The sequence below is a fragment of the Prevotella pectinovora genome (assembly GCF_041323955.1).
Classification (GTDB): Bacteria; Bacteroidota; Bacteroidia; order Bacteroidales; family Bacteroidaceae; genus Prevotella; species Prevotella pectinovora.
On the sequence record NZ_JBGLIV010000001.1, the window covers coordinates 692,058 to 922,743 of the forward strand.

Annotated in this window: 181 protein-coding genes, 10 tRNA genes, 3 rRNA genes and 3 pseudogenes (1 of these 197 running past the window's edge); 104 read left to right on the forward strand and 93 right to left on the reverse strand. The window is 47.0% G+C overall.

Annotation, left to right across the window (positions count from 1 at the left end; translation table 11 throughout):
- The 4 genes from ACDC99_RS02680 to ACDC99_RS02695 form a co-directional block, all read left to right on the forward strand.
- On the forward strand, positions 1-550 hold the 3' portion of the coding sequence (locus ACDC99_RS02680) for a dihydroorotate dehydrogenase electron transfer subunit (protein ID WP_044073665.1). Its footprint begins 227 nt before the window's first position; 550 of the gene's 777 nt are visible here — the last part of the coding sequence; the start codon falls outside the window, past its left edge; the stop codon is at positions 548-550.
- Positions 538-1,449, forward strand: coding sequence for a dihydroorotate dehydrogenase (locus tag ACDC99_RS02685; protein ID WP_022316940.1), 912 nt, complete (start codon positions 538-540; stop codon positions 1,447-1,449). Before ACDC99_RS02680 ends, ACDC99_RS02685 begins: the two co-directional genes overlap by 13 nt.
- Positions 1,450-1,946: 497 nt before the next feature.
- The gene (locus ACDC99_RS02690) at positions 1,947-3,227 is read left to right on the forward strand and encodes a FimB/Mfa2 family fimbrial subunit (protein WP_370755739.1); all 1,281 of its coding nucleotides are present in this window, start codon (positions 1,947-1,949) and stop codon (positions 3,225-3,227) included.
- A gap of 205 nt (positions 3,228-3,432) precedes the next feature.
- Positions 3,433-3,507, forward strand: a tRNA-Arg gene (locus tag ACDC99_RS02695).
- A gap of 84 nt (positions 3,508-3,591) precedes the next feature.
- Here ACDC99_RS02695 and ACDC99_RS02700 read toward each other — a convergent pair.
- The 8 genes from ACDC99_RS02700 to ACDC99_RS02735 all read right to left on the reverse strand — a co-directional run bounded on the left by ACDC99_RS02700 (position 3,592) and on the right by ACDC99_RS02735 (position 9,818).
- Positions 3,592-4,086 carry a hypothetical protein gene (locus tag ACDC99_RS02700; protein WP_302415294.1) on the reverse strand — a complete coding sequence of 165 codons (495 nt, stop codon included), beginning with the start codon at positions 4,084-4,086 and terminating at the stop codon, positions 3,592-3,594.
- Positions 4,083-4,829, reverse strand: coding sequence for a hypothetical protein (locus ACDC99_RS02705; protein ID WP_370755741.1), 747 nt, complete (start codon positions 4,827-4,829; stop codon positions 4,083-4,085). The genes ACDC99_RS02700 and ACDC99_RS02705 overlap by 4 nt, the downstream gene beginning before the upstream one ends.
- A 48-nt stretch (positions 4,830-4,877) precedes the next feature.
- Positions 4,878-5,504, reverse strand: coding sequence for a hypothetical protein (locus tag ACDC99_RS02710; RefSeq protein ID WP_289066723.1), 627 nt, complete (start codon positions 5,502-5,504; stop codon positions 4,878-4,880).
- A gap of 79 nt (positions 5,505-5,583) precedes the next feature.
- Positions 5,584-6,567 carry a DUF6712 family protein gene (locus ACDC99_RS02715; RefSeq protein WP_370755743.1) on the reverse strand — a complete coding sequence of 328 codons (984 nt, stop codon included), beginning with the start codon at positions 6,565-6,567 and terminating at the stop codon, positions 5,584-5,586.
- Positions 6,568-6,913: 346 nt separating this feature from the next.
- On the reverse strand, positions 6,914-7,687 hold the full coding sequence (locus ACDC99_RS02720) for a DUF4377 domain-containing protein (RefSeq protein ID WP_302960833.1): 774 nt from the start codon (positions 7,685-7,687) through the stop codon (positions 6,914-6,916).
- 33 nt (positions 7,688-7,720) lie between these two features.
- Positions 7,721-8,728 carry a nucleotidyl transferase AbiEii/AbiGii toxin family protein gene (locus ACDC99_RS02725; protein ID WP_288966634.1) on the reverse strand — a complete coding sequence of 336 codons (1,008 nt, stop codon included), beginning with the start codon at positions 8,726-8,728 and terminating at the stop codon, positions 7,721-7,723.
- On the reverse strand, positions 8,721-9,326 hold the full coding sequence (locus ACDC99_RS02730) for a DUF6088 family protein (RefSeq protein ID WP_302750770.1): 606 nt from the start codon (positions 9,324-9,326) through the stop codon (positions 8,721-8,723). The genes ACDC99_RS02725 and ACDC99_RS02730 overlap by 8 nt, the downstream gene beginning before the upstream one ends.
- A 342-nt stretch (positions 9,327-9,668) precedes the next feature.
- Positions 9,669-9,818, reverse strand: a complete 150-nt coding sequence (locus ACDC99_RS02735; RefSeq protein WP_370755746.1) for a hypothetical protein — start codon at positions 9,816-9,818, stop codon at positions 9,669-9,671.
- 953 nt (positions 9,819-10,771) lie between these two features.
- Between ACDC99_RS02735 and ACDC99_RS02740 the strand changes: the two genes are divergently transcribed.
- A complete protein-coding gene (locus ACDC99_RS02740; RefSeq protein ID WP_370755748.1) occupies positions 10,772-11,527 on the forward strand; it encodes a hypothetical protein in 756 nt (251 codons plus the stop codon).
- 24 nt (positions 11,528-11,551) lie between these two features.
- Positions 11,552-11,734: a hypothetical protein gene (locus tag ACDC99_RS02745; protein ID WP_370755750.1), complete on the forward strand. Its 183-nt coding sequence runs from the start codon at positions 11,552-11,554 to the stop codon at positions 11,732-11,734.
- A gap of 216 nt (positions 11,735-11,950) precedes the next feature.
- Here the strand turns inward: ACDC99_RS02745 and ACDC99_RS02750 are convergent, their stop codons facing one another.
- From ACDC99_RS02750 to ACDC99_RS02760, 3 genes are all read right to left on the reverse strand, one after another.
- Positions 11,951-12,262 carry a helix-turn-helix domain-containing protein gene (locus tag ACDC99_RS02750; RefSeq protein ID WP_044073648.1) on the reverse strand — a complete coding sequence of 104 codons (312 nt, stop codon included), beginning with the start codon at positions 12,260-12,262 and terminating at the stop codon, positions 11,951-11,953.
- Between the two features lie 2 nt (positions 12,263-12,264).
- Positions 12,265-12,618 (reverse strand): type II toxin-antitoxin system RelE/ParE family toxin, encoded by a 354-nt coding sequence (locus ACDC99_RS02755; protein WP_302750765.1) that lies wholly within the window; start codon positions 12,616-12,618, stop codon positions 12,265-12,267.
- A gap of 245 nt (positions 12,619-12,863) precedes the next feature.
- Positions 12,864-14,117, reverse strand: a complete 1,254-nt coding sequence (locus ACDC99_RS02760) for an ATP-binding protein (RefSeq protein WP_044075291.1) — start codon at positions 14,115-14,117, stop codon at positions 12,864-12,866.
- Positions 14,118-14,476: 359 nt separating this feature from the next.
- Between ACDC99_RS02760 and ACDC99_RS02765 the strand changes: the two genes are divergently transcribed.
- On the forward strand, positions 14,477-14,806 hold the full coding sequence (locus ACDC99_RS02765) for a hypothetical protein (protein ID WP_082026292.1): 330 nt from the start codon (positions 14,477-14,479) through the stop codon (positions 14,804-14,806).
- Here ACDC99_RS02765 and ACDC99_RS02770 read toward each other — a convergent pair.
- Entirely contained in the window at positions 14,764-15,024 is a 261-nt protein-coding gene (locus ACDC99_RS02770) for a hypothetical protein (protein WP_044075290.1), read from the reverse strand. The genes ACDC99_RS02765 and ACDC99_RS02770 overlap by 43 nt on opposite strands.
- A 642-nt stretch (positions 15,025-15,666) precedes the next feature.
- Positions 15,667-16,215 (reverse strand): hypothetical protein, encoded by a 549-nt coding sequence (locus ACDC99_RS02775; protein ID WP_370755754.1) that lies wholly within the window; start codon positions 16,213-16,215, stop codon positions 15,667-15,669.
- Positions 16,216-16,419: 204 nt separating this feature from the next.
- On the opposite strand from ACDC99_RS02775, the pseudogene ACDC99_RS02780 reads away from it, so the two are divergent.
- A pseudogene (locus ACDC99_RS02780) lies at positions 16,420-16,620 on the forward strand (prolyl oligopeptidase family serine peptidase); the annotation flags it as partial.
- A 452-nt stretch (positions 16,621-17,072) separates the two neighbouring features.
- A complete protein-coding gene (locus ACDC99_RS02785; RefSeq protein ID WP_288966676.1) occupies positions 17,073-18,512 on the forward strand; it encodes an amidophosphoribosyltransferase in 1,440 nt (479 codons plus the stop codon).
- Between the two features lie 223 nt (positions 18,513-18,735).
- Here ACDC99_RS02785 and ACDC99_RS02790 read toward each other — a convergent pair.
- The 5 genes from ACDC99_RS02790 to ACDC99_RS02810 form a co-directional block, all read right to left on the reverse strand.
- Positions 18,736-18,808 (reverse strand) — tRNA-Gly (locus tag ACDC99_RS02790).
- Positions 18,809-18,847: 39 nt separating this feature from the next.
- Positions 18,848-18,923, reverse strand: a tRNA-Thr gene (locus ACDC99_RS02795).
- 90 nt (positions 18,924-19,013) lie between these two features.
- On the reverse strand, positions 19,014-21,845 hold the full coding sequence (uvrA, locus tag ACDC99_RS02800; RefSeq protein ID WP_370755756.1) for an excinuclease ABC subunit UvrA: 2,832 nt from the start codon (positions 21,843-21,845) through the stop codon (positions 19,014-19,016).
- A gap of 344 nt (positions 21,846-22,189) precedes the next feature.
- Positions 22,190-23,266, reverse strand: coding sequence for a chorismate synthase (gene aroC, locus ACDC99_RS02805; protein WP_044073660.1), 1,077 nt, complete (start codon positions 23,264-23,266; stop codon positions 22,190-22,192).
- Between the two features lie 118 nt (positions 23,267-23,384).
- Positions 23,385-23,981 carry an FKBP-type peptidyl-prolyl cis-trans isomerase gene (locus ACDC99_RS02810; RefSeq protein ID WP_042518659.1) on the reverse strand — a complete coding sequence of 199 codons (597 nt, stop codon included), beginning with the start codon at positions 23,979-23,981 and terminating at the stop codon, positions 23,385-23,387.
- A gap of 458 nt (positions 23,982-24,439) precedes the next feature.
- On the opposite strand from ACDC99_RS02810, the gene ACDC99_RS02815 reads away from it, so the two are divergent.
- A complete protein-coding gene (locus tag ACDC99_RS02815; protein WP_370755758.1) occupies positions 24,440-26,920 on the forward strand; it encodes a M1 family metallopeptidase in 2,481 nt (826 codons plus the stop codon).
- Positions 26,921-27,232: 312 nt separating this feature from the next.
- Here the strand turns inward: ACDC99_RS02815 and ACDC99_RS02820 are convergent.
- A tRNA-Cys gene (locus ACDC99_RS02820) sits at positions 27,233-27,303 on the reverse strand.
- Between the two features lie 679 nt (positions 27,304-27,982).
- Here ACDC99_RS02820 and ACDC99_RS02825 point away from each other — a divergent pair.
- Genes ACDC99_RS02825 through ACDC99_RS02835 form a run of 3 tightly spaced genes read left to right on the forward strand, consistent with a single transcriptional unit; the run spans position 27,983 to position 30,262 of the window.
- Entirely contained in the window at positions 27,983-28,507 is a 525-nt protein-coding gene (locus ACDC99_RS02825; RefSeq protein ID WP_044065013.1) for a nitroreductase, read from the forward strand.
- A 26-nt stretch (positions 28,508-28,533) separates the two neighbouring features.
- The gene (locus tag ACDC99_RS02830; RefSeq protein ID WP_022316779.1) at positions 28,534-28,971 is read left to right on the forward strand and encodes a LexA family protein; all 438 of its coding nucleotides are present in this window, start codon (positions 28,534-28,536) and stop codon (positions 28,969-28,971) included.
- A gap of 4 nt (positions 28,972-28,975) precedes the next feature.
- Positions 28,976-30,262 carry a Y-family DNA polymerase gene (locus ACDC99_RS02835; RefSeq protein WP_022316778.1) on the forward strand — a complete coding sequence of 429 codons (1,287 nt, stop codon included), beginning with the start codon at positions 28,976-28,978 and terminating at the stop codon, positions 30,260-30,262.
- Between the two features lie 104 nt (positions 30,263-30,366).
- Here ACDC99_RS02835 and ACDC99_RS02840 read toward each other — a convergent pair whose 3' ends face one another.
- The 3 genes from ACDC99_RS02840 to ACDC99_RS02850 form a co-directional block, all read right to left on the reverse strand.
- Positions 30,367-31,119, reverse strand: a complete 753-nt coding sequence (locus ACDC99_RS02840) for a copper homeostasis protein CutC (RefSeq protein WP_370755761.1) — start codon at positions 31,117-31,119, stop codon at positions 30,367-30,369.
- 25 nt (positions 31,120-31,144) lie between these two features.
- A complete protein-coding gene (locus tag ACDC99_RS02845; protein WP_042518667.1) occupies positions 31,145-32,116 on the reverse strand; it encodes an ROK family protein in 972 nt (323 codons plus the stop codon).
- A gap of 87 nt (positions 32,117-32,203) precedes the next feature.
- Complete coding sequence (locus tag ACDC99_RS02850) at positions 32,204-33,487, reverse strand: MFS transporter (RefSeq protein ID WP_044065011.1); 1,284 nt, start codon at positions 33,485-33,487, stop codon at positions 32,204-32,206.
- Positions 33,488-33,929: 442 nt separating this feature from the next.
- Between ACDC99_RS02850 and ACDC99_RS02855 the strand changes: the two genes are divergently transcribed.
- Positions 33,930-34,292 carry a hypothetical protein gene (locus ACDC99_RS02855; RefSeq protein WP_022316773.1) on the forward strand — a complete coding sequence of 121 codons (363 nt, stop codon included), beginning with the start codon at positions 33,930-33,932 and terminating at the stop codon, positions 34,290-34,292.
- A 166-nt stretch (positions 34,293-34,458) separates the two neighbouring features.
- Here ACDC99_RS02855 and ACDC99_RS02860 read toward each other — a convergent pair whose 3' ends face one another.
- Positions 34,459-35,154 carry a hypothetical protein gene (locus ACDC99_RS02860; protein ID WP_370755763.1) on the reverse strand — a complete coding sequence of 232 codons (696 nt, stop codon included), beginning with the start codon at positions 35,152-35,154 and terminating at the stop codon, positions 34,459-34,461.
- A 196-nt stretch (positions 35,155-35,350) separates the two neighbouring features.
- On the opposite strand from ACDC99_RS02860, the gene ACDC99_RS02865 reads away from it, so the two are divergent.
- From ACDC99_RS02865 to ACDC99_RS02880, 4 genes are all read left to right on the forward strand, one after another.
- On the forward strand, positions 35,351-37,603 hold the full coding sequence (locus ACDC99_RS02865; protein WP_370755765.1) for a S8 family peptidase: 2,253 nt from the start codon (positions 35,351-35,353) through the stop codon (positions 37,601-37,603).
- A gap of 240 nt (positions 37,604-37,843) precedes the next feature.
- Positions 37,844-38,338: a flavodoxin FldA gene (gene fldA / locus ACDC99_RS02870; protein WP_022316063.1), complete on the forward strand. Its 495-nt coding sequence runs from the start codon at positions 37,844-37,846 to the stop codon at positions 38,336-38,338.
- 204 nt (positions 38,339-38,542) lie between these two features.
- Complete coding sequence (locus ACDC99_RS02875) at positions 38,543-38,920, forward strand: DUF2023 family protein (protein ID WP_370755767.1); 378 nt, start codon at positions 38,543-38,545, stop codon at positions 38,918-38,920.
- Positions 38,921-39,289: 369 nt separating this feature from the next.
- On the forward strand, positions 39,290-40,192 hold the full coding sequence (locus ACDC99_RS02880; protein ID WP_042519551.1) for a M48 family metallopeptidase: 903 nt from the start codon (positions 39,290-39,292) through the stop codon (positions 40,190-40,192).
- A 134-nt stretch (positions 40,193-40,326) separates the two neighbouring features.
- On the opposite strand, the gene ACDC99_RS02885 is transcribed toward ACDC99_RS02880, so the two are convergent.
- Positions 40,327-41,646: a uracil-xanthine permease family protein gene (locus ACDC99_RS02885; RefSeq protein ID WP_042519552.1), complete on the reverse strand. Its 1,320-nt coding sequence runs from the start codon at positions 41,644-41,646 to the stop codon at positions 40,327-40,329.
- A gap of 539 nt (positions 41,647-42,185) precedes the next feature.
- Here ACDC99_RS02885 and ACDC99_RS02890 point away from each other — a divergent pair.
- The 3 genes from ACDC99_RS02890 (at position 42,186) to ACDC99_RS02900 (ending at position 47,863) form a co-directional block, all read left to right on the forward strand.
- Positions 42,186-42,392 (forward strand): hypothetical protein, encoded by a 207-nt coding sequence (locus ACDC99_RS02890; RefSeq protein ID WP_370755769.1) that lies wholly within the window; start codon positions 42,186-42,188, stop codon positions 42,390-42,392.
- Positions 42,393-42,483: 91 nt separating this feature from the next.
- Positions 42,484-43,533 carry a hypothetical protein gene (locus ACDC99_RS02895; RefSeq protein WP_370755771.1) on the forward strand — a complete coding sequence of 350 codons (1,050 nt, stop codon included), beginning with the start codon at positions 42,484-42,486 and terminating at the stop codon, positions 43,531-43,533.
- Between the two features lie 13 nt (positions 43,534-43,546).
- Positions 43,547-47,863, forward strand: a complete 4,317-nt coding sequence (locus ACDC99_RS02900; RefSeq protein WP_370755772.1) for a glycoside hydrolase family 2 TIM barrel-domain containing protein — start codon at positions 43,547-43,549, stop codon at positions 47,861-47,863.
- 163 nt (positions 47,864-48,026) lie between these two features.
- On the opposite strand, the gene ilvC is transcribed toward ACDC99_RS02900, so the two are convergent.
- From ilvC to recJ, 7 genes are all read right to left on the reverse strand, one after another.
- Positions 48,027-49,070 carry a ketol-acid reductoisomerase gene (gene ilvC, locus ACDC99_RS02905; RefSeq protein ID WP_022316384.1) on the reverse strand — a complete coding sequence of 348 codons (1,044 nt, stop codon included), beginning with the start codon at positions 49,068-49,070 and terminating at the stop codon, positions 48,027-48,029.
- Between the two features lie 115 nt (positions 49,071-49,185).
- Positions 49,186-49,956 carry an acyl-[acyl-carrier-protein] thioesterase gene (locus tag ACDC99_RS02910; RefSeq protein ID WP_044074044.1) on the reverse strand — a complete coding sequence of 257 codons (771 nt, stop codon included), beginning with the start codon at positions 49,954-49,956 and terminating at the stop codon, positions 49,186-49,188.
- 12 nt (positions 49,957-49,968) lie between these two features.
- The gene (ilvN, locus tag ACDC99_RS02915) at positions 49,969-50,520 is read right to left on the reverse strand and encodes an acetolactate synthase small subunit (protein WP_022316386.1); all 552 of its coding nucleotides are present in this window, start codon (positions 50,518-50,520) and stop codon (positions 49,969-49,971) included.
- A gap of 12 nt (positions 50,521-50,532) precedes the next feature.
- Entirely contained in the window at positions 50,533-52,257 is a 1,725-nt protein-coding gene (gene ilvB, locus ACDC99_RS02920) for a biosynthetic-type acetolactate synthase large subunit (RefSeq protein ID WP_370755774.1), read from the reverse strand.
- 82 nt (positions 52,258-52,339) lie between these two features.
- Positions 52,340-54,142 (reverse strand): dihydroxy-acid dehydratase, encoded by a 1,803-nt coding sequence (gene ilvD / locus ACDC99_RS02925; protein WP_320875203.1) that lies wholly within the window; start codon positions 54,140-54,142, stop codon positions 52,340-52,342.
- 267 nt (positions 54,143-54,409) lie between these two features.
- Positions 54,410-56,314: a RecQ family ATP-dependent DNA helicase gene (locus ACDC99_RS02930; RefSeq protein ID WP_370755775.1), complete on the reverse strand. Its 1,905-nt coding sequence runs from the start codon at positions 56,312-56,314 to the stop codon at positions 54,410-54,412.
- A gap of 18 nt (positions 56,315-56,332) precedes the next feature.
- Positions 56,333-58,057, reverse strand: a complete 1,725-nt coding sequence (recJ, locus tag ACDC99_RS02935) for a single-stranded-DNA-specific exonuclease RecJ (protein WP_022316390.1) — start codon at positions 58,055-58,057, stop codon at positions 56,333-56,335.
- Between the two features lie 339 nt (positions 58,058-58,396).
- On the opposite strand from recJ, the gene ACDC99_RS02940 reads away from it, so the two are divergent.
- The 5 genes and pseudogenes from ACDC99_RS02940 to ACDC99_RS13110 form a co-directional block, all read left to right on the forward strand.
- Positions 58,397-58,903, forward strand: coding sequence for an RNA polymerase sigma factor (locus tag ACDC99_RS02940; RefSeq protein ID WP_370755777.1), 507 nt, complete (start codon positions 58,397-58,399; stop codon positions 58,901-58,903).
- Positions 58,893-59,375 carry a hypothetical protein gene (locus tag ACDC99_RS02945; protein ID WP_303222482.1) on the forward strand — a complete coding sequence of 161 codons (483 nt, stop codon included), beginning with the start codon at positions 58,893-58,895 and terminating at the stop codon, positions 59,373-59,375. The genes ACDC99_RS02940 and ACDC99_RS02945 overlap by 11 nt, the downstream gene beginning before the upstream one ends.
- Before the next feature lie 49 nt (positions 59,376-59,424).
- Positions 59,425-59,865 carry a hypothetical protein gene (locus tag ACDC99_RS02950; RefSeq protein ID WP_022316393.1) on the forward strand — a complete coding sequence of 147 codons (441 nt, stop codon included), beginning with the start codon at positions 59,425-59,427 and terminating at the stop codon, positions 59,863-59,865.
- A gap of 105 nt (positions 59,866-59,970) precedes the next feature.
- On the forward strand, positions 59,971-60,864 hold the full coding sequence (locus ACDC99_RS02955; RefSeq protein WP_022316394.1) for a hypothetical protein: 894 nt from the start codon (positions 59,971-59,973) through the stop codon (positions 60,862-60,864).
- 280 nt (positions 60,865-61,144) lie between these two features.
- A pseudogene (locus tag ACDC99_RS13110) lies at positions 61,145-61,246 on the forward strand (IS982 family transposase); the annotation flags it as partial.
- Between the two features lie 658 nt (positions 61,247-61,904).
- Here the strand turns inward: ACDC99_RS13110 and ACDC99_RS02960 are convergent.
- The 3 genes from ACDC99_RS02960 to ACDC99_RS02970 form a co-directional block, all read right to left on the reverse strand.
- Entirely contained in the window at positions 61,905-62,153 is a 249-nt protein-coding gene (locus ACDC99_RS02960) for a hypothetical protein (protein ID WP_022315858.1), read from the reverse strand.
- Positions 62,154-62,156: 3 nt separating this feature from the next.
- Complete coding sequence (locus ACDC99_RS02965; protein ID WP_022315859.1) at positions 62,157-62,507, reverse strand: hypothetical protein; 351 nt, start codon at positions 62,505-62,507, stop codon at positions 62,157-62,159.
- Positions 62,508-62,589: 82 nt separating this feature from the next.
- Entirely contained in the window at positions 62,590-62,811 is a 222-nt protein-coding gene (locus ACDC99_RS02970) for a YtxH domain-containing protein (protein ID WP_022315860.1), read from the reverse strand.
- A 222-nt stretch (positions 62,812-63,033) separates the two neighbouring features.
- Here ACDC99_RS02970 and ACDC99_RS02975 point away from each other — a divergent pair, with 222 nt between their 5' ends.
- The 7 genes from ACDC99_RS02975 (at position 63,034) to ACDC99_RS03005 (ending at position 71,174) form a co-directional block, all read left to right on the forward strand.
- Positions 63,034-63,525 carry an SPOR domain-containing protein gene (locus tag ACDC99_RS02975; RefSeq protein ID WP_303222479.1) on the forward strand — a complete coding sequence of 164 codons (492 nt, stop codon included), beginning with the start codon at positions 63,034-63,036 and terminating at the stop codon, positions 63,523-63,525.
- An 8-nt stretch (positions 63,526-63,533) separates the two neighbouring features.
- The gene (gene ruvX / locus ACDC99_RS02980) at positions 63,534-63,944 is read left to right on the forward strand and encodes a Holliday junction resolvase RuvX (protein WP_022315862.1); all 411 of its coding nucleotides are present in this window, start codon (positions 63,534-63,536) and stop codon (positions 63,942-63,944) included.
- Entirely contained in the window at positions 63,941-64,501 is a 561-nt protein-coding gene (gene def / locus ACDC99_RS02985; RefSeq protein ID WP_022315863.1) for a peptide deformylase, read from the forward strand. The genes ruvX and def overlap by 4 nt, the downstream gene beginning before the upstream one ends.
- Before the next feature lie 74 nt (positions 64,502-64,575).
- Positions 64,576-66,579 (forward strand): tetratricopeptide repeat protein, encoded by a 2,004-nt coding sequence (locus ACDC99_RS02990; RefSeq protein ID WP_320875199.1) that lies wholly within the window; start codon positions 64,576-64,578, stop codon positions 66,577-66,579.
- 119 nt (positions 66,580-66,698) lie between these two features.
- On the forward strand, positions 66,699-68,651 hold the full coding sequence (thrS, locus tag ACDC99_RS02995) for a threonine--tRNA ligase (protein ID WP_022315865.1): 1,953 nt from the start codon (positions 66,699-66,701) through the stop codon (positions 68,649-68,651).
- Between the two features lie 391 nt (positions 68,652-69,042).
- Complete coding sequence (locus tag ACDC99_RS03000) at positions 69,043-69,327, forward strand: HU family DNA-binding protein (RefSeq protein WP_022315866.1); 285 nt, start codon at positions 69,043-69,045, stop codon at positions 69,325-69,327.
- A gap of 272 nt (positions 69,328-69,599) precedes the next feature.
- A complete protein-coding gene (locus ACDC99_RS03005; RefSeq protein ID WP_022315867.1) occupies positions 69,600-71,174 on the forward strand; it encodes an Rne/Rng family ribonuclease in 1,575 nt (524 codons plus the stop codon).
- A 144-nt stretch (positions 71,175-71,318) separates the two neighbouring features.
- On the opposite strand, the gene ACDC99_RS03010 is transcribed toward ACDC99_RS03005, so the two are convergent.
- Positions 71,319-72,521 carry a C1 family peptidase gene (locus ACDC99_RS03010; RefSeq protein WP_288745241.1) on the reverse strand — a complete coding sequence of 401 codons (1,203 nt, stop codon included), beginning with the start codon at positions 72,519-72,521 and terminating at the stop codon, positions 71,319-71,321.
- Between the two features lie 67 nt (positions 72,522-72,588).
- The gene (locus ACDC99_RS03015; protein WP_022315870.1) at positions 72,589-73,989 is read right to left on the reverse strand and encodes an aminopeptidase P family protein; all 1,401 of its coding nucleotides are present in this window, start codon (positions 73,987-73,989) and stop codon (positions 72,589-72,591) included.
- 408 nt (positions 73,990-74,397) lie between these two features.
- Between ACDC99_RS03015 and ACDC99_RS03020 the strand changes: the two genes are divergently transcribed.
- The 3 genes from ACDC99_RS03020 (at position 74,398) to ACDC99_RS03030 (ending at position 78,266) form a co-directional block, all read left to right on the forward strand.
- On the forward strand, positions 74,398-75,243 hold the full coding sequence (locus tag ACDC99_RS03020) for a patatin-like phospholipase family protein (RefSeq protein WP_044080282.1): 846 nt from the start codon (positions 74,398-74,400) through the stop codon (positions 75,241-75,243).
- 177 nt (positions 75,244-75,420) lie between these two features.
- Positions 75,421-77,421, forward strand: coding sequence for an NAD-dependent DNA ligase LigA (gene ligA, locus ACDC99_RS03025; RefSeq protein WP_370755784.1), 2,001 nt, complete (start codon positions 75,421-75,423; stop codon positions 77,419-77,421).
- 44 nt (positions 77,422-77,465) lie between these two features.
- Positions 77,466-78,266: a TrmH family RNA methyltransferase gene (locus ACDC99_RS03030; RefSeq protein WP_022315873.1), complete on the forward strand. Its 801-nt coding sequence runs from the start codon at positions 77,466-77,468 to the stop codon at positions 78,264-78,266.
- Positions 78,267-78,420: 154 nt separating this feature from the next.
- On the opposite strand, the gene ACDC99_RS03035 is transcribed toward ACDC99_RS03030, so the two are convergent.
- From ACDC99_RS03035 to ACDC99_RS03050, 4 genes are all read right to left on the reverse strand, one after another.
- Positions 78,421-79,446 (reverse strand): IS110 family RNA-guided transposase, encoded by a 1,026-nt coding sequence (locus ACDC99_RS03035; RefSeq protein ID WP_042517114.1) that lies wholly within the window; start codon positions 79,444-79,446, stop codon positions 78,421-78,423.
- Between the two features lie 458 nt (positions 79,447-79,904).
- Positions 79,905-80,666 (reverse strand): MBL fold metallo-hydrolase, encoded by a 762-nt coding sequence (locus ACDC99_RS03040; RefSeq protein ID WP_044073623.1) that lies wholly within the window; start codon positions 80,664-80,666, stop codon positions 79,905-79,907.
- Positions 80,667-80,671: 5 nt separating this feature from the next.
- Positions 80,672-81,685, reverse strand: coding sequence for a UDP-N-acetylmuramate dehydrogenase (gene murB, locus ACDC99_RS03045; RefSeq protein ID WP_370755786.1), 1,014 nt, complete (start codon positions 81,683-81,685; stop codon positions 80,672-80,674).
- A 230-nt stretch (positions 81,686-81,915) separates the two neighbouring features.
- Positions 81,916-82,755, reverse strand: a complete 840-nt coding sequence (locus tag ACDC99_RS03050) for a DUF4348 domain-containing protein (protein ID WP_022315877.1) — start codon at positions 82,753-82,755, stop codon at positions 81,916-81,918.
- A gap of 394 nt (positions 82,756-83,149) precedes the next feature.
- Between ACDC99_RS03050 and pheS the strand changes: the two genes are divergently transcribed.
- The 3 genes from pheS (at position 83,150) to ACDC99_RS03065 (ending at position 85,955) form a co-directional block, all read left to right on the forward strand.
- Positions 83,150-84,187, forward strand: coding sequence for a phenylalanine--tRNA ligase subunit alpha (gene pheS, locus ACDC99_RS03055; RefSeq protein ID WP_288768751.1), 1,038 nt, complete (start codon positions 83,150-83,152; stop codon positions 84,185-84,187).
- A gap of 381 nt (positions 84,188-84,568) precedes the next feature.
- Positions 84,569-85,300, forward strand: a complete 732-nt coding sequence (locus ACDC99_RS03060) for an SDR family NAD(P)-dependent oxidoreductase (RefSeq protein ID WP_288762060.1) — start codon at positions 84,569-84,571, stop codon at positions 85,298-85,300.
- 16 nt (positions 85,301-85,316) lie between these two features.
- The gene (locus tag ACDC99_RS03065) at positions 85,317-85,955 is read left to right on the forward strand and encodes an HAD family hydrolase (protein WP_370755789.1); all 639 of its coding nucleotides are present in this window, start codon (positions 85,317-85,319) and stop codon (positions 85,953-85,955) included.
- A gap of 144 nt (positions 85,956-86,099) precedes the next feature.
- On the opposite strand, the pseudogene ACDC99_RS03070 reads toward ACDC99_RS03065, so the two are convergent.
- A pseudogene (locus ACDC99_RS03070) lies at positions 86,100-86,372 on the reverse strand (IS982 family transposase); the annotation flags it as partial.
- A 53-nt stretch (positions 86,373-86,425) separates the two neighbouring features.
- Here ACDC99_RS03070 and ACDC99_RS03075 point away from each other — a divergent pair.
- The 7 genes from ACDC99_RS03075 to ACDC99_RS03105 all read left to right on the forward strand — a co-directional run bounded on the left by ACDC99_RS03075 (position 86,426) and on the right by ACDC99_RS03105 (position 94,302).
- On the forward strand, positions 86,426-86,680 hold the full coding sequence (locus ACDC99_RS03075; RefSeq protein WP_370755791.1) for a hypothetical protein: 255 nt from the start codon (positions 86,426-86,428) through the stop codon (positions 86,678-86,680).
- Between the two features lie 15 nt (positions 86,681-86,695).
- Positions 86,696-87,676 carry an IS982 family transposase gene (locus tag ACDC99_RS03080; RefSeq protein ID WP_370755793.1) on the forward strand — a complete coding sequence of 327 codons (981 nt, stop codon included), beginning with the start codon at positions 86,696-86,698 and terminating at the stop codon, positions 87,674-87,676.
- Positions 87,677-87,778: 102 nt separating this feature from the next.
- Complete coding sequence (locus ACDC99_RS03085; protein ID WP_370755794.1) at positions 87,779-89,596, forward strand: radical SAM protein; 1,818 nt, start codon at positions 87,779-87,781, stop codon at positions 89,594-89,596.
- Entirely contained in the window at positions 89,586-91,706 is a 2,121-nt protein-coding gene (locus ACDC99_RS03090) for a DEAD/DEAH box helicase family protein (RefSeq protein WP_370755796.1), read from the forward strand. The genes ACDC99_RS03085 and ACDC99_RS03090 overlap by 11 nt, the downstream gene beginning before the upstream one ends.
- Before the next feature lie 25 nt (positions 91,707-91,731).
- A complete protein-coding gene (locus tag ACDC99_RS03095; RefSeq protein WP_370755798.1) occupies positions 91,732-91,857 on the forward strand; it encodes a hypothetical protein in 126 nt (41 codons plus the stop codon).
- A 4-nt stretch (positions 91,858-91,861) separates the two neighbouring features.
- The gene (locus ACDC99_RS03100) at positions 91,862-93,841 is read left to right on the forward strand and encodes an AAA family ATPase (RefSeq protein ID WP_370755800.1); all 1,980 of its coding nucleotides are present in this window, start codon (positions 91,862-91,864) and stop codon (positions 93,839-93,841) included.
- Positions 93,842-93,846: 5 nt separating this feature from the next.
- Positions 93,847-94,302, forward strand: coding sequence for a hypothetical protein (locus tag ACDC99_RS03105; protein ID WP_370755802.1), 456 nt, complete (start codon positions 93,847-93,849; stop codon positions 94,300-94,302).
- Positions 94,303-94,752: 450 nt separating this feature from the next.
- Here the strand turns inward: ACDC99_RS03105 and trmD are convergent, their stop codons facing one another.
- The 9 genes from trmD to cobU form a co-directional block, all read right to left on the reverse strand.
- Positions 94,753-95,427 carry a tRNA (guanosine(37)-N1)-methyltransferase TrmD gene (gene trmD / locus ACDC99_RS03110; RefSeq protein WP_022315883.1) on the reverse strand — a complete coding sequence of 225 codons (675 nt, stop codon included), beginning with the start codon at positions 95,425-95,427 and terminating at the stop codon, positions 94,753-94,755.
- An 8-nt stretch (positions 95,428-95,435) separates the two neighbouring features.
- Complete coding sequence (locus ACDC99_RS03115) at positions 95,436-95,894, reverse strand: HIT family protein (protein WP_330072000.1); 459 nt, start codon at positions 95,892-95,894, stop codon at positions 95,436-95,438.
- A 152-nt stretch (positions 95,895-96,046) separates the two neighbouring features.
- Positions 96,047-96,955 (reverse strand): AEC family transporter, encoded by a 909-nt coding sequence (locus ACDC99_RS03120; RefSeq protein ID WP_370755803.1) that lies wholly within the window; start codon positions 96,953-96,955, stop codon positions 96,047-96,049.
- 26 nt (positions 96,956-96,981) lie between these two features.
- The gene (locus ACDC99_RS03125) at positions 96,982-97,686 is read right to left on the reverse strand and encodes an LrgB family protein (protein WP_370755805.1); all 705 of its coding nucleotides are present in this window, start codon (positions 97,684-97,686) and stop codon (positions 96,982-96,984) included.
- A gap of 4 nt (positions 97,687-97,690) precedes the next feature.
- The gene (locus ACDC99_RS03130) at positions 97,691-98,053 is read right to left on the reverse strand and encodes a CidA/LrgA family protein (protein ID WP_044073624.1); all 363 of its coding nucleotides are present in this window, start codon (positions 98,051-98,053) and stop codon (positions 97,691-97,693) included.
- 82 nt (positions 98,054-98,135) lie between these two features.
- Positions 98,136-98,663, reverse strand: coding sequence for an alpha-ribazole phosphatase (cobC, locus tag ACDC99_RS03135; protein WP_370755806.1), 528 nt, complete (start codon positions 98,661-98,663; stop codon positions 98,136-98,138).
- Positions 98,664-98,768: 105 nt separating this feature from the next.
- The gene (locus ACDC99_RS03140; protein WP_022315889.1) at positions 98,769-99,614 is read right to left on the reverse strand and encodes an adenosylcobinamide-GDP ribazoletransferase; all 846 of its coding nucleotides are present in this window, start codon (positions 99,612-99,614) and stop codon (positions 98,769-98,771) included.
- Positions 99,589-100,635 carry a nicotinate-nucleotide--dimethylbenzimidazole phosphoribosyltransferase gene (cobT, locus tag ACDC99_RS03145; protein WP_022315890.1) on the reverse strand — a complete coding sequence of 349 codons (1,047 nt, stop codon included), beginning with the start codon at positions 100,633-100,635 and terminating at the stop codon, positions 99,589-99,591. The genes ACDC99_RS03140 and cobT overlap by 26 nt, the downstream gene beginning before the upstream one ends.
- Positions 100,636-100,653: 18 nt before the next feature.
- Positions 100,654-101,181, reverse strand: coding sequence for a bifunctional adenosylcobinamide kinase/adenosylcobinamide-phosphate guanylyltransferase (gene cobU, locus ACDC99_RS03150; protein WP_022315891.1), 528 nt, complete (start codon positions 101,179-101,181; stop codon positions 100,654-100,656).
- 402 nt (positions 101,182-101,583) lie between these two features.
- On the opposite strand from cobU, the gene ACDC99_RS03155 reads away from it, so the two are divergent.
- The 4 genes from ACDC99_RS03155 to rplT all read left to right on the forward strand — a co-directional run bounded on the left by ACDC99_RS03155 (position 101,584) and on the right by rplT (position 104,425).
- Positions 101,584-102,795 carry an OmpA family protein gene (locus ACDC99_RS03155; protein ID WP_044065343.1) on the forward strand — a complete coding sequence of 404 codons (1,212 nt, stop codon included), beginning with the start codon at positions 101,584-101,586 and terminating at the stop codon, positions 102,793-102,795.
- Positions 102,796-103,071: 276 nt separating this feature from the next.
- The gene (gene infC / locus ACDC99_RS03160; protein WP_044072759.1) at positions 103,072-103,761 is read left to right on the forward strand and encodes a translation initiation factor IF-3; all 690 of its coding nucleotides are present in this window, start codon (positions 103,072-103,074) and stop codon (positions 103,759-103,761) included.
- Between the two features lie 85 nt (positions 103,762-103,846).
- Positions 103,847-104,044 (forward strand): 50S ribosomal protein L35, encoded by a 198-nt coding sequence (gene rpmI / locus ACDC99_RS03165; RefSeq protein WP_022315894.1) that lies wholly within the window; start codon positions 103,847-103,849, stop codon positions 104,042-104,044.
- A 36-nt stretch (positions 104,045-104,080) separates the two neighbouring features.
- Positions 104,081-104,425, forward strand: a complete 345-nt coding sequence (rplT, locus tag ACDC99_RS03170; protein ID WP_022315895.1) for a 50S ribosomal protein L20 — start codon at positions 104,081-104,083, stop codon at positions 104,423-104,425.
- A 212-nt stretch (positions 104,426-104,637) separates the two neighbouring features.
- Here rplT and ACDC99_RS03175 read toward each other — a convergent pair whose 3' ends face one another.
- The 6 genes from ACDC99_RS03175 to ACDC99_RS03200 form a co-directional block, all read right to left on the reverse strand.
- Entirely contained in the window at positions 104,638-106,773 is a 2,136-nt protein-coding gene (locus tag ACDC99_RS03175; RefSeq protein ID WP_042520095.1) for a Tex family protein, read from the reverse strand.
- Between the two features lie 218 nt (positions 106,774-106,991).
- Positions 106,992-108,296: a histidine phosphatase family protein gene (locus ACDC99_RS03180; protein WP_044065026.1), complete on the reverse strand. Its 1,305-nt coding sequence runs from the start codon at positions 108,294-108,296 to the stop codon at positions 106,992-106,994.
- A gap of 119 nt (positions 108,297-108,415) precedes the next feature.
- Positions 108,416-110,107, reverse strand: coding sequence for a RagB/SusD family nutrient uptake outer membrane protein (locus ACDC99_RS03185; RefSeq protein WP_044065028.1), 1,692 nt, complete (start codon positions 110,105-110,107; stop codon positions 108,416-108,418).
- A gap of 79 nt (positions 110,108-110,186) precedes the next feature.
- Positions 110,187-113,414: a TonB-dependent receptor gene (locus tag ACDC99_RS03190; RefSeq protein ID WP_370755811.1), complete on the reverse strand. Its 3,228-nt coding sequence runs from the start codon at positions 113,412-113,414 to the stop codon at positions 110,187-110,189.
- Positions 113,415-113,682: 268 nt separating this feature from the next.
- Positions 113,683-114,696 (reverse strand): FecR family protein, encoded by a 1,014-nt coding sequence (locus ACDC99_RS03195; protein ID WP_044065277.1) that lies wholly within the window; start codon positions 114,694-114,696, stop codon positions 113,683-113,685.
- 271 nt (positions 114,697-114,967) lie between these two features.
- Positions 114,968-115,564: an RNA polymerase sigma-70 factor gene (locus ACDC99_RS03200; RefSeq protein ID WP_022315902.1), complete on the reverse strand. Its 597-nt coding sequence runs from the start codon at positions 115,562-115,564 to the stop codon at positions 114,968-114,970.
- Between the two features lie 425 nt (positions 115,565-115,989).
- Between ACDC99_RS03200 and rpsF the strand changes: the two genes are divergently transcribed.
- The 8 genes from rpsF to rrf all read left to right on the forward strand — a co-directional run bounded on the left by rpsF (position 115,990) and on the right by rrf (position 123,644).
- Entirely contained in the window at positions 115,990-116,334 is a 345-nt protein-coding gene (rpsF, locus tag ACDC99_RS03205) for a 30S ribosomal protein S6 (RefSeq protein ID WP_042520097.1), read from the forward strand.
- A gap of 2 nt (positions 116,335-116,336) precedes the next feature.
- Positions 116,337-116,603 carry a 30S ribosomal protein S18 gene (gene rpsR, locus ACDC99_RS03210; protein WP_042520093.1) on the forward strand — a complete coding sequence of 89 codons (267 nt, stop codon included), beginning with the start codon at positions 116,337-116,339 and terminating at the stop codon, positions 116,601-116,603.
- Between the two features lie 19 nt (positions 116,604-116,622).
- On the forward strand, positions 116,623-117,153 hold the full coding sequence (rplI, locus tag ACDC99_RS03215; protein ID WP_022315904.1) for a 50S ribosomal protein L9: 531 nt from the start codon (positions 116,623-116,625) through the stop codon (positions 117,151-117,153).
- Positions 117,154-118,519: 1,366 nt separating this feature from the next.
- Positions 118,520-120,051 (forward strand): 16S ribosomal RNA (locus tag ACDC99_RS03220).
- Positions 120,052-120,207: 156 nt separating this feature from the next.
- Positions 120,208-120,281: transfer RNA gene (locus ACDC99_RS03225), tRNA-Ile, on the forward strand.
- Between the two features lie 57 nt (positions 120,282-120,338).
- Positions 120,339-120,412 (forward strand) — tRNA-Ala (locus tag ACDC99_RS03230).
- A 142-nt stretch (positions 120,413-120,554) separates the two neighbouring features.
- Positions 120,555-123,450 (forward strand): 23S ribosomal RNA (locus ACDC99_RS03235).
- Between the two features lie 81 nt (positions 123,451-123,531).
- Positions 123,532-123,644, forward strand: a 5S ribosomal RNA gene (gene rrf / locus ACDC99_RS03240).
- The 16S, 23S and 5S rRNA genes sit together here with 2 tRNA genes alongside, the layout of an rRNA operon.
- A 425-nt stretch (positions 123,645-124,069) precedes the next feature.
- Here rrf and ACDC99_RS03245 read toward each other — a convergent pair.
- On the reverse strand, positions 124,070-125,008 hold the full coding sequence (locus ACDC99_RS03245) for a ribose-phosphate pyrophosphokinase (protein WP_022315555.1): 939 nt from the start codon (positions 125,006-125,008) through the stop codon (positions 124,070-124,072).
- Between the two features lie 51 nt (positions 125,009-125,059).
- Positions 125,060-125,668: a hypothetical protein gene (locus ACDC99_RS03250; protein WP_022315556.1), complete on the reverse strand. Its 609-nt coding sequence runs from the start codon at positions 125,666-125,668 to the stop codon at positions 125,060-125,062.
- Between the two features lie 117 nt (positions 125,669-125,785).
- On the opposite strand from ACDC99_RS03250, the gene nspC reads away from it, so the two are divergent.
- The 13 genes from nspC (at position 125,786) to ACDC99_RS03315 (ending at position 133,361) form a co-directional block, all read left to right on the forward strand.
- Positions 125,786-126,967, forward strand: coding sequence for a carboxynorspermidine decarboxylase (gene nspC, locus ACDC99_RS03255; protein ID WP_370755814.1), 1,182 nt, complete (start codon positions 125,786-125,788; stop codon positions 126,965-126,967).
- A gap of 140 nt (positions 126,968-127,107) precedes the next feature.
- Positions 127,108-127,180: transfer RNA gene (locus ACDC99_RS03260), tRNA-Gly, on the forward strand.
- 26 nt (positions 127,181-127,206) lie between these two features.
- Positions 127,207-127,288 (forward strand) — tRNA-Leu (locus ACDC99_RS03265).
- 25 nt (positions 127,289-127,313) lie between these two features.
- A tRNA-Leu gene (locus tag ACDC99_RS03270) sits at positions 127,314-127,397 on the forward strand.
- Between the two features lie 22 nt (positions 127,398-127,419).
- A tRNA-Gly gene (locus ACDC99_RS03275) sits at positions 127,420-127,492 on the forward strand.
- Between the two features lie 33 nt (positions 127,493-127,525).
- Entirely contained in the window at positions 127,526-128,080 is a 555-nt protein-coding gene (locus ACDC99_RS03280; RefSeq protein WP_044064652.1) for a hypothetical protein, read from the forward strand.
- 53 nt (positions 128,081-128,133) lie between these two features.
- On the forward strand, positions 128,134-128,556 hold the full coding sequence (locus ACDC99_RS03285) for a single-stranded DNA-binding protein (RefSeq protein WP_042519904.1): 423 nt from the start codon (positions 128,134-128,136) through the stop codon (positions 128,554-128,556).
- 68 nt (positions 128,557-128,624) lie between these two features.
- Complete coding sequence (gene gldE, locus ACDC99_RS03290) at positions 128,625-129,968, forward strand: gliding motility-associated protein GldE (RefSeq protein WP_044064637.1); 1,344 nt, start codon at positions 128,625-128,627, stop codon at positions 129,966-129,968.
- 15 nt (positions 129,969-129,983) lie between these two features.
- Positions 129,984-130,607, forward strand: a complete 624-nt coding sequence (locus tag ACDC99_RS03295) for a 4'-phosphopantetheinyl transferase family protein (RefSeq protein WP_022317094.1) — start codon at positions 129,984-129,986, stop codon at positions 130,605-130,607.
- An 80-nt stretch (positions 130,608-130,687) separates the two neighbouring features.
- Complete coding sequence (gene mce / locus ACDC99_RS03300; protein WP_022317093.1) at positions 130,688-131,092, forward strand: methylmalonyl-CoA epimerase; 405 nt, start codon at positions 130,688-130,690, stop codon at positions 131,090-131,092.
- Positions 131,093-131,131: 39 nt separating this feature from the next.
- The gene (locus ACDC99_RS03305) at positions 131,132-132,685 is read left to right on the forward strand and encodes an acyl-CoA carboxylase subunit beta (RefSeq protein WP_022317092.1); all 1,554 of its coding nucleotides are present in this window, start codon (positions 131,132-131,134) and stop codon (positions 132,683-132,685) included.
- Positions 132,686-132,754: 69 nt separating this feature from the next.
- The gene (locus tag ACDC99_RS03310) at positions 132,755-132,919 is read left to right on the forward strand and encodes a hypothetical protein (RefSeq protein ID WP_022317091.1); all 165 of its coding nucleotides are present in this window, start codon (positions 132,755-132,757) and stop codon (positions 132,917-132,919) included.
- Between the two features lie 10 nt (positions 132,920-132,929).
- Complete coding sequence (locus tag ACDC99_RS03315) at positions 132,930-133,361, forward strand: acyl-CoA carboxylase biotin carboxyl carrier protein subunit (RefSeq protein ID WP_022317090.1); 432 nt, start codon at positions 132,930-132,932, stop codon at positions 133,359-133,361.
- A 94-nt stretch (positions 133,362-133,455) separates the two neighbouring features.
- Here ACDC99_RS03315 and ACDC99_RS03320 read toward each other — a convergent pair whose 3' ends face one another.
- Entirely contained in the window at positions 133,456-135,981 is a 2,526-nt protein-coding gene (locus ACDC99_RS03320) for a DEAD/DEAH box helicase (RefSeq protein ID WP_370755818.1), read from the reverse strand.
- 607 nt (positions 135,982-136,588) lie between these two features.
- On the opposite strand from ACDC99_RS03320, the gene ACDC99_RS03325 reads away from it, so the two are divergent.
- Positions 136,589-136,939 carry a hypothetical protein gene (locus ACDC99_RS03325; protein WP_022317088.1) on the forward strand — a complete coding sequence of 117 codons (351 nt, stop codon included), beginning with the start codon at positions 136,589-136,591 and terminating at the stop codon, positions 136,937-136,939.
- Between the two features lie 246 nt (positions 136,940-137,185).
- On the opposite strand, the gene ACDC99_RS03330 is transcribed toward ACDC99_RS03325, so the two are convergent.
- Positions 137,186-137,950, reverse strand: coding sequence for a TIGR02757 family protein (locus tag ACDC99_RS03330; RefSeq protein WP_022317087.1), 765 nt, complete (start codon positions 137,948-137,950; stop codon positions 137,186-137,188).
- A 178-nt stretch (positions 137,951-138,128) separates the two neighbouring features.
- Here ACDC99_RS03330 and ACDC99_RS03335 point away from each other — a divergent pair, with 178 nt between their 5' ends.
- Complete coding sequence (locus tag ACDC99_RS03335; RefSeq protein ID WP_022317086.1) at positions 138,129-138,458, forward strand: T9SS type A sorting domain-containing protein; 330 nt, start codon at positions 138,129-138,131, stop codon at positions 138,456-138,458.
- A 257-nt stretch (positions 138,459-138,715) separates the two neighbouring features.
- Here ACDC99_RS03335 and ACDC99_RS03340 read toward each other — a convergent pair whose 3' ends face one another.
- Positions 138,716-140,407, reverse strand: coding sequence for a glycoside hydrolase family 10 protein (locus ACDC99_RS03340; RefSeq protein ID WP_022317084.1), 1,692 nt, complete (start codon positions 140,405-140,407; stop codon positions 138,716-138,718).
- Between the two features lie 226 nt (positions 140,408-140,633).
- On the reverse strand, positions 140,634-145,700 hold the full coding sequence (locus tag ACDC99_RS03345) for a RecQ family ATP-dependent DNA helicase (protein WP_044072205.1): 5,067 nt from the start codon (positions 145,698-145,700) through the stop codon (positions 140,634-140,636).
- Between the two features lie 250 nt (positions 145,701-145,950).
- Here ACDC99_RS03345 and ACDC99_RS03350 point away from each other — a divergent pair, with 250 nt between their 5' ends.
- From ACDC99_RS03350 to rsgA, 4 genes are all read left to right on the forward strand, one after another.
- Positions 145,951-146,316 (forward strand): MmcQ/YjbR family DNA-binding protein, encoded by a 366-nt coding sequence (locus tag ACDC99_RS03350; RefSeq protein ID WP_022317082.1) that lies wholly within the window; start codon positions 145,951-145,953, stop codon positions 146,314-146,316.
- Between the two features lie 36 nt (positions 146,317-146,352).
- The gene (gene tsaA / locus ACDC99_RS03355; protein ID WP_022317081.1) at positions 146,353-147,021 is read left to right on the forward strand and encodes a tRNA (N6-threonylcarbamoyladenosine(37)-N6)-methyltransferase TrmO; all 669 of its coding nucleotides are present in this window, start codon (positions 146,353-146,355) and stop codon (positions 147,019-147,021) included.
- A 407-nt stretch (positions 147,022-147,428) separates the two neighbouring features.
- Positions 147,429-147,989 (forward strand): ribosome recycling factor, encoded by a 561-nt coding sequence (frr, locus tag ACDC99_RS03360; RefSeq protein ID WP_022317080.1) that lies wholly within the window; start codon positions 147,429-147,431, stop codon positions 147,987-147,989.
- A 15-nt stretch (positions 147,990-148,004) separates the two neighbouring features.
- A complete protein-coding gene (rsgA, locus tag ACDC99_RS03365) occupies positions 148,005-148,946 on the forward strand; it encodes a ribosome small subunit-dependent GTPase A (RefSeq protein ID WP_022317079.1) in 942 nt (313 codons plus the stop codon).
- Positions 148,947-149,084: 138 nt separating this feature from the next.
- Here rsgA and ACDC99_RS03370 read toward each other — a convergent pair whose 3' ends face one another.
- The 8 genes from ACDC99_RS03370 to ACDC99_RS03405 form a co-directional block, all read right to left on the reverse strand.
- Positions 149,085-150,578, reverse strand: a complete 1,494-nt coding sequence (locus ACDC99_RS03370; RefSeq protein WP_370755822.1) for a xylulokinase — start codon at positions 150,576-150,578, stop codon at positions 149,085-149,087.
- 53 nt (positions 150,579-150,631) lie between these two features.
- Positions 150,632-150,979, reverse strand: a complete 348-nt coding sequence (locus ACDC99_RS03375) for a hypothetical protein (RefSeq protein WP_022317077.1) — start codon at positions 150,977-150,979, stop codon at positions 150,632-150,634.
- Between the two features lie 100 nt (positions 150,980-151,079).
- Positions 151,080-151,373, reverse strand: coding sequence for a winged helix-turn-helix domain-containing protein (locus tag ACDC99_RS03380; protein WP_022317076.1), 294 nt, complete (start codon positions 151,371-151,373; stop codon positions 151,080-151,082).
- A gap of 136 nt (positions 151,374-151,509) precedes the next feature.
- Positions 151,510-153,282 (reverse strand): aspartate--tRNA ligase, encoded by a 1,773-nt coding sequence (aspS, locus tag ACDC99_RS03385; RefSeq protein ID WP_370755825.1) that lies wholly within the window; start codon positions 153,280-153,282, stop codon positions 151,510-151,512.
- 78 nt (positions 153,283-153,360) lie between these two features.
- Positions 153,361-155,904, reverse strand: coding sequence for an ATP-dependent Clp protease ATP-binding subunit (locus ACDC99_RS03390; protein WP_288745505.1), 2,544 nt, complete (start codon positions 155,902-155,904; stop codon positions 153,361-153,363).
- 93 nt (positions 155,905-155,997) lie between these two features.
- Entirely contained in the window at positions 155,998-156,615 is a 618-nt protein-coding gene (locus ACDC99_RS03395) for an epoxyqueuosine reductase QueH (RefSeq protein WP_044072209.1), read from the reverse strand.
- A gap of 40 nt (positions 156,616-156,655) precedes the next feature.
- Positions 156,656-157,900, reverse strand: coding sequence for a phospholipase D-like domain-containing protein (locus tag ACDC99_RS03400; RefSeq protein WP_370756904.1), 1,245 nt, complete (start codon positions 157,898-157,900; stop codon positions 156,656-156,658).
- Between the two features lie 111 nt (positions 157,901-158,011).
- Complete coding sequence (locus tag ACDC99_RS03405; protein WP_370755827.1) at positions 158,012-158,419, reverse strand: hypothetical protein; 408 nt, start codon at positions 158,417-158,419, stop codon at positions 158,012-158,014.
- A 1,272-nt stretch (positions 158,420-159,691) separates the two neighbouring features.
- Here ACDC99_RS03405 and ACDC99_RS03410 point away from each other — a divergent pair.
- Entirely contained in the window at positions 159,692-160,717 is a 1,026-nt protein-coding gene (locus ACDC99_RS03410) for an IS110 family RNA-guided transposase (protein ID WP_042517114.1), read from the forward strand.
- Positions 160,718-161,113: 396 nt separating this feature from the next.
- Positions 161,114-162,139, forward strand: a complete 1,026-nt coding sequence (locus ACDC99_RS03415) for an IS110 family RNA-guided transposase (RefSeq protein WP_042517114.1) — start codon at positions 161,114-161,116, stop codon at positions 162,137-162,139.
- Positions 162,140-162,240: 101 nt separating this feature from the next.
- Here ACDC99_RS03415 and ACDC99_RS03420 read toward each other — a convergent pair whose 3' ends face one another.
- Positions 162,241-162,885, reverse strand: a complete 645-nt coding sequence (locus ACDC99_RS03420; RefSeq protein WP_370755829.1) for a TetR/AcrR family transcriptional regulator — start codon at positions 162,883-162,885, stop codon at positions 162,241-162,243.
- A 37-nt stretch (positions 162,886-162,922) separates the two neighbouring features.
- Entirely contained in the window at positions 162,923-163,903 is a 981-nt protein-coding gene (locus tag ACDC99_RS03425; protein ID WP_370755793.1) for an IS982 family transposase, read from the reverse strand.
- A gap of 208 nt (positions 163,904-164,111) precedes the next feature.
- On the opposite strand from ACDC99_RS03425, the gene ACDC99_RS03430 reads away from it, so the two are divergent.
- The 4 genes from ACDC99_RS03430 to ACDC99_RS03445 all read left to right on the forward strand — a co-directional run bounded on the left by ACDC99_RS03430 (position 164,112) and on the right by ACDC99_RS03445 (position 169,764).
- On the forward strand, positions 164,112-166,406 hold the full coding sequence (locus tag ACDC99_RS03430; RefSeq protein ID WP_370755831.1) for an NADP-dependent malic enzyme: 2,295 nt from the start codon (positions 164,112-164,114) through the stop codon (positions 166,404-166,406).
- A gap of 267 nt (positions 166,407-166,673) precedes the next feature.
- Entirely contained in the window at positions 166,674-167,153 is a 480-nt protein-coding gene (locus ACDC99_RS03435) for a hypothetical protein (protein WP_022317368.1), read from the forward strand.
- Positions 167,154-167,238: 85 nt separating this feature from the next.
- Positions 167,239-168,087: a carboxylating nicotinate-nucleotide diphosphorylase gene (nadC, locus tag ACDC99_RS03440; RefSeq protein ID WP_022317367.1), complete on the forward strand. Its 849-nt coding sequence runs from the start codon at positions 167,239-167,241 to the stop codon at positions 168,085-168,087.
- A gap of 42 nt (positions 168,088-168,129) precedes the next feature.
- On the forward strand, positions 168,130-169,764 hold the full coding sequence (locus ACDC99_RS03445; RefSeq protein WP_370755833.1) for a dipeptidase: 1,635 nt from the start codon (positions 168,130-168,132) through the stop codon (positions 169,762-169,764).
- A gap of 235 nt (positions 169,765-169,999) precedes the next feature.
- Here ACDC99_RS03445 and ACDC99_RS03450 read toward each other — a convergent pair whose 3' ends face one another.
- The 9 genes from ACDC99_RS03450 to ACDC99_RS03490 all read right to left on the reverse strand — a co-directional run bounded on the left by ACDC99_RS03450 (position 170,000) and on the right by ACDC99_RS03490 (position 180,844).
- Positions 170,000-171,064, reverse strand: a complete 1,065-nt coding sequence (locus ACDC99_RS03450; protein WP_022317365.1) for a bifunctional 3-deoxy-7-phosphoheptulonate synthase/chorismate mutase type II — start codon at positions 171,062-171,064, stop codon at positions 170,000-170,002.
- 172 nt (positions 171,065-171,236) lie between these two features.
- Complete coding sequence (gene wecB, locus ACDC99_RS03455) at positions 171,237-172,328, reverse strand: non-hydrolyzing UDP-N-acetylglucosamine 2-epimerase (RefSeq protein WP_370755834.1); 1,092 nt, start codon at positions 172,326-172,328, stop codon at positions 171,237-171,239.
- 140 nt (positions 172,329-172,468) lie between these two features.
- Positions 172,469-173,422, reverse strand: coding sequence for an SPFH domain-containing protein (locus ACDC99_RS03460; RefSeq protein ID WP_022317363.1), 954 nt, complete (start codon positions 173,420-173,422; stop codon positions 172,469-172,471).
- A 21-nt stretch (positions 173,423-173,443) separates the two neighbouring features.
- Positions 173,444-173,896: an NfeD family protein gene (locus tag ACDC99_RS03465; RefSeq protein ID WP_022317362.1), complete on the reverse strand. Its 453-nt coding sequence runs from the start codon at positions 173,894-173,896 to the stop codon at positions 173,444-173,446.
- Positions 173,897-174,227: 331 nt separating this feature from the next.
- Complete coding sequence (locus ACDC99_RS03470) at positions 174,228-175,580, reverse strand: serine hydrolase domain-containing protein (RefSeq protein ID WP_231560854.1); 1,353 nt, start codon at positions 175,578-175,580, stop codon at positions 174,228-174,230.
- A gap of 55 nt (positions 175,581-175,635) precedes the next feature.
- The gene (locus ACDC99_RS03475; RefSeq protein WP_370755837.1) at positions 175,636-178,056 is read right to left on the reverse strand and encodes an ATP-dependent helicase; all 2,421 of its coding nucleotides are present in this window, start codon (positions 178,054-178,056) and stop codon (positions 175,636-175,638) included.
- Positions 178,057-178,113: 57 nt separating this feature from the next.
- Positions 178,114-178,860, reverse strand: coding sequence for a monofunctional biosynthetic peptidoglycan transglycosylase (mtgA, locus tag ACDC99_RS03480; RefSeq protein WP_042519467.1), 747 nt, complete (start codon positions 178,858-178,860; stop codon positions 178,114-178,116).
- 66 nt (positions 178,861-178,926) lie between these two features.
- On the reverse strand, positions 178,927-179,628 hold the full coding sequence (locus tag ACDC99_RS03485; protein ID WP_022317358.1) for an OmpA family protein: 702 nt from the start codon (positions 179,626-179,628) through the stop codon (positions 178,927-178,929).
- A 424-nt stretch (positions 179,629-180,052) separates the two neighbouring features.
- Positions 180,053-180,844 (reverse strand): DUF5715 family protein, encoded by a 792-nt coding sequence (locus ACDC99_RS03490; RefSeq protein ID WP_042519515.1) that lies wholly within the window; start codon positions 180,842-180,844, stop codon positions 180,053-180,055.
- Between the two features lie 146 nt (positions 180,845-180,990).
- Here ACDC99_RS03490 and ACDC99_RS03495 point away from each other — a divergent pair, with 146 nt between their 5' ends.
- The 9 genes from ACDC99_RS03495 to ACDC99_RS03535 all read left to right on the forward strand — a co-directional run bounded on the left by ACDC99_RS03495 (position 180,991) and on the right by ACDC99_RS03535 (position 193,188).
- Positions 180,991-181,938, forward strand: coding sequence for a PhoH family protein (locus tag ACDC99_RS03495; protein ID WP_022317356.1), 948 nt, complete (start codon positions 180,991-180,993; stop codon positions 181,936-181,938).
- Positions 181,939-182,051: 113 nt separating this feature from the next.
- The gene (locus ACDC99_RS03500; RefSeq protein ID WP_022317355.1) at positions 182,052-183,005 is read left to right on the forward strand and encodes a phosphoribosylaminoimidazolesuccinocarboxamide synthase; all 954 of its coding nucleotides are present in this window, start codon (positions 182,052-182,054) and stop codon (positions 183,003-183,005) included.
- Between the two features lie 39 nt (positions 183,006-183,044).
- The gene (ubiE, locus tag ACDC99_RS03505; protein WP_022317354.1) at positions 183,045-183,782 is read left to right on the forward strand and encodes a bifunctional demethylmenaquinone methyltransferase/2-methoxy-6-polyprenyl-1,4-benzoquinol methylase UbiE; all 738 of its coding nucleotides are present in this window, start codon (positions 183,045-183,047) and stop codon (positions 183,780-183,782) included.
- Between the two features lie 9 nt (positions 183,783-183,791).
- A complete protein-coding gene (locus ACDC99_RS03510) occupies positions 183,792-184,544 on the forward strand; it encodes a shikimate dehydrogenase family protein (protein ID WP_042519464.1) in 753 nt (250 codons plus the stop codon).
- A gap of 47 nt (positions 184,545-184,591) precedes the next feature.
- Complete coding sequence (locus ACDC99_RS03515) at positions 184,592-185,761, forward strand: AIR synthase-related protein (RefSeq protein ID WP_231567412.1); 1,170 nt, start codon at positions 184,592-184,594, stop codon at positions 185,759-185,761.
- Between the two features lie 177 nt (positions 185,762-185,938).
- A complete protein-coding gene (locus ACDC99_RS03520; RefSeq protein ID WP_022317351.1) occupies positions 185,939-186,652 on the forward strand; it encodes an HAD family hydrolase in 714 nt (237 codons plus the stop codon).
- A 195-nt stretch (positions 186,653-186,847) separates the two neighbouring features.
- Positions 186,848-189,535 carry a valine--tRNA ligase gene (locus ACDC99_RS03525; RefSeq protein ID WP_022317350.1) on the forward strand — a complete coding sequence of 896 codons (2,688 nt, stop codon included), beginning with the start codon at positions 186,848-186,850 and terminating at the stop codon, positions 189,533-189,535.
- Between the two features lie 164 nt (positions 189,536-189,699).
- Positions 189,700-192,078 (forward strand): TonB-dependent receptor, encoded by a 2,379-nt coding sequence (locus tag ACDC99_RS03530; protein ID WP_287073427.1) that lies wholly within the window; start codon positions 189,700-189,702, stop codon positions 192,076-192,078.
- 153 nt (positions 192,079-192,231) lie between these two features.
- The gene (locus ACDC99_RS03535) at positions 192,232-193,188 is read left to right on the forward strand and encodes a helix-turn-helix transcriptional regulator (RefSeq protein ID WP_022317348.1); all 957 of its coding nucleotides are present in this window, start codon (positions 192,232-192,234) and stop codon (positions 193,186-193,188) included.
- Here the strand turns inward: ACDC99_RS03535 and radA are convergent, their stop codons facing one another.
- Positions 193,189-194,568: a DNA repair protein RadA gene (gene radA / locus ACDC99_RS03540; protein WP_042519459.1), complete on the reverse strand. Its 1,380-nt coding sequence runs from the start codon at positions 194,566-194,568 to the stop codon at positions 193,189-193,191.
- A 170-nt stretch (positions 194,569-194,738) separates the two neighbouring features.
- Here radA and ACDC99_RS03545 point away from each other — a divergent pair, with 170 nt between their 5' ends.
- The 7 genes from ACDC99_RS03545 (at position 194,739) to ACDC99_RS03575 (ending at position 203,351) form a co-directional block, all read left to right on the forward strand.
- Positions 194,739-195,575: an ABC transporter substrate-binding protein gene (locus ACDC99_RS03545; protein WP_197065823.1), complete on the forward strand. Its 837-nt coding sequence runs from the start codon at positions 194,739-194,741 to the stop codon at positions 195,573-195,575.
- 8 nt (positions 195,576-195,583) lie between these two features.
- A complete protein-coding gene (locus tag ACDC99_RS03550; protein WP_370755842.1) occupies positions 195,584-197,809 on the forward strand; it encodes a tetratricopeptide repeat protein in 2,226 nt (741 codons plus the stop codon).
- A gap of 140 nt (positions 197,810-197,949) precedes the next feature.
- Entirely contained in the window at positions 197,950-198,798 is an 849-nt protein-coding gene (gene mazG / locus ACDC99_RS03555; RefSeq protein ID WP_022317344.1) for a nucleoside triphosphate pyrophosphohydrolase, read from the forward strand.
- Positions 198,799-198,852: 54 nt separating this feature from the next.
- Positions 198,853-199,419: a lipocalin-like domain-containing protein gene (locus ACDC99_RS03560; RefSeq protein WP_042519457.1), complete on the forward strand. Its 567-nt coding sequence runs from the start codon at positions 198,853-198,855 to the stop codon at positions 199,417-199,419.
- Positions 199,420-199,422: 3 nt separating this feature from the next.
- Entirely contained in the window at positions 199,423-200,361 is a 939-nt protein-coding gene (locus ACDC99_RS03565) for a ribonuclease Z (protein WP_370755845.1), read from the forward strand.
- Between the two features lie 530 nt (positions 200,362-200,891).
- Positions 200,892-202,673 carry a translation elongation factor 4 gene (gene lepA / locus ACDC99_RS03570; RefSeq protein WP_022317340.1) on the forward strand — a complete coding sequence of 594 codons (1,782 nt, stop codon included), beginning with the start codon at positions 200,892-200,894 and terminating at the stop codon, positions 202,671-202,673.
- A gap of 81 nt (positions 202,674-202,754) precedes the next feature.
- A complete protein-coding gene (locus tag ACDC99_RS03575) occupies positions 202,755-203,351 on the forward strand; it encodes a Crp/Fnr family transcriptional regulator (protein ID WP_022317339.1) in 597 nt (198 codons plus the stop codon).
- 151 nt (positions 203,352-203,502) lie between these two features.
- On the opposite strand, the gene aroB is transcribed toward ACDC99_RS03575, so the two are convergent.
- Entirely contained in the window at positions 203,503-204,555 is a 1,053-nt protein-coding gene (gene aroB / locus ACDC99_RS03580; protein ID WP_370756905.1) for a 3-dehydroquinate synthase, read from the reverse strand.
- A gap of 295 nt (positions 204,556-204,850) precedes the next feature.
- On the opposite strand from aroB, the gene ACDC99_RS03585 reads away from it, so the two are divergent.
- Both ACDC99_RS03585 and greA read left to right on the forward strand, forming a co-directional pair.
- Positions 204,851-207,805: an outer membrane beta-barrel protein gene (locus ACDC99_RS03585; RefSeq protein ID WP_044075122.1), complete on the forward strand. Its 2,955-nt coding sequence runs from the start codon at positions 204,851-204,853 to the stop codon at positions 207,803-207,805.
- A gap of 70 nt (positions 207,806-207,875) precedes the next feature.
- Positions 207,876-208,340 carry a transcription elongation factor GreA gene (greA, locus tag ACDC99_RS03590; RefSeq protein WP_042519452.1) on the forward strand — a complete coding sequence of 155 codons (465 nt, stop codon included), beginning with the start codon at positions 207,876-207,878 and terminating at the stop codon, positions 208,338-208,340.
- A 154-nt stretch (positions 208,341-208,494) separates the two neighbouring features.
- On the opposite strand, the gene ACDC99_RS03595 is transcribed toward greA, so the two are convergent.
- The 6 genes from ACDC99_RS03595 to ACDC99_RS03620 form a co-directional block, all read right to left on the reverse strand.
- Complete coding sequence (locus ACDC99_RS03595; RefSeq protein ID WP_370755847.1) at positions 208,495-210,711, reverse strand: cytochrome c biogenesis protein CcsA; 2,217 nt, start codon at positions 210,709-210,711, stop codon at positions 208,495-208,497.
- A gap of 74 nt (positions 210,712-210,785) precedes the next feature.
- Positions 210,786-211,286 carry a hypothetical protein gene (locus ACDC99_RS03600; RefSeq protein WP_082026185.1) on the reverse strand — a complete coding sequence of 167 codons (501 nt, stop codon included), beginning with the start codon at positions 211,284-211,286 and terminating at the stop codon, positions 210,786-210,788.
- A 5-nt stretch (positions 211,287-211,291) separates the two neighbouring features.
- On the reverse strand, positions 211,292-212,542 hold the full coding sequence (locus ACDC99_RS03605; protein ID WP_370755849.1) for a di-heme oxidoredictase family protein: 1,251 nt from the start codon (positions 212,540-212,542) through the stop codon (positions 211,292-211,294).
- Between the two features lie 53 nt (positions 212,543-212,595).
- Entirely contained in the window at positions 212,596-214,269 is a 1,674-nt protein-coding gene (locus ACDC99_RS03610; protein WP_370755851.1) for a di-heme oxidoredictase family protein, read from the reverse strand.
- 106 nt (positions 214,270-214,375) lie between these two features.
- Positions 214,376-215,536 (reverse strand): imelysin family protein, encoded by a 1,161-nt coding sequence (locus ACDC99_RS03615; RefSeq protein ID WP_308006871.1) that lies wholly within the window; start codon positions 215,534-215,536, stop codon positions 214,376-214,378.
- 110 nt (positions 215,537-215,646) lie between these two features.
- On the reverse strand, positions 215,647-216,993 hold the full coding sequence (locus tag ACDC99_RS03620) for a hypothetical protein (RefSeq protein WP_370755854.1): 1,347 nt from the start codon (positions 216,991-216,993) through the stop codon (positions 215,647-215,649).
- 357 nt (positions 216,994-217,350) lie between these two features.
- Between ACDC99_RS03620 and ACDC99_RS03625 the strand changes: the two genes are divergently transcribed.
- Positions 217,351-218,730 carry a tryptophanase gene (locus ACDC99_RS03625; protein ID WP_022317330.1) on the forward strand — a complete coding sequence of 460 codons (1,380 nt, stop codon included), beginning with the start codon at positions 217,351-217,353 and terminating at the stop codon, positions 218,728-218,730.
- Positions 218,731-219,418: 688 nt separating this feature from the next.
- On the opposite strand, the gene rpsA is transcribed toward ACDC99_RS03625, so the two are convergent.
- From rpsA to ACDC99_RS03640, 3 genes are all read right to left on the reverse strand, one after another.
- Positions 219,419-221,191 carry a 30S ribosomal protein S1 gene (gene rpsA / locus ACDC99_RS03630; protein ID WP_022317329.1) on the reverse strand — a complete coding sequence of 591 codons (1,773 nt, stop codon included), beginning with the start codon at positions 221,189-221,191 and terminating at the stop codon, positions 219,419-219,421.
- Positions 221,192-221,357: 166 nt separating this feature from the next.
- Positions 221,358-221,558: a hypothetical protein gene (locus tag ACDC99_RS03635; RefSeq protein ID WP_156137018.1), complete on the reverse strand. Its 201-nt coding sequence runs from the start codon at positions 221,556-221,558 to the stop codon at positions 221,358-221,360.
- Between the two features lie 112 nt (positions 221,559-221,670).
- Entirely contained in the window at positions 221,671-223,509 is a 1,839-nt protein-coding gene (locus ACDC99_RS03640; protein ID WP_044065908.1) for an SLC13 family permease, read from the reverse strand.
- A gap of 182 nt (positions 223,510-223,691) precedes the next feature.
- On the opposite strand from ACDC99_RS03640, the gene ACDC99_RS03645 reads away from it, so the two are divergent.
- The gene (locus tag ACDC99_RS03645; RefSeq protein WP_370755857.1) at positions 223,692-225,425 is read left to right on the forward strand and encodes an ArnT family glycosyltransferase; all 1,734 of its coding nucleotides are present in this window, start codon (positions 223,692-223,694) and stop codon (positions 225,423-225,425) included.
- 42 nt (positions 225,426-225,467) lie between these two features.
- On the forward strand, positions 225,468-226,406 hold the full coding sequence (locus ACDC99_RS03650) for a glycosyltransferase family 2 protein (RefSeq protein WP_370755859.1): 939 nt from the start codon (positions 225,468-225,470) through the stop codon (positions 226,404-226,406).
- Here the strand turns inward: ACDC99_RS03650 and ACDC99_RS03655 are convergent.
- Positions 226,396-230,232: a translocation/assembly module TamB domain-containing protein gene (locus ACDC99_RS03655; RefSeq protein ID WP_370755861.1), complete on the reverse strand. Its 3,837-nt coding sequence runs from the start codon at positions 230,230-230,232 to the stop codon at positions 226,396-226,398. The two genes, ACDC99_RS03650 and ACDC99_RS03655, sit on opposite strands and share 11 nt — an antisense overlap.
- Positions 230,233-230,686: the final 454 nt, after the last annotated feature.

The following is a 230,686-nucleotide window of genomic DNA, read 5'->3' on the forward strand; positions in this document are numbered from 1 at the left end:
CGACGGCACACGTGCCTTGGCACAGCTGAAGGCTGGTGACAAGCTGAACTGCATGTTTCCTCTGGGAAACACGTTCACCATCCCTGAGAACAAGGATGCCAAGGTGTTGCTCGTCGGCGGCGGCGTGGGCGTTGCACCGCTTCTCTATTTCGGTAAAGTGCTGAAAGACAATGGTATGACACCGGTGTTCCTGCTCGGAGCGCGGTCGGCAAAAGACCTGCTGCTCCTTGATGAATACAGGAAATACGGTGAGGTGTGTATCACTACCGAAGACGGATCGGAGGGAGAGAAGGGTTTCGTGACAAACCATTCCGTGTTGCAGCGAGTGAGGTTTGACCAGATTTCCACCTGCGGACCGAAACCGATGATGGTGGCAGTGGCGAAATATGCACATTCTGAGGGTATATGCTGTGAGGCGTCGCTCGAAAACAAGATGGCATGTGGCGTGGGAGCCTGTCTGTGTTGCGTGGAAGGCACGAAGAGCGGCAACCTGTGTGTTTGTAAGGATGGTCCAGTGTTTAACGTAAATGATTTGTCATGGCAGATTTAAGGGTAAAAATAGGAAATCTGGAGCTGAAGAATCCAGTGATGACAGCTTCAGGCACATTCGGATACGGTCCGGAATATGCTGATTTCGTGGAACTTAGTGAGATAGGCGGCATTATCGTGAAGGGCACCACCCTGCATCCGAGACAGGGCAACGACTATCCGCGAATGGCAGAGACGGCATCGGGAATGCTCAACTGTGTGGGATTGCAGAACAAGGGCGTTGACTATTTCTGTGAGCACATATATCCGGAGATAAAGGATATCGACACCAATATGATAGTGAACGTAAGCGGTTCTTCGCCAGAGGATTATGCAGAATGTGCGGCAAGGATAGACGCTCTCGACAAGATTCCGGCGATAGAACTGAACATCTCCTGCCCTAACGTGAAAGACGGCGGAATGGCGTTTGGAGTGACTTGCGAGGGAGCTGCCAGTGTGGTGAGAGCCGTGCGCAAGAGTTATCATAAGACGCTGATAGTCAAGCTGTCGCCGAACGTCACGGACATTACGGAGATTGCACGTGCCGTTGAGGCAGAGGGTGCCGACAGCGTGTCGCTCATCAACACCCTGATGGGAATGGCGATAGACATAGAGAAGCGCAAGCCGATGCTGAGCATCAATACCGGTGGACTGAGCGGACCGGCGGTGAAGCCTGTTGCTCTGCGCATGGTGTGGCAGGTGGCAAAGGCTGTCGGAATTCCCGTTGTGGGACTCGGAGGCATCTGCAATGCCAACGATGCCATTGAGTTTATGCTTGCCGGAGCTTCCGCAATAGAAATCGGTACGGCGAACTTCCTGGATCCTCAGGTGACGGTGAAGGTGAAGAACGGCATCAATGAATGGCTTGACAAGCATGGATGCAAATCGGTGACTGAAATCATCGGTCAGTTGGAGGCCTGATGATTGCACCGGATGCATTATTCGGTTTGACAAAAAATCTTAGTTGATATTTTCAGCCCATCCTTTTCGAGAGATCTGGATGGGTTTATTATATCTTTTTTCTTATTTGACGTTTGCATATTTAAACATTTATTGCATTATGAAAACAAATCGAAATTGTTTGTAAGTGTTAATTGATTTTCTTTTATTGTTAACTAATGTTGCAAAATTGGCAAGGGTTTTTGTACAGAAAAATTGGGAAAAATAGGGACTTTAAGAAATTCGATGGATAATTTGAAATAAATGGAGGTGTTTCTTGTAGAAATAAATTGAAGTGTTTTTTGTCGCTTTTGTAGAAAAATATTACTTTTGTTGGAACTTAACCCCAAAACGGCATTATACCGATTCGGGATGAATTTAGCGCAAACCCATAAAATATTAATTCTATGAAGGATAAAATGCTTTTTTCTTTTGCCTTTCTGCTTGTATTGGCAATGTTTGTATCGTGTTCAAAAGATTTGGCTGATGGCGATGATGCTTTGGGTGGTGTGACACTCAGGATAAAGGCCCGTGGACAGAGCGGGGCTGCGTCGGAAATGACCGTAGCGACACCGATAAACCTGTATGTATTTGATACGGCAGGCCAATGTGTGGCATATAAATCGGTAGCTTCGGAAAAGGATGTGGCAAACTTCAAGCTTGCCGCCGGAGCGTATCGGGTGTATTCCGTGGCGGGAGCTGATGCGGCAAACTATTCGTTGCCGACAAAGGAGGAGGCTACTCCGCAGTCTGTGGTGGCGCTGAAAGAAGGAATGGCACATGGCGACATAATGGCGGCAAATAGTGTGGTGGTGCTGACGGACGGCGAGGAAACGGACGTCACGCTGACGATGAGCCGCAAGGTGTTTATGCTCCGCAACGTGACGATAAGCGATGTGCCGGAGAATGTGGCTGCGATAACGGCGGATGTCAGTCCTCTGTATGAGGGAATCAACGTGGCTGGAGAGTATTGCGGAGAGAATGGCGCCTATAGCGTGGTACTGGAGAAGGGGACTGATGGCAAATGGACGAAGCAGTGTGACGCATTCCTGATGGAGAGCGTGGGGAATCCTGTTGTGTCTTTCAATTTCACGACGACCGACGGCAAGGTGAAGACCTTCAGATATGTCAGCGACAAACCGCTGGCGGCAAACTACAAGGTGGATATGACCGTGAATTATCAGAGAGTGGCAGAACCGTTGCTGAAGTGCTTGATCAATGGTGTGTCGTGGGCCGGAGAGCAGACCTGGACAATCGATGTGAAGGAGAATGAGATGGGCGACAATACGGGCGGCGATGTGAAAGTGGACGAGACGGCTCCAGAGCAGGGCACGGTATATAAAGGTTGCTATGTGCTGAAGTCGGAGCAATCTGCGGTTTCAAGCAATATCACCATTGTGACCCTTTTGGCGCCGAAATCGAAATGTTCACTTATATTCAATGCAGATGATCAGGCCGATGTTAAGAAGGCCGTTGATGCCGGCATTGCAGAGCTGGCTGTGAAAGGAGTGGATGGCTGGAGATTGCCTACGAAGGGAGAGATGGAATATATAATGGACAATAAAGCTGATATAAACAATAATCTCAAAACATTGGGCTTGGAGCAGATATATCGTAGTCCGAATGATATTTATTATATTCTGGATACAGACAATAAGATAATGTGTATGAATGAGGTAAAGAGCTCGTTTCCTCCCAGTTCTGGTAAAGCAGGACGTAATCTCCGTCCTGTTGCCACCGTCACTTTCTTGAAAAAATGACAGATTAATCTGAGTTCTTTTCTCGCTTTGGGTTGAAGAAGCATACGTTGTTTTTCGGCTGAAAGTGAGAAAAGAGCGAAAAAATATGCAAAAGGAGTGGGGGAAAATCTGATAATCAAAGGAAAAATCAATTTTCTTGCAACTTTTCTCTATGAAATTTTGCAGTTTACAATAAAAGTACTACCTTTGCACTCCGAAAACGGTCGGTTCCGTAGCTCAGTTGGATTAGAGCAACGCCCTTCTAAGGCGTGGGTCTTGGGTTCGAATCCCAACGGAATCACTTGGGGAGGTTTAGAAGCCTCCCTTTTTTTGTGTCTGATAGTCAAGTAGTTGCGTTGTAAAGCGTTTAATATTAAAGGATGGGTCATTGCCATTCAGTGGGGTCATAACGTAAATCGGTATAAGTGTCAACGGCTATTTGGAAGAAAGCACAGGCGCAGCCTGAGAAAAAGTATTGGTCGATTTCCTGAAAGGAAATGCGAGAGTCGAGATAGATATTATGCTGCTCCTGCTTCGTCTTTTCGAGGATTAGCTTGCTCATAAACTGCCGGAACAGCTCGCGCATGGTGTCCATGCACTGCTGGCGTGCTGCCATGTCATCGATGGCGTGGCGCATGGCGAGGAAGACCGTCTTCACTCTTCGAGTGCGCGGACTGTTGTTCACCTCGATATAGCCTTGGCTTATGTCGCTGACGGCAATGATAGCCGTGGCGGACTGCAGCTGCTGCAAGGCTTCCTCGAAGCCGTCGAGTCCGCTGACCTTGGCGAAGACAAAGTCATGGGCCTTGGCGAACTTGTTTGTTTCTGTAAGGGATGCGAAGAAGGCGGTAGCATCCCAATTGATATTCTTGTCTGTCATTTCATTTGTCGTTTGATGTCTTCTACTTCTTTAGCCTTAGCGTCGAGTTCTGTGAGTGCTCGCCATGTGTCCATAGAGAGCACCGCTTCTTCTTTGGTGATGTCGCCTCCAGTGAGGGCACGGATCTGTGCATTCATGGCAGTCCGTAGCACCTCGCCGATGGGCGGTGCGTAGCCAAGGAGGTCTTCAGAAGAACTGGACATCGGTTGCAGGAAATGCGGAAACAGTCGGGAGAAGTATTGCTTCAGCGACGAGAACCAATAGAAGGCGTTGAGCAAAAGCGGTGTTGTCAGGTGGCGCGACTTAACCTTTGGATACAGAAGCGTGGCGAGGTGGTTAAGCAAAGCCTCGTTCTTGGTGTTGAGAAAGCCTTGATAATAGTTGTCGGCAGAGATGAACGTAGAGAACGGCACGCCCTGGAAGTCGGCTTCGATGGCTCGTGCTTTGCCGATTGTCCTTATTCTTATTGGGTATGGTGGGAATGATTTGAGAAAGTCAAGGGCGGTGATAGCGCAGACGAACTGATGCAAAGTCAGCGTGGCTTGCTGCTTGTCGTGTTGGACAAGGTAAACGCTGCCGTACAAACGGCAACGCACGAGGACGTTTGCCCATTGGCACAGGCACAGCGTTTGGATTTCCGCCATTGGCTTGTCGGTGGCAAGTTGGCGGAAGAAAAAGAGGAGTTGTGGGTCGGACAAGTCCGCCCACGACTTTGGGAGGGATAAATCGAAAAATGCTTCCATACTACGAAAGTACGGAAGCATTTGGGTTGGGGAAAAGACAATATAGAGTTATTCGTCAGACTCTCTTGCCTCTTGAATCTCTTTTATAGCTTGATTGTATTGCTCATATTCATTGTTATCGCACATATAAACAATATTCTCAATATTCTTATCAAAGATGGCAAACACATTATCCATTAAAACATCGCCTTTATTGTTTTTGGCTCGGTATGACACAACAGCTTTAAAACCTATGAATTCAGGTTTTTTATCCATCATGTTTTTCATCTTGTTCCCTAACTTTTGGGCTTGCTCCATTGCTTTCTTTTCTTTAGCTTGTGCTTCAGCAAGTTCAGCCTTTGCCTCGTTTAATTGGTTTCGTGAAAAGCTATCATAAGGAGATGTCCAAATTGAAATAGAAGACTTTTTTCTCTTGATTTCTTCTTGGGCTTCTGAAACTTCATTGCTTAGTTTAATCAAATCAGATGTAAGCTCCATAAATTCGGGACTATCGTATGGTGCAAAAGCACTATCGATTTTTACATCTGCAGGGTCATAACTCTCTGGAAAATAAAGATGTTTCTTTATTTCCTCTCCGGCTAAATCTTTAGCTTTCTGTTCTGGACTTTTAGAACATGAGGCAAGCATTAAGGTTATACTTGCAAATACTCCAAGTAATAAAAATAGCTTTTTCATACTTTATTATGTTTAAGATTCTTCAAAAATACGAAAATCATCGTAGATGACAAACTTTTTTAGACATTTTTTGTATTTTTCAGAAGAAATACCCACTTGAATCCTTTTTATTTTTATATCCATGGTATTCAAAGAGTTTGGCGGTGTCGGATTGCTTCCATTCAGCGAACACGTTGCCCTTGGCTAAACGTATGCTGTTCACTATGTCGATGATGCTTGGTATCGGGTATTCACGGTCAGTTATGCCCTCGACTTTGAAGATGTTGTTCCAGAAGGAGTTGGCAATTTCGATGTTGTATTTGATGGGAGCCGAGTTCTTCAGTTTTGCTTCCTTGGCGATGCCGATGAGTTGCTTGATGTTGAACCATTTACCTTTGAAAAGAGCTGCATAGTACGGTATTGGATAATACGTGCTGTCGGGAGTGGGAACACGGGAAATTATGGCAAACTTCTTGATTTTCTTTGAACGAGTCTGGAAGTCGGTCAATGGGGCTTGCGGATTGAGGAGTTCGATGCGCTCGATGTTTTCGGGGCTGACGGTATTGCGCCAGTTTGCATATAGGATATAAGGAATGATGCCGTTTTTGTCAGCCGGTGCAAAGCGGACGTAACACGCCTGTTTGCGCACGATGCGGACAATGCGACTGGCATCCTCATTGAGGATGATCACGCTGACGCAAAAGCCGAAGTGCTTGAAGTCCTGGCACACGCCGAGGAAGTAACTTGCGAGGTCGTTGTCCAGCATAAAGTCATCCACTTGCGCCTGCACTTGTGCGGTGGCAAGTTCTGTGTCATAGACAAGTCCGCTGCCATAGCAGACTTCAGCGTTGAACATCTGGCAAGTGCTCATTGTCTCGTCAGACTCGATGAGGTCGATGATATTGTATGGCATCTGATTGTCACCTCCCCACGGGATGTACTTCATCTTGTCGTTGATGATTATTGGCGCGATGTTGTGCTCCTCCTTGAAGACTTCAGATGTCTTGGCAGTGAAGGCTGCGGAGGCGTGGGCACCAGGGATGGTGACAACGGATGTTGGTGGAATATATGAAAAATCGCTCATATCTTGCTTTTTTAGGGCAAAGATATGAGCGAATGGGAGGTGGGGAAAAGACAAGGCTAATTCTTAATTCCTTAGGAATTATATGCTTTTATATTAAAAGGCTAATCTTTAATGCGTGAAAATCAATCGTGGTTTATACGAAAAGTTCTAAAATAACGTTATTCCATTAAACCATCAGAAAAGCGATTGGTAAGAGGAAACGCTTTTTCATAATCACTTATTTGTTATGGCACATTATTCGTACAAACAGCGTTTCATTGTTTCGTAATTGTAAATTTCAATTTCTGGAGTCCTTTTTTGTATACATTGGCCAAGATGAGAAAATACTGTAGTTTCTCGCCTGAGTTCATTTTTTTGTAATATACTCAAATTCGCTTTCCGGTATTACATCCTTAAACAACGGGCCGCCGTCCTCATTATACACCATTCTTATATCGTCTGTCAGCGGAGAAATGACGTATGAGCAATACGTCTGATATGGGATGCTATTGAATTTGACCCAGTTGTCATCGCCTTTATCCAAAACATTTTCTACGTATATCCTGCTATGTTCATAAGAAGGCTTTGTCCACCCATTGCCTTTATAGATATTTCCTTCGCCATCTATGATATAGTTGTCTTCTGTCTCGTATTTGTTGTACGGGCACAGCTCCTGATACTCAATGTCGCTTTCTGACTTTACACTATTGTCGGTTGGAGTTTCCGTCTCTTTGACGAGTTTGTCTTGAACAATTTTGACGAGCAAATATTTGTGGCTATAGCCGTCAGCTGGCGGACTGGCAAGTGTAGTCATCTTTATCCGCAATTCATACTCATGCCCTTTTACATAAGTGAAACCCTCGATACGATATAGACTAAGATGTTCCCATTCACCATTTGGATTATCAAACTTTACAAGCATACATTCCTCTGGGGTAGAGTTAAATCCGTAACTTTCACCCGTTTCAGAAGAAACATATATTGTTATCTCCTTGACGGAATCTTTTTTCTCGTCATCATCGCTGCTGCAACTTGAAACAGCAAAAACTGCAAGTAGCAGGAATAAAAGGTTTAAAGTCTTTTTTATTTTACGTTTAATTGTACTACTTAGAATAAACGGTAGATTTTGAATATATTTCATGAATTATTGCATTTTTTCATTTCTTGTCACATTTCAAAATCTGTGGAATCTATCTTCAAGCACTTTCATATCCTCAATGAGTTCAATGAAAGAAGGTTTCTCTCCGAAAATCATGGAAGAGCACATACTTTTATAGTCAGCCTCCCATGCGCTGCGTATATCCTCACGAGGAACGAGAACGATGCGACGACGGATGTCTGGGGTGTAGTCCATACCACTAATGCTTGTGAATATCTCGCGATGATGACGAATGGACTCCCACAGTTCATCATCCTTTATGGCAGCCAAAGCAAAGTCTTTGTCCATCATACGAGAGAGGTCATAAAGATGTCTTGACTTGCGGTCGGCAATGACACCACGTCCCTCTACGGAAAACAACTCGTGCAAGAGGAATACCTTTTCAAGGAAAGTCTTGCTTGCAAGAGCTGTTGCCACCTTGCTATCGACAATTGTTGTCTGTATGGTAGGAAACACGCCCTCGACCATACTGTTGATATGTGTTTGCTCGTTTGGCTCCAGCAAAGACCTTGCTCCAATCTCCAACATCACTATTGGCGAAAGGTATTCAGACGGCTCAGCCCAAGCACTCTTATACCTCACGAAAATCTTTCTCGGTTCTGGATATGTGCTATCGCCCTCACCGTCTGGCTCAGACTCGATTTTGCAAAAGTCCTGCAAACCATATTTCTCGACAGCCTCCTGCAATGCCTGGCAAAACGTGTCTTTGACAAATAGCGAAGAAGCCTTGCGCAGTTTCTTTATCTGCTTCTTCGTCAAGTCGCCCTCGAACCCAAACAAAGAGCGGTCGACAGCCAAATCAATGTCTTCAGAGAAACGCTCAATAAGATGCCAGACCTTGCTCAAAGATGTGCCACCTTTGAAGATGAGTTTATCAGCAAAAGGCAAGTCGAAAACGATTTGCAGAATATTAGAAACCCACAAGTCCTTCTCTATAGCCTGTGGAGGCAACCCGCATCGTGCAGATGCTTGTTGAAGCACACGTCGTTGGTCGTCAAACGAAAGTTCAAAGAATTTATTCATAAGCGTTTTGTACAATTTTTCTAATCCATACAGGCATCAGTTTCAAGTCGACAAGCACATCTTCTTTCTTCTCCTGTCTCAATAAGTGGTAAATATGATCCGTCTGTTTAGTAGTAACATTGACGTTCTTTATCGACTTTAGAGCAGAATTAACCAACATGGCAAGTCGGTTCGTAAAAGCCAAGTTGCGTGGAGCCGTATTCTTAAATGTGATAGATCTATTCCCTGACACTGATATTCTGCGCGACTTTCCATTTGTGAGGAAAACACTATTCAACGGAACCTGTGTAGAAAGTCCAAGAACATTCAGCGCATAGTCGCCAGTGGGGACAATTTTGGAATGAGAGCGTTCAGCCAAGGCTTCAGCAATTTGGATGTCAGTAGGATAAATCACCCCTAATCCCAAAGTTTCGTCAATTTCGGGATAACAGTAAATTCCCTGTGCCACACGAATAATTACCCCGCTTTTTGTAAGCCTAAGCAAAGTCTGTCGGATAGCATCAGAAGAGCCAAAATCAAGGAAGTCATCGGCAAAGAAAATCTTTCCCCTACCAAATCCCTTTATCCTGTTTTCAATTTTATGAGCTATACTTTCCATGTCTAACCTTAATTTTGTCACAAAAATAGCAACTTTTTGTGACAAAACAAAGAAAAGGCTTAGAAAAGTAGCAATGTTTAACTAAAAAATGCCCGATACATATTCTATAAAACCACAAATATACAATATCAGCCATGCAAACACAAATGTTGATTTTGTTACAAAAAAAGATACTTCTTGTGACACACTACATATACACCTCCATCCCATTCACCCCAAATATACACACATCACGAAGCTGCCGGATTTCGTTGGAGTCAAGCAGCTTCATTCGTCTTGTGCCTTTTGATAAGGCGGGCTACGTCTCAGCATAACATTCAAGCGTTGCTTGATGTCCTGCCTTCAACTTGCACCGTCTTTATAGAAGTCATATTTGAGGGAGATGCAGCGGTGCCAGGACTGGATCTCACCGTTGCGCGTCCATAGACGGATATCGATGGGGTCGGGACTGGATAGGATTTTGCGGAGGGTGGTGATGTGGATTGATTGCATAACGATGGGCGTTGTTCTTTGTGTCCACCTTATCATCCTCGATGCGCACCATGTGCGGAATGGGTTCACCCTCGTAGAGAGCTAGGCACTCGGTGTAGCCCTGCAGCGAGGTGTTTGGCAAGTAGAACGACCAAAGCACCTGAAACGCGTTTTATCAATGTGTAGTTGTAAGCTATAGGGACATTACTCACTGTTGCAAAAAATGCTGAATATAGCCCCAAAACTGTGTTCTTTGATGAGTAATAGTGGGAATATTGAGGGCAAAATAAATACTTTTTTCTTAAAATGGGCGTTTATCTTGAAGGAAAATGCTACCTTTGCATTGCAAAAGCTTCATGTTCATCAAACAACAGGAATGTTGGCTCTTGAATCAGAGTTCACTATTTGTGATAGCTATAAAAGAACTCTTTGGTCGGCAGCGTGAAGCAGTAAGGCATTTATCTTGAATTTCAACAAACTATTGATACAAAGGAAAAATGAAAAAACACGGCGTTATGTTATTCACATTCGTTGTTCTATTTTTGACCCTTGGCTTTGATTTGGCTTATGGCCAGGAACAGAAAGAGAATGAGGAAGTTACGGTGACATTGGACTTTACTGGATTAAATTATGGTCTTAAAGGGAATGATCCTATTAAACCGCCAATACTCAATAAAGGTGTCATTGTACAAAACGTTAACTTTTTTTTATCTGGTCGTATTTATGTAAACTCAAAGTATATAAGATTATCTTATTGGGATGATTTAGGACAAATTGGTATTTCTGTCCCTAAGGATAATACTATAAAAAGTATAAGTATAGCGACTAAAAAAGATAATGAATCAGAATTTTTACTATCATACATAAAAGGCAATGTAAAACAAGAAATTACTTGGAGTCATAAAAAAAACGCAGATAAAGATTTAATAAAAAAATTAACTATTGACAGTGACCACATCACATTGGCTCCCACATTGAAAGCAGATTCATATATCACCTCCATCACCCTCACCTACACCCGTCCCAAGCTTGACGCTACGCTTGACGAGAAAGGCGAGAATGTAGAGAGCACAATTAGTGGAATCGCTGGTGCGAACAAGACGTTGGCTCTGAATCGCACATTCAACCCCTCTCAGTTGTATACAATGTGTCTGCCCTTCGACCTGAGCAAGGATATGATAACGGAGATTTTCGGCAATGAAACGAAGGTGTATTCGTATGACGGATACCAGAAAGGAGAACTGTCGTTCTCTACTGTGAAAGAGGGCGTGTTGAATGCCGGCATGCCGTTTCTGATGCGGCCCGAGTATTATGTGGAGCAGCCAACGTTTGCGGACGTCACAGTGAAGAGCACCACCGCACAGACTGTAGGTGGCGGCGAATGGGAATTCTGCGGTACTTTTGGATCGTACGAGTTGGCGGCCGACGGCACGCAACTGTTTCTGACGGCAGGCGGTACGCTGGCGAAACCGCTGGCTGAATCCCGGAAGATGAGAGGCTTCAGATGTTATCTGAAAAAGGCTGCCGGAACGGCGAATGCGAGCGCTCAGCTGCCCTCTGTGACCATCGACGGGGAGACGAACGCCATAAAGACCGCTGAGTATGCGGCGCCAACAAGTGGTACAACCGCCTACTCGCTGTCGGGAATGAAGCTGAATGCGGGCTGCAAGACTGCAAACGGTGGGATAATGATAATAGACGGAAAGAAATTCATCACAACGAACAGATAAAATAACGCAGAAGGAGAAAGAAATATGAGTCGCAGAATTTACGTAAAACCAGATATGAAGGTAATACCATTGGAGGGAGAAGGCTTGACACCGCTCTCGGCGAACGGTATAAAAATAAAGGTGCCTGATGTGATACCGGAACCGGGGGTGGATGCCGACGAAGCCTGTGCAAAAGACTTCGGCAGCAACATCTGGGAGACGGAATAAGAAACCTGCCCCCGATCAGAACATTTTTGGCGTCAAGCCTCCATGTCGCAAGAGTCCTGCCGCCAATTCAGTCAGTATATGGTTTAATCCCCAAACGCCTATCAGGCAGTTTGGGGATTAAGTCATTTATATAGGTGATTAACTGATATTCCCAAAATATCTTGGGATGGGCAAAAGAAATAAATGAGGAAGACTATGCATCCCTTTATAGTAATATCATCCCAACACAAGCGAGAAGCGAAGCCCTAAGGCATCGGCAATACGCAAGAACGTAGAGAGTTGCATATCTGTCTGACCCTTTTCGAGTGAAGATATGTACTCGCGTTTCTTACCGATTTTTTCAGCCAACACTTTTTGTGTTATATTTTGGCGCTTGCGTTCATCCTTAAGAAGTTCAGCATAGTACCAAGCTTTAGCCTTAGCTTCAAACTCCTTACGCTCGGGACTATTTTCGTCACCATATCTTTCTTGCAGATGGTCGTCAAATGTTTTGAGACCAGCAAGTTTGTTTTTGTCAAGTTTCAACATATTCAATCCTCCAAATAACGTTTAACAATGTTTTGGGCTTTTTTTATTTCAGCCTTGTACTGTTTTGTATCTTTCTTCAAGAACGAGTTCAGAAGAAGTACATTTTTGCTTTGTATGAAATTGTCGTGGTCAACAGCGAGCAGGATAGTTCTGTATTCGTTGGAACTGATGGAAATTCGGAGTTCGTAGAAGTCCGTATTCTCTAAGCTCTTTACTATTTTTGAACTGACGACATATTGTGATTTTACAATCTGTAAAGCATAGTCATATTTCTTCTTTAATTGTTCGTTCATACTTGCGTAGTATTCTTCGAACTCGTCCGAGTAGATAATGTGCCTTATCAATTTCTCTTCCATGCTGCAAAGTTAATCAATTTGTTACATACTACCAAATAAAAGTAATACATTTATTACATATACACCTCAATCCCATTCACCTCAAATATACACATATCACTAAGCTGCCGTTCGTTAGAGTCCAGCAGCTACATTCGTCTTATGTATTTTTAAATAAGGTAGGCTGAATAGTTACAGCATCAAAAGCCTCTACAAATTTTTCATAATCTCCCATAAGCCTAAAGTTTGTATTGTGAAAGTCAATATTAATCTGTCGAAGACAAATCAAGCAAGAAATCATAGATGCTGATAATCTGAATTCCATCATCATCGCTCCACGATTTTGTATGCTCACCAACGATAAGGAGTTTACGGAAAGAATCACCCACTAAGCGCAAGGAACGTTTCTCCTGCTCCATTTTGTCGGCATCAGGCATTCTCCAAGCCGATTGTATATAAATGCGTTGGCTACCTTTATTGCAGACGAAATCAACTTCAAGTGTGACACGGATATTTTGTCCCTTATCGTTTCTAACCCTTTGAGCAACGTTGCCAACATCAACAAGCCAACCACGCATACGCATTTCATTATAGATGACATTCTCCATGATGTGGGTTGGCTCTGTTTGTCTGAAAGAAATGATAGAGTTGCGCAAACCGATATCTTGATAATAGTATTTTGATAGCGAGCCGATGTACTTGCGTCCTTTAATGTCATATCGCTCAGACTTCTCAATAAGGAAAGCATCTTGCATATATCCAAGATATACGGAAACCGTCTTGTCCGTGATATTCTGAACGTTGCTTACAGACTTGAAAGTGTTGGCAATATTAAGAGCATTGACAGGTGCGCCTATGCTTGAAGCCACAGTCTTTGAAAGCTCTTCAAATTCAGGTTTTAAGGTAATGTCATTACGCTCATATATGTCACGGAGATACACGGTACGATATAGCCTACGCAAGAAATCGGATTTCTTGTCATCGCCAATTTGAGTTAAGAGTTGTGGAAGTCCACCAAACATAATGTATTCAGACCACGCATCTTCCTTTGAACCAGGAAAAACAGACATAAATTCCTTGAATGACAAAGGCCAAACATGGATTTCATCACCACGCCCACGGAACTCTGTCACCACATCAGATGAAAGGAAGCGTGAATTAGAGCCTGTAACATAAACATCAGTGCCTTCAGTTACCGAGAGAGTGGAAAGAACCTCAACAAAATCATTCACTTCCTGTACCTCGTCAATAATGATGTAGTATGTTTCATCGTCTTTCATTTCCTTTTCTACCCAATCAAGTAAATAGTCAGGGTCTTTGAATGGCTTGTTCTTTCGACTCTCCATATCAATAATTATGATATGGTCTTCCTTAACACCATCATTCAACAGGTGCTGTCGGAAAAGCTTCTTTAGCAAGAAAGACTTTCCAGAACGTCTTAATCCTGTTATAATTTTAATCAATCCGTTGCCTTTAGAACGAATCAATTGGTCGATATAAGTGCTTCTGTTAACTATCATGCATTCCGAAAAAGTGGTACATGTTCCACTTTTTCGGAACAAAGGTAATACTTTTCTTTTAAAAGGAAGACTGTTTTTTTAGGAATTTGACAATTTTAGCCAAATTCGCTACTCTACATATACACCTACATTCCATTCACCTCAAATATACACACATCGCGAAGCTGCCGGATTTCGTTGGAGTCCAGCAGTTTCATTTCCAAATGGTATTGATTGCCTATGTAAGCGAAGTCACGTCCGAAAGTCATAAATGGCGCAGGAAAAGGAAAAGAGGGGGTTAGGTGGAGGTTACATAATCACTTCCAATTTGGAAGGAATCAGAAAATTGTTTACCTTTGTAAGAAATAAAATCAGATAAGATGGGAACAGAATTAATACCACAGGACGGCGACACAATAATTTGCCTAAAAGTAGGCAAAATAGATAGGGAAGATTTGTATGAGATGACACGCAAGTATTGGAAAATGAGTTTGCAAAGGGCATCAAAAGCAAATCATGTCCTTGCCGTTGTGGATGGTATAGTAAAAGAAGACTACATCCCTCAAGATTGGAAATATACAGACAATCCAAAGTATGAGGGACGTATTGAATTTGTAGGGAATAAATGTTTGAATTCTCCTTACGTATGGAAAAGCGTGGTTTCTTTCTATGGGAAGAGCCAGAATCCGGTAAAGTATATTAATATGTAACCGCTCCATGCCATACTCTGCATTTCGGGGAAAGCCTGTAACAGTTTATCAGGAATTTTATCAGGAACTTTCTTTATCGGTTCTCGCTTGTGCGCTTCGAGAGCTTTCTGTATTTCCCCAAGCATAAAGTCTATAAATGGTCCGGAGTCGGCAGCATTGCTGTTGGCGGTAATTGCATCGTAGTATTGCAGCTGGTTGGCATACACCATGTTTTCCATCGACCTGCTTCACTGCTTCACCCTAATGACCGATTCGGGTTAAATGGGCACGCTGCTTGCCCAACCGGGGCACGCTGCTTGCCCATCATGGGCAACGTGCTTGCCCCAGTTGGGCAGAATCTGTGTCAGACGTCTGCCCAATAAGTTAACCCAAAACGGTTATTAGGACGTTTACTTTATTTTTCATGACTGCTTGCTGCCTTTTGCCTTTTATAAGGCGTCTTTTGCTTGTTTTTAATTTGCAATAGCTCGCTATTACTCATTAAAAGACAAACAAAATACACTCTTCTAAAAGAGCAAAATACAAGCAAGCCCTAATGGCCGATTTGCGTTAATGTTGTAATACCATATTCCTGTTTCCAAGATTCTGCCGACACATGTAATTCCTCTCATCAGATAATTCCTGACAGTTTCAAACCATCCAGACAGTTTCAAACCATCCTGACGATTGAAAATCATCCTGACAGTTTCAAACCATCCAGACAATTGAAAACAACTGTCAGGCCGCTAACTGCCTGTATGCCAATGCGCTATGAAGAAAACCTGATGATCTGACAGTTTTCGCGTGATTTCAGATGATATGGCAAAATCTTTACATTTGCCGAGGTTCTGCCTGAAACGATGCCCTGTGCCCCGTGTTTGTCAGTTCAGCTTCGTCATGTGATAGCCGAGGCGTTTCAGTTCAATCGACATGCCCATGAGATACATCTGGTGGAGGGCAGACACATAACCCTGGAAAGCCTCGGGAGTGCCGGGTTCGAGGTGCTGGTGGTAGAGCAGGTTGTATGTGCGTGAGGCACATTCGCCCACGGTCTTTGTCATTATGGCGTGGTCCTCCTCGGCGAGCAGCAGCACTTTCTCGCAGATGTAGTCGTCCATGTGGTCGAAGTCGCGCTGGTCTCTCAGATATTTATACAGGTTGCCAACTTTGCTGTAGAGTTCCCAGTCGGTGTCCCAATATTTTGCTATCGCCATTCCGATGAACATCATCCATCCGAGCGACACGGTGGGGTAGGCGTTGAACTCCCTCATCCCGTCGGGCAGATAGCTCTCGCCGATTTTCTGCCACAGTTCCTCGATGTCGGGAGCCTCAGGCAGACGCTCGTCCACTTTTCCGATGGAGAGCAGGTATTGGTGGAGGTCGGTGTGGAACAGCTGTTCCAGATTCTTGATGTCTTTATTCAATTCCATATATATATGTGTTTCTTTTTTATGCTTGTGAGTAAGTGTTATACATTTGCTGAGCCAGTTGTCATGGTTAATGCAAAGGTAAGATTATATTTTCAAATATCGGCATTTATTCCGCCGATGTACTATATTTCGGGAATTTTTGAGTAAGTTTGCATTATAAATTTATATGCGAATGAAAACACTATTTATTGCTTCTGCCCTGGCTACGACGACCGTGTGGTTCCTGCCCATTCGTTCAAGTTCGCTGCCCGTCTGCAGGAGTGTCAGGCAGGCAAGGCCCCAGTCCTGATCCGTATCGACAGCAAGGCAGGCCATGGCGGCGGCAAACCATTGTCTAAGGTGATGGAAGAGACAGCCGACATCTACGGCTTCATAATGTATAACATGGGAATGAAGATGAAATAATGGCAGATTTCGGTTTATGCCCTAATGACCGATTGGGGTTGAATGAAAGTCCTGCTGACCGATTGTAAAAAAAGCAACAAGAGAGGAAACAGATTCCAGTCCTTGCTGCCAGTGTATTGTTTGGGGTTATCCCTCGATTCGGGATAAATACGGTTATTGTTCTTCAGTTTCCTTCGGCAGCCGACGAGGCGTTCGCACTCATGGGTGCAGACACGGCGATGATGATGACAGATAATACACGTAGTAAAAGATTTTTAATTTTGTTTCCGATTATAGTCTCAGAAGTCTAAGGTCATGATTGTATTCGCTTCTTCGACATTTTTAGTGTTTCCTTTTGCAAAGATACAAATTTATATCATGTCTTCAAATAAAAAATGACATTCGGATGAATGAATAATGAAGATTTCATTACCTTTGCAGACGGAAACAAAATAACAAACAAATATATTTTTATGGGAGGTATCTTCGGAACAATTTCAAAGAAAAGCTGTGTGGCAGACCTGTTTTATGGCACCGACTACAACTCTCACCTCGGTACACGCCGTGGTGGTATGGCAACATTTTGCAAGGAAAAGGGCTTCGTGCGCTCTATCCATAATCTCGAAAGCTCTTATTTCCGCACCAAGTTTGAGCCTACTCTCGACCGCTTCGAGGGGGCTACATCGGGAATCGGCGTAATCAGCGACACCGACGCACAGCCGCTGATAATGAATTCTCACTTGGGAAAATTTGCCATCTGCACGGTGGCGAAGATACTCAACAAGGATGAGCTGACAAGCGAGATGCTGGAGAAGAACATGCATTTCGCCGAGATGTCGTCGGGCAGCACAAACCCTACGGAGCTCGTGGCGCTGCTCATCATCCAGGGCAAGACCTTCAAGGAGGGTATAGAGAACGTGTATCGGCACATCAAGGGATCGTGCACGATGCTCCTGCTCACCGACCACGGCATCATCTGCGCCCGCGACAGCTGGGGACGCACTCCGATAATCATCGGAAAGAAGGATGGGGCATATGCGGCGTCGAGCGAATCAACCTCGTTCCCTAACCTTGATTTCGATACAGTATATAATGTAGGACCGGGAGAGATAGTGAAGCTCACCGCCGACGGAATGGAGCAGATAAGGAAACCGAACAAGAAGATGCAGGTGTGCTCGTTTCTGTGGGTGTATTACGGATTCCCCACATCTACATACGAGGGAAAGAACGTGGAGCAGGCGCGTTTCGACAATGGCTTCAACATGGCGAAGACAGACCCCGTGGAGGTGGACTGCTGCAGCGGTATTCCAGACTCTGGAACGGGAATGGCGATGGGATATGCGGCTGGCAAGAACGTGCCTTATCAGCGCTGCATAGCAAAATACACTCCTACATGGCCACGCTCCTTCACTCCATCAAACCAGAGCATGCGTTCTCTCGTGGCAAAGATGAAGCTTATCCCAAACAAGGCGATGCTGCAGGGCAAGAAGGTGCTCTTCTGCGATGACTCCATCGTGCGCGGCACCCAGCTTCGCGACAACGTGAAGGTGCTCTTCGATCAGGCTGGTCTGAAGGAATGCCACATGCGCATTGCCTGTCCGCCGCTCGTATACGGATGTCCGTTCATCAACTTCACGTCATCGAAGAGTGATATGGAGCTTATCACCCGTCGTATGATCCAGAAGTTTGAGGGCGACCCGAACAAGAATCTCGACAAGTATGCCACCACCGACTCTCCGGAGTATAAGCGCATGGTGGACGAGATAGCAAAGGAACTGGGACTCACCACTCTGAAGTTCAATACCATCGAACAGCTCATCGAGGCTATCGGTCTGCCGAAGTGTCAGGTATGTACCCACTGCTTCGATGGCAGCAGCCAGTTCTCGCTCGAGACATTTGCCGACGAGGATTGATTGCAGCCTCCTTCATGAATTTGAATAGACAAGCGATTGTATATAACAGCAGAAAAGCGACTCTCTTTGGAAAGTCGCTTTTTTGCTGATTATATATTATTCCCAAACGGTAATCCATAGGGATTTCAGGATTGTAGAAGTACAGCTGTTATAGATACTGTAATACAATACGTTGGAGAAAGAATTAGAAGAATGGAAGTGTGGGGAATGCTATGGTGACAAGAGCGATAAACGGGGCTCGAACCCGCGACCCCCAGCTTGGGAAGCTAGTGCTCTACCAACTGAGCTATTATCGCAAACCTTTTCCCATTAGTTTATCTTCTGTTTAATCGCTATGGAGCCGATACCGGGACTCGAACCCGGGACCTACGCATTACGAATGCGTTGCTCTACCAACTGAGCCATATCGGCTGATTAAACACCCGGAACAGGGCACTGTTCCGAACAAGTGGTGCAAAGGTAACAATTATTTTCTGACGAGCAAAATCTTTTGTCGCTTTTCTATTCTTTTTTTGAGTTGTCAAGAACTTTTTTCAGATATTTTCCCGTTATGCTGTTTTCGCATGCAGCCACCTCTTCGGGAGTGCCGCAGCATACAAGCTGTCCGCCCTTGTTTCCGCCGTCGGGACCGAGGTCTATCACGTGGTCGGCATATTTTATCACATCCATGTTGTGTTCTATCACAATGATGCTGTGTCCACGCTTTATCAGCTGGTCAAACGAATTGAGCAGTTTCTTGATGTCGTGGAAGTGCAGACCTGTCGTCGGCTCGTCGAAGATGAACAGTGTGGGGTCAGCCTTTTCCTGTCCGATGAAATAAGCCAGTTTCACTCTCTGGTTCTCTCCGCCGGATAGGGTAGAGGAGTTCTGTCCGAGTTTGATATATCCCAGTCCGACGCTCTCCAGCGGCTTCAGTCTCTTCACGATGTCCTTCTGGTTGTTTTCCGTGAAGAATTCTATTGCTTCATTGACTGTCATGTTGAGGATGTCGTCGATGTTTTTCCCGGCAAATCTCACTTCCAGAATTTCCTTTTTGAAGCGTTTTCCGTGGCAGGCCTCACATTCCAGTTCCAGGTCGGCCATAAACTGCATCTCCACCGTGAGCACTCCCGTTCCCTTGCATTCCTCGCATCTGCCGCCCTCGGCGTTGAACGAGAAGTATTTTGAAGAGAATCCCATCTGCTCAGCCAGCGGCTGTTCGGCGAAGAGCTGGCGGATGGCGTCGTAAGCCTTGGTGTATGTCACGGGGTTCGACCTCGTGCTCTTGCCGATAGGGTTCTGGTCCACCATCTCCACGTGTTTTATCGTCTTTATGTCGCCGAATATCGATGAGTATTCACCCGGCATGTCAGCCACTTCGTCGAGCTGTCGTTTCAGGGCAGGGAAGAGTATGCCCTTGACGAGCGAGGATTTTCCCGATCCGCTCACTCCCGTCACCACCGTCATCACGTTGAGCGGGAATTTCACTTCTATGCCCTGCAGGTTGTTCATTCTCGCTCCCTTTATGCCTATGAAGAGGTTCCAGCTGCGTCGGTTGGCAGGCACTGGTATGCGCTCCTCGCCGAGCAGATATCTGATGGTGTGGCTTTCGGGATATTTCTTTATCGTGTCGCTTGTTATCTTCTGCGGGTCGCCTTCGAACACCACTCTGCCTCCGAGTCGTCCGGCGTCAGGACCGATGTCGATTAGATGGTCGGCAGAACGTATGATGTCTTCGTCGTGTTCCACCACCACCACCGTGTTTCCCAGAGCCTGCAGGTCTTTCAGCACGCTTATCAGTCTGAAGGTGTCGCGGCTGTGCAGTCCGATGCTTGGTTCGTCGAGGATATAGAGCGATCCCACCAGACTGCTTCCGAGCGATGTGGTGAGGTTGATGCGCTGGCTCTCTCCGCCGCTCAGCGTGTTAGACTGTCTGTTCAGCGTGAGGTATCCCAATCCCACTTCCACAAGGAATCCCAGTCTGTTTTTTATCTCTGTGAGCAGTCGTTTGCCCACGGCGGCATCGTGGTCGTTGAGGCTCAGTTCGTCAAACCATTTCTTCAGGTTCTCCACAGGCATGTCCACGAGGTCAGAGATGCTCATTCCCTGTATCTTCACGTAGTTTGCCTCCTTTTTCAGTCTTCTGCCGTGGCATTCCGAACATACCGTTCTGCCGCGGTATCTGCTGAGCATCACGCGGTATTGTATCTTGTATTGGTTTTCTTTCAGCATCTGGAAGAAGTCGTCGATGCTCACCCTGTCGTATTTGTCTCTGCTTTTGTCGGATGGCAGACCGTGCCACAGCCAGTCTTTGTGCTTCTGCGACAGTTTGTAGTATGGTTCGAAGATCGGGAACTTGTCTGTTGCCGCTCTTCTGATGAATTCCTTTTTCCATTCGCCCATTTTCTCTCCGTGCCAGCATTGCACGCATCCGTCGTATACGCTGAGCGATGAGTCTGGAATCACGAGTTTTTCGTCGATGCCGATCACCATTCCGAATCCCTCACACATAGGGCAAGCTCCGATGGGGGAGTGGAAAGAGAACATGCCGTCGCTCGGCTCTTCGAATGTCATGCCGTCGGCTTCGAAGCGAGTTGAGAAATCATATACTATGTTTGCCGGCATGATGGCGATTCGGCATGCCCCGTCGCCCTCGTAGAAAGCCGTCTCCACTGAGTCGGTGAGTCTCGACAGCGTGTCGTTGTCGCTTTCCCACGCTATGCGGTCTACCACTGTCCAGATGTTCTCGTCCTTTATGTTCTCGTCCAGTTTGTCGTCGTTGAGCAGGTCATCGATACGCTGGAAGTCGCCTTTCACGAACACTCGTGTGTATCCCTGCTGCATAATCATCGTGAGCTGCTGCGAGAGAGTGCGGTCGGCGATTCTCACCACCGGTGAGAGCACCACGAAGCGCGTGCCTTCAGAGAAGGTCTTCACCTTGTTTATCACGTCCTCCACGGTGTGTCGTTTCACCTCGTTGCCGCTTATTGGCGAGAAGGTGTGTCCGATGCGTGCGAAGAGCAGCCGCAGGTATTCATAAATCTCCGTGCTTGTGCCCACTGTGGAACGAGAGTTTTTGGAAATCACTTTCTGTTCTATGGCTATTGCCGGTGGCAGTCCCTTTATGTAGTCGCATTTCGGTTTGCTCATCCTTCCGAGAAACTGTCTGGCATATGCCGAGAGGCTCTCCACATATCGTCTGTGGCCTTCGGCATACAGTGTGTCGAAAGCCAGTGATGACTTGCCGGAGCCGGAGACACCGGAAATCACGATAAACTTGTTTCTTGGGATTTCCAATGATACATTCTTCAGGTTGTTCACCTGTGCGTTCTTTATATAGATGTTGCCACTCATTATCCTTGTTGTGTATAGTAAGATTGTGATTTCCTGCAAAAATAACTCTATTTCTTGATATGACAAAGTGTTTGCGTGTTTTAACTCCAATTTTCGGCAAGAGGGAGTGCAGGCTGCCGTTTGGTAGGATTGATGGTTTTGCGGATGATGGATGTTGTTTGGAATGGACAAAAGCATAAAAAGAGGGCGATCAATTGACCGCCCTCAACCAACACAAAAACTAAACTAGACTTAATTAGACAATCGGTACTTTCACAAGCACCCGCTTGTCGATTGCAAATATACTGCAAATATTTGAATGCCAAAACAATAATGGCTGTTTTTTTTATCAGAATAGTTAAAAATTATAATTTTGTTGTTTTATTATACAAAAATTGGTCTAAAATCACCATTGCCGCCATTGATTCCACTATCGGAACCGCTCTTGGCAACACGCAAGCGTCGTGTCTGCCGCTTGCCTTGAAGGTGGTAGGATTGCCGTCTTTGTCGATGGTTTCCTGTTTCTGAAGCAGTGTGGCTACAGGTTTGAACGCCACCCGGAAGAATATGTCGTTGCCGTTGGAAATTCCGCCCTGTATACCTCCGCTGTTGTTAGACCGCGTCTTTATCTTTTCGTCTTCGGGATAGAAGATGTCGTTCATCTCGCTGCCGCGATGCGTCACTCCCTCGAATCCCGATCCGAACTCAATTCCCTTCACGGCGTTGATGCCGAGCATGGCATATCCGAGCATGGCGTTGAGCTTGTCGAACTCCGGTTCGCCGATGCCTATCGGACAATTCCTTATCACACACGTCACTGTGCCTCCGATGGTGTCGCCACAGCTCTTCACTTCGGCGATGAGGCTCTCCATGAGTTTCGCCTTCTCTGCGTCGGGACATCTCACGATGTTGCTCTCCACCTGTGTCAGGTCATACCTGGTGTAGTCGTTGTCGAGGGCAATGCTGCCCACCTGCGATGTGTATGCCACAACTTCCACTCCTATCTTCTTCAGGGCCAGTTTTGCCAATGCTCCTCCCACACATCTGCTTATGGTGATGCGTGCCGATGATCTGCCGCCGCCGCGATAGTCTCTTATGCCATACTTGTTATAATATGTGAAGTCGGCATGTGATGGTCTGAACAGGTCGCGCATGTTGTCGTAGTCGGCGGAATGCTGGTTGGTGTTTCTCACGATGAAACCAATAGGGCATCCCGTAGACTTTCCCTCGAACGTGCCGCTCAGAATTTCCACTCTGTCGGCTTCGTTCCTGCTTGTTGTCACGCTGCTCTGTCCGGGCCGGCGCCTGTCGAGCTCGCTTTGGATGAAGTCGATGTCGATGTCGATGCCGGCAGGCAGACCGTCTACCACTCCTCCCACGGCTTCTCCATGGCTCTCCCCGAAAGTCGTAAGTGTGAATATGTTGCCGAAAGTGTTACGCATGTGTCTGGTGATTTGTTTCCAAACGGTCATCAAGGTGTCATCCCAAAACGATGTGATATTCTACAACTGCTTATAGTATTCCTGATGACCGTCTGGGGGTATTGTCAAATCCTTCTGATTAGTGGCAGCCGCCGCAACCGCCGTTATTGCTGCCACAGTCGCCGCTGCAGTTGCAGTCGCCTCCACATTCACCACCGCAGCCGCTGCATCCGCCACCGCTCAGATGGTTGATGATGGTCTGTATCTCCTCGTTTGTAGCCTCTCTTGCCTCAACGATAGAGCCTACGAAGTGCAGATCCTTGCCGGCCAGAGGGTGGTTGAGGTCTACTGTCACCTTGTCGTCGCCGATTTCCAGCACCTTGCCGAGGAAACGCTGTCCGTTCTCGTTCTGCAGCGGAATGATGGCATCCTTGTATATATTATCGGTGTCGAGCTTGCCGTCGATGCAGAACATCTCCTTGTCGAGGTTCAACACGCGTTCTGCCTCATGCTCTCCGTATGCCTGCTGCTTGGTGAGCGTGAAGTCGAAGTCGTTCTTCTGCTCGTCGTTGAGAGCCACGATGGTGTTTTCGAAGTCGTCGAGAGCCAGTCCGAATCCGCTCAAGAACTGGAATGGCTTTTCTGCTGTTGCCTCTTCTACCATTGTCTCTGTGCCGTTCTCATTTGTATAAAGCTTGTAAGCCACGGCGAAATACATGTTTTTCTTATTTTCCATTGTCGTATATATAATTGTTTTTTTTGTCTGTATGAGATGTCTTTTATCTGCTTCTATTTTACAATAGCCGCTATTGTTCATTGAAAAAATCCACTATTCTGAAAAATCAGAATCCATGCCAGCCCTGATGACCGTCTGGGGCTGATCAGGGCAATGCAGTATGCAAAGGTAATGTAAAAAAACGATTTTGCGAGGGAAATGTGTATTTATTTACATTTCCAGGCATCAGACCATAGTCGTGACACCTTGTCTTTCGTCGTTTCCTCAACTTTTCTTGTAGACAGGGTAACCTGCGAAACATTGATAATTCTTATTTAAATCGTTTTCTTATAGCATTGTTTTTTGAAATGTATTATCTTTGCATTAGGTAATGTCAACCGATGCAGAATATCGTCTGGATGTCATGCAGAGGTGAAGCTTGCCTTTGCAAAACTTGTTTGTATACAAAATAGAATTCTATGAAAAAACTTATCATTGCATGTATGGCGCTGCTCTGTTCGATGGTGGCAGGTGCCGTGGAGATAGAACCGGGAGTGAGCCAAAAGCTCGCCGAGCAGCGGCGGGCGGCAGTTGGCAATCTGTGTTACGACCTGAAGTTCAGGATTCCCGCTTCGCGGAAAGAAAAGGTGACAGGCTCTGCCGTCATCAAGTTTACGTATAAGAAATGCGGCGACGACCTGCAACTCGATTTCCAGGGAGCCGACGGACAGTATGGCGGTGTGGTGACAGTTAACGGCAAGAAGAGGCGTGCCGAATGGCGCAGCGAGCATATCATACTGAAAGAGAGCTGGCTGAAAAACGGTGAGAATGCCGTAGACGTGGCGTTCACCAGCGGCGACAAGTCGCTCAACCGCAACGACGACTATCTCTACACGCTTTTCGTTCCCGACCATGCCCGTTCGGTATTCCCATGTTTCGACCAGCCTGACCTCAAGGCTGTGTTCAAGCTGAAACTCGATGTGCCGGAAGGGTGGGAGACAGTGTCATCAGTCACCGACCAGCTTATCCCCACATATCTCTTCTCCTTCGTGGCAGGAAAGTTCAGCGTCAAGAAGGCAGAACGCAGCGGCCGTACCATCAAGGCACTCTACCGGGAGACTGACCCCGACAAGGTGGCGCAGCTCGACAAGGTGTTCGACATTGCCGACCACTCCATAAGGTGGTTTGAAAGATATACCGGCATACCCCTCCCTTTCAGCCAATATAATATGGTGGTGCTCCCCGGATTCCAGTTCGGCGGAATGGAACATCCCGGAGCGATACAGTTCACCGACCACGAGATATTCCTCGGCAAACACCCCACACCAGAGGAGGAGCAGACACGTCTGGAGCTGATAGCCCACGAAACGGCACACATGTGGTTTGGCGACATGGTGACCATGCGCTGGTTCAATGACGTTTGGACAAAAGAGGTGTTCGCCAATTTCTTTGCGGCAAAGGTAGCCAGGGAGCAATACCCCGATGTGAACCACGACCTGAACTTCCTGCGTATGTATCAGGCGAGGGCTCTGTCAACAGACCGTACTCCCGGCACGCATCCCATACAGCAGTCTCTCGACAACCTCAACCAGGCTGGATTGCTCTATGGCAACATCATATACTGCAAGGCACCAGTCATGATGCGCAAGCTGGAGCAGCAGATGGGAGAGGAGACGCTGAGAGACGGGATCCGCCAATATCTGCATCAGTATGCCTATGGCAATGCTACATGGGATGAGCTTATCGACATCCTCGACAGCAAAGCGCCGCAGTGTGGCATCAGGCAGTTTAGCGAGACATGGGTGAAATGTGGCGGTATGCCAACTGTGTCGGCAGAGTGGAAAGACGGCAGGCTCATTGTGAAACAAGAAGATCCGCAGCATCGCGGACTCGTATGGCAGCAGCAGTTCAATGTGCGTCTTGATTTCGCCGATGGCAATGGGGGAGTGAGGAGCGAGTTCGTTCCCGTAGACATGCAGAGCGGCACCGTGGAGATTGAGACAGGCGGGAAACCGCAGAACGTATTGCTGAATGCTGATGGCAGAGGATACGGACTGTTCGTGCTAAACGACCGTTCCGGCAAACCGCTCATGGCAGCGGATGCCGCCGACACCACGGCGCTGGAAGCACCGGCTGACGAACTGCAGCGTTTCGCCCTCGCCATGACTCTCAACGAGAACTTCCTCGCCCATAGGATAGGGGGCCGTCAGTATGCCAATACCATGAGGCAATGGATAGTGAAAGAAAATAACGCCATGATAGCCTCTCAGCTTGCCGGCTACTGGAATAATGCCATCGACAGGATGGATAGCGAAGACCGCAGCATAAACGAGAGGATGATGTGGGCAGAATACAGGCGTAACGCCATACCTTCGGTGAGACAGCGTCTCGTCCGTCTGCTTTATGCTTCATGTCAGGGTGGCGAGATAGCCGACTCCTTATATGCTGTGTGGAAAGGCAGCACCGACAAGCTGCTCAACAAGAACGACTACAATGGCATGGCTTATCGCCTGGCGATAATGATGCCCCAGAAGTGTGACGAGATATTGGCGGAGCAGCGCAAGAGACTCTCAAATGTGGATGAGTTGAGGCAGTTCGACTTTGTCAGCCGTGCCTGCACACCAGACACAGATAAGCAGCAGGCACTGTTCCAGTCTGTCCTCAAGGCAGAGAATCGTCAGCCGGAACCATGGACAGCATCGCTCCTCGCCTTGCTCAACGACCGCACGAGGGAACCTTTCAACAACAGGTACATCACTCCCGGACTTGATGCTCTGATCGACGTGCAGCGCACGAGCGACATATTCTTCCCCGGTTATTGGCTCGGTTCGCTGCTCGGCGGCCATCGCAGCAGTGAGGCGGCAGAGATGGTGAAAGATTTCGTGCGTCAGCATCCAGGCTATCCTCAGAAGCTGATGAACAAGCTGAACGAGAATGCCTTCTGGCTTCTGAACAGATAATAATAAGTCCATCCATATATTCCCCCCTGGCGTGGGGAACATAACCCCCTAATGTGGGGTTTCGTTCCCCACGCCAGGGGGAATTTTCGGCTTATGCGGTTTACCCCAAAGCGAATATGCTGAATTGCGAGTACTTGGTGTTCCGAAAATGTGATGAATTGTAGCGTTTTTCAGACTGTTTGTCGGCAATTTATTCCTAACATACGGTGTTACCAACCGGAAAAATCCGCTGACCCGCAATGCCGGGGATGTTGGAGGTGTGTGGGGGGGATAAAAAAAGTTCTGAAACAAAAATTGTTTCAGAACTCCTTGAGGTACCTAGCAGAGTCGAACTGCTCTACACGGTTTTGCAGACCGTTACCTAACCGATCGGCCAAGGTACCATTGCTTGATTGCGAGTGCAAAGGTATGAATTTTATTTCGTTCCACCAAATTTTTCTTTCACTTTTATTTGAAAACTTACCGAAAAGGCTGTTTTTTCCTTCAAAATTTATTGTATGTCGGTTTGAGACGCAGTTTCTTTATTGCATTTCGACAGTTTTGACCTGTTGCAGCAGGAGTCAGAAGCTTTGCCTTTCATTCCCTGCCGTTGCGCTTTCCGCCGAAGTTCATCAGCCAAAGGGCAGTTGGCACAATAACCAGTGCAACCGCTCTTTGGCTTGTGTGACACCGCCTGCCATATCTTATAACCTATATATATAAGCGAGGCGGCAATAATGATATATACAAAAACATATTGAGTCATATATATCGGGATTATCAAAAAATGTGCCAAATGGCAGCTATGCCAATGGCAAAGCAGCAAGTAGATAATTGTGGAGTGGCTAATGGCAGATTGGGCTTATGTGCAGGTTGTTGCGTGGCATTAACCAACATTAACTGTTTCGATTTCTGATTGCGGGTGTCAAAAGCTAATTTTGTAGTCCGTTAGATGAGAGAATGTCGGAAATCTGTTGATAGAACTTGTTGCTGATGTCTTTTCGTGGAAAGTTGTCAAATCGAGGATTACGCTTGACAATATTTCTGACATCTTGTCCGACAGAAACAAAAACAAATGGTATTATGAACGAAACGATAAGAACGCTTGAGACTCGTCGCAGCGTGAGAGGATTTGATCCGGAGCGCATGCCGTCAGACGAAGTGATAAAAGAGATTGTGGAAGCTGGAGAATACGCTCCCACGGGTAGAGGAATGCAGTCGCCACGCATCGTTGTGGTGACCAACAAGGCAGTGCGCGACCGCCTGTCTGAACTCAATGCCGAGGTGATGGGCACTACGTCAGACCCATTCTATGGAGCTCCGGTGGTGTTGATAGTGCTTGCCGACAGACAGCGCCCTACGTATATGTATGACGGTTCGCTTGTGATGGGCAACCTCATGAACGCCGCCCATTCGCTTGGTGTGGGAAGCTGCTGGATACACAGGGCCAAAGAGGTGTTCGACATGGACGAGGGCAAGGAGATGCTCCGCAAGTGGGGCATAGAAGGCGACTATGAAGGCATAGGCCATGTGGCGCTCGGATATGCCGCCGCACAACCGGCACCTGCCAAGCCGCGCAAGGACGACTATGCCGTGTGGGTGAGATAAGGATTGGAAGACACAATGCGACGTATATGTCTAAGATAAAACTTCTGAGAGGTGAGTTCGACAGCAGATTGAAGTTGCAGCTTGCTCCCGGCATAAAAGCCGGTTTTCCGAGTCCTGCCGAGGATTATCTGCACGACAGTCTCGACTTCAACCGCGACCTGATAAAGAATCCCGAGGCAACATTCTATGCCCGCATATCCGGCGACTCGATGGTGGAAGCCGGCATCTGCGATGGAGACATTGCCGTGATAGACCGTTCGCTGCAGGCGAACGACGGGGATGTGATAGTGGCATACGTCAACGAGGAGTTCACGATGAAATATCTCGACACTACGCATCTTGCCGAGGGGTATATCGAGCTGCGGCCTGCCAATGCCGCCTATTCGCCGATACGCATCGACAACCTTGACGATTTCCGTATCTGGGGAGTCGTGGTGTGGACCATCAAACAATGGAAACGATAGAGGAATGACAAAATATTACGCCATCTGCGATTGTGACAACTGCTATGTGAGTTGTGAACGAGTGTTCCGTCCCGATCTGGAGCGGAAACCCGTCGTCGTGCTCTCAAACAACGACGGATGTGTGGTGGCGCGAAGCAAGGAGGCAAAGCTCATGGGGGTGAAGGCTGGTACGCCGTACTATCAGCTCAAACAGCTTTTCCCCGATACACATATCGAGGTGTTCTCGTCGAACTATGAACTGTATGGCGAGCTTACCGGGCGTGTCATGGCAATCATCCGTGACATGGCTCCGCAGTGTTTCAGGTATTCCATTGACGAGGCTTTTGCCATTCTTGAGGGGATAGACGGAGAGCAGCTGCAGCAGTGGGGGCGTGACCTGCACGACAGGGTGTGGCGGTCGGTTGGCATTCCTGTAAGTATCGGAATCTCCACCACCAAGACTCTTGCCAAGGTGGCATCCCATTTCGCCAAGAAATATCCAGGCTATGACCACTGCTGCTTGATAGACAATGATGAGAAACGCATTAAGGCGCTGGGGCTTTACGACGTTGGCGAAGTGTGGGGAATAGGCCGCAGGTATGCCGAAAAGCTTGAAAGGATAGGGGTATCTACGGCGCTCGACTTTGCCGGACATAAGGTGGAGTGGGTTAGGATGATGTTCAAGAACATCGTCATCGAGCGTACGTGGAATGAGCTGAACGGCATAGACTGTGTGCCCGACGACTTGCCTGCCAGAAAGAAAAGCATCTGCACGAGCAGAAGCTTCGACGGGATGGTGGGCGACTTTGATACGCTACGCACTCATATCGCCAATTTTGCCGTCAGATCGGCTGAGAAACTGCGCAAGCAGCAGTCTGTGGCACAGGTAGTGGGAGTGTTCATCGACTCTAACCATTTCAGGGAAGACCTGATGCAGTATGGCAATATGGCAGACAAGACACTTCTTACGCCGACCAGCTCCACTATAGATATCGTGATGGCTGCTACCGACTGTCTGAGAAGCATCTACAGAGAGGGGATAATGTTCAAACGGGCAGGTGTGCTCTTGATGGGTGTCGTTCCGCAGGGGGCAGTGCAGCCCGATATGTTCTCTTATGATGCCAACCGGCATGGCAGGATGACGAGGATGGATTCTGCCGTAGACCATCTCAATAGAGTGGGCGGCACGGAAACCGTGATACTCAGTTCGCAGCAATATCCCGGCGGAAAGAAGTTCGCCGATGCTATACGGCATGACCATAAGAGTCCGTGTCCTACGACGCGCTGGAGCGATATAATGGTGCTGAAGTAGACGAGCAGACAAGCAGACGAGCAGACAAGGAAATAGCTCTTGACAATTGTCGGACTATAATCCAGGTCTGCTCGTCTGCTTGTTTTCGTTGACTTGTCAACTCGTTACTTCGTCAACATGTCTATAGTATTTCTGACTCTGTCTTTGTCGGTCACGAGAATGTTCTGTTCATCGGCATCTTTTGCTCCCATGTATACGTTCTGACATATATTTTTCATCTTGCTCTTAATGCCGACCCTTGCAGAGAAATGATATTCGGATATCCCAGTGGCGTCGTATATGTCGTGGATGTTGTCCTCGTTGACTCCGCTTCCCGCAAGCAGCGTTATCCGTCCGGCAGCCTTCTCCTGCAGTTTGGCAAGCAGCGGCGTTCCGTCAATGGCTTTCGGCTGTTGTCCGGAGGTCAGTATGCGGTTGCAGCCCAATGATATGATGTCTTCAAGGGCGGAGAATGGGTCGGCTGTGCGGTCGAAGGCGCGGTGGAAAGTCACCGACATCCCTTTGGCACACTCCATCAGCCGGCGGTTCTGCTCTATGTCCACATCACCGTTTTCTGTCAGGCATCCGAATACCACACCGTCAACTCCCAGTTCGCCACACATCCTGATGTCTTCCTCCATGCGCTCCATTTCGAGCGGTGAATACAGGAAGTCGCCACCTCGCGGACGGATTATGACATGGAGCCGTGTGGATGACAGCAAGCGCCTCGCCACCTTTATCTCTCCATAGGATGGTGTGGTGCCGCCTTCCGGTATTCCGGCACACAGTTCCACGCGGTCTGCGCCACCCTCTTGTGCGGCGATACAACTCTCCACACTGTTGGCGCAAATCTCAAATCTGAAATCTTCTCTGTTCATTGTCATTTCCTTCCTTTCATTTCCGTTATTTGGCAGTCTCTTGCCATGCAAGCGCTGCAGTGCCGAGTATTGCCGCAGTGCCGTTTTCCAGGGTGCTTGTCAGGAATTTCGCCTTGCCGCGATACAGGCTGAGCACATATTTGTCGTATGTTTCCTTTGCCGGTTTCAGAAGCCAGTCGCCGGCTTTTGCCACACCGCCGAAGAAGATGAAAGCCTCTGGGCTCAGGAATGTGGCGAAGTTTGCGCATGCCTTTCCCAGAATCTCTCCTGTGCGGCGGAACACCATTTGTGCCAGTTTGTCGCCAGCCTCGGCAGCATTGAAAATGTCGAGTGTCGTCATCTTGTCGGCAGGGATGTTGGCAAGGCTTGACTGCGCTCCCTCTTCGGCAAGCATTTCCTTGGCAGTCATCACCACTCCCCTCGACGAGCAATACATGTCGAGGCATCCGCTTCTGCCGCATCCGCATTTCCTGCCATTGTCGAAGAACATTATCGAGTGGCCCAGTTCTCCGGCGAATCCGTCGCTGCCGTATATCAGGTTGCCGTTTGCCACGATGCCCGAACCGACACCCGTACCGAGAGTTATCTCTATGAAATCCTTCATCCCCATGGCTGCTCCATGGCTCATTTCTCCCAGAGCGGCAGCTTTGGCGTCGTTGGTTATTGCCACAGGGATTCCCGTTTTCTCGTTCAGCATCTGGCAGATGGGCACCACACCCTTTCCCCATGAGATGTTGGCGGCGTGTTCGATTGTTCCCGCATTGTAGTTGCCGCAAGGAGCTCCGATACCTATGGCTTTGATGTTTTCGATGCCTCCCGCCACTGAAGACAGTTCGGATATCACTTCCGCAGCATCCTCTACGAAAGCCGTTGCCAGAGTATACTCCTGTGTGAGGAGCGATCCTGTTGCCTTTATCTCATAGTTCTCGTCCACTAGGCCGAACACGGCATTGGTGCCTCCGAGATCCAGTCCGATGACATATTTGTTCTCTTCCATGATTATTCCTTCGTTATGTTATTGTTTGGCGTGTTCTTCGATGCTGTCGAGACAATCTGCCAGTATCGGAGAAAGCGCCATCCTGTATTATCGTTTTGAACCCTTTATTGCATAGAATGAGATGTATGCCATAGAGAGCAGCGGCACGATGTATGACACCATATATGAATAATGGTCAGCGATATAGTTCTGTATCAGCGGCATTATGCCACCGCCGACTACCATCATCATGAATATTCCGGAACCGAGGGCGGTGTATTTTCCAAGTCCCTCAACTGAGAGGTTGAAGATGCACGACCACATCACCGATGTGCACAGTCCGCAAGCCACGAGAAGCAGTGCAGCTACAGGCAGATGGTATATTGCCACGCTTGAGCCGGTGAATACAGGCATCTCCACATGGCAGCTCTTTCCGAGAATTATCGCTCCGAGCATCAATGCTATTGCCAGTACGGATGTTGCGGTGAGCATGGCCTTGCTCGACACCTTGTCGGCTATGAGTCCTGCGGAGAATCTTCCTACGAGCATCAGGAACCAGTATGTGGCAGCCACAAAGCCAGCCACGGCTGTAGCCTTGGCAAGTCCGGTGCCGCCGCCGGCAGCTGTAGTGTCAGAGATATAGAAGAACAGGGTTCCGGGAATTCCAACTTCCAGTCCGACATACAGGAAAATGGCAATCGCTCCAAGCTTGAAGTTTGAGAAATCCCAAGGTGAGTGTGCCAGTTTCTCTTCCGGTTTGTGTTCCGGATTGTTGATCTTTATAAAATACAATATGCAGAATGCTGCTGCGAATACCGCCATTGCGATGAAGAGCACCACATTCACGTTGGCAATCTTGGTATCCTTTGTCACTTCTCCAATCAAGCTACCCACGAGCATCGGCGTGAGCGTTCCGGAGAGAGAGTTCAGTGTTCCTCCGATGAGGTTCAGCTGGTTGCCTCTGTTGCCGCCGCCGCCGAGCAGATTGATCATCGGGTTTACCACGGTGTTGAGCATGCAGACCGAAAAGCCGCATACGAAAGCACCGAGCAGATATATCGAGAATCCGAGTTCTGCCGATGAGCATGTGCCGGAGAGGAACTGCAGTACCAGACCGGCGATACCTGTTGCCACACCTGTCATGGCTGTGTTCTTGTAGCCGATTTTGGCAAGCATCTTTCCTGATGGAATTCCCATGAAGAGGTATGCCAGGAAGTTCATGGCGTTGCCGAGCATACCGATGGTGTTGGCATTTTCGCCTCCGGCAAATGTGTTCTTCCAGATCACACCCACAGGTGCTGCAAGGTTTGTTACGAACGAAATCATTGCAAACAGGAACATCATCGTTATTATTGCCACGATGTTCCCCTTTGAACTTGTAGTAGTTTTCATATCTTTCAACTCTTTAATTATTTAGGGTGTTATGTTATTAGTCAATAATGTGGCAAAATTACTAAAATCAAATCAAATAAAGGTGGAAGAGGGGATAAATCTACAAGATATATGAGAAATAAAGGAGTGTGAGTAGTTGATTGTTGGTATTTACAAAATGATATTTCAAATATGTTAAGAAAAGATATGTGTAAGTAAAGGCGTTTTGATATATGTCAAAATATTCTCTGTTAGCGCAAACAGAAACTCAAATAGTTTGTTTGTTGTTGCAGGTTTGTCTATCTTTGCAGCGTGAAAAAGACAAAGTTGCATGCTTTGGTCTCGACACATGATAAAATATACCAAACATATATTAAGGTAAAAAGATAAGGATAACCGGTGTCGGTGATTCGTGAGAATAGTACCGTAGCCATTTTAGTAATTAATTTAAAATTTAGGAATTATGAAAAGATTGTTTTTAACTGTTATGGCAGTGCTCAGCATGACCATGACATTTGCGGAGAACGAGGAGTTGAACACGACAAACACAGCCAATGCTTACAAGATGACTGTAAACTACAGCAGATTGGCTGATGCGCTTTGCTTGTCGATCGATCAGTTGGAAGCCGTGCAAGACATCCACTCAGAATTCTGTGCCGATATGATGAATGCCGGCAATGCTAACGCAGATGAGCGTAAGCCGATGGTTGAGAAGGCGTTGCAGAAGGATCTGAAGCACATGCGCTATGTGCTCACCGAGAATCAGTATCGCAAGTATCTGATGCTCCTGAACGTGACGATCAGCAATCGTGGACTTGAAAAGTAGTTTTGATAAATATTTGACTCGAGGGTACTGTCAATACAATATTGGCAGTACCCTTTGCGTTTCATTATGGTGGAACGCAAAAGGTATATTCAAGTTCGCATTGATAGGATAGCCCCCAATCGGCCATTATTCCGTTTAATGCCTTTTTTGTTAGTATTTCTATCTGTTATTTGGTCAGTGTCGTTTGATTCGTATTTTCCGAAACTTTTCTTTTCTTAAGAATCCACTTGCCTGTTCTGATAAAACATTCAATGTCATATTCTGTATATCCTTCATATTCGCTCCATATGTTTGAATATGTGTCATATTCCTTTTCTTTTCCAACCGTAATCGAAACCTTATAGACAAGATATTGCAGGAATTTGATGAAATCGTCAGTGTATTTGAAGTAATATATGCCGTCTGTATCTCTACTATTCCAATATAAGGAGAAATCACGGTAATTCATTATTCTTCCGTTTTTTTCGTTTTTTATCCGAAAAGTAATTTCACAATTTGAATCGATTTCCACTATCTGCGGCCTACGGTAACGATACTTGTATATTTTCTTTTTCCTTGCCAAAATTTGACTTAGTTCTGTTTTTATATACTTCATTTCAATATCGTTAAATGCACATTTTATAGTATCATCACCAATCTCTATATTTTTTTTTTGTGTTGCATCATAAATGTAATGAGGTATCACACAATATATATCTATACCTTTATTTGAATGATTCATTTCCATAACGGCACAGTTCCAGTAAGGTGGAAAGAAAATAATTTTAATGTTTTTTTCTGCCTTGCATGGCAAAAATATACTTATTAAAGTAATGATTAATAAATATATCTTAACTGAGTCATTACTTATATTTTTTTTCATTGTTGTAATTCCTTGATGTATGTTCCATTTCCTGTTATAAGCTGTTTGTCAATTATTTGAATGTTATGCCAAGATGCTGCTTATTTTGCAAAGATACGTAATTTCCTATATGGATGCAAGTCAAAGATATACTTTGTTTGCCATATATTGAAGTAGATTGTTGGTGGTGATGATTTTTTTTCTTTAATTTGCATCCATGAAAAAGACATTATTATATATATTGCTGCTCTTGTCGGTGGCAACCAGGGTCAGTGCGCAACATACGGGAGCGAGCCTTTACAAAATGTCGAGGCTTGTCAGACTTGCATCCATCGAGGCAAGGAAGGGACAAGGACAATATGCCAAGACATTGACCGGAGGAAGAGAGAGAGGCGACAGCCGTGCATTTGATGTTCCCGGTCAGCGCAGCCTATGTGCTTTTGTTCAGATGAAAGGAGATGGCAGGCGTGTGTTGGAAGAAAACCATTGTACGCCTCTTGCTCAGTTCGGGGATATATATATCGCCGATATTCCGTTGCGGCATCTCGACGGCTTGTCGTTATCAGAGAGTGTGCTGAGGATTGAAGCCGGCAGGAGTCACACGCTGACGATGGACACCACGGCAGTGATAGTGGATGCTCCCGCGGTGTGGAACGGCAGCTCTTTGCCTCAGGCTTATACCGGACAGGGAGTGGTGGTCGGCGTCATGGACGTAGGCTTTGATGTGACGAATCCCAATTTCTATGACACCACACTCACTGCCACACGCATACGGCGCTTCTGGGACCAGCTTTCGCCAGACAGTATCGGCAGCGGAATGTATGTCGGCGCTGACTATCGCACGCCGGAGGAGATTCTTGCCTATGCCCACTCCCACGACGGACTGATAGAGACCCACGGCACCCACACCTTGGGAATAGCTGCAGGCACGGGGTTCGACACACCTTATCGCGGTATGGCATACGATGCCGATATCTGCATCGTGAGCAATGCCGTGAATACAGACCTGCCGCTGATTCCCGAAGAACTGTTATACAAATACACATCAGCAACCGACGTCCTCGGATTCAAATACATCTTCGACTATGCCCAGGAGGTGGGCAAACCTTGTGTCATATCATTCAGTGAGGGCAGTTCGCAGTCGTTCGACGATGATGAACGGCTTTTCGAGGAAGTGCTCGGACAGATACAGGGGCCGGGCCGCATCCTTGTGGCGAGTGCCGGAAACGACGGGTCGCGCAGGACATATCAGCATAAGCCACGTGGGGTGGAACGCGACGGAGTGTTCTTCCTTTCGCAGTCAGACCATACTTATTTCTGCATGGCTTCAGAAAACCAGTTTCAGATATGCCTCTCGGCATACACCTCAGCCTCGGACAGAGAACAACTATATATTCCTACCGCCGATATCCTTAATGCCGAAGATTCCACGGTGGTAGACTCCGTAGACTTTTTCGGTCACCGGTTGAAATACACCATACAGGCATGCCGCGCATATTTCAATCCAGACCTCATAGCCTACTACCTGTTGGCAGAGATGCAAGGCGGGGTGGGGTGGTCGCTGTTCCTCTCAGCCGAGGCCGTTGGCGAGGAAGCCGCAGTGGATTTTTACAGTAGCGCCACACAGTTTTATCCCAGTGAGATAAACCCTTCGATAAGTGGCGGCGAACCGGCATACAGTGTCGGCAGTCCGGGCTGTGCCCCATCGGTGATATGCGTTGGAGCCACGGCATACCGCGACCATATCGTCAATGCCGACGGTGTGGCTCAGACCTATGATTGCGGTCACGACGGCGAAGTGGCAGACTATTCCTCTGTCGGTCCGACCCGCGACGGGCGCATCAAGCCCGATGTCGTTGCCAACGGCACTCATGTGGTGTCATCGGCAAGCAGTTATTTCATAGAGGCGAATCCGGAGGGCAGCGTGAAAGATTATACCGTAGCCACTTCCCGATTCCATGACCGCACCTACCCGTGGGCGGCATTCCTCGGCACCTCGATGTCAACACCCGTCGTTGCCGGTACGATAGCCTTGTGGCTGCAAGCCAATCCTGATCTCACCACCCGGCAGGTGATGGATGTGCTGGCGGCAACGAGCCATCGTAGGGACGGCGCCCGGCAGGGAGAAAAGGATAACCGTTGGGGGTATGGAGAGATAGATGCCTATGCCGGTCTGCTCCGTGTGCTTGGTCTCGATGGCATAAGCGAGATTTCCAATCACCATCCTTCCCGTCTCGATATCAAATATGCTGACGACACGGTGTGGCTCTCTGCCGAGGGTGAAGTTTCGGCAGAGAGGGTAAGCGTGGCGATATATTCTGTGGCGGGAAAGAGGATGCTCCAGAAGGCAGTACGCCTGTCATCCGATCTTTCCGGCATCAGTCTGTCGTCACTTCCATCAGGTGTGTATGTCGTGCAGACCACGTCGGTAACGCCTGGTTTCACAGGGTCTTGCGTATTCAGGAAATAGCGCAAAAGGTATTCTGTTCCTCCTTTAGTTCCCGTATAATCACTTTTAGGTATTTCGCACAAAACCCTAATTTTAGGTATTGCAGCATTGTGGCGGATGCTGTATCTTTGCAACCGTGAAAAGGATAATTCTTACGTCTTACGAGTTGACGAGTTGACAAGGAGACGAGTTGACAAGGAGTTTTCTTTTTTCATATAGATTCTTTGGATTTTTAAACTTAGTAATATAGAGAGATAGAATATGAAAAAGACATTGGTTGTTTATGGTTCCTCAACAGGAACTTGCCAGAGCATCGCTGAGACAATCGCGGAAAAGCTCGGAGCAGAAGTGGTAGACGTGGCAAACCTCGATGACGCCCAGGTGAACGAGGCGGAGAATCTCATTCTCGGCACTTCAACATGGGGCGCCGGAGAAGTTCAGGACGATTGGTATGACGGACTGAACAAACTGAAGAAACTCGACCTAAATGGAAAAACCGTGGCGCTCTTCGGCTGTGGCGACTGCGAGTCGTATGGCGACACCTTCTGCGGAGGCATGGACGAGATTTATTCTGCCCTTCAGGACAAGGGCGTGAAATTCGTTGGTCAGGTATCAACCGATGATTATACATTCGACGATTCTGCAGCTGTGGTTGATGGCAAGTTCGTGGGTCTCGCTCTTGATGATATAAACGAAGACGACAAGACCCCAGGCCGCATTGACGCATGGCTGGATGACATCAAGGGTGAGCTGTAAGTCACGATGTCTAAGCCATAGACTTTACATAAAATTGACGGTCCGCAACGCATTGGTTGCGGAACACCGTTGACAGGACAGTACACCTGCGGGCTGACGTTTCCCGTGGTGACTCCCGAACCGGATAGAGTGTAGGGGAGTGTTTCCCGTGGGTGACTGACTTGTTGACATATAAAAATATACGATACTAACAATTAAAGCAAAATGATGATGCAAGACACTGCGAGCGTAATGCCGATAGACATGAAGGTCCTGATGAATCATATCTATGAGTTCAAGAAGGGCGTCAGACAAATGGTACTGTTCACTTTCAACAAGAAATATGAGTGTTACGCTCTGGAGCGTCTCAAGCGTCAGAACATAGACTATATCATACAGCCCGTTGGCAACGACCGCATGAACCTCTTCTTCGGCAAGAAGGAGTGTATGGATGCCATACGGCTGATGGTTACGCGTCCCCTCAGCAAGCTCACTCCAGAGGAGGACTTCATGCTCGGAGCACTGCTCGGGTATGACATCTGCGCTCAGTGCGAGCGCTATTGTGAGCGCAAGTGCCGTAAATGCAATGCGGCGCTACAGTAGCAAGGATTTTCTTTTTAGTCAAGTAATTTACATATTATCATCTTGATGATTGCCCATTAAGATAAAATTCATAATGTTTTTGTATTATATACCCATGTCGGACTGGCTGTGAAGCTGGTCCGACATGCTGTTGGTATGTAAAGTGTTTCTCATTCAATATTTTCTTCCATAAAATTATCATCGTAAGCTAGATTTTTCTAACTTTGCATAAGATAAGCTTCACCTCAGCATAGCTTTCAAGCAAGCTTGGCGCTCTGCCTTCGGTTTGCATTATCTTTGCATAAGATAAGCTTCACCTCAGCATAGCTTTCAAGCAAGCTTGGCGCTCTGCCCTTGAAGTGATAAATCAAAAAACAACATCAGACGAATATGAAAAAAATCAGCAAATTACTGTTGGCGGTCATGACGCTGACAGTAGTGTCTTGTGGAACCACAAGCACGGTGCCTGTTACAGGCAGAAAACAGCATATCCTCGTTTCCGACGAAGAGGTGCTCGGTCTCAGCAACAAGGAGTATACCAACTACATGAAGACTGCTAAGGTGTCTACCAACGCCACAAACACGGCGATGGTGAAACGTGTGGGCCAGCGCCTTGCCACAGCCGTGGAACAGTATCTAAAAGCCAACAACCAGTCGGCAGAACTGAAAAACTACAATTGGGAGTTCAATCTCGTGCAGGACAATTCAGCAAATGCCTTCTGTATGCCTGGCGGCAAGATTGTGGTATACGAAGGGTTGCTCCCCATAACACAGAACGAGAGTGCTCTCGCCATCGTTCTCGGTCATGAGATTGCTCATGCCGTGGCAAAGCATTCGGCAGAGCAGATAAGCAAGCAGATGAAGCAGCAGTATGGTTCGCAGATTCTGGGAGCCGTGCTCAGCGGTGCCGGAGTCAGCTCAAATACCACCAGCATAGCACAGGGTGTGTTCGGACTCGGAAGTAAATTCAGCAATCTCCACTATTCTCGTCAGAATGAGAGCGAGGCCGACTATATGGGACTCGTTTTTGCCGCGATGGCGGGCTACGACCCTAACGTGGCAGTAAGCTTTTGGCAGCGCATGGCGGCAAGTTCCACCAGCACTACACCGGCTTTCCTCAGCGACCACCCATCCGACGCCAAGCGTATCGCCGACATACAGAAATGGTTGCCAGAGGCTCTGAAATACTATAAGCCAGTGGCTACCACCACTACCAAGACAACAACGACCACTAAGACCACTTCTAAAAAGAAGACTACAAAAAAGAAGTCTACAACAAAGAGAAGAAAGTGATTCTGTAGACGAGTAAACAAGCAGACGGGTAGATAAGCAGACGAGTAGACAAGGAAGTTGCCATTTGTTACAAAATGGAGAACAGATATCCTTGTCTACTCGTCTGCTTGTTTACTTGTCAACTTGTCAGCACCTTATTCCTTTATCCTTATCAGCAGGTTTGAGAATATGGCGAGCAGTCCGCCGGTAGTTATTCCCGATGAGAAAATGCTGCGCAGCGTCTCGGGGAAGCCCGATAGAATCTCAGGCATGAACTCCACGCTCAGTCCGCCGGCAAGACTTATCGCCAGCACCAGAATCTCCTTTCGACCCAGTTTCTGCGAGGCGATGACCTTTATTCCCGATGCCGCCACCGTGCCGAACATCAGCAGTGTGGCACCTCCCAACACAGGTTCCGGCATCAGCGAGAATACCAGACTCACGGCAGGAAACACGCTAAGGATGATGAGAAAGGCAGAGATGAAATATCCCACGTAGCGCGATGCCACTCCCGTGAGCTGTATCATACCGTTGTTCTGTGCGAAAATGGAGTTGGGGAAGGAGTTCAGGGCTGCAGAGATAAACGATGAAACGCCGTTTGCCACCACACCTCCCGATGCACGCTTCATGAAGAGGTCACCCTCCACAGGTTCGCCGGAAATCATTGAATTCGCCGTGATGTCGCCATAAGCCTCTATCGCCGTTATTATGAAGATTATGCTCAGCGAGATGAAGGCAGAGAGGTCGAAGTCAAGTCCATATTTGAACGGCACCGGCACATACACGCCGCCGAAACTCTTCACCGAGTCAAAGTCGATATATCCCAATGCCCACGACAATACATACCCAACGGCAAGTCCGATTACGATGGAACTCATCCTGAGGTAGCGGTTCTTGCAACTATTGAAAAACACTATTGTGGCAAGTACCAGAGCCGCGAGTCCGAGATTGTGCAGAGCGCCGAACGTACCGTTTGCCATCGCCGCATTGCCGCCGCCACACGACGATATCCCCACCTTTATAAGACAGAGACCAATCAGCGTGACCACAATTCCAGACACCAATGGGGTGATGATCTTGCGTGCATATCTCAGTATGCTGCCCACGAACACCTCCACTACCGATGCCGCCATACACGAACCGAACACCACAGCCAGTCCGCCGCCCATTCCAGCCGCTATTATCGGTCCTATGAACGAATAGCTCGTTCCCTGTATGCAGAGCAGTCCGGTGCCCACAGCCCCGAATTTCCTGCATTGGATGAATGTGGATACACCCGATGCGAAGAGCGCCATCGATACGAGGAAGCTCGTCGTCTCTATGTCGAGCTGCATCTGCGATGCTATTATCAAAGGTGGCGTCATTATCGCCACGAAGATTGCAAACAGATGCTGCAATGCCGCAAACACCGATTCCACGAATGGCGGACGGTCGTTGAGTCCATAGATTATTCCATTTTTCTGTTCTGTTGCCATATCTGATATCCGATTTTGTATTATTCTGCAAAGATAGTGCAAACCGAGAGAAGAACGAAATGAATTCATTCATTTCTTTTTCCGAGGTGCCGCCTGTCTTATATATATCCCAAAAACACGTATTCGTAGAATAGCATAGGTGCGAAATAGGTAAAAATGGTTAAAATATTTCGCAAATGTAAAAATAAATGCGGATAATTGATTAGATTTGCAAATTGAAATTAAATGTGTAAGAGAAAGTATAACAAATATTAAACCTGTGAAGATGTTTTCATGGCGGGAAAGTCAAACTCTCGCTGTGGAAAAGATTATTAATTGACAACAGATTATCAACACGTATAGTGTGTCTGTATTAAACCGACGGGTGGGGAGTGTTCTCACCTTATGGTCATGATGCAATAGTCTGCCATTAATATAGTTGAAACTTATTTACCTCTGTTGCATTAGATTAAATCTGAAGCTGCAGAACTTATGCTCCTATGGAGTTTATCTTAATTCAATAAATTGATATTCAAAACTTATAAGCTATTTTTATATTTATGAAGAAGAAGTACTTAAAACCGGATCTCGAGGTCATTGCGCTTGAAACATGCGTAACTCTGGGGGGATTCAGTAAAGATAAAGATAAAATATTGGAAGACAATCCTCCAGAGATAGATGCTAAAGAACATAATGCAGTTAGCGGTTTCCTCTGGGATGACATCCAGGAGGACGATGATACGGATGAGGATTTGCACCTGTTCTGACAAAACAACATAACCATATTCCCACTTTTCTTATTGGTGAACAGACATTGGCGTTCGCCAAAAACAGATTTTACGAATTAAACATTTTATCATGAATACATTTTATACATTGGCACTGACTTCTGTGTATATATTCAATTCGCAGGGGCAGTATCTCACCGTAGGTGACGATGGCAAGCCGGCAATATCAAACCGGCCGGTGAAGCTGAAAGTCTCCATGGTGGATGAGAAAGCTGATGCCGGGCGTATGAATTTCAACGGCAAAGACGTAAAGTGGATATTGAAGTCGTCTGCCGGCCAGTCATACACCTTGGGCTATCAGGACAGTGATGCCTACTCCACGGCATTTGTCTACGCACAGTCTGGAGCTATAGCAACCTCGTATGAGGAACCAGACCCCACATTCGCTGCCGGACAATGGACGGTAGCTGCCGAAGTTCCGTATCAGGAAGTGATTCTCGATGAGGCTCAGAATTATGTGCGCCCCACATTTTCAGCAGAGTATGTGGACGTGACGCTGAAGCGTAAATTCAAGACAGGACAGTGGAACTCCCTGTGTCTGCCTTTCCCTTTGTCGGCTGCACAGATAGCTGAGACTTGGGGTGTAGGAACCAAGGTGGCGTATCTTACCAGTGATAGCGATACCAAACTGTTTTTCACCTATCGCACAGACATTGAGGCAGGAAAGCCTTGCCTGCTACAGCCTGAGAGAGTGAACAAAGACCAAACATATAAGTTTGCTGGCATCACCGCATCCTCTTGGTATGAGGACGAAGGTAATCCGAAGGATACTGTAGGACAGACAAGGGTGACAGGATTCTTCTCTCCGACCATCGTCAAGTCGGGGTCTTACGTTTTCAGTGCTGACGAAATTTATCATCTCACGTCAGATATGGAAGCCAAAGGATTCCGTATCTATTTTGAAGATGTGGCTGGTACGCAGTCAGCTCGCGAACTGACATGGAGCGTTGATGAGAATCCATCAGAGACCAACGACATCTCTTCCGTTCCCAATTCCTCAAGCGCCACCATCGGCGATGTGTATAGCATCAATGGTCAGCGTGTTCGCCATCGTTGCAGTTCAACGAAACTCGCACCGGGAGTATATATAGTGAACGGAATAAAACTCATCGTGAAATAAAAACCAAGACCTTATGAAAACATACATAAAGCAACATCTCGTCGCAGTAGCGGCACTGCTCGTTCTCATGGTGACGCAGGCGTTCGCAGCGGAGACAAACCTTCTGAGCAATTACACGCCTAACGGCTCGTCGTTCTCGAAGCAAACAACAATTGACTTCCAGAAACAGACATTCAAGGCTGTGCTCGACCTCAGCTCTTGCAAAAGCAGCACAACTTACGAGAATGTGCTCTCTATCGGCAATGATTTGCAGAACGCAAGTGGATGGGGAGGATCTGGCGTCTACGTAATCCACATCTTCTACACTAAGAGCAGCAATACCTTGCAGGTGAACTGCTTCAATGGTGGCGCAAGCAACACTTACCGTCAAGACCACACCAACATCTCGGGCGAAACTACTATAGAGTTGAACTCGAACGGTCTGTATCTTAACGATACGAAGATTTGCGATGCATCAAATATCAGCAATATCCTAAGCCTTACGTCTATTAAGTATGGTAGCACTCAGGGCAGTACACGCTCATGGGCTACATACAAGTCAGTTAGCCTCATCACAAAGGAGACTACTGGTGGCACAACTACTCCAACGACAACTTTCTCTGTTCCGGCATACGGTTCCACATATTATATTTGTCCTGCCGGTTATCCTACAAGATGCTTCACTGTTTCTACATCTAACGATGATGAGGAGATTACAGTAACCGCCAAGTCAGACGGCAATACCGGACAGCAGTGGATAACAAAGCAGGGCAAGTATTCTACAACATATCCTTGGCATATTGTCAATGTGATGTCTTCCAAGGCTCTTGACATGGCAGGCAACAACACTACTGTAATGCCACTCCAGTGGACATCCGAAAACGATTACAATGGTGGTAAGGCTAACGTAAACCAAGAATGGAAATTTGATGAGGTAGATGCGACACAGCACACATATAAGATTTACGCTTATACACAAAACCAAACATACTACCTCACATACGATGGAACCTACGGCGGCAAGCTTGGTCGTACAACAGATTCAAATAGTGCAACAGCCTTCGGCTTCATCAAAGTAGAGGGTTCAACCGGCGGCGGAACAACCGGCGGCGGAACATCTTCCAACCACGGTTCGTTCAGCGTTAGCTGGATAAGCAATCAGAACAAGGTGGGCGACTATAAGGAGGACGCTCACGCTACATTCATCCCTTACGTTTCTGTAGAGCAGATGAAGGCAGACGCTAAGCACTACGCAGAGCCTTGGCAGCAGCCCGACGAGACAAAGGCTGAATATATCAACCTCAACGGAACATGGAAGTTCAAGTATGTTGCAGGAACATCATCATGGTATAGTTCAACCCCCGGTGCAAGTGAGTTCCAGGCAAAGGACTATAACGACAGCGGTTGGGACGACATCCGTGTGCCGCTCTCTTGGGAAATGGCCAACTATGGCAAACCAGTATACACCAACGTTGGTTATCCGTTCAGCAACAACCCACCTAATGCGAACTCTGGAATGTCAGAGTATGGCGTAACAGACCACAACGCAACGGGCTTCTATCGCCGTACCATCAACATTCCTGCGACATGGAAGGACAAGCGTGTGTTTATCCATTTCGACGGTGTATACAGCGCTGCTGTAGTATGGGTTAATGGCAAATACGTAGGCTACTCGCAGAGCTCTAACACTGACGCTGAGTTCGACATCACCGGCTTCGTAACTACCGGCGACAACCAACTCTCGGTACGTGTATATCGTTGGTGCGACGGTTCGTATCTCGAAGGTCAGGATATGTGGCACCTCTCTGGTATTCACCGCGACGTATATCTCGTGGCTACTCCGAAGGTGTTCGTGTCTGACCACTACATCACATCTTCGCTCAACAGCGAGGCTACAAGCGGCAGCATGTCGGTGAAGCTGACTGTAGACAACCGCAATAACGTCTCTGCTAACAAGACTCTGCAGGTGTCGTTGCTCGACCGCGACGGCAAGCAGATTGCTACCGGCACACAGACTTACAGCGGAACAGCAAAAGCTGAAAAGACCGTTACACTCAACAGCCTCAGCAACCTGCATCCGTGGAGCGCAGAAGATCCGTATCTCTACACGGTTGTAGTAAGCCAGAAGGACGAGAACGGAGCTGAGGAGATGGCGTTCTCTACAAAGTATGGTTTCCGCAACATCACAAAGAGTGGCAACCTCATCTACATCAACAACAAGCGTGTCTACTTCAAGGGCGTGAACACTCAGGATACTCACCCTGAGTATGGTCGTGCCATCGACATGGAGACCATGATGAAGGACCTCACAATGATGAAGAAGGCTAACGTGAACACCGTGCGCACATCGCACTATCCGCGTCAGCCGAAGATGTACGCTATGATGGACGCTCTCGGCTTCTACGTGATGGACGAGGCTGACGTGGAGTGCCACTACAACCAGAACTTGTCAAGCAACAGCAGTTGGATAACAGCTATGGACGATCGCACAAAGCGCATGGTGCTGCGCGACCGCAACCACCCGAGTGTAATCTTCTGGTCGTTGGGCAACGAGTGCGGCGGCGGTAGCAACTTCTCTACTACATACAATACGTGTAAGAACCTCGACTCACGCTTCGTTCACTATGAGGGAGCAGGAAGCGGAACAAATTACTCCGACCTCGGTTCTAACATGTATCCAACCGTTTCGTCAGTACAAGGAAACAGAAGCGGACTGAACGGCAAGCCTTACTTTATCTGCGAGTATGCTCACGCAATGGGTCAGGCTGTCGGTAACTTGAAGGAATACTGGGATGTGATTGAGAACAGCACCGGCATCATCGGCGCTTGTATCTGGGACTGGGTAGACCAATCGGTTTACGACCCTGCAAGGCTTGTTAACCGTCAGAAGAAGAGCGAAAACGGCTTTAACTACTGGGTGTCTGGCTATGACTACAACTCACCAGGCGGTGTTGACTATGGTTTCCAGGGCAACTTCCTCAACAACGGTATCATCACACCAGACCGCACATGGACTGGTAAACTCTCTGAGGTGAAGAAGGTGTACCAGAATGTGAAGTTCAGCGACTTCAGCGCTTCTGCTAAGTCTGTAAACATCGCGAACAAGTATGCGTTTATGCCTATCTCGTCTGACAACTTCGAAATCGGCTATCGCGTGATGAAGGATGGATACTTGGTGGAGAACGGCAAGCTCGAAAGCTTCAACTCTATCGCTGCAGGTTCTTCTGCTACCGTAACTCTGCCTATCCAGACATCTGTTGAGGGCAGTGCAGAGTATCTCGTAAACATAGAACTGCGCATAAAGAAGCCAACAAATGGCGCTGCCGACTGGACTACATGGGCAGAGGAAGGCTACAGCATCGCTGACGCACAGTTCTCGCTCTCTGAGCAAAATACCTCTAACGGCACAGCCCAGGGTACAGACGGCACAATGGGATTCCCAGTGCTGCCAAGCTACACTTCAGCAGGTGGCTCATTGAAAGTTGAAAATAATACCGTTTCCGGTACAGACAACAACGGCAAGGCATATTCTATTGTGTTCAGTTCATCAGGCAAGATGACCTCATGGACATATGATGGCAAGAACCTTATTGCAGCAGGTCCAGACTTCAATAGCTACCGTAAGGTGGACAATGACCGTAACTTCAGTCCTTCGTTCAGCAATTCATCAAGCCTCAGCATCACAAGAGCACTCGCAAAGAGCGGTAACAATGCCAAGATGTCTGTCAATGGTTCGGCAACAGGCTGCAGCTACACCATCGATTACACATTCTACCCTGACGGCACTGTAGACATGAAGGTGACATTCTCGCCAAGCGGAACACTCGCTCGCATCGGTTTGGGCATGCAGTTTGCTTCCGGCTTCGAGAACGTGGAGTTCTATGCCCGCGGTCCTCGTTCCAACTACAGCGACCGCAAGACAGGTTCTTATCTCGGACGCTTCACCACTACGGTAGACGACATGGTGGACGAGATGATACATCCTCAGACATTCGGTGACCATGAGGATATGCGTGAGCTTATTCTCACCAACAAGGCTTCTAACGTGCAGATCGGAATCAAGGCAGGCGGAAGAGCATCATTCTCTCTTTCACACTACGACGAGACAGAGTGGTGCACATCAGGTGACTCTATGTGGAATACAAAGCTCCACTGGTATGACCTGACACGCTATCAGCAGGTTTATGCCCACTTCGACTATATGCAGCGCGGACTCGGCAACAACTCATGTGGTGGCGACAGTTGTCTGTCTGATTATGTGTGTCCATCTTATTCTTCGTGGAATAGCAGCTATGGTTACACATTGCGATTCACCCCACAATCAGGTGGAAATGCGCAGATAACAGAATAATATTTGCAGAAATATTCTCTGATTTGAGAATAAACGTCAATCCCAATCGGTCTTTATATTCAGACCGGTTGGGGCTAAAATAAAGAAACTCTCCCGATAGGCTACAGGCAAAGACTTGATGCTTATCGGGAGAGTTCTTTTTTTGTGGATTAATCCAAGCTTATCAGTTGTTTTCAGGACGGAGCTGACGCACGGTCACTCCAGTGCGCCACATTTCGCTTTCGCGCATAGCCTTCAGTTCGGCGTTAAGCTTCTCGCGGTAGTCAGGCTTTGAGTTGCTGTCGATAGAAATCTGAGCCTCCTTTCCGGTCTTTACAGAGAGGTAGAGCCACTCCATGACAGGCTTGATGGCCTCGCGGAAACGCGGAGCCCAGTCGAGAGCGCCACGCTGGGCTGTAGTAGAACAGTTGGCATACATCCAGTCCATTCCCTTCTCGCCGAAGAGAGGCATGAGGCTCTGTGTAAGTTCCTCTATGGTCTCGTTGAAAGCCTCTGATGGAGAGTGTCCATGCTCACGGAGCACCTCATACTGAGCCTCGAACAATCCCTCGATGGCACCCATCAGCGAACCGCGCTCACCGGTGAGGTCGCTTGTAGCCTCACGCTGGAAAGTGGTCTTGAAGAGATAGCCCGAACCGATGCCGATGCCCAATGCCAAAGTCTTCTCCTCAGCCTTGCCCGATGCATCCTGATATACGGCGTAAGAGCAGTTCACGCCACGTCCCTCGCGGAACATGGTGCGCAGAGAGGTGCCCGATCCCTTTGGTGCCACCATGATGACATCCACATCCTCTGGAGGCACCACACCGGTGCGGTCGTTCCAGTTGATGGCAAAGCCGTGAGAATAATACAGAGTCTTGCCCTTGGTGAGATATTTCTTTATCTTAGGCCATACCTGTATCTGACCGGCGTCTGAGAGCAGCATGCAGATCACGGTACCCTTCTCTGCAGCCTCCTCGATAGAGAAGAGACTCTCGCCCGGCACCCATCCGTCAGCTACTGCCTTGTCGTAGGTCTTGCCCTGACGCTGACCAACAATCACGTTGAAACCGTTGTCGCGCAGGTTGCAAGCCTGGCCAGGTCCCTGAATACCATAGCCAAGCACAGCTATTGTCTCGTTCTTCAATACTTCATGTGCCTTCTCCAAGGAAAATTCCTTGTTGGTGACTACCGTTTCGATAACGCCACCGAAATTCATTTCTGCCATATTTGTTTTGTTTTAGTTATGTGCCCTCAGGCACTTATGTTCTTTTTACCTTATAACCATTAACGATCCAATGACCGTTAATGGTGTATTTTATATATACTGCTATCAGCCTTTATTATATCTTCTCGAACTTCAACATACATCTGACCACTTCAGCATCCACGGTCTCGGCGTTTGTCTTCGTTACCCTTACGCAGACCGTATCGTCGTCGCGCTCTTCGGTATAGAAATTCAGTTTGTCGCCGCAGTAGCTTTCTGCCACATACGCTATGTCGAAGCGTCTGATGCGGAATTTGCGGTAGTGGTCAATGTCGAAGAGGTCGAGGATATGCTCGATGTATTTGATGCTGTTGATATGACCGTTCACGTCAACGTCGCAGTAATACGTGTCGATTGTCCTTGCGAGCTTCGCCTCCTTGCCCATCTTCACTCTCGACAGGCCTTCGATAGGGCATTCCTTGTCTTTCTCTATATACCGTTCTATCTCACCGTCTCTGATGGCGAGGATATTCTGCGGCTGTCTCGTTTCCGTGTCTATCATCGCCCACACGCTCTTGCCGTAGCCGTATGTGCGGCTGTCATCAGTGCTGCAGATGCGGAAGTTTCTGTTGGTGAAGAATCTCAAGGCGCTTTCCACCCATGTCTCCACACTGAACTTCTCGTATGCCGCCGGCATGTCGTCCATCTCTATCGCCAGTCGCGACAGCACCCAGGTCTTGTGGATAGGGTTGAGATAGTTCATACCGAAGTCGCGGTCGTTGGAATGGAAATCCGCCGCATTGAGCAAGTGGTTGCCCAGATGTCCCATGAAGAGCTTCTTTGAGAAGTCGCAATGGAACGGTTCCGACAGGAAGTCATATCTTCCGATTTTTCCTAATGTTGCCATTTTCTTCTATCTTTATTGGTTTTTCATGTTGTTCTCGCGCATTGATATCAAGTCGTTCACTTCTTCCACTGGATTCCTCGTTATGGCTATTCTTCCGCTTCGAGTATACTGCAGCACGCAGTTTCTTTCCTGCAGATTGGTGTAAAGGGCGATGATGTCTTTTGTCACGCCGCTCAGCATGGCTGTGCAGAACGTAGGGTTCACCTCGATGATCTGTGCGTCGGCACGGCGTATTATCTTTGAAATCTCCGGATTCTCCATCACGACAGGCGTTGACAGCTTGAACAAAGCATCTTCGCGGATGAATATCTGGTCGTCGGTATAGTAGTCGGCCTTTATCACGTCCACCTTTTTCTCTATCTGCTTCGTTATCGTCTTCACCTGTTCCTCGTCGCTCCATGTGGTGATGGTGTATTTGTGTACACCCTCTATGCTTGAAGCCGAAGCGTTGATGCTCTCGATGTTCACCTGTCTGCGGGTGAATACGGCGGTCACCTGACTCAGCATGCCCACCATGTTTTCTGTATAAATGAGCAGAGTATATAATTTCTTGTCGTTGTCCATTTCTGTAGTCCTTTATTCTTTGAAATCCTCTTTTCCGAGAATCATCTCGTTGATAGGTTTGCCGGGAGGCACCATCGGCATCACGTTGTCCTCCTCCAAGACAGCACATTCAAGGACATACGGTCCGTCGGTGCTGAGCATCTTCTCTATTTCCCCCTTCAGTTCCTCGTGGGTCACGGCGAGTCCATACGGTATGTTGTAACCCTTGCAGATAAGCTCGTATTGCGGGTTCATCATCCTTGTGAACGACCTCCTGCCTCCGAAGAACATGTCCTGCCACTGGCGCACATTGCCGAGATAGTTGTTGTTGAGCAGGATAACCTTCACCGGTGTCTGCTGTTCCATAATGGTGCCGAGCTCCTGTATGTTCATCTGGAATCCACCGTCGCCGGTAAACATGCACACCGTGCGGCCAGGTGCTCCGAATGTGGCACCGATGGCAGCAGGCAGTCCGAAGCCCATTGTGCCGAGTCCGCCGCTTGTCACTAACGAGAGCGGTTTGGCGAATTTGAAATATCTGCAAGAGAACATCTGGTTCTGTCCCACATCATTCACCATCACCGTATTGTCGTCGGTAGCTTCTGCCACGGCGTTCACCACTTCTGCCATGAGCAGGAATTTGCTTTTCGGATGGATGGCAGGCTCTATCACACGCTCACGTTCCGTTTCGTACAGAGGCTTGAAACTGTCTATCCATTCTTTATGGCTGTTCTTGTGGACGAGAGCCGTAATCTTGGGCAGCGACTCCTTGCAGTCAGCAACGATGGCAATGTCGGTCTTCACATTCTTGTCAATCTCCGAAGCGTCGATGTCGAGATGGATTATCTTTGCCTGTTTGGCATAAGTAGCCACATTGCTCGTCACCCTGTCGCTGAATCTCATTCCTATGGCAATCAGCAAGTCGCATTCCTGTTCCTTTATGTTCGGTGCATAGTTGCCGTGCATGCCGAGCATTCCCATATTCAGCGGATGGTCGGATGGCAGGGCAGATAATCCCATGAGAGTCCTTGCTGCCGGTATGTCGGCCTTCTCCAGAAACTCCTTCAGTTCCTCCTGGGCATTTCCAATCTCCACACCATGACCGACGAGGGCAATCGGCTTCTTCGATTTGTTGATGAGCTCCGCCGCAAGCCTCGTCTTCTCTTCGTCCGGCTGCGGATAGGCATTATAGCTTCTGATGAAGTCGATGTGTTGAGGCTCATATTCAGTAAGAGCCTGCTGTATGTTCTTTGGGAAGTCGATGACCACAGGTCCCGGTCTTCCTGATTTAGCTATATAGAATGCCCGGCTGATAGCCCAGGCTATATCCTCCGGTCTTCTTATCTGGTAGCTCCATTTGCATATCGGCTGTGCGAGACAGGCGAGGTCTACCTCCTGAAAGGCATCTGTGCCCAGAGCGCTGATGCCCACCTGTCCGGCAATGACCACAATAGGAGTGGAGTCTGTGAGCGCATCGGCAACACCCGTCACGGTGTTGGTGGCTCCAGGACCGCTTGTCACGATACATACTCCAACCTTTCCGCTCACCCTTGAATATCCTTCAGCAGCATGTGCCGCCGCCTGTTCATGGCGCACAAGGATATGGTTGAACACCTTGTTGTCGCTGCGGGTATAGTGGTATAACGCGTCGAACACCGGCATTATCGCTCCTCCGGGATAACCGAAGATGGTATCCACCCCTTCGTTTGCCAATGATCGCATCAGCGCCTCCGCACCGGTTATCTTCTCTCTTGCCATTCTTCTCTTACAATTTGTTGATTTGTGTTTCGTGCTTCAATTCCAATCCGCTTTACGGGTTGGGGCTCACTGTGGCGTCAGCCTATTCTATTATTCTGACGCCACCCTTGTCGGCAGAGCTTACACTCTGTGCGTATGCCCTGAGAGCCTTGCTCACCGTGCGCTGGCGGGTCATCGGGCGTTGTTCCCTTGCCGCCAGTTCTTCGTCGGTCAGCTTCACGTTTATCGTTCTGTCAGGTATGTCAATCTCTATGATGTCGCCATCTGTTATCTTTCCGATGTTTCCACCGGCTGCCGCTTCCGGCGATATATGTCCGATGCTGAGTCCCGATGTGCCTCCGCTGAATCGTCCGTCTGTTATCAGCGCACATTCCTTACCCATGTGCATGCTCTTGATATACGAAGTGGGGTAGAGCATCTCCTGCATTCCAGGACCGCCCTTCGGTCCTTCGTGGGTTATCACCACGCAGTCGCCTTTCTTCACCTTTCCGCCAAGGATTCCCTCGCAGGCATCCTCCTGGGAATCGAATACCTTTGCCGGTCCTTCGAAGTGCCACAATGCAGGGTCCACTCCGGCAGTTTTCACCACGCATCCGTCCTGTGCGATGTTTCCGAACAGCACGGCAAGTCCACCGTCTTTCGTATAAGCGTGGCCGAGGTCGCGTATGCAGCCCTCGCTGCGGTCGGTGTCGAGCGTCTCCCATTTTTCGTCTTGTGATCCCATCTTGGTAGAGAACTTTCTTCCGGGAGCGCTGCGGTATATCCTGTCAGCCTCTTCGTCGACTGCAGATTTCGTGATATCGTATTTTTCGAGCTGTTCGCCGAGAGTCTTTCCGTCAGCACGTTTCACGCCTTTGTGTATCAAACCGCCCTTTGCCAGTTCGTTCAGAATTCCAAAGATTCCACCGGCACGGTTGCATTCCTGAATGCTGTATTTCTGTGTGTTCGGCGAGAGCTTGCACAGACAAGGCACCTTACGGCTCAACCTGTCGATATCGCTCATCGTGAACTCCACGCCGCCCTCCTGTGCCACGGCGAGCAGATGTAGCACGGTGTTTGTGCTTCCTCCCATCGCTATATCGAGAGTCATGGCGTTGAGAAAAGCTTCCCTTGTGGCAATGTTTCTCGGGAGCACGCTGTCGTCGCCATCCTCATAATATTTCATGGCGTTTTCCACTATCAGGTGTGCGGCGTCTTTGAAAAGCTTTATTCTGTTTTTGTGGGTGGCGAGAATCGTTCCGTTACCCGGCAGACTCATGCCGATTGCCTCTGTAAGCGAGTTCATGGAGTTTGCCGTGAACATACCTGAACAGCTACCGCAGCCAGGACAGGCACAACTTTCAATCTCCTTCAGTTCTTCGTCGCTTACGCTCTTGTCGGCACCGTTTACCATGGCGGTGATGAGGTCGGCGTTTGCGCCTTTCCAGCGTCCCGCTTCCATCGGTCCGCCACTGCAGAAAACGGTAGGTATGTTAAGTCTCATTGCCGCCATAAGCATTCCCGGCGTCACTTTGTCGCAGTTTGATATGCATATCATGGCGTCAGCCTTGTGGGCGTTAACCATATATTCCACTGAGTCGGCAATGATATCTCGTGAAGGCAGGGAATACAACATTCCGTCGTGTCCCATCGCTATTCCGTCGTCGATGGCAATAGTGTTGAACTCGGCGGCATAGCATCCCATTTTCTCTATTTCTTCTTTTACGATTTGTCCGATGTCGTGCAGATGAGTATGTCCGGGCACGAATTGAGTGAAAGAGTTGACGATGGCAATGATTGGCTTGCCGAACTGTTCGTGTTTCATTCCTGCCGCCACCCAGAGGGCTCTGGCTCCTGCCATTCTCCTTCCTTCGGTGCATACCGCACTTCTCAACTCGTTCTTCATCTTATTCCTTTTTTAGTGTTAAGCTAATACCTCGTATTGCAAATTTGTGTTTGAGCGTTTATGATTGTACGCCAAAAATAATGCTATTGTTGTATATCGGGCAAATGCCCTTGCATTTGCCTACAAAGGTACTTGTTTTTCCGAATAATAGAACAAAATGACACACGTATTTTCTTTTTTAAGATACATTTAGAACAAAAAAACTTAAAAAAATAAAGAAATGTCAGAATAATGACACATTATGATATGAAGTGTGCAATGCGGATGTCAGCGTGTTATCTTGCCCTCAATATTATACACCTCCTCTTCGTCCGCCATATGTCGCAGCACACGTTCTATCGACGGCATGTCGAAATCGAGGGTGTAAAGTTCCTTTATGTGATGAGGCTTCTTGTCTTCGAGCAGTTTCAGAATGGCGAGTCTTATATCCTTGTCTCTCTGTTTGTCCTCTCTTGTTCTCTTTTTCTGTTCTATGCACACGTCACATTGTCCGCATCTCTCAGACCGTGTCTCTCCGAAGTAGTTGAGCAACTGCTGGCTGCGGCAAACCTTTTCGCTCTCGGCGTATGTCACCACAGCCTCAAGGCGCTTCTCAGCCAGTTTCTTTCGCCAGTCATACACTTTCATCGGGATGACAATCTCCTCGAAGTCAACGCGGCTTTGCGTATATTTGATGTGTGGTATGCTCTTGCGGGGTATGAAATGTATGATATGCTTTCTGCTCAGGGTCTTCAGTATTTCATGAGTCTGCTGGTCCTCCACACCGCTCTGCTGTGCGATGAGCGCCTCTTCGATATAGGCATAATCGGAGAACATGCCGCTGTAGTTTCTGAGTGCTGCCACAACGACGGCGTTCTCTTCATCGGTCATGTCTTTCAGGCGATAAAGGTCGTTGCGTCCGATGAGGAAACGCATCCTTGCCTTGTTGTCGCTTGCCTCGCTGTATTCTATGTATCCGGATTTTTCAAGAATCTTGAGTGCCGATTCCACTCTTGCCGGATAGTGTTTGAAGTTTCTGCAGAATTTGTCGAGGTTGAATTCGAAAGTCCTTTCGAAGCCGCAGCCCACGGCGAGTTGGAAGAAATACGCAAGATGTTCATACACGGTCTTGATATATTCCTTGTCAGGATACTGGTCGGCGATGCGGCGCTGCAGTATCGACTTGTCTCTGCCGTTGAAAAGCAATACGGCATAAGCCTTGTTTCCGTCTCTGCCTGCGCGCCCGGCTTCCTGGAAATAAGCCTCTATGGAGTCAGGACTGTCGATATGTATCACGACCCTCACGTCCGGCTTGTCTATACCCATGCCGAAGGCATTGGTGGCTACCATCACCTTCACCTTGTCCTCCTGCCACATTGACTGCCGCAAGTCTCTCACAGCATGGTCGAGGCCGGCATGATAGAAGGTGGCGCTGATATTGTTGTCGTTGAGATATTCAGCCACTTCTTTGGTCTTCTTCCTGCTGTAGACATACACGATTGCCGAACCGCTGAGCGATCGTATGATATGTGCAGCCTGTTCGAGCTTGTCGTCGGCTGTCCTGACGATATACGCTATGTTTTTCCTCATGAAGCTCATTCGGAACACGTTCTTTTCCTTGAAGTTGAGCTGCTTCTGTATATCGTCGATGGCGGGTAGGGTGGCGGTGGCTGTAAGTGCGAGGACAGGTGCGTCCGGCTTTATCTTTCTGATTTCGGATATTGCCAGATATGATGGTCTGAAGTCATATCCCCATTGGCAGATACAGTGGGCTTCGTCAACGGTTATGAAGCTCACGGTCATGTGGCTCAGTTTGCTGAGAAACAATTCAGACGACAGTCTTTCGGGGGATATATATAATAAGGTGACGCCACCGAGCACGGCATTGTCGAGAATCTTCAGTATCTCAGTATGTTTCATGCTGCCATAGATGGCGTATGCCTTCACCCCCTTCTTCCTCAGAGCGTCCACCTGGTCTTTCATCAGCGCTATGAGTGGGGTGATGACGAGGCATACCCCCTCCATGGCGATGGCAGGCACCTGGAAGGTGATAGACTTTCCACCGCCGGTAGGCATCAGTCCGAGAGTGTCTTTCCCGGCACAGATGCTTTCAATGATGTCTCTTTGTATTCCTCTGAAGTCAGGGTAGCCCCAATACTCCTTAAGAATCCTGAGGTATTTGTCGTCTGCCATCTGCCAGTGTTATAATGTTCAAGCCTGTCCCTCTGTCGGCTGTATGTCTTCTATCTGCAGCTGCACGTCGTTGTGTTTGAAGATATTGTCCTCTATGGTGTATGCGATGTTGAAGCTGCGTTTCGACTTGATGTATCGTGCTGCGGCACTTTGTCCGAAGGCGATGCCGCTCATCACGTTGTTAGACTTTGAGTCTACGAGTTCCAGTTTGATGTGTTCCTGCTCTCTGCCCACCACCTTGCTCGTGCCGAAGTCGTATACGTTCATTGTGGCAAACATCGGTTTTGTGTTGCCCGGTCCGAAGGGGCCGAACTTCTTGAGTTCGCTGTGCATCTTCTTCGTGATGTCCTTCAGGTCTATCACGGCGTCGATGTTGAGTGCCGCTTCGGTGTGTTCCGGCAGTATATGTTCCTCCACGTATGCCTGGAACCTGTCTCTGAATTCCTTCACGTCGTCCCATCTCAGCGTCAGTCCGGCTGCATAGGTATGGCCGCCGAAGTTCAGCAGCAGGTCACGGCAGCTCTTTATGGCGGCATATATGTCGAATCCCGCCACGCTTCGTGCCGAACCGGTGGCGAGCTCGCCGTCGCGTGTCAGCACTACGGTAGGCCGCACGTAGATTTCCGTCAGTCTGGAAGCCACGATTCCTATCACGCCCTTTTTCCAGTTCTCGTCGTAGAGCACGATGCTCGAGTGCTTCTGCTGGCTTTCCAGTCTGCCCACAATCAAGTTTGCCTCTTCGGTCATCTGCTTGTCTATGTCCTTGCGCTGCTCGTTGTATTCGTTGATGTGTTTCGCCTTGTCGAAAGCCACGGCGAAATCCTTTTCCACGAGCAGGTTCACGCTCTCCCTTCCGTTCTCCATACGTCCGGAAGCGTTGATCCTCGGTCCGATTTTGAACACGATGTCGCTCATCGACAGCGTGCGTCCGTTCAGTCCGCAGATGTCGATGATGGCTTTCAGTCCGATGTTAGGGTTCTGGTTCAGCTGTTTCAGTCCGTGGTAGGCAAGAATCCTGTTCTCTCCCGTCACCGGCACGATGTCGGCAGCGATGCTCACGGCACAGAAGTCGAGCAGCGGTATCAGTCTTGAGAAAGAAATGCCGTTGCTCTTTGCAAACGCCTGCATGAATTTGAATCCTACACCGCATCCGCACAGATGTTTGAAAGGATAGGTGTCGTCTTCTCTTTTGGGGTTCAGAATAGCGGCAGCTTGTGGCATTTCCTCATCCGGCACGTGATGGTCGCAGATGATGAAGTCTATGCCCAGCTCTTTGGCGTATTCAATTTCTTTTATCGCCTTTATTCCACAGTCGAGTATTATTATCAGTCCCACACCCGTTTCGTGGGCGAAGTCGATACCCTTACGGCTCACTCCATATCCCTCGTCGTAGCGGTCGGGAATGTAGTAGTCGATGTTGGAGTAATACTGCTGTAAGAACTTGTAAACCAATGCGACGGCAGTACATCCGTCCACATCGTAGTCACCATACACCATGATGCGTTCCTTGCGCCCCATGGCTTCGTTGAGTCTTTCCACCGCGGCGTCCATGTCCTTCATAAGGAAAGGGTCGATGAGGTCGTTGAGCTGCGGATGGAAGAATTTCTTTGCGTCCTCTTCCTTTATTCCGCGCTTCGCCATTATCGTCGCTATCACGGGGCTGACTTTCAGGTTGTCAATCAGTTTTTCTGCATCTTTCTTTTGTTCTGGTGTAGGTGGATCGTATTTCCATTTAAAATGCATTTATATATTCTTTTTATTTCCTTCGCGAATGTCTTTGTAGGGCATTTCAAGGCACGTAGCCTAAGCCTTCAGGCCAAAGAGCGTGTAAAGTTACGAAAATTTGCTCAAATACTTATGTTACCCGCAGGTTTTTTATATAATTTTTAGGCAAGTAGACAAGTATGCAAGTAGACGAGTAGGCAAGGGTATATGTCTCGACTTGTACGTTTCAGCAATAATCCTGTCTGTCAACAAATGGAAGCAATATCCTTGTTTGTTCGTCTGTCCGTCATTTTTTTGAAAATATCCCTGCCAAATGTCCGAAATCCTTTTCTTTGGCGTTATATATATAAACGAGAGATGAAACCAGAAGAGTTCAACCATATTATCCTGCCTCTTAGACAAGAGTTGCTGTCGCGGGCCTTTGGTATGACCGGAAACGGAGAAGATGCCGAGGACCTCGTGCAGGAAGCGATGCTGAGGCTATGGAAAAGGCGCGACTCGCTGGATGCTTCAGACAATATAAAAGCACTTCTCTATACGATATTGCGCAATGCCTTCTATGACGACAGGCGCCGGCAGCAACGGCATCCTTCAGTCGAATTGTCAGAGGGTGTCGCCGGTTTTGAGGAGCGAGGCGTGGATACTCTCGACGAGATGGCACTGATACGGAATATAGTGGAACACCTTCCGCCGTTGCAGCGCCAGCTGTTCAGAATGAAAGAGATAGAGGGCTATGATGCCGGAGAGATAATGCAGATAACGGGCTGTACAGCCGACAATCTGAGAAAGAACCTCTCAAGGGCGCGTCTGAAGATAAGAGATACTTATATGAAACTGATGAAAGGAGCAAGAGATGAAAAATGATATTAATGACAACAGAACGGCTCATATTGCGGAACTGCTGGAGAAATATATCGGCGGTGAGACCACTATGGCGGAGGAAGATTTTCTGAGAACGTATTTCAGAGAACATTCGGGTGATATTCCGGCGGAATGGAAACCATACAGGGTCATGTTCTGCTTCGTGGATGCAGAGAGGAAAACGGTTCGTGACGAAACTGATGACATTGCTGCTGAAGCGAAGCCTGAAACCGCCGGCAAGACCGTCGGTCTGCACCGCAAAGTAGCCCTCTGCCTGTCGGCTGCTGCAGCTGTGGCGTTATTGTTGGTATTTTTCCTTCCGTCGCACCAGAGTGATGCGGTGTGCTATATGGTTGAAGACGGAAAAGTGTACACCGACAAGCGCTTGGTGCATGCAGAAGCTGCTGAGGCATTGCGCAACGTCGGTGAAATGGCAGACGATGATCCGTTTGAGGCTATGCGGATGATGAGGTGACTTGTTGTTGGAGAATGGTGATGTATGTAGAATTTTAATGTCAATGACTATGAAACGATATTTGTTTAGACGCATGATGTTCATGGCTGTGTTTCTGATGCTTGCCGTTGCAGCGATGGGACAAAAGGGACTCAACGTTGACAATGTGTTCCAGCGATATGGCAGAGCCAAGGGATGCAAGATGGTGGTGATGGAAAACACCACGCTGCATGGCTATAAACTCAGAGTGTATAAGAGTCTGGTATACAAGAAGCTACACCATGCGGTGAAGCCATATCTCGATGCCGACAGGAAGAATGCCAAGAAGGTGCGCGAGGTAATCGACGGTGGTGAACTTGTGAGTGGATATTACATGATGAAACCTTTGCCGGGCGGTTACAACAGATACATCCTCTTCAGCTATGTGGACAGCCGTAAGGGTACGGTGATATATATAGAGGGGAAACTGTCACCCGACGACATACTGAAACTCTGTTATTCCAAGTATTGAGGGCTGCCCTCCGGAAATCCACTGAAAAAACAACCCGTCCTGACCTTTATGAAAGGCAAAAACATTTTCACAGGATGTCAATTTGATAATAAAAAAACTTGAAATATGAAGAAATTACTATTGTTGGCTGCGTTCTTGCCGCTTTTGGGAGAGGCAGCAGAGAAAGAAGACACGACGTTTGTGGTGAAAGACAAAAAAATCGTAGTAGACGTGGATGGCAGCAAGACCAACGTCAAGGTGTTCGGCAACGACGGAGTGGAGCAGACGAAGGTCAGCGAAATGAACTTCGTGGATGGCCAGGAAGTGGAACAGGTATATGTGGGTTCGCCATTCCTGCCAACAAGCAATCTGCAGCACATCGATTTCGCCCCACGTTATCCTACGGTATGGTTCGGTATGGCAAACATCACCGGCAAGGTGTTCGGCACGAGCCAGCTCCACCACGCAAGGTTTTCAAAATCGTTTGAATTTGGCGTCACCCCTTATTACATGTCGGTGCCGTTCAACAAGCAGAACAGTATGGGATTCAGTATCGCAGCCCAGCTTGTGTGGAGCCACCTCTGCTTTCAGAAAGACTATGTCGTGACGGAAACCGGCGGCAAATGGGATTTCGTGAAGATGGACCAGCGAGCCGACGGCAACAATATCAACTATATGTCGTTCCGTCTGCCCATGATGTTCACCGTGGATGGCAGCTATGACTTCTATTTGGGGCTGGGACTGTCGCCCGAGATCCGTACCAATGCCTGGTATAAGATGAAAGGAAACATATCGGCAGACGAGACCTACAAGCTCAACCGTCTGGGACTTAACATGTCGGTAGTCTGGGGAATCGGTCCGCTTGTCTTCAGCGGTTCGCTGGGTCTAACGCCACTTTTCAAGACAGTCAACGGCAAGAAGGCATATCAGAACTCCTGTTCTGTAGGAGTGGATGTCCTGTCGCTCGTGAAACTCATCAACTCAGGCAAAAAGAAGAACAAGAATAAAATAGATTTCTAAATATTGCTGTCCGGTAAATCTTTTGCAAGCAGTTGTAAAATACTACCATTGAACGGCCTAATGACCGATTTGGGTTTAAGATAATCGATATGGGAGAAAGTTGCCCATATCGTTGATTCTTAGTAAAAAGAAGAATTGCTCACAAACTGTCAGATTGTCTGGTTTTTAGTCGTAACATTTTGACAGACAGGCAGTTGACTACCTTACGATTGTCAGCCAATTGTCTGGATGGTTTGCTGATGAAAGAAATTGTCAGATGAGAGGAATTCAGGCGACAGGCATTGTCAATACTCTTGGAGCTTTGGCTGCATATTGTTTCTTTCCTAAGAAACCAATAATTGCAGTCCAAAGGACTATAGATAGACAATTAACCTTATTCTAATTCGTCGAACTCATGCTAACTTATTGGGCAGACGTCTGACTGCAATTGTGCCCATCCGGGGCAAGCAGCGTGCCCATGATGGGCAAGCACCGTGCCCCACTTGGGCAAGCAGCTTACCCCACTTGGGCAACATCAATGCCCCGAATGTGCCCGTTGATGCCCAAAACAGAAATCAAAGTGTTCTTTGGATGAAACAGGATATGGAAATACCCGGTTTGGCAGCTCTTGGCGTGAAAGAAACTGTTGACGTTGTGTGTGGATAGTTTGGAAGTGATGATACTTCGGTATTCAGAATGATACTTTTATGATACTTTTCTGTAAATACTTCAGAAAAGTATCATTTAGCTAAGTCTTTATAAGTCAGAGGTTTGACTATAGAATAATGGCGAAAATGATACAATGACACTTCTTTTCACGAAAACTCGTTTATCACCATCAGTCATTATGGCTTGAGTGGACATATAGTGAGTTGGAGATTGCGGACGATTTGACCATGCGACCGATAACGACCGACTTGCATTGACATGAGGTAAGTCGGAGAGAGGCGCGTGGATATTGAAGAGTGGTGGGCGTTTCTGTGGAAAACAATGAAAATCCCCGGTACAAGAGCGTTTGTTGCATCTTGTGCCGGGGATTGTGTATTCCGTTTTCCCGTTTGTCATCGTTTGAACTTCCGGTAAATCTTCCATGCGAACAAGGCACCGTCGATGATGCCGACGCTCGAGCTGAGGACGCTCGACAGAGTGAAACCTTTCTGTCTGGTCTTCTTCTCCGGCTTGAACATCGCGTTCCATAGCAGACCAATTTCTTTCTGGTCTTTGTTCATTCCTTTGAGCAACACTTCACGGCGAGCCGCGATGTCGTCCAATGAATGGAAATGCTGTTGATGGTTCTGAGTCTTGTCCATAAGCTATCGGTCCATTAAAACATCGGTGAGAAATTTCACCAACGGACGCTCAACGAGCGGTTTTCTGAATAGGAGGAACAGTAGGAAGGCAACCAGATAGAATGCCCCCACCACGCAGAAGGCTCCAGCATACCCGATGCAGTCGGACAGCCATACCGTGGCGGCGAGCGAGAAGAATATCAGTGTCATGATGATTATCAGAGCCAATACCGCCACTATCACGAGTGCCGTTATCAGTCTGACAGACTTCTCTATCGCTCCGAGCTTTATGTATTCGCACTGAAGGCCGAAGTAATGACGGGCTAACTCCACGAGTCTGCCTATTATGCCGATGTTCCTATCACTTGAAAACATCAATGTCCTTGGATTTAGTTATAGTTCGTTTACCTTGTTCTTTGTCCATCCGCCAAGCGTGGCAGATGGCTGGAGGCAGGTGTTATACCTCCTCAGATTCAGCTGCCGCATCCTGGATGTCGTCAGCCAAGTCACCCATTTCCTTGCGTGTCAGCTTGATGCTGTGGCGCTTGCAGAAGTCGTCGATGGCGTCAGTGATTTTCTCTCTTGTATCGGTACCCTTTTCTGGGGCGAGTAATAGACCGAGTGCTGTTCCTGCCAGAGCTCCGCCGAGGAATGCTCCGATGTAACCTAATGCTTTCATAATCTTCAGATGTTAAAAATTAGACTAAATGTTATTGTGAAAGCAAATATAGTGCTTTTTTTTGTATCGGCAATGCCTTTTTACTATTTTTTTGCCTGCTGAAGAGATAAAGAAGGTATTTAACAAACTTTGTGTGCCGCAATCTCTTTATTTACACCTAATTTATTTAACTTTGCAGAGATTTTGAAAAATAAGAATGTATAACCAAACAATATAACTGAAATGAAGAAATATTCTATAATCTGCGCAAGCCTTTTCCTGGCTGTTGCATTCACAAGCTGTGGTTCGTCTGAGAAAGCATACAGAAAGATGTATGAAAAGGCACAGGCTGCCGAAAACAAGACCGCTACAGAACAGCCAACAGAAGAAGTTGCAGTAGTGACTCCAGTTGTGGAGAAGCCAGCCAACGAGACAGTTGTCGTTGACAATACCGACAATGTGCCGGTGCGTCAGGGCAAATACTCTGTGATAAGCGGTGCCGGACTGAAGTCGTTCAGCGTTGTGGTAGGCTCTTTCTCTGTGCAGGCAAATGCAGAGGGAATGCAGGGACAGCTCAACAACAAGGGCTATGCCGCACAGGTGGCTTACGACTCGGCTACAAGGATGTATCGTGTGGTGGCAACTACATTCGATACCAAGAACGAGGCTGTGCAGAGCCGTAACCAGTTGAGAAGCCAGTATCCGGACGCATGGCTGCTCTATAACCAGCAGTAATCAGAACCGTGGCACGCATACTGTCGATAGACTACGGAAAGAAACGCACCGGACTTGCCGTGACCGACCCCCTGCAGATCATTGCAGGAGGGCTTGCCACAGTGCCTACGGCGCAGCTCTACGACTATCTCGTGAAATACATCAGCGAGGAGAGCGTGGAGCTGATTGTCATCGGCGAACCGCGGCAGCCGAATGGCGAGCCGAGCGAGAATCTGGCGAGGGTGAGACAGTTTGTGGCGCGCTGGAAAAACCATCAGCAGGTGCCTATCATATACTATGACGAGCGTTTCACATCGGTGCTTGCACACAAGGCGATGATAGACGGCGGACTGAAAAAGAAGGCGCGTCAGAACAAAGCGCTCGTAGATGAAATAAGCGCAACAATAATATTACAAAGCTTTTTGGAGTCAAAGAGATGATTTTACCTATATATATATACGGACAGCCGGTATTGAGAAAAGAATCGGCTGATATTGAGAAAGACTATCCCAATCTGAAGGAACTGTTGGCAAACATGTTCGAGACGATGGAGGAGGCTAACGGCGTGGGACTTGCCGCACCGCAGATAGGACTGAACATCAGGGTTGTGGTAATCGACCTCGATGTGCTGTCGGAAGATTTTCCCGAATACAAGGGATTCAAGAAGGGATTCATCAATCCACATATCATAGAATACGACGAAACGAATACGGAGAGCCTGGAGGAAGGATGTCTCTCGCTGCCTGGCATCCAGGAGAAGGTGACACGTCCTACACGCATCCATGTGCAGTATCTCGACGAAGACCTCAACGAGCACGATGAGTGGGTGGAGGGGTATCTGGCCCGTGTCATGCAGCACGAGTTCGACCATCTCGACGCCAAGATGTTCATCGACCGTATCTCTCCGCTGAGAAAGCAGCTCATCAAGAGCAAACTGAAGGCTCTCTTGCAGGGACGCTACCGCTGCAGCTACCGCACAAAGGCGGCAAGACGCTGACGCGGGGCTCGATGAGCCGTCGTTTTGACGAAGATATTCTTTTAGAACAACAGACACGTAATCCTCATGCTACTATGCGCAAGATACTCTTATTGGTATTATGTTTCGCCTCGTTGGCCTTTGCCAGGGCGCAATACAACATCGACAGATTGATAAGGGTAGGGCAGAGCGCATTGTATTATGAGGATTATGTCTTGTCTATACAGTATTTCAGCCGTGCCATAGCCTCAAAGCCATATCTCTACGAGCCGTGGCTGGGAAGAGGCGAGGCAAAGTTCAGACTCGACGACTATGTGGGGGCCGAGGCCGACTGCACCGAGGCGATAAGACTGAACCCCTATGTGCCGGTGATTTACGAGCTGAGAGGACTCTGCCGCATCAAGCAGAACAATTTCTCTGGAGCCATAGCCGACTACGACAAGACGATAGAATACGAGCCGGACAACAAGAACCTGTGGTATAACAGGGTGTTGTGTAAGCTGGAGGACAAGGATTATGACAAGGCATCGGCAGATCTCGACGTGATGATGAGGCGCTGGCCTAAATATTCACAGGCGTTCAGACTCAAGGCAGAACTGTGTCTGCAACAGAAAGACACTCTGCAAGGAAGCCAGTATCTGGACAAGAGCCTGGAACTCAACCCATACGACGGTGAGGCATGGGCGACACGCTCGATGATAAGTCTGGCTAAGTCGGAATGGAAAGACGCTGAGCAGCAGCTCTCCAAGGCAATACATCTGAAACCAAGCATGGCGGGATATTATGTGAACCGTGCGTTGGCAAGATACAATATCAACAACCTGCGTGGAGCTCTGGCGGATTACGACAAGGCAATTGAACTGGAGCCGAACAATTTCCTGGCACACTACAACCGAGGACAGCTGCGTGTGCAGGTGGGCGACGACAACAGGGCGGTGGAGGACTTCGACTTCATAATCCGTCTTGAACCAGGCAACGTGATGGCTATCTACAACCGTGCGCTGCTGCGTGAGCGCATTGGAAACCTGAGAGGTGCGATTGCCGACTATTCTGCATTGATATCACAATTCCCCAACTTCTGGGTAGGACTCAGCAACCGTGCCCGCTGCTACCGCCGTCTCGGCATGACGGCGAAAGCAGAGCTTGATGAGTTCCGCATCTTCAAGGCGCAGAACGACAAGTCGAATGGCTATCAGCCACGTTGGAGCAAGAAGAAGATACGTGATGTGAGAAAGAGAAGCGAGATAAACTTCGACAAATACAACCAGCTCGTGGTTGACGACAAGGCAGAGGTGGACCATGAGTATGAAAACTCCTACAGGGGAAAGGTGCAGAACCGCCACCTCGATGTGGAGTATATGCCGATGTACCAGCTCTCGTTCATCCAGTACAACAACGGCGTGAAGTCGTATGTCGCTTCAGATGAAATCGTTGACCGTTTCAACAAGGAAATGGCAGAGAAGTCAGACGCCACGATACACAATGCCAGCTTGCCACTACAGATAACCTGTAATCCGAAGAGCCTCGACGAGGAAACATCGAAGCGCTATCTCGTGATGATAGACTCGCTGAGCGATATGATACAGAAGTCGAAGGATCTGCGTGGCGACAAGGGGTATCTGCTCAAGAGGGCTGTGGCGTATTGCGTGACCCAGAATTATTACGATGCAGAGAACGACCTTTCGGCATATCTGCAGATAGACAGCACCTCGGTACTCGCATATTGGCAGAGGGCGGTATGTCTGACGATGTTGAGGACATTCGATGCGTCGATGGGAGGCAAACCGATGTTCAGTGAGCAGAAGGCTATCGACGACCTTGCCAAAGCGATAAGTCTCGACGGCAACAACGCATATCTTTATTACGACAGGGCAAACCTGTATGCCGCATCCAAAAACTATGGCAAGGCGCTGGCAGACTACGACAAGGCCATATCCATTGACGGCAGACTGGCAGAGGCTTACTATAACAGAGGGATGGTGAGGGTGTTTGCCGGAAATGTGGAACAGGGAGTGGCAGACCTCAGCAAAGCTGGCGAACTGGGACTCGTTGATGCCTATGTGGCAATAAAGAAATATGGAAACAAGAAGGGAAAATGATAGATGAAGACATATTTAACGTATGTTCTTTCTTCGTTTCACAGGAAAATAGTAATTTTGCACTTGTTAAAACAATCGCGGGTATTCGTATCACTCGCTAAAAACAAATAAATACAATTATGATTAAAATCACATTTCCAGACGGAACTGTTCGTGAGTATGAACAGGGCGTGACTGGTCTGCAGATTGCAGAGAGCATTTCGCCGGCTTTGGCCCGCAACGTATTGGCTTGCGGCGTGAATGGCGAAACGGTAGAGTTGAACCGTCCTATCAACGAGGATGCAAAGGTAACATTGTACAAGTGGGAAGACGAAGAAGGCAAACACGCCTTCTGGCACACATCAGCCCACCTGTTGGCTGAAGCGCTCCAGGAGTTGTACCCTGGAATCCAGTTCGGTTTCGGACCTGCTGTAGATAATGGATTCTTCTATGATGTTATGCCGAAAGACGGTGTAGTGATCAAGGAGGGAGACTTCGACAAGATTGAGAAGAAGATGAAGGAGCTCGCGGCTAAAGACGAGCTGCTCGTGCGCAAGGAGGTTTCAAAGGCAGACGCCCTGAAGGAATTCAAGGCAGACGGTCAGGAATACAAATACGAGCACATCGACCAAGACCTTGAGGACGGTACCATCACCACATACACACAGGGCCATTTCACAGACCTCTGTAAGGGTCCCCACCTTGTGAGCACTGGTGCCATCAAGGCAATCAAGATAACAAGCGTTGCCGGAGCCTTCTGGCGTGGCGATGCCAAGCGTGAGCAGATGACACGAATCTACGGTATCTCCTTCCCAAAGAAGAAGATGCTCGACGAATATCTCGTAATGCTCGAAGAGGCAAAGAAGCGCGACCACAGAAAGATAGGCAAGGAGATGGAACTCTTCATGTTCTCAGAGCGTGTGGGCAAGGGACTTCCTATTTGGCTGCCGAAGGGAACACAGCTGCGTCTGCGTCTGCAGGAGCTGCTTCGCACTCTCCTGAAACCATATAACTATCAGGAGGTAATTACTCCGGGAATCGGTGGAAAGAGCCTTTATGTGACTTCTGGCCACTATGCACACTATGGCAAGGACGCCTTCCAGCCAATCCACACTCCAGAGGAGGATGAGGAGTATATGCTGAAGCCGATGAACTGTCCGCACCATTGTGAGGTATATGCCCGCAAACCACGTTCATACAAGGATCTGCCATTGCGTATCGCAGAGTTCGGTACGGTGTTCCGCTATGAGAAGAGCGGTGAGCTGCATGGATTGACACGTGTGCGTACGTTTACACAGGACGATGCCCACATATTCGTGCGTCCGGACCAGGTGAAGAAAGAGTTCGAAAACGTGATCGACGTAATCCTCAAGGTGTTTAACATCTTTGGATTCAAGGACTACGAGGCTCAGATTTCACTTCGTGACCCAAAGGACACAGAGAAATATATCGGCGACGATCAGAATTGGGAAGACAGCCAGAATGCCATCCGCGAGGCTTGTCGCGAGAAGGGTCTTCAGTGCCGTGAGGAAGAAGGCGAGGCAGCGTTCTATGGACCAAAGCTCGACTTCATGGTGAAGGATGCCATCGGACGCAGATGGCAGCTCGGAACAATCCAGGTGGACTACAACCTGCCGGAGCGTTTCAAACTGGAATATACAGCAGAGGACAACTCTAAGAAGACTCCGGTAATGATACACCGTGCACCATTCGGCTCGCTGGAGCGTTTCACCGCCGTGCTCATCGAGCATACCGCAGGTCATTTCCCACTCTGGCTCACACCAGACCAGGTGGCTATCCTGCCAATCTCAGAGAAGTATAACGAATACGCAAATAATCTTGCCAAGTATCTTGACGGCAAGGGCGTGCGTGCAAAGGTTGACGACCGCAACGAGAAGATTGGACGCAAGATTCGCGACAACGAGATGAAGCGCATCCCATACATGCTCGTAGTGGGAGAGAAGGAGCAGGCCGAGGGTACTGTTGCCGTGCGTAAGCAGGGCGGTGGCGACCAGGGCGTGATGAGCAAGGAAGACTTCGCCAAGAAGATAAACGACGAAGTGGCTGAGATGCTTAAAGGCTTGACATTGTAATGAGTTCGTTGCGGCGCTGCCGCACAAGGATATGGAGAATGGGCGTTTGCGATTATTCGTGAGCGCCCATTTGAATTGAAGGAGTGCAGATTGTCTTCAGACGTATGTTGCTGATACCAGTCTTGCCAAATCTGTAGTTTTGGCTTCTTGAATCGGGCTTCTAAGTAAGCTGTGTGGTAATTATGTTCAGAATGCCGCCATTCGAGTCGGACTTATGTCTGCAATCCTGCGATTTGGTATAAAGTGATGAAAATTAAACACTTCTGAAAGAGGTATTTACCGTAAAATGCAAAAAAACCGAAATATATTTCCGTATGCCGCCAAAAACTCGTATATTTGCAAGCCCAAAAGTAAGGACAAAGATATATAAAACAATAACGTATAAAATAAAATGACAAAAGCAGACATTATAGAAGAAATTGTTGCTTCTACAGGTGTGGCAAGAAAAGATGCAGCCACTACTGTCGAGGCATTTATGGAAGCTATCAAAAACAGTTTGTTGGAGAGAAAGGAAAATGTTTACTTGAGAGGTTTCGGTAGCTTTATCGTGAAGCACCGTGCAGAGAAGACAGCAAGAAACATCTCTAAGAACACAACAATTGTGATTGCAGCCCACGACTTCCCAAGTTTCAAGCCTGCCAAAAGCTTCGTCAGCAAAATGAAGGGCGAAGAGTAAGAAAGATATTATTAACAACATTATATTAAACAATTAAAAAACAATAAGATTATGCCAAACGGTAAGAAGAAAAAGGGCCACAAGATGGCTACTCACAAGCGTAAGAAAAGATTAAGAAAGAACAGACATAAGAGCAAGTAAGACTAACTGCAGAGTTAGTGCTCAATGGAAGGTCTATTCGGACTGGGCATGTCAATCAATGCAGCAATCATCAAGAACGCGTATTTATTGACATGCCCTTATTTTATCAATCAAGTTTTTGTATTTAGGACATGACAAGCGAATTAGTAATCGACGTTCAACAGAAAGAAATCTCCATCGCCCTTCTTGAAGACAAGAATCTCGTGGAGTATCAGAACGAGCCGAGGTCGGCGTCGTTTTCTGTTGGAAACATCTACGTGGCAAAAGTCAAGAAGCTGATGCCTGGCTTGAATGCAAGCTTTGTAGATGTGGGCTATGAGCGTGATGCCTTTCTACACTATCTTGACCTCGGGAGTCAGTTCAACTCCTATGAAAAGTATATCAAACAGGTACAGAGCGACAGAAAGAAACTTTATCCCTTTGCCAAGGCGATGAGACTGCCCGACTTGAAGAAGGACGGCTCAGTGCAGAGCGAATTGCAGCAGGGACAGGAGGTACTGGTGCAAATCGTAAAAGAACCCATTTCAACGAAGGGACCGCGACTGACATGCGAATTGAGTTTCGCCGGACGTTACCTGGTCCTTATTCCATTTGATGATAAAGTTTCTGTTTCATCCAAAATTAAAAGCGGCGAGGAAAGGGCAAGACTCAAACAGCTCATCCACAGCATCAAGCCAAAGAACGTGGGCGTTATTGTGCGCACCGTGGCTGAGGGAAAGCGTGTGGCTGAACTGGACACAGAGCTGAAGGTACTGATGAAGCGGTGGGAGGACGCTATCAAGAAAGTACAGGAAACCCAAAAACGCCCGCAGTTGGTTTACGAAGAGACAAGCCGCGTCGTAGCAATGCTCCGCGACCTCTTCAACCCCTCGTACGAAAACATCTACGTGAATGACGAGGAGGTGTATAAGGAGGTGAAGCATTATGTAACGCTCATCGCTCCTGAGAAAGCAAACATCGTGAAGCTTTACAAGGGAACGGTGCCTATCTTTGACAACTTCAACGTAACAAAGCAGATCAAGTCGAGCTTCGGAAAGATTGTAAACTATAAGCATGGTGCTTATCTTATCATAGAACACACCGAAGCCCTTCATGTCGTTGATGTGAACAGCGGAAACCGCACACGTTCAAACAACGGACAGGAGGCTAATGCACTTGACGTGAACCTCGGAGCTGCTGATGAGCTGGCCCGCCAGTTGCGTCTTCGCGATATGGGCGGCATCATCGTGGTGGACTTCATCGACATGAGCCTTGCCGAGGACCGTCAGATTCTTTATGAACGCATGTGCAAGAACATGCAGAAAGACCGTGCACGCCACAATATCCTGCCGCTGAGCAAGTTCGGACTGATGCAGATAACGCGTCAGCGTGTGCGTCCAGCCATGGATGTCAATGTGGAAGAGACCTGCCCTACATGCTTTGGAAAGGGAAAGATAAAGTCGAGCATACTTTTCACAGACCAGTTGGAGAACAAAATTGACAAGTTGGTCAACAAGATAGGAATAAAGAATTTCTATCTTCACGTACATCCGTATGTGGCTGCTTATATCAATCAGGGTATTTTCAGCCTTAAGCGTAAGTGGCAGATGAAATACGGATTTGGCGTACATGTCGTTTCTTCTCAGAAGATGGCTTTCTTGCAGTATGAATTCTATGACAGCAAGAAAGAGTTCATCGACATGAAGGAAGAGAGCGAGACGATGTAACAAGCGTAAAAGTAGTACAATCATGGTGCGGCATCATACAGCCGTAGCTGATAGGAAAGGCAAAAAACTTACAACAAAAAAATCGGGAAGCGGACCAATTGTCCTGCTTCCCGAATTTTTTGTTATTGTAGTTATCCTGTTGAATCAGATACCGAGTTTCTTTCTAATATCCTTAGGAATGGCGTTCTTGTTAACCATGAAGTCCATAACCTTGTAAGCGCTGAAAGTCTTTGTCATATACCAGATTCCCTTGTAGTCGCCATACTCACCCCAAGAGTTTTTGATCATATAGTATTCCTTGCCGTTCTGGTCTTTTGCCAGACCGAAGAGGTGCATACCGTGGTCGTCTGTTGTCTCCCAATTGTCGAAAGCCTCCTGGCGCATCTCCTGTGTGAGCTTAACCTCAGGAGTGTTTACACCGAGAGAGTCGAGGAGATTTGTCTTCTGAGACTGAGTGAGCTTGAGCCATTTTGCAGCATCGCTTCCAGAAAGGCTCTGAACAGCCTTTGTGTCGATGGCAACAGCGAGACCCTGACGTGTGAAGCCCTGCTCTGAAACGTCGCCACCCCACATTACGCTGTAACCATTGTTGATAGCGTTGTCGATGATGCGGTTGATGTCCTCAACAGGAACGTTGTAGCTCATACCCCAGCGCCAGTTGTCCTGTACCTCTACAGCGAATGGCTTGTAGAATGGGTGGTGAGTGTAGCTTGTGATGCTTACATAGTCGTTCCAATCCAGACCGAAGCTGTCAGCGAATGTTCTTGGAGTGTAGGTCTTTCCCTCATACTTGAAAGACTCTGGGCACTTGCCGAGATAAGTGTCGAGGATAGCCTGCAGACCCTTCTTCCATGCTGGAGACAATTTCTTCATGTTGCTCTTTGCTACAGCCTCTACGTATGGAGTCATTACAGCGAAGAACTCGTTGAAGTTGTTCAGAGAGTCACCATAGAGTGAGCCAGGTGCCGGCATAGCGTCCTCTGGGCAGATACCATAGTTTTTCAGGCAGTACAATGGATCCTCAGCAGAACCACCCTGAGAGAATGAAACGTCACCATGCATGCGAACTGCAGTGATAGCGCGGTCCATGTAAGTCTTGTTTGCAACAAAAGCCTCGCAGAGGTCTACGCTCTTGCCAGTCTTTCTCAAGATTTCGCTCTCGAAGAAAGAGAGAGTAGAGTAGTCCCAGCAGGTACCGCTTCTGCTCTGGTCCTTGATGCTTGTGATCTTACATTCTTTGATTGTGGTGAATACCGGCTTGTTCTTGTTTGCCGATTCCTTCTTCTCCTGAGCATTGGCTCCCATAGCGAGGCAAGCCAAGAGGGCTAACGTTAGAATTTTTTTCATTTTGTATTGTTTATAAATAAATTAATGTTTTATGATTTTCTGCGTTTTATATCATGTAATCATGAACTTAGTTCTTGCTCATGAAATCCTCAACGTCTTTTGGATGATATGGGATACGCTCCTCGCCGAGGAAGCGGCAGCCGTCGCTTGTGATGAGAATGTCGTCCTCGATACGGATTCCACCGAAATCCTTGTATGTCTCCAGCTTTTCATAGTTGATGAAGTCCTTGTGGAGACCCTTAGCGCGCCATTCGTCGATGAGGGCTGGGATGAAGTAGATTCCCGGTTCGTCTGTAACAACGAAGCCTTCTTCAAGTCGGCGGCCCATGCGCAGGCAGTTTGTTCCGAACTGCTCCAGATTAGGTCTTGTTTCATCGTCAAAGCCCACGTAGGTTTGTCCGAGTCCCTCCATGTCGTGTACGTCCATACCCATCATGTGGCCCAGTCCGTGAGGCAGGAACATGGCGTGAGCGCCAGCCCTTACAGCCTCCTCCGTATCGCCCATCATGAGTCCGAGCTCCTTCAGTCTGTCTGTCATAAGGCGGCAAACGTCCATGTGCACGTCGAAATACTTGACGCCAGGCTTTGAAATTTTCAAGGCGAGGTCGTGGCAATCCTCCACGATAGAATAAATCTCAAGCTGTCTTTGAGTGAATTTTCCGTTTACAGGGAATGTTCTGGTATTGTCAGAGCAATAGTGTTCCATTGTCTCGCCGCCACAGTCGCAGAGAGCCAGTCGTCCGCTTTCGAGCACTGCCATAGAAGGATTTCCGTGCATAATCTCACCATGCTGTGAGAAGATTGTAGGGAAGCTTACCATCGCACCATACGAGTTGGCAATACCGTTTACCTGTCCGCCTACGTATTTCTCTGTCACTCCAGGCTTTGTCACACGCATCGCTGTGGTGTGCATCTTGTAACCGATAGCGCAAGCACGCTCGATTTCCTCGATTTCCTGCTGTTCCTTGGTAGAACGCATCTTCACCACTGCCTTTATCAGTTCAACAGATGCAGCCTCGCGCTGTTTGCTTGGATGAATGCCGAGCAGGTCGAAAATCTGTATCATGGTGTCATGACGGTAAGGCGGCAGGAAATGTATCGTGCGTTTCTCTTTCATGGCGTTGTCGCAGATAACCTGAAGCTGCTTCATCGGTGCGCTTTCTTTCACTCCTGCGTGTTCTGCCATATCATGAACGCTGTCAACGCTTCCATACCATACGATGTCGTCGATATCGATGTCGTTGCCGATAAGCAACTCCTTGTCGTTGTCAACGTCGATTACTCCAACGAGTCCGTCTCTCTTCGGTCCGAAATAATAAAGGAAAGTAGAGTCCTGACGGAATGGATAATATCCGTTAGCCGGGAAATTCGCCGGAGACTCATTGTTGCCGAAAAGGATTATGATACCGCTCTTTACGAGCTTCTTGAGCTCGGCGCGTCGGTTGACGTAGGTTTCTTTGCTGAACATATCGTGTGTTTTATCTTTATATTATAAATATGTGAAATCGAGTCGCTTTGTACAATTTCATTGTCGTGACTCCTTGTATCTAAATCAGCGTTGTGACAGATTTGAGAAGTCTTTGCAAATTTGAATTTACATGCTATGAAACATTGATCAAGTTGATTCTTCTGTTTTTCTTTTGTTACATTGAAGGTTCACATCGGAGCCAAATGAGCAAAACGAGACATGCCCAATCTTTGCCATGGCAAGAAAAAGCTGCACGGTTGTGCAAGTTTTCTCTTTGCAAAGATAGATATAATTGCTTGAAAAGCATTATCTTTGCATAGAATTTTATAGATTTTTCGTTATAATTCCTTTAATACGTGTAGCTTTTACAAGCTATATAGGCTCTTTTTAGGGAAAAAACAGATACTTATGAAAGTAAATTGGAACACGGGATTAGTACTTGAGGGAGGCGGTATGCGTGGCGTCTTCACCAGCGGAGTGCTTGACGGATTCATGAAACACGACGTGTATTTCCACTATGTCGTGGCTGTTTCGGCAGGTGCCTGCAACGGCTTGTCATACATGAGTCATCAGATAAGGAGAGCGCGCATCTCAAACATCGATTTTCTCCTCAAGTATAAATACATCGGTCTGCGCTACCTCTTCTCGCAGGGATGCATCATCGACCGCAAGCTTCTTTACGAAGATTTTCCCGAAAAGCTGTTGCCTTATGATTACGATGCATACTTCAACAATCCCGATGAGTTTGAGATGGTCACAACGAATTGTCTTACCGGCAGACCGTGTTATCTCTCGGAGCGAAAGGACAAGCAGCGTCTTATCGATATCGTGATGGCATCGAGCAGTCTGCCATACGTGAGCAAGATTGTGAACGTAGACGGTGTGCCTATGCTCGACGGGGGTATAGTAGACAGCATCCCGCTGATGCGCTCTATAGAGAGGGGACACAAGACCAATGTGCTTGTGCTCACCCGCAACAAAGGCTACCGTTTGACAGAACACGACCATAAGATTCCCCATTTCATATACAAGGGCTATCCTCGTCTGCGTGTGGCGCTGAGCCATCGCTGCGAGGCTTACAACCGTCAGCTCGATATGATTGACGAGATGGAAGAGAAGGGTGAGATAATATGTATACGTCCTGAGAGACCGATGGAGGTGGGGCGCTTGGAGAGAGACCTTGACAAACTCGAACGTCTATACGAGGAAGGCTTCATGCTCGGAGAGAAGTTTTGCATGGAGTATATGCAGTAGGCATTCTCTCTTCTCCGGACATTGCATATAAAACTATCCGTGAATCATGACAATGACCGGAAGGTTCAATTCGGTTTATGGATTTGAGGGGAAACTTCACAGAATATCATTTTGTTTGATGATAACTCGTATATCATGCAGATTTTGTAACTTTGAATTTTAATAGCAATCATTATAATGGACGAAAGACAGAGAATACTGCAGCTCAGGAAAGAGTTGCATGATTATAACTATAAATACTACGTGCTCAACCAACCGGAAATCACTGACCAGCAGTTTGATTTCATGATGCACGAACTGCAAGACCTTGAGGCGAGACATCCCGAACTTGCCGACCCGAACTCACCAACGCAGCGAGTGGGTAGCGACCTCGGACATGATTTCCAGCAGGTGGCACACAAGTATCCGATGCTCTCACTTGCCAATACATACAATGAACAGGATGTGGCAGAGTGGTACGACAGTGTGAAGCGTGGACTCGGAGGAGAGGATTTCGAGGTGTGCTGCGAGATGAAATACGACGGTCTTTCAATCAGTCTGACATACGTAGACGGTAAACTCATGAGAGGCGTTACCCGAGGCGATGGAGTGCATGGCGACGATGTGACCGACAATGTGAAGACCATCCGTTGCATCCCTCTCGTGCTGCCTGGCACTGGCTATCCTCATGAGTTTGAGATAAGAGGCGAGATTCTGATGCCGTGGAAAGTGTTTGAGCGTCTCAATGAGGAACGGGAGAAGGCAGAAGAACCACTTTTCGCCAATCCGCGCAATGCGGCGAGCGGAACGCTGAAGAGCCAGAGTTCGGCTCTCGTGGCAAGTCGTCAGCTCGATGCCTATCTGTATTATCTACTTGGCGAAGAACTGCCTGCTGACGGTCATTATGAGAACCTTATGGAAGCGAGCCGTTGGGGATTCAAGATCAGTCAGGGCATGAAGAAAGTGAAGACACTCGAAGAAATTTATGAATATATACGTTATTGGGACGCGGAGCGTAAGAACCTTCCCGTTGCCACCGACGGTATTGTGCTCAAGGTGAACTCCCTGCGGCAGCAGCGCATCCTCGGTTATACTGCCAAGAGTCCACGTTGGGCTATAGCCTATAAATACAAGGCGGAGAGAGCCTGCACGAAGCTCAACGAAGTGACATTCCAGGTGGGCAGGACGGGTGCTGTCACTCCTGTGGCTAATATGGACCCTGTGCAGTTGGCTGGAACCACTGTCAAGCGGGCTACACTCAACAACGAGGACTTCATACGTAGTCTTGACCTGCATATCGGTGATTATGTTTATGTGGAGAAAGGCGGAGAGATAATTCCAAAGATTGTAGGCGTTGACATCGACCAGCGTCCGATCATAGCCCAGCCCGTCCGTTTCATCACCCATTGTCCGGAGTGTGGCACACGCCTCGTGCGCTACGAGGGTGAGGCCGCATGGTATTGTCCGAACGATGCCGGTTGTCCTCCTCAGATAAAGGGGCGCATAGAGCATTTCATCTCCCGCAAGGCGATGAATATCGACAGTATCGGGCCGGAGACCGTTGACGACTTCTACCGTCAGGGACTTGTGCATAATGTTGCCGACCTCTACACCATCAACGTGCAACAGATCAATGGCGACGGCAGCCGTCAGAAGTCAGCCATGAAGATTATCAATGGCATTGAGGCATCCAAGCAAGTGCCTTTTGAACGGGTGGTATTCGCCCTCGGAATCCGTTTCGTGGGAGAGACATCAGGAAAACTCATTGCACGCCATTTCAAGAATATCGATGCACTGAAAGATGCCACTCTGGAGCAGCTTCTCGAGATCGACGGCATTGGCGAAGTGATGGCAAAAAGCATAATGACGTATTTCCACAACGAGCAGAATCTCGAGATTGTCGAAAGGTTGCGAAGCTACGGTCTGCAGATGGCTCTGAGCGAGGAGCAGACAGCACAAGCCTCCGACAGACTCAAGGGAAAGAGCATCGTCATAAGCGGAGTGTTCCAGCATCATAGCCGTGACGAATACAAACTGATGATTGAGCAGCATGGCGGAAAGAATGTGGGGAGCATCAGCGGCAAGACGTCCTTTATCCTTGCAGGCGACAACATGGGACCGTCGAAATTGCAGAAGGCTGAAAAGCTCAGTATACAGATCGTCAGCGAAGATGATTTCCTGAATATGATAGAAGAATGATGGGCAACTTGTCAACTCGTCAACTTGTCAACAAATAAAACACTATGCCAATAATAAGAGTAACATCGCTCTCAGAGCCGGGACTTGAAGTATACGGTTCGCTGACAGAGCGTCAGTTGAAATCCTTCTATGACGATTTGGGAGGATTGTTCATCGCCGAGAGCCCTAAGGTGATAAAGGTAGCATTGGATGCAGGCTACGAGCCAGTGTCTGTCTTGTGTGAGGAAAAGCATATCGAGGGTGATGCCAAGGATATTATCCGCCGCTCCGGAGACATCCCCGTGTATATAGGCGAACGTGACCTTCTCGCTTCGCTCACGGGATATACGCTAACGAGAGGTGTGCTGTGTGCTATGCGTCGAAAACCAACTGTCAGCATAGCTGATGTGTGCCGGGATGCACATCGTGTGGCTGTGATAAACGGGGTGGTTGACAATACCAACATCGGTGCGATATTCCGTTCTGCGGCGGCTTTGGGCATTGATGCCGTTGTGGTGACGAGCAATTCCTGCGACCCGCTCAACCGCCGTTCTGTCAGAGTGTCGATGGGAACGGTGTTCCTTGTGCCATGGACGTGGTCTGACGATTATCAGCAGGAGCTCAACGCTCTGGGTTTCAAGACAGTAGCTATGGCACTTACCGACAAGTCTGTTGCCATTGACGACGAACGGTTGAAGGCTGAAAACAAACTTGCAATAATTATGGGCACAGAGGGCGACGGACTGCCCCAGTATGCCATCGACGCAGCCGACTATGTGGCACGTATACCGATGTCGTATAATGTGGATTCGCTGAATGTTGCGGCAGCTTCGGCTGTGGCGTTCTGGGAACTGAGAAACAGATGACGCTGTTTCTCTTCATACAATGAAAATCGGTCGTTAGAGCTTAGTATCAAAACAAATTCGTGATACTTTTATATTGCTCTAATGACCGATTTTTGGGATTATCCCAAATCGCTTTCTATGTTAATATCCAAATGTTTTGACCATTATTTTCAATTTATGCTGAGATTTTATATTCAGGGGTGAATGTTTGGCGATTTCTGACCATGGCTGTGACCAAATGTACAAGTTTGTTCTTGACATTGTTCAGTGCAACCTGCTTCTTCTTTCCTCGTTCTACGAGGCGCATGTAGTACCTCGCCATAATGGGATTGAAGTTGACGGCAGCTAGTGCCGCTTGCGTCAGCATGGCCTTTATCTGGCGGTTAGCCATATAATGTACATGCGGATCGGAATGCACACTGGTTCCCGAATCTTTGCCAAATGGAGCTAGGCCGTAATAGCAGGCAATCTTGCGTGAGTCGTAGTTGAAACGCCGGAAGTTGTCGGTGTACACCATCAGGCACACAGCGTTCTGCGTTCCTATGCCAGGCACCGAGGTCACGATGGTGAACACCTCGGTGAGTTCCTCGTCCGACTTGATGAGATCGGCAATGCGCTTATCTATCTTCTCTATCTCCTTATTGAGTTCAGAGACGATGTGCCGTCCGCTCTGCGAAATCATTGTCTTGACTGGCGACTTCTCCATAGTGAGTCGCTTTTCGCCTCTACGCACCTGGAAACTGCATCTGTGTCTTACGATCATCTGACGGTATAGGAACAGCTCACGCAGTTGTGTAAGCGACTCGCTAAGAGGCTCGTACATAACGGCTTTATCGTAATTCCTCATGGCGTATTCTGCAATCATCGAGGCGTCAGCACGGTCAGACTTCAATCGTCTAAGACCAGATGCGTCTTTGATGCTCTTTGCGTTCTCAAGCCACATGTCGTAGCCTTTACCGTAGAGGAAGTTGCACAGTCCCTTGCTGTAGTCGCCCGTGTTCTCGCCACAGAAGAGCCACAAGGACGAGTCGATACCGCAGGAATTCTGCTCAACCCACTTGACCAACTGCCTATAGCCAGACACGGTTGTCTTGAACTCGTTGAACACTCTAGCAGCGGTTTCTGCCAGTCCGTCTGCAAAAAGGATAGCCACATCAACTTTTTCTTTCGAAAAATCAACTCCGATAAATAAATTCTTCATAACTTTGTACGAGTTATATTGTGTAGAATTGGTCAATAGTTGTATGGACTAACACTCTAACAAGGCTCAGAGCCGATAACTTTCTATCTGGTCTTTGCAACTATGTCGATGAGGACCTAAACGATTTATAGCTTTACGGCTGGGTCATTAGCTGGTTTACCTCTTCGACAGACCGATTCTACCTTTTTACAACAAAGGTACGAAACTGTCTTTAGCAATCATAGTTTTACCTTGATTATTTTGGAGTTTATGCGACTTCGTCGCAATCTTCTGCAAACTTAGAGGTCATTAGGGCTTGCTTGGATTTTGTTTTTTAGAAGAGTGGATTTTGTTTGGCTTTTAATGAGTAATAGCGAGCTATTGCGAATTAAAAAACGGACAAAAGACGCCTTATAAAAAGCAAAACACTGCAAGCAGTTATAAAAAATACATGGAACGGTCTAATGATCGTTTTGGGATTATATCTCTACCACCTCTCCGTCGTAAGACAAATGTATCCCTTCTGGAAGTTTCTGCTCAGCCTCGTCAAACAGTCCGATGTCGTGGCACATGTGGGTGAGGAACACTTGCTTGGCGCTTGTCTTGCGTGCAAACTCGAGGGCCTCGTCCACGAGCATGTGGGAATGGTGAGGCTTGGTGAAGCGAAGGGCATTTACCACCAGATAGTCAATGTCTTGCAGATAGTCGATTTCTCCCTCCGGTATGGTCTTCATATCTGTTATGTAGGCGAGCCTGCCTATCTTATAGCCCAGTATAGGCAGCTTGTCGTGCATCACCTGTAGGGGTATGACCGTCAGCTCGTTGATCTTCAGTTCCTGGTGAGGATGAATATCATGCAGACTGATTTTGGGCACACCGGGGTAGGGATGTTCCACGAAGCAGTATGGCATCATGGACCGGAGACTTTTTTCAGAAATGGAATCGCTGTAGACATTGATGTCGCCGAATTGACAGAAAGGCCGCAAATCATCCATTCCTCCTACGTGGTCGTAGTGGGAGTGTGTCACGAGCACGGCGTCTATCTTGCGGAATTCCTGTCTGAGCATCTGTTCCCTGAAGTCCGGTCCGCAGTCTATCACAATCCTTGTCTGTTCCGTTTCCACCATTGCCGAGCATCTGGTGCGCCTGTCGCGAGGATCATGGCTCTTGCAAACTTTGCAAGAGCAGCCTATCGTGGGCACACCAACCGATGTTCCTGTTCCGAGAAATGTAAGTTTCATATATATCAGATGATATTTACTTCGGGATGGATGTCGATGCCGAACTTCTTTTCCACGTCGTTGCGGATGCGGTCGCATAGCGCCACGATGTCATTGCCGGTGGCACCGCCCTTGTTCACGAGCACGAGGGCCTGTTTGGAGTGTACTCCGGCTCTGCCCAGCGTCTTGCCTTTCCATCCGCATTGGTCTATCATCCATCCAGCCGGAATCTTCTCGTGTGTGTCGTCCACATCGTAGTGAGGCATCTGTGGATATTTCTTGAGCAGTTCGTTGAACTTGTCCTTGCTTACCAAGGGGTTCATGAAGAAGCTGCCGGCGTTGCCTTCCACCTTAGGGTCAGGCAGCTTGGCGTCGCGGATCTTAATTATGGCGTTGCGCAGCTCGGCAGCCGTCGGGTCGCTGATACCCTCCTTGTCGAGTTCCGCACGGATGTTGCCGTAGTCGAGATGCGGGTTGAATACCAGCGACAGCTTGTAGGTCACGTGGGTAATCAGATATTTGTTCTTCCAGTCCTCCTTGAAACGGCTCTTGCGGTAGGCATACTCACACTGTTCGTTGGTGAAGTAGCAAGATTTGCCTGTGGCAATCTCCACAGCCTCCACTTTGTATATTATGTCCTTCACTTCAGCACCATACGCGCCGATGTTCTGTACAGCCGAGGCACCCACCTCACCAGGGATGAGCGACAGGTTTTCCGTGCCATACCATCCGTGTGCCACGCAGTGTGCCACGACATCGTCCCATGTTTCTCCGCTGCCGCATCTCACGAGCACTCCGCCATCGATGAATGTGGAGCTGATGCCCTTGATGGCAGAATGGAGCACGGTGCCGTTGAAGTCTTTTGTCAGCAACAGATTACTTCCGCCACCGAGAAGCAACAACGGCATGTCCTCGTCGCTTATGTTCTTCACTGTCTCCTTGGCTTCCGCCACGCTGGAGAACTCTATGAAGCGGCTGCATTTGGCATCGATGCCAAATGTGTTGTGCTGTGCCAGACTGTAGTTTCGTAAATCTTTCACTTTCTTTCTTTTTTTAAGTTTAAATTTAATTATCCTGAATTCTTGAATCTTTCAAAATCGCAGTGTAATTTCCTTGATGTTGCCTGCCTATACCTTTTTTATCCTTCAGACCGGTCTTGTCGGCTGATAGGGTTTTGAAAAGTGCGGTCGGAATTGAAAAACTCCCGTCGGCAGTTCTATTTGAACACTGCCGATAGGAGTCTTTCATGTATTATTGATTTTTTTCTTTTTTATTCTGAGAGTCGTGTCAGGAGCCATTTCTTGCCCCTTCTTACGAATGTCAGTTCCATCTCCATACCGTTGGCAATGCCTCGCATCACGAGAATCTTCTGGTTGCTCTGCGTGTATTTCTGTCCATACATTATGTTGTATATGAATCCAGAAGGCAACTCAGGAGCGAAAGCAGGCCATGTTTCTGGCAGGATGTCTCCGCTCATCGTGCTGAAGTCATCATCAGGGTCAGGACCATTGAAATGTATCGGGGAATTCAGATGGTGTGCCTGATAAGTCGAGTCGGTAGCGAATTTCTGATAGAAGTTGAGGAATGAGGCATTGTTGTTCTGATACATCGCCCCCGTGTTCACCTCCACGAGCATCCACTGTCCGTTTATGCGGTTGAAGATGTATTGTTTCACCTTCTTTTTCTTCAGATAGATTTTCTCCACCACTACATTGTTTATCGACGTGTCTTTCACGAGCTTCATCTGCTTGCGGTTGTCGAAGATAAGCGTGTAGTAACCCTGGTTCATAAAGAAATGTTCCATCTTCCATTGCCCCTTTTCGAGCAACTTCTCCGTTTTGCCGTTTACCACCTTCAGCGGAAACTTGATTCTCTTCATCTGCAGCTTTTTGTTTGCGGCGAAATTGAAGATGAAATCGTCAAACAACTCATCGGCTGCCTTTGGCATCGGCTGTTCCGTGATGAGCTGTTCCAGTGTGTCGGCAGCTGTTGTGTCGGTGGAGTCGGTCATCGTGGAGTCGGCTCCGGATGCTTTCTTGTCAGCGCATCCCGTTGTCGTCAGCATCATCGTGACGATTGTGATGACAACAAATAGAAATCCTTTTCTCATTGTCTTATTATACCGAGAAATAATCTTTTAGAATAATGTTTACTCTCAAATTTTCGCAAAAGTACATATTTTATCATATACTGTGCAAACATTTTCTTTAAAATTTTCGTTATAGCCTAAAACTCTTGACATAAGAGCGATATTTCCGCGTCGTCAGAAAATCGTCTTAACCCCAATCCTCCTTTATGGCTTGACGGATAAATGGATGCAATAAGGCTCTTTCGTCTCTTTTTATGCGTGATGCCAGCAGCCTGAAGTCAAATATATCGTGTCATTTGCACGTTTCTCGAAAAAATGCAGTAAATTTGCTCCCGAAATGGGTTCTGCCATCTTTTTGATGATAATGGTGTGAGCTTCTCCATATTTGAAATTACAAGAAAAATAGTATTTGGATATGATACTTGACAAGATTGAAAGCCTCCTTGCAGAGGTAAAAGAAATGAAAGCCTCGAATGCTGAGGAGATAGAGGCGTTGCGCCTGAAATATCTCAGCAAGAAAGGTGAGATCAATGCCGTAATGGCAGATTTTAGGAATGTACCTGCCGACCAGAAAAAAGAGGTGGGAATGAAAATCAACGAGCTCAAGCAGACTGCTTTCGAAAGGCTCAATGCCCTGCGTGATGCCATCGAAACAAGCGAAGACGGCGACCAGGGACTCGACCTGACAAGGACTGCCTATCCGATAAAGCTCGGAACACGCCATCCGCTGACCATCGTCAAGAACGAGATCATCGACATTTTCTCCCGTATGGGATTTGTGCTTGCTGATGGACCAGAGGCAGAAGACGACCTGCATGTGTTCACGAAGATGAATTTTGCCGCCGACCACCCAGCCCGCGACATGCAGGACACATTCTTCATAGAGCAGAATCCAAACGATGTTACGAAGAACATCCTTCTTCGTAGCCACACAAGTTCGGTGCAGGCACGTGTGATGGAGACATCGCAGCCTCCTATCCGTATCATCTGTCCGGGACGAGTATATCGCAATGAGGCAATCACAGCACGTGCACACTGCTTCTTCCATCAGATAGAGGGACTCTACATCGACAAGAACGTATCGTTCACCGACCTCAAGCAGGTGCTCCTGACCTTTGCCCGCGAGATGTTCGGAGCAGACACAAAGATTCGTCTGCGTCCAAGCTATTTCCCATTCACGGAGCCAAGTGCCGAGATGGATATCTCATGCCACATCTGCGGCGGTAAGGGCTGCGGATTCTGCAAGCATACAGGATGGGTGGAAATCCTGGGCTGCGGAATGGTTGACCCCAACGTGTTGGAGCTTTGCGGCATAGACAGCAAGGTATATACCGGTTATGCCTTCGGCCTCGGTGTGGAGCGTATCACCAACCTGAAGTATCAGGTTTCAGACCTGCGTCTGTTCTCTGAGAACGATGTGCGCTTCCTTGAGGAGTTTGAGGGCGCTAAATAAAAAATCAATCTTCTCTCTTCCTGCAGACAACAGACGGCTTGCAGCCAGTCTTTGATGCGTATTTGTGAAGGTGGAAGAGATAAATATCATTAACGATCCCTGTTGACAATTATTTGATTGACAGGGATCGTTTCGTATCAAGACTTACGTATGTCTGATAGACAATGTGATGAAAAGCTTTTTTAACCCCCAATCGGTCATTAGGGCTTGCCTGGAGTTCTTTTAGAAGAGTGGATTTTGTTTGACTTTTAATGAGTAATAGCGAGCTATTACGAATTAAAAACAAGCAAAAGACGCCTTATAAAAAACAAAAGACTGCAAGCAGTAAATATAAAATACTATAAACGGCCTAATGACCGTTTTGGGTTAAAGGAAATGAATATGAAGAAAAAGGCCATCGTTGTGGGAGCCACGTCGGGCATAGGACTTGAGGTGGCACGTCTTCTGGCATCCGGCGGATATGAAGTCGGCATAGCAGGGCGTCGTGAGGAGAGACTCAGAGATATCATGCGTGAAACCGAAGGCATAGTTGCATACAGAAGAATCGACGTGAGAAGCGCTGAGGCACCGCAGCAGCTGCTCGACATGATACGGGAACTTGGCGGAATAGACCTCTATTTCCATAGTTCCGGCATCGGTTGGCAGAACGGTTCGCTTGAAGCAGACAAAGAGATTGCTACTGTGGAGACAAACGGAGTGGGATTTACGCGTATGGTGACGGCTGCATACAATTGGTTTGCCGATAGTGGGAAGGCTGGACGCATAGCCTGCATAACGTCGATTGCCGGCACAAAAGGACTGGGAGCTGCTCCTGCCTATTCTGCCACGAAACGCTTTCAGACGCATTATCTTGAATGCTTGTCGCAACAGGCACGGATGCGTCAGTTGCCTGTCCGCATCACCGATATACGGCCTGGTTTCGTGGCCACCGATCTGATAGCCGGCAGCAATTTCCCATTGCAACTGTCGGCAGACAGTGTGGCTGCCGACATAGTGAAGGCAGTGGAGAAGGGTAGAGAGGTGGTGACGATAGACTGTCGCTATCGTCTGCTCGTGGCTTTCTGGCGTTTGCTGCCGAGAAGTCTATGGGTAAGGCTGAGGTTCGTGAAATAGTGAAAAGAAAATGTATATGAATATAAGAACCATAATACTTGATTTCGACGGAACGATGGGCGATTCGCACAGTCTTATCGTCAGGACTCTTCAACAGACAATATGCGAATGCCGCCTGCCACGGCGCACCGATGAGGAGTGTGCCGCCACTATTGGACTGCCTCTGTATCAGGCTTTTGTCTCGATGTTTGGCATTAGTGATGCTGATGGGCAACGCTGTGCTGATACTTACCGTCGCATCTTTATGGAGAACAAACAAAAGATGACTGTTAAGCCTTTCCCTAATGTCATTGATACCATTCGCAAACTGAAAGCCTCAGGCAAGACTTTGGCGATAGCCAGCAGCAGGAGTCGGCAGTCGCTTGTGGAATACGTGAAGCAGTACGACATTATGGATTGCATCTCTTGTATTGTGGCTTCTGATGATATAGAGAAGGCGAAGCCGGCACCAGACATGGTTCTGAGAGTTCTTGAATTAACCGGAGGTACCCCTGATACCACCCTTACCGTAGGTGATATGACATACGACATTGATATGGGTCGTGCTGCCGGAACACTGACCTGTGGCGTGACTTACGGCAACGGTACTCGCGAAGATCTCTCTGATGCCGATTTTCTGATAGATGACTTCTCTGAATTGATGTCGCTTCTTTGAGACATTCCTGAAGACCTATTTGTGACAACGCTTTTATCGTCTTTAATTTCCCCCACAGCGTGGGGAACAGAACCCCCTAATGTGGGGTTTCATTCCCCACGCTAAGGGGGGAATTTCCGACTATATGGTTACTCTTGCAATTCAAAAGCCGAACAACCGCTTCTCACTATCAATGTTCTCTGTCTCTGCCGTCAGGAATAGTGCCACTACTTCCAAGTCAGGAAACTTGGGAACAGGACCACGATGTGGAACATTCCCCGATTCGTTGACGAGATTTTCAGAGAAAAGTTTGTGTAACTCAAGTATTTTGACGAATTTTGTATGAAGGATGTACTTGCGATGGCTTGAACTTGATGTTTTGAGCTCTACCAAGTCGCTAAAAGTCAGCGGTATGTGCAACTTTTTACATGTGTTTATAAACTTAAATTAATTACGCCTACGGGTAAAGCATATGAGAAAAACGAATGAATATGGCAAAGGCTTCTAGAAAAATAATGCATATAGGTTTAGTTGATGCGGATCTGCTTTGTAATGGTACGCGTCACCCGAATCTTGCGTTGTTGAAAATTGCCGGATATTTAAAAGATAATGGCTATATTCGTAAAACTCAAGAAACGTCGAAGACAAATGTAAATACCTACGAGTTGTTAACAAACGAGAGTAATTTTGAGGAATTGCAGAAACTTGACCATATTTATGTATCATGTACCCGTTGGCGGAATTAATTTAAGTTGATAAATATGAGTAAAAAGTTGTACATATCGCTGATTTTTAGTAACTTAGTGGTGCTCAAAACATTAAGTTCAAACCATCGTATGTACAACCTTTATACAAAATTCGTCAAAATACTTGAGATATGCAAGCAATTCTCTGAAAATCTCGTCAATGAATCGGGTAATGTTCCACGTCGTGGTCCTGTTCCCAAGTTTTCGGATTTGGAAGTGGTGGCGCTATCCTTGACGGCAGAGACCGAGAGCATTGATAGTGAGAAGTGGTTGTTCGACTATAAATTGCAAGAATACAAGGACAACATTCCCAATCTCATATCAAGGAGACAGTTCAATGACCGCAGGAAGAAAACGGCAGGCCTGTGTGAGGAACTGCGCAAGAGGATTGCCATGGAAATGGATGGCGGAGAGGAACAATTCTTTGTTGACTCCAAGCCGATAAAGGTTTGTAGGGTTGCAAGAGGAAAACGTTGCAAGATGGGACGTACCGGAAATTTCTCGCAAGCTCCCGACTTCGGCTTCTGTGCTTCGCAGAATACGTATTATTTTGGTTATAAGTTACACGCTCTCTGTGGGTTAAGTGGAGTTATCCATTCCTATGATCTGTCAAAGGCAAGTGTGGCTGACCTCCATTATATGAAGGATGTAAAACATACTTATCACGACTGTAGCATCTATGGTGACAAAGGGTATATTGGAGCTGACGTACAGCTTGACTTGTTCGAAACCGCACACATAAGACTGGAGTGTCCGTATCGGCTCAACCAAAAGGACTGGAAACCGACATTCATCCCGTTTGCAAAGGCAAGAAAGAGGATTGAGACAATATTCTCACAACTTACAGACCAGTTTCTGGTCATCAGGAACTACGCGAAAATAACGAATGGTTTGTTTGCCAGAATCATTGGCAAAATTAGTGCACTTACCATTCTGCAATACGTAAACTTCATTAACGACAAGCCCATTGGCAGAATTAAGTATGCACTAAATTAATTCCGCCAACAGGTATCATGTGTATTCTCGTTTACACTTGACAAACCTCCTCTTCTATTGACTTTTTTGATAAATAACAAATCAATAGCAAATAAAGTTCATATGGGAGGAACTGGAAGCTATGCAAATCTTTCTGTTGATGAGGGTTTTGCTGAAAAACGAGAAGAAGATATGCATCTGCTTGAAAGTGATGTGTTCCTGAACACATTGACGAATAAATCTGGAGCGCATGGTATAGATATGAGAACTCAGACGCCTGATTATCATCTCTATGATGATTTCATAAATGTGATGGAAACAGTCAAGAAATCTCCTGCATACTATAAAGATTACAAAGAATATTCAATAGGCTTTCTAACAAGAGGTTGTTTTCGTCGGTGTCCTTTCTGTGTGAATAAACTGGAAAGGAAAGCTATGCCGTACTCGAATCTGAACGATTTCTTGGACGACGAAATAGATAAGACTACAGGAAAACTAGTTCGCCCCTATATTTATTTGTGGGATGACAATTTTCTTGCTTCTCCATATTGGGAGCGAATGTTAGACGAACTAATCGCTACAGGAAGACCATTTCAGTTTAGGCAAGGTCTTGATGAACGTCTTATTGCTCAAAATCGTCGCGGTGAAGATATGGCCAAGAAACTGGCAAAATCCAACTATCATGGAGACTTTATCTTTGCTTTTGACAATTGGTTTGATAGAAAAATAATTGTAAAAGCTCTAAAAATATGGAAGTTCTATTGTCCTAAGCGAGAGACAAAGTTTTATTTGTTCTGCGGATTTAAGCAATCTTCTACAGAATATAAAAAATTTCAATTGGATATTGCAGAAATATTCATGCGTATCTGTGTGCTTATGCGGTATGGTTGCTTACCTTATATTATGAGACATGAGGATTATAAAAAAGCTCCATTGTCAAATATTTATGTTCAAATAGCAAGATGGTGTAACCAACCAGGATTCTTTAGAAATCTATCGTTTTGGCAATTTTGCTATAAAAACCAGACATATTGGGAAGAACATACATTAGGCCGAGATGTTAAGAAACTTAAAACATATGAAGAGTTTATAGAAGACTACAAGAATGGCTATTATGATGAAATAGGAATGTCAACACCTTTGAAAACCGTGTTTAACTTTCTTGAACAATTCAATGAGCATAAGAGTCTTTTCCTTTCTTTCTTCAATATGTCTTTCAAACAAATGATAGACCCAATGTTATGGTATCGTGATACAGAAATACAAATGGATGGAATAAAATTTTTAATGGATTCTGAGTTTTGGGACAACGTTCTTGGAAACTCAGTAAATGAGCGCGTCTTATTAAAGGCTTTCTATACGCATGCGGATGAAAACTTGTTAGAAGATGAGAAAAAAAGCGCAATACTCCTAGAAGTTCTTAAAAAATATAAGTGCAGTGAGATACTTGACATTATCAAAGATGGTTTTGTTCCAGCAAAAGTGGAAAAGAAAGACATCTCGCAGTTTAGCGACTTCAAAGATGTTTATTACACCATACCATACCTTTTGCATAATTGCGGCATCAAGGATGTTGACTACTCAAAAATGGGGTTTCTTATGCGCGATGAAAAGCGCAAGGAGGTGGCAGATAAGAAGTACGGTGAAAACCATATGAAGACAGCTGCTCAAATGGGGCTATGCAGATTTGGGAAGTGCCGAGCCAACGAGAATGCTTTAGGGGCAAACTTCATAAAGTTAAAGGAAAGTGAGAGAAATAACATTGTTCCGAAACTATGCTTGTACATTCCGTACATTCAGAACTATTTCATGGCTGGCGCTACCGATGAAGTTCGCGACGAAATGCTTGGTATATTGTCAAAGACAACGCAAGTGAGGCGACGTTCAAACGTCAACACTATAATACAAAGTGTAAAAGATTCTATCGAATATGAGCTTTAAAGACTTGACTATTAAATCCTGCTACGAATCTGGTGTTGATGACATCATCGAAGATTACTATGTGCCAGTCCTTGGCACATCGGTTCGCTATGACCGAATAGCAGGATTCTTTTCATCTTCTTCATTGGCTGTTGCAGCAAGAGGTGTTGCTGACTTTATCGCAAATGGCGGTAAGATGAGATTGATTACAAGTCCTAGACTCAATTCGGAAGATATAGATATCATAAAGAGAATCGCTGATGATTCAAACTCTCTGACATTGGAAGATTTCGGGATTAACATTAACAATCTTGAAAATGAATTTGAAATAAATCACGTTAAAGCATTGGGCTGGATGTTGGCTAATGGCCTGTTAAGAATGAAGTTTGCTATTGTCTATAACGAAGATGGAAGTATATGCAATAATGAGTTAATCTCTGAAAAAGGATTGTTTCACCAAAAAGTTGGTATCTTGCAAGATGCTGAAGGTAATGAGTTGTCTTTCAGTGGGTCAATAAATGAAACTGCCGCTGCATGGGTCAATAATGATGAAGAATTCAAAGTCTTTAAAGAATGGACCGATGCTTACGATTACTATGTACGTGATAAAAAGAGATTTGAAGAGATTTGGAATGGAGTTCGTAAAAATGTAAAAGTCTTTGATTTGCCAAACGCTGTTAAATCTGACATCATACGTTACTCTTCTGATTTTGACTTAGAAAGTGTCTCTATAAAAAAGTATCGCTCTATCAAATTTAAAAATTTTGATTTCAAACATGACAAAAAATTGTTTTTCTATCAAGCTGAAGCCTTAAACAAATGGAAAGACAATAATTACCAGTTACTGTTTGAAATGGCTACGGGCACAGGTAAGACTAGAACGGCTATCGCTGGCATAAAATACTTGAACCAAAGCAGAAAACGTTTAGTTACGATAATATCCACACCCCAAAATACGCTGTCAAAACAATGGAAAGATGAGGTTGAAGGGCAACATTTGTCTTTTGATGAGAGCGTTGTTATTGATGGTTCTGTAAGTAAATGGGACAAAGTCTTACTTAAACTCCTTCTCAAAAATGGTGCAGGAATGGCAGACCATATCTGCTTGTATACCACTCATAATACAGCATCATCTGTTAAATTTACCGAAACCATTGAACACAATCTACCATCAGGGACAGATGTACTTTTTGTTGGGGATGAAACTCATTGGTTAGGGGCTCGTAAATTGCAGAAAGCATTAATGCCTTCCTATAAATATCGAATTGGCTTAAGTGCTACGCCAAGCCGTTGGTTTGATGACCTTGGTACATCTAAATTGCTTGAATACTACGGAAATGATAATTTCGAATTTACCATCAAGGATGCACTTACAGAGTTTAATCCTATTACTGGGAAGCATTTCCTTGTAAACTATCATTATCTTATTTCAAAGGTGTCGTTGAACGAAATGGAATCCAAAGAATATCAAGATGTTTCTAAGAAGATCAGCAAGCTTTGGAATATGAAGAATAGTGATTCTGATGCAGCTGCTAGTTTGGACAGATTGTTGGAAAAGCGCGCAAACATCATCAAGAATGCAGAAGGAAAATATGTTCAACTCGAATGTATTCTGAACGAATTGGAGCAGAAAGGGCGAATTGAGAATTTGATTGTATTTGTATCTCCCCAGCAGATAGATTCCGTTCTTGAAATTCTTGCAGGCCATAACCTTATGTTTCATAAACTAACGGAAAAAGAAGGAACAAAGGCAGAAAAAAGGTTCGGCAACAAATCTGAGAGAGAACATATTATTACAAAGTTCAAGTTAGGAGATTATCAAGTTATTGTTGCCATAAAATGTATGGACGAAGGTATTGATATTCCTACCGCAGATATTGGTATATTAATGGCTTCAAGTACAAATCCTCGTGAATACATTCAACGTGTTGGACGTATTATACGACAAAGCCCAGGGAAAAAATTTGCTCAACTTTATGACATATGTGTAGACACCATTCATCTTGGAGATGATGAATCTTCCAGTCTTGAACGTAAAATAAGAAACAAGGAACAGATTCGATTGAAAGAAATTGCAGAAAATGCGATTAATTCAATAGATGCATTAAAAATCATAAATTCATTAGATTAGTATGGCTATAAACAAGAAAATCCTTATGAAGATTGCAGATAAGACAAAGTCTGATATAGCAATGCAGAAGAATATTGAAACAGTACTTTCCGGTATTGAAGAAGGTCGACAAGGAAAGCGTATGATTGACAAAATTATGAAATCAGTATAAGACAATGAGAATAGAAAGTATTGACATTCAAAATTTTCGGCAGTATCGGAACCTTATCTTCAAGTTTCCGTGTAGTTCTGGACAAAATGATTTACACATAATTTATGCCAAAAATGGTGTAGGTAAAACAAATGTGCTTAATGCTATCACTTGGTGTCTGTATGATACGGAAATGCACTTGGGTGATAAATATACGGCAAGTGCAATACTCAACAATCAGCAAGTGCAAGAACTACGTGACCATTTGCAAGAAGGTGATAATGCAATTGGTGATGCAACTGTACGCATTCTGTTTTCATCAGATGATGCAAAAGAGAAAATTCGATTCCAACGAGTTGGTAAATTTAATGTCACAAACGATGCAGTAATTCCAGTAAGTACTGAGTTCTCTATTATGCATTTTATTGATGGGGAATGGAATTCTATTGATTCTGAAGAAGAAACTTTATCTCTTGTAAAGAAGAATGTACCAGAAGAAATTCATGAGTATATATTCTTTGACGGTGAGCATTTGGAAAATTATTTCAAGGCTGGGCAATTCGAAAATATCAAGAATGGTATCGAGGAACTGACTCAGGCAAAGATTATTGAGAAAGCAGAAAACGCATTCAATAAGTATTTGACGGATGTGTTGAATCCACAAATTTCAAAATCACCTCAGAAAGAAGTTGCATTGGCTCAGCAAGAACTTGACAAAATTCAGGCAGCTATAGATTCTTCTGTTGATGCAATCAATACATACACGACTCAAATACACCATTGTGATGATGAAATTGCTGACCTTGATAATGTTATAAATGGGCACGTTCATGTCTCAGAGAAGACAAAGCACCTCAAGGAAGTAGAAGGGGCTATAGATAAGTTGAGAAATTCTATCAGTCAGAAAAAAGCTGAAATGATGGTGTTTGCAAGAGAGTATCTTCAGTATTTTGCTCTTTATCCATCCATCAAAAGTCTTTATCTTTATATTCAGGAACAGGACCAGCATGGCAAACTTCCTCCGCGTATAGACAAATTTCTTCTCGAGACTATAGAGAAGCATAAACATTGCCTTATCTGCGACCAAGATTTAGATGACCACTCATATAGCTTTATTGAAGAATTAAAAAAGGAATTGGAAGTTTCGTCTGAAACATCTGCATTGCTAAATAAGACAGTTGTTGTGTTGCGCCAATATATTTCAAAATTAGCGCAATATAAGACAAAACGCGATTCTTTAATGGATGACATAAAGAATTTGCGTCAACAATACAATGACTATATTGATGAAGAGAAACAACTTAACACGTACCTAATGAATATCCCTAATGCTGAAGCTATAACAAAGGCTATTGGGCAAAAGAAGGAATTTCGCAGAGAGCGTGATACTATAGTTGCCAAGAAGGGAGTTGAGGAAGACCACAAGAAAACTCTTGATGCGCAATATATTGCACAGGACAAGAAGTTGAAGTCTTTGATAGAAAAGAACCAACAATTGGAAAAGATAAATGTACAAGCTGAATATTGCAAGAAGTGCCGAAACATCTTAAAGGAGACCCGTCTAGATTTACTAGAAGAAAGTCGACGTGAGATGGAACGAGAAACTCTTGATACTTTCACAAAGTTGCTTTGGAAGAAGGATGTGTTTTCTAAAGTAGAAATTTTAGAAGACTATACATTCCGTTTGCTTGACAACTATGGCTCGCAGACTTTAGGTTCGTGTAGTGCTGCAGAACGAGCATTACTTGCATTGTCATTCACATTGGCATTGCAAAAGGTGTCAATGCATGATTCATTACTATTCATTGACACTCCGATAGGTCGAGTAGACGAAGATAATCGTCAAAACTTTGTTAAAACACTTTGTGAGTTGGCAAAAACGAAACAAGTCATTCTGACATTCACGCCAACGGAATATGATGAGAAAGTTGCTGCAGCATTGCAGGATCAATATGCATCATTCTGTCAGCTTTCAATGTTGGATGGTATAACCGTAATCAAATAAAATCTATGGCAAAAGTAACATTGAATATAGCTAAGGCCTACGATGACGGCTTTATAGAAAACATAGAGAAGACAAAGTTCTTTCAATTGAACAAAAATGCAACAACTCGTACAGACTTGTATTGTTTTGCGATGGCATTATGTGAGATGGAAAGTAAGGCACCATCCTCTATTAGTGAGGTTGGCTCGGTAAAGTCATTTGTCAGAACGGAATTTCTGACAAATTGCGAGCCCTTATTGTCAAGTCTCTATTACGACAAATGTCTTAAAAACAATCCAGAAAAGATAGATGATCTTTGCAATCGTGATGAGGTATACAGTCTAGCCGAAAAAAGTGCCAACACGGGTTTTGGCATTTTAAAGGAATGGATTGAAACTATGGATGAAGAAACTATGTTTTACAAGCTAATTGGGTATATGGATAAACAATTTGAAGAAATTAAAGACGAATTGTCTCAATAAGCAATGATATTCTTCCTCAGTTTGGGATTTTAAAGTCCCCTCTAACACCCACGACAACATTCTCAATTTGGGCATTGACCATTTAGCTATCCACACGAAGGCGGATGACTAAAGGTTAAGGTTCCCACAACAGATCAAGAGGGGATGAACAGAACAGGCTCAACTGCTTCGTGTCCTCAATGGTATATCCTGAGAGCGCAGATGGCTTGTTGTCAAAGAAGCAGTAGCCCACTAGGGCGGAGCATGCCCACCCAATTCAGACGGTTCAATCCACCCACTTTTGAGGTAAAAACGGCTTAGAAAACGGAGCATTCCGTTCATTTTTGAAAAAAACGCTTTTAAAAGCAACAGGCTGCAAGCTGTTGATGAATAAGACAGAATAACCCCCGAAAATATTTATTGATTTTCGGGGGGTATCTCAATTACCGATTGAAGGTAATCCGGTTATTGTTATTTCAGCAGGTCTGGTCGCAGGCGCTTCGTTCTTTCGTAGCTCTGCTCCATCTCCCAATCCTTTATCTTTGCCTCGTTGCCGCTGAGCAGTATGTCGGGCACTTTCCAGCCTTTGTATTCTGCCGGTCTGGTGTAGATAGGTGCTGAGAGCATGTCGTCTTGGAAACAGTCGGACAGGGCGCTCTGCTCGTCGCTTATCACTCCCGGCACTATACGTACGATGGCGTCTGCCATAACGGCAGCAGCAAGCTCGCCGCCGGTGAGCACATAGTCGCCGATGCTTATCTCGCGAGTGATGAGATGTTCGCGGATGCGGTGGTCGATGCCTTTGTAGTGGCCACACAGGATGATGAGGTTCTGCTTCATCGACAGGTCGTTTGCCACGTGCTGGTTGAACTGTTCTCCGTCGGGCGAGGTGAAAATCACTTCGTCGTAGTCGCGCTCAGCTTTCAGAGCCGAGATGCAGCGGTCTATAGGTTCACACTGCATCACCATGCCGGCAAATCCGCCGTATGGATAATCGTCCACTCTTTTCCACTTGTCGGCAGAGTAGTCACGCAGATTGTGCAGATGGATTTCTGCCAGTCCTTTCTTCTGTGCCCTTGCCAGGATAGACTCATTGCAGAAGCCTTCGATCATGGCTGGGAGCACGGTGATAATGTCAATTCTCATATTTTTCGTTAGAGTTCCTTCTTCAGCGCCTCTGCCATTTCGGTATACTCAGCGTCGGTGAGATATACTTTCTTTGGGTTCATCTGGAACACGCCGCCGAAGTCTGGTCCGCCCTTGTATTTCGGTATCAGGTGGAAGTGGAGGTGAGACAGCGTGTCAGAATAGGCGCCATAGTTAATTTTGTCTGGGTTGAATACTTTCTGCATGGCACGTGTCACCTTTGCCACATCGGCCATGAATGCGTTGCGCTCCTCGTCGCTCAGAAGGTTCAGGTCGTCCACATGGTCTTTGTATGCCACGAGGCAACGGCCATGATAGGTCTGCTCCTTGAATATGAACACTCGTGAAACGCTGAGTTTCGCTACTTCGATCATCAGATCGTGCAATGTCTCATTGTTCTGGCAATAGAGACAGTCTTTTGGGTCGCTATTCATTTTTTTCTTTGTTTTTAGTTGATAGTTTCTTATTCAGTCAATTTTGTCGCAAAGGTAGCAAAAAAACCGCAAGCATCAGCTATAATCATCTGAAATGTGAATAAGTGACGATAAAATAATACCTTGGTACGATTTGAGTGAGAAATGTAACCTCTCCTTAGAAGGTCTGACAACACAGCGGACTCTTATTTGAACAGCAGCGTTATCATCGGTATTGTGAATATCGACGCCACTGTGGTGATGAACGTGATCTCTGTCATGAGAGCAGGGTTGCGCCCGTATTTCAGACAGAACATAGTGCCGTAGGATGCTGCCGGCATGGCAATGACTACGGTGTTTATGGCATTCACCACTTCGCTCACTCCCAGAGCCTTGAATAGGAAAAACAGCGATAGAGGAATGATGCAGAGTCTCAATAGCGATGCCACGTAGACCTTCGGGGTGCCGATGATGTCGTGTAGCGGCAGACGTGCCATCGACGAACCTATTATCATCAGCGCTGCCGGAACCGTTATGTTGCCCACCATCGTTACCGGCTTGGCTATCAGTTCGGGAGTGCGGATATTGAATGCCACAAGTAGGGCAGCGGCAAAGGCGGCTATCATTGCCGGCGAGAACAATATCTTGGGGTTGAGTTGCTTGATGCTGTATTCTCCCTTGATGAGCATCACGCCGGCTGTGAATATGAAGAAGGTGTTGGGCATGTTCAGCAGGGCGGCATAGAATATGGCGTGAGGTCCGAATATCGATGCCACTATGGGATAGCCGATGAAACCAACGTTAGCAAACATCAGTGTGAATCCGATCATTCCCTGGGTGTCGTGGTCTTTGGCTATGAATCTCGGTACGAAGAATCCGAATGCCAGAAGTATGATGTATGTCAGTATGCTTACTCCCAGCAGCGGTAGAATCAGCGTGCGGTCGGGCAGCGTGTCGCCCATTACCGACGAGAGGATAAGCGACGGACAGGTGATGTCGATAACTATAGTAGACAGTTTCTGGTCGAACTTGTCGCCCATATATCCGAGTTTGCATAGCACGTAGCCCAATATGACGATGATGAACAGAGTCACCATCACTTCCAGATTTTCCATTATCCTGATTTGTTTCGTCTTACTTGTTATATGATGCCCATCATCTGCAGGATGTATGGAGTCAGTATGGCGGTGAATATGCCGTTGAGCGTAAGTCCAAGCGACGCATAGGCCCCATGTTCCATTCCATGTTCCATAGCTGCCGATGTTCCCACGGCATGTGATGCTGTGCCGAGCGAGATTCCCTGGGATGAGGGCATTCCGATGTGGCCGTATTTGAGGATTCTGAATCCTGTTATGGCTCCGAAGATGCCGACGAACACCACTATCGTGGCGGTGAGAGATGGTATGCCGCCGATGCTCTGTGTCACTTCCATTGCAATTGGTGTGGTGACAGATTTTGCTGCCAGCGAGAGCACCACGATGCGGGATGCACCGAAATACTGTACCAGGGCAACGACCGACACTATGCCGACAAGGCATCCCACGAGCTGCGACATGAATATCGGCACCATTTCATGCTTTATGGAGTGGAGCTGCTTGTATAGCGGAACACCGAGCGACACCACGGCGGGCTTGAGCCAGAAGTCTATCTTCGAACCGCTTAACTTGTAGGTTTCATAATCAATGTCGGCTATCGTGAGAAAGCATATCATGAAGGCTATGCTCACCAGGATGGGATTGAAAACCGGCAGCTGCAGCATTTTTCTTACGAGCTTGGCGAGGAAATATACTCCGAACGTCAGCGTAAGCAGGAAATAATCGTTGTTGAGGTATTCGTGGATATCCATTTGCTTATAGTTTTTTTCCTTTTATGCGTTTTATTATCTTCCTTGTCATGATGTGTGTCCAGCCTGTGACCACAAGCACGAGCATGGTGCTCAAGGTCGTGGCGAGCACTATGGACACTATCTCTTTTCCGATAATGTCGAAATAGAGCATCAGAGCCACACCTGGCGGCACGAAGAAGAAGCCCATGTTTTTCACAAGGAAATTGGATATCGTCTCTACCCATTCCAGTTTTATCACTTTCACCTTCAGCAAAAAGGTGAGCAGAAGCATTCCAATGATGCTTGATGGCACGCTGATGCCGGTGAGCCATGTTATGAACTCACCAACGGCAAGGCAGCCAATAATGATTGCTAATTGTCTAAACATTTTTATTATCCTGAATTGAATATTTTTTCTTTTGCATGGTCGGGAGAAAATTGTTGAGTCCGTTCTGAATGATTCCGAACTCCTAAATCTCGATTTCTTCTATCCCTCCGTATTCCACTGTGTGTTCGAAGCATCCTTCCTCCTTGAACAGGCCTCCGTAGATGCCCGCACAGAGCAACACTCCGCAGTGGGCGAAGATGGCCACCTGGCGGTATGGCTTCTGCTTCAGTTCGTCGAGAAATCCTGCCACCCTTTCATATACCATCGGAAAACTTTCACCGTTTGTAGTTGCAACGTGCATATAGTCATCATACCATTTCTGCAGGTTGTCGTCCTTGATGTCGTCGTAGCGTTTCATTTCCCAGTCGCCCATGTTCATCTCCATGAGTCGGTTGTCTGTGACGGGGGTGGGATAACCGCAATAGTCTGCCAGCAGGCGCGCTCTGGTGAGAGGTGATGAGAACACGGCATCGAACGTTCTGTCGCCGAGTGCTTTCTTTGTCATTTCTGCCTCTTCTGTAAACGTTGCCGCCACGGGAACGTCCGTCTGTCCGTAGCACACGCCCTTCGTCACGTCTACGCTTGTGTGTCTGATTAATATTACTTTCATGTTTTTTTCAGTTAACGAGTTGACAATTTAACGAGTTGACAAGCAAACGAGCAAACAAGCTGATATGAAGGTCACTTTTTCCCGTCCGTCTTTGATAATTTGGGCTTAATGCCACATGAACTCCAGCATCTTTCCTTCCATGGCGGCGCTCTTCATTGCATTTGACCATAGTATGGCGATGGTGAGATATGTAGTGAGTTCAATCAGGAGGAACAGTGCTCCGCAGCAGTCTCCCGTATATCCCTTGAGTCTCTTCCATATCAGTCTATAGAGGAAATACATCACCACGCATGGAACGAATACTATCAGATCCCATTCCAGTGTAAGCCGTGTGAGATAGAAGAACAGTCCCAGAGGCAGAAGTCCCTGCAAGGCGAGACATATGCTTGCCCCGATATTCATGCGTCGGTATACGTTCTTTGCCTTGGATTGTTCCTCAGTCCTGGCATACGGCATCATCTGTATAATCTGGCCGGCGAGCATCTTGGCATAAGGGTCGGCAGCGAATACAGACAATGCTGCAAGAATCGGAGGCATACACGAAAGGCTGAAAAAGAGCAGCAGTTCATAGAATATTATACCCAGCACACCATACGTGCCGATGCGTGAGTCTTTCATTATGTCGAGAATCCTCTGCCTGTCGGAGCCTCCTCCGCCGAACCCGTCAACGAAGTCTGTCAGTCCGTCCTCGTGCAGCGCTCCAGTGATGAATATCCTCAAGAGGATCGCTGCTACGATGGCTATGTTCTGCGGCATATACATAGAACCGAAATATATCGTTGCCGCCATAGCCCCTCCTGTCAGCCAGCCCACTATGGGCCAGTATTCTACCACTGCTTTATACGATTCTTTAGGCGGCTGATAGATACGCCAGAAAGGCAGTCGGGTGAAGAATATGAGCGCTGCCCATACGTTCTGCCACCACTTAGAAGTATTTAGTGATATTTGCATTTTCAAAGTTGTTCATCTCGTTTATCATCCTCACGCTGCTCTCAATGATAGGGTAGGCGCACAACGCTCCCGTTCCTTCGCCCAATCTCATTCCGATGTTCAGAATCGGTTTCGCTCCCATTATCTGCAGCATCTTGGCATGGGCGTGCTCGTCTCCGCAGTGTCCGAAGATGGCGTAGTTGAGCACTTCGGGATGTAGGCGGCTTGCCGCAAGCATACATGCCGACATTATGAAACCGTCCACCATCACTATCATCCTGCGTTCGGCGGCTCTCAGCATAGCTCCTATTGCTCCTACCATCTCGAAACCTCCGAAATAACGTATCATATCGGTAGCGCTGGCATAGGGGAAGTCCCTGTTGAATTTATCCACAGCCTCTTTCAATACCTTATGCTTGTGGCTCAACTGACTGCCTGCCACTCCAGATCCGGCTCCCACACAGTCGTCAAGTGGTACGCCTCCCATGAGATGCAGCCAGATGCTCGAAGGAGATGTGTTGGCTATTCCCATCTCGCCTATGCATACGATGTTGCAACCTTCGTCGGCACATTCGTCGATGATCTTTGCTCCCGTAGAGAGAGCCTTGTCCATCTCCTCTTCCGACATTGCCGCTTCGTGGAGGAAATCTTTTGTTCCCCATGCAATCTTCTCGTTCCTTATTTCAGGGAAAGAACTAAGGTCGTAGTCCACTCCCATATCTATTATTCTGAGCTTGAAGTTGTGCTGGCGACAGAACATGTTTACACCTCCTCCGCCTTTCGTGAAGTTTATCATCTGCTGCCATGTCACATCTCTTGGCGACAGGCTGACTCCTTCTCGCTCTATGCCGTGGTCACCTCCAAAAAGCAAGTGGCAGGGGTGGAAGAGAGTTGGGAGGAGAGAATGCTGCACGAGGCATATCCTCAGTGCCAGTTCTTCGAGCATTCCCAGCGAACCTTTCGGCTTGTTCAGATTGTCAATCTTGTCTTGTATTTCGTCCTTGATGCTATGGTCTGGCGAAACTATATTGAATTTTATCATGATAGAATAATATTTTGCTTACTTTATCTTCACCGGAATTCCGCTTACAGTTAGGTATACGTCGTCAGCCTTGGCCGCAACGTATTGGTTGAACCATCCGAGCAGATCAGTGAATCTGCGTTGTACGGCATTGCCGCTCACCCCTCCGCTGCCAATCTCGTTGGTCACGAAGATGAATGTGGCATCCTGGTCGGTAAACTTGTCGAACTCTTCCTCAATCTCTTTCAGCGTCTCGTTGATGTCAGGCTGATGGCTTTCATCGTTGGCTGCAGAAAAGAAGAAATTCGTACACCATAGAGTCAGGCAGTCTATCACAGCCACCTTATTATATATATACAGCTTGCTGAGATGTTTTTCCTCTTCGATGTTGGTCCACTGTTCTCCTCGGCGCTCCTTGTGCTTGTCCACGCGCTGCTGGAATTCTTCATCCCAAATGTGAGCCGTGGCGATGTACACAGGATTGCGGGAAAGCTCCAATGCCATGCGCTCGGCGAGGACGCTCTTTCCCGAGCGTTGTCCGCCAGTTATTAGTATGATACGTTTCATCAGTGCAAAAGTAGTAAAACTATCTGAATTATTCAGCGGTAGCAATGGATTATTTGATAAGTGGGCGAGTTTGACAAGTAAACGGCTAATGGGGAGAATGGTTGACAAGTGTGTTGGTCTGCATATGGATTTCATAAAAATAACTATTTGAGCTTGTTGCGAGGGGTTTTTGTCAAATCATCTCTTGACAATTCGTTGGCTATATGCAATCTCGGGATGACATATTAATATATATAGGTATAAGGTGGATATTCTTGCACTATTTTGCGTAAAAAGTTAGCTTGTGCAATAAATTTGTTAAGAAAAGTTTGGCTGCTATCAGAAAAATGTTTTACTTTGCACTTCAAGAATGTAGAAAGATTTAAAAAACTGTATTTATAATTAATTTTAAAGATTAAGAACATGAAAAAATTCTTTACTTTGTGCGCTGCTGCTGCTTTGGCAGTTTCCGCATCTGCTCAGACAGTTACTGAGAGTAAGACTTTTGACAATTGGTACATCGGTGTAAACGGTGGTCTTGCAACAGGTATTCATCCTTCACAGCTCGGCTGTGGCGGTACATGGCTCAAGGATATCACTCCTAACGCAGGTATCCGCGTAGGTCGCTATTTCACTCCTGTATTCGGTCTCGCTGCTGAGAGCAATGTTTATTTCAGCGATCTTCATCATACAGGGCGTACAATGAACAACCTCTTCGGTAACTACACAAATACTTTGGTTAACTCAATCAACACCTCTCTTATCGCTACAATCAACTTCAGCAACTGGTTCGGCGGTTACAAAGGTGAGCCACGTCTCTTCGAGGTAAGCGGCGTTTATGGTCTTGGTTGGGGTCACGTATTCGGTGGCGAGGATCACGATCGTTACTATGCAAACTCTTGGGATTCTGCTGACAAGGTAGACTTCCTGACATCTAAGGCTGGTCTTGACTTCGCTTTCAACCTCGGCAAGGACAAGGCATGGCAGGTATATGTTGAGCCAGCAGTAGTTTGGAACCTCGAGGGCGCTAAGAAGGGCGTTCGCTACGATGCTAACTACGCTGACTTCCAGCTCAACGCAGGTGTTGTTTACAAGTTCAAGAACTCTAACGGTACACACAACTTCACTATCGCACAGGTTCGCGACCAGGCTGAGATCGACGGTTTGAACGCTAAGATCAACGATCTGCGCAACGACTTGAACGGTAAGGATTCTGAGCTCGCTGCTAAGAACCGTCAGATTGCTGACCTCCAGAAAGCTCTCGACGAGTGCAACAGCAAGCCTAAGTATGAGAAGCCAGCTACAGCGACTAACCTCCAGCCTACAGTTATCTTCCGTCAGGGCAAGTCTGTAGTTGATCCTGCTCAGTACGCTAACATCGAGCTCATCGCTCAGTACATGAAGAATCATCCAGAGGCTACTGTAGAGATCAAGGGTTATGCATCTCCAGAGGGTTCTAAGGAGCTGAACCAGAGACTTTCTGAGAAGCGTGCAGACGCTGTTAAGAACATCCTCGTCAAGAAGTACAAGATTGCTGCAAGCCGCCTTACAACTAAGGGAATGGGTGCAACAGACAAGCTCTTCGAGCAGGTTGAGTTCAACCGTGTTGCTACTTTCAACGACAACACAAAATAATAAGTTGGCTGAATAGCGATTTATTACATACTATGTCCCCGTCACTTCATTGTGACGGGGACTTTTGTAGTATGCTATTCCTTATTTTGGTTTTGTGTTTTTTTTTTGACTGTCATTAGGTAAAGTCTCTTTTGTTATATCGTGTAACGACATTTTCATGCGAATTACACTTAACAGAGTGATATTTCGCTATTTATATGTAAAAAAAGAAATGATAATTTTGCAATTTACATTAAAAAGTCGTAACTTTGCAGCCGCTTAACGTAAAATAGTCGAATGAAGAATGACAAAATGAAAAACCAGTACCGCGTGAACGAACAGATTCGCGTCAGGGAAGTGCGAGTTGTTGGAGATGATGGTTCAACCGTAATGCCTACACGTCAGGCTCTTGATATAGCAAGAGACAAGGGCGTGGATTTGGTAGAGATTTCTCCAAATGCCCAACCGCCAGTATGTCGTATCATCGACTATAGCAAATTCCTTTATCAGCAGAAGAAACGTGCAAAGGAACTGAAGGCAAAGCAAGTTAGACAAGAAGTCAAGGAAATTCGTTTCGGACCACAGACCGATGATCATGACTACAACTTCAAACTCAAGCATGCCAAGGAATTTCTCGAGGAAGGCAACAAGGTTCGTGCTTTCGTGTTCTTCCGTGGCCGTTCTATCCTTTTCAAGGAGCAGGGAGAAGTTCTGTTGTTGCGTTTCGCCAACGATCTTGAGGAATATGGCAAGGTGGAGCAGATGCCTGCATTGGAAGGCAAGAAGATGTTCCTCTATCTCTCTCCAAAGAAAGCCGGTGTAGCCAAGAAGAGTCAGCAGAAGATGGATAGAGAGCGCCGTGAAGCTGAGGCCAAGGGTCAGACAAAAGAAGAGGGGGCTACAGAAACTGCTGAGACTCCTGCTAACGGAGGACTCTTCGCTAACGCCAAAAATGGTGCCGATGCTCTGAAGAAGCTCCAGAAGTAATATATAAGAGAAAATAACAGGTGCGTAACGTCTTGGTATATACGTTGCCACCGCATAATAAATAACCATTTAAACATTTAAAAAAATGCCAAAAGTAAAGACAAACTCCGGTGCAAAGAAGAGATTTCGTTTCACTGGTACAGGTAAGATTAAGAGACGTCACGCTTACCACAGTCACATCCTGACTAAGAAAACAAAGAAGCAGAAGCGTAATTTGGTTCACACTGCAATCGTTGATCCTAGCAACGTTAAGCAGGTACGTGATTTGCTGCGTCTCCGTTAATCCTATTGTCTAACATTTTTAAAGTAAGAAGAAACTATGCCAAGATCAGTAAATCATGTTGCTTCAAGAGCAAAAAGAAAAAGAATTTTAAAGCTTACACGTGGTTACTATGGAGCGCGTAAGAACGTATGGACCGTAGCCAAGAACACTTGGGAGAAGGGTCTTACCTATGCTTACCGCGATCGCCGCAACAAGAAGCGTACTTTCCGTGCGTTGTGGATTCAGCGTATCAACGCTGCTGCCCGCCTCGAGAATATGACTTATTCTACTCTGATGGGTGCTCTGCATAAGGCTGGTATCGAGATCAACCGTAAGGTTCTCGCTGACCTCGCTGTAAACAACCCAGAGGCTTTCAAGGCTATCGTTGCTAAGGTGAAGTAAATCATAAGCAATCATAAATCCCAAAAAAAGCTGCATTGCAATTTTCGCGATGCGGCTTTTTTATTGCTCGTTATTCCTGTCTCTACTGGTCAAAGTTGTGGTATATCTTATTTGTTTGCTGGTCTATGTTCTTGCTGAAGAGCACCAATGCCTTGTCTTGACAAAGCATTGATGCTGATTCACGTTAAACTTCCATTATTTGCATAAGGCTATTATATTCCTTTCATTGATAGTGATATGCGATGTCGCTTCTCGTCAACCTCAGCTACTCTTACCATGACATGCTGGTGTAGCTTCACTACTTGTGTAGGGTCGCTGACGTAGCGGTCGGCAAGTTGGGAGATGTGTACCAAACCGTCCTGATGCACGCCGATATCTACGAAGGCACCGAAGTTGGTGATGTTGGTGATAATACCGGGCACTACCATACCCACCTTAAGGTCGGCAATAGATTGTATGCTGCTGTCAAATTCAAATTCTTCAATTTGTTCTCTTGGGTCGCGTCCCGGTTTTTCCAGTTCGCTGATGATGTCAGTGAGTGTAGGTATACCTACTGTGTCTGTCACATAGCGTTTTATGTCTATGCCATCACGCTTCTTCTTGTCGAGAATCAGGTCGCCAACAGAGCAGTGGCAGTCTTTAGCCATCTGTTCTACTATTTTATAGCTTTCAGGATGTACAGCACTGTTGTCAAGAGGATTACGGGCTCCTGGTATGCGAAGGAATCCGGCACATTGTTCAAATGCTGCCGGACCGAGGCGTGGTACGCGTTTCAATTGTGCTCTGCTCTGGAACGGCCCGTTTTTGCGACGATATTCCACTATGTTCTTAGCCAATGCCGGTCCCAGTCCGCTGACGTATGTCAGCAGATGGCGACTTGCCGTATTAAGGTCTACGCCCACCGAGTTTACGCAACTCTCCACCGTCAAGTCAAGGCTCTTACGGAGCTTCGTCTGGTCAACGTCGTGCTGATATTGTCCCACACCGATACTTTTCGGATCTATTTTCACTAATTCAGCAAGAGGGTCCATAAGTCGTCTGCCTATCGACACAGCGCCTCGTACTGTGACGTCCTCCATAGGGAATTCCTCTCGTGCTGTTTCAGAAGCAGAATACACAGAAGCACCGTCCTCACTTACCACAAACTGCTTTATTTCATCAGCGAGATGCAGTGAGCGGACGAATGCGGAGGTTTCGCGACTTGCCGTACCGTTGCCAATGGCTATAGCTTCGATACGGTAATCTTTTATCATCTTAAGCATCTGTTGTGTGGCTTGCTGAACCTTGTTTACAGGAGGGTGGGGGAATATGGCCTCGTGGTGTAGCAGATTGCCTTGTGCGTCGAGACATACTATCTTGCATCCCGTTCGGAATCCTGGGTCCACTCCCATAACTCGTTTCTGACCAAGTGGGGCAGAGAGCAACAGCTGTCGCAGGTTTTCTGCAAACACGCCGATAGCCTCCTCATCGGCTTTTTCCTTGCTCAGATTTGCAAATTCCGTTTCTATGGCAGGTTTGAGAAGTCTTTTGTATGAGTCGTCAACAGCTTCGCCCACAAGTGAGGAGCAGCGCCCGTAGCCACGGACGAAGAATCTTTTAAGCCTCTCGGTACATTCATCATCGTCGGCAGATATTGAAATTCGGAGTATACCTTCGCTTTCGCCACGGCGCATGGCAAGCAGACGATGGGATGAGCATCTGCGTAGCGGTTCGGAGAAGTCGAAATAGTCTGAGAATTTCGCAGCCTCTTCACTCTCTGCCTTTGCCTTGACAACTTTCGACGATATTATGGCACCACAGCGGAAAGCCTGTCTCACGGTCTGTCTGCTGCGTTCGTCTTCGCTCACTGTCTCGGCAATGATGTCTTGTGCTCCGCGAATGGCAGCCGCTATATCTTTCACGCCATCTTTAACGAAACGTTGTGCGGCAGCTTCCGGATTGTTTTCTTTTTGCATCATGAGGATTACAGAAAGCGGTTCCAATCCTTGTTCGCGAGCCATCTGTGCTCTGGTACGACGTTTTGGTTTGAATGGCATGTAAATGTCTTCCAGTTCGTCAGCATCCCAGCAGAGGTCAATGCGCTGTAGCAACGCGTCTGTCATCTTTCCTTGGTCTGTGATGGTCTTCACCACAGTTTCTTTGCGTTTGCTTATTTCTTTTAGCTTGTCGAAGGCGTCGCTGATGGCTGCAATCTTCACTTCGTCGAGACCTCCTGTGCGTTCCTTGCGGTAGCGGCTGATGAAGGGGATGGTGCATCCCTCTTCGAGCAACTGGAGAGTGTTTTCTGTACTTCGGCGACTGATAGATAGCCGGGCGGCTATGATTTCTGAGAATTTTTCAATGTTCATTGTTGTATTTCTTAATCAACTATTCTTTTTGCTTACATGTTAACGGAAAAATATAATAAAGATTGTGCAACGTATGGAAATTAGTTGTGAATTAAGAAGGTAGTTAGTTGTGAATTAAGAAGGTAGTTTCTCCTTAACCAAAGAAGGCCCGGAGATGATATATTCTCCGAGCCTTTGCGAACATAAAAAACTATTGGTAAGGTGTGTGGTGTGTTGTCTTATTTTCTGTTGGCTACACGTTGTTTGATTTGCTTAAGCCTGTTTTGATAGTAGTTCTTCACGTCAGACCATTTGTAATATGGCCATGAATCGGTGGCTACCGGGATATGGCATTCCTTCTCGTTGTGGAGGAATTTTACGATGATATTGCCTGCCTTGTTGCGGAAGAATACAATCTGAATGTTGCTTGCCATCGGGGTGGCCTTGAAGTCAGCCCAGTGTTTGTAGACCTCTTCTGGTTTCCTTACTTCCACATCAAAACCATCGATCTGTAGGAATGCAAGTAGCGGAATGACGTTTCCGTCGTGGCCGAATCTTAGGTCAGCAGCCATATCGCCATTGCTGATAGCCTTGTCTGCACATTCAAGGATATTCTCAACGAGCGTTGATGCGTTTGCCATTACCAGTCCGTCGCTCATCTGAGGATTGGCATTGCCGATATAGAAGCGGTAGTTCACGCACTGCCACATGTCGAAGAGTTCTTGTGGCGTGAAAATGTCGTAGAACGTCACGTCTTTGGTCTCTATGTCCTGCATGTCAGAAGCAATCCAGTAGAATGCCCATGCGAGTTTCTCCGGATTTACCTGGCAGCGGATAAAGTCGGCATCTGAAAACAGTGAGTTTACGAGGCGAGCAGGTTTCACGTGTTCTGCCTCAAACTTGCGATATTCCTCCACCCAAGGACCAGTCTCACCATGAGTGAATTTGTTTGACTCATCGGTATGGTAATTCAGATATGACATGTTGCGCTCCGTCATTTCGTAGTCGATAGAGAGCTGCGGATATATACCTTTTAGTCCATCGCAGAATGCCGCCATACTCATGGCACAACGGTATACAACAGTGGAACGGGCGAATACACGGCGTTTGCCTCTGAACGCCTCAGGATAGTTGCGGGCCATTCTCTCTGCAATACCTTTGTGCTGTCTGGCTCCCAGTGGAGTGAGGTCTCCGCCCCGTCCGCGTGTTTCTGTGAACACCTTGCGAAGGCGCTGCAGCACGTCCTTTCCGAGCGGTGTTATGCATCCTTCATTTTCAGCTTTCTCAAGCAGTGAGATGGTCATGGTGAAGTCGCCGTCGCCCAAGAGATAGCGAGAACCGTGGCGTCCGTAATGGCTTACGTAGAATGGTGTGTAGCCTTTTGGAGCAGGAGTCTGGCGTGTTGTCACTTCTGGGTATGCGAGATATACGCCTCCCGACTTGTTGAGATCGGCACTGATCTCTTCGAATGATGTCTGTGCCATCGCACCGTTGGCTGCCAAGGCGATGGTCAGTGTGAGTAGTGTGTGTCTGATTGAAATCATGATGTTTGTTTTTAGTTGACGAGTTGACAAGGAGGTTTCCTTTGATTGTCAGAAGAAAAACAATTTCCTTGTCTACTCGTCTACTTGTCTACTTGTTAACTCGTCTGCTTGTTAACTCGTTAATTGGCATAACCGTCGTTCTGCTTCAGCAAAGGCATGTTGGAGAACTCTGTCTGAGGGATAGGGAATACCTTCAGGTAATCCTCTACGTCGGCACCTTCGCGCACGCCGTTCTTCCAATCCCAGTTGCGTCCGCTTGTGAATTTGCCGAAGCGTACGAGGTCGGTACGGCGCACAAGTTCTGTGGCAAGTTCGCGCTGGCGCTCAGCGAGGATGAAATCGAGATTGAGATCGCTCATCTGTATATCTCCCGATACGTCGGAACGAACACCGTCCTTTGCGTATTTGCCAGACATATAGGCGCGTTCGCGTATTTCATTTACATAGCCTAATGCTTCATCCATAGTGCCGTTAGCACCTCTCAGAATAGCCTCGGCGGCTATGAGATAAGCTTCGGCAGAGCGGAACAGAGGGAAGTCGATGGATGAATATGCGTCACCCTGCTCTGGCAGAGAATTGTCACGGTTTACGTTGCGCCATTTGATGTAGCCGTAGCCACAGGTGAAGGTGCTCGTCATGTTGCCTTTCTCGTCCCATGTGTTCTTTGTCTGGTTGGGCAGAGCCGTCATGAACTGTGCTCGCTTGTCCATCTTCTTGTCGCCCCATGTGTCGTTTGGGTCGAATATCACATCCTGGGCGTCGAAAGCGTCAACGAGAGTGGTCTTCGCCCTTACGTTGCCCCATCCGCGAGATCCAACGCCTGTTTTATACAGCTCGTTCATCGGTCCGTTGACGAAAGCCTTTGTGTAGAAGTTCGTTCCGGCTGAGCTTTGTGCTCTGAGTCCGTCCTGAACGAGAGGCCAGATTATTTCGCTACATTTGTCGTTGTCGGCGAGGAAGATCGTACGATAGTCAGGGGCCAAAGGATAAGTACCGTCGTTGATCACCATCTTGGCATATTTGAGAGCATCGTTGTAGCGGTTCTCGCCAGTCCATGATTCTGCGTTTATATACATTCTGGAGAGCAGGAACCATGCTGCCACACGGTCGATACGTCCATACACGTTCTCGCCTGGAGCCTTGAGGTCTGTGTCTATGGCGAGAAGTTCGCTCTCGGCAAAGTCGAATATCTGCTTGCGGGTCCACTGTTGCGGTATGTCCTTCACGCCAGTGTTCTCGTCGATGTATGGCACGCCGCCGAAGAGGTCGCACAAGGTAGCATAGCAGTAGGCGCGGATGAATCGTGCCTCTGCACGGTAGCTGGCACATTCGCCGCCAAGTTCATTCCATAGTCCGCGGCTCTTGAGCTTGCTCTCGGTACATTCGCGCAGCAACTCGTTGCAGTATGCTATCGACATGTAGAGACGCTGATATGTCCAGCGGATGACAGAAGCGTTGGATGCGTCCCACTGCAAGTTTAGACATTTGCGCAGTCCGTTAGACGATGATGGCATGATAAAGTTGTCTGTTGGCAACTCCTGCAGGTAGAACATGAGGCGCACATATCCAGAGTATCCTTCGTTGGCACCCTCAAGGTCACCGTCGCCACCGTCGCCACCTTTCTGACCTGTGAGGATAAGTGAGCTGTAGCATTTTGCAAGTACTCCTGTATAGCCGTCGGCTGTCTGATAGACCTTTTCGCTCACCAGCTCATTGTCGTCGAGAGGCATGGTGTCGAGGTCGCTGAAACATGATGTGAAGAGGCATCCCAGGATGCCCAGCAACATTGTTTTCAATATATTCTTTTTCATAAGTTGTGTTCATTTTGTTGATTGACTGGGAAATTGTTTCATTCATTGACCAGTTCTCCCGTCAATTCATTTACTTTATTTAAAAATTCAGATTAGCAGATATTGAGAAGGTGCGTGGACGAGGATATACGTCACGGTCGATACCGTTGTATATCTCTGGATCCAGACCCGAATAACCGGTTATTACACATACATTCTGAACTGCTGCCGAGAGACGCAGGCTGCTCGATGAGTTCCATAGTTTGTGGAATGTGTAGCCCAGCGTGATGTTGTCGATACGGAAGAAGTCACCCTTCTCAAGGAAGTAATCAGAATAGAGCTGCTGCTGCTGGAATCCGCTCTGTGCCGTGGTCTTCAGGATATTTGAGAAGTTGCCCTGATCGCTATATACCTGCTGCTGGTATTGGTTGGCTGCCACATAATTATATATGTAGTTTCCGAATGAACCATGGCCAGTGATGCCCAACTCCCAGTTCTTGTATGTGAATTGAGTGTTGAAACCGAGATATGACTTTGGCAGGGCGCAGCGGCTGGCATGGCGTGTCTCCTTAGAAGAAACGCTACCGTCCGGTTGTACGAACTGACCTTCCATAGGCTTGCCATTCTCGTCGTATGCCTGCTTTGCCAGATAGAAGGTGTAAGGGCGTTTGCCCACCATGAAGCATTCAACGAACTTGCCAGTGTCAGAGATGGCGCCGGTTTCAACGTAAGAGCCTTCTGTATCTACGGTGTTGAGTTTCGTTATCTTTGAGTCGTTCCAAGTGTAATTCAGTCCTACGCTCCACGAGAAGTCCTTGGTCTGAACAGGCACTGCATTGATTGAGAACTCCACACCCTTGTTGTCCATCTCACCGATGTTTGTGGTGAGCACGGCGGAATAGTTCACACCGGAAATTACAGGAATGGTGTTGAGAAGGTCCTTGGTGTGGCGTTTGTATACGTCGATAGAACCATATATGCGGTTGTTGAGGAAACCATAGTCAAGTCCGGCATTCCATGTCTCCGTTGTCTCCCATTTGATGTCGCGGTCGTAGCCGTTAGGACGATAAGTGTTATACCACTTGTCACCGAACAGATAGCTGGATTCTGGATAAGAGGCAGAGAAGGTTGTCATGTATGGATAGTCGTTGAGAATGTCCTGCTGACCAGTCTGGCCATAGCTAAGGCGCAGTTTCAGGTTTGTCAGAACCTTGTTCTCTTTCAGGAACGACTCCTCGGAAATCTTCCATCCCAGGGCTACAGAAGGGAAATAACCATAGCGGTTGCCCTTGGCAAATCTCGACGATCCGTCGGAACGCAGAGTTGCCGTAACCATGTATTTGTTGTCGTAGCTATAGTTCAGTCTTCCATATAATGAAAGGAGATAATATTCAGACTTAGAGTGTTTTGCGGAGAACAGTTCCACTCCCTCTGGCGACAGTGTGGTATCGCTGAACTTCTTCCAGAAATGCTGCCATCCGTAACCGGCCATGGCTCCGATGTCGTGTTTGCCGAATGAGTGCTGATAATTGGCATAGAGGTCGAGCAGGGTGTTCGTCTTGTTGTGCTTGGAGTTGTAGTCGAGACCCGTACCGTCCTTTTTGTTAGCCGTATACATCATTCCCGCCAGCTCAGGCACAAATTTGCTGTATTTGCTTTCAAGCACATCGTAGCCCAGGTTGAGGTTCAACTGCAGGTCTTCGAAACCGTGCACCTTATAGTTGAGGGCAACGTTGCCGATAGAACGATAGAGCTTGTTGTGCAGATTCTGTAGTTCCAATTGTGCCACAGGGTTGTCGGTCTGTATGGCCATCGGAGAGTTGCCGTTCATCCAGATGAAGTAGCCACGGCCTGGGTCAGTGGCAGATGTCTCGCTGCCGGTATGCACAGGGCGTGTTGGGTCATAAGCCAAGGCATTGCCTACAACTGATTCGTCCACGCGGGTGTTGTCCTCCATTGAAGCTTTCAGATTAACGTTTACAGAAAGGTGGTCCTTGAAGAACTTCGGTGCGAGACCGCCGTCGAAGGTATAGCGCTTGTAATTGTTCGTGCGGATGATACCGTTCTGGTTTGTGTAGCCTAAAGACACCCTAACTGGAGCTTTCCTGTTGATGCTTCCCGACATGGAGATGTTGTGGTCGGTGCCGAATGCTGTTCGGTATATCTCGTCCTGCCAGTCGGTGTTGTTTGTTCCGAAAGCTGCGTCAGCTGGTACACCTGTCACTGTTGGGGCGAAGGCACGGAACTCATCGGCGCTGAGCACTTTCAGACGTTTCGCTGTAGTGCTTATAGCAAAGTTTGCTGAATAGTTGAACTTCGGTGCGCCCGAACTTCCTTTCTTTGTTGTTATCACGATAACGCCGTTGCTGGCACGTGAACCATAGATGGCAGTGGCAGAGGCATCCTTCAATACAGTGAAAGTCTCGATGTCGTTAGGGTTGATGCCGCCGATAAGGTTGCTGCCGCCCTCGATGGAAGAGTTGTCCACTGGCACACCGTCGATAACTATCAGCGGGTCGTTAGAAGCCGACAGAGATGCACCGGAGCGGATACGTATCGTAGAGCCAGAGCCTGGAGCACCAGAGCTTGAAACAACGTTTACACCGGCAACTTTGCCCACGAGAGCGTCTTGTGCACTCGCTCTTGAACCTTTGTTGAATTCATCTGGCTTGATGGCAGAAACAGACCCCGTAAGGTCATTCTTCTTCACGGTGCCGTAACCCACTACGACCACGTCGTCAAGCTGTTTCGTATCTGGATTCATCTTGATTCGCATCATGCCGTCGGCAACGGCAACGGTTTTGTCCTCATAGCCGATGTAGCTCACGTGGAGGCTTTTCGCTGAAGAGGGAACGTTGGCAAGAACGAAATTACCGTCGATATCGGTAATTGTACCGCCTGGCATGCCGTCCACAGTTACAGTGACACCGATCATGGGGTCACCGTTTTCGTCCAGGATACTTCCTGTAAGACGTTTGGTGGCATTGTTGCCGGCTTGTTGTGTGGCATGTTTCACACCGTTGTGGCGAGCTTTGGTTATAATGATGTTCTTGCCTTCAATCTTGTAGTCGATGCCCTTCTGACCCTTCAAAATCTGCTCGATTACGGCAGAGAGGTCGGCATTGGTTGCCGACACCGTTACCTGTCGCTGGGTGTTGACATCGGTAGATGAGAAAACAAAAGTGTAGCCGGTCTTTTCCCGCAATTGGTTCATGGCCTGCTTCACAGTTACATTGTTTGCTCTGAGCGTCACCTGCTGAGCACTGGCAGTGGCGCTGAGGCATAATAGTGCTGAGGCTATGCATACAGCCTTTTGATAGTTGTACATAGGATTAATAGATTTATTTTTTATTATTGTTTATGATAGAGATTATGTCCTGCCTGCTCCATATTGGGGCGAGGCGGATTCGGTTATTCAGTTTTTATATTCTGACTGCTTATTTACAGTTCTTATAAGTTCCTTTTTTCAGTATTTCGTGTCATTTCCTTTTCTTTTGTTTATCCATAGGCTTTGTCTTTTGTTTTTATATTTCAGGTTTCATAATAGATTCGGTTTATGTAAGATTGGTAAATCTGTTTCTTGTAAATTTACCCATTCAATATATGTAATACTCCCCACTTTTCAGTCGTTTGTATCTCATCTGTTGAGTTTTGGCCATTGTAGACAGAATATCCTCAATGGTTGTTGTCTGGCGGAATGTTCCGTAGAAGGCCCTCTGACGTAACTGTTGTGCCACTTTTATCTTCACTTTGTAGGTGCGCTCCAGTGTTTGGGCTATTTGTATGAGTGGTATCTCGTCGAAGAACAGTTCACCATGTATCCATGAGTCAGAACGGTTGCCATCTTCCATCTTCATCTTGGTCATCTGGCCAGTGCCCTTGTTCAGTGTCAGTCGCTCGTTGCCTACCATTTCCATGTGTTTGCCGGTCTTGGTGCTCGCAATGTCTACATGTCCACGCATTAGCTTCACAGTGACGCATTGGTCTTCTGGATAGTCGCGAAAAGTGAATCTTGTGCCAAGGACCTTCAGATTTGCCGATTTCGTACTTACCACAAAGGGCAGCTCCTTGTTTTTGCTAACGTCGAAACATGCTTCACCTGTAAGCTTCACATTTCGGTCGCTGATGCCGAATCCTTGAGAATACTCGATGTGTGAACGGGCGTTCAGCCATACACGGCTTCCGTCGGGTAGACGCACTTCGGAGATGGAACCGTCTGAAGACGATACTCTGATCTGGGCAAGCTGACGCGTCATGCTGCTTGTGGCATATTCGTATCCTGCCCACGGTAGAGCTACGGCCAAGGCAATGGCAGCCGCTGCCACGGCACTACGCCAATGAAGGCGAAAAAATGATGTGCCGCCGGTATTCCCTTTTGAAGAAGCGCGATCGCAGAAACGGTGGTAGGCCTGTTCCTTGTCGTAACCGTCGGCAGATGATGCAACGGCAGATGAGAAGTCAATCTCGATGATATGCCGTATGCGACGGCGATAGTCGTCAGACTCCAATGCGGCATCGCGCAGGAAAACTATCGCCTCCCTGTCGCTTCTGTCAGCAAGATAACGCTCCGCCATCTTGTCGATCTGTTCGTATTTTTCTTCTCTTTGCATATCAGGATTTTTGAGTCTCTATACTGTTATGACAAACATGACAGATGAGAGGGTAGTGAAAAACTGAAAAAAATAACTCCATCATAAAAATATTTATTCAATGGTGATTGAAAGTGTGTGTCTCTCCTAGCGTACATTATTTATATAGTCTTTTCCCATTGTTCTTCAAGTGTAGGCTCATTCACATGCTATTTGTTCAGAAAACTGCCTGTAAGGATACTGGCTGTGATTGAGTGAATGACTATAATGTGGATTTGCATACTTTGAAATGCTATCTTATGAGCATGGCGATGACAATCCACTTCAGATAACCGTCAAGATTGGAATGGAGAAATGACAATGCTTGCTTGATGTGATATTTCACTGTGTTGGTTGAAATATTCAGTTCACTAGCGATTTCCTTATATGAAAGTCCTTCGAAACGGCTTTTCTCGAACACCTCGCGGCATTCTTTAGAAAGCAGCGATATGCACTGACTTATTTGTTCTTCGAGTTCCTGTTCGAGCAGTGTTCCTAGGGGTTGGCTGCCATCTGTGAAAATAACGTCGAGCATTTCCATTTCTTCTCTTATGTTGAGAGAAGCATTGGTGGCAGAAAGGCGCTTTATGCGCGATTTCAGTTCGTTTATACACCTGTTCCTTACAGCTCCCAATAGGTAGGAACGCAGACTGCTGGTTATGTTGAGTCTCTCGTGGCTCTTCCAAAGATTGAAGATCACGTCGTCAGCAATGCTTTCAGCCATGGCCCTGTCGTGGAGCATCCTGTTGGCAAAACTGCACATCAGTCCATACTCATTATCAAAAATGTAGCGAAAAGCATCCTCGTCGCCTTTGTATAACCGTGATATTATAAAAGTGTCGTCAGCCATATCTTTTATAATTGATTCGTATTATAGTTGATTCGAAGTGAACGTGTGATATTAACTCGTTTTAATTGGATTTTGATAAAGATGTCGCGTGGCAGTATGTTTTTATATTGTCTCTTGCCATCTCATAGGCAAAGGTACACGTTTTTCTTGAAAATTATGTCTTTGCAAGCATCTTTTTGGCATTGGAAACTGCCTTGATGGCTGATCGGTGGGAGAAATAATGCCTGAATAATTACTTTATGTATGAAGGAAAGTTAGAATTAACCCTATTCTTAATGGTTATTACATGATAAATTCCCTTAAATAGTATTAGACAATAGTTAACAAGTGTTTAAATGATAGTCGGGTTGTGTATAGTATAAAAATAAAAGTCGTACCTTTGCACCGCATTTTGCAAATTTAATAAATAAACAATTAAAACAATGTTGAATCATTACGAAACCGTTTTCATTTTGACTCCCGTTTTGTCTGATGAACAGATGAAGGAAACGGTCGCTAAATTCAAGACTCTGCTTACCGACAAGGGAGCTGAGATCCTGAACGAGGAGACCTGGGGACTGAAGAAGATGGCTTATGCAATTCAGAAGAAGTCAACAGGTTTCTATTGCCTGCTTGAGTTCAAGGCTGAGCCATCAGTTGTTGAGAAGCTTGAGATTGAATACCGCCGCGATGAGAAGGTAATCCGTTTCATGACAGTTAAGCTTGACAAGTATGCTTCTGAGTATGCTGTCAAGAGAAGAAACAAACTTGGTAAAAAAGAGGAGGCTTAAAAATGGCACAAGAATCAGAAATCAGATACTTGACTCCACCTTCAGTGGACACTAAGAAAAAGAAGTATTGCCGTTTCAAGAAAAGCGGTATCAAGTACATCGACTATAAGGATCCTGAGTTCCTCAAGAAATTCTTGAACGAGCAGGGAAAAATCCTTCCACGTCGTATCACTGGAACATCTCTGAAGTATCAGCGTCGTGTGGCACAGGCTGTAAAGCGTGCACGCCAGATCGCACTGCTTCCATACGTAACTGACTTGATGAAATAATTTAAAGGAGGATTACAGAATGGAAATTATACTCAAAGAAGATATTATCGGCTTGGGATTCAAGAACGATATCGTGAATGTAAAGTCTGGTTACGGACGTAACTTCCTTATCCCAACAGGAAAGGCTGTCATCGCTTCTCCTGCAGCAAAGAAGGTTCTCGCTGAGAATCTTAAACAGCAGGCTCGCAAGCTCGAGGCTATCAAGGCTGAGGCTCAGAAGAAGGGTGAGGCTATCAAGGATGTTGAGATTGTTGTTGAGATGAAGGTCAGCGCCAATGGTGTGACTTACGGATCTGTTAATGCAGCTACAGTTGCTGAGGAGCTCAAGAAGAAGGGCTTCGATGTAGACCGTAAGATCATCACAATGCGCGACGCTAAGAAACTTGGCGACTACGTTGCTACAGTACACTTCCACAAGGATGTGCTCGTTGAAATCCCTGTAAAGGTGATTGCTGAGAACCAGCCTGTAGAAGCACCTGTAGAGGAAACTCCAGCAGTAGAAGAGACTCCAGCAGCTCCAGTTGCAGAGGAGGCTCCAGCAGCAGAGTAATCTGTCAAGACAATTTGCTTATAAGCAATTTTATTATATTCCCGATGATGTGGCAACATATTCATCGGGATTTTTTTTGCTTCATATCAAGATATATGAATTTCCCCAAAAAATGAAAATAAACTATCAGGTCATATGGCTTTTTGTTATAACATGCTGATATGCCGATAGACTGCTGTCTGATGGTAGCTGTCAAATGCAGGATGGTTCATCGCCATGCTTATACTTCGTTTTCATCCTCTTATATATGTCGGTATATGTCAGACATGATAGTACTTTAGTATATAGGAACAGTGTGATAGGGGAAGAAGTCTGGAATAGTGCCCAACATGGGCAAGGGTCGTGCCCATCATGGGCAATGGTGTTTTTTTAATAATCCAATGTCAATACTTATGGCGAGCAGCATATAGTATGCAACATTTTTGGCATTATTATGTGTAAATTTTTCTTCGTTATGTTTGAAGGAAATATGAAATATTACATTTAACAACCCGTTGGCGGAATTAGATTAGTGCATACTTAATCCTAATGACAGTTTGTGTTAAAATGGGCACGCTGCTTGCCCAAGTGGGGTAACGTGCTTGCCCATCATGGGCAACGTGCTTGCCCCTGTTGGGCAGATTTGCAGTCTAATGTCTGCCCAATAAGCTAATGTTGTAACACCTATATCCCTGATTTCAGGATTCTGCCAACGCATACATTTCCTGTCGTCTGAATTCCTTTCATCTGATAATTCTTTTCATCTGACAATTCTCTTTTCATCTGCAAACCATCCAGACAATAGGCTGACAATTGCCTAGCAGTCAACTGTATGATTGTCAGAATATTACAACAAAAAACCAGACAATCTGACAGTTTTTCGGAAATTCTCGTTTTTACTGAGAATCAGCGATATGGACAATTTATGCTCATATCGACCAACTTAAATTAATTCCGCCAACGGGTATTTAACAAGCTAATTATATTATAAATAAGGTGAAAATTTTTCAAACATCGAGATATTGTCAATTAAAAGAAAAATATGGAGTTTTTCTACACTTTTTTATCAAAACATTTGGAGGGAAACAGAAAAACATATACCTTTGCATTTGCTTTTGAGAACGAACGCTGTTACAAAACAGTCACTAAGTCAGAAAGAGCGACAAGAGAAAGAGTTCTTTGAAAAGATTACAATAAACAGAGAAGTAGTAGTACAAGAAGCAGGCTTCTTTTCCACCTTATATTATATAGGGGTCATGGATAAAGGAGTTCTGGGTAGAACGAAACCTATCAATTTCTGAAGGTGATACCGAATGATTTTTCGGAGGCATTCTGAACAGAGACAAAACGAACTTTCCTTCGGGAAAGGTCATTATAAAGATATTATACAATGGAGAGTTTGATCCTGGCTCAGGATGAACGCTAGCTACAGGCTTAACACATGCAAGTCGCGGGGTAACATCTGGTAGAGCTTGCTCTTCCAGGATGACGACCGGCGCACGGGTGAGTAACGCGTATCCAACCTGGCCCATACCACGGGATAGCCCGTCGAAAGGCGGATTAATACCGTATGCTGTCATTAAGATGCATATATTGATGACGAAAGGACTGGCGGTATGGGATGGGGATGCGTCTGATTAGCTTGTTGGCGGGGTAACGGCCCACCAAGGCGACGATCAGTAGGGGTTCTGAGAGGAAGGTCCCCCACATTGGAACTGAGACACGGTCCAAACTCCTACGGGAGGCAGCAGTGAGGAATATTGGTCAATGGGCGCAAGCCTGAACCAGCCAAGTAGCGTGAGGGAAGACTGCCCTACGGGTTGTAAACCTCTTTTGTTTGGGAATAAAGTGCGGGACGCGTCCCGCATTGCATGTACCATTTGAATAAGGACCGGCTAATTCCGTGCCAGCAGCCGCGGTAATACGGAAGGTCCGGGCGTTATCCGGATTTATTGGGTTTAAAGGGAGCGCAGGCCGTGGGTTAAGCGTGTCGTGAAATTCCGTCGCTCAACGGCGGACGTGCGGCGCGAACTGGTCCACTTGAGTACGCGGGACGTTGGCGGAATTCGTGGTGTAGCGGTGAAATGCTTAGATATCACGAAGAACTCCGATTGCGAAGGCAGCTGACGGTAGCGCAACTGACGCTGAGGCTCGAAAGTGCGGGTATCGAACAGGATTAGATACCCTGGTAGTCCGCACGGTAAACGATGGATGCCCGCTATTCGCCCACCTGGGCGAGTGGCCAAGCGAAAGCGTTAAGCATCCCACCTGGGGAGTACGCCGGCAACGGTGAAACTCAAAGGAATTGACGGGGGCCCGCACAAGCGGAGGAACATGTGGTTTAATTCGATGATACGCGAGGAACCTTACCCGGGCTTGAATTGCAGAGGAAGGATTTAGAGATAATGACGCCCTTCGGGGTCTCTGTGAAGGTGCTGCATGGTTGTCGTCAGCTCGTGCCGTGAGGTGTCGGCTTAAGTGCCATAACGAGCGCAACCCCTCTCCGTAGTTGCCATCGGGTGATGCCGGGCACTCTGCGGACACTGCCACCGTAAGGTGTGAGGAAGGTGGGGATGACGTCAAATCAGCACGGCCCTTACGTCCGGGGCTACACACGTGTTACAATGGGGCATACAGAGCGCCGGCGGCCGGCAACGTCCGTCCAATCGCTAAAGTGTCCCCCAGTTCGGACTGGGGTCTGCAACCCGACCCCACGAAGCTGGATTCGCTAGTAATCGCGCATCAGCCATGGCGCGGTGAATACGTTCCCGGGCCTTGTACACACCGCCCGTCAAGCCATGAAAGCCGGGGGCGCCTGAAGTCCGTGACCGCAAGGGTCGGCCTAGGGCGAAACCGGTGATTGGGGCTAAGTCGTAACAAGGTAGCCGTACCGGAAGGTGCGGCTGGAACACCTCCTTTCTGGAGATGCCTTTCGAAAAGGTGCACCTGTAAGACAGAAGATACGGAATCAGGTCTTTCCAAAAATCTTCTTGTACTCACGAACTCCTGTTTTCCAAGAATAAAGAGAGACAAAGGAAACTGGGCGGAGAAGTCCATACACCTGACCAACCTGACAGTCCTATAGCTCAGTTGGTTAGAGCGCCACACTGATAATGTGGAGGTCGGCAGTTCAAGTCTGCCTGGGACTACGTAAGAGGCGAAACGAAATGAGCCTCACTCTCCTATATTGTTCTTCAATGTAATTTGGGGGATTAGCTCAGCTGGCTAGAGCACCTGCTTTGCAAGCAGGGGGTCAACGGTTCGAATCCGTTATTCTCCACGATTCGTGAGAATTCTGAATATTCTCAACGAAAACGATCTTTGACATGTTGTTACAGACAAAACTGTAGAAAAGAAAATTTCAATACAGCTGAAAGTATGGGCTAGGTCCCTTGTGAATTACGGTTCACTTGTGGACACAGGCGAAAGTAAGAAAGGGCGTATGGCGGATGCCTAGGCTCACGGAGGCGATGAAGGACGTGATAAGCTGCGACAAGCCCTGGGGAGGTGCAAATGACCTTTGATCCAGGGATTTCCGAATGGGACAACCCGGCAGTCTGAAGGACTGTCATCCGGACAAAAGTCCGGAGGCGAACGGAGGGAACTGAAACATCTTAGTACCTCCAGGAAGAGAAAATAAACAATGATTCCCCCAGTAGTGGCGAGCGACCGGGGAAGAGCCCAAACCGGTGTTGTCAAGGCAACGCCGGGGTTGTAGGACCGCGCTGTGGTACTTTTATCGTGAACAGAATGGACTGGAAAGTCCGGCCGTAGAGGGTGAAAGCCCCGTACGTGAAGCGAGCGAAGGCCTAGCGGTATCCTGAGTAAGGCGGGACACGAGGAATCCTGCCCGAATCCGCCGGGACCATCCGGCAAGGCTAAATACTCCCGTGAGACCGATAGTGTACCAGTACCGTGAGGGAAAGGTGAAAAGCACTTCGACGAGAAGAGTGAAAGAGATCCTGAAACCATGCGCCTACAAGCGGTCGGAGCATCCATGTGATGTGACGGCGTGCCTTTTGCATAATGAACCTACGAGTTGCCGTCGCCAGCGAGGTTAAGTCCCATGAGGGACGAAGCCGTAGTGGAAGCGAGCCTGAAGAGGGCGTCAAGTTGGCGGAGGCAGACGCGAAACCAAGTGATCTACACTTGTCCAGGTTGAAGTCCCGGTAACACGGGATGGAGGACCGCACCAATAAGCGTTGAAAAGCTTCTGGATGAGGTGAGTGTAGGAGTGAAAGGCCAATCAAACTTGGAGATAGCTCGTACTCCCCGAAAGGCATTTAGGTGCCGCGTGGGAAGGTCAGCGTGAGAGGTAGAGCGACCGATAGGTCAAGAGGGCTTCACCGCCTATCGAGACCTGACGAACTCCGAATGCTCACGCTTAGTATTCCTGCAGTAAGGGGGCGGGTGCTAAGGTCCGTCCCCGAGAGGAGAAGAATCCGGACCGCCGTCTAAGGTCCCGAAGTTCTGTCTGAGTTAGTCTAACGAAGTGTGGTCCCTGAGACAGCCAGGATGTTGGCTTGGAAGCAGCCATTCATTCAAAGAGTGCGTAACAGCTCACTGGTCGAGGGTCCGTGCATGGATAATAATCGGGTATAAGACAGGCACCGAAGGCGCGGGATAGCAAATAATAAAAGTATCGGTAGGGGAGCATTCCATCGGCGTAGAATGCAGTAGGTGACTACTGCTGGAGCCTATGGAAAAGCAAATGTAGGTATAAGTAACGATTAGGAGGGCGAGAACCCCTCCCGCCGAACGACTAAGGTTTCCCAGGCAATGCCATTCATCCTGGGGTCAGTCGGGTCCTAAGGCTAAGCCGAGCGGCGAGGCCGATGGCAGACACGGTCAACATTCCGTGACTACCGCCATCAGTGATGTCCAGACGGAGCAGTGACACCTCCGCGCCCTGACGGAATAGGGCGTTGAAGGGCGTAGGCTATGAGAATGCCAGGCAAATCCGGCGTTTGAGCTGAAACCCGAAAGTACGGGGTCCCCTTCGGGGGAACCTGACAGCGAGGGTAATCATACTCCCGAGAAAATGGGCTAAACTCATGTTGGCGGTACCCGTACCGCAAACCGACACAGGTAGTTGGGTAGAACATACTAAGGCGTTGAGAGATTCATGGCTAAGGAACTAGGCAAACTGACCCCGTAACTTCGGGATAAGGGGTCCTCACCTCCGGGTGAGGCGCAGAGAATAGGTCCAGGCAACTGTTTAACAAAAACACAGGGCTGTGCGAACTCGAAAGATGAAGTATACAGCCTGACACCTGCCCGGTGCCGGAAGGTTAAGAGGAGATGTCACCGCAAGGGAAGCATTGAATTGAAGCCCCGGTAAACGGCGGCCGTAACTATAACGGTCCTAAGGTAGCGAAATTCCTTGTCGGGTAAGTTCCGACCTGCACGAATGGTGTAATGATCCGGACGCTGTCTCGGCCATGAGCTCAGTGAAATTGTAGTATCGGTGAAGATGCCGATTACCCGCGATGGGACGAAAAGACCCCGTGAACCTTTACTACAGCTTAGCATTGACCTTGGTCATCCGATGTGTAGGATAGGCCGGAGGCTTCGAAGCGGCGTCGCCAGGCGTTGTGGAGCCATCCTTGAAATACGGCCCTTTGGCTGTCTGAGGTCTAACGCGGATAGTCGCGGACACTGCTTGGTGGGTAGTTTGACTGGGGTGGTCGCCTCCAAAAGCGTAACGGAGGCTTCCAAAGGTGCCCTCGGGCCGTTTGGTAAGCGGCCTTCAAGAGTGCAATGGCAAAAGGGCGCTTGACTGGGAGGGAGACATCCCGAGCAGGCAGGAAACTGGGGCATAGTGATCCGGCGGATGTGTATGGAAACTCCGTCGCTCAAAGGATAAAAGGTACTCCGGGGATAACAGGCTGATCCCCCCCAAGAGCTCATATCGACGGGGTGGTTTGGCACCTCGATGTCGGCTCGTCACATCCTGGGGCTGGAGAAGGTCCCAAGGGTTGGGCTGTTCGCCCATTAAAGTGGCACGCGAGCTGGGTTCAGAACGTCGTGAGACAGTTCGGTCTCTATCTATCGTGGGCGCAGGAGTTTTGAGTGGTGCTGTCACTAGTACGAGAGGACCGTGACGGACAGACCTCCGGTGTACCGGTTGTGCCGCCAGGCGCACCGCCGGGTATCCGCGTCTGGATCGGATAAGCGCTGAAAGCATCTAAGTGCGAAGCTTTCCACGAGATTAGAACTCCATTGAGGGTCGTCGCAGACGACGACGTTGATAGGGCGCAGGTGTAAAGACGGCGACGTCAAAGCCGAGCGCTACTAATTGCCCGAGAGCTTTCGCTTTCAGGCACACACTTTCAGTTGTATTGCAACTGTCAATTCTACCAAGTGATATGTCTGTAACTATAACGCATGTCCCCCATATCAGGTGGCGACAGCGGCGGGGTTCCACCTCTTCCCATTCCGAACAGAGAAGTTAAGCCCGCTTGCGCCGATGGTACTGCAATGCAATGTGGGAGAGTAGGTAACCGCCTTTTTTCACTTTAAAGCTTGAATCCTCCGGAAGAGCAATCCTCCGGAGGATTTTTTTTGCGTCTGTACGCATCAGAGGTTTTCTTGGTCCTCATGCAGCTTTATGTCTGTTTTCATCAGGCGATAATTGAATTGTCCAGACAATTACCAGATGGTTTTTGCATGCAGAAACAGACGGAAGTGACTGAATTATAGACACTTCCGAATATGGGACCAGATGGTTGACGGTTTTATTGAATTTTGATTACAAGCTGATGTGTTTTTCGTATATTTAGTATGCAGCCTTCAGTTTTAAAATTATTTGTAATAATTCAACCGTATTTTTTGTTTTTCTGATATGCTTTATCAGGCTTTATTAATTATTTGTACTAATAATAATCCCCTATAGCAATATACTATAGGGGATAAGAAGTTATATTGTTTTTATACTTTATACCAAATATTGATCACTGATACTTTCGTTGTTGATAACTCTAGTGATTGTTTCAGCAAACATGTCAGCAACTGAGAGCTGCTTTACTTTAGCACAACGCTGTGAGTATGGTATTGAGTCGGTGAATACAATTTCCTCAAGTGCAGAATCCTGAACGCGCTCACTTGCAGGTCCACTCATTACACAGTGTGATGCACAAGCTCTGACGCTCTTGGCACCTGCTTGCTTCATGATATCTGCAGCTTTTGTAATAGTTCCTGCTGTGTCCACCATGTCGTCGATTATAATTACGTTCTTGTCTTTAACTTCACCGATAATCTGCATGCTTTCTACAACGTTTGCTCTTGCACGTGTCTTGTTGCACAGAACCAGAGGGCAGCCGAGATATTTAGCATAAGTGTTAGCTCTTTTACTTCCACCTACATCAGGAGAGGCAATTACCATATCCTTAAGGTGTAGGCTCTGGAGATATGGGAGAATTACACCTGAAGCATAGAGGTGGTCTACTGGTACATCAAAGAATCCCTGAATCTGGTCAGCATGGAGATCCATTGTTATCAGCCTGTCAATTCCTGCAACGCTGAGCAAGTCTGCAACAAGTTTGGCACCGATGCTTACACGTGGCTTGTCTTTTCTGTCTTGTCTTGCCCATCCGAAATAAGGAATTACAGCATTGATGGTCTTTGCTGAAGCACGCTTGGCAGCATCAATCATCAATAACAGCTCCATCAAGTTGTCAGAGTTTGGAAAAGTGCTTTGAACGAGAAATACGTCGCGACCGCGGATTGACTCCTCATATGACACTGCAAATTCTCCGTCAGAGAATTTCGTGATGAGAAGATTTCCAAGTGGACATTTTAAGCTTTGGCAGATTTTCTCTGCCAGGTACCTTGAATTTGTACCTGAGAACACCATGAAAGAGTTTTTATCACTCATTTTATTATTTATTTTGTTAGTTATGTTATTTTTCTTTTTTTAGATTTATGATTAAGATGTGGCTTTATGCAATTTTTCGAAATGCGCCATAAGCCTTTTATAGTCGATCTCTTTGTGGATGTCGAAACGGTTCCACAAATCATTGCAAATAACTACGCCTCCGAATCCTAATTCTTTTGCAATCTTAATATTATCTAAGTTCGTTTCACCGTAGGCATATATCCTTTTGTCTATGAATCCATTGCTTGATGCTGATTCTAGTTCTTTCAGCGACAATCCATCGCAGGTTCTGATGTCTGGATTGTCTTGGAAGTTGCATTTCAGAAACAGATATTCTGATTTTTTCTTGAAATCCTTTATTTGTGACAATTCCGTACATGTCCTGCTATATTTACCTTTATAGTCGTAGGGTAATTGTTCCGAAGGGGAATCAATATGTATCTTGCCAAGGCCGTACTCATTCTTAAGGTAGTAATGGTCATGAACGGTTATCTTACGGTAATAATTTTCAGGCAAGAGTGACAGCAAGCGCTCCGAGTACATAGGGGTGGATTGTGGCTTGTATAAATGTAAGTCGTCCATCCCCTCCTCAAAGAGAGTGGTCAATATCTTGTCCTCTTCCACAAAAAAAGTGGGCTTTGTCATTATAACAAGCTTCATTGCGTTTTTACTTTAGTGTTGCAAAAGTATGAATTTTATCCTAATAATACAATTTTGCAACTATAAAACTTTATCTTTGCACTATATTTTTGATTTTTAATTGATGTGTAAGATAAAATGGATAAGAAAATCGACGTTTTAGAAGGTTTGAACAAACCGATGTTTGTTGTTGAGGAAAGACTTTTGCGCAGGAATCTGTCTTTGATAAAGTCTGTTGCTGACAGGGCTGGAGTAGAGATCATTTTGGCTTTCAAAGCATTCGCACTTTGGAAAACATTCCCGATTTTCAGGGAATACATTAATTCTACGACTGCCAGTTCTTATGCCGAGGCGAGGTTGGCTTATGAGGAGTTTGGCGCTCCTGCCCACACTTATTCTCCTGCTTATACAGATTATGAAATTGAAGATATTGCCAGAATGTCAAGTCATCTTACTTTCAACAGCTTGTCGCAATTTGGGCGCTTTGCAAAACTTGCAAAGGATACTAATCCAGGGCTGAGCATTGGATTGAGGGTTAATCCGGAATATTCGGAAATAGAAACGGAGCTTTATAATCCTTGTGCCAAAGGTTCCAGATTTGGTGTGCTGGCTTCAGATCTTCCAGATGTACTTCCTGAATTTATCGAGGGCTTCCACTGTCATTGTCATTGTGAGAGTGGCGCTGATGTGTTTGTACGCACATTGGAGCATATTGAGGGGAAATTCTCAAAATGGTTCGGTCAGATCAAATGGATAAATTTTGGTGGAGGTCATTTGATGACGAGAAAAGATTATGACGTAGAATTGTTGATTGATACATTGAAAAGTTTCAGAAAGCGTTATCCGCATCTGAAAGTTGTGATGGAACCTGGTAGTGCTTTTGCGTGGCAGACCGGACCGTTGGTTGCCCAAATTGTGGATGTCGTGGAGAATTTTGGCATAAAGACGGCAATTCTTAATGTTAGTTTTACTTGCCATATGCCAGATTGCTTGGAGATGCCATACATGCCGGTAGTACGAGGTGCTGAAATTTTGGATGATCAGACTGCTTCAAAAAATGAGAAAATCACTTCACCTTATATATATAGGCTCGGAGGCAACAGTTGTCTTTCAGGGGATTTCATGGGAAAATGGTTGTTTGACCATGAATTGAAAATAGGCGAGAGTCTGATTTTTGAAGATATGATACATTATACTACCGTTAAAACAAACATGTTTAATGGTGTTTCTCATCCTTCGATCGCAATTCTGAAAGAAAATGGTGAATTTCAAATTTTGCGCGAATTTGGCTATGAAGACTATAAAAATAGGATGAATTAGCCTAAATATGTAAAAATATCAGCAAAAATCCACTTTTTTTAGAAAAAAACATGGAAATATTTGGAGGTTATTCAAAAACTCCTTACCTTTGCAACCGCATTTAGAGAAATGCACATTACAACAATAAAGTAATGGAAAAAGCGGAAATAGCTCAGTTGGTAGAGCACAACCTTGCCAAGGTTGGGGTCGCGGGTCCGAGTCCCGTTTTCCGCTCGACATTTTGAATAGCGCATTTTAAAGCCCAGGTGGCGGAATTGGTAGACGCGCACGTTTCAGGTGCGTGTGTTTCACAACGTGCAGGTTCGAGTCCTGTTCTGGGCACTGTTATTTGAAATGGTTAAATGTTGGAGAGGTGGCGGAATTGGTAGACGCGCTACTTTGAGGGGGTAGTGTCAATTGTGACGTGGGAGTTCGAGTCTCCTCCTCTTCACATTTATTATTATATTTTTATTGCGGAAATAGCTCAGTTGGTAGAGCACAACCTTGCCAAGGTTGGGGTCGCGGGTCCGAGTCCCGTTTTCCGCTCTTTTTTTCTCTTTTGAAAAATACAGAAAGCACATGAATTTATATTTACGATACTTTGATAGAGAAACATTAGTTCATAATGTTGATGATGCGATAGACTTTTTGGCATCTATTCAGGAAATTGGTATGAATGCGGATTTGGAAGCTGACATTAGGGACTATGTTGAAAGTGATGTATTTTATCCTAAACGTTACAAGATTCGTCCAAGGGTTTATTTCATTATTATAAAAACTGAAGCTGCAACGATGCTTGACTTCAAACAGAAGAAGGCTCTGCGTTCAAATGCTGGTGCCGCGACGAGTGGTGACCAGAGGGAATTTGTTCCTACTGCTGCAACCCGCCTTTCTGAACAGAAGCAGGGGTGGTATCAGGGAACTCTTGATTTCAAGCGTGTCGTAATGATACCTGGAACGGGAAAACATGAATATCGTGATACTCATTTTGTGGCAGCTTGTAAGGCTAATTCCGGTTTGGATTGTTACAATCGTATTGTTGAGTATCTGAGAGGCCGAGTTGATAGCAGGAGCCAGTTCCCGTCTTCTAAAGGAAAGAACTTCAAGTTTACATTCCTTGGACTTTGGAAATGATCGGGTCTTTGTGTTTTGATTTATTTTATTGAATAAGTTTTAAATTTCTGTCTATGAATAAAGTGATGTTGATTGGTAATGTGGGCAAGGAACCTGATGTCAGGTATTATGACCGTGATCAGGCTGTGGCAACATTGTCTCTTGCTACTACAGAGCGTGGTTACACGTTGCAGAATGGAACTCAGGTTCCAGATAGAACTGAGTGGCATAATCTCGTCTTTTATCGGAATTTGGCAAAGGTTGTTGAAAAATATGTCCACAAGGGTGACAAGCTTTTTGTAGAAGGAAAAATACGAACTCGTTCGTATGCAGGGCAAAAGGGAGAAAAAAAATATGTGACGGAAATCTATGTTGACAATATGGAAATGTTGACGGCAAAGTCTTCTGTCCGTCCTTTGGAGGATGCAGGTGGCGCCAAAACGTCAACTGAAGATGCTGTGAAGGATGATAATGCTGAAACTGACGCGCCATTCTGATGTGCTGGCGTTGGTTGATAGAGCGTTGTTCCTTTGGGCTTTATGAAACTGATTAAATTTTAGTAAAATTGGATATATCATTTTTACAGCAGGCTTTTGAGGAGGTTTCCTTTAATACCCCTACGTTAGGGGTGGTAATTGCTTCTTTACTTGCTGTTGTCTTATTAGGCGCTTCTGCCTTTGCAAGCGGTTCTGAGATAGCGTTTTTTAGTCTTACTCCTTCGGATCTCAATGAAATGGATACGGAGAAGAATCCGAAAGATTTGGGGATAGACAAGCTCCGTAAGGACAGTGAGCGTACGCTTGCCACGATATTGGTGACAAACAATTTCGTGAATGTAACCATCATTATGCTTTGCAACTATGTTTTTGGGTCGTTGATTGATTTTGGCAACGCCTATTGGTTGCAGTTCGTTTGCATAACAGTACTTTTGACTTTTCTGTTGCTTCTTTTCGGTGAGATAATGCCTAAGGTCTTTGCTCGTCAGAATGCATTGCAGTTCTGCCGTCATGCCGTGGGTGGTGTCTTGGTGGCAAGAAAGATGTTCTGGCCGATAGAAAACATATTGTTGAGAAGTCGTGTGCTTGCCGACAGTCTTTTGCAGAAGGAAAATCATGTTCTGAGCGTTGATGAACTCGGGCAGGCTCTGGAACTCACTGACAAAGATGACATTAAGGATGAGAAGAGTATGCTTCAGGGTATCATACGTTTTGGAGACGAGACGGTGAAGGAGATCATGACAAGTCGTAAGGATGTAGTTGACATTGATATAAAGTCACCGTTCTCCAAGGTCATTAGTAGCATCGTGGATAATAACTACAGTAGGATACCGGTATATCAGGATAATACAGATAATATTCGTGGTGTTTTGTATATCAAGGATCTTCTGTTGCATATCGGAAAACCGGACAGCTTCAGGTGGCAGAGTCTCATCCGTCCACCTTATTTCGTTCCGGAGACCAAGAAAATTGATGATTTGTTGAGGGAGTTCCAGAATAACCGAATACACATTGCTATAGTGGTTGATGAATTTGGTGGAACCAGTGGCATTGTGACTCTAGAAGACGTGCTGGAGGAAATCGTAGGTGAGATTCGCGATGAATATGATGAAGATGAGAAAACCTACAGACGGATAAACAACAATACATTCATATTTGATGGCAAGACCCCCTTGAGTGATTTCTGCAGGATATTGAATGTCCCTGATGATGAATTCTCAGACGTTGAAGGTGAGGCTGATACCCTTGCTGGTCTAGTGTTGGAGATGAAGGGGGATTTCCCTAAGGTGCATGAAAAATTTGAACATTCAAACTTCGTCTTCGAGGTGTTGGATGTCAAGGAGCGCCGCATCGCCACTCTGAAGGTCATTTTGCGTGACGCTAAAGAAGTGAAAGGTGATGAAAAACAGTAATCCATAATACTGATTATGCCAAGAATTCCACTTAGTATAACAACGCCCAGTGATGTGCAAGTTGGCTTGTGGCGTATGGATGAGAGCGAGGACGAAATCCTGCATGCCAATCCTTCGCTTTATAGTCTGCTGCCAGACATCTCATCTATGAAGTCGCAGACTCGACGCCTTGAGCGCTTGGCTGTAGCAGCTTTGCTTGAGAGTATGTTTGGTCAGGCTGTACCTGTGGAACATAACGATGCCGGACGCCCGTTTCTTGACAACGGTTATGAAATCGGCATCAGTCATACCAGGGGGTATGCCGTTGTCATTGTTTCGAAAAAACATAACGTTGCTGTTGATATGGAATACATGAACGACAGGGTGATGCGGATAGCCAGACGTTTCTTGCGCGAGGATGAATCGCTGACAACAGTGAAAGAACTTCTTTTGTGCTGGTGTGCAAAAGAAACACTGTATAAGCTGCATAGCGATGACAGGCTGGCATTTCAGGAGATGCGGACGCATGGCATACGCAATGATGGAAATCTTGAGGGACGATTTACAATAGATAATTTAAAGCGCGGTATTACTGTTGAAATGTCATATCTGTCAACTCAATCTTACATATTGACAATTGCCGTAGAAAAAAAGTCTTGAATAAATGTAAAAAACGGCAAAAGATTGTGTGGTAGAAATAAAATATGTAACTTTGCAATATTAATTATAACAATAATAATATGAAAATTTCACACATCGAACATTTAGGAATAGCAGTTCCGAGCATTGAGGAAGCTCTTCCGTATTTCAAAGACGTTTTGGGACTTGAGTGCTACGCAGTAGAAGAGGTTGCGGATCAGAAGGTGAAGACAGCTTTTTTGAAGTGTGGTGAGGTTAAGCTGGAATTGCTGGAGCCGACATCTCCAGACAGTACTATCCAGAAATGGCTCGACAAGGGCAATCATGGTGTTCACCACGTTGCTTTCTGCATTGAGGATGGCGTGGCAAATGCATTGGCAGAGTGTGATGGAAAGGGAGTACGTCTTATCGACAAGGCTCCTCGTAAGGGAGCTGAGAACTTGAATATCGCTTTCTTGCATCCTAAATCAACATGCGGAATTCTCACAGAATTGTGCGAGCACTAAAAAGGTAAAGAACAGTTTTTTAATAATTATAAATTAATTATGAGTAAGCAATTAGAGAAAATCAAGCAATTGATCGCTAAGCGTGAAGAAGCTCGCTTGGGTGGCGGAGAGAAAGCTATCGAGAAGCAGCACGCTCGTGGAAAATATACAGCGCGTGAGCGTATCGACATGCTCCTTGATGAGGGCAGCTTTGAGGAGTTTGACATGTTCAAGCTTCATCGTTGTACCAATTTCGGTATGGAGAAGAAGCAGTTCCTCGGTGACGGTGTTGTAGCCGGAAGCGGAACTATCGATGGTCGTCTCGTATACATCTTCGCTCAGGACTTCACCGTAAATGGTGGATCTCTCTCAGAGACTATGGCTCAGAAGATCTGCAAGGTCATGGATATGGGTATGAAGATGGGTGCACCGGTAATCGGTATCAACGACTCCGGTGGCGCACGTATCCAGGAGGGAATCAACGCATTGGCAGGATATGCTGAGATTTTCGAGCGTAACATCCTTGCTTCAGGTGTAATTCCGCAGATTAGTGGTATCTTCGGTCCTTGTGCCGGAGGTTCTGTTTATTCTCCAGCATTGACTGACTTCACTCTTATGATGGAGAACACATCATACATGTTCTTGACTGGTCCTAAGGTTGTGAAGACTGTTACGGGTGAGGATATCGACCAGGAGCACCTAGGTGGTGCAAGCGTACACTCTACAAAGAGTGGTGTGACTCACTTCACAGCAGCTACAGAGGAAGAGGCTATGGAGATGATCAAGACACTCTTGAGCTACATTCCTTCTAACAATATGGAGGAGGCTCCACGTAAGGAGTGCACAGATCCTATCAACCGTATGGAGGATTCTCTCAACGACATCATTCCTGACGATCCTAACATGGCATACGACATGTATAAGGTTATCGGAGCAATTGTTGACAATGGCGAATTTTTTGAGGTTCAGCCTAAGTTCGCAAAGAACATCATCGTTGGTTTCGCCCGCTTCAACGGACAGAGCGTTGGTGTCGTAGCCAACCAGCCATCATGCTATGCAGGTGTACTTGACGTTAATGCAAGCCGCAAGGGTGCTCGTTTCGTTCGTTTCTGCGACGCTTTCAATATTCCAATCGTCAGCCTCGTTGACGTTCCTGGATTCTTGCCAGGTACAGGTCAGGAGTACAATGCTGTAATTCTCCACGGAGCAAAATTGCTTTATGCTTACGGAGAGGCTACAGTGCCAAAGATTACCGTTACATTGCGTAAGAGCTATGGTGGTAGCCACATCGTTATGGGTTGCAAGCAGTTGCGTACCGACCTCAACTATGCATGGCCATCAGCAGAGATTGCTGTTATGGGTGCAAGCGGTGCCGTTTCTGTGCTTTGTGCCAAGGAGGCAAAGACTCATGAGGATCCTAAGGCATTCCTTGCAGAGAAGGAAGAGGAGTACACCGAGATGTTCGCTAATCCATATCAGGCAGCCAAGTATGGCTACATTGATGATGTGATTGAGCCTCGCAACACTCGTTTCCGCATCTGCCGCGGTTTGGCTCAGCTTGCTACTAAGCGTGACAACCTGCCAGCTAAGAAGCACGGAAATATTCCTATGTAATTTGAAATCTTTATCTGCCACGGTGCTGTTATGTTTCCGTGGCGGATAATTACAAATAGAGTATATAGTATGGGAAAAACAAATAATGAGGTATATGCGGCGATAGCTTTGGCATTGCATGAGTTCAAAGGAAACAATGTGCATGACAAGGAGCCGGGCATTATCACAATCAAGGAGAGACACTCTGATTGGGAGTCTCATCTGCTGCGCATGACTAACAAACCTCAAAAATAATTACACAGAGATGAAAGAATACAAATATACTATCAATGGCAACAAGTATGATGTCCAGATTGTTGACATCGTTGAGAATATTGCCACCGTCGCTGTAAATGGCGAGAACTATAGTGTTGAGATGGAGAAGGAGCCAGAGCCTGAGAAGAAGAAGGTTGTAGTAAAGCCTGTTGCTCAGCCACAGCCTGCGGCAGAGTCTTCTTCAGCTTCTGCTGCAACAGTGAACACCAACAATGCTCTGAAGGCACCACTGCCTGGAGTAGTAAGAGAGATCAACGTTGCTGTTGGCGACGAAGTTGCTGTTGGTGATACCGTTGTCGTACTTGAGGCAATGAAGATGGCAAACAACCTTGAGGCAGAGAAGGCTGGCAAGGTGACAGCCGTTCTTGTTCAGGTCGGTGAGAGCGTGATGGAGGATACTCCACTCGTAGTAATAGAATAAGAATTCTGAAACCATAATAGAATTACTGACAATGCCGCTTTAGCCGTGATGGCTAAGGCGGCATTTCTGTAGGGTATTATAATAGTCTTGCTAATTATTGATTTGCAAATAGTTTTCCGATAAGAGTGAGGAGGTTGGTTACCGTTTCCTTACTTTCAACAGGAATTTTAATCGATGTCTCTCCTGTCTTTTCGTTTTTCTCCGTTATGGAGTCAACGAGGGCAGCAGTGGCTTCGGGAGATTTCAGAGTCTTTGCCAATCCGGAGAGGAACGATATTCCTTGCTCCACAAGTTCTTTAGGATGTGCCTTTTTGTGGGATTTGTTTGGCTCGTTGTCAAAGGTTTCGTTCATGGCAGTCTGTCTGTCGTCTGTTTCGTTTCCGTCAGACAAGTATTCTGCGTTATGCGGCATGCCTTCTGTGTTATAGTCCTCTTCAGGTGTTGTGTTGTTTTCTTTTGCGGCTTCCTCATTTTCTTCTGCTGCGACAATAGCTTCTGCCGTGGAGGTTGTGTTGTTCTCATTCTCATCCGGCGTGTTGTTTTCCTCCTCTGATACGAAGCTGCTGACAGTCTCCATAATCTTGCCGAATTTGTTGTCGTCGGCAAAGATGGAATCCTCTCCGTTGTCGAGCACTCCTTCAAACATCGATGTCTTGAACCTCAACTTGCCCACCATCGTTTCCTCGATGGAGTGGGGTGCTACAAGGTTGATGACCTGTATGTTGCTTTGTTGTCCCAACCTGTATATGCGTCCGATGCGCTGCTCAAGCACAGCCGGATTCCATGGCAGGTCGATGTTGATTATAGTGGCTGCAACCTGAAGATTCAGTCCTGTGCTTCCAGCATCGGTGGAAAGGAAAACGCGACTTTCGGCATTGTTCGTGAAGTTGTCCACCATATCCTTCCTCTTTTCCGATGGCACTCCTCCATGCAGATACTCAAAGCCTATGCCTTTCTTTCTCAGTTCCTTAGCCACAAGTCGGGTCATCCGCTCCCATTGGCTGAACACCACCACCTTTTCTCCCTCCTCGCAAACGATGTCGCTGATGAGGTTGATACATTCGTCCACCTTGGTGTCGTATCTCGTCTTCTGGTCCAGGATATAGCTGCTGTCGCATACCATTCTCATCTGTGAAAGATGGAGCAGGAGCCTGTTGCGGTCTTTCTCCGACAGGAAGTGATGCTTCTGCCATTTCATGACAAGCATTCTCACCTGGTTCTGCCATTCGGAGTGCATACCCATCTGTTCTTTCGTCATAGGCACGAAGAGGTTCTTGTCAATCCTGCTTGGCATCTGCAGCTTCACGTCCTTCTTGCGCCGTCTGATAAGAATGTCGCTCAGTTGTTTTCCTATATTGTTCAGTCCCTTGTAGCCTAATATCTTGCCAGTCTCGTCGCTCACGATATGTTCTTCCTTGAACTTGTAATACGGTGCGAGTCGGAAGTTGTCTGCAAACTCTACTATGGAATACAGTTCGTCGAGCTTGTTCTCCAACGGCGTGCCAGACAGGATGACGGCATAGTCGGATTCTATTTTCCTTGCCGCCCTCGAAATCTGTGTATTCCAGTTCTTCAACCGTTGCACCTCGTCCATGATGAGCATGTCGGTCTGTAGTTTTCCGAGAATCCTGATGTCGTTGCATGCGCTGTTGTACGACACAATCTTGTATGTCTCCTTACGGCAGTATGCCTCTTTCCTTTTCAAGTGTCCGCCTTCAATCACGTATACGTCAGCATCCGTGAATTTCTTTATTTCGCTTCTCCATTGGTATTTCAGTGAAGTGGGGCAGAGTATGAGTACAGACTCTATGAGTCCCTCTTTTCTCAGCAGTTCGGCGGTGCCGATAGCCTGAATGGTCTTGCCCAGTCCCATCTCGTCGGCGATAATAGCCTTGCCGGCTCTTGCTGCGAAGCGTATTCCCTCTTTCTGATAGGGATAAAGATTGGCATTGAGCAGAGCGTCAAGCTCTTCGTCGCCGTAAGTCGCCACGATATCCTTCCTTGCCTTTCTCGCCCTGAAGTCAAGTATGAAGTCAGTCGCATCTTTATAGCATCTGAATGTGTCGCTGATTCTCTTTGCCTGGTTCAGGAAGTCGCCGAAGGTGTAGAAGGCAGACTCCTTCAACACAGAGTCCTCGTCGAAATAATCCTTTGCCAGCTTCTCATATTCTTCCTTGTTGTCCGCTCCGATGCGTATCTTCACGCACCGTTCTTCCCTGTATGAAAGATAGACCGACGTGTATGGCGGAATCTCTCTGTGAACTCGATATTCCTTTCTCGTCCCCAGCCATTTTTTCACAGCTTCAATGTGCTTGCATGTTCCCAACCTTGATGTCTTGAAGTCCCAGCAGGAGCAATAGTTCCATTCGCTGTTAGCACCTCGGTATACCACCTTGTATTCATTTGCAGTCAGAGGATTGTCCACGAGATATTCTCCGGGGCATAGCTCATCGTCTACACAGCGTATCTTTAGCTTGGCAGGTTCAGCGATTTGTCTTCTGAGCTTCACCTGCCATTCTTCCATCGAAAGGTTGTCAGGCTTTATGATATGCGAAACCTTGGCTTTCTTCTTGCCGGTAGCTTTTCTTTTCCTTTTATCTTTATTTTCCTTTGTCGCCATATATATTTAAATGATCTTTATCGGCTTCTTAAGTCATTCCCAAATGGAAAGTTACCGAATTTCTCAAAGTCAACAAATAAGTACGTTCGGAAAACATTTCCATAATGTACGTTGTCGTTCTGAATTTCGTTGTCTCCATTATATTGTGCAAATACTTTGCAAACGAGTGCAAAGAGAGTTTACTCTCAATTTGCCGAGTGCAGCTAAGTATTTTGCAAATATAGCATAAAAATACGATTAATCGAGCGAAGTGGGGGAATCTTTCTCGCTTCCGGGCGTCAGAATTTTATCCAAAGGCTGTAATTTGTTCCGGTACTCTCCGCCAGGTACTGTAGTACTCTTACGTAAGTACTGCAGTAATTTCCGTAAGAGTACTGGCGTAAGTCATATATATACGATGCGTAAGTCATATAGATATGATACGAAAACTATAGGGTTAGACAGAATAAAAAGCGTGTTTGTTGTCTGCTTTGACTTTACCCTCAATCGGTCATTGGGGGCGGTAATGTCTTTTCCTGAATCAGAAGCTTGAATAAAAATAATATCCTTGAAGAAACATTTTAGATAGAAAAGCAGTAACTTTGTAGCACGAAAAAAATAAAAATGTATGATAACATCAAAGACAGTTCATTCCTTCCAACTCAGTCAGCAGCAAGGACACACGCTCCTTACGGCACAGGAATATCCTTGGAGCGTGTTGCAGGTGGTGCCTACTACTCCGGCTGATTTTGAGAGTACGATGGCAATTCTGAAGGAGCGGGGAATGGTGGCTCACCATGATACCGACCGCACATTCTGTATTATCCATCTGACGAGCGGCGACCATGACGGGCAACACCCCGAGCGGCATATTACTATCACCCAAGACAACCACATGCAGATTATCAATGACCTAAAGGACACGATGGCGCAGGCGGCTGTGTGGTATAAGACGAATGTTGTAGACTCTCTCTTGTGATTCGCTCTAAATAATATACATCTTTTGAATCATAACAATCGACCACATGTAGAGATATGCTAATTTTATAATTGTCGGCGCAATACAATCATTGGGTAGCCGTTTCTAAATTAATATCCCTGTATGTGAACGTGTAACGTACGTTTAATAAAGCGTACTTTCTAAAACCTGGGTATTGCATAATAGATGGATAGGAAAGTCAACGTAAATTTTACGTAAAGGATATGCTATGCCTTATCCGCTCGGTCAGGATTCATTTCCTTCGTCCACTCCCAGTCCGAATAGGGCGAAGTCGCCTTTTAGCGGGTCGTCGGGGAATATCTTGAGCATGGTGTCTGTAAGCCGGCGGGCGGTGGTCATTGATGCCGTGCGGCTCTGCAGCAGATTCATGCGTTGTGCCTCCTGCACCACATGTGTGTCGAGCGGCATGATAAGACTGCGGCGGTCTATGATGTCAGCCCACAGGCCAAGGTCTACGGGTGAGTCCGTGCGCACCATCCATCGCAGGAACATACACATCCGTTTGCAGGCCGATGATGTGTTTTTAGGGACAATCTTGCTTGCTCCATAGACAGAGAAGAAGCGGCAGATGGCGTCAACCGCCTCTAACCCCGTGGATGCATTCCTCCTTACGTATTCCTTCATGCTTCCGTATTCAGTCAGCATCGTTTGATATGCCGATAGCAGACAGCACATGTCGTGACAGGTGTACAGCCGGTAATAGCAGTCGGTGGAGTCGGGAAGACAGGTTTTCCATCCGCCGTGGCGCACCCAATGGTCAACATCACCTCTTGCGTCATCGAGCAGAAACTGTATCTTCGGAAAGAACTGTTTCCTCGATCCATAGCTAAGGCATGAAGCGATGAAAGCCATAGCTTCCCTGTTTGCCTTGCCCTCCACTTTGTGCATGAACGAACTCGGGTCGGCAGGCAGGAAATCCTTTGTCTCGTATTTCTCCGCGAGATACATAATCCTTTTTCTTGTTTCCTCTTCAATGATGAAATCAGTCATTTGTCGTGATATTGTTTATGGTTGCAAAGGTAATTATTATAATTTGTCCATGATGTCGTTGGCCATAAAAATCATTATTTGTGGGTATTTTAATCGTTGTAATGTAAAAATATGTCTTTCAGGCTTGTTTTATTTTGAAATAAATTGTATTTTTGCAGAAATTAAAACGTTATCGATTATGAGGAAGATTTATTATATCATTTTTGCCTTAGGGTTTATGAGCATGCCGGTGGTAGCCCATGCCGATCCGGCTATTGAGATAATAGAGACTGACTATGACGGCCAGAAGGGCGGCATTTCGCTTCGCGTCATATCCGACGGTAACGGTCAGACGCGATTGCGTATTACCAATGCTAATGGTCAGACTCTGTCTATCTACGACGTGTCGGGAGCTCCTGTCAAGCGGATAAAGGTTGACGGAGTGGACAAGACTTATGAGCTGAATCTCCGCAAGGGATGCTACATTGTCAAAGTGGGCAATGTGGTGCGCAAAGTTTCTGTCAGCTGACACATGACATTCTTTTGATAAGATTTTAAGATTAAGTGTAAATGGATGTAAAGCGTTGGACCTGTTTGGTAACCAACGCTTTTCCTGTATTCTGGGGCAGTATGTTTATTCTTGATAGAATGTATAAAATAAAAGTATTGACTTCTAACCCCAATCGGGCATTAGGCCGTTTTATGTAATATCTTAAACTGCTGTAATATCCATATTTCTGTTTTCAGAATTCAGCCAACGCTAACCTTCAATTATTGAATCTGCCACTATTCTAAAGTCAGTCTCTTTATGAAAGCCCAGCAGATTCTGTGCGTCTTGCCCTTCTTTGATAGAGAGCGTACGATGTACATGCCGTCAGGAATGTCTTTGACGGAAATCTCCTTGTTGTACGCTTTTGTAGTTAAAACCACCCCAGTGGCGGTTTCGAAAATCACGTACTGAGCATCGAGAGTAGACGGTTTTGAAGGCAATGCCAGTCGATTGCCGTCGTTTCTTATCAGCATGGCGTGCTGCAATCCCTCTTCGGCAGACAGGTCACAGTCGGATTGCAGAGCAGCGCTCTCCTTTCCGTATCTGTCCATTGCCGTCACGGCATAATGTCTGAACACGTTAGATTCCGGTACAGTCACTCCTGGATTCTTCACTCGCATTGCAATGATATTCCTTGAGTCAGTGATGTCGACCGGCGCTACGTCGCTGCCATATACATTATAATATATGTTGTCTCCGTCGGCAGGTTGTCTGTTCCATGAAATGTGGTCGACACCGTTTCCTTTGCTGATTCTCAGATCTGTAGGAGCCTCCGGTGCCTTATGTTCATACCATGTCATTTCAGGCACGAGGGCAGGGTAGGAATACATCTCGTTGGCAGTGAAGTCGAAAATCCCTTTAGTGTTGTCGGTGAAGAATTTGTTGCGGAACATTGCTGTTCCGATTCCCATCTGCCGGCAGACATTCATCTCCCTCGTTATGTCATCGATGGGCCAGTTGGCTTCGCGTGGCGACATGAAGTAGATTCCCAGTCCGGCGCTTACCGTCTTTCCGTGGCTTCGCTCCTTCCAGTCGGCAGCAAAGGGGAAGAAGTTGTCTCCTCTGAAATACATCATGGGGTATATCTGGTCCATCCATCCCTCTTTCATCCATTTTTCCACATCCTGACAACCTTTCTCCTCAGCGTTCCATCCCCGGCTCCTGTATCTGTTCAGGTCGTTTCGTTTGCCGATAGGCGAACAGCTCATCTTCAGCCATGGCTTCTCTGCTTTCACGGCATCGTGGATGCTTTTCACTATGTTTGAGATGTTAGCCCGAGCCTGCTGACGGGAGATGTTCAGCTTCAGGTTCTCCGGATATCTTATGTAGTCGAGGTGTATTCCGTCGATGTCGTAGTTTTTCGCTATCTCCCTGCATATGTTTGCGATATATGTCGCCGTGGCAGCCTTCTCTGGCCGCATGAACATCTCGTCGCCCACCTTCATCAGTAGTTCCGGGTGCTTCTTTTTCAGAGCTTTATATCCTGTTCCCGTTGGTCTGCCCACGGGTATGGTTACCACCCAAGCGTGAATCTCCATCCCCCTTTTATGGCATTCTTCTATGGCGAAAGCAAGAGGGTCGTAGCCAGGCGACATTCCTGGGTTCCCCGATACGCATCCGTCCCACGGCTCGTAGGCAGACGGATAAATCACGGTGCCTCTGATTCTTGTCTGCAGCAGAATAGTGTTTATGTTCGCCTTTTTCAGTTGGTCGAGCAATGCGGTGAGTTCCTGTTTTTGTTTCACTATCGTCCGTGGAGTATGAGCGTAAGTCTTGGGCCAGTCCAGTCCGCCGATTGTCGTCATCCATACCGCCCTTACCTCTCTTTTGGGTGGTATGCTGCTATAGCTGTCTGTATGAAAAATCTGCGCCATAGCCATAGTGCAGATGAATAATGTCAGTGGTATCGTAGTTAAAAGTCTTCTCATCGTTTTTTTTCTAATAATGATATTTTCTGCAAAGATAGTGCAAACCGAGAGAAGAACGAAATGAATCCATTCATTTCTTCTTCCGAGGTGCCGCCTGTCTTATTCAAAGATAGTGCAAACCGAGAGAAGAACGAAATGAATCCATTCATTTCTTCTTCCGAGGTGCCGCCTGTCTTATTCAAAGATAGTGCAAACCGAGAGAAGAACGAAATGAATTTCAGCATTTTCATTCCACTTTCCTTTGTTGCGAATTACGTTTCAATTTCAAGTCTATAAGTAGTATTGCCGACTCTTTTTCATCGTTTGCAGCCTCTTTGGGGCGCCATGCCACAACGAAGCGCACGGTGGCCCGTGTCACCAGATAACCTTTCATCTGCCATTGCAGCATTTTTTTCTGCATGTTCATTGAGAGTAAGCCGATGTCAGTTCCAGTAGAGGGCAGACTGAGATGATAATCGTGGTATGCGAGGGTGTCCCCACTTCTCAGTGACAATATAGTTTTCTTATGTTCTTTGAAAGCTCCCAAGTTTACGTCCTTGTGTGACAACTGCAATTCTATCTCGTCAGGCATGGGATAATGTATTGGGTCTGATATCCGTTTGTCGGCACGTATGTCATCGAAAATCTTTCCATTGGTGTGAATCGTCAGTGATAGTTTGGTTCTGCTCATTCCTACATATAGTCTGCGCATGATATCATCGGTATAATGTTCCGGTTCGACAACAAGCATTATGACGTTGTCAAACTCTCGTCCTTTAGCCTTGTGGATGGTGCTCACCACAATGTCGGCATCGGAGACATCACAGAAGTCTTCAACGGATGACTCAAATAGGAAATCTCTCAGATCGGTGTAGTATTTCGCTTTGTTCATCAGTTCAAACATCATGATGCATCTTTTCAGATAAGGCAGACTGTTGCTCGTGCTGTATTTTTGTAAGGTCTTCGATTTCGCTTCCTCCCAGATATCCTCTGTAATGATAGGAGCCCGTGTGGTTTTCTGCATCCGGTCGATACATTTCACAAAATATCTCACCTCGGCGATGTTCCAAAAACGCAATCCGTCCATCGATTGAATCAGTTTGGCATTCAGACCATTTTCGTGGAGCAGTGCTACGGTTATCACGGCCTCTTCGTTCGTTTGCGTCAGTATGCAGGTCTTTCCCTGTCTGTTGTTCTGCAGAATGTCGTTTACGATAGGCAGAAACATATATACAGCTTTCTTTTCGCCGCTTTCCTTGTCTTGGAAGAAAGGCGGATGTTTAATGATGCTCACCATTCCCTTCTCCTTTTTCATTGAGATGATGGGGGCAGTCTTTAGTCTGTAGCTGATGTTTGGTGCGAAGTCGTTCACGGCATCCACTACATGTTCTGAACTGCGGTAGTTTTCTGTCATCTCTATGAATCTGCTGCCTTGCATCCTTCCAAGTTCTTCCATATAATGCGAATTAGAACCGCGGAATTCGTATATGTTTTGGTCATCGTCGCCAACGGCGATGACTCTCATCTCCTCGTTGGCCCTCATCAATGCATCTACCAGGGCGAAGTCGTCGTCACTCATGTCCTGTGCTTCGTCGATTACGAGCACAGTCTTGCGTATCCTGTTAGGCTCAACTTCGCCAGACCTTATCATATCGGCAGCTTTCTTCACCACATCGGCAGCGTCATTAAGGTTCCCGATTCTGCCGAGCAGGTCGAAGCTGTACGAATGGAAAGTCTTTATTTCAACGAAGTGTGCAGCGTTGCCTATCAGCTGCATCAGTCTCTGTTTGAATTCCGTAGCTGCAGCTCTTGAGAAAGTGAGCATGAGCAATTGTTCGTGTTTTACATCTTCGAGTAGCAACAGGGATGCCAGCTTATGAACGAGCACGCGTGTCTTCCCGCTTCCAGGTCCTGCCGCCACCACTATGCACTTGGATTCTCTGTCTTTGATAATCTCTTTCTGCTTCAGCGACAGATTGCCGAACAGTTGTCTGTATTTCATTGGCGTGAGGTTGTGCTCCAGTTCCTCCTTCCGTTTGCCGTTGAAGTATTTCTCCACAAACAAGCGGTAGTCCATCTGGAAATAGTCCTGTACGTATTTCAGTGCGGCATCATAGTTTCTCACCATCAGGTTGGCATATTCGCCCACGATATGTATCTGTTGCATTTTTTGTTTGTAGAATTCATTGAGCGCCTGGTAGTCTTCTTTTTTGTAGCGCATGCGCATCTCCTTGAGTCTGTGGATGTCCATGGCATTGTAGAGGACAAGAAATCCTCCCTCAAGTTTCAAAGCCCCTGTCTTTGAAAGATACAGCAATGCTTCCTCAACGTCTTCCAGTTGGACTTTCCCGTTTCCTGTAAACAGATCAGAGACTGTGCTTCTGTTGTATTCGTCCAGCATTTCAATAACGGAGAACTGTACGCTCCCTTTTCCCGCTTTCTTTTCAGAAACGGTGTTTCCACCCTCTGTCGGTTTGGATTCCTTTTCCCTTTCGTTTTTTTCGGCAATGGCATAGAGGCGATCAATGATAAAGTGGCAGATTTTTATTCTTCTTTCAAATCTTTTTATCATGAAATCCAAGTCATGCAGACGTGTAATGATGATGTTCTTTTCTTTGTCTTGTTTCTTGAGGGTATAGCCCTTAACCACGAGGAAGTAAAGCAGTGTGCGTAAGACTTTCTCTGATGACGAGTCAATCCCTTCGTTTATGGCTTCTTCGTTTAGCTGCTTGTATGAACAGTGGAGCGGCTCTTCAGTTATGTGGCTGATGATGAATCTCTCGAGTCTGGCAAAATTGTCGAGTAAGTTTCTCGACTTCTTCTGTGTGTCGCCTATGTCATTCATATATGCAGACATGTCTCGCGTGTCGGCGAGTATTCCCTCCTGTCTCATCCTTATCACGGCAGATATTATCTCTTTCTTGCTCAGACCTAATATGTCTGCCAAATAGTCAATTCTCGATTCAGCTTCACTGTCTTGTGCTTTGGCGATGTTTTTCTGCGAGATTAGAGATTTTATGATTCTTGCCACATTATCCTTTTCCTTTTCAGTGAAGAGTGACGATTCCGTTATTCTTTTTCTTGCCTCGTCCATGTTTTTCACCGTAATACCAGTGGCATACACATGAGGAATGTTGTTGCCACGCTCTATATAGCCGCTTTGTTCCAGTGTGTTAAGGGCAGTGCGTACACGTGTCTCAATGTCGTTTATAGAGTCGTCCCATCCGGCTTGGCGTGCGATTTCTAGAGCTGAGCAGGATATATGTTGACGTTGTTTGGTGAAATCTTTCACGGCCTGCCATACTTGCTGTATTTCACTGATGCTCAGCTTTGTCTGGTTTAAAAGTATGAAATGCTTATCCAGGTCGTTGTCGCTATACAACACGAAGCAGCGGGCGTTAAGGTTCGGGTCTCTGCCGGCCCGTCCTGCCTCCTGTACATAGTTTTCCAATGAGTCAGAGATGTCATAGTGTACCACCAGCCCCACGTCGCTTTTGTCCACTCCCATGCCAAATGCCGATGTAGCGACAATCGTTCTCACTCTGTCGTTCATAAAGGCCTCTTGGTTTTGTATCTTTTCCTCCGAGTCCATCTTTCCGTTGTATGGCAGTGCCGGGATACCATCGCGTGTCAGCTTTTCAGCAAGTTGTCTGGTGCGTTTTGTCCGGGAGACATAAATTATCGTGGGACATTCAGACTCTCTCACAAGAGTTCTAAGTCTGTTGTATTTGTCATTTTCGGTGTCCACGTGGATTACTGAATAGCGAAGATTGGTTCTTGTTGCTGAGGTGGCAAACAGTTGTAGCTCAACACCGAGCCAGTGTTTGAAATAGTCGCATATATCCTGCACCACTTTCTGCTTTGCCGTTGCCGTGAAGCATGATATCGGGATTTGTAATTTGCCACCCTTGCGCTTTTGGTATTCTTTTATGAACTTGCCGATATATTGATAGTCCACTCTGAAATCCTGTCCCCATGCCGAGAAGCAGTGTGCTTCGTCGATCACAAATCTTGTGACGTGTCTCTCGCCGAGTATTCTTTCTATAGTCTTAGACCGCAGCATCTCCGGTGCGATATATAGCAGAGAGGCGTCTCCGTTTGTCACCCTCTCTATTGCCAGCGACCTGTTTATTGGGTCGAGCAGACCGTTTATTGTCACGGCGTCGGTTATTCCCCTGTTTGCGAGGTTGTCCACCTGGTCCTTCATAAGCGACTGTAGCGGGGATATTACCACGGTGAGTCCGTGGACAGCCTTTCCCGCCATCAGCGCCGGCAATTGGAAAGTAAGGGATTTTCCGCCTCCTGTAGGAAATATCGCCAGCAGTGACTTGCCGTCAACGGCTGCTCTGGTGGCATTTTCCTGTAGCGGTTCGTTATTGTAGCTTCTGAATTTGTCGTATCCGAAGTTTTCTTTCAGTGCAGCGCCCACGTCGAGAGACTCGTTGCAGTATCTGCACCCCTTCTCGCAGCGGCAATGTCGTAGTTTCCGTATCACGTATTCCACTTCTGGAAAATTGTGTAACACCCAGCCTGGTGTGATGGAGCGCCTGTCAGTAGTGTCTATCAGCGATAGGGCATAAGCCATTGCGCATGGTTGGGATATGGCCAAATTCCTTATCTCAGCATTGCTGCAAATCTTTCCGTCGTATTCTTCTCTTATAATGTCTGCCAGCTCTTCAGTGTCCGTATATAGCCCTTGTGCTCCCATCATCGTGAGAAATCCGACGAATTCTTTCCTGTCTCTCAGCAGCGAGGCGAAAATCTTCTGTCGTTTGGGTGAGAGCGAGTTCCAGCGGGCTTCCTCGTCATATAAAAGTTCGCGGGCTTTCATGCAGTCGTTTACAGGGTTGTTCAGTTCGTCGCAAAGCAACTTGTCGTCTTTCACGAGTCTGTGGTATGGTCGTTCGGGAAAGAGCAGAGGTGAGAAATATAGTGTGTCTACTAGTAGCCATCGTCTGCTGCCATCTGTAACGGTAGCAGCTAGACTACCGTTTGCGGATGAATATCCAAACAGGTATTTCGCATCGTGGTTTACGATGTTGTGGCCACAAACGAAATGTATGTCTTCTCGTTTGAGAAAATCCACCAGTTCTTTTGAGGACGCTTCGTGGAATATCGCTCCATTGTGGCTTATTGCCCCTATGTCGTGTATCTTATGGTCCTTCAGTCCTATTTCCGTATCTATGAATGCATACTTAGTCTTGTCCCATTGCCATGAGTCCCGTCTTCTCTTGTCGGTTGCTTTGTCGTTGGCATGATTATCCTCATTACCAGCAGCTCTTGATATCTTGAAAAAACGGTTGAATATGGACATGTCAGTACGAATTAAAATGTAACAAATGCAAATGTACTAAAAAATAGTGATGCTATATCTTTAAAATATGTTTTAGTTGGTGGCGTTTATTAATTTTTGTCTATCTTTGTTTTATATATGTGTATTGAATCGACTTTTCATTGTCGTGAATTCTGAATGGCTTATGGTTTTTTGCAACCTGTATTTCACATTGCTATATATGATTTCTGTTGCCTGCCCATATGTCGGATGATAATATAACGGAGAAAAAATGAATATTGAAAGCATAAGAACCTACTGTCTGTCGCTCCCGCTGGTGACAGAAGACATGCCGTTCGACGATACAACCGTCGTGTTCAGAGTGTTGGGAAAAATATTCCTGTTGCTCGACCTCGACCGTCCGGAATGGGTGTCGATGAAATGTGATGCAGACTTTGCCATAGAGCTGCGAGATGCCCACACAGAGATAGAAGGCGCCTTCCACATGAACAAGAAATACTGGAACCAGCTGAATCTTTACGGCTTTCTTGATGATGCGCTGATAGAGCGGCTTATCCGTCATAGTTACAGTGAGGTGGTGAAGAAAATGACGCGTAAACAGAAGGCGGAAAATCCGGAAATAACGACAGTGGAATAATGTTCAGATTATATATAGCAACATAATCATAACACGATGATATTAAAAGAAATAGCATATTTTCATTCACCGTTTACTTCCAAGTTCGGGGTACCGAAACAGAGTGGACTTGTTGACGAGTTGGAGGGCACGATAGAATTTGCGTCGGAGTTCAGAAACAAAGACATGCTGAGGGGGATAGAAGACTTCGATTATTTGTGGATAATATGGCAGTTTTCTGCCAATCCACATGCAGCCACGAGTCCTCTGGTGAGACCACCGCTGTTGGGCGGAAACGAGAAGGTGGGAGTCTTCGCCAGCCGTTCTCCCTTCCGTCCTAATGCCATGGGATTGTCGTCGGTGCGCCTTTCCCGTGTGGACTATACTGCAGAGGGCGGTCCGCTGCTCTATGTCAGAGGTGCCGACCTGATGGACGGTACACCGATTTTCGACATCAAACCCTACGTCAGCCTTTCTGACTGTCATCCCGAAGCCCGTTGTGGCTTTGTTGACAGCCATGCCATCCGCAGGCTCAGTGTCACCGTGCCTTCTCATGTCAGGAGGCTGTTCACAGAAGAACAGTTGCTGGCGCTTGTGAAAGTGCTCGAACTCGACCCGCGTCCGCATTACCACAACGATCCGTCGAAGACATACGGAATGCCTTATGCAGGGCGGGATGTGAAATTCCGTGTAGAAGGCGATAGGCTCCTTGTTGTGGATGCTTGAACCCAAAACGGTCATTAGGCCGTTCAATGTAATATTTTAGAACTGCTTGCAGTCTTTTGTTTTTTATAAGGCGTCTTTTGTTTGTTTTTAATTCGCAATAGCTCGCTATTACTCATTAAAAGCCAAACAAAATCCATCATTCTAAAAAATCAAGATCCAAGCAAGCCCTAATGGCCGATTTGGGTTGAAAATGGAAATAATATAATCATTGGCTTGCTTGTCAACTAGTAGAATGTCAACGGCATGCGAAACATGAGTTGTCTGCTGTATTGAAAGTCATATGGATGGTGGCCGCTGTCGGGAAAGTGTCAATGCAGACGCTATTTTCTGTTCGTGGCGTTGCATACTTCATATATTATGATTATTTTTGCAGAAACATTTTTCAGAAAAACAAAAAACAGAAAAATATGATTGACGTAAAACAGACGCTGCAGGACAGCGAAGAGAAAATGGAGATGGCAGCCCTCTATCTGGAGGAAGAGTTGAACCGCATCCGTGCCGGACGTGCCAACGTTGCCATTCTCGACTGCGTGAGAGTGGAGTCATACGGCTCAAAAGTGCCTCTTAACCAGGTGGCAAGCGTTTCTGTGCCAGACGCAAGAACGATAGCCATCAAACCTTGGGACAAGAAACAGATCAGAGACATCGAGAAGGCAATCATGGATTCAGAGGTGGGCATCACGCCAGAGAACAACGGTGAAATTATCCGCCTTGCCATTCCACAGCCTACAGAAGAGCGCCGCAAGGAACTTGCCAAACAGTGTAACAAGATCGGTGAGAAAGTGAAGGTACAGGTGCGCAATGTTCGCAGTGACATCAAGGACAAACTGAAGAAAGCCATCAAGGACGGACTTTCTGAGGACAATGAGAAGGACGCTGAGGCTGAATTGCAGAAAATCCACGACAAGTATATCAAGAAGGTGGATGACCTGCTTGCTGCCAAGAACAAGGAGATCATGACCGTATAACGAAACAGAGTATAGATGAGCGACACCGAAGGATTGGTTATCAAGAACACTGGCAGTTGGTACACTGTATTGACTGACGGCGGAAATACCATTGACTGCAAGATAAAGGGCAATTTCAGGCTGAAAGGCATCAGGAGTACCAATCCTGTTGCCGTTGGCGACCGTGTGGAGATCGTGCGCAACCATGAAGGCACAGCCTTCATAACAAACATCTGCGACAGACGCAACTATATCATCCGCAAATCGTCGAATCTCTCTAAACAGAGCCATATCATAGCAGCCAACGTGGATCAGGCTTTCCTCATCGTGACGGTGAAATATCCTGAGACTTCAACCACCTTCATCGACCGTTTCCTTGCCTCTGCCGAGGCTTATTCCGTGCCGGTGACACTTGTGTTCAACAAGGTGGACCTGTTGCAAGACGACGAGCGCCGCTATCTCGACATGATGGTTACGCTGTATGAAACGGTGGGTTATGACTGTTTGAAAGTGTCGGCAGAAACGAAAGAGGGCATGGACCGCCTGTTGCCGCTGCTGAAAGACAAGATAACGCTCTTCAGCGGTAACAGTGGAGTGGGGAAGAGCACCATGCTCAACTTCATTGTGCCTGGTGCGGAACTGAGGACGGCGGAGATTTCCGACGCCCACAACACGGGAATGCACACTACTACGTTCAGCGAGATGCTTCCGCTGACGGATGGCGGCTGGGTGATTGACACACCGGGCATCAAGGGATTTGGCACTTTCAATATGGAGCCTGAGGAGATTTGTGGATATTTCAAGGAGATATTCAAGTTTTCAAAGGGCTGCCGCTTCAACAACTGCACTCATACCCACGAGCCGGGCTGTGCTGTTCGCAAGGCTGTAGAAGAGCATTATATCGCCGAGAGCCGCTATGTTTCTTATCTAAGTATGCTTGAAGACAAGGAGGAGGGAAAATACCGTGCAGCATACTGATGTGTTAGCAGTCTTGATGGGCATAGAATAATTTCGGAATGTCGTTTTCTGAAATCCGAACAGAGTGTGTCAGATGGGAAGGGAAGTTCCTCTTGACACACTCTGTTTGTATATTAAACTCGTTGGTTTGTCTGCTAGTTAAAGCATCTTTACCAATTTCTCTTTCCATTCAGCATAGGCTTCGAGATATTCCGAGCGGTGGTTTTCGTCGGGATTTATCACAGCAAGTTTTTCCAGCGAAGTAAAAGCCTCATTGTTGTCCTTATAGTATCCGCAACCCATACCTGCGCCCTTTGCTGCTCCCACGCTGCCGTCGGTCTCGTATAGCTCTATCTGTGCTCCGCTCACTCCGGCCAGCGTATTGCGAAAGACGTGGCTGAGGAACATGTTTGCCCTGCCGGCATGAATTTTCCTGATGTCCATGCCCATCTTTTCCATTATTTCCATTCCATAGCAGAAACTGAAAACTATGCCCTCCTGTGCCGCTCGGATGATGTGGGCTTTGGTGTGCTTGTTGAAGTTCAGACCATTGACGGAACATCCTGTCTCTCTGTTTTCGAGCACTCTTTCCGCTCCGTTGCCAAAGGGGATTACCGATACGCCTTCAGACCCTATTGCTACGTTGGCAGCCATATCGTTCATCTCAGTGTATGAAATTCCTTCCGGTGCGATGTTGCGCCTTATCCAAGCGTTGAGAATTCCAGTTCCGTTGATACAGAGCAACACGCCGAGACGGTCCGTCTCTGCTGTGTAGTTCACGTGTGCGAAGGTGTTTACCCGGCTTTTCTTGTCGTATGCCACTTTTCCCAACACGCCATATACCACTCCTGATGTGCCTGCCGTTGAGGCTATTTCTCCAGGATTGAACACGTTGAGGCTCAGTGCGTTGTTTGGCTGGTCACCAGCTCTGTAGCTTATTGGCGTGCCTTCTTGCAGTCCTGTTTCGGCTGCTGCTTCTGCCGACACTTCGCATTGTACGCTGAATGTAGGCACTATGTCAGCCACCAGTTTGCGGTCTATTCCGTAGTAGTCGAGCACGAAGTCTGCGGTCTTCCTTTCTTTGAAGTCCCATAGTATTCCTTCGCTCAGTCCGCTTGTCGTGGTGTTTATCGTTCCGCTCAGTTTCATGGCTATGAAGTCGCCAGGCAGCATGAATTTGTATATTTTGGAGAATAGTTCCGGTTCGTTCTCCTTCACCCATGCCAGTTTTGCTGCGGTGAAATTGCCTGGAGAGTTGAGCAGATGCCCCAGACATCTGTCGGCTCCGAGGTCGTTGAAAGCCCTCTCGCCGTATGGCACAGCCCTTGAGTCACACCATATTATGGCCGGTCGAAGCGCCTTCATGTCTTTGTCTACACACACCAGTCCGTGCATCTGATACGAGATGCCGATAGCCTTTATGTCTTCGGCGCTGGCATTTGCCATCTCCTTTACTTTCTTGATGCATAGTTTGCAGTTTTCCCACCACATGTCGGTGTCTTGTTCTGCCCATCCGCTCTTCACTGCGATGATTGGTGCTTCATGTTCCGGATAAAAAGTCGTGGCGGCGCATTTTCCTGTTTCAGCGTCTACTAGCGATGCTTTTACTGATGAGCTGCCAAGATCTATGCCTAGGAAATATTGTCTTCTCATAGTTGTATTATAGTTTTTTATAGTTTGATTTGTTTGAAATTTAGATTTCTGACTCAAAATAGTGATAGTGAGAGGTCTTCGCATACATGGTCGTCTTTCCCGTTCTCTGCCTCTTGTTCTTCGTTGTATCCTTCTTTGAATTGCAGCAGCAGCTGGGTGTCGTGGCTTGATTTTTCGGTGAGTTTGTAGTAGCCCCATCGTTCAGCCTTTTCTATGAACGGCTTTGCGGATTTGTTGTTTTTGGCTATGCAGTATTGCACAGCCTTATAAACCTCGTCGTATGGAGTAGTTTCAAATAGTCCGTTGTGTTTGTTGAAGATATGGCGTGCGATTTTCTTTGCAGACAATCCTTCTTTGCCTGCTTCGAATAGAAGTTCTTTTATTTCCTGTTCGTAGCTCATATCATCGTAAAAAAAGGACTGGAGATATGTTACAATATCGCCAGCCCTTCTGTTCGTCTTATTTTTGCCCTTGACGGTTTTCTCCTTTCGGAGCAGTTTCTTATGCCAAGAGAAATTTGTTGTCCTCTCCTTTGATCTTGCCTTCTTTGAGCAGCCATCCCATTCCGAGCAGAGTTTCCTCTGTCGTGATATTTGCTGCCTTTGCGATTTCTTCCACACTCAGTGCGTTCTCAGCGTCTTTCAGCGTCTGATAAACGTCACCAGCCTTGAAACCTACGCTCATTGCATCGATCATGAATGTTGAAGCAACCTTCTTGGTGGCTGTTCTTCTTGTTGTTTTCTTAGCTGTTGGCTTTGCAGCAACCTTCTTCTCTGTAACTTTTCTTTCTGTCATAATGATAAAATTTAAATCCCTGACAAGTCTTTGTGACTCATTACTTTATAAATAGCTGATGCAAATATAATGTTTTTTTATTACATTATTTTGCTTTTGTTTCATTATTTGGTGATAAAGTTACATTATGTAGGCTCTATTCGGCGTTTTCTTGATTTACATCAACAGAAATCTGTAATTCCTTCAACTGTTTGTCATCCAGCTCCGACGGTGCTTCGAGCATTACGTCTCGTCCGCTGTTGTTCTTCGGGAATGCTATGCAGTCGCGTATAGAGTCGAGTCCAGCCATGATTGACACGAATCGGTCGAGTCCGAAAGCGAGTCCTGCGTGAGGTGGTGCTCCGTATTTGAATGCGTTGATGAGGAATCCGAACTGTGCCATTGCCCTTTCGGGTGTGAAGCCCAAGATTTTGAACATTTTCTCCTGTAGCTGTCCGTCGTGGATACGGAGGCTTCCTCCTCCCACTTCGATTCCGTTGCACACGAAGTCGTATGCTTTTGCCCTCACTCTCTCCGGATGCTCGTCGAGCAGTGGTATGTCGTCAGGGTTTGGCATTGTGAACGGATGGTGCGTAGCCATGAGTCTCTGCTCCTCGTCGCTCCATTCGAAGAGTGGGAAGTCGACAATCCAGAGGCATTCGAACTTGTTTTTGTCTTTCAGTCCGAGTCTGTCTGCCATTTCGAGTCGTAGGCTGCACAGCTGTGTTCTCGTCTTGTTTGCCTTGTCACCGCTGAGGATGAGTATGAGGTCGCCTGGCTTTGCTTCTGCTTTCTCCACCACTTTGGCGAACACTTCTGGTGTATAGAACTTGTCGATGCTGCTCTTTGTTGTTCCGTCTTCGTTCACCTTTATCCATACCAGTCCCTTTGCTCCCACTTGTGGTTTCTTCACGAAGTCGGCGAGCTGGTCGAGCTGTTTGCGTGTGTAGCTTGCACATCCTGGCGCGCATATTCCTCCGATGTATTCAGCGTCGTTGAACACGGCGAACTCTCCTGTGCCTTTCAGCTCGTCCATCAGTTCCACGAATTCCATTCCGAATCTGAGGTCAGGCTTGTCGCTTCCGAAGCGTCTCATTGCTTCGTGCCATGTCATCTGCTGCAGCTTTGCCGGCAGTTCCACTCCGCGCACTTCTTTAAAGATGTGGCGTGCCATATCCTCGAAGAGGTCGATTACATCGTCTTGGTCTACGAACGACATCTCGCAGTCTATCTGTGTGAATTCGGGCTGTCTGTCGGCTCTGAGGTCTTCGTCGCGGAAGCATTTCGCTATCTGGAAGTATCTGTCGAATCCGCTCACCATGAGCAGCTGCTTCAGTGTCTGCGGGCTCTGTGGCAGGGCGTAGAACTGTCCTGGGTTCATTCTCGAGGGCACGACGAAGTCGCGTGCTCCCTCAGGTGTGCTTCCGATGAGTATAGGGGTTTCCACTTCGATGAAGTCCTTGCTGTCGAGGAAGTTTCTTATGAGTATGGTCATGCGGTGGCGCAGTTCGAGGTTGTGGCGCACGCATGGTCTTCTGAGGTCGAGATAGCGGTATTTCATTCTGATGTCGTCTCCACCGTCGGTTTTGTCCTCGATTGTGAACGGCGGTGTTGCGCTCTGGCTTAGGATGTTGAGCTTGTCGGCTATGATTTCGATGTCGCCTGTAGGTATCTTGTTGTTTTTGCTCTGTCTCTCGTTCACTGTTCCTTCCACCTGGATGCAGTACTCGCGTCCGAGTTTGTTGGCGAGGGCGCAAAGCTCGGCGTCAGCTTCTTCGTTGAAGACCAGCTGTGTGATGCCGTATCTGTCGCGCAGGTCTACGAATGTCATTCCTCCCATCTTGCGGCTTCGCTGCACCCATCCGGCGAGCGTCACCTTTTTTCCTGCATCGGAGAGTCTCAGCTCTCCGCACGTGTTTGTTCTGTACATAAGAATGTGTGTGATATAAAGTATGTTTTGTTTTCTTTTCTTGCGTTTTGCAAAGATAGCAATCTTTTTTGGAATCTCCTAATTCTTTTCGGAATTTATCTGGAACGTGAGTTCTTCTTTGTCAGGGTCCTTTCCGATGTCGATTGTGGTGCCTGGTTTCAGCTCGTCGTTGAGTATCATCTGGCATATCCCGTCTTCGATGTATGTCTGTATTGCTCTCTTGAGCGGTCTTGCTCCGAACTGCACGTCGTAGCCTTTTTCTGCCACGAGTTCTTTCGCCTTGTCGGTGATGGATATTTCGTAGCCCATAGCTGTGAGTCTACGGGTGAGCGACCTGAGTTCTATGTCGATGATTTTCTTTATCGCTTCCAGATCGAGCTGGTCGAAGGTTATTATCTCGTCGAGCCTGTTGAGGAATTCGGGACTGAACTGCTTGCTGAGGCTCTTCTGTATGATGCTGCGTGCGTATTCTTTGTCTTTCTCCTGCATGTCGGCAGATAGGCGTCCTGCATTGAATCCCACTCCGTGTCCGAACTCTTTGAGCTGTCGTGTTCCGGCATTGCTGGTCATTATTATAATGGTGTTTCTGAAGTCAACGAGCCTTCCGTTGCCGTCGGTAAGCCTTCCTTCATCCAGCACCTGCAGCAGCATGTTGAACACGTTGCCGTGTGCTTTCTCGATTTCGTCGAGCAGCACGATGGAGTAGGGGCGTCGGCGCACTCTCTCCGTGAGTTGTCCTCCTTCGTCGTAGCCCACGTATCCTGGAGGTGCTCCCACGAGGCGTGATGTGTTGAAGCTCTCGCTGTATTCGCTCATGTCGATGCGTATCAGCGCGTCGGCAGAGCCGAAGATGTTTTCTGCAAGTTTCTTTGCCAGATATGTCTTTCCCACTCCGGTTGGTCCGAGGAACATGAAAGCTCCGATGGGGTGGTTGGGGTCTCTCAGTCCGATCCTGTTGCGCTGGATGGCTTTCACCACCTTTTCTATCGCCCTGTCTTGTGCCACCACGTCGCCTTTGAGCGTTTCGCCCATATTGCGCAGGCGTGCGCTCTCAGTCTCGGTGATTCTCTCGGCTGGTATTCCTGCCATCACCGACACCACTCTCGCCACGTCGTCTTCTGTCACGTCGACTACGTTGTTGAAGTTTCCTTCTTTGTATTTCTGTTCCAGTTCCTTCATTTTCTGCTGCAGCTCCGTCTGCTTGTCGCGGAAGCTTGCCGCCAGTTCGAAGTTCTGGTTTCTCACTGCGTTTTGTTTCTTTCTCGCCACTTCGGCTATTTCCTTTTCCGTTTCTGTGATTTCCGGCGGCACTTGTGCGTTCTGCAGGTGTGCCTTGGCTCCTGCCTCGTCGAGTGCGTCGATCGCCTTGTCGGGGAACTGTCTTTCGGTGACGTATCTGTCAGTGTATGCCACGCATGCCTTTATTGCCTCGTCGGAGTATCTCACGGCGTGGTAGTGTTCGTATCTTTCCTTTATGTTTGTGAGGATGTCGATGGTTTCCTCTGGTGTGGTCTGTTCCACTATCACCTTCTGGAATCTCCTCTCCAGTGCACCGTCTTTTTCTATCGACTTGCGGTATTCGTCGAGTGTGGTGGCTCCGATGCACTGTATGGTGCCTCTTGCCAATGCCGGTTTGAGCATGTTTGCAGCGTCCATGGTGCCTGGTGCCGACCCTGCACCCACGAGTGTGTGGATTTCGTCGATGAACACAATTATGTTGGGGTGGTTTTCTATTTCCTTTACCAGTGCCTTCACTCTTTCTTCAAACTGTCCGCGGTATTTTGTTCCTGCCACGAGTGCTCCCAGGTCGAGTGTCATTACTCTTTTGTTGAACAGCACCGGCGAAGTGTGTTTCTTGGCGATGAGCGTGGCGAGTCCTTCCACTATGGCGCTTTTTCCCACTCCTGGTTCGCCGATGAGTATCGGGTTGTTTTTCTTTCTGCGGCAAAGTATTTCGCACACTCTGTTTATCTCGTTCTCTCTGCCCACAATGGGGTCGAGTTTTCCTTCTTCGGCAGCCAGTGTGAGGTCGGTGCCGAAGTTGTCGAGTATTGGCGTGTCACCGCCGGTCTTGGTGTCGGTGGCTGTTGAGCCTCCGCCCTGTTTCCGGTTCTGGCTTCCGGTTCTGCCGATGAAGTCTTCTTCTTCTTCCTCCTGCATTCCGATGCCGTTTTTCGTTATGTTGTCAGCCTGTTTCTTTGAGTATTCCATAACTTGGTCGTAGGTGATTTTTCTTTCTTCCAGTATGTTTTTTGCCCCGTTGTTTCTGGGGTCGTGCAGTATGGCGAGCAGCAGGTGCATCTCGCTCACGGTTTCCGTTGCCATGAGTCGTGCCTGCAGTATCGCAAGCTTCAGTATGTTGCTTGCCTGCTCGCTCAGCTCTATGCTGTCGCTGGTGGAATGGTCGTTGTTTCCTGCCGCCACGTTCTGCTCCAGCTGCTGCTTCATGTCTTTCAGGTCCACGTTCATGCTTTGCATCATGCTGCATGCTGCTCCGCTTTTGTGGCGCAGTATGGCGAGCAGCAGGTGTTCGGGCATGACATTTGGACATGCCAGCCGTGCGGCTTCTTCTTTGCTGAATGTGAGCACTTCGAGTACTTCGTCTGAAAACTTGTTTGTCATGTTTTGTTCATTTGGTTTGCGGTCAGGCATGGATATTCCTTTGTCTGTCCGTTTACTTCTCTAAAAGCAAAAAATATGCCAATATGGTGTGTGTCAGTTTCCCGATGGCTGTTGTGTGGCTTGTTCTTTGTCCTTGTCGTGTGTCATGCTGAATTCGCATCCGCAGTATTGCTGGTTGTAGAAGCCATACTGTTTTATTATCTCCAGCCTCCTTTCGCTCAGTCCTCCTTTGCGCCAGTTCTGTTCCCACCATGCCACGTCGTCGTATGGTTCAACAGCCCATTGTCCGGCGGCGTTTATCTGTTCCAGGCTTTTCCATCTCGACGAGGCGAGTGTGGTGGTCACCACAGAGATGCCGTTTTCGTGGGCGTAGCGGGCGGTGCGTCTGAGTCTCATCTCGAAGCATCGCCTGCATCGCCTGCCTCTCTCAGGTTCGTTTTCCAGTCCTTTCACGTGTGCCAGCCATTCGTCGTGGCAGTAGTCGTCGTCGATGATTGTAAGTCCGAGCGAGTCGGCGTATCTGGTGCATTCGTTTTTTCTGATGAGATATTCTTCAAGCGGGTAGATGTTCGGGTTTGAATAGTATATCACTGGTGTAACGCCATTCTTCATCAGACATTCTATGATGGCGCTTGAGCATGGTGCGCAGCAGGTGTGGAGCAATACTGTGGTCGCTCCTCCCGGCACGTTTATTTCGAATTTCTTTTTCATTTGTGGATTTGACGGGGTATTTCCTTGATGATGGTGTTTGCTATAGGAAAGGTGTGAGCAGATGTGCCACCCATCCTACGAATTTCTTCCAGGGCGTTCTCCATCTGTTCCAGCTTTCGGGGGTGAGCTTGAACGACGAGAGCTTGTCTGCCTCGAACATGTCGTTGAGCTGGCGTGTGGTGTGCGGGTCGATTATCACGGCGTTTTCCTCGTAGTCGAAGTTGAGGCTCCGGGCGTTGAGGTTGGCGCTGCCCACGGTGCAGAATTTCCCGTCCACCATTATTATCTTGGTGTGGTGGAATCCGTCTTCGTATATCCACACGTCCACTCCGTGTTTCATCAGTTTGTGCACGTTGTAGAACACGCAGTCTGGTGTGAGCGGTATGTCGCTGTGCGACGAAACCATTATCTCCACCTTCACTCCTCTTTTCACCGCCCGTCTGAGGGCCTTTTTCAGTGTGCGGTTCAGCGTGAGATACGGGTTCACGAGCTTTATGCTGTCTTGCGCATCATTTATGGCGTCGGTGTAGAACTGTCGTATTATCCTGTTCGTCGTCCTGGGTTCGCGGTTTATTATCCCCACCATCTTGCGGCCCTGTGTCGGTGTGGCGTCGGGCTTCAGTCCGCTGATGTAGTCGGCGTTTCTGGTGCCGCGGTAGTATTTCGCCCCGGCTATCTGTTCTCCCGTCACTTTTTTCCACATCCTCACGAATATCTTCTGCAGCGTGTTCACTTCTTCGCCCTCTATACGGCAGTGCATGTCTCGCCATTTCCCCACCACGTCGGTGCCCTTGATGTAGTAGTCTGCCACGTTCATTCCTCCGGTGTATGCCACTTTTCCGTCGATTACCACGATCTTGCGGTGGTCTCTGTGGAACACGTGGTTTACCCACGGAAAGCGGAGCGGGTCGAATTCGTGGATGTCGACTCCCCTCTGGCGCAGTTTCTCGAGATGTCTTTTCTTAAGCGGCTGGTTGTTGGAGTCGTTTCCGAATCCGTCGAACAGCGCCCTTACTTCCACTCCCTGGCTGGCTTTCTCTGCGAGGATGTCGAAGAGCAGCGAGGCTATGGAGTCGTTGCGGAAGTTGAAGTATTCCAGGTGTACGCTGCTTCTTGCCTGGCGGATGGCTTTGAACATGTCGTCGAATTTCTCCTGTCCGCTCATAAGCAGCGTCACGGAGTTGTCGTTGGAGAATTCCACTCCATGTTCCCTCATCTGCCTTGCGATAAGCGAGTCGGCGGTCACGGTCTGCGCTGCCGCCGTCATTGTGGCGCAGACCATCATGAGCAGGGCAAGTAACAGGGCAGGGCGCCCTGTGGCGTGTGTCCTTGTTTTATTTGTCCGTGCGTTGCGTATGTTGTCGTTGATAAAGAATATCATATATTGTCTATAACATCATTTGTCTTGATTCGTGTCTCGCGTGCCTTGTCGGTCTGCCAGAAGGCAAGTTTGCTGAGATGTTGCCGTTTCCGGTGTATTGCCGCAGGTGGGCGAAAACAGGTGCAAAGTTATGGAAAAAGTCGGTTTTGACAAAATATTTGTATGCAATGAAGAGAAATGGCAAAAAAATGCGGTGTATTTGTCATCAGTAACAAGTTGTTTTTTCACCGTCACTTTGCGTTGTTCCTCGATTATAACCCTGTGGGTCTTCATGCCTATGTGGGTGTTTTGCTGACCGTAAACCATTGGTTTCTGTCTCTTCAGTACGCGTTTGCCCGCGTCCGTCGGTTTCATGCATTGCTGCTCAACATTTTTCCCATTTTCCCATTTTCCCATTTTCCCAACGGGAAATGGTGTTTTCATATAAGTTATTATATATCAATATATTATCTTTTTTATTACATTTATTTTTCGTTATATGGGAAGATGGGAAAATGGGAAAATGGGAATTTTGGAAAAAATGCCCTCTCTTTTCCTCTCTCTTGCCATCTCCTTAAGGTCTACATTTGCCATGCCTCATGTCATAGTATTTGCATGATTTACAGGAACAGAGTTGTTAAGCTTGCCGTAGTCTGCTTGTCGGAGAATGTATAGCTGTTAGAAAAGTCTTTACAAAAGTGTCTCAAGTGTCTCACTGTCTCACAGTCTCATGTGGAATTGATGGTTTTATATAAGTTATTATATATCAATATATTATCTTTTTTATTACATTTATTATTCATTTTATGAGACAGTGAGACAGTGAGACACTTGAGACACTTTCCTCTCTTTTCCCTCTCTCTTGCCATCTCCTTGAGGTACGTGTTTGCCATGTCTCATGTCATAATATTTGCAGGATTTACAAGAACAGAGTTGTTAAGTTTGCCGTAGTCTGCTTGTCGGAGAATGTATAGCCGTTGGAAAAGTCTTTACAAGAAAGTCTCAAAAGTCTCAAAGTCTCAAAGTCTCACGTGGAATTCGGTATTTTATATAAGTTATTATATATCAATGTATTATCTTTTTTATTACATTTATTATCGCTTATATGAGACTTTGAGACTTTGAGACTTTTGAGACTTTTGAGACTTTCTTCCTCCCTTTTCCCTCTTTCCCTTGCCCTCTCCTTGAGGTTCACATTTGCAAAATCTCTTGCCAACTGGAAGAATGTGGCGATGGTGATTCCTCCCTTTTGCCTTTAACCCAAAACGGTCATTAGGCCGTTTAATATGGTATTTCATAACTGCTTGAAGTCTTTTGCTTTTTATAAGGCGTCTTTTGCTCGTTTTTAATTCGCAATAGCCCGCTATTACTCATTAAAAGCCAAACAAAATCCACTCTTCTAAAAAACAAAATCCATGCAAGCCCTAATGACCTCTAAGTTTGCAGAAGATTGCGACGAAGTCGCATAAACTCCAAAATAATCAAGGTAAAACTATGATTGCTAAAGACAGTTTCGTACCTTTGTTGTAAAAAGGTAGAATCGGTCTGTCGAAGAGGTAAACCAGCTAATGACCCAGCCGTAAAGCTATAAATCGTTTAGGTCCTCATCGACATAGTTGCAAAGACCAGATAGAAAGTTATCGGCTCTGAGCCTTGTTAGAGTGTTAGTCCATACAACTATTGACCAATTCTACACAATATAACTCGTACAAAGTTATGAAGAATTTATTTATCGGAGTTGATTTTTCGAAAGAAAAAGTTGATGTGGCTATCCTTTTTGCAGACGGACTGGCAGAAACCGCTGCTAGAGTGTTCAACGAGTTCAAGACAACCGTGTCTGGCTATAGGCAGTTGGTCAAGTGGGTTGAGCAGAATTCCTGCGGTATCGACTCGTCCTTGTGGCTCTTCTGTGGCGAGAACACGGGCGACTACAGCAAGGGACTGTGCAACTTCCTCTACGGTAAAGGCTACGACATGTGGCTTGAGAACGCAAAGAGCATCAAAGACGCATCTGGTCTTAGACGATTGAAGTCTGACCGTGCTGACGCCTCGATGATTGCAGAATACGCCATGAGGAATTACGATAAAGCCGTTATGTACGAGCCTCTTAGCGAGTCGCTTACACAACTGCGTGAGCTGTTCCTATACCGTCAGATGATCGTAAGACACAGATGCAGTTTCCAGGTGCGTAGAGGCGAAAAGCGACTCACTATGGAGAAGTCGCCAGTCAAGACAATGATTTCGCAGAGCGGACGGCACATCGTCTCTGAACTCAATAAGGAGATAGAGAAGATAGATAAGCGCATTGCCGATCTCATCAAGTCGGACGAGGAACTCACCGAGGTGTTCACCATCGTGACCTCGGTGCCTGGCATAGGAACGCAGAACGCTGTGTGCCTGATGGTGTACACCGACAACTTCCGGCGTTTCAACTACGACTCACGCAAGATTGCCTGCTATTACGGCCTAGCTCCATTTGGCAAAGATTCGGGAACCAGTGTGCATTCCGATCCGCATGTACATTATATGGCTAACCGCCAGATAAAGGCCATGCTGACGCAAGCGGCACTAGCTGCCGTCAACTTCAATCCCATTATGGCGAGGTACTACATGCGCCTCGTAGAACGAGGAAAGAAGAAGCAGGTTGCACTGAACAATGTCAAGAACAAACTTGTACATTTGGTCACAGCCATGGTCAGAAATCGCCAAACATTCACCCCTGAATATAAAATCTCAGCATAAATTGAAAATAATGGTCAAAACATTTGGATATTAACATAGAAAGCGATTTGGGTTAAAAGCCAAACAAAATCCACTCTTATAAAAACACAAAATCCAAGCAAGCCCTAATGACCTCTAAGTTTGCAGAAGATTGCGACGAAGTCGCATAAACTCCAAAATAATCAAGGTAAAACTATGATTGCTAAAGACAGTTTCGTACCTTTGTTGTAAAAAGGTAGAATCGGTCTGTCGAAGAGGTAAACCAGCTAATGACCCAGCCGTAAAGCTATAAATCGTTTAGGTCCTCATCGACATAGTTGCAAAGACCAGATAGAAAGTTATCGGCTCTGAGCCTTGTTAGAGTGTTAGTCCATACAACTATTGACCAATTCTACACAATATAACTCGTACAAAGTTATGAAGAATTTATTTATCGGAGTTGATTTTTCGAAAGAAAAAGTTGATGTGGCTATCCTTTTTGCAGACGGACTGGCAGAAACCGCTGCTAGAGTGTTCAACGAGTTCAAGACAACCGTGTCTGGCTATAGGCAGTTGGTCAAGTGGGTTGAGCAGAATTCCTGCGGTATCGACTCGTCCTTGTGGCTCTTCTGTGGCGAGAACACGGGCGACTACAGCAAGGGACTGTGCAACTTCCTCTACGGTAAAGGCTACGACATGTGGCTTGAGAACGCAAAGAGCATCAAAGACGCATCTGGTCTTAGACGATTGAAGTCTGACCGTGCTGACGCCTCGATGATTGCAGAATACGCCATGAGGAATTACGATAAAGCCGTTATGTACGAGCCTCTTAGCGAGTCGCTTACACAACTGCGTGAGCTGTTCCTATACCGTCAGATGATCGTAAGACACAGATGCAGTTTCCAGGTGCGTAGAGGCGAAAAGCGACTCACTATGGAGAAGTCGCCAGTCAAGACAATGATTTCGCAGAGCGGACGGCACATCGTCTCTGAACTCAATAAGGAGATAGAGAAGATAGATAAGCGCATTGCCGATCTCATCAAGTCGGACGAGGAACTCACCGAGGTGTTCACCATCGTGACCTCGGTGCCTGGCATAGGAACGCAGAACGCTGTGTGCCTGATGGTGTACACCGACAACTTCCGGCGTTTCAACTACGACTCACGCAAGATTGCCTGCTATTACGGCCTAGCTCCATTTGGCAAAGATTCGGGAACCAGTGTGCATTCCGATCCGCATGTACATTATATGGCTAACCGCCAGATAAAGGCCATGCTGACGCAAGCGGCACTAGCTGCCGTCAACTTCAATCCCATTATGGCGAGGTACTACATGCGCCTCGTAGAACGAGGAAAGAAGAAGCAGGTTGCACTGAACAATGTCAAGAACAAACTTGTACATTTGGTCACAGCCATGGTCAGAAATCGCCAAACATTCACCCCTGAATATAAAATCTCAGCATAAATTGAAAATAATGGTCAAAACATTTGGATATTAACATAGAAAGCGATTTGGGTTTAAGCGATAAGAGAGTGGCTTGTTGATGGTTTTGAGGGCCGCCGGTGTCAATCTTCAGTCTTCTTGAGATACTGGTCAAGAAGCAGGATGCCCTTCTCGGTGCAGAAGCCGCGCAGCAACACTATGAAGAAGTTGCAGAAGATGTCGCTCAGCGAATATTTTTCGTAGAGAGCCTTCTTGAAGCTCGCGTCCATCATTGAGTCGCAGATGTCCTGCAGGATTTCGTAGTTCAGCTCAGGCACGAAATATCCGTTCTCTATGCAGCGCTTCACGAAAAGCAGCGACTCCCTCTGCTGTTCCTCGTGGCGCGACCGCAGATATGCCGTCACCTTGTCGTATCTCTCAAGTTCAGTGAGGAAGAGAGGGGAGAGGTTGTCGAGGTCAGCGAATTTAAGCTTGAAGAACGTCACCACGATGTCGATTTCGTTTTCCGCCGTCAGCGCATATTCCTGGATATGCCTTAAAAGCTCTTCATGATCGTGCCGCGCACCCGCAAGCAGCAGGTCCTCCTTCTTGTCGTACACCTCATATAGAGTGCGCTTCGATATCGACAGCGCCGCTGCGATGTCGTCCATCTTCACTGCCTTTATGCCCCTCTGTTTGAAGAGCGGCATTGCCGTGCGCAGAATCCTGAGCTTCAGCTCCTGGCGATGTTCAGATATGTTGTTGTGGTCTGTTTGCATTTCCTTCATTGCGTTTTGATTTTACAAAGATAACCTGTTGGCGGAATTAATTTAGTGCATACTTAATTCTGCCAATGGGCTTGTCGTTAATGAAGTTTACGTATTGCAGAATGGTAAGTGCACTAATTTTGCCAATGATTCTGGCAAACAAACCATTCGTTATTTTCGCGTAGTTCCTGATGACCAGAAACTGGTCTGTAAGTTGTGAGAATATTGTCTCAATCCTCTTTCTTGCCTTTGCAAACGGGATGAATGTCGGTTTCCAGTCCTTTTGGTTGAGCCGATACGGACACTCCAGTCTTATGTGTGCGGTTTCGAACAAGTCAAGCTGTACGTCAGCTCCAATATACCCTTTGTCACCATAGATGCTACAGTCGTGATAAGTATGTTTTACATCCTTCATATAATGGAGGTCAGCCACACTTGCCTTTGACAGATCATAGGAATGGATAACTCCACTTAACCCACAGAGAGCGTGTAACTTATAACCAAAATAATACGTATTCTGCGAAGCACAGAAGCCGAAGTCGGGAGCTTGCGAGAAATTTCCGGTACGTCCCATCTTGCAACGTTTTCCTCTTGCAACCCTACAAACCTTTATCGGCTTGGAGTCAACAAAGAATTGTTCCTCTCCGCCATCCATTTCCATGGCAATCCTCTTGCGCAGTTCCTCACACAGGCCTGCCGTTTTCTTCCTGCGGTCATTGAACTGTCTCCTTGATATGAGATTGGGAATGTTGTCCTTGTATTCTTGCAATTTATAGTCGAACAACCACTTCTCACTATCAATGCTCTCGGTCTCTGCCGTCAAGGATAGCGCCACCACTTCCAAATCCGAAAACTTGGGAACAGGACCACGACGTGGAACATTACCCGATTCATTGACGAGATTTTCAGAGAATTGCTTGCATATCTCAAGTATTTTGACGAATTTTGTATAAAGGTTGTACATACGATGGTTTGAACTTAATGTTTTGAGCACCACTAAGTTACTAAAAATCAGCGATATGTACAACTTTTTACTCATATTTATCAACTTAAATTAATTCCGCCAACGGGTAAAGATAATAAAATATTTGTTATTTTTCTTCGTGCGCCCAAGTTTTTTAGTAATTTTGCAAAAACTCGTCAATTGGACGAACGGACATCCGGCAATGGCGGATTGTGGGGAAATATCCTCGCTGGCTTGTCAATTCGAGTGATAATGACACAAACAATTAATTCTTAAATTTCTTATGGTAAAAATCACAAAAGAAGCAGCGCTGGCCTATCATGAGGGAATGCGCCCAGGAAAAATCGAAGTCAAGCCTACCAAGGCTTACAGCACCCAGACCGACCTGAGTCTGGCATATTCGCCCGGTGTGGCGTTCCCGTGTCTGGAAATACAGCAGAAGCCCGACGATGCTTACAAATATACCGACAAAGGAAACCTCGTAGCCGTGATCAGCAACGGCACAGCAGTGCTCGGACTTGGAGACATCGGGGCAATGAGCGGAAAACCTGTGATGGAGGGCAAGGGACTGCTCTTCAAGATATATGGTGGCATCGACGTGTTCGACATCGAGATAGCTGAGAAAGACCCGGAGAAATTCTGCGAGACCGTGGAGCGCATAGCGCCCACCTTCGGCGGAATAAACCTGGAAGACATCAAGGCACCGCAATGCTTCTACATAGAAGAGAGGCTGAAACGCACACTCGACATACCGGTGATGCACGACGACCAGCACGGCACGGCGATAATATCGGCGGCAGGACTCAAAAACGCACTCGAAGTGAACGGCAAAGACATTGCCAAGGTCAAGATCGTGGTGAACGGAGCCGGAGCCGCAGCCATATCATGCACAAAGATGTATGTGGCACTCGGAGCCAAGACAGAAAACATACTGATGCTCGACTCCAAGGGAGTGATAACCAGCGACAGGGAAAACCTGACCGAACAGAAGAAGCTTTTTGCCACCGACAGGCGTGACGTGCACACCCTCGAAGAGGCGATAAAAGGAGCCGACGTGTTTGTGGGACTCTCAAAAGGCAACGTGCTCACGCAAGACATGATACGCTCAATGGCAGAACAGCCAATCGTATTCGCACTTGCAAACCCCGTGCCCGAAATATCATACGAAGACGCCATGGCAAGCCGTCCCGACGTGCTCATGAGCACAGGACGCTCCGACTACCCTAACCAGATAAACAACGTGATAGGATTCCCATACATCTTCCGTGGAGCACTCGACGTGAACGCAACGGCAATCAACGAGGAGATGAAGCTGGCGGCAGTACACGCCATCGCAGATCTGGCGAAACAACCGGTGCCCGACGTGGTGAACGATGTGTACCACGTGAACAACCTCACCTTCGGACCTCTCTACTTTATCCCAAAACCCGTTGACCCGCGACTCATCACAGAAGTATCGGCAGCAGTGGCAAAGGCGGCAATCGACAGTGGAGTGGCAAGGACGACAATCACCGACTGGGCGGCATACAAGAACAAGCTGCGCGAGATGCTCGGACAAGAGACAAAGCTCACCCAGAAACTATACGATACCGCACGCAAACACCCGCAGAGAGTGGTCTTCGCCGAGGGACTGCACCCCACGATGCTCAAGGCGGCAGTGCAGGCAAAGGCAGAAGGCATCTGCCAGCCGATACTGCTCGGCAACGACGAACGCATAAAGAAACTCGCAAAAGAACTCGACCTGAGCCTCGACGGAGTGGAAATAGTGAACCTTCGCCACGACAGAGAGGCGGAGCGTCGCGAACGCTATGCCCACATCCTGGCAGAGAAACGACAGAGAGAAGGCTACACGCTCGACGGGGCAAACGACAAGATGTTCGAGCGCAACTACTTCGGAATGATGATGGTGGAGACTGGCGACGCCGACGCCTTCATAACAGGACTCTACACAAAATACTCAAACACCATAAAAGTGGCAAAAGAAGTGGTGGGCATACAGCCGGGCTACTCACACTTCGCCACGATGCACATCCTGAACACAAGTAAAGGAGTGTATTACATCTCTGACACGCTCATCAACCGTCATCCCGACAAAGACACGCTCATGGACGTGGCGAAACTGAGCGCTGCCACAGTGCGCTTCTTCAACGAAGAGCCGAACATAGCCATGATAAGCTACTCCAACTTCGGAACAGACGACTGCGGAAGTCCGCTGCAGGTGCACGAGACGGTGGCTGCCATGCAGAAGCAATTCCCGGAGCTGGCCATCGACGGAGAAATGCAGATAAACTTCGCCCTCAACAGAGAACTGCGAGATTCCAAATTCCCGTTCTCACGCCTCAAGGGCAAAGACGTGAACACACTCGTGTTCCCAAATCTGAGCAGCGCCAACGGAGCATACAAACTGCTCCAGGGACTGAACACCGATGCCGAGATAATCGGTCCGATACAGATGGGACTCAACAAGCCGATACACTTCACCGACTTTGAAAGCTCCGTGCGCGACATAGTGAACGTTACGGCAGTGGCGGTAATCGACGCATACGTGGCAAAACTCAAGGCAAAACACAATGCGTGACAAGCGGTCTGAATGAGAAAACGGACGGGCAAGACCATTTGTGGGAAATTCAGAAACAGGCCAAACACACACACCACAGAAAGGATGTGGAAACAAGAAAACACCGGGGAAAAGGCAGAATTGCCGCTCCTCGGTTTTTTTACCATTACTTATTTCGATTATACCCTTGCAGGTTCAGATAAAATGAGTATTTTTGCAGAGATAAACACAAGCCAGCGGCAAAATGAGCACCGAAGGCGGATTACGAATTAAACAGAAACATAAATTATGAAGAAAATTTTATTGCTGGCGATAGGATTCCTGATGACCATGACGGCAAGCGCACAGTTTGAACAAGGAAAATACTATTGCAACGGCTCACTGACAGGAATCAATCTGAGCTACAGCGGAGCAGAGAAGCTTAGCCTCGGAGTGGAGGCAAAGGGCGGATATCTGGTGGCAGACAACTGGATGGCACTGGTCATGGCAGGCTACAGCCACGACGAAGACGTGGATGACAAGTTCGCTGTCGGAGTGGGGGGCCGTTACTACATAATACAGAACGGACTGTATATGGGCCTCAACGCCCGTCTCGTGCATGGCGGAAGCGGATACAACGACATCATGCCGGGACTGGAGCTCGGATACGCATTCTTCCTCGGAAAGAGCGTAACGATAGAACCGTCAGTATATTACGACCAGTCGATAAAGAACCACTCAGACTATTCGAAAGTGGGACTGCGCATCGGAGTGGGAGTGTATCTGTAGGAAAACAAGACCTGTTCCTGACCTTATTTAAATAAGGTTAGGAGAAGTTCAACCCGTCAACTTTAATAATTAACAACAAAACATAATGTACACAGTAGAAGAATTGGAAGACAAGCTCATCGACCTGGCTTTCGCGGAAGACATCGGCGACGGTGACCACACCACGCTATGCTGCATACCAGAAGACGCAATGGGCAAATCACACCTCCTCATCAAAGAAGACGGCATACTGGCCGGAGTAGAGGTGGCAAAAAAAGTGTTTGACAGATTTGACAACACCATGAAAGTGGAGGTGTTGATAGGTGATGGAGCCGAAGTGAAAAAAGGCGACATCGCAATGGTAGTGACAGGAAAGGTGCGCTCGCTGCTACAGACAGAGCGGCTCATGCTCAACATCATGCAGAGAATGAGCGGCATCGCCACGATGACACACAAATACGTGGAGAAGCTGAAAGGCACAAAGACACACGTGCTCGATACACGCAAGACGACACCTGGAATGCGTATGCTCGAAAAGCAGGCAGTGAAGATAGGTGGAGGAATGAACCACAGAATAGGTCTCTTCGACATGATACTGCTCAAAGACAACCACGTGGACTTCGCTGGAGGTATAACAAACGCCATCGACCGCTGTCATGCATATCTGAAAGAGAAAAACCTCGACCTGAAGATTGAGCTGGAAGTGAGAAACTTCGATGAGCTTAACCAGGTGCTCACACATGGAGGAGTAAATCGCATAATGCTCGACAACTTCTCTGTGGCAGACACTAAGAAGGCCGTGGAACTCATTGGCGGACGCTATGAAACTGAGTCTAGCGGAGGAATAACGTTCGACACTATACGCGACTATGCGGAATGTGGCGTCGATTTCATCTCTGTGGGAGCTCTCACACACTCGGTGAAGGGACTCGACATGAGTTTCAAGGCTTGTTGAAAGGAATTCAAATAACAATAATTTTTTTGAAGAGTCAATATCATGAGAAAACTGTTTTTATCATTACTGTTATGTACAGGCGTGATCAACGCTCTGGCCTGCACCAATTTCATAGTGGGAAAGAAGGCAAGTGCCGACGGTTCGGTGATGTGTACCTATAGCGCCGACGACTACGGCATGTTCCTGGGACTATGCCATTACCCCGCCGGCAAACACGCCAAAGGGGAGATGCTGCAAATCTACGACTGGGATACAAAGGAATATCACGGACAGATACCACAGGCGGCAGAGACCTACAATGTGATAGGAAACATCAACGAATATCAGGTGACTATCGGAGAAACCACTTTCGGAGGAAGAGAAGAAATGGTGGACACGACGGGAATCCTTGATTACGGTTCGCTGATCTATATCGCGCTGCAGCGCTCCAAAACAGCCCGCGAGGCTATATCCGTGATGACCAGACTCGTGGAAACCTACGGCTTCTGCTCTGAGGGAGAGACATTCACAATCTGCGATCCAAACGAGGCGTGGATAATGGAAATGATGGGCAAGGGACCCGGCAGCAAGGGAGTAGTATGGGTGGCAGTGCGCATTCCTGACGATGCCATCTGCGCTCACGCAAACCAGAGCCGCATACGCACATTTGACCAGAAGGACAAGAAGAATGTGATGTTCTCCAAAGACTGCATAAAGTTTGCAAGAAGCAAAGGATGGTTCACAGGAAAGGACAAGGACTTCAGCTTCTGTGACGTTTACGCAGCGCCAACCTTCAGCGGTAGAAGAGCATGCGAGGCAAGAGTGTGGAGCTTCTTCAACCGCTTTGGCGACATGGACAAATATCTGCCCTATGTAGAGGGAAAAGTGAAAGACGCCGAACCGATGCCTTTATGGATCGTGCCAAACAAGAAGGTTTCACTGCAAGACCTTGAGGCAAGCATGCGCGACCACTACGAGGGTACACCGTTCGACCTGGGAAATGACTTGGGACAGGGTGTATGGGAAATGCCATACCGTCCGACACCGCTTTCATTCAAGGTAGATGGAAAGGCATATTTCAATGAGCGTCCGGTCTCTACACAGCAGACGGCATTCTCTTACGTGTCGCAGATGAGATCATGGCTGCCACGCCAGATAGGAGGAGTGTTGTGGTTTGGAAACGATGACGGCAATATGGTAGCATATACACCGATATACTGTGGAAACACAGTGCAGCCGGAGTGCTACAACACGCCGGGAGCCGACGCTGTGACATTCAGCGACAAAAACGCATTCTGGGTGTGCAACTGGGTCAGTAACATGGTTTATCCTCGCTACTCGCAGATGTTCCCGTCGCTCAAGGAGGTGAGAGACTCGCTCGACAACTTTTATATCGCAAACCAGGGCGAGATAGAGAAACAGGCACTCAAGCTCTATGGCGAGGGTGAGCAGAAGGCAGTAGACTATCTCACGGACTACAGCAACACCCAGGCGCAGCAGATGCTTGCAAGATGGAAGGAACTGGCAATTTACCTCATCGTGAAGTATAATGACATGGCTGTGAAACCTACCAAGGACGGCAAGTTCCTGAGGACCAAGACCGGCAATGGAGCAACTGTGAAGCGTACAGGCTTCCCAGAGAAGGTGGCTCGCGCATTGGTGAAGCAGACGGGCGACAGATTCGCATCGCCAGAGTAATCCACATGCAGCAGAACGCACATAATAAAGGCTAATATCGTCAATAATGATAAAGTCCCTGTCGGCGGAATTATTTCTGCAGGCAGGGACTTGTCTTTTCCTTGTTTACTGGTCTCACTCGTATTCACTCGTCCAACTCGTATATATTATCTTACTCGTCTATTTGTTAAATCGTAAATTTGTATATTATCTTACTTGTCAGTCGGTTTATTTGTTTTCTAACTCGTCAACCAGTCTACTTGTTTATCACCTCCATCTGTTGTCTCACCGACTCTTCGTGGATGGCTTCGAAGATTTCCTTCACGAATTCCGGCGACATGCCGAATAGCGCACCTTGCGCCCCTCGCTTGTCAAGAATCTCGTTGTAGCGGGAGGCCTGCAACACGGTCATATTGTGCTCCTTCTTGTATTGGCCGATGTCGCGGCAAATGCGCATGCGCTTGGCAAGGACTTCCATGATGGTGTTGTCGAGTTCGTCAATCTGCTTGCGCATTTCGTTTATCACCTCCGTAGTCACAGACTTGTCGCGTATGACGAGCAGACTGAGGATATTGTCGAGCATGTCGGGAGTGATTTGCTGTTTTGCGTCGCTCCATGCCTTCTCAGGGTCGCAGTGGCTCTCGATGATAAGTCCGTCCATGCCCAAGTCCATTGCCTGCTGGCACAGGGGCGCTATGAGTTCACGTCTGCCGCCGATGTGGCTCGGGTCGCAGATTATGGGCAGGTCGGGGATGCGGCGGTGCAGCTCGATGGGAATCTGCCACATGGGCAGGTTTCTGTACAGTTTCTTGTCGAAGCTCGAGAAGCCTCTGTGAATGGCTGCAATCCTCTTCAGACCTGCCTGGTTGATACGTTCCATGGCACCTATCCATAGTTCAAGGTCGGGGTTTACAGGGTTTTTCACGAGCACCGGAATGTCTGTTCCCCTCAGGCTGTCGGCAAGCGCTTGCATGGCGAAGGGGTTGGCTGTGGTGCGTGCTCCTATCCAGAGCAGGTCGATGCCATATTTCAGAGCCAGTTCCACATGCTCCGGCGTTGCCACTTCGGTGGTGATGAGCATGCCTGTCTTTTCTTTGGCTCTCTTCAGCCATGGCAGAGCCTTCTCGCCGTTTCCTTCGAAGCCTCCGGGCTTGGTGCGCGGTTTCCACACGCCAGCCCTGAAGATGTGGCAGCCTTTGGCGGCAAGCTGTGTGGCTGTCGTCATGACTTGTTCTTCGGTCTCAGCCGAGCATGGGCCGGCTATTACGAATGGTCTTCCGCCGTCGCAAGGCAGGGCTAATGGTTGCAGTTCTAATTCCATTGGAGGTCTGTTGTTTTTTTTCTACCCCATGTGGTCGTCTGACAGTAAATGTCGTGTTTCATGACTTTCTGACGATCGGGGTTAAAAATCCCCGCTTCCTTATTGTTTTGAAGCGGGGACTTGTACTTGTTTATATTTTCTTTCTTCCTTATTTAAGGACTTTTCTTGAGGCTTACAGTTTTGCCTCCTGCAGTATGTGTACGATGCGCTCCGAAGTCCTGCCGTCCCAACGGTCGGGCAGCGATGATTTTTTCCATCGTCCTTCCTCGATGTCTGTAACGCATTCTGCAAGTTTCTCAGCGTCTTCTCCCACGAGTATATTGCTTCCCACCTTCACGGTCTCTATGTGTTCTGTGTAGTTGTTCAGCGTTACGCATGGCACATTGTTGAATGTTGCCTCTTCAGCCACGTTTCCTGAGTCGGTCACTATTCCCTTGGCGTGAGCCGTGAGGTAGCCGAATCTCAGATAGGGCAGTGGGTCGATGATGTGGATGTTGTGCATTCCGTCAGCCAGTCTCTCCACTGTCTCCTTGGCTTTGTTTCTCAGTGCGGCTATTATGGGAGTGTTTTTCGCAGCTTTGCTCATAGACAGAAGCATGGCCTTGAGGTTTTCTTCTTTTTCTATCAGCGCCTTGCGGTTTAGCGTGAATACTATGTATTCTCCTTCCTTTATGCAGAGCTGGTCGAAGACGTGAGGCCTTGAGAGCCTTTTGTGGTTGAATCTGAGAGTGTCTATCAGTATGTTTCCCACTTCGTAAACGTGTGACAGTTCCGCTCCCTCTCTGTTTACGATGGAGTTGCTGCCGATGCCAGCCGTGAAGAGGAAGTCAGAGAGCCCGTCGATGACGAGTCTGTTTATCTCCTTTGGCATCTTTATGTCGAAGGAGCGTGTTCCTGCCACGAGGTGTGCCAGTGCGATGCCGTGTTTCTTTGTCACTATCGCTGCCGCCATTGTAGATGCGAGGTCGTCTACCACTATCACCACGTCCGTCTTGTTTTCGGTGAGATATCTGTCGAATTCTGACATCACCTTTCCTGTCAGTTCGTTCAGGTTCTGGCAGTCAACACCCAGATATACATCGGGTCTGTTTATCATCATGTCGCTGAAGAGTGAGTCTTCTAGCGTAGGGTCGTTTTCACTCCCGGCATATATCAGTGAACTGTCGATGTCCTGTCCTGCGTTTTTTGCCTTTTCAATGGCGTGGATGAGCGGTGCCACCTTCATGAAGTTTGGTCTTGCTCCAACGATTATGCAAATTTTCATTTCTTCTTGTCGATTGTCTTTTTTTATTTATGTGTGTTATTGTATTGCCTCTAACTGTTAGTTTTGCTTATGCTCAGTTGTCTGGCTTTGCTGTGTTTCTGCGTGTGGGCGTTGTTTATGCCTCTGCCAGTGGGCTTTGCTTATTCTGATTTGAACAAGTCTTTTATTCCTCCGATGCTTCCCAGCAGGTTTGTGGCTTCATACGGCAGGTAAACGGTCTTTGTCTTGTCTCCTGCAGCAAGTTCCTGCATCATCTGTATGTATTTCTGCGCGAGCAGATAGTTTGCCGGATTGGTGCTCTTTCCCACTGCCTCGGTTATCTTTTCTATTGCCACTGCCTCGGCTTCGGCTTTTCTTATCTTTGCCTGTGCCTCACCTTCGGCGTTGAGTATTGCCATCTGCTTGTCGGCTTCAGCCTTGTTGATGATGGCGGTCTTTTCTCCTTCCGACTTCAGGATTGCCGCTGCTTTCTGTCCCTCGCTAGTGAGGATTGTGGCACGCTTGTTTCTTTCTGCCTGCATCTGCTTCTCCATTGCCTGCAGCACGCTCTCCGGAGGTGTGATGTCTTGCAGCTCCACTCTGTTCACCTTTATTCCCCATTTGTTGGTCGCATCGTCTAGTACGGCGCGCAGCTTTGTGTTTATGGTGTCTCTGGATGTGAGCGTCTGGTCGAGTTCCAGTTCTCCGATGATGTTTCTCAGCGTTGTCTGCGTGAGTTTCTCTATGGCGTTCGGCAGGTTGCTGATTTCGTATACTGCCTTGAACGGGTCAACAATCTGGAAGTATAGTAGTGCGTTGATCTGCGTCTGCACGTTGTCTTTGGTTATCACGTTCTGCTTGTCGAAGTCGTACACCTGCTCTCTGAGGTCGATAGATGTGGCATACATGTATCTTCCTCTGCTCATGGTGATGATGGGTTTTGCCCTGTCGATGAACGGTATGATGATGTTTATGCCAGGCTTCAGCGTAGCGTAGTATCTTCCGAGTCTCTCTATGATTTTCGTTTCCGACTGTGGTATTATCACCAGGCTCTTCTTCACTAATATCAGTGCGCAAATCACTATTGCCACCAACACGTATAATCCGATGTTCATGATTTAGTTTGTTTTATAGGTTTAACATTCTTTTTCCACAGTCAGTATTATGCTGTCCCTGTCTTTCACTATCACGTTCTGTCCCTCTTCGATGCGGCTTCCGTCGGCGGCCTGAGCCTTCCAGTCGTCACCGTCGAGTGCCACTCTGCCGAATCCGTTTTCCACTATTGTCTGGCTCACCCTTGCCGTTCTTCCGATGAGTGCGTCGGCATTGCTCCGTCTCAGGGATTCTCTGGGATGCAGCTTCTTCATCAACGTGGGGCGTATGAAAAACAGGCTGAGCACCGATGCCGCTGCAAACACTGCCAGTCCGGCATAGAACGGCAGTCCGAATGCTGACAATACTGCAGAGCAGATCGCTCCGATGGCGAAACACATAATGAAGAAGTCACCGTTGGTGAGTTCCAGAATCAGGCAAACGATACATACCAGTGCCCACATTTGCCAAAGGTGTTGTGCAAAATAGTCTATCATATTATTTAAGTTAACGATTTATAAGTTTTCTGCCCTCCCCAAGGGGAGACGCAGGCCACTCTTTCTGTTGTTTTGTTGGCAGCCTTTCTGTCTTGAAGTCAGCTGCTTCATAAGTCATTGATAAGCCGCATGTCTGCTTGAGCTTACGCTTACAAATTTACGTATTATTTACTTAACTTGCAACAAGTGGGTGTCAAAAAAGCCACATTGGCATGAATTATTTTTCATATTGCTCTTTTTGCGCTATTATAGCGTGACGATTGTCCACATTTTCGCTGGCATTCATAATTCTCCCGAGCAGGAATTACAGTTCTTTTTTGTTGTACTTTCGTCATTCAGCGAGAAACAAGTTCCTCTTCGGGAATTTCGAGCTGTATTCTTTTCTCAGTTTCTCGAATAGTCTCATGGTGTCTTTCGAGAATCCATGTCCCTTCCACGTGCTCGTGTTGGTGATGAGAATCCAGCATTCCGTGTCAGGGTATCTTAGGATAATGGCGCTTGTACCCGATAGCGAGCCTGTCCTTATCCAAGGGCCGTTGGCTGGTGTGAAGTTCCATCCGATGGAGAAGTCGTAGTCCGGCATTTCACGTGTCATGAATTCTATTGCCCCTTTGCTCAGAATGTCTTTAGCTCCGGGCACGAGGTCTATCGCCGCCACGAACCGGCTCAGTTCAGCTGCCGAACCACACCACGCTCCTGCGCCTTGCAGCCGTGGAATGTCGTTCTCGCCGTAGCATTTCTCCACCATTCTTCCGCTGTTGTTGTATTCCAGCACAGGTTCCGATCCTTTGTGCATGTAGTATTTAACTTCGTTGCTCCTCCTGTCTTTTGGGTAGTTGCCGGCGATATGTAAGTCGAAGCATCCTGCGGGTCTGAATATGCTGTCGGTCATGAATTGCTCGTAGCTCATCCGCGTCTTCTTCTCTATTATCATCGAGAGCAGTGTGTAGCCCACGTTGGAATATCTTTTTGCCGTGCCTGGTGTGAAGCCTAACCTCCGCTTTAGCAGAATCTTCATAAGCGTCTTGTTGTCAGGAGCTTCCGTGAGTCTGTTCTGCATCATTATATAGCGTGTCGAGAACATGGGGTCGCCGGCTCCTGTTGTGAATCCGGCTTTGTGGCGGAGCAGCTGTTCCACTGTTATGTCGAAGTATCTCGGGTCCTTTATCACGTTTGTGAAAGCCGTGTCGTTGAGTATTCCTTTTGCTCCGAACACGTGTTCAGAGAGTTTTATCTTCTTGTCGTCGACAAGTTTCATTATTCCCACTGCCGTCAGCAACTTAGACACCGACGCCAGCCTCATGATGTTCGACGGCTGCATTTCCTGTCCTGCCTCTTTGTCCGCCCATCCGAAGCCTTTGGCATAGAGTAGCGAGTCGCCCCTGGATACTGCTATCTGTGCGCCGTTCAGTTCCCATCTCTCGAAATACCTCTTTAGTTCCTTCTCCATTCCCTCCAGAGCCGGGGCGTCCGACATGCAGTTTGTCAGCGTGTCGTTGAGGTGTGTCTGTGGTATTTCTTCCTTTTCGGGCTCTTGGTGAGAATAGCTACTGCAGTCGGTCATCGATAGTGTTATAGCGGAACATATTCCTATGAATCCGGCTACGAGCATTGCCACTCTCTTCTTTCTGTATCTCACTTTTTTCTTTTTCCTCTTTCCGTTGTGATAATATGTATTTGTCATTTCTGATTCTGGTTGTTTGCGACTGTTTATCAGGTATTATGCTGGAGTAGTTTTCTTATTTTACCACTTTCAGCCGTGCGAATTTTACGAGCAGTTGCTTGGTTCCCAAGTTGTTGAATCTCACTGTGGCCTTGCAGTTTTCTCCTGTTCCTTCTATTCTCTCTATCGTACCCAAGCCGAAGCGTGAATGCTCCACCAGGGCTCCCTCTCTCAGCTCTCCGCCTGGCGTTGTCACCTGCGATAGGGCAGGGGCGTTGTTCTGTGTCGTTTGTGAGGTGTTGGCATAAGGGCTGCCGTATGCCAAAGTTGCGTTGCCGGAACTTATCCTCTTGTATTTTCCGAAGCTGTTAGGGGCGCCGTTTGTTGTGCTGCTGCCGTTTTCTCTCTTCGAGTATGTGTTTACCGCCTGCCTTCTGCCGAAGAATGCGCTGCGGCTCTCGCCGCATGGGGCGCTGGGACTCTTTGCTCCGTATGATGATGCGGGCGATGATGTGAATCCTGTGCCGTTCGTCATGTCGTTCACCAACAGCAGACTGCGGTCTATGTCTCTGATGAATCTGCTCGGTGTGTCGAATTCCATCTTTCCGTAGCGGTATCTGTTTCTTGCGCATGATAGGGTGCAGCTTTTCTCCGCCCTTGTGATAGCCACGTATAGTAGTCGGCGCTCTTCTTCCAGTTCCCGCTGTGAGTTCAGCGCCATGGGGCTCGGGAATATGTTCTCTTCCAGTCCCACTATGAACACGTGTGGGAATTCCAGTCCCTTGGCGCTGTGTATCGTCATCAGGTTCACTTTCTTCTGCGTGTCGTCTTCTGAGCTTTCCAGATCAGTAAGAAGCGACACCTCCTGCAGGAAGTCTGTGATGAGAATGTTTCGCTGCTGTTCGGCATCGTCTTTGCGGCTTTCCACAAAGTCTTGCAGACTGTTCAGGAATTCCTCCAGGTTCTCCTGTCTGGCGATGCTCTCCGGTTCTTTGTCAGCATATAGTTCGGCAGCTATTCCGCTCTCCTTTATTATGTCGTAGCCCAGTGAGTATGCGTCGTCGGTCTGTATTCTTTCTATGAATGAAGCGATGAGCTGCCTAAAGGCCTCAGTCTTCTTCAGCGTTGCCGCTCCCAGGTTGAGTCCCGAATGCTGTGGCGCATTTATCACGCTCCAGAGGCTTGTGCCTGCGGTGGCTGCCGCTGCCGTTATCTTCTGCATCGTAGTGTTTCCGATACCCCTTGCCGGATAGTTTATCACCCTCTTGAGCGCTTCTTCGTCGTCGGGGTTTGCCACGAGTCTGAAGTATGCTATCACGTCTTTTATCTCCTTTCGCTGATAGAAGCTCAGTCCGCCGTAGATTTTGTATGGCATACTGCTTTTCCTGAGCGCCTCCTCAAACGACCGGCTTTGTGCGTTGGTTCTGTATAGAATGGCGAATTCGTTGTAGTCGCATCCTTGCTTTTTCATTGTGCGCTTTATCTCGCTGCATACTATCGACGCCTCTTCCTTGTCGCTGTATGCCATATTGAGCAGCAGCTTCTCTCCCTCGTCGTTTTCGCTGAACACGTCTTTCTTTATCTGTCTCATGTTGTGGCGTATCAGGCTGTTTGCCGCTGCCACTATTCTCTTCGTGCTGCGGTAGTTCTGTTCCAGCTTGAACACCTTTGTGCCCTTGAACGCCGTTTCGAATCCGAGCATGTTGTCGATGTTTGCCCCTCTGAAGGCGTAGATGCTCTGTGCGTCGTCACCCACGGCACATATCCTGTTGTGTCTACTTGCCAGCAGCGCCACGATTTTCTGTTGCACGGCATTGGTGTCCTGATACTCGTCCACGAGGATGTATTCGAATGCCGTGGCGTATTTTTCCAGCACGTCAGGGTTTTCCTTCAGCAGCAGATATGTGTTGGTGAGCAGGTCGTCGAAGTCCATGGCGTTTGCCATTCTGCATCTTTCGCTATATGCCTTGTACACTTTTGCTACATCGGGCATGTGTGTCTCGAAGTCTCTCGTCATGATAGCCCTGTCGTTGGCGTAGTCGTCGGGCGTTATTATGTTGTTTTTCGCCATGTTTATCCTCGAAGCCACTGTTGATGGCTTATACACCTTGTCGTTGAGTCCGAGTTCTTTTATTATGGCTTTGATGAGGCTCTTCTGGTCGGCATCGTCGTAGATGGTGAAGTTCTGGCTGTATCCAATTCTTTCCGCCTCTACGCGGAGTATTCTTGAAAACACGCTGTGGAAAGTTCCCATCCTGATGTATTGCGCCCTGTTATCGCCAGCTATTGCATTTATTCTTTGGCGCATTTCGTTTGCCGCCTTGTTCGTGAAGGTCAGCGCAAGGATGTTCCATGGCATGATGCCCTTTTCGAGCAGATATGCCACTTTGTATGTCAGCACGCGCGTCTTTCCCGAACCTGCTCCGGCTATTACCAGTGACGGTCCGTCGCAGTATTCCACTGCCGCTCTTTGGCTGTCGTTCAATTCGTGGGTCATTTCTTCTTTTCGTTGATGGGTTTTCGTTGTTGAAACTTGTTGAGTGCCGTGTGTGCTTTATCTTTTTCTGTTGCGGTAGATTCCTCCGCTTGATGTTTCGGGGTTGATGTCTTCTCCCTCTTTTGGGAACGACGGTATGAATTTCATCTGCTGCTCTATTTGGCTGCGCCTTTTCCTCATGTATGGTCCAGGGTCTTTAGAGCTGAATTTCCTCGGGTTGGGCAGCGTTGCCGCTATCAGCGCACAGTCAGCCCTGCTCAGGTCGGCGGCAGTGGTCTGGAAGTTGTCCGTCGCCACGGCGTCTACTCCGTATATTCCGTCGCCCATCTCTATGGAGTTCAGATACACTTCCATTATCCTCTGCTTGCTCCACATGAATTCTATGAGCACCGTGAAGTATGCTTCGAATCCCTTTCTCACCCACGAGCGCCCTGGCCAAAGGAACACGTTTTTGGCTGTCTGCTGGCTTATTGTGCTTGCTCCGTGCTTCTTCTTGTTCGAGAGGTTGTGTATTGCAGCCTGCTCAATGGCTTTGTAGTCGAACCCGTGGTGTAGCAGGAATCTTTGGTCTTCGCTTGCCATCACAGCCACGGGCATGTGTGGCGATATCTTGTCGATAGACACCCAGTGGTGGTGCATCTTCATTGTTTCGCCTTCTGCTGCCTGCTGGAAACATCTGATGAACATCAGTGGAGTGTAGTATACGGGCAGGAACCTGTATAGCACTACAACAAGAATGGTGGAGCCGAAGAAGGCTACCACCACCCATCGTATTATCTTGGTAATAATACCCAGTTTTTTCATTTTTCTTGTTTTGTTGACGAGTAAACGAAGGAAACTCTCATAGTCCTATCTATTATAGGTTTCCGTTTATTTCAGTGTTCCCTGCTGTGCTTCCTTCACCATTTCCTCGCTTGCATACATGTATATTTCCACGCGGCGGTTCTGCTGCTGTCCCTGTTTTGTCTCGTTTGAAGCTACAGGCGCTGTGCTTCCTTTTCCGGTGATGTTCTTGAACTGTGAAGCTGTCACTCCGTTGCTCTTCATGAAGTTGACCACCGACTGTGCACGGCTTTCAGACAGCGCCATGTTCTTGTTGTCGCTCTCTGCGGCTGTGCAGTTTCTCCATCCCTGGTTGTCGGTGTGTCCGTATACGTCGATTGCGCAGGTGTTGTATTTCTTCATCAGGTTTGCCAGATCTGTCAGGTTTGTCTTGCTTGCCTGGCTCAGGTCAGCTGAACTTGTCTGGAAGAGCAGTCCGGAGTCGAATGTTATCTTCACCGCTTTTAGTCCGTTGGCGTCGGTCACTTCCTCCACCTTTGCATTGTTCAGTTCCGCCTCGGCTTCAGCCTTCACTTTGTCCATGTGCTTGCCTATGAGCGCTCCGGCTCCTGTTCCCACGGCAGCTCCCAGCGCAGCTCCCACTGCGGTGTTGCCAGCCACTTTTCCGATTATCGCTCCCACGAGGGCTCCGCCTCCTGCTCCGATTAGTGCTCCGTTGCCTGTATTGTTTCCGCAGCTCACGATTGCCGCTGCACATAGTCCGATTGTCGCTACTTTGATTTTGTCCATTGTCGTATTATTTAGTCGTTATTCTTTGTCCTTGCAAATATATGGATTATTTTTCAATTCCAAGAATGTTGAATGTATAATTTTTCTAAACGTCCGTCTTCTCTTTCTTTGGTTCCTCCAATTGATATTTGGGTGAAAATGTTGCATTGTTGCATGTTGCATTAAGCACTTTCCAAGGTATTAGAAAAATATTTTGGGAAATGTTTGTATATAAATAAAGGCATCCGCATGTCGGAAAGACCTTAAAGCAACATGCAACAATGCAACAAATCCGGCATACAAGGGCGCCGGAGTCATTGCTGGCCGTTTCCGTCGGGCAGACGTTTGTCGTGCAGTTCTCTCTTCCATACTGCCGTTTTGCAGATGCCAAATGGCTCAAATAAAATCGTAAACATCCCGTTTGCATTGCGGAAATGGGCGTGTTTTATCTCACGGTGATGTGGAAGCACCCCTGCTTCACCTCATATTTAATATAGCAGCGGTTTGCTACGCGCATGTCGCGCAGCACCTCGCTGAGCACCCATTTCAGGGTGTCGTTGCCCGTGGCCTTCATTTGTTTCCCTTCCGGGTCGTTCACCCTCGTGTAGCGGTTGTAGCAAATGTCGAATGTGGTGCCGTAGAGATGGCATGAGTTCTCTGTGGCGTTTCTGTTGGTGGTCCTGAGCCTTTCCACGTCTTCGCGCGTCCTCAATACGCTTGTCACGATACATTTGTGCAGCGGGATTCCCTTGATTGCCAGACTGTCCATAAACGACTGTCCGATGTCGCCCAGCAGGTTTGCGGCTCGTGGCACGAGATATGGCGTACTTCTCTTCAGCTTGTCGACGCAGAAGAACGGGTTGGCTCCGATATACACCAGTTCCTTGTGTCTCTTCTCGGCGTCGGCCCTGTTCAATACCGGTTTCACGCCATGCTCCTTGGCAGAGGCGAGCTGCACGTTGTTGCTGTCGGGGAAGGCGTCGCAGAAGCGCGGTACGCTGTATATGCGGTTCTTCACGATGTTTCCCTTTTCGTCGAAGAAACGTATTTCAGCCTTGACGCCCTTCTCTACGTCGTCGGCAAGAGCCGTTGCCGTCGGTGTGGCGAGAGTGTCGCCCGGCATCATCTCCTCTTTGCTTCCGCCTTCCGCTATTTTCGGAGATGTGCAGCGGATGATGGCAAGCACGGCCACGATGGTGAAGAATGCGAGGATATATTGTTTCTTTGTAATTTTCATGTCTTGCATTATGTAGTTCTTTTTTGCTGGCTTTTCCAGCTCGTCAACTTTTAATTTTGCAAAGGTAATGGAAATTTGTCGTTTAATATGTCGGCGGATGATAAAAATGTTGTAACTTTGCGGAACATTTCATAAAATTTATATAGGTGATAGAAAAGCATATCGTTTTGGAAGACATAGATCCCGTGGTGTTCTACGGCAGCAACAACGTTCATCTTCAGATGATAAGGTCGTTGTTCCCCAAGCTGCGTCTGTTGGCCCGGGACAATGTGGTGAGAGTGTTGGGCGACGAAGAGCAGATGGCAGCATTCGAGGAAGTGGCAGAGAAGATACGTCTTCACATCCTAAAATACAATTCCATCGCCGAAGCAGACATCCTGAATATCGTGAAGGGCAGACCTGCCGCCGACGACTCTTCCTCGGGTGTGGTGGTCTACAACATTTCCGGCAAGCCCATCAAGAGCCGCAGCGCCAACCAGCAGCAGCTCGTGGAAGCCTTCGAGAAGAGCGACATGATCTTCGCCGTGGGTCCTGCCGGCACCGGCAAGACCTATCTCAGCATCGCGCTCGCCGTAAGGGCACTCAAGGAGAAGAACGTGAAGAAGATAATCCTGTCGCGCCCCGCCGTGGAGGCAGGCGAGAAGCTCGGATTCCTGCCGGGCGACATGAAAGACAAGATAGACCCCTATCTGCAGCCCCTCTACGATGCGCTCGAAGACATGATACCCGCCGTGAAGCTCCAGGAGATGATGGAGAAACACGTGATACAGATAGCCCCGCTCGCCTTCATGCGAGGCAGGACGCTCAACGACGCCGTGGTGATACTCGATGAGGCGCAGAACACCACCTCGGCACAGCTCCGCATGTTTCTCACCCGCATGGGATGGAACGCCAAGATGATAATCACCGGCGACATGACGCAGGTGGACCTGCCGCGCGGCACGCAGAGCGGACTGCGCGAGGCGCTCGGTATCCTGGGCGGGGTAGAAGGTATCTCGGTGGTCAACCTGACACAGACCGACATTGTGCGCCACAAGCTAGTCACCAAGATAGTAAAGGCATACGAGAAATTCGACAAATCGAAGAAAGAATGATGATTTTTCAACTGCAATGTTGTCCGTTATGTTTAAAATAACTACATTTGCAGGCAATTATCACTTTGGCGATAACGACAAAGATTTATCTGACTTTTAATAAACATAAAGTAATGAAAGCATTAACAAACACTGATTTTCATTTTGAAGGACAAAAGAGCGTATATCATGGAAAAGTACGCGACGTTTACAACATCGGTGACGACCTCATCGTGATGGTCGCCACAGACAGAATCTCTGCTTTTGACGTAGTACTGCCAAAGGGAATCCCTTTCAAAGGTCAGGTGCTCAACCAAATTGCAGCAAAATTCCTTGACCATACAAACGACATCTGTCCAAACTGGAAATTGGCGACTCCAGACCCACAGGTCACCGTCGGTCTGAAGTGTGAAGGCTTCAGAGTGGAGATGATCATACGTTCCATCCTCACTGGTTCGGCATGGCGCGAATACCAGAAAGGCTGCCGCGAGCTGTGCGGAGTGAAACTCCCCGACGGAATGAAAGAGAACCAGCGCTTCCCGGAGCCGATCATCACACCGACCACTAAGGCCGACGAGGGACACGACATGAACATCTCAAAGGAGGAAATCATCGCCCAGGGTATTGTTAGCGCAGAAGATTACGCCGTGATGGAAGACTATACGAGAAAGATCTTCGCCCGCGGACAGGAAATCGCAGCCCAGCACGGACTTATCCTCGTTGACACCAAATACGAGTTCGGAAAACGCGACGGCAAGGTCTACCTGATCGACGAAATACATACGCCAGACTCAAGCCGCTATTTCTATGCCGACGGATACGAGGAGAAATTCGCAAATGGCGAACCGCAGAAGCAGCTCTCGAAAGAGTTCGTACGCCAGTGGCTTATCGAACACAACTTCATGAACGAGCCGGGACAGGTGATGCCTGAAATCACCGACGAATACGCTGAGAGCGTGAGTGACAGATACATCGAGCTCTACGAGCACATTACAGGCGAGAAGTTCGACAAGGCTGCCGAGACAGGCGACATCGCGGCACGAATAGAGCGCAACGTTGCAGAGTGGCTCGCTGCATACAAGAAATAACATACACATCCCCCAAATACCACACGCGTCAAAAATATAATGTACGGACAGGAAAAGATAAACCCATACGAGCAGAGCGGTCAGAAGACAGCGCAAGTCGAGCAGATGTTCGATGCCGTGGCACATTCCTATGACACGCTGAACCACCGTCTCTCCTTCTGCATAGACAAGTATTGGAGAAACCACGTGGTCAGGAAACTGCAGGCTGTCCGTTCCGCTGACTCTGTACTCGACGTGGCGACAGGCACCGGCGACCTCGCCATACTGGAAGCCAGGAAACTCAAACCGGGCAAAGTGGTGGGTATCGATATCTCAGAGGGCATGATGCAGGTGGGAAGAGAAAAAGTGAAAGCGGCAGCCCTGCAGGATGTGATAAGTTTCCAGAGAGAAGACTGCCTCTCGATGACATTCCCAGACGCAAGCTTCGACGTGGTCACGGCAGCATTCGGCATACGGAACTTCCAGGACCTCGAAGCTGGACTGAGAGAGATGTACAGAGTGCTCAAGCCCGGAGGCACACTCTGCGTGATAGAGCTCACAAGACCCGTACACTTCCCCGTGAAGCAGCTCTTCACGCTATACTCACACACGCTACTCCCCCTCTACGGGCGTATGATATCAAGAGACAAGAGCGCATACAAGTATCTCATAGCCACCATAGAAGCCTTTCCGCAAGGAGAGGTGATGGTGGAAATACTGAAGAAAACAGGATTCAGCACCGCCGGTTTCAAACGTCTTACGTTTGGAATCTGCACATGTTATACAGCAATAAAATAATAATGACTTATGGACAAGTATGGACTAATCGGTTATCCTCTCGTGCATTCATTCTCCAAGAGCTTCTTCAACGAGAAATTCCAGAATGAAGACATAGACGCAGAGTATATAAACTTCGAGATCAAGACAATCGATGACCTGCCCGAGGTGCTGGCGACGAATCCTGAACTCAAGGGACTCAACGTCACTATACCCTACAAAGAGAAGGTGTTGAGCTTCCTCGACTATGTCAGCGTGGAGGCAAGAGCCATAGGCGCCGTCAATGTGATACGGGTGGAGAGCAAAGGCGACGACACATTCCTCAGGGGATACAACAGTGATGTCATCGGCTTCACGAAGAGCATAGAGCCGCTGTTGGAAAGCCACCACAAAAAAGCCCTCATACTCGGCACAGGAGGAGCGTCGAAAGCCGTAAACTACGGACTGAAGTCATTGGGGCTGGAAACGCTGCTCGTAAGCCGTTTCGAACGCCCGGGAACAATACAATATAAAGATGTGACACCTGAGGTGGTGAAGGAATACAACGTGATAGTGAACTGCACACCATGCGGACTCTATCCCCACACCGATGAATGCCCGGACCTGCCATACGAAGCCATGGACAGCCACAACCTGCTCTACGACTTGCTCTACAACCCCGACGAAACACTCTTTATGAAGAAAGGTAAAGAACAAGGGGCAATGACGAAGAACGGACTGGAAATGCTGCTCCTGCAGGCTTTCGCAAGCTGGGACTTCTGGCATGGCAAAGACAAAGTGTGAGAACAGGCTAAGTTCCATTTATTAAGCAAATATAAAACAAGAACAAGATGGATAAATCAAACAGGTATATGATGCGTGGCGTGAGCGCAGCAAAAGAAGACGTGCACAACGCCATAAAGAATATCGACAAAGGAATATTCCCGCAGGCTTTCTGCAAGATAATACCCGACGTGCTCGGAGGCGACCCCGAATACTGCAATATCATGCACGCTGACGGAGCCGGCACAAAATCATCGCTTGCGTATATGTACTGGAAGGAGACCGGCGACCTCTCTGTATGGAAAGGCATAGCCCAGGACGCCATCGTAATGAACACCGATGACCTGCTCTGCGTGGGAGCCGTGGACAACATCCTCGTATCTTCAACCATAGGCAGAAACAAAATGCTTGTGCCGGGAGAAGTAATTTCGGCAATCATCAACGGTACAGACGAACTTCTCCAGCAGATGCGCGAGATGGGAATAGGAATATATCCTACAGGAGGTGAGACTGCAGACGTGGGCGACCTCGTCAGGACCATCATCGTGGACTCTACCGTGACCTGCAGAATGAAGCGCAGCGACGTGATAGACAACGCAAACATACGTCCGGGCGATGTAATCGTAGGATTGTCATCATGCGGACAGGCTACATACGAAACCTCATACAACGGAGGAATGGGAAGCAACGGACTGACCAGCGCACGTCACGACGTGTTCTCAAAATACCTGGCAGAGAAATATCCGGAAAGCTACGACCACGCCGTTCCTGAAGAACTTGTATACAGTGGCGCAAAGCGACTCGACGACGAAGTGGAGGGTAGTCCGGTGAATGCCGGAAAACTAGTGCTCTCGCCAACACGTACCTATGCCCCAGTGATAAAGAGACTGCTCGACGAGCTGAGGCCGGAAATCCACGGAATGGTGCATTGTACGGGAGGAGCGCAGACAAAGGTGCTACATTTCGTGAATGACAACTGTAAGGTGGTGAAAGACAACATGTTCCCAGTGCCACCACTTTTCAATACCATTCAGCAGCAGAGCGGCACCGACTGGAAGGAAATGTACAAAGTGTTCAACATGGGACACCGCATGGAAATCTATGTGCGACCAGAAATTGCCGACAAGGTGATAGAGCTGAGCAAGAGCTTCAACATCGATGCACAGATAGTAGGACACATAGAGGAAGGCAAGAAGAGCCTTACCATCAAGTCGGAATTCGGAGTATTTGAGTATTGATAGTAAGTTGACAAGTAAACGAGTTGACGAGTAAACAAGTAAACGAGTTGACAAGTTACGGAATAGATAAGTAGAAAGGCAGACGAGTTGACAAGGAGGTTCCTATTGACTGCTGACAGCAATCAGAAGCGGCAAAACTCCTCGTCAACTCGTCAACTTTTTAAAACCACATCCATCATGTTTCAGAATTTTATATCACAGTATCTTGCAACTTCCGGCTATCTCGAATTCCAGCCCAAGGCGGTAATGTTCGACATGGACGGCGTAATCTACGACAGCATGCCATACCATGCCCGCAGTTGGCACACCGCCATGCAGTCAATAGGCATAGAAATGCCGCCAGAAGACGCATACCGCTACGAGGGGATGAGGGGAGTGGAAACCATACAGCAGCTCTTCAGTAAGCAGCGCAGCGAGAACATATCAGAAAAGGAAGCCCAAAAAATATATAAACTAAAATCGGATGCTTTCAACGCCTGTCCCACACCATCGCTGATGCCAGGCATTAAAGAACTTATGGAAAAGGTAAAAGCCTCTGGGCTGAAGATCGTGATAGTGACTGGCAGTGCGCAGCACACACTCCTCGACAAACTCGACCGCGACCTCAAGGGACTTGTAAACCGCGACCTCGTAGTATGTGCAAATGATGTGGAGAAAGGCAAGCCAGATCCAGAACCTTATCTGAAAGGACTGCAGAAGGCAGGAGTAGAACCATGGCAGGCCATAGTGGTGGAAAACGCCCCACTCGGAGTACGTGCAGCTGTGGCAGCCCATGTGTTCACCATTGCCGTAAACACAGGTCCATTGCGCGACTCCATACTGCTGGCAGAAGGGGCAAACATGATATTCCCATCCGTCGCAGCTCTCGCCGGCGAATTCAGACTGGAATAGCAGACAAGTTGGCACACATCCCGGCAACGCTCAGTGAAAACCTTCCTCAACAAAAAAATACCAAATCTTGCCCATATAGAGAAAAAGGATTAACTTTGCAGAATTATTGCGCTTATGCAAAAGCAAAGAAGAAATAGCGGCAATGGATTAGGGAGCAAACAACAAGAATATAAAGCAAACAAAACGACATAATATATGGAATTAGCAAGCAAATACGATCCACAAAGCGTGGAGTCGAAATGGTATGAATATTGGCTTGACAACAAACTGTTTAGCAGCAAGCCTGACGGAAGAGAACCATACACAGTGGTAATACCTCCACCAAACGTGACAGGAGTACTACACATGGGACACATGCTCAACAACACCATACAGGATATCCTGGTGAGAAGGGCACGTATGGAAGGCAAGAACGCATGCTGGGTGCCTGGCACCGACCACGCCTCTATCGCTACAGAGGCAAAGGTGGTGAATAAACTTGCTCAGGAAGGCATAAAGAAAACCGACCTTACACGCGACGAGTTCCTCAAGCACGCATGGGCATGGACAGAAGAGCACGGAGGAATAATCCTGAAGCAGCTCAGAAAGCTCGGTGCTAGCTGCGATTGGGACCGCACAGCTTTCACAATGGACGAGACCCGTTCGAAGAGCGTGATAAAAGTATTCTGCGACCTCTACAACAAAGGACTCATCTACCGCGGAGCAAGAATGGTGAACTGGGACCCACAGGCACAGACCGCACTTTCAGACGAAGAGGTGGTGTACAAAGACGAACACTCGAAACTCTACTATCTGAAATACAGAGTGGTTGAAAGCGACGTGGAGAGAAAGAGCGAAGGCAACGTGATGCACAAAGACGAGAAAGGCTACTACGCTGTGGTTGCCACAACGCGCCCTGAAACAATCATGGGTGACACGGCAATGTGTATAAATCCAGACGATGAGAAAAACACATGGCTCAAAGGAAAGCACGTGATAGTGCCGCTGGTGGGAAGAGAAATACCTGTAGTTGAAGACGGTTACGTTGACATAGAGTTTGGTACGGGCTGTCTGAAAGTGACTCCTGCCCACGATATCAACGACCATGCCCTCGGACTGAAACACAACCTCGAGACCATCGACATATTCAACGATAACGGCACAATAAGCGAGGCCGCAGGAATGTATGTGGGCATGGACCGTATGGACGTGCGCAAGCAGATAGAGAAAGACCTCAAGGAGGCTGGACTCATGGAGAAAGTGGAAGACTACAACAACAAAGTGGGCTTCTCTGAACGTACCAACGTGCCAATCGAACCTAAGCTCAGCACACAGTGGTTCCTGTCTATGCAGCACTTCGCCGACGAGGCGCTGCCACCAGTGATGGACGACGAGATAATGTTCTATCCGTCAAAATATAAGAACACATACAGACATTGGCTGGAAAACATCAAAGACTGGTGTATCAGCCGACAGCTATGGTGGGGACACCGTATCCCGGCATATTATTACACTACGGAAGAAGGCAAGAAAGACGTGGTGGTGGCTGAGACAGCAGAACTGGCTTTGGAAGAGGCGCGCAAGAAAAATGCCAACCTCAGTGCCGGCGACCTGGAGCAAGATAGCGACTGCCTTGATACATGGTTCTCTTCATGGCTGTGGCCAATCTCTCTGTTCAACGGAATTCTCGATCCCGACAACGAAGAAATGAAATACTACTATCCAACCAGTGACCTCGTTACTGGTCCGGATATCATCTTCTTCTGGGTGGCACGTATGATTATGGCTGGTTATGAGTATAAGGGAAAGATGCCATTCAAACATGTATACTTCACGGGTATCGTGCGCGACAAACTCGGACGCAAGATGTCGAAGAGCCTCGGAAACTCACCAGATCCATTGGTACTGATAGACAAATACGGAGCCGATGGAGTACGCATGGGAATGATGCTCTCTGCACCGGCAGGAAACGATATCCTCTTCGATGAGAGCCTCTGTGAACAGGGACGAAACTTCAACAACAAGATATGGAACGCATTCCGTCTCGTGGAGGGATGGGAAGTGGCAGATGGCACTCAGCCAGAGGCAAACAAGATTGCTGTGGAGTGGTTCAATGCCAAGCTGCGTCAGGCAAATGCCGAAATAGACGACCTGTTCAAGAAATACCGTATCTCAGAAGCTCTGATGACAGTCTACAAACTTTTCTGGGACGAGTTCTCAAGCTGGTATCTGGAGATGGTGAAGCCGGCATATGGTCAGCCTATCAACAAAACCACATATGAAGCAACACTCAAGTTCTTTGAAAATCTGCTTAAGATGCTCCATCCGTTCATGCCGTTCATCACAGAGGAACTGTGGCAGCACATTTACGAGAGAAAGGACGGAGAGTCAATTATGCGCGACAAACTGGAAATCTCAGCTCCTACAGGCGAAGACATGAAACTTATCGAAGACATCGAGAGCGTGAAGCAGATCGTAGCAGGAGTGAGAACAGTGCGCAACCAGAAAAACATCGCCAACAAAGAGACACTCTCGTTGCAATGTGTAGGTGAAAACGCTTTGAAAGACTACGACAGCGTGGTTGGCAAGATGGCCAACCTGACGAGCATCGATGTCGTGACAGAGAAGGACTGTACTGCAGCAGCCTTCATGGTGGGCACGCTGGAATATGCAGTGCCGTTGGGCGACATGATAGACGTGGCTGCCGAGATAGAGAAGATGGAGGCACAGCTGAAACATCTCGAAGGCTTCCTCGCCGGAGTTTCCAAGAAACTCTCAAATGAGCGATTCGTTGCCAACGCACCGGAAGCAGTGGTGGCTCTTGAGCGTAAGAAGCAGAGCGACAGCATGGAGAAGATTGCTGCGCTGAAGGAGAGCATAAGCTCACTAAAGGCACAGAAATAACAGTCATGGCTTGACTATTTTGACAATGACAAAAGTGTATAAATGATTGAAGGACAGGTTGTTTAGACTTGTCCTTCAAACATTTAGAGTATACAATGCTTCACTCGTCAACTTATTTCTACACAAATACAATAATTTGGCTTTCCTTTCGTTAAATATATCATATGAAGAAGATAATTATACTCTCGATATTAATCTGTTTTGTGTGCATAAGCGCATTCTCGCAGACCTTCACCCTACAGGGAAGAGTGACCGACAGCAACAACAATCCCGTGGAACTTGCCACAGTGGCAGTGGTGAAACAGGGGAGAGTGACGCTTACGAACCTGAAGGGTGAGTTCTCACTGCATCTCAACTCCGCAGACAGCGTGGTGGTGAGATTCTCTATGGTGGGCTACAAAACCAAAACACGCGTGCTGCGCAAACCTAAAGGAAAGCAGACTTTGCTCATACAACTCTTCGACGACAACAACGAATTGGGCGAGGTGACAATCACGGAGAAGAGAAGACAAACCGGCACTACTGAGCAACTCGACGTGAAGAATGCCACGAATACACCGTCGGCAACCGGAAATGCTGTGGAAGAACTCATACAGCAGCAGGCGGGAGTGTCAACCCATAGTGAGCTTTCGTCGCAATACAATGTAAGAGGAGGTAGCTTCGACGAAAACAGCGTATATATAAATGGTGTGGAAATATACCGCCCGTTCCTCGTGAGAAGCGGACAACAGGAAGGACTCTCAATCATCAACCCCGACATGGTGAAGAGCATCGGTTTCAGTACCGGAGGCTTTGAGGCTAAATATGGAGACAAAATGTCGTCAGCACTCGACATCACATACAAACAACCCAAGAAATTCGAAGCCAAGGTCACTGCCAGCATGCTCGGCGCATCGGCATACGTGGGATTCAGCAACAAGAAATTCTCATGGAGCAATGGTCTGAGATACAAGACAAACAAATACCTGCTCGGTTCGCTTGAAACTAAAGGAGAGTATAGTCCGAGTTTCCTTGATTATCAGACTTATCTCACATATAAGCCCAACAAACGATGGGAGATAGAATTTATGGGCGATATCTCTGACAATCACTACAATTTCACACCTTCTGACAGAGAAACCAACTTCGGAACGATGGAGAACGTAAAATCATTCAAAGTATATTTCGACGGTAAGGAAAAAGACCTTTTCCGTACTTACTTTGGCACATTTACAATCACAAGACTATTTGGCGCAAAAACACGACTGTCGCTCATCGGTTCTGCATACAGTACCAATGAGCAGGAAAAATACGACATACAGGGACAATATTGGCTTACACAGACGGAAACGAGCGAGAATCTCGGAGTGGGCACATATATGGAACATGCACGCAACTATCTGAAAGCCAATGTGAAAAGTCTGAAGTTGGCTTTCTCTCACAAGGCAAAACGCCACGAAATACTCGCCGGACTGGCATACAAAATTGAACACGTGGACGAATATAGCAAGGAATATGAAATGCGAGACTCCAGCGGATATAATATCCCACACACCGGTGAAGACATGAAGATGATTTATTCGCTTAATGCCCGAAACAAACTTAACGCAAACAGACTGGAGGCTTATGCTCAGGATACATATAAATTCATGAGTCCAGGACAGCATACGTTCTTCACACTGAACTATGGTATAAGGTTTAGTCACTGGAACTTCAACCGTGAGACGATAATCAGTCCGAGACTCTCGCTGAGCATAGTTCCGCCTTTCAACAATGACGTGACATTCAGGTTTGCAACAGGATTATACTATCAGGCACCATTCTTCAAGGAACTAAGAGACACCACTACAGTGGAGGGGACAACATACGCCACTCTAAACAAGAAGATAAAAAGCCAGAGGTCTATACACTTTATCGCTGCCTACGACTATAAATTCAAACTCAATGACAGACCATACAAATTCACAGCCGAAGCTTACTTCAAGGCACTTGGCAACATCGTGCCATACAGCGTGAACAACGTGAAGATAGTATACGACGCAAGCCAGCAATGCAGTGGACATGCTCTCGGACTTGACATGAAGCTATATGGCGAGTTTGTGCCTGGTGCAGACTCATGGGTGAGCCTGTCGGTGATGAGTACCAAGATAAATCTGAAAGGCAAGAGTATACCTATGCCAACAGACCAAAGGTATTCTTTAAACCTTTATTTCACCGACTATTTCCCTGGAACAGACAAGTGGAGAATGTCGCTCAAACTGGCGTTTGCAGACGGTCTGCCCTTCGGTCCTCCACACAGAGATCTCTCGCAGCAGCAGTTCAGGGCTCCTGCATACAAGCGTGCTGACATCGGCATGAGCTACAGACTTTTCGACAGAGAGAAGAGCGACAAAAAGAAATCTGTATTCAAGAACGTATGGCTGGGCATCGACTGTCTCAACTTGTTTGGTATAAACAACGTGAACTCTTACTATTGGATAACGGATGTGACCAATCAGCAGTATGCCGTGCCAAACTATCTTACTGGAAGGCAGATAAACGCAAGGGTGTCAGTTGAGTTCTGACGCTACTTGCTCTGCAGAATTCTTCACTTCAGCAGTATAACATTCATCAGATAGGGGATGTCTGTTTTTCAGTTGAAAAATACCTAAAAATGATTATTGCAGGATTGCAAAATAATAATTTACTTTGCATGCTGAATATAAAGGAAGTGGAAGATGAAGAGTCAAAAACTATATGAAGCCGATGATAAGCTTATCGTGCTTATCAGAGACAACTATAACGTACTGCAAAGTCTTGGCAGTTTTGGTATTAATCTTGGCTTTGGAGACAAGACCGTGAATGAGGTGTGCGAGGCGCAAGGTGTTGATACTTACACATTTCTGGCAATCGTTAATCTCGTCATTAATGGCTACAAGGCCTTCGATGACTTCTCGAGATTGTCTATACCTACTATCATGCATTATCTTCATGCCAGCCATGAGTATTATCTTGATTTCCAGTTGCCTTTTATACGTAAGGAACTCGTAGAAGCATTAGACGAGAAGGACAATCTCGCTCGTCTGATACTCAAATTATATGATGAGTATGCCGAAGAAATCAAGAAGCACATGAAGTATGAGGAGAAATTCCTTTTCCCATACGTGGAGTCGCTTCTCGACAAACAACCGCTGCCAAACTATGACATTGATACATTTTCAAAACATCATGGTCAGACTGACCAGAAATTGCGAGAACTGAAAAACATCATAATCAAATATCTGCCTAGCGATGGATTGCGCAATAACCAGCTGTCTGCCACTCTCTGTGATATTTATAATAACGAGGAGTGGCTTGCCAAACATTCTGACGTGGAAGAAGAAATAATGATTCCTGCCATCCGTACGCTTGAGAAGAAATTGAAACAGAATGATGTGTCTGCAAAAATTTCAAGCATGATAAACACTAACCCTGGAAATCAGGACGCATTGAGCGAGCGCGAGAAAGAGGTGATAGTGAGTCTGGTGCAGGGAATGACTAATAAGGAAATTGCAAACCATTTGTGCATTGCCCCCAACACCGTCATTACCCATCGTCGGAACATTGCGAGGAAGTTGCAGATCCACACCCCAGCCGGTCTTACCATCTATGCCATCGTGACAAATCTGGTGGATATATCTTCTGTTGAAATCTGATTATCCGAATAGATGTCTTAGGGCTTCTTCTACTTTTCTTACAGGAATGATGTTTATCCCTTTGATATTGCGGGCTTCGAAGGTGTGGAAATTCTGATTTGGTATGATGATATTGGTAAATCCGAGTTTCTGAGCTTCCGATACTCTTTGTTCTATTCTGCTCACGGGGCGCACTTCTCCGCTTAGTCCCACTTCTCCAGCCATACACCATCCTTGTTCTATGGCTGTATCCACATTGCTCGAAAGCACGGCGGCTATGATGCTGAGGTCCATGGCCTGGTCTGTTACGCGCAGTCCTCCGGCAATGTTTATGAATACGTCCTTTTGTATGAGTTTGAACCCCACGCGCTTCTCTAGTACAGCCAGCAGCATGTTGAGCCTCTTTTGGTCGAACCCCGTTGCAGAACGTTGTGGTGTGCCGTATGCAGCCGTTGAGACGAGGGCTTGAGTCTCCACAAGAAATGGCCTCACACCCTCTATCGCACACGAAATTGCCACTCCGCTTAGTCCTTCATGATCTTCAGAGAGCAGCAGTTCAGATGGATTAGAAACTGGTCGCAGTCCATTGGGCAACATCTCGTATATGCCAAGTTCTGATGTGCTTCCGAATCTGTTCTTTATGGATCTTAGAATTCTGTACATATGGTGTTGGTCACCCTCAAACTGTATCACTGTGTCCACGATATGCTCGAGGATTTTCGGTCCAGCCAGTGTGCCTTCCTTGTTTATGTGGCCTATCAGTATTATCGGTGTCCCCGAAGTCTTTGCAAATCTTAGTAATCTTGCGGCACACTCTCTTACCTGTGATACGCTGCCTGCAGAACTGTCCACGTCAGAAGTGCTGATGGTCTGTATGGAGTCTATCACCACGATTTCCGGTTTGACATTGCTTATACATGCGAAGATATTCTCCAACGATGTATCGCAGAATATAAGACAGTTGTCGCTTGGTGACTCGTTTATCCTCTGTGCCCTCATCTTCAGTTGGTGGGCGCTTTCCTCTCCGCTTACATACAACACCTTCTTGCTTATTCCCAATACCGTTTGCAGCGACAGTGTGCTCTTGCCGATGCCGGGTTCTCCTCCCAGCAGTGTCAGCGACCCCTTCACCAGTCCGCCACCCAACACTCTGTTAAGTTCATCGTCTTCCATATCGATTCGTGGGTCGTCAGTGCTTGAGATGTCCTTTATGTTCAGTGCAGAGAGGGTTTGGGGGCTGACGAGACCATTTGTCTTGAACGAAGATTCGCTGGATGGTCCGGCAGCCACTCTGAACTCCTTGAATGAGTTCCATTCTCCACATTGCGGACATTTGCCTATCCATTTGGGAGACTCCTGTCCGCAGTTGCTGCAAACATATATTGTCTTGTCTTTTGCCATATTTTTCGGATTACTTTAGACAAAAGTAATGATATTTTTCTGCATAACAAAATAAAGCGTTATCTTTGTGCTGTATTTATATATACCATATCTGTCTGATGTGGAGTGATGCTTCATTCTTGGAACCGGAGGAACTTGGCTTCATATCCTTCATAATAAAGTAAATGGCAATGATGACAAACATAAATAAACTCTTTGGAGCCTTCGTAGCAGCTATTCTTATGGGGTGCTCTATTGGAGGCGGTGGCAAGACTACAGATAAAGACCAGATGGAGAGGAAGGCGAAAGACTCCTTGGCTCTAAAGGTTGGCGTTTCGCAACGCATCGACTGCCTGCCTGCTTTCGTAGCTCTGGATGAAGGCATATTCGACTCTTTGGGGGTTGATGTTAAGCTCGTCCACTACACTTCGCAGCTTGATTGCGACAAATCGTTGGGAAAAAAGACGATTGATGGAGCTTTCGTTGACGACAAACGCATAGAATATCTTGTCAACCATGGCAGACTTTCTTTTGAGAAGGTGTTGTCTACAAGAATGGAATGGAAACTTGTGGCAAACAGAAAGTCGCGTGTCACTAAGATAAACCAACTGTCAGACAAGCTGGTTGCGATGACAAGGTTTTCTGCCACAGATTTCCTTTGCGACAAGATGTCCGACAGCATAAAGGGAAAGAAGGAAGAGTTCTTCCGTGTGCAGGTGAACGATGTTGATATTCGCCTGAAAATGCTTCAGAACGGCGAGATAGACGCGGCATGGCTTACAGAACCGCAGGCTTCTGTTGCCAAGAAAAGCGGAGGTGTGGTGTTGATGAATAGTAACAGTTGTTCGAAAGACCTGTCTGGACTGTTCTTCACATCCTGTGTAGAGTCAGATAAGCGCAAGAAACAGCAGATAGATACTTTTGTACGTGCTTATAAAATAGCACAGGAACGCATCGCGAAGCAAAATGCAGCTGGTTATTCTCAAATGATAAGGCATTACTTCAAATATAGTAATGTCTCTAAATAGTCTGTGTTATGGATAAGAATGAATTGAAACAGTTTTCCGTAGCCCTTCGGCTAGTTGAAGGCAAAGACCTCGGAGCGGCGTTAGATATCATACTGCCCTATGTAGAGTCGCATCCTTATGTTCCTTATTCTGAAGATGTGAAGGACATAAAGGAGAATTTCCGCCTCATGCTTCATTACATGGAGCTAGGCGTGGAGGACGACATGCGCGAATCTATGTACAATGATATGCTGGACAAGTTGAAGGGGGGTATTCGTAATCTTAGGTCCGACTATAGACGCAGAAACGTTGATTTCTATAAGGATGCCTATTCGAGAGCCTCAGTGAAGACAAATTCTTTCTCAGAGAAGGCTATACGGATGCAGATGGAAGACTTCGTTTCAGATTTGGCTATGTTGCAGCTTGAATCGGTAGAGAAACGCGACAAAATGGCGGATGAGCTATATTTGTCTCATTATTCATTCATGCAGGCATTGTTCTGTCATATCGTAGTTTCTGAACTTTGGACTGAAGAACAGGCCAGTGCCATTGGTGACATTATTCTATCGCCCACAGTGGATTCAGGAGACGCTCAAGTGGTCGTCAGTGCCATGATGTTGTCGGTGATGAATAATTTCGACATTAACAAGTTCCGTGTGCTTGTCAGAATATACAGTGAAGCCAAAGACGAGGCACTGAAGCAGAAGGCTCTGATAGCATGGACTCTGTCGGTTACTGATGGTGTAGATTCTGCTCTGCAATTGCAGATAATGTCGCCTCTGCTCTCTCGTGATGATGTGGTGAGAGACCTGCTCGACTTGCAGAAACAAATGGTATTCTGCATGAATGCCGAAAATGACAACGACATCATACAGCGAGACATCATGCCAACGTTGGTAAAGAACAGCAATCTCACGTCTTATCGTCTTGGCATCGAAGACAATGATCAGGAACTGAGGGATATCCTGGATCCTGAAGCCGACGACAGGTCGATGGAAGAAGTGGAGAACAAGTTCCAGAAGATGATAGAGATGCAGAAGAGTGGAGCGGACATCTATTTCGGAGGCTTCTCACAAATGAAGCGTTTCTCCTTCTTCTATAGTCTTCCAAACTGGTTCTTTCCATTCAGCTTGAACCATCCCGAACTTCACCGCGTGAAAGATAGTCTAAAGCGCAACAGGTTTCTGACCAACCTGATGGCAACAGGGCCGTTCTGCGACAGCGACAAGTATTCTTTTGCCCTTGCCGTTGTGTCGGTGATAGACAAGATACCGTCGGACATGATAGAAATGATGAATCATGGCGAGATGCCAAAGCAGCAATTTATGAGTGATGAAGAAATGGCCACTCCTGCCTATTTGCGCAGAAGAGCCCTTCAGGATCTATATCGCTTCTACCGCCTCTATCGCTGGCATAACCAGATATACAATCCTTTCGACACAGATAATGTGCTCTTCATGGCTTGTTCTCTTTTTGACAACACAGCAGTAAGTGAGAAACGCGTTGAGTTGGGCAATTTCCTGTTGTCGCGTCGTGAAGCGATACTGTTATCCAAACTGATGCCCAAGCTACAGTTCGACGGTTCTGTAGCTGGATATCTGGTGAAGGGTGGCTATTATCTTGAGATGTCGAGAGATTTCGTTGAGGCTAAAGAATGCTTTATGAAAGCTGCATATTTCTCGGGCGATGACATAAGGGCGTTGAGGGGAATGGCAAAAGCCGCTTTCCATTCCAACGACCTGAAAATGGCTGAGAATGCATATCGCAAACTCTATACCCTTGAGCCAGACAATAAGTCGTACGCTCTACACTATGCAATAGTATGCTCCAAGATGGGAGATTTCGAACAGGCTGCGAAAATACTGTATGAGCTTGATTACAAATATCCGGAGTCCGCCAATGTAAAGAGAGTCCTGGCTTGGACTCTTATGGGTGAGAACAAACTTGAACAGGCAGCGAAAATCTACGCCAAACTGCTCGATAGTGATACTGTGGGTGACATGGATTTACTTAATGCAGGCTACTGCAAGTGGTTCATGAAAGACATTTCAGGTGCTACCACCTTGTTTGCCGAATATTGCGAGAATTTGTTGAAGTCAAGAAAAGACTCTTCTGCTCCCGACTATCTGTCCATTTCGAATATCCTCGACGAGGATTTCATCAACGATGGAGCTATGCTCAACTGCTTCGGCATTACCGCTGTTGAAATGATATTGATAAAACGTATAACGTATAAATTGACCAGAGACAAGTGAAATCCAAGAGGAGAGATTTAGCCTTGGACTGATGGCCTGTCAGTAGGGTGGTTTCCTTGGTCCTTTCATTTGGAATTGTTGGAAATGGGTTCCACAAACGACTTGTCCACATGTTGACTCGTAAACTTAAAAGAACTAAAATGCATACAAGAGAAGAAAAACTAGAGGCCTTCGGGCGTTTTCTCGATGTGCTCGACACGTTGAGAGAGAAATGTCCTTGGGATAAAAAACAGACAAACCAGAGCCTGAGAACAAATACGATAGAAGAGGTGTTTGAACTAAGCGATGCCCTCATGAAAGACGATACGCTGAATATTTGCAAGGAACTTGGAGATGTGTTTCTCCATATCTGTTTCTATGCTAAGATTGGTGAGGAGAAAAGTGCGTTTGACATTGCCGACGTCTGCAACAAACTTGCTGACAAGCTTATATTCCGCCATCCCCATGTGTACCACCCTTCACAGGTCGGTGCTTCATCACCTAAGCCATTGCCTTATGGTGAGGATGACAAGCCTTCTGATATGCAGAATGCCGACACGGCACAGAAGGTTATAGAGAACTGGGAACAGATAAAACTGAAAGAGAAAGATGGCAACAAGCGTGTGCTTTCAGGTGTTCCGGATGCTCTGCCGACATTGATAAAGGCATACCGCATTCAGGACAAGGCGCGCAACGTAGGATTCGATTGGGAAGACCGTGGTGATGTGTGGAAAAAAGTGCGTGAGGAAATGTCGGAACTGGAGGAGGAACTGCGGAAGGGTGACAAGGAAAAGTCTAAAAAAGAACTTGGCGATTTCCTGTTCAGTGTCATCAACGCAGCCCGTCTTTATAAAATCAATCCCGATGATGCCCTGGAGCTGACAAACCAGAAGTTTATACGTCGATTCAATTATATTGAAGATCATTCAATCAAATTGGGTAAACCTTTGACGGAAATGACTTTGGATGAGATGGATAAACTTTGGAATGAAGCAAAGTCTAATGAATAAAGGATGGCGGAAACACCGTTGTCTTATTGTTGAAAACATAATAAATCATACAATATGAGGAAAGTATTTTTGTTTATTGCTGTATGTCTTGCATTCTCCTCTCTGGTAGGATGCGATGGCAAGAAAAAGACTGACGGCGACAATGCCCCAACACTGGTGGACAGCAATGCTGCGGCGGATTCCACGCTTTATGGCATATGTGGCGAAGGCACGTCAATGTCGGTTTTGGAACTTATTACCGACAAGGGTGACACTCTTTCCCTTCTGCTGGAGGGTGCAGACACCTGCAGCAATGTGCAGGGAGGATTGCTTGCCGGCGACCATTTGGCTGTGATTTCTTGTAAGACAGCCGATGGGGAGCTCTTTGCCAAATCGGTGCTCAACATAACATCCTTAATGGGTAAATGGACGAGCATAGACCGTCATTTCGTGATAGAAGAAGGTGGAGTGGTGACAGGCGACGACAGTGAGCCTAACCCGTACGTGGAGTGGAAGATAAACAATGGCAGACTGGTATTGAGCTCCGACACTTTCAGCGTATATGGTCTCGGCCCGGATTCTCTGCTGCTTGAAAACCAGAAGGGAATATATGCATATAAGAGAGATGTAAAGCAACATTAGCATATGGCAAGATTTCGTGTTCATATACTTGGCTGTGGCAGCGCACTGCCAAATTTAAAGCATAATACCACGGCACAGCTTGTTGAGGTGCACGACAAGTTTTTCATGGTGGACTGTGGTGAGGGCACCCAGCTGCAGCTGCGCAAGAGCCGTGTCCATTTCGGCAAGGTAAACGCCGTGTTCATCTCGCATCTGCATGGTGACCATTGTTTTGGACTGATGGGGCTTGTCTCTACTTTCGGATTGCTGGGGCGCACGGCTCCATTGCATATCTATGCACCGAAGGAGATGACGGAGCTGTTCGATCTGCAGAGACGTATGTTCTGCCAGACTTTCGAGTATGAATTGGTGTTCCATCCGTTGGAAACCACAAGGAGTGAAGTCGTATATGAGGATAAGAGTCTTACGGTGACCACTGTTCCTCTGTCTCATCGTGTGCCCTGTTGCGGATTCTTGTTTAAGGAGAAACCGCTGCAGCCACACCTCAACAGGGAAATGCTAGATTTCTATGAGATTCCGTGTAGCCAGTTCAATAATATCAAACAGGGGCAAGATTGGACGACCGCTGATGGCGAGACAATTCCGAACTCCCGTCTTGTCCTACCGGCAGACAAGCCTCTCTCGTATGCTTTTTGTTCAGACACGCGCTATATGCCAGACCTTCACAAATTGGTATACGGTGTTGACGTGATTTATCATGAGTCTACTTATGGAGATAAAGATGCTGCCAATGCCCGCAAGTATTATCATTCCACTGCCTCAGAGGCTGCCCGTGTGGCATCCGATTCCTGTGCAGGACTCCTTCTTCTTGGCCATTATTCTTCTAAATATGCCGATGAGACCTGTCTTCTTGATGAGGCGTGCCGTGTTTTCCCCTCGGTGGTCCTGACCAATGAAATGGATGTTGTCGATGTGGCAAATAGGTGTAAAGTAGAGGAGTGACATATTGGCAAGTACGCGGAATGACGCTGTTTAATGAATTGTTTTCAGCCGTTTTCAGCTAGTAAACCATTGGTTGTTGTCTGCTGAAACGGTTGTTTCTTGTATTCTGACAGGTACTTTGTTTTCCTTGCCCAGACATTTATGGGATGTTTAATGTCTTGTAAAAGATGTTTCCTGAACTGCGACACTTTGCCAACTGAACTCCTAGTCTCTTCTTGTTTGTTTATATAAACGTGTTGTTATTTTGATAGTTATATGTGTATATTAAAAATACTCGTTTGGGCATATTGGGGAGCAGTGGCATGGTTGTCGTAGTTGATTATTCCTTTCGCCTTCCTGTGTCTTTTTACTTCTTTTCCGTTCGGAAAGTTTCCAACATGCCAAACTTTAATCATAAAAATAAAGTTTCTTGATTATTCATTGTGACAGTCGGAAAAAAAATGTATATTTGCAAATAGAAATATTGTGGACGCACATGCCGTACGGCTTTCCGTCACTACATTGATATATATTGTAACTACAAAACCCTAATGGAGAATATAAGAAACTTTTGCATCATAGCACACATCGACCACGGCAAGTCTACACTTGCCGACAGGCTTTTGGAATATACCAATACCATCAAGATCGTTGAGGGACAGATGCTCGACAATATGGATCTTGAGAAGGAGCGAGGCATCACCATCAAGAGCCATGCCATTCAGATGGAATATAACCACGAAGGTAAGGACTATATACTGAATCTCATTGACACTCCGGGACACGTAGACTTTTCTTATGAGGTGTCGCGAAGCATTGCGGCATGCGAGGGGGCGCTACTCGTGGTAGATGCCACACAGGGAGTTCAGGCGCAGACTATCAGTAACTTGTATATGGCTATCGATCACGACCTCGAGATAATCCCGGTAATCAATAAGATTGACATGCCTTCGGCTATGCCGGAAGAGGTGGAAGACGAGATAATTGAACTTATCGGATGCGACAGGAAAGACATTCTCAGAGCTTCCGGAAAAACCGGAGAGGGAGTGGAGGATGTACTGAAGGCTGTAATAGAGCGCGTTCCACATCCCACAGGAGAGCCGGAGAAGCCCCTGCAGGCACTCATCTTCGACTCTGTATTCAATCCTTTCCGTGGCATTATTGCATACTTCAAGATAGAGAATGGAAAGATCAGCAAAGGCGACAAAGTGAAGTTCTATAACACAGGAATGGAATATACAGCCGACGAGGTAGGAGTGCTCAAGATGGATATGATTCCACGCAAGCAACTCTCTACAGGAGAGGTGGGATATATAATAAGCGGTATAAAAGACCCGACAGAGGTGAAGGTCGGTGATACCATAACCCATGTGGCGCGTCCGTGCGCCAAGGCCATAGATGGATTCCAGGAAGTGAAGCCGATGGTGTTTGCCGGTGTTTATCCTATCGACCCCTCAGAGTATGAGAACCTGCGCACGTCGCTTGAGAAACTGCAGCTCAACGATGCCTCATTGACCTTCCAACCAGAATCGTCGGTGGCCCTCGGATTCGGATTCAGATGTGGGTTCCTCGGACTGCTTCATATGGAGATTGTTCAGGAGCGGCTTGACAGAGAATTCAATATGGACGTGATTACTACCGTGCCAAACGTTTCATATATGGTATACGACAAGCACGGTGAATCAAAAGAAGTGCATAATCCATCGGGACTGCCCGATGCCACGATGATAGACCACATTGAGGAGCCTTATATCAAGGCGTCGATAATCACCGATACCAACTATATCGGTCCTATAATGAAACTCTGTCTCGACAAGCGAGGCGAATTGCTCAAGCAGGAGTATATCAGTGGAAATCGTGTGGACCTTCACTTCATGTTGCCATTGGGAGAGATTGTAATTGATTTCTACGACAAGCTGAAGAGCATCTCTAAAGGCTATGCCTCGTTCGACTACCATGTGGATTGCTACCGCCTGTCTAAGCTTGCTAAGCTCGATATCCTGCTCAACGGAGAACCGGTGGATGCATTGTCGACTCTCACCCATCAGGACAACGCAGTGGCTTTCGGCAGAAGGATATGCGAGAAACTCAAGGAACTGATACCTCGGCAGCAGTTTGATATTGCTATACAGGCTGCCATAGGAGCAAAGATCGTGGCGCGCGAGACAATCAAGTGCGTGCGTAAGGACGTAACGGCAAAATGCTATGGTGGAGACGTGAGCCGTAAACGCAAACTGCTCGAGAAACAGAAAAAGGGAAAGAAGCGCATGAAGCAGATCGGCAATGTGGAAGTGCCTCAAAAGGCATTCCTGGCAGTACTGAAACTCGACTGACGCCATGGATTCCTGGACTGGATGTGGAAAACCTGCAATGAAATAAATATATAAACAAAATTAACAGGAGGGGAAGTCATCATGAAAGAACCAACCTTGACAAAGAGAGACATTGCCAGGGAACTGGCAAGAAGATACAGCACAATGGCACACGATGAGCTTGACATTTTGGAGAGTATTCTCGTGCCCATGAAGTTTGCACGTGGCGAAAAGGTGGTGGAATCTGGAGATGTGAGTGACGCCATCTATTATGTGGAGCGTGGCATGGTTCGCGAATTTTATTTCAAGAACAACAAGAGCGTGACTGAATATCTTGCTGCCGATGGCACTATAGTTATGAGTATCGAAAGCCTTTTCAGAGAGGAACCGTCAAAACTTGTCATCGAGGCCCTTGAGCCTACTCTCGTATATGCACTGCCCAAGAAAAGGCTCGAGGAGGTGGCGCTTCATAACGTGAACATACAGATTCTCTACAGGAAGATTCTGGAGGAGAGTCTCATAATATCGCAGCGCAGAGCAGACCTGTTGCGCTTTGAGAGTGCGAAGGACAGATATCTGAAACTTTGCAAACTTAATCCTAAGGTCATAATGAAAGCACCGCTTGTATATGTGGCAAGCTATTTGCAGATGACGCCGGAAACGTTGAGTCGTGTGCGCTCTGCTGTGGCGATGGAATGATAATTGTGATTTTAAAGAATAGTGTGAATGCGGATGCTAAGCCTGGTGTCAGGTTGGTATCCGCATTATTTAGTTATGGGAAAAGCCTACGACGCAGTATTAAAATACTACATTGAACGGCCTGATGACCGATTGGGACCGTTAAAAGGTATCAGCTCTCCCTCAGAAAGTCTAGAGCTTCGAAGACAAGTTCTTTAGAAGCCGTTTGGTTTATCCTCACTTCACCCACATCGGAGAGTAGCGTGAAGTTTATCATGTCGCCTGTGTTCTTCTTGTCGTGGAGCATCAGCGAGAATAGTTTGTCGTAGTCTTTGCATGATAATTCGGGGCGTCCGTAGTTATCGAGTACAAACCTTGTCGTCTGTCTCATCTTCGTCGTAGGGAAGTTCAGCAGAGCGCAGCTAAGAAATAATTCCCCCACAAGTCCATAAGCTATGGCATAACCATGCAGTAGAGTCTTGCCTTTCTGCATAGCCAATGATTCCAAGGCGTGACCAATGGTATGCCCCAGATTCAATGCCTTGCGGATGCCATTTTCGTGAGGGTCTTCAGTTACTATGCGCCTTTTCAGTTCTATACTGTCGGCTATCATCAACGAGAGTTCATTCAGGTCGAGTTTGTCAAAATCGAAAAGCAAGTGTCTCGCCCAGATTTTGTCGTCGCTTATCAAGCTGTGTTTCAGCATTTCGGCATATCCCGACAGAATGTTCTGATGGTCGAGAGTCTTAAGAAATATCGTATCAATGAAAACAGTATTCGCATCCTTGAACACGCCAATCTCGTTTTTCAGTCCGTTGAAGTTTATTCCTGTCTTTCCTCCTACAGAGGCGTCAACCATTGCCAGCAGGGTGGTGGGGACATTGATGAAGTCGATGCCCCTCTTGAAACATGACGCAGCAAAGCCTCCCAGATCGGTTACCATGCCTCCGCCAACATTCACCATACACGAATGTCGTGTGCAGCCGTTGTCGCTAAGTTCCCTCCACACGTGTACGGCTGATTCGAGAGTCTTGTTCGTGTCAGAGGCATCTATTGTGATGTGGTAGGCGTTGCGTGTTGCTTCGCAGCTGTTGATGATTGGCAGACAATGGAGGCGGGTGTTTTTGTCGGTAAATGTGAACACCTTGTCGTAGTTTCCTGAAACAAGAGCCTTTGTCAATTCATCAGCAATTTTGTGGGTTATAATGACCTGTTGCATTGTGATTTCTTTTATTGCCGTATTGAGAATATGTATGTTTGTACGTGCCGTTGGAATATGGTGGCACTCATTGCACTGAAAGTTCAGTAAATAATTGCAAAAATATGAAAATCTGTCGAGAAAATGAAAAAATCTTTGTTATTTTGCCAAGCTTTGGGTTAAACATTTGCTTGCTTTGTGCGTCTATAACTAAATTTGAGTCAACACATGACATTTGTTTGGCCCTATGCCGCATATGAATGAAGTGTTGTATATCAGTTACACAGAGTTCTTCATTAATAAGTAATATACAATATTAAATATGAAAAGATTCAAGATGTTACTCCTTGCCATTCTTAGCGTAACGATGGTTATGGCACAGGAGATGAAAGTGGCGGGTACTCTTGTAGACCGTGACACTAAGGAAGGAGTGCTGATGGCTACAGTACAGTTACTGAAGAGCGACAGCACATTCGTAAAAGGAGTTCTCACTGATGACGCCGGCAATTTCAGCCTTTCCATTGAAGGTCCCGGCAAATACATACTGCGCTTCTCGAGTGTGGGCTACAATACTATAAGCAAATCTTTTGCTGTCAGTCAGACCCAACCAGAAGTCGACATGGGGAAAATCAGTTTTGGAGCTGACGCTGTGATGCTGAAAGGAGCCACAATCCTCGGACAGGCAGCCAAGGTGACGCTTAAGGAAGACACCTTCGTGTATAACGCTTCGGCATATCGCACACCTGAAGGCTCTGTAGTGGAAGAGCTTGTGAGAAAACTCCCTGGCGCACAGGTCGATGACGATGGAAAAATCACCATAAACGGAAAGGAAGTGAAGAAGATCCTTTTCGACGGAAAGGAGTTCATGAGTGGAGATACCAAGACCGCCATGAAAAACATACCAACGTCTATTATCGAGAAAGTAAAGGCATATGAAGAGAAGAGCGATCTCGCCAAAGTGACAGGCATCGATGACGGAGAGGAAGAGACTGTGCTTGACTTTGGAATAAAGAAAGGCATGAACAAGGGAGTGTTTGGTAATGCAGATCTATCTATTGGCAACCACGGCAGGTATGCCGAGAGACTGATGGGGGCTGGATTCCAGGAGAAGGTACGTATAATGGGATTCGGCAACGCCAACAATGTAAATGATGCCGGATTCCCGGGAGGTGGAGGCAGATGGAGAGCACCGATGCAAGGGTTAAACTCCAAGAAAATGGTTGCTTTCAACATGAATTATGAGGATAAAGGCAAACTGAAACTCGATGCCGGTGGCAGATGGAATCACTCAAACGGAGACCTGCAGCAGACACAGGCGGTGGAGAACTTCGTGAACAAGAGTGGTGCGTTCTCAAACAGCAATACTGCAAACCTCACGCGTGTCAATGGTTATGATGCGAGAGTCAAGATGGAATGGACACCAGACTCCATGACTAACATCATGTTCAGACCAACATTCTCATATTCCACTAATGACGCACAGACCAATGGAGTTTCGGCAACATTTCAGGACAACCCATATTCGTATGGAGACGATCCGCTGGCATCGCTCGACAGTATGGCTGAGCATGGAGTAATAGTGAACAGCAGACAGAACCGCAGCGTCTCATACACAGAGTCGAAAAAGGCGGGGGCAATGCTTCAGCTCAACAGAAAACTCGGCACCAAAGGACGCAACATCACACTTAGAGGTGACATGAGTTATGCCGATGGCAAGAGCAACAATCTATCATTGTCGAATGTTCATCTGTATCAGATAAAAGACATTTATGGAGCAGACTCCACATACCAGACTAACAGGTATAACGTCACTCCGACCAAGAACTTGCAGACGGAGCTGCAGTTCACTTACAGCGAACCGCTATGGCGAGGAGTATTTTTACAGCTCAGCTATAAGTTCACATACAATTTCAGAAAGAGCGACAGAACGACATACGATTTCAGTAGAGTGGACCAAGACTTTTTCGGCAACGTTATGTCGTCATATCGCAACTGGACAGACTATCTATCGCTCCTGAGCGGAAATCTAGGTGACTATTACGACAAGGAGCAGAGTCGTTATTCTGAATACAAGAATTACATACACGAAATGCAGTTGGGCGTGAAGGTGATGAAAAAGAAATACAACCTCAATGCCGGTGTAATGGTGCAACCACAGACATCAAAGTTCATTCAGGAGTATAGAGGCGTGAGCACCGACACTGTGAGAAATGTGGTCAACGTGTCGCCTACTTTCGAGTTCAAATATAAGTTCTCAAAGACTAGCACCCTCAAGATAAATTATCGAGGCACCACGGCGCAGCCGGAGATGGCAGACCTGCTCGACATAACAGATGACAGTGACCCACTGAACATTAAAAAGGGTAATCCAGGTCTGAAACCTTCGTTCACCAACAACTTCAGACTCTTCTACAACACCTACATACCTGGTCATCAGACTGCGGTGATGACATTCGTGAACTGGAGCAATACGAGAAATGCCGTGAGCAATGCCGTGACATACGACGAAACAACAGGTGGAAGGACAACGCGGCCGGAGAACATCAACGGCAACTGGAACACAATGGCTGCCCTGATGCTCAACACTTCGATAGATACTGTGGGAGTGTGGAACGTGAACACGTTTACTACGTTCAACTACAACAACTATGTGGGTTATCTCTATAGTCAAGACACACATGTCACGCAGAAGAACACCACGAGGACCACAAGTCTGTCAGAGAAACTTTCTTTCGGCTACAGAAAAGACTGGCTCGACGTAAGCCTCGATGGTTCGCTCAACTATATGCGCACCCGCAACCTGTTGCAGCAGGGCAGCAATCTTGACACATGGCAGTTCTCGTATGGAGCAAACCTCAATGTCTATCTGCCCTGGAACATGAGCATCACTACAGACCTGCACGAGAACTCCAGAAGAGGATACGATGCCGGAGCAAATACCAATGAACTGGTGTGGAACGCACAGGTAAGCCAAAGCTTCCTGAAGGGTAATGCACTGAGCGTGTCAATACAATTCTACGACATTCTGCAGAACATGAGCAACTTCTCAAGAACGGTGAACGCCATGCAACGTAGCGACACTTACTACAACAATATCAGTAGCTACGCCATGATACACGTTGTATACCGCTTCAACCTCTTCGGAGGCAGAGATGCCTTCAACAAGGATGGAAGGCCTAAGCACCCATCCGACATACCTCGTGGCGGATTTGGCGGACGGCCAGGAATGCCCCCATATGGAGGTTTCGGAGGAGGAAGACCACCTCATATGTTCTGATTGTATACAATCAGTAGTAATGAATTTATTGGACATTAAAATTGACGAACAGAAACAAAGATAATACAATATGGAATATATGTCACAGGAAGGCTTTGACAAAATAGCCTCTGAGTTGCAGCATCTCGAACGTGTAGAACTTCCTAGAGTGAGAGATGCCATTTCTGAAGCCCGCGACAAGGGCGATTTGAGTGAGAATTTTGAATATCATGCCGCAAAGCGAGAGCAGGGAAGGGTGTTGGGCAGAATCCGTTTCCTGCAGCGGGTGCTGGAGAATGCGAGGGTGATAGACAAAGCGTTGCTGAAGAGCGACTGTGTGGGGCTGCTCAGCGAAGTGGAAATCACTAATCTTGCCAACTCGCACACGATGAAATACACCATTGTCAGTCCACACGAAGCCGACATGAAGACAGGCAAGATATCCATAAAATCTCCAATTGCACAGGCTATGCTCAACAAAAAGGCAGGTGAAGAAGTGGAGGTGAGAGTGCCTGCAGGAATGATAAGGTTGAGAATAGAGAGTGTGAAACTATAACATTAGTTTTATATCGTATCAAAAAAACAATGCGGTTGTCCCAGTCTGACAAAAGACGAGGATAATCGCATTGTTCATATATTTGTGACAAAATCGTTAGGTTTACATTGTCATCCCTAAAAGTTATTGCAACATAAGGGAACAAAAGGAAAAACTAAGCGTATGAGTGTAGTCCGGCAAGGAAATAATTTACCCCAAAATACGTCATCAGTACGCAGAGGAAAGCCAACAGCATATAGATATGGATGTGGAGAGGTTTATGCAGCCATTTCAAGTGGCTGTGGAGAGGAGCTGAGTAGATGAGCATCGTTATGAGAGCCCATGTCTCTTTGGAGTCCCAGCTCCAGTAGCGGCCCCAACTGACGTTTGCCCATACGGCTCCTATGAAGATGCCCACGGCAAGGAGACTGACGGCGGGGTAGAGGAGGAAACCGGATGTGGCGGCAAGCTGATCCTCCTTGGCAAGGTCGCCGCGGCGGTGGGCCCAGATGCCTTCGGCGGCAATGAGTGCCATAAGACCGAAGAGGGCATAGGAGAACATTATCACCATCACGTGGACGGAGAGCAGGGGCGATTGTAGCACAGGCATGAGTTGTGTGATTTGCGGATTGCCGTCGGTTATCATTGCCACGAGCAGGGCGAACGACGAGAGTAGCGGACCGAAGTTCTTCACTGGCATGAAACGCTTGCCCATGAATAGTGTGAGCAGGAGCGTTGCCCAAGCCATAAACTGCATCGTCTCGAAGCCGTTTGACATCGGCAGATGGCCAGAAACCATCCAGCGCAGCAGGAGCAGCAGTGAGGTGTGGAGAAACATTATGACGGTGAGCCATAGGGTTACCTTCGAGGCAATCTTTCTTTTCTTCTGATTCAACGCTATGGTAGACGCCACGCCGAGCAGCAGCGAGAGGGAGAGATAGAGCATCGTGGGCAGGCGAAGGGTGTTCAATCTGTTATAGAACACTTCGGCGTAAATCAAGAATTTAGAGGGAATCACGTCTTTTGCCTTCACGTGCTGATAACTGTAAATCTTCTTCACTATCTCGCTTGTACGAGAGTTATCGCCCGTGATGATGCTCTCGGCAAGATAGTCCATCGATTTGCGCACAAAGGTGAGTTCCTTCTCGTCCAGATTTATGTTGCCCAGGGACTGTCCGGGTGCAAACCATTTGTATTTGCCGTCAGCCTGGCGGTAGGGGAAAAGCTTCAGCATCTCGCCGCCGTAGAGCATGCGAACGATATTGAACTTCTCATCGGCATCGCGCAAACTTTTCTGCATCTTCGTGTCGCCTTTCCTCATTGCCTCCTTCAGTGGTTTCTCCAGCTTGTATTCGTTGTATTCATCCCAGAAATCATTGAACGAAGCCCATTTGTCGTTCAGTCCGAGCAGCTCCTGCGCTTTTTTGTCCTTGATTTCTATCATCTTTACCGTTTCCCAGTAGGGTACGTCGAACACCCATCCGCAGAACACCTCCGTAGCGGAGAGTCCGTCCCACGAGGGCTTTCCGCAGAGTTTGGTGACGAAGTTCACGGCAACTGTGTTTATCGGCGTGATGCGGCTGTTGTAGAGCACGCAGACTCTTCCGAATCCATCAGCCACATGGCTGTTGATGTTTATCCTCTCCTGCGCCTGTGAGTTTAGGGAGAAAAGGGGCGAGAGAGCCATGACGACAGCCACGGCTGCCACCTTGAGGGCATTGCCGGCAGTGGCTTTTCTGTAGAGCTGCCGCATTCTCGTGCCTTTGCCCAAGAGTATGGCAATGAGCGAGATGAGGAGCATGGAGTAGCCCAGATATGTGACGGCGATGCCCCATGGGTCGTGGTAGACACCGAGGATAGAACCCTGCATATCGCTGTCGTAGCCCGACTGCATGAAGCGGAAGCCGTGGTAGTAGCCGATCTTGTTCATTGAGATTTCTAGTAGTTCATCGCTTGTCGTAATCTCCGTAACGTAGTCCATAGCAGCGTCCGTGCCGGGGTAGCAGTCCATGCGGAACGTTTTCAGAGCCACCTTGAAGCCAAGGTCTACAGACTTTCCCTCGGCGGTATTCATTACGTTTGTTGCCTCGCCGAGACGGAGGTGTATGGTGCCGCTCTGGGCAGTGGTCCACGAGAGGAGGGCGCCGAGGAGGATTACGAGGAAGGAGGCATGGATAAGGAACACATTTATCCGCCTGTATAGTTTTCTTTTAAGGATGTAAGCCGTGGCAACGACTGTAAACACAGTCCAGAGTGCAAGAAACCACACAGAACCGTAGATGTTCTGATGGGCAAACTGCGTACCATTAACACTCTCAACGATAGTTGCAGCGGCAAGCACTATTATGATTACCACTGCAATGATGATGATAGAAAATTTCAGATTTCTCATTTATATTTAAAAAAAGAATATTGTTTTATTCCAGATTAAATAGAATCAACAAATTTTATTACCTGTTGGCGGAATTAATTTAGTGCATACTTAATTCTGCCAATGGGCTTGTCGTTAATGAAGTTTACGTATTGCAGAATGGTAAGTGCACTAATTTTGCCAATGATTCTGGCAAACAAACCATTCGTTATTTTCGCGTAGTTCCTGATGACCAGGAACTGGTCTGTAAGTTGTGAGAATATTGTCTCAATCCTCTTTCTTGCTTTTGCAAACGGAATGAATGTCGGTTTCCAATCCTTTTGGTTGAGCCGATACGACAACCACTTCTCACTATCAATGCTCTCGGTCTCTGCCGTCAAGGATAGCGCCACCACTTCCAAATCCGAAAACTTGGGAACAGGACCACGACGTGGAACATTACCCGATTCATTGACGAGATTTTCAGAGAATTGCTTGCATATCTCAAGTATTTTGACGAATTTTGTATAAAGGTTGTACATACGATGGTTTGAACTTAATGTTTTGATCACCACTAAGTTACTAAAAATCAGCGATATGTACAACTTTTTACTCATATTTATCAACTTAAATTAATTCCGCCAACGGGTAATTTTATTACGAGCTGACGCTGCTCTTTCGTCAAGTTGCGGAAGTTCTTTACAGCCCAGAGAGCATCGCTCTGTCCGCCCTCGCCAATGCATCCGTGCCACATGATGGCCTCGAGAGTGTTTCGGGCGCGGCAGTCGTGCAGGCGGTCAGAATGTCCGGCACACAGGCTCTGCAATCCTCGTCCCCACAGCGGTGCCGTTTTGCACCATCCTGTGCGCAGGTCGTTCTTCATGAAGAGACGGTGTTGCACGAAGTCGGAGTAGGGCCATATTTTCTGTTTTGGGTAGCGCACCATGCGTGTGTCTTCGGCAGAGAAACGTCCGTAGGGGTCGCGAATCTTGTCTTCTCCTGTGGTCCAGCTTGGTCGGTGGCAGCTTGCGCAGCCTATCTGGGTGAAGAGTTCCTTGCCCTTTTTGAAGTCGGCGGTGAGAGTGTTTCGTGCTGCCGGGATGCCCACTCCGCGGTGCCACACCATATAGTTTACATAGTCAGACTCCTTCATTTCTACGGGCAGGTCGGTGGCTTTGCCAAAGGCTATTATGTCTTTTGCCGGGTCGCCGGTCTTGTTCCATTGTGGGTAATACTGATAGGACTTGCTTGTTACGTCGGGGTCGGCAGCAGCAAACTGCCAATATTCCTTGGGGATGTAGTGAGAGCGGAAGTCGTCTCTCGTTACGTTTTGCACCTCCCAGAGCGAAGCGTCGGACATTACTGATGCACGGTCGAGGGCATAGTCAAATTTGTATACTATTCCACCGTTTTCTACAGCAAGTGTGCCGTCGGTATTTTTCACGAAATCCTTTGCCGTATTGTCCCAGAACTGTGGATTGAGCGTGGCGTGTTTTCCTTCGCTGCGATATTGGTCAAGGATGTCCTCGTCGGGAATGGCGTCAATCAGTCCGCTGCCGATAAATCCGATAGACGACTCTAAGCGCACCTTAGCCTTGGAGAGCGGTACCTCGTTGCCCCATTTGTCTATCAGCTTGCCGTATATGCATCCGGGCTTTAGCGTTACTTCGGTGTATATAAGTGAGTATTTCTCGCCGTCGGGGAACTGGTTGCCCCATTGGTCGGTGTATTCGTTCCATGCAATGTCTACCTTCTTCTCGTCAAACTGCGGCTTGAATGGAGCTGTGGCTTGTCCCATGGCAACCCAGCCGAACGACTGCACCACGATGTCGTTCTCGTCGGTAATCATCAGAATATATCTTGAAAATGCCACACACTACCTATGAATGAACATAAGTGCAGGCAGTGTGTGGCAAATAAATTACATTAGATTGATTCTATGAAGAATATGATGTTGTCGCGGTCAGCCTTCTTCAGGTTGCGGAACTTCTCGATGGCGTAGCGGGCGTCGCTCTTGGCGTTGCCGTGCCACATGATAGCTTCCATTGTGTTTCGTGCGCGGCAGTCGTGCAGACGGTCTTCAGCTCCAGTACAGAGTTTAGACAGTCCGCGACCCCAGAGAGGAGTGGTGCGGCACCAGCCAGTGCGGATGTCGTTCTCCATGAAGAGACGGTGCTGCACGAAGTCGGTGTATGGCCATATTTTCTGGTGAGGATAGCGCGGCATGTCGTTGTTCTTGAAGATGCCGTTAGGGTCCTGGATATTGTCGTCGCCGGTGGTCCATGATGGACGGTGGCAGTTGGCGCATCCTATCTCCTTGAATAGTTTCATTCCCTGCTTGAAACGGTTTGTTGTGGTGTTGCGTGCAGCAGGAACGGCAAGTCCGCGATGCCATATCATGAAGTTCTTGTACTGAGAGCTTGACATCTCAGGGGCGAGGTCCTTAGCCATCAGGTAGTTGTAGATGTTCTGCTTCACGTCGGCTGTGTGCCACGTAGGGTGGGCGTTGTTCGGGTCAATCTGCTTGATGTATTCAGGGAAGCCAGCCTGAACATCAGGGTCTTCCATAGAACTCTTGGCATAAATTGTACCGTCGAGGCTCAAGTAGTGGTAGCGGCGGTCTGGTCGTGTCACGTTTGTGATGTTCCAGATGGCGTTTGCTCCGGCTGCGTCGAGGATTGGTCCGCGACTCATTGCATAGGTGTAGCGACGGACATACTGCTTCTTGTCGCCGGCATTGTTCACGTAGTAGCTGACCCACTTGTTGTCAGCCTGGCTCCAGTATGCAGGGTTCAGGGCGTTGGTCTTGCCTACAGAGTTGAAGTATTTGCTCTGTCGCTTCCATTCTGCTGTGATAGAGTCGTCAGGGATGGCGTCGGTAAGTCCGGTGCCATAGATGCCGATAGTAGATTCCAAACGGACACCGATTTCACTTGCCACCTGGTCGGCAGGGATAACCACATACTTTCCGTCGCGCTTCACCGTAACAGGAGAGTAGTAGGCGTCGGCTGGGATGGTAACTTCAGGATAGATAAGCGAGTAGGTCTCGCCGTCAGGGAACTTGTTGCCCCATTCGTCGGTGTAGTTCTTCCATTCAATGTTGATCTTGCTCTCGTCAATCTGTGGCTTGAACGGCTTTACGGCCTTTGTCTGAGGCATTCCGGCTACGGAATAGATGTAGGCGTTGGTCTTCTTGTCGTAGACTACTAGCAGGTAGCCGTTGCCGTCCTGGTCAGCGCGGTAGGCAGTCTGACGCTTGCCGTGACCATAGTTCGGATGGCAGTAGAGACAACCGCGGCGCACATATACAGGACCGAGTCCGGCGAAAGCGTCGTTTGAAGTGTTGTAGTCTTTCTCGAAGAGGGACTCACCAATCTGGAAGTTCAATGAGAGACCAGCATCATCAACAGCCTGAGTAGCCTGACGATAGGCATATGCAGACTGAATGCTTGTCGTACCGAGTTTTCCTCCGGCATAGTACCATTCATTAGGAGTGCCATACTCTGCCTCAGGCAGATGGACATCGAGATTGTCGTCATCGGTGCAGGCTGTTAATGCCAATGCCGATAACAACGCAGGAACTAAATAGATGTGTTTCATAATGTTGCTTGTTGTTAAACGTAAAATGTTGGTGGCTGCTTTTGGGGCAGACACCAACGGTTATTTAAATTTTTAATGTTCTTTTGGATGTTTAGCCTGTGGACGATTAGTCGAGCAGCTTGTCGAGAGCGTTCAACGATTCCTCCAGTTCGTCGAGAGCTTCCATTGCATCCTTAGCACTCTGGTCTGTGTAGTAGAGAACGAATGGCTTCTTCATGCTGCTGATCTTTGAGAGAGCATTCTCAAGGTTAGTCATAACGTTCTGTGCGGCAGCCTTGGTCTTGTCGTTCTTCAGACAGATGCCGATGAGAGACTTTGCCTCAGGAGTTGTTCCGTCAACTGTGCAACCGCCATAGAGGGCGTGCTTTACAGACATGATGTTGTCGTAGAAGTCCTGGATAGAGTTATGGGCATGTGGCGACTCGATGTAGTTGACGTCTTCACCTGTTGCAGGAGCACCGATCTTAGAGTCGCGTACCTCACCGATGATGTCGTTAGCACCGGCGATTATTTCCTTGGATGCAAGTACAACGGTAGAGTAGGTGGAACCTGCGTTGCCTGCATTCTTGAAGTTCTCGCCATAGTTGATGGAAGATGCGAATTCAACTTCGTCGAGGAGAGCCTGCTCATCGGCAGAAACCTTGCCACCCCATGCTGAAACAAGCTTCAAGGAGCTGAGGTAGAGATCCTGTGCTGCTGTCTTTGCGAAGTAAATCTCGTTTGCAGTCATGTCAGCGAAGTGGCGTGGCTGACCCTCGCGGAAGATAAGATACTCAACGGCGTGGAAACCTGTAAGGTTCTGACCTGTAGCGATAGCCTCGTTGATGGTGTTTGTTTCGTTCTCAAATTCCTCCTCGCCAAGTTTTGCGTTCTTATAGAGACTCATGTATTTGTCAAACTGAGTGCGGTCGAATGGCCATGTGTCTGTGTGAGGGTCGATAGCATAGTCGCCGGCAGCTCCGAAGAGGAAAGCCTCAGAGAACTCCCACCATTTACGTGATTGCTTCCATGTCTCGCAAGCCTTTGCAACACCGGCATCGTCAGACATAGCGTTGAGGTCAGCAACGAGCTGCTTGTTATAGTCGGCAAGGTTGCGGTATGTTGCAACAACCGTATTGTCAACATAGTCTGCGTTGACTTCCTTCAGCTCGCTGGAGCTGAATGTTACGTCCTGTTCGTCGTTGTCATCATCGCTACAGCTTGTGAAGCCCATTGTGAAAGCCAATGCAGCTGCAAACATCATTGAATACTTGAAGATTTTGTTCATTTTCTTGATTTTTAGTTTATTATTAAGTTTTCTTTTTTATGTGAGTAATGGTAAATTAATGTCTTGTCTAAATCAGAAAGTTGAATTAATATTACATTCCAAACTTTAAATTATTTCAGGAACCATCCAGCGTAGGTTATTCCCAATGAAACACTTGGCTCGTTGTTGTAGCCGTGGCTGAGGAAACGGTTGCTGTATTCTCCCTTGATTGTAACCTGTCTGATAGGAGAGTAGTTCACGCCGACAGCCATTCTCTTGACACGGTCGTATTTGTAAGCCACTTTCTGTCTGCCGGCGGCATAGGTGTTGTAGTCTTCGTAGCGGCCGAAGAGATAAAGCTTCTGCTTGTCGCTCAGACTGCTTATCTGCGAGAATATGTTGTAGCCAGCCTCAAGACCTACAGAGTAGGCGTTGCTTGCGATAGGAGAGTGCTTTGAAGGCGAACCGTCCTGCTGGGTGTGCTTGGGGTAAGCGTTCATGAAGGTGGTCATTTTCTGTGCATCAGCAAGATGAGAATATGTGGCATTACCACGTACTATCCAGTTCCAGCGCTTCATCTCCAGTCCGAAACTTCCGATTGCCAAGGCTCCGTGTACCTTGTCGTAAGAGGCACTTGCCTTGCGCTCCGTGTTGTTGAAAGTATAGCCATAGTATCCGCTCAGACTAAGACGGACGCCAGGGATGGAATAGTTGTCGATACGTGCCGCACCGGCATATACATTTCCCAACTTATACTCGTATGGACTTGTTGCGCCATAATGCACGTAGCAGTTGTGGCCGAAGCGCTCTGCATCGAGACCGGAAGTGAAGATAGCCTCGTAGCGCCAGTCGCTGATGCGTCCCCAAAGAGAGATGCCGACCTGGTGCCATGTGTTAGGCAACATCTTTGCCTCGCCTTCAGAACGGTAGACGGAGAAGAAGTCGTTAGGCATGTGGTAGGCGTTTATTTCTCCGACAGGGATGATAATCTCACCAGCCTTGATGTTGAACTTACCTCCCCAGAAAGCCTTGTTAATCCAAAACTGCTCCAGGGCAACCTCGCCGCCGCGCTCAGTCTCAGCCTCGTATTCGCCACTCTCGTCAGCGTCTATCTCTACGGCATTTTCCGTGCCGCCATGCTCAAACTCTATCTCCGTACCCATGGTCCATCCATGGCCGAAGTCATAGCCGAGGTTGAGAGTGACGTGTGGCAGGTCGAAGCGTCCGTGGCTATCGTCATTCTTGTATGTGGCAGGGTCGCGGTAGCGGTTGAAATGCTGACTGTAGAAATTCCTGCTCATCACGGCCTCGCCATATCCACCGATACTGAATCGTGACAATGCTGAGGGCTTCTCTGTCTTTGGTACTGTACATTCGATTTTGTCCGACTTCTTTTCTTTGCAACATTCATCTTGCGCAATGGCATTCGTTGCGAAACTGCATGAAAGTAGTCCTAAAAGGAGTATGTTCTTTGTCATTTTATATGATGTAAATAATTATACCTATTAATATGCCGACCGGGACGATTTGGTTTCTCTTAACGGCAAACTGATTTTACGTTTGCAAAAGTAAAGCGATTCTGAAAGTGTCACAATACTCAAATTTTAGGAAATTTTTGTTACTATACATTAAAAGATGTGCTATTTTTCCAATGTAGATAATAATAATTGGGTATCAATGAAAAATTAGTGACAATATGAATTGTTAAAAAATTGATAAATGAGAATGTTTTGGCATATTGGTCTTTGTCTGTTCAAAACTATTACGTAAATTTGGCAACGAAATCTAATATCACTGTCCATATATGGGCGGTTAACCAATTTAAAATAAATATTATGAATTTACCATTTGCAGAATCTTGGAAAATCAAGATGGTAGAACCTATTCGTAGGAGTACTCGCGAAGAACGCGAACAGTGGATAAAAGAAGCTCATTACAATGTGTTCCAGCTGAAAGCTGAGAATGTTTACATTGACCTGCTTACCGACTCTGGTACCGGAGCGATGAGCGACCGTCAGTGGGCTGGCGTGATGCTTGGCGATGAGAGTTATGCTGGAGCCACTTCTTTCTTCAAGCTGAAAGAGACAATACAGAGACTCACCGGTTTTGAGTATGTTATACCTACACACCAGGGTAGAGCTGCAGAGAATGTGCTTTTCTCATACCTGGTAAAGGAAGGTGATGTAGTGCCAGGAAATTCTCATTTTGATACAACCAAGGGACATATTGAGGGACGTAAGGCTGTGGCTCTTGACTGTACCGTTGATGATGCTAAAGACACTCAGCTCGAAGTGCCTTTCAAGGGAAACGTTGATCCTAAAAAACTCGAGGCGGCGTTGGAGAAATATGGTGACAAGGTGCCTTTCATCATTGTAACTATCACCAACAATACGGCGGGCGGACAGCCTGTATCAATGCAGAACCTGAGAGAGGTGAGAGCCGTTGCAGATAAATTCGGCAAACCTGTCATTTTCGACTCTGCTCGTTTTGCAGAAAATGCATATTTCATCAAGACACGTGAGAAGGGCTATGAGAACAAGACGATAAAGGAAATCACACGTGAGATGTTCGAACTTGCTGACGGTATGACTATGAGTGCAAAGAAGGACGGTATCGTGAATATGGGTGGTTTTATTGCTACACGTCGCCAGGATTGGTATGAGGGTGCAAAGGGATATTGCGTTCAGTTTGAAGGCTACCTTACATATGGAGGTATGAACGGACGCGACATGAATGCTCTTGCCATCGGTCTCGATGAGAATACAGAGTTCGACAACCTCCAGACCCGTATTCATCAAGTGGAATATCTCGCTTCTCTGCTCGACGAATATCATATTCCTTACCAGCGTCCTGCAGGAGGCCATGCTCTTTTCATTGATGCTCCAAAGGTGTTGACACACGTTCCAAAAGAGGAGTTCCCGGCACAGACTCTTACCATAGAGCTTTATCTCGAGGCAGGAATCCGTGGATGTGAGATCGGTTATCTGCTTGCTGACCGTGACCCTGTGACCAGAGAGAACCGTTTTGGTGGACTTGATCTCCTGCGCTTGGCTATTCCTCGCAGAGTATATACAGACAACCATATGGCAGTAATCGCTGCAGCGCTGAAGAATGTCTATGACAGAAGGGAGCAGATCACTCATGGTGTGCGTATAACATGGGAGGCTCCGCTGATGCGCCACTTCACAGTACAGCTGGAAAGAATAACTGATTGATGATTTTATTTCCCAAATAGGGAATATCATTTCCCACAGCCGGTCTTTTTAATGATCTTGTTGTCGACAGTCCGGTTGTGGTTAATAATTAGATTTAAGAGGGTGTTTCATTTTTTTATTTGATTCACCCTCTATTTCTTTATGCTGAAGTCTGATCAATTTACCCCAGCTTTTATATAAACACACCTGGTTTCGTGTGTAATCTAATTGTAAGCGTATCCTCGATGCTAATACCGTTTAGAGGTTATTTCAGTTGTATTCATAGACTGAAAAATAGACTTGCGATGTTTAAACCATAGACCTTGATTTTCCCCCATGGCGTGGGGAACAGTCCCCCCTAATGTGGGGTTTCATTCCCCACATTAGGGGGGAGATCAGGATGGGCTAAAGGGATGATACTTCTATGATACTTTAATGATACTTTTCTGTAAAACATTCAGAAAAGTAGCATTGGGTTAAGTCGTTTGCCTACAAGGTCTTAGGGTGTAATTGGAGGACAGAATGATACTATGATACTTTGTTTTGAGAAAAACAGTTTGTGAGATCTAAATATGTATTTCGTTAGATATTTGTTTTAGTCTGAATTATTATCTTATAAGGATAGAAACAAAAAAAGAGGACACATCAAAAATATGATGCGCCCTCAATGAATTATGTTACTGATAAATTATCAGAAACGATGTCTTTATTATTCACCCTTTTCCATCTTAGCCTTCAATGCAGCAAGAGCGTCGATGTCACCGAGAGTTGTAGATGCAGCAACGTTGTTGATTGTAGCTGTCTCTTCCTTCTTGGCTGTCTTCTTGCGTGGTGCCTTCTTTGGCTCTTCCTTCACATCCTCGAATGTGCGGCTGTGAGAAAGGATGATACGCTTTGTTTCCTTAACGAACTCGATAACCTTGAACTCGAGCTCCTCGCCCAGCTGAGCCTGTGAGCCATCTTCCTTAACGAGGTGCTTTGGAGTAGCGAAACCTTCACCACCCTCGTTGAGAGTGATTACGGCACCCTTGTCCATCATTTCTGTGATCTTGCCCATGTGTACAGAACCTGGAGTGTAGATTGTCTCGTATGTGTCCCAAGGATTCTCCTCAAGCTGCTTGTGACCGAGGCTCAAACGACGGTTGTCCTTATCTATTTCAAGAACGACAACATCGATGTCTGCACCAACCTGTGTGAACTCTGATGGGTGCTTAACCTTCTTTGTCCAAGAGAGGTCAGAGATGTGGATAAGACCGTCAACGCCTTCCTCAAGCTCTACGAAGATACCGAAGTTAGTGAAGTTGCGAACCTTTGCAGTGTGCTTACTTCCAACAGGATACTTAACCTCGATTGTCTCCCATGGGTCTTCCTTAAGCTGCTTGATGCCGAGAGACATCTTGCGCTCCTCGCGGTCGAGAGTCAGGATAACTGCCTCTACCTCGTCGCCAACGTGGAGGAATTCCTGTGCTGAACGCAGGTGCTGGCTCCAGCTCATCTCTGAAACGTGGATAAGTCCCTCTACGCCAGGAGCAATCTCTACGAATGCACCGTAGTCAGCGATTACGACAACCTTGCCCTTAACGTGGTCGCCAACCTTCAGGTTTGCATCGAGTGCATCCCATGGGTGAGGAGTGAGCTGCTTCAGACCAAGAGCGATGCGCTTCTTCTCGTCATCGAAGTCGAGGATAACGACATTGATCTTCTCGTCGAGAGCAACAACCTCGTGTGGATCGCTTACGCGGCCCCAAGAGAGGTCTGTGATGTGGATGAGTCCGTCAACACCACCGAGGTCAACGAATACACCGTAAGAGGTGATGTTCTTGACTGTACCCTCGAGGATCTGACCCTTCTCAAGCTTGCTGATGATTTCTTTCTTCTGTGCCTCCAACTCAGCCTCGATGAGGGCCTTGTGAGAAACAACAACATTACGGAACTCCTGGTTGATCTTGACAACCTTGAACTCCATTGTCTTGCCTACGAATACATCGTAGTCACGTATAGGATGAACGTCAATCTGGCTTCCTGGCAAGAATGCCTCGATACCGAATACGTCAACGATCATACCGCCCTTAGTGCGGCACTTGATGTAACCCTGGATAACTTCCTCGTTGTCCAAAGCAGCGTTGACACGCTCCCAGCTCTTGCTGAGACGAGCCTTCTTGTGAGAAAGAAGCAGTTGACCCTTCTTGTCTTCCTGGTTCTCAACGTACACCTCTACTGTGTCGCCAACCTTCAAATCTGGATTGTAGCGGAATTCGCTTGCGGGGATGATACCGTCGCTCTTGTAACCAATGTTTACGATAACCTCTTTCTTGTCGATAGAGATTACAGTACCGTCAACAACCTGATGCTCGCTTACCTTGTTGAGTGTCTCGTCATAAGCTTTCTGCAAATCTTCTTTGCTGACATTTACATTACTTCCGTTCTCAAACTCGTCCCAGTTGAAGTCTGCCAACGGCTGTACGTTCTTAAAATCTGCCATAAAAATAAATAATGTTTGTTTTGTAATTAATAAAGTTAGACTTTATGTGAATTTATAAATCGCCTGCAAAGGTACTACTTTTTTATAAGTATTCCTTTCTCATATTTTATGATAAAGTGGATCGGATACGTAATTTATGTTTATTTAACCTTTTTCGACGGTGAAATCAGTATTTTGTCTGTCTTTTTATGCCCAAAACGATAAAAGTGATGCCGACGAGCATCAACAATAGGCTCGCAGTCAAGGGAATGTTGCTGCTTGTGTGCGTCACGAATGATGTCAGAAGCATGAGCGTTGATATTATTAATGACATTGTACCCATCAGTGAGAAGTTGAATCTGTTCTTGATATTGTCTATGATTTTCATTTTCACATAATTATATATTGTGCGCTGAAATGGTTTCTTTTCTTTCCTCATTGCAAAGTTATATAAACTTATTGGTCCGTGCCAATTTTATCGTTTTTTTTGTTGTGTGGTATTAGTATGGGAATATAAATGGTAATATTATTACCATTGCAATTCCAATGACTAATTGCAGCGGCAGTCCAACTTTCAGGTAGTCGCTGAATGTGTATCTTCCAGCCTGCATGACAAGGGCGTTTGGCGGTGTGGAGAAAGGGGATGCGAAACACATGCTTGCACCTAAGGTTACGGCAAAGAGAAATGCGTAAGGTGTGATGTTCAGTCCTGCAGCGCTTTGCATGGCTATGGGGGCCATGAGAACAGCTGTAGCGGTGTTGCTCAGAAATAGGCTGAGGACAGATGTCGTCAGATAAATACCTGCAAGGAGTACGGTGGGGCCGGCTGATCCAAGTGAGTTTACCAACGTGTTGGACAGGAGTGTTGAAGCTCCCGTCTTTTCCAATGCTATTGATACGGGCATCATGGCTGCTATTAGTACTACGCTTTCCCAGTTGATAGTCTTGTAGGCGTCTTCTATGCTTCTGAAGCATCCGCACAATATCATGGCTACGGATGCGAGCAGTACGGCGGTGACAGGGGCAATGGGGATGAAGTCTGTTGCCATTGCTATTACCATACAGAGCATGATGAGTGCGGCAATGTGTGACTTGTGTGTCAATGCCACGCGGGATGCGGCTTCGAGAGGCTGGCCCAATATTACCCAACCTTCCTCGTATTGTCCGAGTTTCTCAATGTTTGTCCATGTGCCCTGGATGAGGAGAATGTCGCCAGACTTCAGTTCCTGGTCGGCCAGATTGTCGGTTATGTATTCTCCGCGTCTACGGATTGCAACGATGTTGGTGTCGTATTTCTCTCTGAAGGCGGTGTTACGTATCTTTCTGCCTAATAGTCGGGCCGATGGCAGCATGACGAGTTCTGCTATTCCGATGTCGTAGAAGTCGAGACGTTTGTCCGTTGTCTTCATTACGGACAAATTGAAATCTTCTACGAACCTTTTCACCATCGAAGAGTCGCCTGAAACGAACAATACATCTTTGCTATTGAACACGGTGTCAGCGTTTACCGTATTCTGATTGATGTTTTTGATGAACTTGTTGTTGATGCTGCTTTCCTGCCTTCTCTCCAATATGGTGAGTCCGTATACGTTGTTCAGGTCAAGTTTTGACATGGTCATTCCCGCGAGCTTTGAATCTTGTGGTATATAAAGAATCTGCAGCTGTTCTGTCAGTTTGTATTCATCCACCAGCTGTGTCAGGCTTTTCTGTTTCTTTCCGTTATCTTCTGATGATGTGTCTTTTTTCGACAGAAACCATTTGCATAGTGGAATCAATGTGATGGTGCCGACGGTGAGGCAGACAATGCCCACCGGCAGGAAGGAGAAGAATGAAAGTCCTTTTTCGCCGGCTTCTGTCAAGGCTTCCTGTATTACAAGGTTGGGTGGCGTACCTATAAGCGTAAGCATTCCGCCCATGCTGCTGGCGAAGGCAAGGGGCATGAGAAGTTTCTTTGCACTGACCCTTGCCCTCGAAGCTATACTTACTACGATGGGTAGCATGAGGGCTACGGTGCCGGTATTGCTTACGAAAGCGCCGATGACAGCCGTTACAAGCATCACTACTATTAGTATAACGGTGTCGTTGGTACCTACCGTCTTGAGAATCTTACCACTTATCGTCTTTGCCAACCCTGTCTGCAGGATGGCTCCACCGACGATGAAAAGACCTATCATCATTATGATTACAGGATTGGAGAAGCCGGATAGGGCTTCTGCAGGAGTCAATACGTTGGTAAGGATAAGCGACAGCAGAGTGCATAATGCTACAATGTCTGAACGGATTTTTCCGATGACGAAAAAAATTGCGGAAACAGCTAATATTACAATTGGCGTGATCATAGATGAATATAGTTGTTTAGGATTTACCTACAAAATTAATTGAAAAATTCAATAAATATCCATTGAAACAGAGTTTCTACAAACTATTTGATTAATTTTGCAGATTATTAAGAAAATGATTTGTTTTTTGTATGTAAGAAAACGGTTGTTTTTTCGTTTGTAAGAATAATCACATGGTTAAAATGAAATTGAAACTCAACGATTCAAAAACTTGTTTCTGGATATTGGCATTGGCAGGATGTCTGTCGCTCGTGATCTTTTTGGGAATGGGTCTCTTTAATACTAAAGGAGAGCCTCGTGAGGCAATTGTGGCACTTTCGATGTTGCAGTCTGGCGACTGGATATGTCCGATAAACAATGGTGTAGACATTGCTTACAAACCGCCGTTCTTCCATTGGTGTGTGGCGTTGTGCTCGCTTGTGGCTGGCTATGTTTCGGAATTCTCATCACGATTGCCGTCGGCTTTGGCCACAATATTGATGGTGCTCGTGGTGTATAAGTTTATGATCCGCAACAAGGTAAGTGTGGAATTGAGTCTGCTCACGGGACTAGTGACGTTTACAACCTTTGAGGTGCATCGTGCTGGTATGGCATGCCGTGTAGACATGTTGTTGTCTGCTATGATAGTAATAGCCATTTACTTTTTCCATGGATGGTATAAATCTAGAAATGCAGTATTGCTTCTGTTTGTCGTGTTGTCCATGAGTGCTGCTGCATTGACAAAGGGACCTGTCGGTATTTTGTTGCCGTGTGGAGTTATGGGACTTTTTATGCTTGTGAGAGATGAAAATTTCTTCAAGACGTTTTTCTTGTGTCTGTCTGTAGCTTTAGCGTCTTGCGTATTGCCTTTTATATGGTATTATCTTGCCTACCAGGAGCGTGGCGACGCATTTTTGTATCTTGTGTATGAGGAGAATGTCTTGCGTTTCACTGGCAAGATGGTGTATTCTTCGCATGAGGCGCCGGCAATATATAATGTCGTTTCCGTGATAACAGGACTGTTGCCTTATACATTGCTGTTTGTGGTATTCCTGTTTACAATGAAACTTTCGCTGCCCAAAAGCTCGGCAGGAGTCAAATCGTGGTTTGTGAGTTTGCCACACCGTTTAGGCAGAATGTCAGACCAAGATCTGCTGTCGTTTTTGAGCATTGTCGTGATATTCGTATTCTTTTGCATTCCTAAAAGCAAGCGTAGCGTATATCTGTTGCCAATATATCCGTTCATGGCTTATTATATAGCGAGATTCATACACTATATCTCGCAGAGAAACCGAAGGATTGTGGTAGGCTATGCGAAGGCGTTTGTCGGCATTGCCGTTTCATTGCCGCTGCTTGTGCTGCTTGTAAGGACAGGGATCCTGTCTGGAGTTTCTTTTAGTGGAAAACATGCAGCCGAGTATCTGGCTTATGTCCATAACTTCATGAATTTACCGTATCTGCAAATAGTGCTATTCCTGCTCTTTGCATTGGGTGTAGCGTATTTGTTCTTGTCTAATTGGAAAAAAATGTCCGTTGATGGATTGGGAGTTTCTGTAGCTGGAATTGTCGGCGTTGTATTTATGATGATTGATGGACTCATATTGCCTTCTGTGTATGACGTGAAGTCTGATTATCATATGGCCAGGGAAATGCAACAACTTGTGCCAGATGGGAAAATCTGGGACTATAGAAAGGATTTCAGAGTAGGCCAGAGAGGTAGGATGCATCAGTTCTCTGTGAATTTCTATCTTGGTGATCGTATTGTGCCTCTCGACCAGAACAGGCCAAACAAGGGATATATGATAATGGGAGATGATGACTATAAGGAATTTGTGGCTTCATTTCCAGATTATGAGTTGAAGAAAATCAAACGTTTCAATCACAAAAGTTGTGACGACAAGAGATTCCTCACTTTGTATTCTTTTATGAAAAAGTGATTTAGTATTAGATAATAAGTTTTATTGCTAACCTGTATGAATATGAAACTTGTAATTGTTGTACCATGTTATAATGAAGAAGAAGTTCTGAATGAAACGAAACAGCGATTGCTGTGCGTGTTAGACAAGCTGAAGTCTGATGGAGGCATTTCAGAAGGAATGGTGTTGTTTGTGGATGATGGGAGCAAAGACCGCACATGGCAGATGATAGAGGCTTTTGCCGGTGATTCTCCTATGGTTGGCGGGTTGAAACTATCAGGCAACCGTGGTCATCAGTATGCCTTGCATGCAGGTTTGAAATGGGCTTCAGAACATTCTGATGCTTCTGTTTCTATTGATGCCGACCTGCAGGACGATGTTAATGCCATTTATGAAATGGTGAATGAATATCATAAGGGGAATGACATAGTGTTTGGAGTCAGAAAGGAGCGCAAGACGGATACTTTCTTCAAGCGTACAACGGCTTTGGCTTTCTATAAGCTTATGAATGCACTCGGCGGCAAGGTGATATACAACCATGCTGACTTCAGGCTCATGAGCAGGAGAGCGATGCTGGCTATGATGAAATATCCGGAGAGTAATCTGTTCTTGAGGGGTATTGCAGCATCTGTCGGTTATCCTTCTACGTGTGTGTATTATAACAGGAGTGAGCGTTTTGCTGGAGAGTCTAAATATCCATTGAACAAGATGCTGGCTTTTGCCATTGAGGGAATTACTTCATTTTCAGTGAAACCATTGAGGTTGATTTCATATTTGGGTATAATATTCATTCTTGTAGCCATAGGTGTCATCATATATGCATTGTATGAACATTTTACGGGTAATACCATAGAGGGTTGGACTTCATTGCTCGTGAGCATGTGGTTCATTGGCGGTTCGATACTTCTGGCATGTGGCGTTACTGGTGAATATATTGGTAAAGTGTATCTTGAGGTGAAACAACGCCCGAAATATTTCGTTGAGAAGAAGGTCAACGTTTGACAATCTTCTTCTTCTTTGTCTTGAACAAATCCCACCATGTCTTGAAATCCTTCTTCAGTATGATTCCAAGTCCTTGGGTGTTGAGTGATGATTTCGTGAAGTATCTGTCATTGGTCTGATTGTATACTTTAATGGCAACGCTCCCGTTGGGAGTAAGCAGATACTTAACGTCAAAATCACCGATGAACGACGACGTGGTGTTGGGGTTGTCTCTATACCCGAACTGTCCGTTTATCAGGAGCCTGTTGCTGAACAGGCTTCCTGAAAGCAGTCCTTCGTATTCTGCATTGTTGAAACCTTCGGTACCAGTACTTATGTTGGTGCCGAAGTTCCAGTTGTTGTTCTTTATCAGTGTGCCCAGGATATTGTTTACCTGTTGGCTTATCGTTCCGCTGAGCAGACTTTGCATAGCAAGACTTGTCTGGCTTTGCTGTGCATCTTCCTGTTTTGAGTTGTTTTTTGAGTCTGTGTAGAATCGTCCTATGGCAAGCAGATATACCACTTGCTGGTTCATTTCCTCCTCGCTGTTTATCAATGATCTCACCATTTGCTTGGCATCATTGTTTACTGTGGGCATGTCAAAGTCGAAGTCTACCTTTATGGTCTCTGGCGTTCCGCCGATATTCATGATGCAATCTACCTTTACGTTGTTGCTTGAAAAGCTGTTTCCGATGCGCAAATCAGCGAGTGAAACACCATTGACGGGGTATATGGCTTTGAGGTTCAGCTGAGAGTTGAACGGGTTGCCGCCGAAAACGATGTTGCTGCCTTGCTGGAAGCGGAAATCTTTCTTTATGATGTTCTGTATTGTGAGGTTGTAAGAACCATGGTCGATGACGTATGTGCCGTACATGTCAAAGCTGCCTTTGTTGAAATATGTGGCTTTAAGAGCACCGTTCCCGTTGAGGGATATCTTGTCGCCGGTAGCCTTGTCCATCAACACACGGAGGGTGAAGTCGGGGGTAGCGGCCACGTTGAAGTTGATGAACATGTCGGAAGCGTCGTTCAGATCCTTCTCATCTTCATCTTTCTTTGTTGCATGATAATAGTAGTCTTCTGTATTGTTCTCGACTTTTGGCGTTTCGTGACTGACCCATCTGAGAAAATTACTGTCGGTTATGGCGTCAGGACTAGCCGCATTGTATTCTATGAACGAACCTTTGTTTGGTGTCATGTCAATATCGAATACAATGCTGTGTGGGCGACCGGTGATATTGCAGTCGCCGGTGCCGTATACTGTGCCATAGAATGAGTTGTTGCCGTAGTCGTTGAAGTCGTAACACAGAAATTCGTTGGCATGTATGCCGAGGTCGAATGTCAGCCTCGTCAGATGCTTGTGATGCAAGGCTCCAGTGACCGTTGCCACATTGCCGTGTCGGTCTGTTACGGTGTCACCCTTGAATATGATTTCGTCGGGTACCATTCTTATCGTGTCGTTCTTCAGTCTGTATACAGTGTTGAGTGGACTGATGCCGATAGTGCCGTCGGCAACCAATAGTCCTTGGAGGTTTACCTCGCTCAAATCTCCGAATACCTGTGCAAAACCATTGGCATGTGCGTCGATTTTGTTCATGAAACTTCCGCAAAAGCTTTTCAAGAACTCAATGTTTGTATTATGGGCGGTTATGCCGAGATCTATATAATTCTTCTCTGGGGAGACATAGCCTTTGATGATTGTCTTGACATTGTTGTCATCATCCGCATGGGCGTCGATGTCTATCTGCTTGTCGTGCTTGTTCCATTTCACGTTGGCGAATAACTTGCCCATCCTTCCGTCCTGGAACTTGAAGTTATCGACAGTGAGGTCCACCCAGGCGTCTGGATCTTGCATGATTGACTTTAGATATGCAGTTCCCGAAGCCTGTCCGCCGAAGGTTACAGAATGGAAGTTGACTAAGTTCAGGATATAGTTCACGTCAACGTTTTGCAGATCTACCCTAAGAGAGTCGTCCGCACTGCTTGTCGCCTTTCCGTAAATTTTTATGAACTGTCTGTCACGCCCTATGGCAAAGTGGTTTACCTGTATCTTGTCCTTGTTGTATATGATGCTCGAAGGAGATATGTGCCATATTGTGTCATTAAGAGACAGTGTGGAGGGCTTGATGTTTATATATGCCGATTTTTCATTATTTGCATCATTATAGAAGCTTGTTTCTGTTTCAATAGTGCCTCGTATGTTCAGCGGTGAGTTGTAGGCCATGTCGATATGACTGTTTAACTTATTGTCTATAGCGCTTGCCTTGACATTCAGAAGAATGCTCTTTCCCTTGTCTTCAATTTTCTTTATGTTGCATTCGGCAATCAGACTGTCGTTGACTGTCTTGACATTGAGCTTGGCGTTCTTGAAAGATTCTCCTGCGTAAGTGAATCCAGGCATTGTAACATCAGCGTTTATCTCTTTTTTCATGTCGTTGATGTTTGCTTTGATATGAATCGGCTCGTTCGATGTGTATGGTATGCCTAAGATAGCGTGGATCCATTTAGTATCGTATATGTTTGCTTTGAGAGAGAAATTGTTGTCTGCACAATACACTTTATTGCGTTCGATGCCAGGAGCCGTAGGCAGTTGCTTCTTGATGATGGAAAGCATACTCTGTCCGATTGTAGAGAATTGGTATTTGCCTCTGATTTCAATTTCACCGATATCAGACTTGATGTCGATGTCTCCTTTGTTGATATTCGCTGTCAGTTCGTTGAGTGAGTAGTTCTCTGTAGGTGACTGCATGCTGAATTCTTTCAGTTGCAGCTTTCCTGTCAGATCATACAGACTCTTTCCTGTGGCGCAGATGTTGATCTGTGTAGAGAATCTTGCATCACCCCATTTGTTCGTTATGTTGAGGCGTTGCGGATTAATATTCTTCAAATCCATTGAAATGTCTGAAATGGGTGACTTCATGAAGTTCTTGATGGATCCGATGAGAGACAAATGGCAGTTCTCGTCGTTCACATTAAGTCTGCCGTTTATGTCTGTGCCGTTATACGCACCATCGATGTCAATGTCTTTGTATGTATATTTGTTGTATTCAAAGTCTGAAATTCGACCTCTGACTTTGGTATCAGTTATTTTGTTGTTGTGGATGCGGGCTTCGCCGTGCAGGTTTGCGCTTATATTCCCGAATTTATTGTCTGCCAATAGTTCATTCAGATTGATGCGGCCGGCTGAAATTTCAGCAGCTAGTTTCGTTGCCCTTTTCTGGATAGCAAACTGAATATTTCCTAGATTCGTGTTTACATTTCCGCATGCACTGATGTTGTCATTGTTAGTTTCACATGTTGCAGCGGCGGTAATTGCTTTAAGTTTTGTCAATGGGGTGGGGATATCTATTCTGGCAGTTCTTGCAGCTTTGAAAACCAATGCCAAATAACTCTCGTTTACAGACAGCTGGCTTATCTTTGCTTTCCATGTCTTGCAGCCGTCGAAAGGAGTAAACATGCCATTGGCATTAAACTTGAATGCTGTGTCTTGTGAATATAATGACAGTCTGCTGACTTTTGCTTTGCCGTCGGTGTAAGAGAAATCTGCAACTAAGTTTAACTTGTTGGAAAGATCATTCAGCTCTGGCACGATGAAGGCAAAGTCGGAAAGCGTTATATTGTTTCCAATGATGTTTCCTTTGCCTTTAATGGTATTGCCGACAATGCTACCGCCATCTGTTCTATAGGTGGCGGTAATGGAGTCTGAATAAATTGTACTGTGGGGCAGGCATAGTCTGAAATTCTTGACAGATGCCTTTTGGGGAGTTACAAGAGCACTGAATGTCAGTTTGCCTATGTTGAGGCCGGATTGCTCTTTGAACGATAGCTTCTTGACTATGGCGTTGGCCATATCGTTTGTGATGTGTCTTATTATTATGTGTGAGCTGATGTCGGAAACATGGATATGGTAGGGAGATAGTTTATTCGAAGTGTTCGGCATATCCCATTGGTCATATTGTATCGCTCCGTTTCTTATGATGAAAGAGTTAATTCTCAAATCAAGTTCGCTTTCCTCTTTTTTATCAGAAGAAAGTGAATCAATTACGAATTGGAAATTTGGTTGTGAATATTTGTCTTTCTTGTATAATTTTGCTCTCAATCCGAATATTTGAGCCGATGAGATAGAGATATTTCCTTTGGCTAGTTCCAGAATGTCTATACTGATAGATACGCGGGAGGCGTGCAACATGTCTTTGTTGCTTTTGTCTAGCATGTTGAAGTCGTCAATAATGACCCTGTTGAGGAAACCTAAATTTATGTTGCTTATGGTTATTTCTGTGCCAAAAGTTTTTCTCAAGATTTTT

Bases quoted from the DNA above. Each gene is read 5' to 3' on its own strand.
- ACDC99_RS02955 (WP_022316394.1), top strand. From the start codon at position 59,971: ATGAAGAAATTACTATTGTTGGCTGCGTTCTTGCCGCTTTTGGGAGAG.
- ACDC99_RS03130 (WP_044073624.1), bottom strand. From the start codon at position 98,053: ATGTTTAGACAATTAGCAATCATTATTGGCTGCCTTGCCGTTGGTGAG.
- ACDC99_RS03190 (WP_370755811.1), bottom strand. From the start codon at position 113,414: ATGTACAACTATCAAAAGGCTGTATGCATAGCCTCAGCACTATTATGC.
- mtgA (WP_042519467.1), bottom strand. From the start codon at position 178,860: ATGAAAAAACTGGGTATTATTACCAAGATAATACGATGGGTGGTGGTA.
- ACDC99_RS03445 (WP_370755833.1), top strand. From the start codon at position 168,130: ATGAGAAAACTGTTTTTATCATTACTGTTATGTACAGGCGTGATCAAC.
- ACDC99_RS02770 (WP_044075290.1), bottom strand. From the start codon at position 15,024: ATGGAAAACATGGTGTATGCCAACCAGCTGCAATACTACGATGCAATT.
- ACDC99_RS02765 (WP_082026292.1), top strand. From the start codon at position 14,477: ATGGGAACAGAATTAATACCACAGGACGGCGACACAATAATTTGCCTA.
- ubiE (WP_022317354.1), top strand. From the start codon at position 183,045: ATGTACGGACAGGAAAAGATAAACCCATACGAGCAGAGCGGTCAGAAG.
- ACDC99_RS03550 (WP_370755842.1), top strand. From the start codon at position 195,584: ATGGATAAGAATGAATTGAAACAGTTTTCCGTAGCCCTTCGGCTAGTT.
- ACDC99_RS02710 (WP_289066723.1), bottom strand. From the start codon at position 5,504: ATGAAAAAGCTATTTTTATTACTTGGAGTATTTGCAAGTATAACCTTA.
- ACDC99_RS03065 (WP_370755789.1), top strand. From the start codon at position 85,317: ATGAATATAAGAACCATAATACTTGATTTCGACGGAACGATGGGCGAT.
- ACDC99_RS03035 (WP_042517114.1), bottom strand. From the start codon at position 79,446: ATGAAGAATTTATTTATCGGAGTTGATTTTTCGAAAGAAAAAGTTGAT.
- ACDC99_RS03525 (WP_022317350.1), top strand. From the start codon at position 186,848: ATGGAATTAGCAAGCAAATACGATCCACAAAGCGTGGAGTCGAAATGG.
- ACDC99_RS03350 (WP_022317082.1), top strand. From the start codon at position 145,951: ATGAATATTGAAAGCATAAGAACCTACTGTCTGTCGCTCCCGCTGGTG.
- ACDC99_RS03340 (WP_022317084.1), bottom strand. From the start codon at position 140,407: ATGAGAAGACTTTTAACTACGATACCACTGACATTATTCATCTGCACT.
- ACDC99_RS02865 (WP_370755765.1), top strand. From the start codon at position 35,351: ATGAAAAAGACATTATTATATATATTGCTGCTCTTGTCGGTGGCAACC.
- ACDC99_RS03425 (WP_370755793.1), bottom strand. From the start codon at position 163,903: ATGAGTAAAAAGTTGTACATATCGCTGATTTTTAGTAACTTAGTGGTG.
- recJ (WP_022316390.1), bottom strand. From the start codon at position 58,057: ATGCATTTTAAATGGAAATACGATCCACCTACACCAGAACAAAAGAAA.
- ACDC99_RS03645 (WP_370755857.1), top strand. From the start codon at position 223,692: ATGAAATTGAAACTCAACGATTCAAAAACTTGTTTCTGGATATTGGCA.
- ACDC99_RS03655 (WP_370755861.1), bottom strand. From the start codon at position 230,232: ATGGCCAACGCCATAGTCAAGAAGCTATCGTTCAAAGAGCAATCCGGC.
- ACDC99_RS03565 (WP_370755845.1), top strand. From the start codon at position 199,423: ATGGCAAGATTTCGTGTTCATATACTTGGCTGTGGCAGCGCACTGCCA.
- nadC (WP_022317367.1), top strand. From the start codon at position 167,239: ATGTACACAGTAGAAGAATTGGAAGACAAGCTCATCGACCTGGCTTTC.
- ilvC (WP_022316384.1), bottom strand. From the start codon at position 49,070: ATGGCAGAAATGAATTTCGGTGGCGTTATCGAAACGGTAGTCACCAAC.
- ligA (WP_370755784.1), top strand. From the start codon at position 75,421: ATGGACGAAAGACAGAGAATACTGCAGCTCAGGAAAGAGTTGCATGAT.
- ACDC99_RS03315 (WP_022317090.1), top strand. From the start codon at position 132,930: ATGAAAGAATACAAATATACTATCAATGGCAACAAGTATGATGTCCAG.
- ACDC99_RS03335 (WP_022317086.1), top strand. From the start codon at position 138,129: ATGAGGAAGATTTATTATATCATTTTTGCCTTAGGGTTTATGAGCATG.
- ACDC99_RS03295 (WP_022317094.1), top strand. From the start codon at position 129,984: ATGCCAAGAATTCCACTTAGTATAACAACGCCCAGTGATGTGCAAGTT.
- rpmI (WP_022315894.1), top strand. From the start codon at position 103,847: ATGCCAAAAGTAAAGACAAACTCCGGTGCAAAGAAGAGATTTCGTTTC.
- ACDC99_RS02845 (WP_042518667.1), bottom strand. From the start codon at position 32,116: ATGGAAGAGAACAAATATGTCATCGGACTGGATCTCGGAGGCACCAAT.
- ACDC99_RS03040 (WP_044073623.1), bottom strand. From the start codon at position 80,666: ATGAAACTTACATTTCTCGGAACAGGAACATCGGTTGGTGTGCCCACG.
- ACDC99_RS02775 (WP_370755754.1), bottom strand. From the start codon at position 16,215: ATGGAATTGAATAAAGACATCAAGAATCTGGAACAGCTGTTCCACACC.
- ACDC99_RS02975 (WP_303222479.1), top strand. From the start codon at position 63,034: ATGAAGAAATATTCTATAATCTGCGCAAGCCTTTTCCTGGCTGTTGCA.
- ACDC99_RS02875 (WP_370755767.1), top strand. From the start codon at position 38,543: ATGATGATGCAAGACACTGCGAGCGTAATGCCGATAGACATGAAGGTC.
- ACDC99_RS03500 (WP_022317355.1), top strand. From the start codon at position 182,052: ATGAAAGCATTAACAAACACTGATTTTCATTTTGAAGGACAAAAGAGC.
- ACDC99_RS03640 (WP_044065908.1), bottom strand. From the start codon at position 223,509: ATGATCACGCCAATTGTAATATTAGCTGTTTCCGCAATTTTTTTCGTC.
- pheS (WP_288768751.1), top strand. From the start codon at position 83,150: ATGATACTTGACAAGATTGAAAGCCTCCTTGCAGAGGTAAAAGAAATG.
- ACDC99_RS03595 (WP_370755847.1), bottom strand. From the start codon at position 210,711: ATGAGAAATCTGAAATTTTCTATCATCATCATTGCAGTGGTAATCATA.
- ACDC99_RS02965 (WP_022315859.1), bottom strand. From the start codon at position 62,507: ATGTTTTCAAGTGATAGGAACATCGGCATAATAGGCAGACTCGTGGAG.
- ACDC99_RS03635 (WP_156137018.1), bottom strand. From the start codon at position 221,558: ATGAAAATCATAGACAATATCAAGAACAGATTCAACTTCTCACTGATG.
- ACDC99_RS03195 (WP_044065277.1), bottom strand. From the start codon at position 114,696: ATGCAAAGAGAAGAAAAATACGAACAGATCGACAAGATGGCGGAGCGT.
- ACDC99_RS03510 (WP_042519464.1), top strand. From the start codon at position 183,792: ATGGACAAGTATGGACTAATCGGTTATCCTCTCGTGCATTCATTCTCC.
- aroC (WP_044073660.1), bottom strand. From the start codon at position 23,266: ATGCGTAACACTTTCGGCAACATATTCACACTTACGACTTTCGGGGAG.
- ACDC99_RS03015 (WP_022315870.1), bottom strand. From the start codon at position 73,989: ATGTTCAGCAAAGAAACCTACGTCAACCGACGCGCCGAGCTCAAGAAG.
- ACDC99_RS03545 (WP_197065823.1), top strand. From the start codon at position 194,739: ATGATGACAAACATAAATAAACTCTTTGGAGCCTTCGTAGCAGCTATT.
- ACDC99_RS03625 (WP_022317330.1), top strand. From the start codon at position 217,351: ATGAATTTACCATTTGCAGAATCTTGGAAAATCAAGATGGTAGAACCT.
- ACDC99_RS02860 (WP_370755763.1), bottom strand. From the start codon at position 35,154: ATGAAAAAAAATATAAGTAATGACTCAGTTAAGATATATTTATTAATC.
- ACDC99_RS03280 (WP_044064652.1), top strand. From the start codon at position 127,526: ATGAATTTATATTTACGATACTTTGATAGAGAAACATTAGTTCATAAT.
- ACDC99_RS03390 (WP_288745505.1), bottom strand. From the start codon at position 155,904: ATGACAAACAAGTTTTCAGACGAAGTACTCGAAGTGCTCACATTCAGC.
- ACDC99_RS03520 (WP_022317351.1), top strand. From the start codon at position 185,939: ATGTTTCAGAATTTTATATCACAGTATCTTGCAACTTCCGGCTATCTC.
- def (WP_022315863.1), top strand. From the start codon at position 63,941: ATGATTTTACCTATATATATATACGGACAGCCGGTATTGAGAAAAGAA.
- ilvB (WP_370755774.1), bottom strand. From the start codon at position 52,257: ATGGCAAGAGAGAAGATAACCGGTGCGGAGGCGCTGATGCGATCATTG.
- ACDC99_RS02760 (WP_044075291.1), bottom strand. From the start codon at position 14,117: ATGATAGTTAACAGAAGCACTTATATCGACCAATTGATTCGTTCTAAA.
- ACDC99_RS03615 (WP_308006871.1), bottom strand. From the start codon at position 215,536: ATGAACAAAATCTTCAAGTATTCAATGATGTTTGCAGCTGCATTGGCT.
- ACDC99_RS03400 (WP_370756904.1), bottom strand. From the start codon at position 157,900: ATGATGGTCTGCGCCACAATGACGGCGGCAGCGCAGACCGTGACCGCC.
- fldA (WP_022316063.1), top strand. From the start codon at position 37,844: ATGAAAAAGACATTGGTTGTTTATGGTTCCTCAACAGGAACTTGCCAG.
- ACDC99_RS03005 (WP_022315867.1), top strand. From the start codon at position 69,600: ATGACAAGCGAATTAGTAATCGACGTTCAACAGAAAGAAATCTCCATC.
- ACDC99_RS02910 (WP_044074044.1), bottom strand. From the start codon at position 49,956: ATGGCAACATTAGGAAAAATCGGAAGATATGACTTCCTGTCGGAACCG.
- ACDC99_RS03470 (WP_231560854.1), bottom strand. From the start codon at position 175,580: ATGACAAATACATATTATCACAACGGAAAGAGGAAAAAGAAAAAAGTG.
- greA (WP_042519452.1), top strand. From the start codon at position 207,876: ATGGAATATATGTCACAGGAAGGCTTTGACAAAATAGCCTCTGAGTTG.
- ACDC99_RS02830 (WP_022316779.1), top strand. From the start codon at position 28,534: ATGTCTAAGATAAAACTTCTGAGAGGTGAGTTCGACAGCAGATTGAAG.
- ACDC99_RS03030 (WP_022315873.1), top strand. From the start codon at position 77,466: ATGCCAATAATAAGAGTAACATCGCTCTCAGAGCCGGGACTTGAAGTA.
- ACDC99_RS03050 (WP_022315877.1), bottom strand. From the start codon at position 82,755: ATGAGAAAAGGATTTCTATTTGTTGTCATCACAATCGTCACGATGATG.
- ACDC99_RS02730 (WP_302750770.1), bottom strand. From the start codon at position 9,326: ATGGAAAGTATAGCTCATAAAATTGAAAACAGGATAAAGGGATTTGGT.
- ACDC99_RS03610 (WP_370755851.1), bottom strand. From the start codon at position 214,269: ATGAAACACATCTATTTAGTTCCTGCGTTGTTATCGGCATTGGCATTA.
- ACDC99_RS03435 (WP_022317368.1), top strand. From the start codon at position 166,674: ATGAAGAAAATTTTATTGCTGGCGATAGGATTCCTGATGACCATGACG.
- infC (WP_044072759.1), top strand. From the start codon at position 103,072: ATGAAGAATGACAAAATGAAAAACCAGTACCGCGTGAACGAACAGATT.
- ACDC99_RS03320 (WP_370755818.1), bottom strand. From the start codon at position 135,981: ATGGCGACAAAGGAAAATAAAGATAAAAGGAAAAGAAAAGCTACCGGC.
- ACDC99_RS03185 (WP_044065028.1), bottom strand. From the start codon at position 110,107: ATGAAAAAGAATATATTGAAAACAATGTTGCTGGGCATCCTGGGATGC.
- uvrA (WP_370755756.1), bottom strand. From the start codon at position 21,845: ATGAGTGGCAACATCTATATAAAGAACGCACAGGTGAACAACCTGAAG.
- ACDC99_RS03095 (WP_370755798.1), top strand. From the start codon at position 91,732: ATGAAGATTGCAGATAAGACAAAGTCTGATATAGCAATGCAGAAGAAT.
- ACDC99_RS03650 (WP_370755859.1), top strand. From the start codon at position 225,468: ATGAAACTTGTAATTGTTGTACCATGTTATAATGAAGAAGAAGTTCTG.
- ACDC99_RS03490 (WP_042519515.1), bottom strand. From the start codon at position 180,844: ATGAAAATTACAAAGAAACAATATATCCTCGCATTCTTCACCATCGTG.
- ACDC99_RS03430 (WP_370755831.1), top strand. From the start codon at position 164,112: ATGGTAAAAATCACAAAAGAAGCAGCGCTGGCCTATCATGAGGGAATG.
- ACDC99_RS03375 (WP_022317077.1), bottom strand. From the start codon at position 150,979: ATGAGCTACGAACAGGAAATAAAAGAACTTCTATTCGAAGCAGGCAAA.
- ACDC99_RS03415 (WP_042517114.1), top strand. From the start codon at position 161,114: ATGAAGAATTTATTTATCGGAGTTGATTTTTCGAAAGAAAAAGTTGAT.
- ACDC99_RS03100 (WP_370755800.1), top strand. From the start codon at position 91,862: ATGAGAATAGAAAGTATTGACATTCAAAATTTTCGGCAGTATCGGAAC.
- wecB (WP_370755834.1), bottom strand. From the start codon at position 172,328: ATGAAAATTTGCATAATCGTTGGAGCAAGACCAAACTTCATGAAGGTG.
- ACDC99_RS02750 (WP_044073648.1), bottom strand. From the start codon at position 12,262: ATGTTGAAACTTGACAAAAACAAACTTGCTGGTCTCAAAACATTTGAC.
- ACDC99_RS02900 (WP_370755772.1), top strand. From the start codon at position 43,547: ATGAAAACATACATAAAGCAACATCTCGTCGCAGTAGCGGCACTGCTC.
- mazG (WP_022317344.1), top strand. From the start codon at position 197,950: ATGCATACAAGAGAAGAAAAACTAGAGGCCTTCGGGCGTTTTCTCGAT.
- ACDC99_RS03090 (WP_370755796.1), top strand. From the start codon at position 89,586: ATGAGCTTTAAAGACTTGACTATTAAATCCTGCTACGAATCTGGTGTT.
- ACDC99_RS02755 (WP_302750765.1), bottom strand. From the start codon at position 12,618: ATGGAAGAGAAATTGATAAGGCACATTATCTACTCGGACGAGTTCGAA.
- ACDC99_RS02940 (WP_370755777.1), top strand. From the start codon at position 58,397: ATGAAACCAGAAGAGTTCAACCATATTATCCTGCCTCTTAGACAAGAG.
- ACDC99_RS03080 (WP_370755793.1), top strand. From the start codon at position 86,696: ATGAGTAAAAAGTTGTACATATCGCTGATTTTTAGTAACTTAGTGGTG.
- ACDC99_RS02950 (WP_022316393.1), top strand. From the start codon at position 59,425: ATGAAACGATATTTGTTTAGACGCATGATGTTCATGGCTGTGTTTCTG.
- ACDC99_RS03010 (WP_288745241.1), bottom strand. From the start codon at position 72,521: ATGAAAAAAATTCTAACGTTAGCCCTCTTGGCTTGCCTCGCTATGGGA.
- ACDC99_RS02885 (WP_042519552.1), bottom strand. From the start codon at position 41,646: ATGGCAACAGAACAGAAAAATGGAATAATCTATGGACTCAACGACCGT.
- ACDC99_RS03475 (WP_370755837.1), bottom strand. From the start codon at position 178,056: ATGACCCACGAATTGAACGACAGCCAAAGAGCGGCAGTGGAATACTGC.
- rpsA (WP_022317329.1), bottom strand. From the start codon at position 221,191: ATGGCAGATTTTAAGAACGTACAGCCGTTGGCAGACTTCAACTGGGAC.
- ACDC99_RS03395 (WP_044072209.1), bottom strand. From the start codon at position 156,615: ATGAAAAAGAAATTCGAAATAAACGTGCCGGGAGGAGCGACCACAGTA.
- ACDC99_RS02810 (WP_042518659.1), bottom strand. From the start codon at position 23,981: ATGGAAAATAAGAAAAACATGTATTTCGCCGTGGCTTACAAGCTTTAT.
- ACDC99_RS03370 (WP_370755822.1), bottom strand. From the start codon at position 150,578: ATGAGAAGACAATATTTCCTAGGCATAGATCTTGGCAGCTCATCAGTA.
- ACDC99_RS02735 (WP_370755746.1), bottom strand. From the start codon at position 9,818: ATGCAATCAATCCACATCACCACCCTCCGCAAAATCCTATCCAGTCCC.
- ACDC99_RS03140 (WP_022315889.1), bottom strand. From the start codon at position 99,614: ATGCAAATATCACTAAATACTTCTAAGTGGTGGCAGAACGTATGGGCA.
- ACDC99_RS03020 (WP_044080282.1), top strand. From the start codon at position 74,398: ATGAAAGTAAATTGGAACACGGGATTAGTACTTGAGGGAGGCGGTATG.
- ACDC99_RS02825 (WP_044065013.1), top strand. From the start codon at position 27,983: ATGAACGAAACGATAAGAACGCTTGAGACTCGTCGCAGCGTGAGAGGA.
- ACDC99_RS03535 (WP_022317348.1), top strand. From the start codon at position 192,232: ATGAAGAGTCAAAAACTATATGAAGCCGATGATAAGCTTATCGTGCTT.
- frr (WP_022317080.1), top strand. From the start codon at position 147,429: ATGATTGACGTAAAACAGACGCTGCAGGACAGCGAAGAGAAAATGGAG.
- ACDC99_RS03330 (WP_022317087.1), bottom strand. From the start codon at position 137,950: ATGACTGATTTCATCATTGAAGAGGAAACAAGAAAAAGGATTATGTAT.
- rsgA (WP_022317079.1), top strand. From the start codon at position 148,005: ATGAGCGACACCGAAGGATTGGTTATCAAGAACACTGGCAGTTGGTAC.
- ACDC99_RS03085 (WP_370755794.1), top strand. From the start codon at position 87,779: ATGGGAGGAACTGGAAGCTATGCAAATCTTTCTGTTGATGAGGGTTTT.
- ACDC99_RS03305 (WP_022317092.1), top strand. From the start codon at position 131,132: ATGAGTAAGCAATTAGAGAAAATCAAGCAATTGATCGCTAAGCGTGAA.
- ACDC99_RS03485 (WP_022317358.1), bottom strand. From the start codon at position 179,628: ATGGACAAAATCAAAGTAGCGACAATCGGACTATGTGCAGCGGCAATC.
- ACDC99_RS03600 (WP_082026185.1), bottom strand. From the start codon at position 211,286: ATGAGTAAAAAGTTGTACATATCGCTGATTTTTAGTAACTTAGTGGTG.
- ACDC99_RS03450 (WP_022317365.1), bottom strand. From the start codon at position 171,064: ATGGAATTAGAACTGCAACCATTAGCCCTGCCTTGCGACGGCGGAAGA.
- ACDC99_RS03345 (WP_044072205.1), bottom strand. From the start codon at position 145,700: ATGTCCATATTCAACCGTTTTTTCAAGATATCAAGAGCTGCTGGTAAT.
- ACDC99_RS02890 (WP_370755769.1), top strand. From the start codon at position 42,186: ATGAAGAAGAAGTACTTAAAACCGGATCTCGAGGTCATTGCGCTTGAA.
- ACDC99_RS03155 (WP_044065343.1), top strand. From the start codon at position 101,584: ATGAAAAAATTCTTTACTTTGTGCGCTGCTGCTGCTTTGGCAGTTTCC.
- trmD (WP_022315883.1), bottom strand. From the start codon at position 95,427: ATGAGAATTGACATTATCACCGTGCTCCCAGCCATGATCGAAGGCTTC.
- ilvN (WP_022316386.1), bottom strand. From the start codon at position 50,520: ATGGACAACGACAAGAAATTATATACTCTGCTCATTTATACAGAAAAC.
- ACDC99_RS02835 (WP_022316778.1), top strand. From the start codon at position 28,976: ATGACAAAATATTACGCCATCTGCGATTGTGACAACTGCTATGTGAGT.
- radA (WP_042519459.1), bottom strand. From the start codon at position 194,568: ATGGCAAAAGACAAGACAATATATGTTTGCAGCAACTGCGGACAGGAG.
- ACDC99_RS02720 (WP_302960833.1), bottom strand. From the start codon at position 7,687: ATGAAATATATTCAAAATCTACCGTTTATTCTAAGTAGTACAATTAAA.
- ACDC99_RS02895 (WP_370755771.1), top strand. From the start codon at position 42,484: ATGAATACATTTTATACATTGGCACTGACTTCTGTGTATATATTCAAT.
- ACDC99_RS02990 (WP_320875199.1), top strand. From the start codon at position 64,576: ATGCGCAAGATACTCTTATTGGTATTATGTTTCGCCTCGTTGGCCTTT.
- ACDC99_RS03075 (WP_370755791.1), top strand. From the start codon at position 86,426: ATGGCAAAGGCTTCTAGAAAAATAATGCATATAGGTTTAGTTGATGCG.
- ACDC99_RS02785 (WP_288966676.1), top strand. From the start codon at position 17,073: ATGGGAGGTATCTTCGGAACAATTTCAAAGAAAAGCTGTGTGGCAGAC.
- ACDC99_RS02705 (WP_370755741.1), bottom strand. From the start codon at position 4,829: ATGGAAGCATTTTTCGATTTATCCCTCCCAAAGTCGTGGGCGGACTTG.
- ACDC99_RS02945 (WP_303222482.1), top strand. From the start codon at position 58,893: ATGAAAAATGATATTAATGACAACAGAACGGCTCATATTGCGGAACTG.
- ACDC99_RS03620 (WP_370755854.1), bottom strand. From the start codon at position 216,993: ATGACAAAGAACATACTCCTTTTAGGACTACTTTCATGCAGTTTCGCA.
- cobC (WP_370755806.1), bottom strand. From the start codon at position 98,663: ATGAAAGTAATATTAATCAGACACACAAGCGTAGACGTGACGAAGGGC.
- ACDC99_RS02715 (WP_370755743.1), bottom strand. From the start codon at position 6,567: ATGAGCGATTTTTCATATATTCCACCAACATCCGTTGTCACCATCCCT.
- tsaA (WP_022317081.1), top strand. From the start codon at position 146,353: ATGATATTAAAAGAAATAGCATATTTTCATTCACCGTTTACTTCCAAG.
- ACDC99_RS02880 (WP_042519551.1), top strand. From the start codon at position 39,290: ATGAAAAAAATCAGCAAATTACTGTTGGCGGTCATGACGCTGACAGTA.
- mce (WP_022317093.1), top strand. From the start codon at position 130,688: ATGAAAATTTCACACATCGAACATTTAGGAATAGCAGTTCCGAGCATT.
- ACDC99_RS02725 (WP_288966634.1), bottom strand. From the start codon at position 8,728: ATGAATAAATTCTTTGAACTTTCGTTTGACGACCAACGACGTGTGCTT.
- ACDC99_RS03060 (WP_288762060.1), top strand. From the start codon at position 84,569: ATGAAGAAAAAGGCCATCGTTGTGGGAGCCACGTCGGGCATAGGACTT.
- ACDC99_RS03560 (WP_042519457.1), top strand. From the start codon at position 198,853: ATGAGGAAAGTATTTTTGTTTATTGCTGTATGTCTTGCATTCTCCTCT.
- ACDC99_RS03245 (WP_022315555.1), bottom strand. From the start codon at position 125,008: ATGAGTGATAAAAACTCTTTCATGGTGTTCTCAGGTACAAATTCAAGG.
- ACDC99_RS02745 (WP_370755750.1), top strand. From the start codon at position 11,552: ATGAGTCGCAGAATTTACGTAAAACCAGATATGAAGGTAATACCATTG.
- ACDC99_RS03200 (WP_022315902.1), bottom strand. From the start codon at position 115,564: ATGGCTGACGACACTTTTATAATATCACGGTTATACAAAGGCGACGAG.
- ACDC99_RS02700 (WP_302415294.1), bottom strand. From the start codon at position 4,086: ATGACAGACAAGAATATCAATTGGGATGCTACCGCCTTCTTCGCATCC.
- ACDC99_RS02970 (WP_022315860.1), bottom strand. From the start codon at position 62,811: ATGAAAGCATTAGGTTACATCGGAGCATTCCTCGGCGGAGCTCTGGCA.
- ACDC99_RS03250 (WP_022315556.1), bottom strand. From the start codon at position 125,668: ATGAAGCTTGTTATAATGACAAAGCCCACTTTTTTTGTGGAAGAGGAC.
- rpsR (WP_042520093.1), top strand. From the start codon at position 116,337: ATGGCACAAGAATCAGAAATCAGATACTTGACTCCACCTTCAGTGGAC.
- lepA (WP_022317340.1), top strand. From the start codon at position 200,892: ATGGAGAATATAAGAAACTTTTGCATCATAGCACACATCGACCACGGC.
- cobU (WP_022315891.1), bottom strand. From the start codon at position 101,181: ATGAAACGTATCATACTAATAACTGGCGGACAACGCTCGGGAAAGAGC.
- aspS (WP_370755825.1), bottom strand. From the start codon at position 153,282: ATGTACAGAACAAACACGTGCGGAGAGCTGAGACTCTCCGATGCAGGA.
- ACDC99_RS03285 (WP_042519904.1), top strand. From the start codon at position 128,134: ATGAATAAAGTGATGTTGATTGGTAATGTGGGCAAGGAACCTGATGTC.
- ACDC99_RS03465 (WP_022317362.1), bottom strand. From the start codon at position 173,896: ATGATAGACTATTTTGCACAACACCTTTGGCAAATGTGGGCACTGGTA.
- ACDC99_RS03460 (WP_022317363.1), bottom strand. From the start codon at position 173,422: ATGAACATCGGATTATACGTGTTGGTGGCAATAGTGATTTGCGCACTG.
- ACDC99_RS03515 (WP_231567412.1), top strand. From the start codon at position 184,592: ATGGATAAATCAAACAGGTATATGATGCGTGGCGTGAGCGCAGCAAAA.
- ACDC99_RS03000 (WP_022315866.1), top strand. From the start codon at position 69,043: ATGACAAAAGCAGACATTATAGAAGAAATTGTTGCTTCTACAGGTGTG.
- ACDC99_RS03575 (WP_022317339.1), top strand. From the start codon at position 202,755: ATGAAAGAACCAACCTTGACAAAGAGAGACATTGCCAGGGAACTGGCA.
- ACDC99_RS03125 (WP_370755805.1), bottom strand. From the start codon at position 97,686: ATGGATATCCACGAATACCTCAACAACGATTATTTCCTGCTTACGCTG.
- ACDC99_RS03180 (WP_044065026.1), bottom strand. From the start codon at position 108,296: ATGATTTCAATCAGACACACACTACTCACACTGACCATCGCCTTGGCA.
- ACDC99_RS03530 (WP_287073427.1), top strand. From the start codon at position 189,700: ATGAAGAAGATAATTATACTCTCGATATTAATCTGTTTTGTGTGCATA.
- cobT (WP_022315890.1), bottom strand. From the start codon at position 100,635: ATGATAAAATTCAATATAGTTTCGCCAGACCATAGCATCAAGGACGAA.
- ACDC99_RS02960 (WP_022315858.1), bottom strand. From the start codon at position 62,153: ATGGACAAGACTCAGAACCATCAACAGCATTTCCATTCATTGGACGAC.
- rplT (WP_022315895.1), top strand. From the start codon at position 104,081: ATGCCAAGATCAGTAAATCATGTTGCTTCAAGAGCAAAAAGAAAAAGA.
- ACDC99_RS03310 (WP_022317091.1), top strand. From the start codon at position 132,755: ATGGGAAAAACAAATAATGAGGTATATGCGGCGATAGCTTTGGCATTG.
- nspC (WP_370755814.1), top strand. From the start codon at position 125,786: ATGGATAAGAAAATCGACGTTTTAGAAGGTTTGAACAAACCGATGTTT.
- ilvD (WP_320875203.1), bottom strand. From the start codon at position 54,142: ATGAAGAACGAGTTGAGAAGTGCGGTATGCACCGAAGGAAGGAGAATG.
- ACDC99_RS02855 (WP_022316773.1), top strand. From the start codon at position 33,930: ATGAAAAGATTGTTTTTAACTGTTATGGCAGTGCTCAGCATGACCATG.
- ACDC99_RS02930 (WP_370755775.1), bottom strand. From the start codon at position 56,314: ATGGCAGACGACAAATACCTCAGGATTCTTAAGGAGTATTGGGGCTAC.
- ACDC99_RS03175 (WP_042520095.1), bottom strand. From the start codon at position 106,773: ATGAACATTGAAAAATTCTCAGAAATCATAGCCGCCCGGCTATCTATC.
- ACDC99_RS03405 (WP_370755827.1), bottom strand. From the start codon at position 158,419: ATGAAAACACCATTTCCCGTTGGGAAAATGGGAAAATGGGAAAATGGG.
- ACDC99_RS03585 (WP_044075122.1), top strand. From the start codon at position 204,851: ATGAAAAGATTCAAGATGTTACTCCTTGCCATTCTTAGCGTAACGATG.
- ACDC99_RS03120 (WP_370755803.1), bottom strand. From the start codon at position 96,955: ATGGAAAATCTGGAAGTGATGGTGACTCTGTTCATCATCGTCATATTG.
- ACDC99_RS03420 (WP_370755829.1), bottom strand. From the start codon at position 162,885: ATGAAGGAAATGCAAACAGACCACAACAACATATCTGAACATCGCCAG.
- ACDC99_RS03380 (WP_022317076.1), bottom strand. From the start codon at position 151,373: ATGACAGAAAGAAAAGTTACAGAGAAGAAGGTTGCTGCAAAGCCAACA.
- thrS (WP_022315865.1), top strand. From the start codon at position 66,699: ATGATTAAAATCACATTTCCAGACGGAACTGTTCGTGAGTATGAACAG.
- ACDC99_RS03105 (WP_370755802.1), top strand. From the start codon at position 93,847: ATGGCAAAAGTAACATTGAATATAGCTAAGGCCTACGATGACGGCTTT.
- ACDC99_RS02850 (WP_044065011.1), bottom strand. From the start codon at position 33,487: ATGAAAACTACTACAAGTTCAAAGGGGAACATCGTGGCAATAATAACG.
- rplI (WP_022315904.1), top strand. From the start codon at position 116,623: ATGGAAATTATACTCAAAGAAGATATTATCGGCTTGGGATTCAAGAAC.
- ACDC99_RS02815 (WP_370755758.1), top strand. From the start codon at position 24,440: ATGAAAAAACTTATCATTGCATGTATGGCGCTGCTCTGTTCGATGGTG.
- ACDC99_RS02685 (WP_022316940.1), top strand. From the start codon at position 538: ATGGCAGATTTAAGGGTAAAAATAGGAAATCTGGAGCTGAAGAATCCA.
- ACDC99_RS03325 (WP_022317088.1), top strand. From the start codon at position 136,589: ATGATAACATCAAAGACAGTTCATTCCTTCCAACTCAGTCAGCAGCAA.
- ACDC99_RS02840 (WP_370755761.1), bottom strand. From the start codon at position 31,119: ATGAACAGAGAAGATTTCAGATTTGAGATTTGCGCCAACAGTGTGGAG.
- ACDC99_RS03410 (WP_042517114.1), top strand. From the start codon at position 159,692: ATGAAGAATTTATTTATCGGAGTTGATTTTTCGAAAGAAAAAGTTGAT.